This is a genomic window from Streptomyces sp. Xyl84 (assembly GCF_059731885.1).
Genome location: NZ_AP029182.1, coordinates 6711681 through 6941323 on the forward strand (window position 1 = coordinate 6711681; position 229643 = coordinate 6941323).

Annotated in this window: 191 protein-coding genes, 2 tRNA genes and 2 pseudogenes (1 of these 195 only partly in view); 87 read left to right on the forward strand and 108 right to left on the reverse strand. The window is 73.5% G+C overall.

Annotation, left to right across the window (positions count from 1 at the left end; all coding sequences use genetic code 11):
- Window positions 1-164 precede the first annotated feature (164 nt).
- Window positions 165-1241, forward strand: coding sequence for a hypothetical protein (locus AC6I72_RS29270; RefSeq protein ID WP_498004133.1), 1077 nt, complete (start codon window positions 165-167; stop codon window positions 1239-1241).
- 18 nt (window positions 1242-1259) lie between these two features.
- Here the strand turns inward: AC6I72_RS29270 and AC6I72_RS29275 are convergent, their stop codons facing one another.
- Together AC6I72_RS29275 and AC6I72_RS29280 are read right to left on the reverse strand one after the other, a co-directional pair.
- Window positions 1260-1472 (reverse strand): hypothetical protein, encoded by a 213-nt coding sequence (locus AC6I72_RS29275; RefSeq protein WP_498004134.1) that lies wholly within the window; start codon window positions 1470-1472, stop codon window positions 1260-1262.
- Between the two features lie 517 nt (window positions 1473-1989).
- Window positions 1990-3228 carry a PP2C family protein-serine/threonine phosphatase gene (locus AC6I72_RS29280; RefSeq protein WP_498004135.1) on the reverse strand — a complete coding sequence of 413 codons (1239 nt, stop codon included), beginning with the start codon at window positions 3226-3228 and terminating at the stop codon, window positions 1990-1992.
- 362 nt (window positions 3229-3590) lie between these two features.
- On the opposite strand from AC6I72_RS29280, the gene AC6I72_RS29285 reads away from it, so the two are divergent.
- Together AC6I72_RS29285 and AC6I72_RS29290 are read left to right on the forward strand one after the other, a co-directional pair.
- The gene (locus tag AC6I72_RS29285; RefSeq protein WP_498004136.1) at window positions 3591-4406 is read left to right on the forward strand and encodes an SAM-dependent methyltransferase; all 816 of its coding nucleotides are present in this window, start codon (window positions 3591-3593) and stop codon (window positions 4404-4406) included.
- Window positions 4407-4439: 33 nt separating this feature from the next.
- Window positions 4440-5180 carry an SOS response-associated peptidase gene (locus AC6I72_RS29290; RefSeq protein WP_498004137.1) on the forward strand — a complete coding sequence of 247 codons (741 nt, stop codon included), beginning with the start codon at window positions 4440-4442 and terminating at the stop codon, window positions 5178-5180.
- A 42-nt stretch (window positions 5181-5222) separates the two neighbouring features.
- Here the strand turns inward: AC6I72_RS29290 and AC6I72_RS29295 are convergent, their stop codons facing one another.
- Entirely contained in the window at window positions 5223-5396 is a 174-nt protein-coding gene (locus AC6I72_RS29295) for a hypothetical protein (RefSeq protein WP_498004138.1), read from the reverse strand.
- A 205-nt stretch (window positions 5397-5601) separates the two neighbouring features.
- Between AC6I72_RS29295 and AC6I72_RS29300 the strand changes: the two genes are divergently transcribed.
- Window positions 5602-6789: an AI-2E family transporter gene (locus tag AC6I72_RS29300; RefSeq protein WP_498004139.1), complete on the forward strand. Its 1188-nt coding sequence runs from the start codon at window positions 5602-5604 to the stop codon at window positions 6787-6789.
- 108 nt (window positions 6790-6897) lie between these two features.
- The gene (locus AC6I72_RS29305) at window positions 6898-7311 is read left to right on the forward strand and encodes an SRPBCC family protein (RefSeq protein WP_498004140.1); all 414 of its coding nucleotides are present in this window, start codon (window positions 6898-6900) and stop codon (window positions 7309-7311) included.
- A 135-nt stretch (window positions 7312-7446) separates the two neighbouring features.
- On the opposite strand, the gene AC6I72_RS29310 is transcribed toward AC6I72_RS29305, so the two are convergent.
- Window positions 7447-7854 (reverse strand): hypothetical protein, encoded by a 408-nt coding sequence (locus tag AC6I72_RS29310; RefSeq protein WP_498004141.1) that lies wholly within the window; start codon window positions 7852-7854, stop codon window positions 7447-7449.
- Between the two features lie 331 nt (window positions 7855-8185).
- On the opposite strand from AC6I72_RS29310, the gene AC6I72_RS29315 reads away from it, so the two are divergent.
- From AC6I72_RS29315 to selB, 4 genes are all read left to right on the forward strand, one after another.
- Window positions 8186-8740 (forward strand): hypothetical protein, encoded by a 555-nt coding sequence (locus AC6I72_RS29315; protein WP_498004142.1) that lies wholly within the window; start codon window positions 8186-8188, stop codon window positions 8738-8740.
- A 72-nt stretch (window positions 8741-8812) separates the two neighbouring features.
- Window positions 8813-9499 carry a hypothetical protein gene (locus AC6I72_RS29320; RefSeq protein WP_498004143.1) on the forward strand — a complete coding sequence of 229 codons (687 nt, stop codon included), beginning with the start codon at window positions 8813-8815 and terminating at the stop codon, window positions 9497-9499.
- A 194-nt stretch (window positions 9500-9693) separates the two neighbouring features.
- Complete coding sequence (selA, locus tag AC6I72_RS29325; protein WP_498004144.1) at window positions 9694-11088, forward strand: L-seryl-tRNA(Sec) selenium transferase; 1395 nt, start codon at window positions 9694-9696, stop codon at window positions 11086-11088.
- 8 nt (window positions 11089-11096) lie between these two features.
- Window positions 11097-12908 (forward strand): selenocysteine-specific translation elongation factor, encoded by a 1812-nt coding sequence (selB, locus tag AC6I72_RS29330; RefSeq protein WP_498004145.1) that lies wholly within the window; start codon window positions 11097-11099, stop codon window positions 12906-12908.
- Window positions 12909-12921: 13 nt separating this feature from the next.
- On the opposite strand, the gene AC6I72_RS29335 is transcribed toward selB, so the two are convergent.
- A tRNA-Sec gene (locus AC6I72_RS29335) sits at window positions 12922-13014 on the reverse strand.
- Window positions 13015-13045: 31 nt separating this feature from the next.
- Here AC6I72_RS29335 and selD point away from each other — a divergent pair.
- Window positions 13046-14068, forward strand: coding sequence for a selenide, water dikinase SelD (selD, locus tag AC6I72_RS29340; RefSeq protein WP_498004146.1), 1023 nt, complete (start codon window positions 13046-13048; stop codon window positions 14066-14068).
- A 49-nt stretch (window positions 14069-14117) separates the two neighbouring features.
- Here selD and fdh read toward each other — a convergent pair whose 3' ends face one another.
- From fdh to AC6I72_RS29415, 15 genes are all read right to left on the reverse strand, one after another.
- Window positions 14118-17375, reverse strand: coding sequence for a formate dehydrogenase (gene fdh / locus AC6I72_RS29345; RefSeq protein WP_498004147.1), 3258 nt, complete (start codon window positions 17373-17375; stop codon window positions 14118-14120).
- A gap of 165 nt (window positions 17376-17540) precedes the next feature.
- The gene (gene nrfD, locus AC6I72_RS29350; protein ID WP_498004851.1) at window positions 17541-18638 is read right to left on the reverse strand and encodes an NrfD/PsrC family molybdoenzyme membrane anchor subunit; all 1098 of its coding nucleotides are present in this window, start codon (window positions 18636-18638) and stop codon (window positions 17541-17543) included.
- 224 nt (window positions 18639-18862) lie between these two features.
- On the reverse strand, window positions 18863-19891 hold the full coding sequence (locus tag AC6I72_RS29355; RefSeq protein ID WP_498004148.1) for a 4Fe-4S dicluster domain-containing protein: 1029 nt from the start codon (window positions 19889-19891) through the stop codon (window positions 18863-18865).
- Window positions 19892-20014: 123 nt separating this feature from the next.
- The gene (locus tag AC6I72_RS29360) at window positions 20015-20404 is read right to left on the reverse strand and encodes a hypothetical protein (protein ID WP_498004149.1); all 390 of its coding nucleotides are present in this window, start codon (window positions 20402-20404) and stop codon (window positions 20015-20017) included.
- Between the two features lie 94 nt (window positions 20405-20498).
- Complete coding sequence (locus tag AC6I72_RS29365) at window positions 20499-21686, reverse strand: carboxylate-amine ligase (protein ID WP_498004150.1); 1188 nt, start codon at window positions 21684-21686, stop codon at window positions 20499-20501.
- A gap of 57 nt (window positions 21687-21743) precedes the next feature.
- Complete coding sequence (locus tag AC6I72_RS29370) at window positions 21744-22196, reverse strand: hypothetical protein (RefSeq protein ID WP_498004852.1); 453 nt, start codon at window positions 22194-22196, stop codon at window positions 21744-21746.
- A 7-nt stretch (window positions 22197-22203) separates the two neighbouring features.
- Window positions 22204-22668, reverse strand: a complete 465-nt coding sequence (locus AC6I72_RS29375) for a hypothetical protein (RefSeq protein ID WP_498004151.1) — start codon at window positions 22666-22668, stop codon at window positions 22204-22206.
- A gap of 213 nt (window positions 22669-22881) precedes the next feature.
- On the reverse strand, window positions 22882-23082 hold the full coding sequence (locus AC6I72_RS29380; protein ID WP_498004152.1) for a hypothetical protein: 201 nt from the start codon (window positions 23080-23082) through the stop codon (window positions 22882-22884).
- An 86-nt stretch (window positions 23083-23168) separates the two neighbouring features.
- Window positions 23169-24407 carry a cytochrome P450 gene (locus AC6I72_RS29385; protein ID WP_498004153.1) on the reverse strand — a complete coding sequence of 413 codons (1239 nt, stop codon included), beginning with the start codon at window positions 24405-24407 and terminating at the stop codon, window positions 23169-23171.
- Between the two features lie 68 nt (window positions 24408-24475).
- The gene (locus AC6I72_RS29390) at window positions 24476-25870 is read right to left on the reverse strand and encodes an NAD(P)/FAD-dependent oxidoreductase (protein WP_498004154.1); all 1395 of its coding nucleotides are present in this window, start codon (window positions 25868-25870) and stop codon (window positions 24476-24478) included.
- Window positions 25860-26105 (reverse strand): ferredoxin, encoded by a 246-nt coding sequence (locus AC6I72_RS29395; protein WP_498004155.1) that lies wholly within the window; start codon window positions 26103-26105, stop codon window positions 25860-25862. The genes AC6I72_RS29390 and AC6I72_RS29395 overlap by 11 nt, the downstream gene beginning before the upstream one ends.
- Before the next feature lie 226 nt (window positions 26106-26331).
- Window positions 26332-27015: a hypothetical protein gene (locus AC6I72_RS29400; protein WP_498004156.1), complete on the reverse strand. Its 684-nt coding sequence runs from the start codon at window positions 27013-27015 to the stop codon at window positions 26332-26334.
- The gene (locus AC6I72_RS29405; RefSeq protein ID WP_498004157.1) at window positions 27012-28694 is read right to left on the reverse strand and encodes a multicopper oxidase family protein; all 1683 of its coding nucleotides are present in this window, start codon (window positions 28692-28694) and stop codon (window positions 27012-27014) included. The genes AC6I72_RS29400 and AC6I72_RS29405 overlap by 4 nt, the downstream gene beginning before the upstream one ends.
- 586 nt (window positions 28695-29280) lie before the next feature.
- Window positions 29281-30126, reverse strand: coding sequence for an ABC transporter ATP-binding protein (locus AC6I72_RS29410; protein ID WP_498004158.1), 846 nt, complete (start codon window positions 30124-30126; stop codon window positions 29281-29283).
- 150 nt (window positions 30127-30276) lie between these two features.
- Window positions 30277-31005 carry a L,D-transpeptidase family protein gene (locus tag AC6I72_RS29415; RefSeq protein ID WP_498004159.1) on the reverse strand — a complete coding sequence of 243 codons (729 nt, stop codon included), beginning with the start codon at window positions 31003-31005 and terminating at the stop codon, window positions 30277-30279.
- A 156-nt stretch (window positions 31006-31161) separates the two neighbouring features.
- Between AC6I72_RS29415 and AC6I72_RS29420 the strand changes: the two genes are divergently transcribed.
- Entirely contained in the window at window positions 31162-31374 is a 213-nt protein-coding gene (locus tag AC6I72_RS29420) for a hypothetical protein (RefSeq protein ID WP_498004160.1), read from the forward strand.
- 85 nt (window positions 31375-31459) lie between these two features.
- Here AC6I72_RS29420 and AC6I72_RS29425 read toward each other — a convergent pair whose 3' ends face one another.
- The gene (locus AC6I72_RS29425; protein WP_498004161.1) at window positions 31460-33130 is read right to left on the reverse strand and encodes an MFS transporter; all 1671 of its coding nucleotides are present in this window, start codon (window positions 33128-33130) and stop codon (window positions 31460-31462) included.
- A 184-nt stretch (window positions 33131-33314) separates the two neighbouring features.
- A complete protein-coding gene (locus tag AC6I72_RS29430) occupies window positions 33315-33785 on the reverse strand; it encodes a MarR family winged helix-turn-helix transcriptional regulator (protein ID WP_498004162.1) in 471 nt (156 codons plus the stop codon).
- Between the two features lie 213 nt (window positions 33786-33998).
- Between AC6I72_RS29430 and AC6I72_RS29435 the strand changes: the two genes are divergently transcribed.
- Both AC6I72_RS29435 and AC6I72_RS29440 read left to right on the forward strand, forming a co-directional pair.
- Window positions 33999-34568 (forward strand): TetR/AcrR family transcriptional regulator, encoded by a 570-nt coding sequence (locus AC6I72_RS29435; protein WP_498004163.1) that lies wholly within the window; start codon window positions 33999-34001, stop codon window positions 34566-34568.
- A 136-nt stretch (window positions 34569-34704) separates the two neighbouring features.
- The gene (locus AC6I72_RS29440) at window positions 34705-37395 is read left to right on the forward strand and encodes a SpoIIE family protein phosphatase (protein WP_498004164.1); all 2691 of its coding nucleotides are present in this window, start codon (window positions 34705-34707) and stop codon (window positions 37393-37395) included.
- A gap of 6 nt (window positions 37396-37401) precedes the next feature.
- On the opposite strand, the gene AC6I72_RS29445 is transcribed toward AC6I72_RS29440, so the two are convergent.
- The 3 genes from AC6I72_RS29445 to mdlC form a co-directional block, all read right to left on the reverse strand.
- Window positions 37402-38790 carry a condensation domain-containing protein gene (locus tag AC6I72_RS29445; RefSeq protein WP_498004165.1) on the reverse strand — a complete coding sequence of 463 codons (1389 nt, stop codon included), beginning with the start codon at window positions 38788-38790 and terminating at the stop codon, window positions 37402-37404.
- A 149-nt stretch (window positions 38791-38939) separates the two neighbouring features.
- Window positions 38940-39800 carry a hypothetical protein gene (locus AC6I72_RS29450; RefSeq protein ID WP_498004166.1) on the reverse strand — a complete coding sequence of 287 codons (861 nt, stop codon included), beginning with the start codon at window positions 39798-39800 and terminating at the stop codon, window positions 38940-38942.
- 247 nt (window positions 39801-40047) lie between these two features.
- A complete protein-coding gene (mdlC, locus tag AC6I72_RS29455; RefSeq protein ID WP_498004167.1) occupies window positions 40048-41646 on the reverse strand; it encodes a benzoylformate decarboxylase in 1599 nt (532 codons plus the stop codon).
- A gap of 327 nt (window positions 41647-41973) precedes the next feature.
- Here mdlC and ctaD point away from each other — a divergent pair, with 327 nt between their 5' ends.
- Together ctaD and AC6I72_RS29465 are read left to right on the forward strand one after the other, a co-directional pair.
- On the forward strand, window positions 41974-43653 hold the full coding sequence (gene ctaD / locus AC6I72_RS29460; protein WP_498004168.1) for an aa3-type cytochrome oxidase subunit I: 1680 nt from the start codon (window positions 41974-41976) through the stop codon (window positions 43651-43653).
- Window positions 43650-44018: a cytochrome C oxidase subunit I gene (locus AC6I72_RS29465; protein ID WP_498004169.1), complete on the forward strand. Its 369-nt coding sequence runs from the start codon at window positions 43650-43652 to the stop codon at window positions 44016-44018. The genes ctaD and AC6I72_RS29465 overlap by 4 nt, the downstream gene beginning before the upstream one ends.
- A gap of 126 nt (window positions 44019-44144) precedes the next feature.
- Here the strand turns inward: AC6I72_RS29465 and AC6I72_RS29470 are convergent, their stop codons facing one another.
- Window positions 44145-44828 carry an acetate uptake transporter family protein gene (locus AC6I72_RS29470; protein WP_498004170.1) on the reverse strand — a complete coding sequence of 228 codons (684 nt, stop codon included), beginning with the start codon at window positions 44826-44828 and terminating at the stop codon, window positions 44145-44147.
- Between the two features lie 256 nt (window positions 44829-45084).
- On the opposite strand from AC6I72_RS29470, the gene kdpF reads away from it, so the two are divergent.
- The 4 genes from kdpF to AC6I72_RS29490 are packed head-to-tail and all read left to right on the forward strand — an operon-like array spanning window position 45085 to window position 49650.
- On the forward strand, window positions 45085-45174 hold the full coding sequence (kdpF, locus tag AC6I72_RS29475; RefSeq protein ID WP_037817630.1) for a K(+)-transporting ATPase subunit F: 90 nt from the start codon (window positions 45085-45087) through the stop codon (window positions 45172-45174).
- 8 nt (window positions 45175-45182) lie between these two features.
- Window positions 45183-46844 carry a potassium-transporting ATPase subunit KdpA gene (kdpA, locus tag AC6I72_RS29480; RefSeq protein ID WP_498004171.1) on the forward strand — a complete coding sequence of 554 codons (1662 nt, stop codon included), beginning with the start codon at window positions 45183-45185 and terminating at the stop codon, window positions 46842-46844.
- 32 nt (window positions 46845-46876) lie between these two features.
- Window positions 46877-48976 (forward strand): potassium-transporting ATPase subunit KdpB, encoded by a 2100-nt coding sequence (gene kdpB / locus AC6I72_RS29485; protein WP_498004853.1) that lies wholly within the window; start codon window positions 46877-46879, stop codon window positions 48974-48976.
- Between the two features lie 5 nt (window positions 48977-48981).
- Entirely contained in the window at window positions 48982-49650 is a 669-nt protein-coding gene (locus AC6I72_RS29490; RefSeq protein ID WP_498004172.1) for a potassium-transporting ATPase subunit C, read from the forward strand.
- 100 nt (window positions 49651-49750) lie between these two features.
- On the opposite strand, the gene AC6I72_RS29495 is transcribed toward AC6I72_RS29490, so the two are convergent.
- From AC6I72_RS29495 to AC6I72_RS29525, 7 genes are all read right to left on the reverse strand, one after another.
- Complete coding sequence (locus AC6I72_RS29495) at window positions 49751-50374, reverse strand: GTP-binding protein (RefSeq protein WP_498004173.1); 624 nt, start codon at window positions 50372-50374, stop codon at window positions 49751-49753.
- A complete protein-coding gene (locus tag AC6I72_RS29500) occupies window positions 50355-50729 on the reverse strand; it encodes a DUF742 domain-containing protein (RefSeq protein WP_498004174.1) in 375 nt (124 codons plus the stop codon). Before AC6I72_RS29500 ends, AC6I72_RS29495 begins: the two co-directional genes overlap by 20 nt.
- Window positions 50722-51153 (reverse strand): roadblock/LC7 domain-containing protein, encoded by a 432-nt coding sequence (locus AC6I72_RS29505; protein WP_498004175.1) that lies wholly within the window; start codon window positions 51151-51153, stop codon window positions 50722-50724. The genes AC6I72_RS29500 and AC6I72_RS29505 overlap by 8 nt, the downstream gene beginning before the upstream one ends.
- A gap of 12 nt (window positions 51154-51165) precedes the next feature.
- Entirely contained in the window at window positions 51166-54108 is a 2943-nt protein-coding gene (locus AC6I72_RS29510; protein ID WP_498004176.1) for a sensor histidine kinase, read from the reverse strand.
- A 240-nt stretch (window positions 54109-54348) separates the two neighbouring features.
- On the reverse strand, window positions 54349-55533 hold the full coding sequence (locus tag AC6I72_RS29515) for an NAD(P)/FAD-dependent oxidoreductase (protein WP_498004177.1): 1185 nt from the start codon (window positions 55531-55533) through the stop codon (window positions 54349-54351).
- 81 nt (window positions 55534-55614) lie between these two features.
- The gene (locus AC6I72_RS29520; RefSeq protein ID WP_498004178.1) at window positions 55615-57207 is read right to left on the reverse strand and encodes an amino acid adenylation domain-containing protein; all 1593 of its coding nucleotides are present in this window, start codon (window positions 57205-57207) and stop codon (window positions 55615-55617) included.
- Entirely contained in the window at window positions 57174-59144 is a 1971-nt protein-coding gene (locus AC6I72_RS29525; protein ID WP_498004179.1) for a beta-ketoacyl synthase N-terminal-like domain-containing protein, read from the reverse strand. The genes AC6I72_RS29520 and AC6I72_RS29525 overlap by 34 nt, the downstream gene beginning before the upstream one ends.
- Window positions 59145-59939: 795 nt before the next feature.
- On the opposite strand from AC6I72_RS29525, the gene AC6I72_RS29530 reads away from it, so the two are divergent.
- From AC6I72_RS29530 to katG, 4 genes are all read left to right on the forward strand, one after another.
- Window positions 59940-60959, forward strand: coding sequence for a GAF domain-containing protein (locus AC6I72_RS29530; RefSeq protein ID WP_498004180.1), 1020 nt, complete (start codon window positions 59940-59942; stop codon window positions 60957-60959).
- Between the two features lie 152 nt (window positions 60960-61111).
- Window positions 61112-62752 (forward strand): phosphoglucomutase (alpha-D-glucose-1,6-bisphosphate-dependent), encoded by a 1641-nt coding sequence (gene pgm / locus AC6I72_RS29535; RefSeq protein ID WP_498004181.1) that lies wholly within the window; start codon window positions 61112-61114, stop codon window positions 62750-62752.
- Window positions 62753-63072: 320 nt separating this feature from the next.
- A complete protein-coding gene (locus tag AC6I72_RS29540) occupies window positions 63073-63510 on the forward strand; it encodes a Fur family transcriptional regulator (RefSeq protein WP_498004182.1) in 438 nt (145 codons plus the stop codon).
- A 33-nt stretch (window positions 63511-63543) separates the two neighbouring features.
- A complete protein-coding gene (katG, locus tag AC6I72_RS29545; RefSeq protein ID WP_498004183.1) occupies window positions 63544-65778 on the forward strand; it encodes a catalase/peroxidase HPI in 2235 nt (744 codons plus the stop codon).
- A gap of 37 nt (window positions 65779-65815) precedes the next feature.
- Here katG and AC6I72_RS29550 read toward each other — a convergent pair whose 3' ends face one another.
- The 8 genes from AC6I72_RS29550 to AC6I72_RS29585 form a co-directional block, all read right to left on the reverse strand.
- Window positions 65816-66040, reverse strand: a complete 225-nt coding sequence (locus AC6I72_RS29550; protein WP_498004184.1) for a DUF7489 domain-containing protein — start codon at window positions 66038-66040, stop codon at window positions 65816-65818.
- A 56-nt stretch (window positions 66041-66096) separates the two neighbouring features.
- Window positions 66097-66324: a hypothetical protein gene (locus AC6I72_RS29555; RefSeq protein WP_037852457.1), complete on the reverse strand. Its 228-nt coding sequence runs from the start codon at window positions 66322-66324 to the stop codon at window positions 66097-66099.
- Between the two features lie 37 nt (window positions 66325-66361).
- Window positions 66362-66718 (reverse strand): PRC-barrel domain-containing protein, encoded by a 357-nt coding sequence (locus AC6I72_RS29560; RefSeq protein WP_037852459.1) that lies wholly within the window; start codon window positions 66716-66718, stop codon window positions 66362-66364.
- A gap of 102 nt (window positions 66719-66820) precedes the next feature.
- Window positions 66821-69058 (reverse strand): RICIN domain-containing protein, encoded by a 2238-nt coding sequence (locus AC6I72_RS29565; protein WP_498004185.1) that lies wholly within the window; start codon window positions 69056-69058, stop codon window positions 66821-66823.
- Between the two features lie 152 nt (window positions 69059-69210).
- On the reverse strand, window positions 69211-71052 hold the full coding sequence (locus tag AC6I72_RS29570) for a glycoside hydrolase family 35 protein (RefSeq protein ID WP_498004186.1): 1842 nt from the start codon (window positions 71050-71052) through the stop codon (window positions 69211-69213).
- On the reverse strand, window positions 71049-71924 hold the full coding sequence (locus AC6I72_RS29575) for a carbohydrate ABC transporter permease (protein WP_498004187.1): 876 nt from the start codon (window positions 71922-71924) through the stop codon (window positions 71049-71051). Before AC6I72_RS29575 ends, AC6I72_RS29570 begins: the two co-directional genes overlap by 4 nt.
- A complete protein-coding gene (locus tag AC6I72_RS29580; RefSeq protein WP_498004188.1) occupies window positions 71921-72931 on the reverse strand; it encodes a carbohydrate ABC transporter permease in 1011 nt (336 codons plus the stop codon). The genes AC6I72_RS29575 and AC6I72_RS29580 overlap by 4 nt, the downstream gene beginning before the upstream one ends.
- A complete protein-coding gene (locus AC6I72_RS29585) occupies window positions 72928-74226 on the reverse strand; it encodes an ABC transporter substrate-binding protein (RefSeq protein ID WP_498004189.1) in 1299 nt (432 codons plus the stop codon). The genes AC6I72_RS29580 and AC6I72_RS29585 overlap by 4 nt, the downstream gene beginning before the upstream one ends.
- 227 nt (window positions 74227-74453) lie before the next feature.
- Here AC6I72_RS29585 and AC6I72_RS29590 point away from each other — a divergent pair, with 227 nt between their 5' ends.
- Window positions 74454-75503, forward strand: a complete 1050-nt coding sequence (locus tag AC6I72_RS29590; RefSeq protein ID WP_498004190.1) for a LacI family DNA-binding transcriptional regulator — start codon at window positions 74454-74456, stop codon at window positions 75501-75503.
- A gap of 9 nt (window positions 75504-75512) precedes the next feature.
- On the opposite strand, the gene AC6I72_RS29595 is transcribed toward AC6I72_RS29590, so the two are convergent.
- Window positions 75513-78599, reverse strand: a complete 3087-nt coding sequence (locus AC6I72_RS29595; RefSeq protein WP_498004191.1) for an NPCBM/NEW2 domain-containing protein — start codon at window positions 78597-78599, stop codon at window positions 75513-75515.
- A 334-nt stretch (window positions 78600-78933) separates the two neighbouring features.
- On the opposite strand from AC6I72_RS29595, the pseudogene AC6I72_RS29600 reads away from it, so the two are divergent.
- Window positions 78934-79397 (forward strand): annotated as a pseudogene (locus AC6I72_RS29600) (aminoglycoside phosphotransferase family protein); the annotation flags it as partial.
- A gap of 39 nt (window positions 79398-79436) precedes the next feature.
- Here the strand turns inward: AC6I72_RS29600 and AC6I72_RS29605 are convergent.
- Window positions 79437-80687, reverse strand: a pseudogene (locus AC6I72_RS29605) (MFS transporter); the annotation flags it as partial.
- Window positions 80684-81190: a MarR family winged helix-turn-helix transcriptional regulator gene (locus AC6I72_RS29610; protein WP_498004192.1), complete on the reverse strand. Its 507-nt coding sequence runs from the start codon at window positions 81188-81190 to the stop codon at window positions 80684-80686. The gene AC6I72_RS29610 and the pseudogene AC6I72_RS29605, both read right to left, overlap by 4 nt.
- 257 nt (window positions 81191-81447) lie before the next feature.
- Between AC6I72_RS29610 and uppS the strand changes: the two genes are divergently transcribed.
- On the forward strand, window positions 81448-82176 hold the full coding sequence (gene uppS / locus AC6I72_RS29615) for a polyprenyl diphosphate synthase (RefSeq protein WP_498004193.1): 729 nt from the start codon (window positions 81448-81450) through the stop codon (window positions 82174-82176).
- A complete protein-coding gene (locus AC6I72_RS29620; RefSeq protein WP_498004194.1) occupies window positions 82173-83684 on the forward strand; it encodes an oxygenase MpaB family protein in 1512 nt (503 codons plus the stop codon). The genes uppS and AC6I72_RS29620 overlap by 4 nt, the downstream gene beginning before the upstream one ends.
- Before the next feature lie 116 nt (window positions 83685-83800).
- Here the strand turns inward: AC6I72_RS29620 and AC6I72_RS29625 are convergent, their stop codons facing one another.
- The 3 genes from AC6I72_RS29625 to AC6I72_RS29635 form a co-directional block, all read right to left on the reverse strand.
- Window positions 83801-84169, reverse strand: a complete 369-nt coding sequence (locus AC6I72_RS29625) for a DUF6355 family natural product biosynthesis protein (RefSeq protein WP_498004195.1) — start codon at window positions 84167-84169, stop codon at window positions 83801-83803.
- 170 nt (window positions 84170-84339) lie between these two features.
- On the reverse strand, window positions 84340-85356 hold the full coding sequence (locus tag AC6I72_RS29630) for a bile acid:sodium symporter family protein (protein ID WP_498004196.1): 1017 nt from the start codon (window positions 85354-85356) through the stop codon (window positions 84340-84342).
- A gap of 204 nt (window positions 85357-85560) precedes the next feature.
- Window positions 85561-86100, reverse strand: a complete 540-nt coding sequence (locus AC6I72_RS29635) for a hypothetical protein (RefSeq protein WP_498004197.1) — start codon at window positions 86098-86100, stop codon at window positions 85561-85563.
- A gap of 657 nt (window positions 86101-86757) precedes the next feature.
- On the opposite strand from AC6I72_RS29635, the gene AC6I72_RS29640 reads away from it, so the two are divergent.
- Complete coding sequence (locus AC6I72_RS29640; RefSeq protein ID WP_498004198.1) at window positions 86758-90696, forward strand: glycoside hydrolase family 2 TIM barrel-domain containing protein; 3939 nt, start codon at window positions 86758-86760, stop codon at window positions 90694-90696.
- A gap of 88 nt (window positions 90697-90784) precedes the next feature.
- Here the strand turns inward: AC6I72_RS29640 and AC6I72_RS29645 are convergent, their stop codons facing one another.
- The 6 genes from AC6I72_RS29645 to AC6I72_RS29670 all read right to left on the reverse strand — a co-directional run bounded on the left by AC6I72_RS29645 (window position 90785) and on the right by AC6I72_RS29670 (window position 97997).
- Window positions 90785-92035, reverse strand: coding sequence for an MFS transporter (locus AC6I72_RS29645; RefSeq protein WP_498004199.1), 1251 nt, complete (start codon window positions 92033-92035; stop codon window positions 90785-90787).
- A complete protein-coding gene (locus tag AC6I72_RS29650; protein ID WP_498004200.1) occupies window positions 92013-92564 on the reverse strand; it encodes a GNAT family N-acetyltransferase in 552 nt (183 codons plus the stop codon). The genes AC6I72_RS29645 and AC6I72_RS29650 overlap by 23 nt, the downstream gene beginning before the upstream one ends.
- Window positions 92561-93778 (reverse strand): type III PLP-dependent enzyme, encoded by a 1218-nt coding sequence (locus AC6I72_RS29655; protein WP_498004202.1) that lies wholly within the window; start codon window positions 93776-93778, stop codon window positions 92561-92563. Before AC6I72_RS29655 ends, AC6I72_RS29650 begins: the two co-directional genes overlap by 4 nt.
- Complete coding sequence (locus AC6I72_RS29660; RefSeq protein WP_498004203.1) at window positions 93775-95106, reverse strand: DUF6271 family protein; 1332 nt, start codon at window positions 95104-95106, stop codon at window positions 93775-93777. The genes AC6I72_RS29655 and AC6I72_RS29660 overlap by 4 nt, the downstream gene beginning before the upstream one ends.
- Window positions 95103-96134 carry a phytanoyl-CoA dioxygenase family protein gene (locus AC6I72_RS29665; protein WP_498004204.1) on the reverse strand — a complete coding sequence of 344 codons (1032 nt, stop codon included), beginning with the start codon at window positions 96132-96134 and terminating at the stop codon, window positions 95103-95105. Before AC6I72_RS29665 ends, AC6I72_RS29660 begins: the two co-directional genes overlap by 4 nt.
- 378 nt (window positions 96135-96512) lie before the next feature.
- The gene (locus tag AC6I72_RS29670) at window positions 96513-97997 is read right to left on the reverse strand and encodes a glycoside hydrolase family 3 protein (protein WP_498004206.1); all 1485 of its coding nucleotides are present in this window, start codon (window positions 97995-97997) and stop codon (window positions 96513-96515) included.
- A gap of 476 nt (window positions 97998-98473) precedes the next feature.
- Here AC6I72_RS29670 and AC6I72_RS29675 point away from each other — a divergent pair, with 476 nt between their 5' ends.
- The 4 genes from AC6I72_RS29675 (at window position 98474) to AC6I72_RS29690 (ending at window position 103153) form a co-directional block, all read left to right on the forward strand.
- Complete coding sequence (locus AC6I72_RS29675; RefSeq protein ID WP_498004207.1) at window positions 98474-99238, forward strand: GntR family transcriptional regulator; 765 nt, start codon at window positions 98474-98476, stop codon at window positions 99236-99238.
- 103 nt (window positions 99239-99341) lie between these two features.
- Complete coding sequence (locus AC6I72_RS29680) at window positions 99342-100694, forward strand: AAA family ATPase (RefSeq protein WP_498004208.1); 1353 nt, start codon at window positions 99342-99344, stop codon at window positions 100692-100694.
- Window positions 100695-100958: 264 nt separating this feature from the next.
- A complete protein-coding gene (locus AC6I72_RS29685; RefSeq protein WP_498004209.1) occupies window positions 100959-101372 on the forward strand; it encodes a hypothetical protein in 414 nt (137 codons plus the stop codon).
- A gap of 452 nt (window positions 101373-101824) precedes the next feature.
- On the forward strand, window positions 101825-103153 hold the full coding sequence (locus AC6I72_RS29690; RefSeq protein WP_498004211.1) for an MFS transporter: 1329 nt from the start codon (window positions 101825-101827) through the stop codon (window positions 103151-103153).
- A 98-nt stretch (window positions 103154-103251) separates the two neighbouring features.
- Here AC6I72_RS29690 and AC6I72_RS29695 read toward each other — a convergent pair whose 3' ends face one another.
- Entirely contained in the window at window positions 103252-104799 is a 1548-nt protein-coding gene (locus tag AC6I72_RS29695) for an MFS transporter (protein WP_498004854.1), read from the reverse strand.
- A 116-nt stretch (window positions 104800-104915) separates the two neighbouring features.
- A complete protein-coding gene (locus tag AC6I72_RS29700) occupies window positions 104916-105602 on the reverse strand; it encodes a TetR/AcrR family transcriptional regulator (RefSeq protein ID WP_498004212.1) in 687 nt (228 codons plus the stop codon).
- Between the two features lie 229 nt (window positions 105603-105831).
- Between AC6I72_RS29700 and AC6I72_RS29705 the strand changes: the two genes are divergently transcribed.
- From AC6I72_RS29705 to AC6I72_RS29735, 7 genes are all read left to right on the forward strand, one after another.
- Window positions 105832-107280, forward strand: a complete 1449-nt coding sequence (locus AC6I72_RS29705; protein WP_498004213.1) for an MFS transporter — start codon at window positions 105832-105834, stop codon at window positions 107278-107280.
- Between the two features lie 92 nt (window positions 107281-107372).
- Window positions 107373-108995 carry an FGGY family carbohydrate kinase gene (locus tag AC6I72_RS29710; RefSeq protein WP_498004214.1) on the forward strand — a complete coding sequence of 541 codons (1623 nt, stop codon included), beginning with the start codon at window positions 107373-107375 and terminating at the stop codon, window positions 108993-108995.
- Between the two features lie 71 nt (window positions 108996-109066).
- A complete protein-coding gene (locus AC6I72_RS29715; RefSeq protein WP_498004215.1) occupies window positions 109067-110740 on the forward strand; it encodes a glycerol-3-phosphate dehydrogenase/oxidase in 1674 nt (557 codons plus the stop codon).
- Window positions 110737-112290, forward strand: coding sequence for an FAD-binding oxidoreductase (locus tag AC6I72_RS29720; RefSeq protein WP_498004216.1), 1554 nt, complete (start codon window positions 110737-110739; stop codon window positions 112288-112290). Before AC6I72_RS29715 ends, AC6I72_RS29720 begins: the two co-directional genes overlap by 4 nt.
- 37 nt (window positions 112291-112327) lie before the next feature.
- The gene (locus tag AC6I72_RS29725) at window positions 112328-112954 is read left to right on the forward strand and encodes a glycerol-3-phosphate responsive antiterminator (RefSeq protein ID WP_498004217.1); all 627 of its coding nucleotides are present in this window, start codon (window positions 112328-112330) and stop codon (window positions 112952-112954) included.
- Between the two features lie 7 nt (window positions 112955-112961).
- Window positions 112962-113264: a putative quinol monooxygenase gene (locus tag AC6I72_RS29730; RefSeq protein WP_498004218.1), complete on the forward strand. Its 303-nt coding sequence runs from the start codon at window positions 112962-112964 to the stop codon at window positions 113262-113264.
- Window positions 113261-114412 (forward strand): zinc-binding dehydrogenase, encoded by a 1152-nt coding sequence (locus AC6I72_RS29735; RefSeq protein WP_498004219.1) that lies wholly within the window; start codon window positions 113261-113263, stop codon window positions 114410-114412. The genes AC6I72_RS29730 and AC6I72_RS29735 overlap by 4 nt, the downstream gene beginning before the upstream one ends.
- Before the next feature lie 82 nt (window positions 114413-114494).
- On the opposite strand, the gene AC6I72_RS29740 is transcribed toward AC6I72_RS29735, so the two are convergent.
- Window positions 114495-115697 (reverse strand): cysteine desulfurase-like protein, encoded by a 1203-nt coding sequence (locus AC6I72_RS29740; RefSeq protein ID WP_498004220.1) that lies wholly within the window; start codon window positions 115695-115697, stop codon window positions 114495-114497.
- Window positions 115698-115933: 236 nt separating this feature from the next.
- On the opposite strand from AC6I72_RS29740, the gene AC6I72_RS29745 reads away from it, so the two are divergent.
- The 3 genes from AC6I72_RS29745 (at window position 115934) to AC6I72_RS29755 (ending at window position 119010) form a co-directional block, all read left to right on the forward strand.
- Window positions 115934-117418, forward strand: a complete 1485-nt coding sequence (locus AC6I72_RS29745; RefSeq protein WP_498004221.1) for an NCS1 family nucleobase:cation symporter-1 — start codon at window positions 115934-115936, stop codon at window positions 117416-117418.
- A 44-nt stretch (window positions 117419-117462) separates the two neighbouring features.
- Window positions 117463-118188 (forward strand): aspartate/glutamate racemase family protein, encoded by a 726-nt coding sequence (locus tag AC6I72_RS29750; RefSeq protein ID WP_498004222.1) that lies wholly within the window; start codon window positions 117463-117465, stop codon window positions 118186-118188.
- A gap of 165 nt (window positions 118189-118353) precedes the next feature.
- Entirely contained in the window at window positions 118354-119010 is a 657-nt protein-coding gene (locus AC6I72_RS29755; RefSeq protein WP_498004223.1) for a GntR family transcriptional regulator, read from the forward strand.
- Between the two features lie 212 nt (window positions 119011-119222).
- Here AC6I72_RS29755 and AC6I72_RS29760 read toward each other — a convergent pair whose 3' ends face one another.
- The 14 genes from AC6I72_RS29760 to AC6I72_RS29825 all read right to left on the reverse strand — a co-directional run bounded on the left by AC6I72_RS29760 (window position 119223) and on the right by AC6I72_RS29825 (window position 134229).
- Window positions 119223-120194, reverse strand: a complete 972-nt coding sequence (locus AC6I72_RS29760) for a hypothetical protein (RefSeq protein WP_498004224.1) — start codon at window positions 120192-120194, stop codon at window positions 119223-119225.
- 105 nt (window positions 120195-120299) lie between these two features.
- Window positions 120300-121241 (reverse strand): urease accessory protein UreD, encoded by a 942-nt coding sequence (locus AC6I72_RS29765; RefSeq protein WP_498004225.1) that lies wholly within the window; start codon window positions 121239-121241, stop codon window positions 120300-120302.
- On the reverse strand, window positions 121238-121945 hold the full coding sequence (gene ureG, locus AC6I72_RS29770; RefSeq protein ID WP_498004226.1) for an urease accessory protein UreG: 708 nt from the start codon (window positions 121943-121945) through the stop codon (window positions 121238-121240). The genes AC6I72_RS29765 and ureG overlap by 4 nt, the downstream gene beginning before the upstream one ends.
- A gap of 55 nt (window positions 121946-122000) precedes the next feature.
- The gene (locus tag AC6I72_RS29775; protein ID WP_498004855.1) at window positions 122001-122687 is read right to left on the reverse strand and encodes an urease accessory protein UreF; all 687 of its coding nucleotides are present in this window, start codon (window positions 122685-122687) and stop codon (window positions 122001-122003) included.
- A 105-nt stretch (window positions 122688-122792) separates the two neighbouring features.
- Entirely contained in the window at window positions 122793-124517 is a 1725-nt protein-coding gene (gene ureC / locus AC6I72_RS29780; RefSeq protein WP_498004227.1) for an urease subunit alpha, read from the reverse strand.
- Window positions 124517-124957: an urease subunit beta gene (locus AC6I72_RS29785; protein WP_498004228.1), complete on the reverse strand. Its 441-nt coding sequence runs from the start codon at window positions 124955-124957 to the stop codon at window positions 124517-124519. Before AC6I72_RS29785 ends, ureC begins: the two co-directional genes overlap by 1 nt.
- Window positions 124958-124995: 38 nt before the next feature.
- A complete protein-coding gene (locus tag AC6I72_RS29790; protein ID WP_366727346.1) occupies window positions 124996-125301 on the reverse strand; it encodes an urease subunit gamma in 306 nt (101 codons plus the stop codon).
- 4 nt (window positions 125302-125305) lie between these two features.
- A complete protein-coding gene (locus AC6I72_RS29795; protein WP_498004229.1) occupies window positions 125306-126259 on the reverse strand; it encodes an urea transporter in 954 nt (317 codons plus the stop codon).
- Window positions 126260-126611: 352 nt separating this feature from the next.
- Window positions 126612-127487, reverse strand: coding sequence for a geranyl diphosphate 2-C-methyltransferase (locus AC6I72_RS29800; RefSeq protein WP_498004230.1), 876 nt, complete (start codon window positions 127485-127487; stop codon window positions 126612-126614).
- A gap of 49 nt (window positions 127488-127536) precedes the next feature.
- Complete coding sequence (locus tag AC6I72_RS29805) at window positions 127537-128592, reverse strand: family 2 encapsulin nanocompartment cargo protein terpene cyclase (RefSeq protein ID WP_498004231.1); 1056 nt, start codon at window positions 128590-128592, stop codon at window positions 127537-127539.
- A gap of 19 nt (window positions 128593-128611) precedes the next feature.
- Entirely contained in the window at window positions 128612-130054 is a 1443-nt protein-coding gene (locus tag AC6I72_RS29810) for a family 2B encapsulin nanocompartment shell protein (protein WP_498004232.1), read from the reverse strand.
- Window positions 130055-130489: 435 nt separating this feature from the next.
- Entirely contained in the window at window positions 130490-131401 is a 912-nt protein-coding gene (locus AC6I72_RS29815; RefSeq protein WP_498004233.1) for a DUF4232 domain-containing protein, read from the reverse strand.
- 173 nt (window positions 131402-131574) lie between these two features.
- A complete protein-coding gene (locus tag AC6I72_RS29820; protein WP_498004234.1) occupies window positions 131575-132681 on the reverse strand; it encodes a C45 family autoproteolytic acyltransferase/hydrolase in 1107 nt (368 codons plus the stop codon).
- Between the two features lie 114 nt (window positions 132682-132795).
- Entirely contained in the window at window positions 132796-134229 is a 1434-nt protein-coding gene (locus tag AC6I72_RS29825; protein ID WP_498004235.1) for a purine-cytosine permease family protein, read from the reverse strand.
- Between the two features lie 861 nt (window positions 134230-135090).
- Here AC6I72_RS29825 and argG point away from each other — a divergent pair.
- The 5 genes from argG to AC6I72_RS29850 all read left to right on the forward strand — a co-directional run bounded on the left by argG (window position 135091) and on the right by AC6I72_RS29850 (window position 141820).
- Entirely contained in the window at window positions 135091-136533 is a 1443-nt protein-coding gene (argG, locus tag AC6I72_RS29830) for an argininosuccinate synthase (RefSeq protein WP_037852504.1), read from the forward strand.
- Between the two features lie 554 nt (window positions 136534-137087).
- Window positions 137088-138611 (forward strand): eCIS core domain-containing protein, encoded by a 1524-nt coding sequence (locus AC6I72_RS29835; RefSeq protein ID WP_498004236.1) that lies wholly within the window; start codon window positions 137088-137090, stop codon window positions 138609-138611.
- A gap of 145 nt (window positions 138612-138756) precedes the next feature.
- The gene (locus AC6I72_RS29840) at window positions 138757-140157 is read left to right on the forward strand and encodes an NAD(P)/FAD-dependent oxidoreductase (protein WP_498004237.1); all 1401 of its coding nucleotides are present in this window, start codon (window positions 138757-138759) and stop codon (window positions 140155-140157) included.
- Window positions 140158-140222: 65 nt separating this feature from the next.
- A complete protein-coding gene (locus tag AC6I72_RS29845) occupies window positions 140223-140831 on the forward strand; it encodes a TetR/AcrR family transcriptional regulator (RefSeq protein WP_498004238.1) in 609 nt (202 codons plus the stop codon).
- The gene (locus tag AC6I72_RS29850) at window positions 140828-141820 is read left to right on the forward strand and encodes a DMT family transporter (RefSeq protein WP_498004239.1); all 993 of its coding nucleotides are present in this window, start codon (window positions 140828-140830) and stop codon (window positions 141818-141820) included. Before AC6I72_RS29845 ends, AC6I72_RS29850 begins: the two co-directional genes overlap by 4 nt.
- Here AC6I72_RS29850 and AC6I72_RS29855 read toward each other — a convergent pair.
- The 3 genes from AC6I72_RS29855 to AC6I72_RS29865 form a co-directional block, all read right to left on the reverse strand.
- The gene (locus AC6I72_RS29855) at window positions 141762-142148 is read right to left on the reverse strand and encodes a VOC family protein (RefSeq protein WP_498004240.1); all 387 of its coding nucleotides are present in this window, start codon (window positions 142146-142148) and stop codon (window positions 141762-141764) included. The genes AC6I72_RS29850 and AC6I72_RS29855 overlap by 59 nt on opposite strands.
- The gene (locus AC6I72_RS29860; RefSeq protein WP_498004241.1) at window positions 142145-142438 is read right to left on the reverse strand and encodes an ArsR/SmtB family transcription factor; all 294 of its coding nucleotides are present in this window, start codon (window positions 142436-142438) and stop codon (window positions 142145-142147) included. Before AC6I72_RS29860 ends, AC6I72_RS29855 begins: the two co-directional genes overlap by 4 nt.
- A gap of 149 nt (window positions 142439-142587) precedes the next feature.
- A complete protein-coding gene (locus AC6I72_RS29865; protein WP_498004242.1) occupies window positions 142588-143253 on the reverse strand; it encodes a TetR/AcrR family transcriptional regulator in 666 nt (221 codons plus the stop codon).
- A gap of 435 nt (window positions 143254-143688) precedes the next feature.
- Here AC6I72_RS29865 and AC6I72_RS29870 point away from each other — a divergent pair, with 435 nt between their 5' ends.
- Window positions 143689-144306: an SRPBCC family protein gene (locus AC6I72_RS29870; protein WP_498004243.1), complete on the forward strand. Its 618-nt coding sequence runs from the start codon at window positions 143689-143691 to the stop codon at window positions 144304-144306.
- Window positions 144307-144342: 36 nt separating this feature from the next.
- On the opposite strand, the gene AC6I72_RS29875 is transcribed toward AC6I72_RS29870, so the two are convergent.
- Window positions 144343-145194: a LysR family transcriptional regulator gene (locus AC6I72_RS29875; protein ID WP_498004244.1), complete on the reverse strand. Its 852-nt coding sequence runs from the start codon at window positions 145192-145194 to the stop codon at window positions 144343-144345.
- 134 nt (window positions 145195-145328) lie between these two features.
- On the opposite strand from AC6I72_RS29875, the gene AC6I72_RS29880 reads away from it, so the two are divergent.
- On the forward strand, window positions 145329-145895 hold the full coding sequence (locus AC6I72_RS29880) for a cupin domain-containing protein (RefSeq protein WP_498004856.1): 567 nt from the start codon (window positions 145329-145331) through the stop codon (window positions 145893-145895).
- Window positions 145896-145956: 61 nt separating this feature from the next.
- Window positions 145957-146319, forward strand: a complete 363-nt coding sequence (locus AC6I72_RS29885) for a DoxX family protein (RefSeq protein ID WP_498004245.1) — start codon at window positions 145957-145959, stop codon at window positions 146317-146319.
- Between the two features lie 5 nt (window positions 146320-146324).
- On the opposite strand, the gene AC6I72_RS29890 is transcribed toward AC6I72_RS29885, so the two are convergent.
- A complete protein-coding gene (locus AC6I72_RS29890; RefSeq protein WP_498004246.1) occupies window positions 146325-146735 on the reverse strand; it encodes a VOC family protein in 411 nt (136 codons plus the stop codon).
- 176 nt (window positions 146736-146911) lie between these two features.
- On the opposite strand from AC6I72_RS29890, the gene AC6I72_RS29895 reads away from it, so the two are divergent.
- Entirely contained in the window at window positions 146912-148159 is a 1248-nt protein-coding gene (locus AC6I72_RS29895) for a helix-turn-helix transcriptional regulator (RefSeq protein WP_498004247.1), read from the forward strand.
- Window positions 148160-148250: 91 nt separating this feature from the next.
- Here AC6I72_RS29895 and AC6I72_RS29900 read toward each other — a convergent pair whose 3' ends face one another.
- Entirely contained in the window at window positions 148251-150842 is a 2592-nt protein-coding gene (locus tag AC6I72_RS29900) for a helix-turn-helix transcriptional regulator (protein ID WP_498004248.1), read from the reverse strand.
- A 365-nt stretch (window positions 150843-151207) separates the two neighbouring features.
- On the opposite strand from AC6I72_RS29900, the gene AC6I72_RS29905 reads away from it, so the two are divergent.
- A complete protein-coding gene (locus tag AC6I72_RS29905; RefSeq protein WP_498004249.1) occupies window positions 151208-151672 on the forward strand; it encodes a hypothetical protein in 465 nt (154 codons plus the stop codon).
- Window positions 151673-151736: 64 nt separating this feature from the next.
- On the opposite strand, the gene AC6I72_RS29910 is transcribed toward AC6I72_RS29905, so the two are convergent.
- A complete protein-coding gene (locus AC6I72_RS29910) occupies window positions 151737-152168 on the reverse strand; it encodes a hypothetical protein (RefSeq protein WP_498004250.1) in 432 nt (143 codons plus the stop codon).
- Window positions 152169-152537: 369 nt separating this feature from the next.
- Between AC6I72_RS29910 and AC6I72_RS29915 the strand changes: the two genes are divergently transcribed.
- Window positions 152538-152807: a hypothetical protein gene (locus AC6I72_RS29915; RefSeq protein WP_498004251.1), complete on the forward strand. Its 270-nt coding sequence runs from the start codon at window positions 152538-152540 to the stop codon at window positions 152805-152807.
- A gap of 57 nt (window positions 152808-152864) precedes the next feature.
- Here the strand turns inward: AC6I72_RS29915 and AC6I72_RS29920 are convergent.
- Window positions 152865-152938 (reverse strand) — tRNA-Met (locus tag AC6I72_RS29920).
- A 75-nt stretch (window positions 152939-153013) separates the two neighbouring features.
- Window positions 153014-154327 (reverse strand): phosphatase PAP2 family protein, encoded by a 1314-nt coding sequence (locus AC6I72_RS29925; RefSeq protein WP_498004857.1) that lies wholly within the window; start codon window positions 154325-154327, stop codon window positions 153014-153016.
- Window positions 154328-154738: 411 nt separating this feature from the next.
- Here AC6I72_RS29925 and AC6I72_RS29930 point away from each other — a divergent pair, with 411 nt between their 5' ends.
- On the forward strand, window positions 154739-154966 hold the full coding sequence (locus tag AC6I72_RS29930) for a DUF5133 domain-containing protein (protein WP_366727324.1): 228 nt from the start codon (window positions 154739-154741) through the stop codon (window positions 154964-154966).
- Between the two features lie 105 nt (window positions 154967-155071).
- Here the strand turns inward: AC6I72_RS29930 and AC6I72_RS29935 are convergent, their stop codons facing one another.
- Window positions 155072-156100, reverse strand: a complete 1029-nt coding sequence (locus AC6I72_RS29935; RefSeq protein ID WP_498004252.1) for an amidohydrolase family protein — start codon at window positions 156098-156100, stop codon at window positions 155072-155074.
- Between the two features lie 178 nt (window positions 156101-156278).
- Here AC6I72_RS29935 and AC6I72_RS29940 point away from each other — a divergent pair, with 178 nt between their 5' ends.
- Complete coding sequence (locus tag AC6I72_RS29940) at window positions 156279-157283, forward strand: Lrp/AsnC family transcriptional regulator (protein ID WP_498004253.1); 1005 nt, start codon at window positions 156279-156281, stop codon at window positions 157281-157283.
- A gap of 322 nt (window positions 157284-157605) precedes the next feature.
- Here the strand turns inward: AC6I72_RS29940 and AC6I72_RS29945 are convergent, their stop codons facing one another.
- A complete protein-coding gene (locus AC6I72_RS29945; RefSeq protein WP_498004254.1) occupies window positions 157606-158190 on the reverse strand; it encodes a helix-turn-helix domain-containing protein in 585 nt (194 codons plus the stop codon).
- Between the two features lie 116 nt (window positions 158191-158306).
- On the opposite strand from AC6I72_RS29945, the gene AC6I72_RS29950 reads away from it, so the two are divergent.
- Together AC6I72_RS29950 and AC6I72_RS29955 are read left to right on the forward strand one after the other, a co-directional pair.
- Window positions 158307-159143, forward strand: coding sequence for an EamA family transporter (locus tag AC6I72_RS29950; RefSeq protein WP_498004255.1), 837 nt, complete (start codon window positions 158307-158309; stop codon window positions 159141-159143).
- 60 nt (window positions 159144-159203) lie between these two features.
- On the forward strand, window positions 159204-159869 hold the full coding sequence (locus AC6I72_RS29955; protein ID WP_498004256.1) for an FMN-binding negative transcriptional regulator: 666 nt from the start codon (window positions 159204-159206) through the stop codon (window positions 159867-159869).
- Window positions 159870-159996: 127 nt separating this feature from the next.
- On the opposite strand, the gene AC6I72_RS29960 is transcribed toward AC6I72_RS29955, so the two are convergent.
- Both AC6I72_RS29960 and AC6I72_RS29965 read right to left on the reverse strand, forming a co-directional pair.
- The gene (locus AC6I72_RS29960; RefSeq protein WP_498004257.1) at window positions 159997-160650 is read right to left on the reverse strand and encodes a TOPRIM nucleotidyl transferase/hydrolase domain-containing protein; all 654 of its coding nucleotides are present in this window, start codon (window positions 160648-160650) and stop codon (window positions 159997-159999) included.
- A 67-nt stretch (window positions 160651-160717) separates the two neighbouring features.
- Window positions 160718-161602, reverse strand: coding sequence for a winged helix-turn-helix transcriptional regulator (locus tag AC6I72_RS29965; RefSeq protein WP_498004258.1), 885 nt, complete (start codon window positions 161600-161602; stop codon window positions 160718-160720).
- 56 nt (window positions 161603-161658) lie between these two features.
- On the opposite strand from AC6I72_RS29965, the gene AC6I72_RS29970 reads away from it, so the two are divergent.
- Window positions 161659-162918, forward strand: a complete 1260-nt coding sequence (locus AC6I72_RS29970) for an MFS transporter (protein ID WP_498004259.1) — start codon at window positions 161659-161661, stop codon at window positions 162916-162918.
- Window positions 162919-163025: 107 nt separating this feature from the next.
- On the opposite strand, the gene AC6I72_RS29975 is transcribed toward AC6I72_RS29970, so the two are convergent.
- Window positions 163026-163943 carry a helix-turn-helix transcriptional regulator gene (locus tag AC6I72_RS29975; RefSeq protein WP_498004260.1) on the reverse strand — a complete coding sequence of 306 codons (918 nt, stop codon included), beginning with the start codon at window positions 163941-163943 and terminating at the stop codon, window positions 163026-163028.
- A 135-nt stretch (window positions 163944-164078) separates the two neighbouring features.
- Between AC6I72_RS29975 and AC6I72_RS29980 the strand changes: the two genes are divergently transcribed.
- Both AC6I72_RS29980 and AC6I72_RS29985 read left to right on the forward strand, forming a co-directional pair.
- Window positions 164079-164702, forward strand: coding sequence for a UbiX family flavin prenyltransferase (locus tag AC6I72_RS29980; RefSeq protein ID WP_498004261.1), 624 nt, complete (start codon window positions 164079-164081; stop codon window positions 164700-164702).
- A gap of 132 nt (window positions 164703-164834) precedes the next feature.
- Window positions 164835-166394, forward strand: coding sequence for a UbiD family decarboxylase (locus tag AC6I72_RS29985; protein ID WP_498004262.1), 1560 nt, complete (start codon window positions 164835-164837; stop codon window positions 166392-166394).
- Window positions 166395-166452: 58 nt separating this feature from the next.
- Here AC6I72_RS29985 and AC6I72_RS29990 read toward each other — a convergent pair whose 3' ends face one another.
- Window positions 166453-167502 (reverse strand): aldo/keto reductase, encoded by a 1050-nt coding sequence (locus tag AC6I72_RS29990; RefSeq protein ID WP_498004263.1) that lies wholly within the window; start codon window positions 167500-167502, stop codon window positions 166453-166455.
- A 147-nt stretch (window positions 167503-167649) separates the two neighbouring features.
- On the opposite strand from AC6I72_RS29990, the gene AC6I72_RS29995 reads away from it, so the two are divergent.
- Window positions 167650-168246 carry a TetR/AcrR family transcriptional regulator gene (locus tag AC6I72_RS29995; RefSeq protein ID WP_498004264.1) on the forward strand — a complete coding sequence of 199 codons (597 nt, stop codon included), beginning with the start codon at window positions 167650-167652 and terminating at the stop codon, window positions 168244-168246.
- A gap of 154 nt (window positions 168247-168400) precedes the next feature.
- On the opposite strand, the gene AC6I72_RS30000 is transcribed toward AC6I72_RS29995, so the two are convergent.
- A complete protein-coding gene (locus tag AC6I72_RS30000; protein WP_498004266.1) occupies window positions 168401-169321 on the reverse strand; it encodes a CAP domain-containing protein in 921 nt (306 codons plus the stop codon).
- A 694-nt stretch (window positions 169322-170015) separates the two neighbouring features.
- Between AC6I72_RS30000 and AC6I72_RS30005 the strand changes: the two genes are divergently transcribed.
- The 5 genes from AC6I72_RS30005 (at window position 170016) to AC6I72_RS30025 (ending at window position 175066) form a co-directional block, all read left to right on the forward strand.
- A complete protein-coding gene (locus AC6I72_RS30005) occupies window positions 170016-170399 on the forward strand; it encodes a VOC family protein (RefSeq protein WP_366727310.1) in 384 nt (127 codons plus the stop codon).
- A gap of 437 nt (window positions 170400-170836) precedes the next feature.
- Window positions 170837-171592: a (5-formylfuran-3-yl)methyl phosphate synthase gene (locus tag AC6I72_RS30010; RefSeq protein WP_498004267.1), complete on the forward strand. Its 756-nt coding sequence runs from the start codon at window positions 170837-170839 to the stop codon at window positions 171590-171592.
- Between the two features lie 6 nt (window positions 171593-171598).
- Window positions 171599-173002 carry an aldehyde dehydrogenase family protein gene (locus AC6I72_RS30015; protein ID WP_498004268.1) on the forward strand — a complete coding sequence of 468 codons (1404 nt, stop codon included), beginning with the start codon at window positions 171599-171601 and terminating at the stop codon, window positions 173000-173002.
- A 2-nt stretch (window positions 173003-173004) separates the two neighbouring features.
- On the forward strand, window positions 173005-174108 hold the full coding sequence (locus tag AC6I72_RS30020; RefSeq protein ID WP_498004269.1) for an NAD(P)-dependent alcohol dehydrogenase: 1104 nt from the start codon (window positions 173005-173007) through the stop codon (window positions 174106-174108).
- Window positions 174109-174160: 52 nt separating this feature from the next.
- Window positions 174161-175066, forward strand: a complete 906-nt coding sequence (locus AC6I72_RS30025; RefSeq protein ID WP_498004270.1) for a class I SAM-dependent methyltransferase — start codon at window positions 174161-174163, stop codon at window positions 175064-175066.
- A gap of 81 nt (window positions 175067-175147) precedes the next feature.
- Here the strand turns inward: AC6I72_RS30025 and AC6I72_RS30030 are convergent, their stop codons facing one another.
- Window positions 175148-175882, reverse strand: a complete 735-nt coding sequence (locus AC6I72_RS30030; protein WP_498004271.1) for a S1 family peptidase — start codon at window positions 175880-175882, stop codon at window positions 175148-175150.
- A gap of 475 nt (window positions 175883-176357) precedes the next feature.
- On the reverse strand, window positions 176358-177140 hold the full coding sequence (locus AC6I72_RS30035) for an SDR family NAD(P)-dependent oxidoreductase (protein WP_498004272.1): 783 nt from the start codon (window positions 177138-177140) through the stop codon (window positions 176358-176360).
- 86 nt (window positions 177141-177226) lie between these two features.
- Between AC6I72_RS30035 and AC6I72_RS30040 the strand changes: the two genes are divergently transcribed.
- Window positions 177227-178084 (forward strand): helix-turn-helix transcriptional regulator, encoded by an 858-nt coding sequence (locus AC6I72_RS30040; protein WP_498004273.1) that lies wholly within the window; start codon window positions 177227-177229, stop codon window positions 178082-178084.
- A 76-nt stretch (window positions 178085-178160) separates the two neighbouring features.
- On the opposite strand, the gene AC6I72_RS30045 is transcribed toward AC6I72_RS30040, so the two are convergent.
- The gene (locus AC6I72_RS30045; RefSeq protein WP_498004274.1) at window positions 178161-179033 is read right to left on the reverse strand and encodes an HD domain-containing protein; all 873 of its coding nucleotides are present in this window, start codon (window positions 179031-179033) and stop codon (window positions 178161-178163) included.
- Between the two features lie 121 nt (window positions 179034-179154).
- Complete coding sequence (locus AC6I72_RS30050; RefSeq protein WP_498004275.1) at window positions 179155-179793, reverse strand: ScbR family autoregulator-binding transcription factor; 639 nt, start codon at window positions 179791-179793, stop codon at window positions 179155-179157.
- A gap of 110 nt (window positions 179794-179903) precedes the next feature.
- Between AC6I72_RS30050 and AC6I72_RS30055 the strand changes: the two genes are divergently transcribed.
- The 5 genes from AC6I72_RS30055 to AC6I72_RS30075 all read left to right on the forward strand — a co-directional run bounded on the left by AC6I72_RS30055 (window position 179904) and on the right by AC6I72_RS30075 (window position 186194).
- The gene (locus AC6I72_RS30055; protein ID WP_498004276.1) at window positions 179904-180860 is read left to right on the forward strand and encodes a ScbA/BarX family gamma-butyrolactone biosynthesis protein; all 957 of its coding nucleotides are present in this window, start codon (window positions 179904-179906) and stop codon (window positions 180858-180860) included.
- A gap of 268 nt (window positions 180861-181128) precedes the next feature.
- A complete protein-coding gene (locus AC6I72_RS30060) occupies window positions 181129-181899 on the forward strand; it encodes an HAD family hydrolase (RefSeq protein ID WP_498004277.1) in 771 nt (256 codons plus the stop codon).
- A gap of 166 nt (window positions 181900-182065) precedes the next feature.
- Window positions 182066-183778 (forward strand): PucR family transcriptional regulator, encoded by a 1713-nt coding sequence (locus AC6I72_RS30065; RefSeq protein ID WP_498004278.1) that lies wholly within the window; start codon window positions 182066-182068, stop codon window positions 183776-183778.
- Window positions 183779-184092: 314 nt separating this feature from the next.
- Window positions 184093-185469 carry a type III PLP-dependent enzyme domain-containing protein gene (locus AC6I72_RS30070; RefSeq protein WP_498004279.1) on the forward strand — a complete coding sequence of 459 codons (1377 nt, stop codon included), beginning with the start codon at window positions 184093-184095 and terminating at the stop codon, window positions 185467-185469.
- Window positions 185470-185525: 56 nt separating this feature from the next.
- Window positions 185526-186194 carry a hypothetical protein gene (locus AC6I72_RS30075; RefSeq protein ID WP_498004280.1) on the forward strand — a complete coding sequence of 223 codons (669 nt, stop codon included), beginning with the start codon at window positions 185526-185528 and terminating at the stop codon, window positions 186192-186194.
- Between the two features lie 146 nt (window positions 186195-186340).
- Here the strand turns inward: AC6I72_RS30075 and AC6I72_RS30080 are convergent, their stop codons facing one another.
- Both AC6I72_RS30080 and AC6I72_RS30085 read right to left on the reverse strand, forming a co-directional pair.
- Entirely contained in the window at window positions 186341-187072 is a 732-nt protein-coding gene (locus tag AC6I72_RS30080; RefSeq protein ID WP_498004281.1) for an SDR family NAD(P)-dependent oxidoreductase, read from the reverse strand.
- Window positions 187073-187419: 347 nt separating this feature from the next.
- A complete protein-coding gene (locus AC6I72_RS30085) occupies window positions 187420-188238 on the reverse strand; it encodes a helix-turn-helix domain-containing protein (protein ID WP_498004282.1) in 819 nt (272 codons plus the stop codon).
- A gap of 576 nt (window positions 188239-188814) precedes the next feature.
- On the opposite strand from AC6I72_RS30085, the gene AC6I72_RS30090 reads away from it, so the two are divergent.
- Window positions 188815-189795 (forward strand): MBL fold metallo-hydrolase, encoded by a 981-nt coding sequence (locus AC6I72_RS30090; protein ID WP_498004283.1) that lies wholly within the window; start codon window positions 188815-188817, stop codon window positions 189793-189795.
- A gap of 319 nt (window positions 189796-190114) precedes the next feature.
- Window positions 190115-190834 (forward strand): CDP-alcohol phosphatidyltransferase family protein, encoded by a 720-nt coding sequence (locus AC6I72_RS30095; protein ID WP_498004284.1) that lies wholly within the window; start codon window positions 190115-190117, stop codon window positions 190832-190834.
- On the opposite strand, the gene AC6I72_RS30100 is transcribed toward AC6I72_RS30095, so the two are convergent.
- Window positions 190794-191273, reverse strand: a complete 480-nt coding sequence (locus AC6I72_RS30100) for an FAD synthase family protein (RefSeq protein WP_498004285.1) — start codon at window positions 191271-191273, stop codon at window positions 190794-190796. The two genes, AC6I72_RS30095 and AC6I72_RS30100, sit on opposite strands and share 41 nt — an antisense overlap.
- A gap of 248 nt (window positions 191274-191521) precedes the next feature.
- On the opposite strand from AC6I72_RS30100, the gene AC6I72_RS30105 reads away from it, so the two are divergent.
- The 3 genes from AC6I72_RS30105 (at window position 191522) to AC6I72_RS30115 (ending at window position 195716) form a co-directional block, all read left to right on the forward strand.
- On the forward strand, window positions 191522-192727 hold the full coding sequence (locus AC6I72_RS30105) for a glycosyltransferase (protein ID WP_498004858.1): 1206 nt from the start codon (window positions 191522-191524) through the stop codon (window positions 192725-192727).
- A complete protein-coding gene (locus AC6I72_RS30110; RefSeq protein WP_498004286.1) occupies window positions 192724-194415 on the forward strand; it encodes a P-loop NTPase family protein in 1692 nt (563 codons plus the stop codon). Before AC6I72_RS30105 ends, AC6I72_RS30110 begins: the two co-directional genes overlap by 4 nt.
- Before the next feature lie 62 nt (window positions 194416-194477).
- Window positions 194478-195716, forward strand: coding sequence for an MATE family efflux transporter (locus AC6I72_RS30115; protein ID WP_498004287.1), 1239 nt, complete (start codon window positions 194478-194480; stop codon window positions 195714-195716).
- 74 nt (window positions 195717-195790) lie between these two features.
- Here the strand turns inward: AC6I72_RS30115 and AC6I72_RS30120 are convergent, their stop codons facing one another.
- Window positions 195791-197314 (reverse strand): hypothetical protein, encoded by a 1524-nt coding sequence (locus AC6I72_RS30120; RefSeq protein ID WP_498004288.1) that lies wholly within the window; start codon window positions 197312-197314, stop codon window positions 195791-195793.
- Between the two features lie 121 nt (window positions 197315-197435).
- Here AC6I72_RS30120 and AC6I72_RS30125 point away from each other — a divergent pair, with 121 nt between their 5' ends.
- Both AC6I72_RS30125 and AC6I72_RS30130 read left to right on the forward strand, forming a co-directional pair.
- The gene (locus tag AC6I72_RS30125) at window positions 197436-197975 is read left to right on the forward strand and encodes a WcaF family extracellular polysaccharide biosynthesis acetyltransferase (protein WP_498004289.1); all 540 of its coding nucleotides are present in this window, start codon (window positions 197436-197438) and stop codon (window positions 197973-197975) included.
- Window positions 197972-199099: a glycosyltransferase gene (locus AC6I72_RS30130; protein ID WP_498004290.1), complete on the forward strand. Its 1128-nt coding sequence runs from the start codon at window positions 197972-197974 to the stop codon at window positions 199097-199099. The genes AC6I72_RS30125 and AC6I72_RS30130 overlap by 4 nt, the downstream gene beginning before the upstream one ends.
- Here the strand turns inward: AC6I72_RS30130 and AC6I72_RS30135 are convergent.
- The 3 genes from AC6I72_RS30135 to gmd form a co-directional block, all read right to left on the reverse strand.
- The gene (locus AC6I72_RS30135) at window positions 199078-199809 is read right to left on the reverse strand and encodes a hypothetical protein (RefSeq protein ID WP_498004291.1); all 732 of its coding nucleotides are present in this window, start codon (window positions 199807-199809) and stop codon (window positions 199078-199080) included. The two genes, AC6I72_RS30130 and AC6I72_RS30135, sit on opposite strands and share 22 nt — an antisense overlap.
- Before the next feature lie 130 nt (window positions 199810-199939).
- Window positions 199940-202666 (reverse strand): CBM96 family carbohydrate-binding protein, encoded by a 2727-nt coding sequence (locus AC6I72_RS30140; RefSeq protein ID WP_498004293.1) that lies wholly within the window; start codon window positions 202664-202666, stop codon window positions 199940-199942.
- A 246-nt stretch (window positions 202667-202912) separates the two neighbouring features.
- Window positions 202913-203926 (reverse strand): GDP-mannose 4,6-dehydratase, encoded by a 1014-nt coding sequence (gene gmd, locus AC6I72_RS30145; protein WP_498004294.1) that lies wholly within the window; start codon window positions 203924-203926, stop codon window positions 202913-202915.
- A gap of 152 nt (window positions 203927-204078) precedes the next feature.
- Between gmd and AC6I72_RS30150 the strand changes: the two genes are divergently transcribed.
- Window positions 204079-205023, forward strand: coding sequence for a GDP-L-fucose synthase family protein (locus AC6I72_RS30150; protein ID WP_498004295.1), 945 nt, complete (start codon window positions 204079-204081; stop codon window positions 205021-205023).
- An 80-nt stretch (window positions 205024-205103) separates the two neighbouring features.
- Here AC6I72_RS30150 and AC6I72_RS30155 read toward each other — a convergent pair whose 3' ends face one another.
- A complete protein-coding gene (locus AC6I72_RS30155; RefSeq protein ID WP_498004296.1) occupies window positions 205104-206507 on the reverse strand; it encodes an exopolysaccharide biosynthesis polyprenyl glycosylphosphotransferase in 1404 nt (467 codons plus the stop codon).
- 362 nt (window positions 206508-206869) lie between these two features.
- On the opposite strand from AC6I72_RS30155, the gene AC6I72_RS30160 reads away from it, so the two are divergent.
- The 3 genes from AC6I72_RS30160 (at window position 206870) to AC6I72_RS30170 (ending at window position 210917) form a co-directional block, all read left to right on the forward strand.
- Complete coding sequence (locus tag AC6I72_RS30160) at window positions 206870-208042, forward strand: LCP family protein (protein ID WP_498004297.1); 1173 nt, start codon at window positions 206870-206872, stop codon at window positions 208040-208042.
- A gap of 113 nt (window positions 208043-208155) precedes the next feature.
- Window positions 208156-209667, forward strand: coding sequence for a glycoside hydrolase family 71 protein (locus AC6I72_RS30165; protein WP_498004298.1), 1512 nt, complete (start codon window positions 208156-208158; stop codon window positions 209665-209667).
- Window positions 209668-209876: 209 nt separating this feature from the next.
- Window positions 209877-210917 carry a LacI family DNA-binding transcriptional regulator gene (locus AC6I72_RS30170; RefSeq protein ID WP_498004299.1) on the forward strand — a complete coding sequence of 347 codons (1041 nt, stop codon included), beginning with the start codon at window positions 209877-209879 and terminating at the stop codon, window positions 210915-210917.
- A gap of 62 nt (window positions 210918-210979) precedes the next feature.
- Here AC6I72_RS30170 and AC6I72_RS30175 read toward each other — a convergent pair whose 3' ends face one another.
- A complete protein-coding gene (locus AC6I72_RS30175) occupies window positions 210980-211339 on the reverse strand; it encodes a hypothetical protein (protein ID WP_498004300.1) in 360 nt (119 codons plus the stop codon).
- Between the two features lie 440 nt (window positions 211340-211779).
- Here AC6I72_RS30175 and AC6I72_RS30180 point away from each other — a divergent pair, with 440 nt between their 5' ends.
- Genes AC6I72_RS30180 through AC6I72_RS30195 form a run of 4 tightly spaced genes read left to right on the forward strand, consistent with a single transcriptional unit; the run spans window position 211780 to window position 216367 of the window.
- On the forward strand, window positions 211780-213096 hold the full coding sequence (locus AC6I72_RS30180) for an ABC transporter substrate-binding protein (protein WP_498004301.1): 1317 nt from the start codon (window positions 211780-211782) through the stop codon (window positions 213094-213096).
- Window positions 213097-213110: 14 nt separating this feature from the next.
- Window positions 213111-214103 carry a carbohydrate ABC transporter permease gene (locus AC6I72_RS30185; protein ID WP_498004302.1) on the forward strand — a complete coding sequence of 331 codons (993 nt, stop codon included), beginning with the start codon at window positions 213111-213113 and terminating at the stop codon, window positions 214101-214103.
- The gene (locus AC6I72_RS30190) at window positions 214096-214977 is read left to right on the forward strand and encodes a carbohydrate ABC transporter permease (RefSeq protein WP_498004303.1); all 882 of its coding nucleotides are present in this window, start codon (window positions 214096-214098) and stop codon (window positions 214975-214977) included. Before AC6I72_RS30185 ends, AC6I72_RS30190 begins: the two co-directional genes overlap by 8 nt.
- Before the next feature lie 28 nt (window positions 214978-215005).
- The gene (locus AC6I72_RS30195; RefSeq protein ID WP_498004304.1) at window positions 215006-216367 is read left to right on the forward strand and encodes a GH1 family beta-glucosidase; all 1362 of its coding nucleotides are present in this window, start codon (window positions 215006-215008) and stop codon (window positions 216365-216367) included.
- A 91-nt stretch (window positions 216368-216458) separates the two neighbouring features.
- Here AC6I72_RS30195 and AC6I72_RS30200 read toward each other — a convergent pair whose 3' ends face one another.
- The 9 genes from AC6I72_RS30200 to AC6I72_RS30240 all read right to left on the reverse strand — a co-directional run.
- Window positions 216459-218909, reverse strand: coding sequence for a beta-glucosidase family protein (locus AC6I72_RS30200; protein WP_498004859.1), 2451 nt, complete (start codon window positions 218907-218909; stop codon window positions 216459-216461).
- 151 nt (window positions 218910-219060) lie between these two features.
- Window positions 219061-220149: a DUF1996 domain-containing protein gene (locus AC6I72_RS30205; protein ID WP_498004305.1), complete on the reverse strand. Its 1089-nt coding sequence runs from the start codon at window positions 220147-220149 to the stop codon at window positions 219061-219063.
- A 210-nt stretch (window positions 220150-220359) separates the two neighbouring features.
- Entirely contained in the window at window positions 220360-222537 is a 2178-nt protein-coding gene (locus AC6I72_RS30210) for a discoidin domain-containing protein (RefSeq protein ID WP_498004306.1), read from the reverse strand.
- Between the two features lie 136 nt (window positions 222538-222673).
- Entirely contained in the window at window positions 222674-224872 is a 2199-nt protein-coding gene (locus AC6I72_RS30215) for a pectate lyase-like domain-containing protein (protein ID WP_498004307.1), read from the reverse strand.
- A 458-nt stretch (window positions 224873-225330) separates the two neighbouring features.
- Window positions 225331-225999 (reverse strand): response regulator, encoded by a 669-nt coding sequence (locus tag AC6I72_RS30220; protein WP_498004308.1) that lies wholly within the window; start codon window positions 225997-225999, stop codon window positions 225331-225333.
- Window positions 225996-227270, reverse strand: coding sequence for a sensor histidine kinase (locus tag AC6I72_RS30225; RefSeq protein WP_498004860.1), 1275 nt, complete (start codon window positions 227268-227270; stop codon window positions 225996-225998). The genes AC6I72_RS30220 and AC6I72_RS30225 overlap by 4 nt, the downstream gene beginning before the upstream one ends.
- A 95-nt stretch (window positions 227271-227365) precedes the next feature.
- Complete coding sequence (locus tag AC6I72_RS30230) at window positions 227366-228217, reverse strand: ABC transporter permease (RefSeq protein ID WP_498004309.1); 852 nt, start codon at window positions 228215-228217, stop codon at window positions 227366-227368.
- Window positions 228214-229152, reverse strand: coding sequence for an ATP-binding cassette domain-containing protein (locus AC6I72_RS30235; protein ID WP_498004310.1), 939 nt, complete (start codon window positions 229150-229152; stop codon window positions 228214-228216). The genes AC6I72_RS30230 and AC6I72_RS30235 overlap by 4 nt, the downstream gene beginning before the upstream one ends.
- A gap of 343 nt (window positions 229153-229495) precedes the next feature.
- Window positions 229496-229643: the 3' end of a TetR/AcrR family transcriptional regulator gene (locus tag AC6I72_RS30240; protein ID WP_498004311.1), read on the reverse strand. 431 nt of this gene lie beyond the right edge of the window; 148 of the gene's 579 nt are visible here — the last part of the coding sequence; its start codon lies off the right edge, out of view; the stop codon is at window positions 229496-229498.

Here is a 229643-nt window from a genome sequence, read left to right on the forward strand (position 1 = left end):
GAGAGTGCGAGGCGGGCCGCCGGACGGTCGAGGGGGGCGCCGGAAGGCCGGGGTGGGCCGCCGAGACGAGGAGGCCGGGCCGGCCGCCCGAAGGTCGTGCAGGCCCCCCCGCCTCCCCTCGCTCCACCGGGCGCATGCGGTGCCCCGGACGGACACTGGACCGCATGACTCCTCGGTCCGTGTCCAGGGGCCGGCCGGTCGGGCGCCGGGCGGTGCTGCTCGGCATGGCGGGGACCGCGCTCGGCGCGGCGGGCTGGGCCGGCGTGTCCGGCTGCACCACCGCCGGACACCGCGGCTCCGCACCCACCGCGCCCGGACACGGCGTCAGCACCCGCGCCCCGGCCGGTGCCAGTACCGGCCCGCCCGCGTCCGGCGCCGCCTCACCGGCTCCCTCCGGTGCCGTTCCCGCGCTGCCCCGCACCAGGCCGTGGCGCCCCACGTCCGCCGAGGTCGAACCGGCGGCGAAACTGAGCGCCGTCGAGCTGATCGAGGCCTTGGGCGCCTGGCCGAGCGGCGGGGGCGGTCCGGCCGCGGCGCGGACCAGAGCGGCCGCGGCGCACCAGCGGCCGGCCCTGGCCGCCGAGGCCGGACCGCTGCTGCCCGCGGCCGACGAGGCGGTGCTCCAGGTGGTCGACGCCCAGTACGGCGGGATCCTCGCCGACTCGGCGAGCGTGCTCGTCGTGTGCCGGCAGTGGACCCGGCGGGGAGCCACCGTCACGGCGGGCGGTACGACGGTCGACGTACGGCTCGCCCGGAGCGGCCGCGGATGGATCGTCACCACCCTGCACCCGGCCCGGCCGGGCCCGCCCGAGGCGGCACCCCCGGCGGCCGTGCGCGAGGTGCTGGCCGACCCGCGGATCGAACTGCCGCCTGCCGCCGCGGCGGATCTGCGCGGCGGCCGCGTCCACGACAGCGTCCTCACCGCGATGCTCCGGCTGGCCGGGACGTACCGGATGTCCGTGAGCGTGGTCCGCTCCGGGCACCCCCTGGACGTCTTCGGCACCAGCCGTCCCAGCGACCATCCGCGCGGGCGGGCCTTCGACGTGTGGCGGATCGACGGCCACCCGGTCGTCGATCCGCGCACCCCCCGATCCCTGGTCGAGCACTTCATGCGGGACGCGGCGGGCGCCGGTTCCTACAACGTCGGCGGCCCGGTACGGCTGTCCGGCGGGATGCGGCCGAACCAGTTCTTCAGCGACGCCACCCACCACGACCACGTCCACGTCGGCTTCCGCACCTGAGCCCTGGGGGCGCGCGCGTCAGGCCAGCGCGAGCATCAGCGCGGCCACGAAGGCCAGGGCCGCCACGGGCACCACGACCAGCAGGGCGCACTCGGCCCAGGCCGGCGGGTCCCCGCCGTCCACCGCCAGACGATCGTTCTTCCGGCGTCCCGGGCCCGGCCCGCCGAAGGCCCGGCCGGAACCGAGCAGCGAGCGGCACCAGGGACAGTCACCGTCCTCCCACGTCTCCATGCCGCGCTCAACGACCGGCCGGGGCCCGGGCAACGCCTCCGGCGGCCATCGTGATGCGGCCGTCACCGGTCCGTGAGCAAGCGGTGCCCGGGCGAACGGTCCGGCCCGTCCCGCGCCGCCGGTGCGGGACGTCGGCGGCTGCGGCCTCACAGGCCCGGGATCCCGCGGGGCACCGGTACCGCGGGCACCGCCGCGTTCCCGCGCGCCGACGGCCCCGGCACCCCGTCGCCCGCTCCGGCGCCCCACGGCCGCAGGAGCGGCGCGCCGCGGCCGCCGTCCACCGGGGAGGGCGGGGGCGCGTCCGCGTGCGGCGCGCACGGCGGCCAGGAGAGGGGGCGGTCGGGGGAGGCCGGCACGGCCCGGGAGGTGCTGTCCATGCCGGGGCAACGGCGGACCCGAGCCGTCCGTACGGGTCCTGTTCCCTGCGCTCACCGCATCAGGTGAGGACACCGCTCCAACGGCCGCGTCCGCTCGTGCGACAAACAGCCCGCACGGGGTGCGGCACGACGGGTGCCGCTCACTCCTGGCCGGGAGTCAGCTCGGCCAGCAGCAGTGTCCGGTCGTCGGTGACGTCGTCGCAGCCGGAGCCGGCCAGCAGCCGCCGGCACAGCGAGGGCAGCGCGTCCGGCTCCCCCGAATCCGGTACGCCTTCCGCGCCGTCGTCGAGGGCGCGGGCCAGACGGGTGATGCCCTGGTCGATGTCGTGGGTGCGGGACTCGACCAGCCCGTCGCTGTAGAGCAGCAGCAGGGCGGGCTCGGACAGGTGCAGCACGGTCGGTTCGTACCGGCCCGTGCCCAGTCCGAGCGGCAGCCCCGGGGTGGCGAGCGAGACCGGCACCGCCGGGCCGCCGGGCCCGCGCACCAGCGGGGGCGGATGCCCGGCCCCGACGAACGTGCACGTGCGCAGATCCGCGTCCCACTCCGCGTACATGCAGGTGGCGAACGGCGCGCCGGGGGTGTCCCCGGCGACGGCGTCCAGCCGGTGCAGCAGTTCGCTGGGGCCGATGTCGAGGCCCGCCAGGGTCCGTACGGCGGTGCGCAGCTGGATCATGGCGACGGCGGACTCCGGTCCGTGGCCCATCGCGTCGCCGACGATCAGCCCGAGGCGGCGGCCGGCCCGGGGCAGGACGTCGAACCAGTCCCCGCCGATGACGTTGTCCTGTCCGGCGGGCCGGTAGCCGTGGGCGACCCGGCAGCCGTCGAAGGCCTGCCCGGTGTCGGGGAGCAGGCTGCGGCGGATGGCGAGGGCGGTTCGGCGCTCGCGTTCGTAGCGGCGGGCGTTGTCGAGCGCGACGCCGGCCCGGGAGCCGAGCGACTCGACGGCCACGGCCTCGCCCCGGGCGAACGGCTCCCGGTCCGGGCCGCGGGTGCAGGCGATGAAGCCGACGGCCGTGCCGCGCAGGCGCAGCGGCACGATGAGGAAGGACGCGGTGCGCAGCAGGGCGTCCACGCCCGCGTGGTCCGGCGCGGTCTTGCGCAGCCGTTCGACGGTGTGCTCGTCCACGCCGTCGAGCAGTTGCGTCTGCCCGGTCGCGATGGCCCGCGCGTACGGCGTCTCGCGCGGGAACACCAGCACCTCGTCGGCCGGGAGCAGGTGCTCCCAGTCCTCGGTGGCGTCCGCCCCTATGCGCAGGGCGAGCCTGCGGGCCTCGATCTGCGGGGGATCGGCCGTCCTGCGCGGCTGCTCCTCCAGGAGCCAGCGCTGGAGCAGGTAGACCGAGGCGGCGTCGCAGAAGCCGGGCGCCAGCGCGTGCACGACGTGGCGGCCGGTCAGCCGCAGATCGAGTTCCGAACCGATGGCGTCCGCGGCGGGCGAGAAGTGCCGGCGGCGGACCGCGGCCGAGGGCTGGGGGTGTTCGGACTCACGGGCGACGCGGGGTTCGGTGGGTTCTGTGTTCCGCAGGGTCGTTGCCTTCCGGGTGGGGCCGGTGTCGGCGTAGGGCGGTCCGGGCGTGCGGTCCGTGCGGTCGGGACGGGTGGCCGGGCGGGCCGGGGGAGCGGTCGGGTGCGGGTGGGGCTGCGGGTGCTGGGCGCGGGGCGGGCGGACAGGCGGTGGCGTATGCCGTGGGCAACTATATGATGCCCAGTCAAGGTCACCGGCGATCAGGGGAGTTGGTCATGCCCGACGAGGGAGACGGTCTGCCGCAGGGTGTCGATCCGGGCAAGGCCAGCGTGGCCAGGATGTACGACGCCATGCTGGGCGGGGAGCACAACTTCGCCATAGACCGGGAGGCGGTGGCCGCCTTCACGGCGATCGACCCCCAGGTGCGCACCCTGGCCCGCGCCAACCGCGCCTTCCTCGGCCGCGCGGTGCGCTTCCTGGTGGACGCGGGCGTCCGCCAGTTCATCGACCTGGGTTCCGGCATCCCCACCCAGGGCAACGTCCACGAGGTCGCCCAGGCGGCCGCCCCCGGTGCCCGGGTGGTCTACGTGGACAACGACCCGGTGGCGGTCGCGCACAGCGAGGCCCTGCTCGCCGACGATCCGGACGCGGCGATCGTGGCCGCCGACATCAGACGCCCCGAGGAGATAGTGGGCGCACCCGAGGTGCGCAAGCTCATCGACTTCGAGCAGCCGGTCGCCGTCCTGATGATCACGATCCTGCACTTCGTCACGCCGGAGGAGGATCCGGCCGGCATCGTGGCCGCGTTCCGGGACGCGCTGCCCGCCGGGAGCTGGCTCGCGCTGACCCATGCCACGGACGAGGACCGTCCGGACACCGCGGCCGCCGTCGGGCAGTTGTACCGCGACCGGGCGACCTCCCCCGTCACGGCCCGCTCCCACGAGGCGATCGCGGCCCTCTTCGACGGCTTCGACCTGGTGGAGCCGGGACTGGTCCACGTCCCGCTGTGGCGCCCCGACCGGGAGGACGAGATCCCGCGCGACCCCTCCTCGTACTGGGTGTACGCGGGCGTGGGCCGCAAGACCGCGTAGGCGGGCGCGCGCGGCCCGTGGCAGGCTGGCCACATGTGCGGCCGCTACGTCTCCACCCGCGGACCCGAGGAGCTGGCCCGGCACTTCGGGGTGAGCCGGTGGAACCCCGAGCAGACGCTGGAGCCCAGCTGGAACGTCGCGCCGACGGACGGTGTCTGGGCCGTCCTGGAGCGCCCCCCGCGCGGGGAGCGGGCGACGGCCGCCGCCCGGCGCGAGCTGCGGGTGCTGCGCTGGGGGCTGGTGCCGTCCTGGGCGAAGGACGTGAGGACCGGCGCCCGGCTGATCAACGCCCGGGTGGAGACCGTGCACGAGAAGCCCGCCTTCCGCCGCGCCTTCGCCGCACGCCGCTGCCTGCTGCCCGCCGACGGATTCTACGAATGGCAGCCGGCCGGGGCCGAGGGCGGCAGGACGCGCAAGCAGCCGTACTTCATCCACCCGCAGGACGGCACGGTGATGGCGCTCGCCGGGCTGTACGAGTACTGGCGCGACCCGTCGGTGAAGGACGACGAGGACCCGGCCGCCTGGCTGACGACCTGCACCGTCATCACCACGGACGCCACCGACGCGGCCGGCCGGATCCACCCGCGCATGCCGCTCGCGCTCGCCCCGGAGCACTACGACGCCTGGCTCGACCCCGGCCGCCGGGACCCCGGCGGGCTGCGGGAGCTGCTGACCCCTCCGGCGGACGGACGGCTCGACGTCCGGCCCGTCTCACCGGCCGTCAACGACGTCCGCAACAACGGTCCTGACCTCCTGGCCCGGGCCGCCCCCTGACGTCGCGCTCGTCCACTCGTCCGCCGGTGCACGGGGGCGCGCTCATCGCGCCGTCTGCGGCCTCGTGCGGCGCAGCAGCAGGAGCAACTGGGCGCGGTCGTCCCCGGACAGGGCGGCGAGGCACGAGGCGAGCACCTCGCCGGCGACCTGGTGACCGGTGGCCAGGACCCGTTCGCGCAGCTCGAACAGCCCGCCGCCACCACCGCCCCGGTCCATGCCCACCTGGGCCGGACGGGGACCCCTGCCCTCCGATGACCGGCACCCTGGCGCGTTGCGCCCCGGCCCCAGCCCGGCCGCACCGTACCGTGCTGTGGACGTGACCGGCGGCCGCCTGCCCGGGACGTGACGGGCGGCCGCGGGCCCCGAGGCGGCCGGCGGTCGGGTGCTCGGGGCGTGACCGGCGGTGGCAACGGGAGGCGCGGTGGCGGATGCGGGCGGTCCGGCGGCCGGGCGGGGCCGCGGGCGCCGGCCGGGCGAGGCGGTGCTGGGCAGCAGACCGGCGTACTCCGCACGGCTCGCGCCGCGCTTCCGCCCGGTGCGGACGCCGCCCGCCGCCGAGCACCCCCGGGCCGAGCGCACGGTGCCCTGGCTGCGTGTCGCCGCTTCCTACGCCTGGCGCCTCATCCTCGTCGGTGCCGCCGTCTACGGCGTCTTCACCGTCCTGGGCCGCTTCCAGCTCATCGCCGTGGCCCTGTTCGTCGCGCTGGTCGTCACCTCGGTCCTGCGCCCCTTCGCCGACCTGCTGAACCGGCTGCTGCCCAGGCCGCTGTGCGTCGCCGTCGTCCTCGTGGGCAGCGTGCTCCTCCTGTCCGGCCTGCTGGCCTTCGTGGGCGAGGCGGTGGCCGGCCAGTGGGGGCAGCTCACGTCCGAGCTGACCGGTGGCATCCACCGGATCGAGCAGTGGCTCCAGCGCCCGCCGTTCCGCCTCAGCCCCGGCAAGCTCTCCGCGCTGCAGGAGCAGTTCCTCTCCTATCTGTCCGCCCACCGGGCGAGCCTCGTCAACAGTGCCGTCAGCGGCCTCGGGCGCGTCGTCGAACTGGTGACGGCCGCCGCGCTCGCGCTGTTCACCTCCGTCTTCTTCATCCACTCCGGCGAGCGCCTGTGGAGCTGGGCGCGCGACCAGCTGCTGCCGAGCGGGGCCCGGGAGGTGTGGGACCGGGGCGGCCACGCGGCCTGGCGCGCGTTCGCCGGGTACACCCGCGGCATCATCATCGTCGCCGCCACCAACGCCGTACTCGTCGGTGTCGCCCTGTTCGTCCTGCGGGTGCCGCTCGCGCTGCCGCTGGCCCTGCTGGAGTTCTTCGCCGCCTTCATCCCGCTGGTCGGCTCACCGGTCGCCCTGGCGGTGGCCACGGTCGTCGCGCTCGCCGGGCGGGGGCCGGTCACGGCGCTGGCCGTGATCGTGCTCATCGTCGTCATCGGCGAACTCGAAGGCCACGTCCTGCATCCAGTGGTGATGAGCTGGGCGGTCCGGCTGCACCCGCTCGTGGTGGCCGTCTCCGTCATCGCGGGCAGCATCGTCGCCGGGGTGATCGGCGCGATCGTGGCCGTCCCCTTCGTCTCGGTCGTCTGGGCCGTCCTGCGGGCTCTGCGCCCCGCACCGACGTAGCGCCGCTCCGGTCCGGTTCCGCCCCGGGCAGCGCCGCGCGGGCTTTTCGGCCGGGCCAGAACGGGCACGCGGTCCTGGTACGACTCCGAGTCAAGGGACGGTGCCGCGATGTCCGAATACGAACGTTCCCGCACGATGCCCGCACAGCCCGAACAGGTCTTCGACCAAGCCGCCGACATCGGCCGGCTCGACGTGTGGATGCCCGGCGCCCTGCACGTGCGCGCCGAGGAACCGCCCGCCGTCACCGTGCACGAGGACGCCACGGGCGAGGACACCTCGGCGCTGCTGCGCGCCGAGCGCGACCAGATGCGGATCGAGTGGGGCACCCGCGAGCAGGGCGGCTACGCCGGCTGGCTCCAGGTCGCGGGCATCGGCAGCGGCGCCAGCGAGGTGACGGTGCACCTGTCCTTCTTCGAGGACAGCCACGACCCGGGGGAGCAGGCCGCCTGCGAGGCTCTCGACAGCAGCCTGCGGAGGCTGGAGGAGCAGGTGCGGATACGGGTCGACAACGCGGCCGGCTGAGCCGCGCCCCGTCCGGAGGAAGGCCGGCCCGCCGGGAAGCGGGACGGCAGAGAGCAGAGCGGGACGGCAGAGAGCGGACACGCCGCGGCGTGCGGTCCGGAGACCGCACGCCGTGGCTCGAGTGGATCCGTTCGGTCAGCGACCGCCGCCACCACCGCCGCCGTGACCGCCGCCACCGCCGCCGTGGCCGCCGCCACCACCGTGGTCGCCGCCACCGCCGCCGTGGTCGCCACCACCACCGTGGTCACCGCCGCCGCCGTGGTCACCGCCACGTCCGCCGAAGTCGCCGCCGTGGTCACCGCCACGTCCGCCGAAGTCGCCGCCGTGGTCGCCACCGCGTCCACCGTGGTCGCCGTAGCCGCCGCCGCAGCTGTCCCACCATCCGTAGTCCGAGCAGTCGCGGCTGTAACCGGAGTGGTCGTGTGAGTTGTAGTTCGAGTCATGGGCCGATGCGGTCCCGGCCGCCCCGATCGCGGCGCCGCCGGCCATCATGATGCCGGCCGCGGACACGGCGAAGAGGCGCTTGACGCGCTGTGCTCGCATGGGTTGTACCTTTCCTTCCATCGTCTCGCGCATGAAACCGCGCGAGAATGATGGCCGCGCCCGTCTGCCAGAGGATGTGCGGCGCGGTCGTCGGCGTCACAGCCGGAGGTGCGACACGTCCGGCGGGCCCCGCGGTGGAGGCCTCGCCGGAGGGGCATGCCCCGGTTGCGGCTCTCACTGGTAGACGCTAGTCGCCCGTTCGCGTGACGGCATCTTGAGCGGCGGGTGCGGACCGGGACAAAAATCAGGGCGAAAAAAGGTGGAACCCGACACCCGCGCATAATGCCACCGATGTCGGGCACGCGGAGCAGTGCCCAAGGGGGTGCATCACATGTCCACGGGAACACTTCTCGCCATCATCATCCCAATCGTCGTCGTGCTGGCCCTGATCGCCGTGGCGGTTTCGCTGCTGACACGGCGCCGCCGCCTCCGCAGGCGCTTCGGCCCCGAGTACGAACGGACCGTCCAGGGCGCCGAAAGCCGCAGGGCGGGCGAGCGCGAACTCAAGGACCGCGAAAAGCGGCACGACTCGCTGGACATCAAGCCGCTGCCCGCCGTCTCGCGGGACCGCTACACACGCGAGTGGAGCAGCGTCCAGGAGGAGTTCGTGGACCGGCCCGAGGACGCGGTGCACGACGCTGACCGGCTGGTGACCTCGCTGATGCACGAGCGGGGCTACCCCACCGGCGGTTTCGAGCAGCAGGCCGCCGACCTGTCGGTCGAGCACGGCCGGACGCTCGACCACTACCGGGCCGCCCACGAGATCGAGACGCTGAGCACCAGCAGCCAGGCCACCACCGAGCAGTTGCGCGGCGCCATGGTGCACTACCGCGCGCTCTTCGACGAACTGCTCTCCGACGGAGGCCGGGCACCCGCCCGGTCCTGACACCCGGCCTGCCACCCCGGCCGGCGCCCGCCTGACGACACCGACGACGCCGGCCCGGCAGGGAGGAACACCATGCACAGAGACAAAGACCAGCCGAGCCGCTTCAGCGGCGGCCTGTCCACCGAGGACCTGGCGCAGCAGCCGTCCGGCGCCCCGGAACGGACCGGCGGCGAACCGGGGACGGCCTCCCGCGAAGCCCCCCTCTACCCGGGGGAGAGCACCGGCACCCCGTCACCGGGCAGGGCCGGCAGCGCCACGACCCCGCAGCGGGACCGGCCCGACCAGAGTGCCGGACAGGAACGGTCCGCGGGCGCGGGCGCGGGCGCGACCGCGGACACGGAGGCGGCTGCGGACACCTCGGTTCCCGGCACGGCGAGGACCGCGCAGACGGCCACAGGCCAGGACACGGCAGAGGGCCCGGCGGCAACGGGAAGCCCGGACACCGCCCGGACCCCCGAGACGACCAGGCCCGCCGGTGACGGCGAGGACGCTCCCCGGCTGCTGAGCACCGAGGACGAGCAGGGGTTCCGCGACCGCTGGCACGAGACGCAGAGCAAGTTCGTCGACGACCCGCGCGAGGCCGTGCACGCCGCCGACACCCTGGTCGCCGACGTCATGCAGACCCTGGCCGCCACCTTCGCCCGGCACAAGGAGGAGCTGGAGGGGCAGTGGAGCCAGGGCGAACAGGTGGACACGGAGGAGCTGCGGAAGGCGCTGCGCCGCTACCGGTCCTTCTTCAACCGGCTGCTGAGCACCTGACGCCCGGCTGCCGAGCACGTGACGGCCGTCGGCCCGGGGCCTGACGGCCGTCCGCTCCTGACGGGCCGAAGCGTACGGAGGTGTCCTCCGCCGCCGCCGGGGTACCGGCGTGTCGTGCGGAGGACCGCCGTCGCTGAGGGACGATGGGCCCGCCAGGACGGCCGGGAGAGCGGGCTCGGAACGGAGGGGCTGCGGTGGACCAGCGGGTCGCGGGGCAGCGGGAGCGTGGCACGGCCGCGACCACGGGGGCGCCCGGGGCCGATGCCCACGGCACCACCGCCCGGGACCGGCCGGCGCCGGACGCCCGGCGGCGGATTCCCCGCACCGACGCCGTCCTGCGCGACCCGCGACTGCTCCAGGCCGCCGGCCGGCTCGGGCCGCGGCCCGTGAAGGCAGCCGTACGGCAGGCGCAGGAGCAGGCGCGCCACGGCACGGTGGCCCCCGAGGACGTCGCGGACACCGCCCTCGCGCTGCTAACGCCCACGGCCGGCGGACTGCGCCCCGTGATCAACGCCACCGGCGTCCTCCTGCACACCAACCTCGGCCGGGCGCCCCTGTCGGCGGCGGCCCGGCAGGCGGTGCAGGACGCGGCAGGCCCCACCGACGTCGAACTCGACCTGAACGCCGGTGTCCGCGCCCGGCGCGGCCGCAGCGCCCTGGCCGCGCTGCGCGCACGCGTGCCGTCGGCGCACGCCGCGCACGTCGTCAACAACGGCGCCGCCGCGCTCGTCCTCGCGGCGACCGCGCTCGCCGCCGGGCGCGAGATCGTCATCAGCCGCGGCGAGATGGTGGAGATCGGCGACGGATTCCGCCTGCCGGACCTGCTGGTCTCCACCGGCGCCCGGCTCCGCGAGGTCGGCACCACCAACCGCACGGCGGTCGCGGACTACGCCGAGGCCGTCGGCCCGCAGACCGGGTTCGTCCTGAAGGTCCACCCGTCCAACTTCCGGATCAGCGGCTTCACCCGCGCCGCCGCCACCCGCGACCTGTCGGCGCTCGGCGTCCCGGTCGTCGCCGACATCGGCTCCGGCCTGCTCGCCCCCCACCCGCTGCTGCCCGAGGAACCCGACGCCACGACCGAACTGCGGGCCGGCGCGGCGCTGGTGACCGCCAGCGGGGACAAACTGCTCGGCGGCCCCCAGTGCGGACTGCTCCTCGGCGACACCGGCCTCGTGCACCGCCTCGCCCGGCACCCGCTCGCCCGCGCGCTGCGGGTCGACAAACTGACACTCGCCGCGCTGGAGGCGACCCTGACGGGCCCCGCGACCCCCACCGCCACGGCCCTCACCGCCGACCCCCGGGAGCTGGCCCGCCGCGCCGGGCAGCTCGCCGCCGACCTGAGCGGCGCCGGCCTCGACGTACGGGCCGTCGCCTCGGCCGCCACGGTCGGCGGCGGCGGCGCACCCGGCGTGACACTGCCCAGCGCGGCCCTCTCCCTGCCGGAATCCTGGGCCGCGGCCCTGCGCACCGGCCCGCTGCCCGTGGTGGGGCGGGTCGAGGGCGGGCGGTGCCTGCTCGACCTGCGGGCCGTGCCGCCCGAGGACGACGAACGGCTGGCCGAAGCCGTGCGCCGGGCCGCGGAAAGGTAGGCGGCACCATGCGGGTCCTGGCCACCGCCGGCCACGTCGACCACGGAAAGTCCGCCCTCGTGCGCGCCCTGACCGGGATGGAACCCGACCGCTACGAGGAGGAACGGCGCCGCGGGCTCACCCTGGACCTCGGCTTCGTGTGGACCCGGACCGCGCCGGACGGCGAGTACCTGGCCTTCGTCGACGTGCCCGGACACGAGAAGTTCGTCGCCACCATGCTGGCCGGGGCCGGGCCCGTGCCCGCCGTGCTCTTCGTGGTCGCCGCCGACCAGGGCTGGCAGCCCCAGTCGCAGGAGCACCTGGCGATCCTCGACGCGCTCGGCGTCCGGCACGCCGTGCTCGCCGTGACCCGCAGCGACCTCGCCGACCCCGAGCCGGTGCGCGCCGACGCCGTCCGGCGGCTGGCCGGCACCTCCCTGGGCACCGTGCCGTCCGTCGCGGTGAGCGCGGTGACCGGCGCCGGCCTCGACGGGCTGCGCGCCGAGCTGGCCCGCCTCGCCCGCACCCTGCCCGAACCGCCCGCCGACGCCGACGTACGGCTGTGGCTGGACCGTGCGTTCACCGTGCGCGGGCACGGCACCGTCGTGACCGGCACGCTCGGCGCGGGCACCCTGCGCGTGGGGGACCGCCTGGTGGCCTCGGACGGCACCACCGCGCTGCGGGTACGCGCGCTGCAGTGCCTCCAGCAGGAACGCACGGCCGTCACCGGGGTGGCGCGGGTCGCGGTCAACGTGCACGGCCCCCTGGACGGAGCGCTGCGCCGCGGGGACGTGCTGCTCACCCCCGACCGCTGGCTGCTCACCGACCTGGCCGACGTCCGCGTCTGCGGCGAAGGAACCGCTGACCTGCCGCGGACGCTGCGGCTGCACCTCGGCACGGCCGCCGTCCCGGTGACCGTGCGCCCCCTGGGCGAGGACACCGCGAGGCTCACCCTGAGCCGGCGCCTGCCGCTGCGGGTGGGCGACCGGGCGGTGCTGCGCGAGCCGGGCGGCGGCCGGCCGCCCTCCGCGGCGACCGTCCTCGACGTCCGGCCCCCGCGCCTGGAGCGGCGGGGCGCGGGCCGGGCCCGCGCCGCACAGCTGGCCGCACTGACCGGCCGGCCCGACGGCGCCGCGGAACTGCGCCGCCGCGGCATCGTCCGCCGCTCGGAACTGCTGGCCATGGGCGTGCCCGCGCCCACCGCGCCGGTGACCGGCGACTGGCTGGCCGACCCGGCGCACTGGGCCCGGCTGCGCGAGCGGCTGGCCGCCGAGGTCGAGCGGTACGCCGAACAGCACCCCATGGAGCCGGGCCTGCCCGCCGAAGCGGCCCGGCGGCTGCTCGGCCTGCCCGACCGCACCCTCGTGGACGCCCTGGCCCGCACCCCCGGCGCCACCGGGCTGCTCGGCGAGGAAGGCCGCTTGTACGTCCCGGCCCGGGCCCGCCCCGCACTGCCGCCGCCCCTGCAGGCCGCCGTCGACGCCGTGCGCGAGGAGCTGGAGAAGGCGCCCTTCCGTGCCCCCGAGGCCGACCGCCTGGCCGAACTCGGGCTGCACCGCAAGGCGTTGGCCGCCGCCGTCCGGGCGGGCGCGCTGCTGCGCGTCACCGAGGGAGTCGTCCTGCTGCCGGGCGCGGACACCGAGGCCGCCGCCGTGCTGCGCAGGCTGCCGCAGCCCTTCACCCTGAGCGAGGCGCGCAGGGCCCTCGGCACCACCCGCCGGGTCGCCGTCCCGCTGCTGGAACTCCTCGACGCCCGCGGACACACCGAACGCGTCGACGACCTGCACCGCCGCTGCCGGCCGGGAACCACGAAGGACCGGGAAGCCGCGGAAGACACCTGAGAAGAAGGCGGGACGGAGGCGGACGGGAATCGAACCCGCCTGCCCGAGATCCTCGGACACCTCGGTTTTGAAGACCGGGAGGGCCACCAGGCACCCACACGCCTCCACCGCCCGCCAGGCTACCGGAAGGACCCGGCATGACCGCCAGCAGCGAAACGCCCGTACGGCTGACGCAGTTCGCCCACGGCGGCGGCTGCGCCTGCAAGATCCCGCCCGGCGAACTGGAGGACCTGCTCGGCGGACTGACCCCGCCGCCGGCACCGGACGACATCCCGATGCTGGTCGGACCGGCCACCGGCGACGACGCGGCGGTCGTCGCCCTGCCCGCCCCGGACGGCTCCGCGGCCACGGCACTGGTGTCCACCGCCGACTTCTTCACCCCGGTCGTCGACGACCCCTACGACTGGGGCCGCATCGCCGCGGCCAACGCCCTGTCCGACGTGTACGCCATGGGCGGCCGCCCGGTCCTCGCCGTGAACCTCCTGGCCTGGCCCCGCGGCGTGCTGCCCTTCGAGCTGGCCCGCGAGGTGCTGCGCGGCGGCCTCGACATCGCCGCCGAGGCCGGCTGCCACGTCGGCGGCGGGCACAGCGTGGACGACCCGGAACCCAAGTACGGCATGGCCGTCACCGGTCTCGTCGACCCCGGCCGGCTGCTGCGCAACGACGCCGGCCGGCCCGGCCTGCCGCTGTCCCTGACCAAACCGCTGGGCCTCGGCGTGCTGAACAACCGCCACAAGGCCACCGGGGAACGGTTCGCGCAGGCGGTGGCGGCCATGACGGCCCTCAACCGTGACGCGGCGGCCGCCGCCGTCGCCGCGGGGGCCCGCTGCGCCACCGACGTGACGGGTTTCGGACTCCTCGGCCACCTGCACAAACTGGCGCGCGCCTCGGGCGTCACCGCGGTGCTCGACACCGCCGCCGTGCCCTACCTGGACGGCGCCCGGGAGGCCGTACGCGACGGCTACGTCAGCGGCGGCACCCGGCGCAACCTGGAGTGGGTGGCCCCCTTCACCGACTTCGGCGCCACCGACCCGGACACCCGGCTGCTGCTGGCCGACGCCCAGACCTCCGGCGGCCTGCTCGTCGCCGGGGAGGTGCCCGGGGCCGCGGTGATCGGCGAACTGGTCGCTCCCGGCCCGCACTCGCTCGTCCTGAGATGAGCGGACGAGGAGCCGGCCGCGCCGGGACCGCCCCGGGGCCGTGTGCCGGTCAGGGCTCGGTCCCCGTGCGGTCGTCGATGCCGGCCCGCTCCCGGTAGGCGCGCACCAGCGCCGGTGCGGCGGGGCCGCGGGGGCGGCGCCCCGGCCGGATGTCGACGGCGAACGCCTTGGTCTCCTGGATGTGCGTGTTGGGATCCAGGGACAGATGCACCAGCTCGTTGGCGGCGTCACCCGTGCTGAGGCCGTTGGGGCCCCAGTGGTAGGGCAGCCCCACCTGGTGCAGGGTGCGGCCGTGCACCCTCAGCGGCGGCACCCGGTCGGTCACCAGCACCCGCGCCTCGACGACACCCCGGGCGCTGACGATCGTCGCCCACCCGGTGTGTTCGAGCCCGCGCTCGGCGGCCAGTTCCGGCGACACCTCGCAGAAGAACTCCGGCTGCAGCTCCGCCAGATAGGGCTGCCAGCGGGACATCCCGCCCGCCGTGTGGTGCTCGGTGAGCCGGTAGGTGGTGGCCACGTACGGGTACACCTGCGAGCCGGGCTCGTCGCCGCTGGGCTGGTAACGGTTGTCCGGGACGGACGGCATGACCTGCCGCACCGGGTTGCGCTGCCGGCCGTACAGCAGGTTCGGGAAGGGGGAGTCCTGCGGCTCGTAGTGGGTCGGCAGCGGCCCGTCGGTGAGTCCGGAGGGCACGTACAGCCAGGCCTTCCCGTCGGCCTGCATGATGAACGGGTCGGTGCCCGAGAGCGCTTCGGGACCGGTGGCGTCCGGCGGTGGCCGGTGGCCGGGCGCCTTGTCCTTCTTGAAGTCGGGGACGTCGTGGCCGGTCCACTCGCCCGCGTCGGCGTCCCACCACACGAGCGCCTTGCGCTCGCTCCACGGCCTGCCGTCGGGGTCCGCCGACGCCCGGTTGTACAGGATGCGGCGGTTGGCGGGCCACGCCCACCCCCACTCGGATGCCACCCAGTCCTGCTCGCCGCCGGGCCTGCGCCGCGCGGCCTGGTTCACCCCGTCGGCGTACACCCCGCAGTAGATCCAGCAGCCGCAGACCGTGGAGCCGTCGGACGCGAGCTGCTCGTAGGAGGCCAGCGGGCGGCCCTCGGCGTCGCGGCCGTTGATCTCCGCCAGGACCTCCTCCGCGTCGGGCTCGGCCCGCTCGCCCTTCGTCCCGTAGTCCCACGTCAGGTCCAGCACCGGCCGGTCCATCGGATCGGCCGACCCGGCCAGCTTCTCCCGGATGATCCGCCCGAGGTGGTAGGTGAACCACAGGTCGCTGCGCGCCTCCCCGGCCGGCTCGACGGCCTGGTGGTGCCACTGCAGCAGCCGCTGCGTGTTGGTGAAGCTGCCGTCCTTCTCGGTGTGCGCGGCGGCCGGCAGGAAGAACACCTCCGTGCCGATGTCCTCCGTGCGCAGCTCGCCGGTCTCGATCTCCGGGCCGTCCTTCCACCAGGTGGCCGACTCGATCAGCGAGAAGTCCCGCACGACGAGCCAGTCCAGGTTGGCCATGCCCAGCCGCTGCATCTTGGAGTTGGCCGAACCGACCGCCGGGTTCTCACCCATGAGGAAGTAACCCTTGCAGACGCCCTCCAGCTGGGCCGTCACCGTCTCGTAGGTGGAGTGCGAGCCGGTCAGCCGCGGCAGGTAGTCGAAGCAGAAGTCGTTCTCCGCCGTCGCCGCCTCACCCCAGTAGGCCTTGAGCAGGCTCACCATGTAGGCGCGCATGTTGCCCCAGTAGCCCTTGCGGGCCGCCTCGCCGCGCACGAAGGCGTCCAGGTCCTCGTTGCGGTGCGCGTACGGCATCGGGATGTACCCGGGCAGCAGGTTGAACAGGGTGGGGATGTCCGTCGACCCCTGGATGGAGGCGTGCCCGCGCAGCGCCATGATCCCGCCGCCCGGCCGGCCGATGTTGCCGAGCAGGCTCTGCAGCACGGCGGCGGCCCGGATGTACTGCACCCCCACGGTGTGCTGGGTCCAGCCCACCGCGTAGGCGAACGCGGTGGTCCGCTCCCGCCCGGAGTTCTCCGTGACTAGCTCGCACACCTGCCGGAACAGGTCCTGCGGCACCCCGCAGATCCGCTCCACCAGCTCGGGCGTGTAGCGGGCGTAGTGCCGTTTGAGCACCTGGAACACGCACCGCGGGTGGCTCAGGGTCTCGTCCCGTTCGGGCTCGTCCTCACCGATGGCGGGGCCGCCCGAGCCGTGGGACTCGCTGCCCGCCGCCTCGCTCACCGGGGCGCCGCCGGTGCGCTTGCCGTACTCCTCGTCGCGCTGTCCGGAGGCCGCCTGCATCTCGGTGCCCTCGTACTGCCAGCTCGTGTTGTCGTAGCTGCGGCTGTCGGGGTCCAGCCCGGAGAACACCCCGTCCAGGTCCTCGGTGTCGCGGAAGTCCTCCCGCAGCACCACCGGCGCGTTGGTGTACGCGACGACGTAGTCACGGAAGTACGCGCCGGTGCTCAGCACGTGGTTGATGATCCCGCCGAGGAAGGCGATGTCCGAGCCCGCGCGCAGCGGCACGTGCACGTCCGCGAGCGCGCTGGTGCGGGTGAACCGCGGGTCCACGTGGACCACCTTGGCGCCGCGTGCCTTGGCCTCCATCACCCACTGGAACCCGACCGGATGGCACTCGGCCATGTTCGAGCCCTGGATGACGATGCAGTCCGCGTTCTGCAGGTCCTGCTGGAAGGTGGTCGCGCCGCCGCGGCCGAACGAGGTTCCCAGACCGGGAACGGTGGAGGAGTGTCAAATACGCGCCTGGTTCTCGATCTGGATCGCCCCGAGCGCCGTGAACAGCTTCTTGATGAGGTAGTTCTCCTCGTTGTCCAGCGTCGCCCCGCCCAGACTGGCGATGCCGAGCGTGCGCCGGGTGCGTGTGCCGTCGGCCTCCCACTGCCAGCCCGCGCGCCGCGCCTCGACGACCCGGTCGGCGATCATGTCCATCGCCGTGTCCAGGTCCAGGCGCTCCCACTCGGTGCCGTGCGGACGCCGGTACAGCACGTGGTGCTCGCGGGAACTCCCGGTGGTCAGCTGGAGGCTGGCCGAGCCCTTGGGACACAGCCGCCCGCGGGAGACCGGGGAGTCGGGGTCGCCCTCGATCTGCGTGACCCGCTCGTCCTCGACGTACACGTTCTGGCCGCAGCCCACGGCGCAGTAGGGGCAGACCGACTTCACGACCCGGTCGGCGGAGGCGACCCGGGGGGTGAGCCGCGCGGTGGGCCCGCTCTTGGCCGCGGCACCCCGGCCCAGCGGGTCGGTGCCGGTGAGCTGGCGGTAGACCGGCCAGGAGTCGATCCAGGTGCGTACACCCATGACCTGGCCCTCCTCTCCGGTGACGGCGCTCCGTGGAGCGGCGCGGTTGCTGCGGGGTTCCCCGCCCGCGCCCGGTGAAACCGGACCCGCGGCGGGGGGTGCGTGGCCGTACGGCCGCCGGGCGCTCACCCGACCGGCGGTGGCCCGGCGGGCGCCGTGCCGCCGTCAGCCGGCGCGGGCGCGCAGCCGCTCCCGCTGGGGTACGACCGTGTACCGGGGATCCTCGGCCGAGGCCACGCCGGCGTGGAACACCCCGAAGCGCAGCGCGGCCGAACCCGTCAGCAGCGCCGCCCCCGCGACCGCCGCCGGCACCCGGCCGCCGCGCCCGCGCCGCCTAGGCCCTGTCGTCACATTCCCGCCTGCCTCGCGACGCCATGCACGCACTCTCGCCGCACCGGGCCCAGACCCGAGTACGTCCAGTACGAGGGTCAGGGCCCGGCACGCCGAGAGCACGCACCTGACGCCGCGAGGCCCGCCCTCCGGGCGGACGACGGGAATTTGACGACAGGACCTAGCGCCCCGGCCCGCGTACGCCGCCAGCGCGGCGCCGCCCGCGGTCAGCAGCTCCGCCGCCCGCAGCAGCCGGTGCGGCCGGCCCTGCTCGAACGGCTCGGCCGCCAGGCCCATCCCGCGCTTCATCCGCCGGAAGGCGCCCAGCTCCAGCGCGGCACCCAGCACGGCCAACCGGCGCGCGGGTCCGGCCTGGCGCAGCGGCGCGCAGAGGAGGGCCAGCCCGGCCGCCGCGCTCGCCCCCGACCCCGCGAAGACGAACGGCAGTTCCCGGTAGCCCTCGTGCCAGGACGGCACCGCCGTGTCGGAGAGCAGCACGGCCGTGTACGTGGCCACCGCCGGACCCAGCACGGCCGCCCCGGCGGTGGCGCCCGCCCCGGCGAGCCGCGCGCGGCCCGTGAGGTCGGCGGCAACGGCGGCCAGGGTCAGCGGCGCGTACCCGGCCAGCAGCCACGAGCCCGTGTTCATCGGCGAGGTGGGCTTGAACACGCGGAGCATGTTCAGGAAGCGCGCGGGCCGGCCGAGGTCGTGCACCAGCGCGCCCAGGGACAGGCTGATGGCACCCGCCGCGCCCAGCTTCGCCACCCGCGCCAGACCCGGCCGCCCGGTGCCCTGCCCGCCTGCCGCCAGCAGGGACGACGCGCCCGCCAGCCCGCCGAGGTAGAGGTATCCGGCGATGTCGACCGGCTTCCAGGTGGGCTTGTTCAGGACCGGTTCGCCGTAGTACGAGGAGAACGCCGCCTCGGGCACCATCGACTGCTCACCGCGTCCGCGCCGGCCGCGTCCGGACCGGCCGGTGCGCCCGGAGCGGTCCGTGTGTCCCGGCCCGCCGGCCGGTCCGGGCGCCGGAGCCTGCCGGCCGGGGCGCGCGCCCTGGACACCGTCGCGGGTGACGGCCGGTCCGCCGTCCGTTCCGTCGCTCGCGCCAGGGCCCCGCCCGCCGTCCGGTCCCGGCTGCCTCGCGTCGCCCGGTCCGCTCATCGGGGCCTCCTCACGAAGCTCGCGAAGCCCAGGGCGGCGAGCGACGCGGCGGCCATCGCCGCGTGCTTCCACATCGCCGGCAGGTCGCGGGTGGTGACCACCGGGTCGGGCGGCAGCCCGTAGACCTCGGGCTCGTCGAGCAGCAGGAAGAACGCGCCGTCGCCGCCGACCCCGTCCTGCGGGCTCTCGCCGTAGAGCCGGGCCCCGGTGACGCCGGCCGAGTGCAGCCGCTCCACCCGGCCGGCGGCCCGCTCCCGCAGCTCCTCCAGCGGGCCGAACTGGATGGATTCAGTGGGGCACGCCTTCGCGCACGCCGGTTCCATGCCGACCCCGAGCCGGTCGTAGCACAAGGTGCACTTCCAGACCCGGCCGTCCTCCTCGCGCTGGTCGATGACCCCGTAGGGGCAGGCCGGCACGCAGTACCCGCAGCCGTTGCACACGTCCTCCTGGACCACCACCGTGCCGAACTCGGTGCGGAAGAGCGCTCCGGTGGGGCAGACGTCCAGGCAGGCCGCGTGCGTGCAGTGCTTGCAGACGTCGGAGGACATCAGCCAGCGCAGCTCCGTCCGCCCGTCGGGGGCGGGTGGGGACACCGGGGCATTCGGGGGGACCGGAGAAGCAGGTGAAGCCGGGGAGGCCCGGGGGGTGTCCAGGGCGCGGGCGGCCTCGAACACGTCGAACCCCTCGGCGCCCGCCGCGCCTTGCGCGGGGCCGGCCGGCCTCGTCTGTTCGATGAAGGCCACGTGCCGCCAGGTGTTCGCGCCCAGGCCCCGCGTGTTGTCGTAGGACATGCCGGTGAGCCCCAGCCCGTCCTCGGGCACGGAGTTCCACTCCTTGCACGCCACCTCGCACGCCTTGCACCCGATGCAGACGGAGGTGTCGGTGAAGAAGCCCATGCGCGGCGGGGCGTCGGGGTAACCGGCGGCCCGGGCCACGTCGGGCTGCGGTCCGGACAGCAGGCCGCCGGACGCGCCCGGACGGCCGCCCTCCGTCCGGTCCACCGCCGCGGTGTCGCGCTCGCTCATGTCCGGCCTCCTCGCTCGGCGCCCGTCCGGGCACGCTCCGCCGTCCGCGGCGGTGCGGCCGACGGGCCCGCCCCGGGTGCCCGCCGGGCAGGCCTCCGAAACCGGGTCCTGGTGCCCGGCCCGTCAGGGCTGCGGGCCGTGCGGCCGGTGCGCGTTGTGCCAGGCGATGGCGCGCCGGATCTCCGGTGCGTGCAGGCCCGTGCGGCAGCCGAGCTGCCCCATGGTGAGCGCCGGGGTGCCGCCGCTCAGCGCGCGGTCGATCTTGGCCGCCCAGAGTTCCTCCTGGACGAAGGGGCGGTGGCGGTAGCGCTCCTGGACGGCGGCGAAGTGCGTTTCACTGCACGCGGTGACCAGCCGCAGCCCGTCGAACCAGTCCGCGGTGGGGTGCACGGCGGACGAGTCCGGCACGTACCCCCGCACCGCCTCGTCCGCCGGGAAGGTCAGGGCGCACAGGTCGCACAGTTCCAGCGGCACGGGTACGGCGGACCGTACGCCCTTCCTGCGCTTCCACATGGCGACTCCCCGGCTGCAGCGCGCTCGACACAAGGAGTTGCCCGTCCGGCGCATTCCGAAACGCCCCGGGGAGCGCCGGGCCGAGGTCCGCCGCTCACGTCCCCCGGCCGGTACCGGGGCCCGGCGCGAGCGGGCGGGAGGCGGCGGCGCCCGCGGAACGGCCGGGGCCGCCGGAGCGGGCCGCTGCGGCGGGCCGGGCCGCGGCACCGCGGGTCTCGGCGGCCAGCAGCCGTACGGCGGCGGCCTGCCCCAGCTGTTCGGCCGTGCACCGCAGTCGCCGCGCGGCGCTGCCGTCGGCCAGGGCCGCGTCCAGCAGTTCACGGACGGTGTCCCAGTCGCCGGACGCCTCCAGCGCCGGGCGGAACCGGGCCGGCATGCCCGCCAGGACCGTCCGGGCGGGGGCGGCACGGTGGGTGACCGGGTCGACCAGCGGGCCTTCGAGGCCCGAGCGCGCCGCCTGCCAGGTGGCGGCCCGCAGCCACTCGTGGTGACCGTCGCACCCGGGCGGGTCGCGCCGGGCGAGCCGGGCGCAGGCGTCGTGGACGAGCGCCCGGAAGAGCCCGGCCACCAGCACCACCGTCGTCACCCGCGGGCAGGCGTCGCAGATGCGCAGCTCCAGGGTCCGCAGGTGCGCGGAGGGCCGGACGTCGTAGTAGACCATTCCCGGGTCGCTGATGACCCCGGAGCGGATCAGGTCCCCCAGCAGGGCGTCGTAGGAGGCGGCTCCGGGGTGGCAGCCGGCCGGTCCTGCGGTGGGCCAGCGCTGCCACAGCATCGTCCGCCAGCTCGCGTAACCGGTGTCGGCACCGAGCCAGAACGGGGAGCTGGCGGAGAGCGCCAGCAGCGGGGGGAGCCACGGCGAGACCAGGCACATGGCGCGTACGGCCGTGTCCCGGTCGGGTACGTCGACGTGCACCTGCGCGCTGCAGACCAGCTGCTCGTCGGCGACCCGCCGGTACCGCTCGGCCATGTGCCGGTAGCGCGGGTCGTCGGTGACGTCGCCCGGGGCGAGCGCGGCCAGCGGGACGGTGCCTGCGGCCACCACGGCCAGTCCGAGCGAGGAGGCCGTCGCGGCGAGCCGGTGCCGGGACGCGGTCAGGTCTGCGAGCAGGCCGTCCAGGGTGTCGTGCACCCCGCTGTTGCTCTCCACGACCGACCGCTGCAGCTCGGGCGCGAACCCCGGCCCGCCCAGGCGTTCGAGGACGGCGCCGGCCCTGGGCACCAGCCGTCCGCTCTCGGCCTCCACGAGGTGGAACTCCTCCTCGGCCCCGATGCGCAACATCACGGTGCTTCCCCGCTCTCGTGGACCGGGCGGCCGCCCGGTGCCGGCGCCCACCGGTCAGCGCATGGCCCGGTACGCCGCCGTGGTGGTCAGGCCGTACACCAGGTGCGGCACGACGTCGGACACCCAGGACGCCAGGTCCCAGGAAGCGGGGTCGGTCAGCCGCAGGACGGTCGCGGGCGCGTTGGCTCCCGCCATGACGGCGGCGCCCAGCAGCGGTCCGGCCGTCCAGCCGGACAGCGCCGGGCGCCGGTGGCCGAGCAGGCCGTAGGCCACTCCCGCGCCCACCCCGGTGGCGTAGCCCATCAGCGCCCCGGCCGCCTGGGTGCGGTTCTCCTTCTCCTCACCGCCGCCGAGCGGGATCCGGGCGCGGCCGGCGAGCCGGCCGGCGACCTCGGCCGGGATGCCGCTGGACGGCCGCCCGCGCAGCAGCATGTCGCCGTACGTGACCACGTCCAGCGCGAGTGTTCCCGCGGCGCCCGCCAGCAGGCCCTTGGTGATCGGGTGCATCACGGGCTCAGTTCCACAGGGAGTAGGTGACCACGCGCCCGTACCCGTCCGGCCGGTTGCCGGGGAAGGCGAGGCTGAGCCGGGTGAAGTGCTCGAACCGCGGGTGCTTCTTCCAGGGCTCCGCGCGGTCCAGGCGCACGACGACCGGGTACGAGCGGAAGGTCCCGGCCGCGCAGTACGGCTTGCAGTCGTTGACGAGGTTGACGCCCTCGGCCACCGCCGAGCGGCCGTTCCACTTCGTCCAGTGCAGCGAGGACAGGCGGCTGTTGCCGTCGCCGCAGGCCAGGATGAACGCGTCGGGGCGCGTCTGCGGCTTCCAGAGGCAGTCGACGAACACGGGCTGCCGGTGCGTGGTGTGCGAGGCACCTGCTCCTGCCGGTGCCGCCTGTGCCGCGGAGGCCGTTCCCAGACCCGCGGTGAGCAGGACGGCTGCACCGAGCGTGACCGCGGTCCTCACTGTGTGTTCGCCCATGTCCGCTCCCAACCGACGACGTCAGAAACTCATCAACGACGCTACGACGGGGCGAGAGGTTGCACCACTCGGACGGAGCAGCGCTGCCTGGGCCGGGCGGGGAAGCGCCGCCGGGACCGGCCAGGAGCGGGCGGCCAGGAGCGGGGTCGTCCCCCGGACCGGCTGGAGTGGATGGGCCGGAGCCGTGTGCTCGCGCCGGACGGAGCCGTGCCGTCAGCCGGGGGACCGGTGCCGCGCGCTCGCGCCGAGCGACGGACCGCCGTCGTCCGGAGCGGACTGGCAGGTGTCGCACAGTTCGTGCTGACCGTCCTGGGTGACGACGGTCCCCCAGCCCAGACAGTGCTCGCAGTCACGAGCCAGGTCCAGGTCGGGGTGCGGCGGCGGGGTGGGGCTGTGGGGGGCTCCGTACGCCATGCGGGGGCGGCTCCTCGAAGTCGCGATCGGGATACTTATTCATTTTGTCTGATTTTTCTGTGTTGTCCAGAAGATTTTCGGGCTCGTCAGGCCAGCACGCCGTCGATCGCGACGTTCAGGTGCCGCGGGCCGCGCAGCACCGCGTTCTGCCGGTAGGGCGGCGGGTCCTCGACGAGCCGGGGGTTGTCCAGGCGCCGGGCCAGCTCGGTGAGCGCGATCTGCGTCTCCAGCCGGGCCAGCGGCGCGCCGAAGCACACGTGGACACCGCTGCCGAACCCGAGGTGCTGGATGTCCCCGCGGTCCGGGTCGAACCGGTCGGGGTCCTCGAAGCGCTCCGGGTCCCGGTTGCCCGCGCCCAGCACGAGCCAGATCCGCGAACCCCTGGGGATCGTCACCCCGCGCAGCTCGATGTCCGTGATGCAGGTCCGCGAGGGCACCAGCTGCACCGGGGGCTCGTAGCGCAGCAGTTCCTCGACGATGTTGACGCTGAGGCCCGGGTCCTCGCGCAGCCGCCGCAGGTGCTCCGGGTGGCGCAGCAGGGTGAGCATGCCGTTGGTGATGAGGTTGACCGTCGTCTCGTGGCCCGCGATGAGCAGCAGCACCGCCGTGCTGAGCACCTCCATCGTCGACATGGCCCCGTCCGGGCCGTGGCCGGCCGTCAGATCGGACAGCATGTCGTCGCGGGGCTCCTTGGCGCGCTGCTCCGCCAGCCCGGCCAGGTACATGCCGAGCTGGAGCCGGGCCTCCTGCGCGGCGCGCTGGACCGGCGCCTCCGGGTCGTCGCGCGAGTCCGGGTCCAGGCCGGCGACGATCGGGTCGACCCAGGTGCGGAAGCGCGGCTCGTCCTCGCGGGGCACCCCGAGGAGACGGCAGATCACCGTCACCGGGAAGGGGTACGCGAACTGGTCGACGAGGTCGACCTGCCGGGCGTCGCCGAGCCCGTCGAGGAGATCGGTGACGATACGTCCCAGCTCCTCGCGCATGGAGTCGATCCGATGCGGCCGGTGCGGCGGCCCGAACGAACTGTTGGCGATCCGCCGCAGCCGGTCGTGCTCGGGCGGGTCGAGCCGGATGAAGCTCGGCGGCAGGCCCGTCGCCTCCGGCCCCGACAGCTCGTCGGCGCCCGGCGTGGTGAGGTTGCCGGCGTCGGAGCTGATCCGGGGATCGTGCAGCAGGCCCAGGATGTCGTAGTAGGAGCTGATGACGTACGGGCCGCCCTCCTCCTCGTGCAGCACGGGCGTCCTGCGCAGTTCCGCGTAGAGCGGGTAGGGGTTGGCGCGGCTGGAGAAGTCGGTGATCCGGCGCATGAGCGACGGTTGCGTCATGGGAGGTCCTCGGGGTGTCCTCGGATGGGGCGGGTCGGGGAAGTCGGCCGGCACCGGCGGCGCGGTGGTCAGTGGCGGGCCGGGGTGAACACCATGCGCCGGTCGGCCGGTGAGTACCCGCTGAGGGTCACCGTCGGGCCGTGCGTCGGCAGGGACGGGTCGGGGAAGTCGGCCGGCACCGGCCTGCGGCCCTCGGGCCGCCGGTCCAGCGTCGGGTACTCCACCGGGAACGGCGCGCCCATCTCGATCTGCCGCTCGTAGAACTCCAGCCACCGCGTGTTGTCGAAGCTCACGGCCGCGATCACCCGGCCCTGGTAGCCGTAGACCCCGACGAAGCGGCGCTCGGCGAGCGAACCCTGGGTGATCATGATCTGTTCGCCCATGGACGGCACGCCCACGGACTTGATGTTCACACCGAACTGCGACGACCAGAAGGCGGGCACCCACATGTGCGGTCGCCGGTCGGAACTGGCGCTGATCATGTTGTGCGCGGCCACCTCGGCCTGCGCGACGGCGTTGCCCCAGTGCTCCAGGGACAGGAACTGGTAGCCGAACAGCGGGTGCGGGGAGCGGGCCACGTCCCCGGCCACGTACACGTCGTCGGTGACGATGCCCCGGAAGTCGAACGCCCGGCACCCCGCGTCGCAGGCGATGCCGCGCGGGCCGGCCCCGAGCCCGGAGCCGGTCAGCCAGTCGGTGTTGCGGGTCGCGCCCAGGCACACCACCACGACGTCCGTCTCGACGACGCTGCCGTCGGACAGGTGGGCGGCCCGCACCCGCCCGACCGGACTGCCCTCCAGACCGGTGACCATGACCCCGGTGCGCAGGTCGACCCCGTTGTCGTGGTGCAGTTCCGCGGCGACCGTCCCGACCACGCCGCCGAGCGCGCCCACCAGCGGAGCGTCCGCCCGCTCGGCCACGGTGACGGGAATGCCCTGGTCGCGGCAGGCGGAGGCGATCTCCGACCCGGTGAACCCGGCGCCGATCACGAAGACCCGGCGCGGCGCGGCCTTCAGCCGCCGGTGCAGCCGTACGGCGTCGTCCCGGGTGCGCAGCACGAAGACCCCGTCGAGCTGGGCCTCCTCCTCCTTCGGCCAGGGCCGGGCCCGGACCCCGGTCGCGATCAGCAGCCGGTCGTAGGGCACCTCGTCGCCGTCGGCGAGCCGGACCCGCCGGCCCGCGAGGTCGAGTCCGGTCGCGGCCACGCCCAGCCGCCACGTCGCGTCGACGTCGAGGCGCCGGGGAAGGTCCGTGCGGTCCGGCGCCGCCCTGCCGAGCAGGACCGCCTTGGACAGCGGAGGCCGGTCGTACGGCTCGTACGGCTCGTCGCCGATCATGGTCAGCGACCCGGCGAAGCCCTCCGCGCGCAGGGTCTCGGCGGCCCGCAGACCGGCCAGTGAGGCACCCACGACGACGATCCGGCCCTCCCGGCGCAGCCACTCGTGGAACTGCTCAGCGGGCATCGGACGCCTCCTGCCCGGCGGTGGCGGAGCGGACGCCGCCGCCGTCCGAGCCGTCCGCGGTGATCGCCTGCACCGGGCAGGCCGCGACGGCACGGGCCAGCTTCTCCCGCTGCTCGTCGTCGGCCCAGGGGCTGTACACCAGCGACTCCTCGCCGTGCATCGTGAACACGTCCGGCGCGAGGAAGGCGCACTGGGCATAGCCCTGGCACTTGTTGAGATCGACGACAAGCCTCATTGGCGACCCGCCCTTCCGGCGGCAAGGTCCTCGGGCACCACCCGCTCGGCGGACGCCCTCGGACGGCGGTCATCTCCCCCACGACAGGATCCACAGCGCGACGGCCCCGCCGCGCGCCGGAGCCCGCCGTAGGAGTGACGGGCCATCCGCCCGCGCGGTCCCGGGCGCACGGGGTTGAACCGCCGACCGGTACGCGGGGTAGGCGCCGGCGGCCGCCGCCCGGCTCTCAGGCCGCCGGCGCGACGGGCCCGGTGCGGCGGCCGGCCGCCGCCAGGATGTGGAGGCTGAGCACCAGCGCCCAGGCCGGGAAGGCCAGCTCGGCCCAGGGCACCCGGGAGGAGGCGAACAGCAGCGTCAGCGCGGCCAGCAGCCCCAGCACGGTCAGCCACCGCGGCAGCACCCGCAGCCGGTGTCCCATCACCGACAGGGAGCAGGTGAAGACGGCCGCCATCCGCATCGCGTACCCGGTCATCAGCTCGTACGCCAGCCGGCGGCCGAACTCCCAGGCGGCGGGGGAGGGCGCGGGGCCGGGCGCACGCGCGGTGGCGAGCGCGGCGGTGGCCGCGGCGGCCGCCCCGAACATCGTGGCCACGAAGACCAGCCCGCTGCCCAGGAAGACGGTCGCCAGGAACTTGTCCTCGGCCGCTCCCACATGGGTGCGCACCACACCGACGAACCACAGGAAGAAGATCCCGGCCAGCGGCACGAGACCGAGCGCCGTCCGGAGCGCGTCACGCCGCGCGGAGTCGGTCACGGCCGGCGCGGTGGCCGCGTCGGCACCCTCCGGCAGGCCCAGCCGGATCAGTACGACGGCCGCCGCGAGCAGCAGCGCGAACAGGACCCCGGCCAGCCCCGCCGCCCGCGGAGCGCGCAGCGCCTGCTCCGCCGGCGTGACCGCGGCGCTCGTCACCTGCGGTAGCCGAGGATGGTCATCATGCCGGACTCGGAGTGGTACTGGTTGTGGCAGTGCAGCATCCACAGGCCGGGGTTGTCGGCGTCGAAGTCGGCGACGAGTTTGCGGTGCGGCAGCACGATCGCGGTGTCCTTGCGCGTGCCGATGTCGCCGAGGCCGGCCAGCGCGAAGGTGTGGCCGTGCAGGTGCAGCGGGTGCCACATGTCGGTGGAGTTGATCAGCGTGAGCCGGACCCGCTCGTCCTTGCGGACGGGATGGCGGTGCTCGGTGGAGTACGGCTGGTGGTCGAAGGCCCAGTCGTACTTCTTCATGCTGCCGGTCAGCCGGATACGGATGTGCCGGTCCGGTTCCCGGTCGCGGAAGGTCACCGACTCGTGCGGCCGCAGGGCCCGGGCGGGCAGGAGGCGGCCGTCCAGCTCGTCCGGGTGCACCGAGGGCGAGGGCAGCCCCTTGCCCTTGTCGGTGCGCAGCACGGCCAGCGCCCTGGCCTTGCTTCCCTTGCCCTCGGCCAGGGCGACCAGCGGGAACATCCCGTCCTTGACGGTGACGACCACGTCGTAGCGCTCGGCCATGCCGATGAGCAGCGCGTCCGTGTCGCGGGGCTCCACGGGGTAGCCGTCGGTGTGCGTCACCGTCATCCGGTGGCCGCCCAGGGCCACCCGGAACGCGGTGTCGGCGCCGGCGTTGATGAGCCGCAGCCGCACGCGGTCCCCCGGCTTGGCCCTGAACACCTGGGCGGAGTGCGGCAGATGCCCGTTGACCAGGTAGTACGGGAAGTCGACGTTGCCGCCCATGCCGTCCAGGAGGCGGCTGTGGGAGTGGCGCAGGACGCGGGAGGGGCCACCGGCCGACTTCCCGTACGGCGCGCTGTGGCCGGCGGAGGCGTGATGGCCGGCGGAACCTTCCTGCTGGGAGCCGCCGCCCATGTCCATGCTCATCGGCGGACGCTTGCCGCCGTGCAGCTGGGACAGCACGCCGTCCGGGGTGGAGCCGTCCACGCCGTCCACCCAGTCGTCCAGGACGACGACCCACTCCTTGTCGTAGGACAAGGGCTCCTTGGGGTCGTCCACGATCAACGGCGCGTACAGACCCCGGTCGGGCTGCATGCCCTCGTGGGAATGGAGGAGATAGGTGCCCGGGTAGGACACGGCGAAGCGGTAGCGGAACTCCTCGCCCGGCTTGATCCCCTCCTGCGTGAGCCCCGGCACACCGTCCATGTCGCAGCGCAGGCGCACCCCGTGCGAGTGCAGCGTCGTCGCCACCGGGAGCCGGTTGGCCAGCGTGAGGTCCAGGATGTCGCCCCTGGTCACGCGGATCACCCCGCCGGGCACCGCACCGTTGTACGCCCACGTCCTGACGGAGCGTCCGCCCAGGTCGAACGTGGTCTCCGCGGCCGTGAACCGGAAGGTGCGCACCGGCCCGGTGCCGCGCTCGCGCTCGGCGGCCAGCACCTCGGGGTCGGACGGGTTCACGTACCCCTTGGGCCCCTTCGGCACGAAGGGACGGGAGCGGCCGTCCGCGGTGCCGGATCCCGGTGCGGAGCCCGAGCCCCGGGCGGTTCCCGGGTGCGGACCCGCCTCCGACGGGGAGCCTGGCCCGGAGCAGGCTCCCAGGAGACCTGAGCCGGCAGCCATGATCGAGGCACTGAGCAAGGTGCGCCGCGTAGGTGTGTGCATGAATGAATAACACACGTTTTATGGCGATATGTGGGAGAACCGCGGCGGCGCGTCCGGTGATCCGGACGGTCAATTTCCGTGCGGCAGCGCGCGGCATCCGGGGAGGGTCACCCGGTCGGCCGAAAGCGGACGCGGGAGGAACGCGTCGTCGTCCAGGGCGACTTGGCCGAAAAAGGCTCACGGAACGGGTCCGGAGCGCACGAAGAAGCGGCGGCAGGCACCGGTACCTCGGCGCCTGCCGCCGCTCGTGTCAGGTCAGTTGGCCCGGGCGGCCGCCCTCCGGGCGTTGTTGTACAGGCGCAGCAGGTGCTTGGCGACGGGGCACGGCGCACCGTCCGCACGGCACTGACGGCACGTCTGCATGTGCTGTTGGTGTTCAGAATGCGCTTGCTGCAGAGCATCGCCCTGGGACGGCATGAGGATCCTCGCACGGGGGGTCGGACGGAGAAGAGCGCTCAACTCGGCTGTAGGGAGCACCCGAAGCCAAAGTTGATCACGTTACTCCCGGTAGTGGAAAGCGGCATCCGGCCACGCTGAGCCACTGACCGTCCCGACCCGGCTCGTCACCCAGGGTCACACCTCCAGGTCAGACCTGTCGACCGGAGTAGGCCCACCAGCGGCCCTCGTGCCGGTTCACCGCGATCGGCCGGCCGAAGCAGGACGTCAGCCAGGGGCCGGTCAGCACGTCCGCCACGGGCCCCCGGGCCAGGATCCTGCCCTCGCGCAGCAGCAGGGCGTGACCGACGGCGGGGGACAGCTCCTCCAGGTGGTGGGTGACCGTCACGGTGGCCAGCCGCGGGCGGCCCCCGGCCAGCCGCTGCATGGCCTCCACGAGGTCCTCGCGGGAGGGCAGGTCGAGGGCGTTGAACGGCTCGTCCAGCAGGAGCAGGGCGGGGTCGGCCATCAGCGCCCTGGCGATGAGGACACGGGCCCGCTGTCCGCCCGAGCAGACACCGTACGGCCGGTCGGCCAGGTCCTTGATCTCCAGCTCGGAGAGGAGCTCGTGCGCCCGCTCGCGCACTTCCTCGTCGTAGGACCGCCACAGCGGCTGCACCGTGCCGGTGTGACCGGTCAGCACGACCGTGTGGGCGTCGAGGTCCTGCGGCACGCGCTGTGCGGAGGTGACGTGCCCGATGAGGGCCCGCAGTTCACGCACGTCGACGCGGCCGAGCCGGGCGCCCAGCACCTCGACACTGCCGGTGGTGGGGTGCATGAGCGCGCCGAGCAGCCGCAGCAGCGTCGTCTTGCCCGCGCCGTTCGCGCCGAGCAGCGCCCAGTGCTCCCCGGGCCGGACGGTCCAGTCGATGCCGTCGAGGATCACCTGGTCGGTCGTGTACCGGCGCACGCCCACGTCCCGGAGCGCCACGACGGCACCCGGGTCCGCCGTCCCGTCGTCCTTCACGGGCCGTCGTCCCGTTGTCTCCTCGGCCATCCCAGGGCTCCCCTCGACGCGTTCGGCCCCCGTCTCATCGGCACCCCAGACGTTAGATGCATCCGGCACCTTGTCGCCGGTCCGTCCGGTTCGTGGACGCCGGCGCCGGCGGTCACCGGCGGAAGGACGTGCGGCGGTCGGGCCGACCGGTCATGCGGCGAGGTGGCGGGAGTCGCCCATGACCACCACGGGGTGAAGGCGCGGGTCGAGCGTGCGCAGCAGGTAGCGCATCGCGTCCTCGGACTGGCTCACGCACGCGGACGTGCCGCCGCCGTGGTCCATGTGCAGCCAGATGCTGCCGCCCTTGCGCTGTCCCTCGGGCCGCGTGGGGTCGTTGGGCGCGGTGCCCCGGACACGGTTGTAGTCGATCGCGACGACGTAGTCGAAGTCGTGCCAGGAGTTCTTGTTCCAGTAGTGCGGCGCCTGGAACGAGGCGGAGCGGGTGTACGGCAGGCGGCTCCCGGGATCGGCCAGCACACCGCCCGCGTCACTCAGGGTGAACACGCCCACGGGGGTGCGCTGGTCGCCCTCGTGATGGTCGGTCGTCCAGCCGTTCCTGCCGTTGTGCGCCGCCCAGGAACGCAGTTGTTTCCAGTGGGAGCCGGTCTTGGTGAAGAGCTTCACCGTCGACTCGGGGGAGTCGGGGCCCGCGCCGTAGACGGCGACCACCTGGCGGGTGCCGGCCGGGACGCGCCGCCACATCCCGTCGCCGATGCCCGGGACACGCGTCGGCGCCGTGGCGTGCGGCGTGCCGCCCGGCCCGCTCGCGCCGCTTCTCGCGCGCGGGTGGGCCGAACTGCCGCAGCCGGTCGCACAGATCGCCAGGGTCGCGCAGGCCACCGTCGCGGCGGCCGTCCGTATCGCACCGCTTTTTCGCATGGCGCCCATGATGGCACCGCGTTCCGGCCGTCCGGCCGCCGGGTCCCGGCCCTCGCGCCGTCACCCGAATGGCCGTCTGTGGCAGCGTGCCTAGGGCTGATCGGGTGTCTCCTGGAGTGAGAGAGGCGTCCATCAAGGGAGCCGATCATGTATGAGATGTGTGCAGGAGCCGAGAAACCGGGCGGCGCACTGGTGTGGCATGTCATGGCCAAGAACACGGTGACCACGCTCTGCGGCCAGCGGCTCGGCCGGCGTGTCGACGGGGCGAGCGCGCAGCGGGCCGGTCACTGTTCCACGTGCATGGCCTTGTTCGGGAAGCTGATGACCGCTCCACCGGCCGTCGGCTCTCCGGTCGGCACGGACAACTAGCGGTCCGTGTCACAAGGGCCCTGTCCGCCGGGGAGGTTCTCCCGGCGGACAGGGCCCTTCGGCGTGCCGGGCGCGCGACGGTGTGTCAGCTCCGGTGGGCACGGCCGCGGTCGCGGTCGTGGTCGGTGCCGGGCTCGCGGTCGAGGGCGTGCTCGCCGTGGCCGTGGGTGTCGTCGGTGCTGCTGCCGGCGCGGTTGCCGCGGTCGCGCAGGCCGAGGACGGCGGTGAGGGCGCCTGCCGCGCAGAGCACGCCCGTGGTCAGGGCCGCGGTGTGCAGACCACCGACGAAGGCCTGGCCGCTGCCGGCCACCACCGCCTCCTTCAGCGGGCCGGGCATCGCGCCGGACACGGGGGCGACCCCCATGGAGACGGCGTCCTTCGCGCCCTCGAGCTGCCGTGCCGTGTCCTGCGGCACCCCGGCCGAGGTGAGGGCGGAACCGAGCGTGGCGCCGACGCGGCTGCTGATCAGGGACACCAGGACGGACGTCCCGAGCGCGCCGCCGACCTGGAGCGAGGTGGCCTGCAGCCCGCCCGCGACTCCGGCGTCCGCGACCGGCGCGTTGCCCACGATGGTGTCCGAGGAGGCCGACATCACCATGCCGACGCCCAGGCCCAGCGCGATGAACGGCGGCCACAGTGCCCCGTACCCGGAATCGGCGCTCCAGGTGAGCATCAGGAAGGAGGCGGCCGCTTGCAGCAGCATGCCCAGCGGCATCGTCAGCCGGGCGGAGAAACGCTCGGTCAGTGCGGCGCCGAGCGGCGAGGCGACGACCGAGGCGAGACTCAGCGGCAGGGTCCGCACGCCCGCCTCGACCGGGGAGAAGCCGCGGACGTTCTGCAGGTAGAGCATCACGAAGAAGATGGACCCCAGCAGGACGAAGAAGTTGAGCCCGGTGAACACGGTGCCGATGGTCAGGGCCCGGTTGCGGAACAGCCGCATGGGCAGCAGCGGTGCGGCCACGCGGGTCTCGTGCCGTCCGAACAGCAGCAGGACGACGATCCCGGCGCCGGTCGAGCCGAGTGTGGCGGCCGAGGACCAGCCCCACGTCTCGCCCTTGACGACGCCGAGGACGACGAGCAGCGCACCGGCGGCGAGCAGGAGTACACCGGGGATGTCGAACTTCTCGCCGCGCGCGGCGTCGTTGCGGCTCTGGGGGAGGACCAGCGCGCTCACGACCAGTGCGGCCACGCCGATCGGGGCGTTGATGTAGAACACCGATTCCCAGGTGACGTGCTCGACGAGCAGGCCGCCGACGATCGGGCCGAGGGCGGTGGAGACGGACGAGACCATGGCCCAGATGCCGACCGCCATGCCGAACCTGCGCGGCGGGAAGACGGCGCGGAGCAGGCCGAGCGTGTTGGGCATGAGCAGGGCGCCGAAGAGGCCCTGGAGCGCGCGGAAGGCGATGACCGGGACGATCGCGCCGGACAGCCCGATGGCGACGGAGGCCAGGGTGAAACCGGCGACACCGGCGAGGTAGACGGTGCGGCGTCCGAAGCGGTCGCCGAGTTTGCCGCCGAGGATGAGCGCGGCGGCGAGCGCGAGCAGGTAGGCGTTGGTCACCCACTGCAGGTCGGCGGTGGTGGCCTGGAGATCGCGGCCGATCTCGGGGTTGGCGATGGAGACCACCGACCCGTCGAGACCGACCATGAACAGGCCGAACGCGACGGCGATGAGGGTCAGCCAGGGGTTGGCGCGGCGGCCTGCCGCCCGCTGGGGCGGAGCTGCCGGCAGGGTCGCACTGGGCGAGGACATGATGAGGACTGCCTTGTTTCGTGTGTCGTACGAGGACAGGGGGGCGCGGCGGCGGGCGTGCCGCGGCGCGCCCGGCGGACGGGGGCGGCACAAGCGCGGAGAATTGACCCGGAAGACCCGGAAGACCCGGAAGACCCGGAAGACCCGGAGTCCGGGAAGCAGGGGCGCCCCGCGGGGCGCGGCTCTAGTCCTGGTCGCCGGCGGGCCGCAGATGGGCGGCGAGCGAGCGCAGCGCACCCACGGCGGAGCCCAGCGCGGCCATCTCACCCTCGCCGAGGTGGCGCATGGCGTCGGAGAGGTGACGCTCGGCGAGCGCGGCCGCCTCGGCGAGCCGCTCCCGCGCGAGATCCGTGCAGTACAGGTGGGCGACGCGTTTGTCGGCGGGGTCGGAGCGGCGCTCCAGCAGTCCCAGGCCGGTGAGTTGGGAGACGAGCGCGCTGACGTTGTTCGGCTTCATCAGCAGGATGCCGGCCGCTTCCCGCACGGTGACGCCCTCCTGCTCGGCGGTGAGCCGCAGGAGCGCGAGCTGGCCGTCGGGGAGTTTGTCGTGCGGGAAGTCCGCGCGGATGCGGTGGTCCAGGGCCCGGTGCACCGCCGACACGGCGACCGCGAGTTCGGCGGCGGCGCTGTCTGCGGGCGTACGGGGTCCGGGCATGAGCCGGACTTTATATATGGTGCTATAGGTATGTCAACATAGGTGATGACGACGGCTGAGCTTCCAGGTCCCCGCACTGGCCGGTCGCGGGGCGCGGGCCGCCGGGCCGCCTCACTCGAACGCTGCGGCCTGCGCCGGCCCCGTCGCCCGCACCCGCTTGCCTAAGATATTTAGGCAAGTGCACAATCCCTTCAGGAAGCAGAAGGGATCACTGTGCCACGCGCTGGACTCACCACCGACCGCCTGGTCCGGGCCGGGGCGGAGCTGGCCGACGAGGTCGGCTTCGACCAGGTGACCGTCTCGGCGCTCGCCCGGCGGTTCGACGTCAAGGTCGCGAGCCTGTACTCGCACCTGAAGAACTCGCAGGACCTGAAGACGAGGATCGCCCTGCTCGCCCTGGAGGAACTGGCCGACCGGGCGGCCGACGCCCTGGCCGGACGGGCCGGCAAGGAGGCGCTGGCCGCCTACGCCGACGTCTACCGCGCCTACGCCCGGGAGCACCCCGGCCGCTATGCCGCCGCACGGCTGCCGCTGGACGCGGAGACCGCGGCCGGGAGCGCGGGAGTGCGCCACGCCCAGATGACGCGGGCGATCCTGCGCGGTTACGGCCTGACGGAACCGGACGAGACCCACGCCGTCCGGCTGCTGGGCAGCGTCTTCCACGGCTACGTCAGCCTGGAGCTGGCCGGCGGCTTCCGGCACAGCGCCCCCGACTCCCAGGAGACCTGGGCGTGGGTCCTCGACCGCCTGGACACGCTGCTGCGCGGCCTCACCGCGCCCTGAAACCCGCCGTGCGTCCCCCCGGCCGCCGGGCCCTGGCCGTGAGCGGAGGGGCGGGCCCGTCTCACCCAGTGGTCCTGGCGAAGGATCATGCGCCCAGGTCGTGACGACTTGGGAGGGTCGATGCTACAAAGGCCGGATGGCAGACCGTTTTGCCCGTCTTCGACGGATATCGGGGCGGTCGCTGGTGGGAAAGAGTCCGCGAAGCGTCGCCGGACAGGTGTTCGTACTGCAGGCGGCCCTCGTGGTGCTGCTGGTGATCTGCGCCGTCTTCGCCCTCGTCCTGCAGTCCCAGCGGGACACCAGCGCCGAGGCCCAGCGCCGCTCCGCCGCCGTCGCCCAGACCTTCGCGCACTCCCCGGGCGTCCTGGCGGCGCTCCGTGCCCCCGCCCCCTCGGCCGTGCTCCAGCCCCTGACGGAGGCCGGGCGCACGGCGGCGGGCGTGGACTTCATCGTCGTCATGGACACGCACGGCATCCGCTACACCCACCCCCTGCCCGACCGCATCGGCAAGCGCTTCGTCGGCACCATCGGACCGTCCCTGAAGGGGAAGGTCCGCACCGAGAGCGTGCACGGGCCGCTCGGGCAGGAGGTGCAGGCCGTCGTCCCCGTCGAGGACACCCGCGGCCACGTGGTCGCCCTGGTCTCCGCCGGGCTGAAGGTCGAGCACGTCACCGGGCAGGTGTACCGGCAGATCCCGATCATCCTGGCCGCCGGGGCCGTGGCGCTGGGTGTGGCCACCGCCGTGACGGCGCTGGTGGGCAGGCGGCTGCGCCGCCAGACCCACAGCCTCGGCCCCGACGAGATGACCCGCATGTACGACCACCACGACGCGGTCCTGCACTCCGTGCGCGAAGGGGTGCTCATCGTCGGCGAGGACGGGCGGCTGCTGCTGGCCAATGACGAGGCCCGGAGGCTCCTCGGCCTCCCGCCGGACGCCGAGGGCCAGAACGTGAGCCGTCTGCCCGGCCTGCGGCCCGAGACCGTGGCGCTGCTCACCTCCGGCCGGGAGGCCACCGACGAGGTCCACCTGGCCGGAGGGCTGCTGCTCGCCGTCAACCAGCGGCCCACCGACCGTGACGGAGGACCCGCGGGCACCGTCGTCACCCTGCGCGACTCCACCGAACTGCAGGCACTGGCCGGCCGGGCCGAGACCGCACGGGAACGGCTCCGGCTCCTCTACGACGCCGGCCTGGGCATCGGCACCACCCTCGACGTCCTGCGCACCGCCGAAGAACTCGCCCAGGTCACCGCCGGCCGCTTCGCCGACTTCGTCACCGTCGACCTCGACGACGCCGTACTGCAGGGGGAGGAGCCGGGCCCCGCGGCCACCGGCATGCGCCGCGTCGCCGTACGCGGCGTACGGGACGACGCTCCGCTCTACGAGCAGGGCCGGCTGATCGACTTCCTGCCCTCCACACCGCAGGCCCGCGGCCACAGCAGCGGCCGGCCCGAACTGGTGCCCGACCTGTCGTCGGCGGCCGGCTGGCAGGCCCAGGACCCCGAACGCGCCGGCCGCATCGTGGACTACGGCATCAACTCGCTCGTCACCGCGCCGATCCGGGCCCGCGGCGCCGTGCTGGGCGTGGCCAACTTCTGGCGGTCCAAGGAGCACGGCCCCTTCGAGGAGGAGGAACTGTTCCTGGCCGAGGAACTCGTGGCCCGCGCCGCCGTCAGCATCGACAACGCCCGCCGCTACGCCCGCGAGCACGCCCTGGCGGTCACCCTCCAGCGCAGCCTGCTGCCGCGGGCCCTGCCCGACCACGGCGCCGTCGAGGCCGGACACCGCTACCTTCCCGCCCAGTCCGGCGTCAGCGGCGACTGGTTCGATGTGATCCCCCTGCCGGGCGGCCGGGTCGCGCTCGTCGTCGGGGACGTGGTCGGCCACGGGCTGCACGCCGCCGCCACCATGGGCCGCCTGCGCACCGCCGTGCACAACTTCTCCACGCTCGACCTGCCCCCCGACGAACTGCTGAGCCACCTCGACGACCTGGTCGGCCGCATCGACCAGGACGAGGCCTGTCCGGAGGGCGCCGCGGACATCGTCGGCGCCACCTGCCTGTACGCGGTCTACGACCCCGTCAGCCGGCGCTGCGCCATGGCACGCGCCGGACATCTCGCGCCCGCGCTGGTCCGTCCGGACGGCAGCGTCGACTTCCCCGACCTGCCCTCCGGGCCGCCGCTCGGGCTGGGCGGGATGCCGTTCCGCACGGCCGAAACGGACCTGGAGGAGGGCACCCAGATCGTCCTGTACACCGACGGACTGATCGAGGACCGCCACCGCGACCTGGACGAGGGGATGGAGCTGCTGCGCAAGGCCCTGGCGGGCCACCCCGAGCGGACGCCCGAACAGAACTGCCAGGCCGTACTGGACGCACTGCTGCCCGCCCGGCCCCGGGACGACGTCGCCCTGCTCGTCGCCCGCACCCGCGCGCTGCCCGCAGAACGGATCGCCGACTGGGACGTACCGCCCGACCCGGCCGCCGTCGCGGGAACCCGCCTCGCCGCCTGCGCCAAGCTCGACGAGTGGGGCCTGGCGGACCTGGACTTCAGCCTGGAACTCGTCCTCAGCGAACTCGTCACCAACGCCATCCGCTACGGCTCCGCGCCCATCCACGTCCGTCTGATCCACGACCGCACCCTCGTCTGCGAGGTCTCCGACGGCACCAGCGCCTCCCCGCACCTGCGCTACGCGGCGACCACCGAGGAGGGCGGCCGCGGCCTGTTCCTCGTGGCCCGGACGACCGAGCGCTGGGGCACCCGGTACACCCCCGAGGGCAAGGTGATCTGGGCGGAGCTGGCCCTGCCCGGCGGACCCCCGCCGGCCTGAGCGCCCTCACGCGGCCTGCGAGCGGGCCACCGAGACGATCACCTCCCGCAACTGCTCCACGTACAACCGCATGTTCTTGGACGCGATGTCGGTGTCCGGATAGCGGCTCGCGAACTGCAGCCCCTCGTGCAGCCGGTTGACCCACGCGCACACCTGGTCGCCGTAGGACACCCGGATCAGGCCGTAGGCCTTCAGCTCGGACCACCGTTCGGAGCCCGGGATGTGCCGGGCGTCGACGAACGAGACGATCGAATACAGGTCGGGGGAGGTGGGACGGAAGTCGGACCCGAGCAGGCGCAGCACCCGGGCCAGCGGCATACGGGCCAGGGACCTGCTGGCACGCAGTTGCGCGCTCACCGTCCGCAGCAGTGCCGGGAAGTCCGCCGCGCCGGCGGTGTCGACCTCGATCGGCGCGCCGCCGACGTACCACCCCACGGAGTCCAGCCACTGCGACTTCCTGCGGGTGTGGAAGGGGACGACGGTCCGGTAGACCGGCTGACCGCCGATCTCGTGCACGATGAGACTCGTGGCGGCCAGGACGCCGACCAGGCTCCCGCCGAAGGGACGGCAGTACGCCTCGAAACCGGCCGCGTCCTCGGCATCGACGAGCATCTCGTGCATGAGCTTCTGCCGGGGCAGCGGGCCGCCGGGCTCCAGGCCGAGATCGAGCGGGAAGTTCGGCAGCCGGCCGTCGCACCGGCCGATGAACTCCCGCCAGCGTTCCACGACGGCGTCGGCGCCGTCGAGTTCGTCGGCACTCGCCCGCTCGGCCCGGCAGAAGTCGACATAGCTGCTGACCGGCCCGGGTTCGGGATGCTCACCCGCCCTCCCCGCGGAGTACAGCTCATGGATCTCGGCCGGGATCCGCTGCACGGAGTAGGAGTCCACGTTGCTGTGGTCGAACGCCATGTAGACGCTGGCGCCGTCGTCCCTGACGACCGCGCTGAAGAGGAAGTTCGGCCAGCGCAACGCGTCCGCCGTCACGTCGAAACGGTCCTGCAGGTGCCGCGCCAGCGCCTCCGGCTCGGGGAAGTACCCGACGGTCTCGCGCCGCAGTGCCACGTCGCCGGCGTCCAGCGTGAACCGGCGCATGTCGTCACCGGCCCAGCGGAAGCCGCTGCGCAGCGTCTCGTGCCGGAGCATCCAGCCGCGCAGGGCCTCACCGAGGGCGTCGAGATCGACTCTGCCGGGGACGTCGAACGCGGTGCCCAGCCAGGTCGGCACGAACAGGCCGCCCTCGCGGACGGCCCGGGCCGTCCTGATGTGCGACTCCTGGATGTACGCCGGCGGTCGGTGGTCGTCGGGCAGAGCGGACGCGGCCTCGACGGCCGCCGGGTCGAGTGTCCACTCGACCAGCAGCCCGGGCCGGACCTCGCAGCGCTGGATGTCGGTCATACGCAAGGGAAGCCTCCGTCGCTGAGGGGGTACAGGGAAGCAACTGCGTACGGGCGCGGGGGGTTGCGGGTCGCCGGGTGCCGATCGGTCCCGGCGCCCTTGGGGCGAGGGCGCCACCCGTTCGCCGGCGCCGCTCGGCCGGCCGTGTCTCAGCGTGCGGGCAGCCGGTCGTAGGTCCGGAAGGTGTAGGTCGCGTCGTAGCTCATCAGGTTGCCGCTCGGTGCGGGCAGGGCGAGCCGCCGGTCGAGCGCCTTCGTCAGCGGACCGCAGTGCTCGGCGGCCGGAGCGGCGAAGGTGTCGTCGTACGCCGAGAACCTGATCAGGGGCGGGTCCGTCGAGATCCACTCCGAAGGGCTCGGCCGCTTCAGGGCGAAGTCGACCGGCTCGTCCGCGCCGATCGCGCAGTCCCGGGGCACAAGGGGGCCTGTCAGACGGAAGCGGAGACTGAACCGGCCCGTGTAGAAGTCGGCCCGGCCGCCGTACTCGGGGTGTATCGCCAGGCCGAGCAGGGGCGTGCGTCCGGCTGCGGCGCTGCCGGTCGGTCCGCCCGGGACGGGGGTCGCCGCGCTGTGCATCGCGCCCCACACCTGTCCTGGCGAACCGTCGGGCAGCGGGCCCTCGGCGTGGGTCATCGTGATCGGCGCGAGCGTCACCGCGAGGCTTCCCATCGCCAGCCGCGGTGAGGCGGTGTGCACTTCGCACCGCCAGGCGGCGGGATCCACCCCGGCCGGAAGAGCGGGACAGTCGCCGAAGCCGGCCGGGAGGTCCTGGGAGGCCCGCCCGGTCCGCACGGGCTCCCCGCTCCGAGCGGGCTGCGTGCTCTGCGGGTTCCGCGCGGGCCCTGTGCTCTGCGCGGCGCTCGCGGGAAGGGCGCTCGCCAGGCCCAGCAGGGCCACGGCGCCGGCCAGGGCCGCACCAGTGCGGGGCGCGAGCCGGGACCGGCGCCCGAAGCGGCGGGGAGAGGGCGCGGTGCGCGTGGGGCGGGGGTCGTGAACAGTGGTCTTCGGCATGTCCCAAGCCTGCCGCCGCCCACCTCTTCGTCACCATCGGTGACGTCCCTGCCCCTACCCTGATCCGACCCTGACACTCTGTCAGGGAGGGCCCTGAGTTCCCCGAGACACCTCGTGCGGCGCCCGCCCCCGTGCGCGGCAGGATGAGCAGCGCGGCGCAGCGGAAGCCGTCCGGCGGAGTCGCGGCCGCGACCCCGGCTGCGGCGCCGGCCAGGGTTTCGGCCGCGGTTCCGGCCGGGGCGTCCGGTCAGGAGGGTGCCGTGAGCACCGTGTCCACCTGGATCAGCCGTGGCCCCTCCGGGGGTTCGGCGAGGGCGGCCCGCAGCTCCTCGGGCCCCTCGACGTGCCGGGCCGGGACGCCGTAGCCCTCCGCGATCCGGGTGAAGTCCATGCCGGGCAGGTCCAGGCCCGGCGCGTCGGGCACCCCGAGCAGTCCGCTGAACCAGCGCAGCGCACCGTACGTCCCGTTGCGCAGCAGGACGACGGTCAGCGGCACCCGGTACCGGGCGGCCGTCCACAGGGCGGTGATGCCGTAGTTGGCCGAGCCGTCCCCGACGACGCCCACGACCGGCCGGTCCGGCTGCGCCATCGCGACCCCGACGGCGCCGGGCAGCCCGAAACCGAGCGCGCCGGCGGCCGGGAAGTAGTAGGAACCGGGCCGCCGCAGGTCCATCTGGCGCCACCAGGAAGCGCTCGTCGACGTCGACTCGACGACGTACGCGGTGTCCCCGGGCAGTTGGTCGCGCAGTGCGGCGAAGACCTGCTCGGGGTGCAGGCGCCGACCGTCACCGGGGGCCGGCGCGGGGACGGGCCGGTACGGACCGCGAGGACCGCCGGGGTCCTGCGGGGCGCCGGGGGAGCCGAGCCGCTCGGTCAGCAGCGTGATGACCGCGCCCGGGTCGGCGACCAGCGCCTCTCCCACGGGGGCCCGGGCGGCAGCGGCGGCGTCCTCGGTCACCTGGAGGAGCCGTGTGCCCCGCGGCAGGTACCGGCCGGGCAGGTGCTCGTGGTAGCGGAAGACCGGAGCCCCCAGCACCAGCACCAGATCGTGCCCCTCCAGGGCCTCGCACACCGGTGCGATCCCGGCGGGGAGCACTCCGCGGAAGAGCGGGTGCCGGTTCGGGAAGGGCAGCCGGAACAGCGAGGGCGCCGCCCACACCGGCCCGCCCAGACGCTCGGCCAGCCGCACCACGTCGTCGAAGAGCCCGTCCGCGTCGATGTCGCCGCCCAGCACCAGCGCCGGCCGGCGCGCCGAGGAGACCTGCCGGGCCAGCCGGCGGGCCTGCTCCCCGCTCGGCACGGCAGCCCGCTCGACCCGCCGGTCCAGCACCTCCAGCGCGTTGTCGTCGGCGTCTGCCGCCCAGTCGTCGTACGGCACGGACAGATACGCCGGCCTGCGCCGCAGCCGCGCCTCGAAGACGGCCTGTGCGAGCGCACGCGGCACGTCCCCGGCGCACGCCGGTTCCGCCGCCCAGCCGACCAGCGGCTTCATCAGGGCCGCGGCGTCGGTGTTGGCCAGGTTCGCCTCCGGACCGACGGCGGGACGCACCTGCTGGCCGGCCACCAGGACCAGCGGGGTCCGCGCGGCGACCGCGTTGGTCAGCGCGCCCATCGCGTTGCCGGAGCCGGCGGCGGCGTGCAGGCTGACCAGCGCCGGCCGCCCGGTGGCCTGCGCGTAGCCGTCCGCCATGCCGACCACCGCACCCTCGTGCAGCCCGAGGACGTAACGGAAACCGGCACCCAGACCGGCGAGGAACGGCAGCTCGTTGGAGCCGGGGTTGCCGAAGACGGTGGTGAGGCCCTGACGCCTCAGGAAGGCGTGGGCGACATGACGTACGCAGGACACCGGATGTTCCTCTCGGACGGGGCGCACCGCACACCGGGCGGCGCTCCGGCACGGGCACCGGCACATGGGCCGCGCCCTCGGCACGCAGTTCACCGCATCCGGACCGCGCGCGTCCCGCTCTTCGGCGGGCGCCGCGTCGCAACGGTCGCCGCCGACGCCCCGACGGAGTAGACCGACCGGGTGCAATTCCGCCGGGCGTTGGGCCGTCCCGGGGACGGCAGAGGGCACTCCGCGCCCGCCGGGACGCAAGGATTGTGAACGAGCCCTGCGGGCAGTCCCGCGGAACTCACGCATCCATGTCTTGAGAGAAAGCGTGTTACGGGCCGCATGACAGACGTTCAGCACATCACACCGGAAACCGCCGGTCCCCGTCGTCGCGTGCGACCCGGAGCCGTGGTGGTGAAATGGGTCACGACCACCGATCACAAGACGATCGGCTCGCTCTACCTGATCACCTCGTTCCTGTTCTTCCTGTTCGGCGGCATCCTGGCGCTGGTGATGCGCGCCGAGCTGGCCCGCCCGGGCCTGCAGATCGTCTCCACCGAGCAGTTCAACCAGGCCTTCACGATGCACGGCACGGTCATGCTGCTGATGTTCGCGACGCCGCTCTTCTCCGGCTTCACGAACTGGATCATGCCGCTGCAGATCGGCGCTCCCGACGTGGCCTTCCCACGGCTGAACATGCTGGCCTACTGGCTGTACCTGTTCGGCTCGCTGATCGCGGTGGGCGGGTTCCTGACCCCGAACGGCGCCGCCGACTTCGGCTGGTTCGCCTACTCCCCGCTGACCGACAGCGCGCACTCGCCGAACGTCGGCGGCGACATGTGGATCATGGGTCTGGCCCTGTCCGGTTTCGGCACCATCCTCGGCTCGGTCAACTTCATCACCACGATCATCTGCATGCGCGCCCCGGGCATGACCATGTTCCGCATGCCGATCTTCGTGTGGAACGTGCTGCTCACGAGTCTGCTGGCCATCCTCGTCTTCCCCGTGCTGGCCGGAGCGCTGTTCGCCCTGGAGGCGGACCGCAAGTTCGGCGCTCACATCTACGACCCCGCCAACGGCGGGGCGCTGCTGTGGCAGCACCTCTTCTGGTTCTTCGGCCACCCCGAGGTGTACATCATCGCGCTGCCGTTCTTCGGCATCGTCACGGAGATCATCCCGGTCTTCGCCCGCAAACCGATCTTCGGCTACATGGGCCTGGTCGGCGCCACGATCTCGATCGCCGGACTCTCCGCGACGGTGTGGGCGCACCACATGTACGTCACCGGTGGCGTGCTGCTGCCGTTCTTCTCCTTCATGACCTTCCTGATCGCGGTCCCGACCGGAGTCAAGTTCTTCAACTGGATCGGCACCATGTGGAAGGGGTCACTGTCCTTCGAGACCCCGATGCTGTGGGCGGTCGGCTTCCTGATCACCTTCCTGTTCGGTGGCCTGACCGGCGTCATCCTGGCCTCCCCGCCGCTGGACTTCCACGTCTCCGACAGCTACTTCGTGGTGGCGCACTTCCACTACGTCGTCTTCGGCACGGTGGTCTTCGCGATGTTCGCCGGCTTCCATTTCTGGTGGCCCAAGTGGACCGGCAAGCTGCTCGACGAGCGGCTGGGCAAGATGACCTTCTGGATGCTGTTCGTGGGCTTCCACACCACCTTCCTCGTGCAGCACTGGCTGGGTGTCGAGGGCATGCCCCGCCGCTACGCCGACTACCTGGCGGCCGACGGCTTCACCGGGCTGAACATGGTCTCCACCATCGGCTCCTTCCTGCTCGGCCTGTCGATGCTGCCCTTCCTCTACAACATCTGGAAGACGGCCAAGTACGGCAGGCCGGTGGGCACCGACGACCCGTGGGGCTACGGCCGCTCGCTGGAGTGGGCGACCTCCTGCCCGCCGCCGCGGCACAACTTCGTCACCCTGCCCATGATCCGCAGCGAGTCCCCGGCGTTCGACCTGAACCACCCGGAGGTGTCGCTGGCGGACCGGCAGGAGAACCTGGGCCTGCCGGCATGACGGACGCGGCCGGACGCACGGGCGGGGAGCCGCTCAGCCCCGCCCACCTGGTCAACCAGGTCGAGGGCTACCTGCTGTGGCAGGCCCGCGTCGCCGAGGCCGAGGAACGGGCCCGGGCCTTCACCGAGCCGTTGCAGTGGCTGACCACCGCGCAGCGGGAGGAGATCGAGGAGCACTACGTCCGTGACTGCCTCGCCCGGGCGCGGGCGGACCTGCAACGCGTCGCGGACCGCTGCCGGGCGCTGCGCGGCGAGTACGAGGCACGCTACCGGCGGCTGCGCGCCCGCTGCCTCGCGTTCTCGGTCGCCGGGCTGACGGTGGTCGCCGCCGCCGTGCTCCTGGCGGTGGCCGCCATCCAGAGCTGACGGCGCCCCGGGCCGTCACCCGGAGCTGACCACGCCCCGGGCCGTCACCGAGAGCTGACGGCGCCCGGGGCCTCGGCGGTGGCCGTCGCCCACGGCCGGCCGTGCCGTCGCGGTCTCCGCCCGTGCTCACAACTGGCCGCGGACGCCGGGATCCCCCGGCGGCCCGGTCCCCCTGGCGCCGTCCCCGTCGTCCTCCATGACCCGCCGCGCCTCGCCGCGGCGCCGGATCGGCAGGACCGTACGGCGGTGCAGATCCTCCAGGAGGAAGGCGGTGCCCGCGTACAGGGCGAGCGCCACCAGCAGCAACGCCGCCGCGGCATCGGCGAGTTCGACGATCCGCACCGCGCCGAGCTGGTAGGCCGCCGCGAGTGAGGCGCGCAGCGCCGACACGCTGAGGACCACTCCGAGCAGTGTCTTGCCCAGGAAGCCGGCCACCGCCAGCGGGACGAGCATCAGGGCGAACGCGCTCAGGAACATGCCGAGGGCGACGCTCCTGTCCTGCTGCGGCGCGGCGATGTGCAGCACCCCCAGCGCCGCCCAGGAGGTGGCGAACAGGCCGAGTGCCGCCGCCGCGGCGGTGTCCCGGCTCAGGAAGGCCATCACCGCGGCTAGGAACTCCAGCGGGAAGACGAAGACCGCGAGCAGGACGCCCGCCGGACGCACCTGGTCACCGCTGACCAGTCCCAGCGAGATCCCGGCGAGCAGCGCCATGCCGATGCCGAAGGCGAAGAACCCGAGCGGCAGAGGGTTGCCGTACGGCCTGACGGTGACGGTGGCGGCCCGGGAAAGGTCCGCCTCGGAGCCGGTCACGCACGCCGCGTACCCGCGGGCCCGAGGGGGGAAACGCCACGGCGGCGACGGTGTCAGAGCTGCGTCAAGGCCGAGGCGAGCGCCGTAAGAGAGGCGTCAACGCGGGGCCCGACCGGGCTGGAGAGGGGTTTTCCTCTAGTCGTCCGAAGCATCCGCACCCATTCCAGGAGCTCGCGATGGCCGATCTGGCCTTCGTCGTCACCACTCTCGCCCTCTTCGCGCTGGTGGCCCTCGTCGCCAAGGGGGTGACGAAGCTGTGACCGCCGAGAACGTCGTCGGCCTGGTCGTGGCCGTCGCCCTGCTGGGCTACCTCGTCCTCGCCCTGCTCTTCCCGGAGAGGTTCTGAGCCCCGCCATGAGTCCCGTACTCGCCGGTGTGCTCCAGCTGCTCGCCCTGCTGGCCGCCCTGGCACTCGCCTACGTCCCCCTCGGCTCCTACATGGCCCGGGTCTACTCCTGCGACCGGCACTGGCGCGTCGAGCGGTGGATCTACCGGGGGATCGGCGCCGACCCGGACGCGGGGATGCGCTGGCCGGCGTATCTGCGCGGTGTCCTCGCCTTCTCCGCCGCCGGCGTCCTCTTCCTGTACCTGCTCCAGCGGATCCAGGGCGTGCTGCCGCTCTCGCTCGGCTTCCGTTCCGTCGGCCCGGCCCAGGCGTTCGACACGGCCGCGTCCTTCGTCACCAACACCAACTGGCAGTCCTACGCCGGCGAGCAGACCATGGGGCACGTCGTGCAGACCGCGGGTCTGGCCGTGCAGAACTTCGTCTCCGCATCGGTGGGTATCGCGGTGGCGGTCGCCCTGGTCCGCGGGTTCACCCGGTCCCGCACCGGTGAGCTGGGCAACTTCTGGGCCGACCTGGTGCGCGGCACCGTCCGCATCCTCGTGCCCCTCGCCGCGGTCGCCGCCGTCGTCCTGGTGGCGTGCGGCGCGATCCAGAACTTCTCCGGCATCCACGCGGTGGGCCAGTTCACGGGCGGCTCACAGCAGTGGAACGGCGGAGCGGTCGCCTCCCAGGAGGCCATCAAGGAACTGGGCACCAACGGCGGCGGCTACTTCAACGCCAACAGCGCCCACCCCTTCGAGAACCCGACCCCGTTCACCAACCTGTTCGAGATCTTCCTCATCTTGGTCATCCCGTTCGCGCTGACCCGCACGTTCGGACTGATGGTCGGCTCCGTGCGCCAGGGCCACGCCCTGCTGGCGGCCATGGCCACGATCTGGCTCGGGTTCACGGCCCTGACGATGTGGACCGAGTTCGCCCACCACGAGGGCGCCCTGCACCTCGCGGGCGGCGCCCTGGAGGGCAAGGAGACCCGGTTCGGGGTCGGCGCCTCCTCGATCTTCGCGGTGGCCACGACGCTCACCTCGACCGGCGCGGTGGACTCCTTCCACTCCTCCTTCACCGGGCTCGGCGGCGGCGTCACCCTGCTCGGCATGATGCTCGGCGAGATCGCGCCCGGCGGCACCGGATCCGGCCTGTACGGCATGCTCATCATGGCCGTCATCGCGGTGTTCATCGCCGGACTCATGGTCGGCCGCACCCCCGAGTACCTGGGCCGCAAGATCGGCTCCCGGCAGATCAAGCTCGCCGCCTGCTACATCCTCGTCACCCCGGCGCTCGTCCTGGTCTTCACCGCCCTGTCGACGGCACTGCCCACCCCGCCGCACTCCGCGCTCAACCCCGGCCCGCACGGCTTCTCCGAGATCCTGTACGCCTACACGTCCGCCGCGAACAACAACGGCTCGGCCTTCGCCGGTCTGAACGCGAACACGGACTGGTTCAACACCACCACCGGCATCGCCATGCTGCTCGGCCGCTTCCTGCCGATGGTGTTCGTCCTGGCGCTGGCCGGATCGCTGGCCGGGCAGCGGCCGGTGCCGGCCGGCGCGGGCACCCTGCGCACCGAGAAGCCCCTGTTCGCCGGGCTGCTGGTGGGCGCCGTGCTGATCATCACCGGCCTGACCTACTTCCCGGCGCTCGCGCTGGGCCCGCTCGCCGAAGGGCTGGCGTGATGACCATCCGTACCGAGAGCCACGAGGACTCCATGTCCGCAGTCACCCCCACCCGGCCGCCGCACCGCGACGCCCCCGCCGGGCACCCGCAGGCCACCGGCCGCGTCGGCGCCGGCCTGTTCGACCCCGCGCAACTGCTCAGGTCGCTGCCGGACGCCCTGCGCAAACTCGACCCGCGGATCCAGGCCAGGTCGCCCGTCATGTTCGTGGTCTGGACCGGATCGGTGCTCACCACCGTCTTCTCCTGCACCGACCCCGGTGACTGGTTCGGCTGGACGATCAGTGCCTGGCTGTGGCTGACCGTCCTCTTCGCCAACCTCGCCGAGGCCGTCGCCGAGGGCCGGGGCAAGGCCCAGGCCGACACCCTGCGCCAGGCCAAGACCGGCACCGTGGCCCGCCGGCTGGCCGCCGGGGGAGAGGAACGGGTGCCCGGAACCGGGCTGCGCGTCGGTGACCTGGTCGTCTGCGAGGCCGGGGACGTCATCCCCGGCGACGGCGACGTCGTCGAGGGAGTGGCGAGCGTCGACGAGTCGGCGATCACCGGCGAGTCCGCACCGGTCATCCGGGAGTCCGGCGGCGACCGGTCCGCGGTGACCGGCGGGACCAAGGTCCTCTCGGACCGCATCGTCGTGCGGATCACCACCCGGCCGGGTGAGACCTTCATCGACCGGATGATCAGCCTGGTGGAGGGCGCGGCCCGGCAGAAGACGCCCAACGAGATCGCGCTGAACATCCTGCTCGCGTCCCTGACCATCGTCTTCCTGCTGGCCTGCGCCACCCTGCCGGCGTTCGCCGCGCACGCCGGCGCCCACCTGACGCTGGTGGTGCTGGTGGCGCTCCTCGTCTGCCTCATCCCGACGACGATCGGCGCCCTGCTGTCCGCCATCGGCATCGCGGGCATGGACCGGCTGGTGCAGCGCAACGTGCTCGCCCTGTCCGGCCGCGCGGTCGAGGCCGCCGGGGACGTCTCCACGCTGCTGCTCGACAAGACCGGCACGATCACCCTGGGCAACCGGCAGGCATGCGCCCTCGTGCCGGTGTGCGGCACCACCGCGGCCGAACTGGCAGACGCCGCCCAGCTCTCCTCGCTGGCCGACGAGACCCCCGAGGGCCGCTCGGTCGTCGTGCTGGCGAAGGAGGAGTACGGGCTCAGGGAACGCCACCAGGGGGAACTGGCCTCAGCCGAGTGGATCGCGTTCACCGCCCAGACCCGGATGTCCGGCGTCGACGTCGACGGCCGGCGGATCCGCAAGGGAGCGGCCGCCTCGGTCGTCGCCTGGGTCGAGGAGCGCGGCGGCACGGTCGCCCAGGACGCCGGTGCCCTCGTGGACGGCATCTCCGAAGCCGGCGGCACCCCGCTGCTGGTCGCCGTCGAGGACGCGCGCGGCGCCCGCGTGCTCGGCGTCGTCCACCTCAAGGACGTCGTCAAGGACGGCATGCGGGAACGGTTCGGCGAACTGCGCCGCATGGGCATCAGGACCGTCATGATCACCGGCGACAACCCGCTGACCGCCAAGGCGATCGCCGAGGAGGCCGGTGTGGACGACTTCCTCGCCGAGGCCACCCCCGAGGACAAGATGGCCCTCATCAAGCGCGAGCAGGCGGGCGGCAAGCTGGTCGCGATGACCGGCGACGGCACCAACGACGCACCGGCGCTGGCCCAGGCGGACGTCGGCGTGGCGATGAACACCGGCACGTCGGCCGCCAAGGAGGCCGGCAACATGGTCGACCTCGACTCCGACCCCACCAAGCTGATCGAGATCGTCGAGATCGGCAAACAGCTCCTGATCACCCGGGGCGCGCTCACCACGTTCTCCATCGCCAACGACGTGGCGAAGTACTTCGCGATCATCCCGGCGCTGTTCGCCGCGCTCTATCCCGGCCTCGGCAAGCTCAACATCATGCACCTGGCCTCGCCCGCCTCGGCGATCCTGTCCGCCGTCGTCTTCAACGCGCTGATCATCGTGGCGCTGGTGCCGCTCGCCCTCAAGGGCGTGCGCTACCGGCCCATGGGCGCGGACCGGATGCTCCGCCGCAACCTCGCCGTCTACGGCATCGGCGGCCTGATCGCGCCCTTCGCCGGCATCAAGCTGATCGACCTGCTCCTGTCCCTCATACCCGGAATCGGCTGACCGCCATGAACAACTCCTTCACGAACACCGCCCGGTTGCTCGGAGCGGGCCTGCGCGCCCTGCTCGTGCTGACCCTGGTGACCGGCGTCCTCTACCCGCTCGCCGTCACCGGCGTCGCGCAGGGCCTGTTCCCCGGCAAGGCCAACGGCTCCGAGGTCCGGGCGGACGGCAGGGTCGTCGGCTCCGCGCTCATCGGACAGTCCTACGACCTCCCCCTGAAGAAGGGGCAGCGGACCCCGCAGGCCGACCTGAAGTGGTTCCAGGGCCGGCCCGCGAACGGGCTGGCGGCCAACAGCGTCAACACCCGTCACTCGCTGCTCGTGTCCGGCGCCACCAACCTGGCCGCCGACAACAAGACGCTGATCGACCAGGTCCGGGACGCGCGGGCGGCCGTCGTCAGGGACAACTCGGTGCCCGGTCACGCAGTCCGGCCCTCCGACGTCCCCGCCGACGCGGTCACGTCCTCCGGATCGGGACTGGACCCCGACATCTCCCCGCAGTACGCCCGGCTCCAGGCCCGCCGGGTCGCCGTACGCAACGCGCTGCCGCTCGCCCGGGTCGAGCGGCTGGTCGCCGACCACACCGAGGGCCGCACCCTGGGCTTCATGGGCGAACCCCGGGTGAACGTCCTGCGGCTCAACACCGCCCTCGCGGATCTCGTGGCGCGGCGCTGAAGCACCCGCCCCGGCGCGCGGGGCGGCACCGGGGGGCGGCGCGGGCAGAGAGTGCCCGTGCCGCCCTCAGCCGGTCAGGCACGGTGTGCCCGGACCGCCCTCAGCCGGTCAGCGACCGCTGCGGTCCGTGATGGGCGCGGGCCTCCGCCGCGGCGCGGGCCGCCTCCAGGACACCGAGCAGGACCTGCTTGCCGGAGGCGCGGTCGCGCACGTCGCACAGCACCACCGGGGTGGCCGGGTCCAGGTCCAGCGCCGCCCGCACCTGCTCGGCGGTGCAGTCGCGCCGTCCGTGGAAGCAGTTGATGCCCACGGCGAACGGGATCCCGCGCTCCTCGAAGAAGTCGATCGAGGCGAACGACGCCTCCAGCCGCCGCGTGTCGGCGAGGACGACCGCGCCCAGTGCCCCCGTGGCCAGGTCGTCCCACATGAACCAGAACCGGTCCTGGCCGGGCGTGCCGAACAGGTACAGCACCAGTTCCGGGCCGATCGTGATGCGGCCGAAGTCCATCGCCACCGTCGTGGACGCCTTGGCCTCCACCCCCGACAGGTCGTCGACACCGAGGCTCGCCTCGGTCATGCGCTCCTCCGTCTCCAGCGGAGGGACCTCGCTCACCGCGGCCACCATGGTGGTCTTGCCCACGCCGAAGCCGCCGGCGATCAGGATCTTCAACGCGGTCGGCATGACCGGGCCGGCCATGACGGGGTCAGAGCTGACGGATGCCATCCATCACCCTTTCGATGAGTTCCACGCTCGGCCGGCTCTCGCGCCCCGGCGGCGACTGCACCAGGATCAGCGAGGCGTCGAGCAGATCGCCGCACAGCACCTTCACCACGCTCACCGGCAGGTCCAGCAGCGCGGCGATCTCCGCGAGCGCCAGCGCCCGGTCCCGGCACAGGTCCAGGATGTGGGCCGCCTCCGGCTCCAGCTGGCCGGCGCCCGCCCCCCGCGCGGACCGCGCGACGACCAGCGTGATCAGCGTGAACGCGTGCTGACTGTGCTGGGTACGGCCACCGGTGATGGCGTAGGGCCGTAAGTAGCGTCCGGCCTCCGGCTCGTCGTGCCGGCGCGGTTCAGGCATTCTGGACGGGGCCGCCGGCCGGGGACTGCACGCGCGGTGCGGCCGTCAGGTACTGGCCGACCTGCTTGACGAGCGTGCCCATCTCGTACGCCATCATCCCGACATCCACTTCTTCCGAGGCGAGCGCCGCCAGCCGCGTCCCCTTGCCCGCGGCCGTGACGAAAAGGAACGCCTTGTCCATCTGAATGACCGTCTGCTGCACGTTTCCGCTGTGGAAGTGCCGGGCGGCACCGCGGGCGAGGCTGTGCACGCCCGAGGCCACCGCCGACAGGTGCTCGGCGTCGTCCCGGAGCATGTCCTTGGACTTGCCGATCAGAAGACCGTCGCCGGAGAGCACGATGGCGCAGCGGATCTCCGGAATCCGGTTCACCAGGCCGTCCAGGAGCCAGTCCAGCTGACGTCCGGTCTGTACCTGCTCAGTCATTGCGTAACGTCCTCACAGTTCATGGGCAGGGGGGCCTGCCGCATCGCTCTGCCGCCCGTGCGCACCGTGCGGCGTGTCGTCGTCCTCGGACATCCAGGCCCGCTTGAGCCCCTGGTGGATGGCGCTCATCGCCCGGGCCGACGCGTCCGGCGAGATGACGTCGTCGTCACCCCCGCCCGCGGGTTCGTCCTCGGCGTACGCGGCCTCCCGGCGCAACTGCTGCGCGAGGCTGGCCCCCCGGACGCGCTGCGGCAGGACCGAGGGGGTCGTCAGCGGACCGGAGGCGTCCGGCACGCCGTCCGGGGCGGAGGCCTCAGCCGCGGGGGCCGCCGGCGTCACGGCCGCCGCGGAGGGGCGGTCCGCGGCGGGTGCGGGCCGCTCCTGGCGGGGCACCGCGCCGCGCCGCACGGGCGCGTCGGCGGCCGGGGACGCGGACGGCACCGGGGGCGCGTACCGGTCCTGCGGAACGTACGGGCCGGCCGGCGCGGCCGGGGCCGCGGGCGCGTACGGGGAGGCCGGCGGGTACGGGTCCGGTGGCACGGACCCGGCCGGCGGCGCGGGGAAGGCCGGGGGCGCGGACGGGTCCGGCGGCGTGCCGGGGGCTGGCTCCCCGGCCGGCGGGTGCGCTTCTGCCGGGGCCCGGCCCGGCGTGTGCGAGGGCGGGCCGGGCGGGTACGGGGTCGTCGCGGGGGTGCGGGCGGCGGTGCCGGGGGCGCCCGGAACCGGCCCGAAGGCCGGCGACGGCGCGGGGTGGTCCGATGCGGCGGGGGGCAACAGACCGGCACCTCCGTACTCGGGAAAGCCGTTGTGGTCGGGCACCGCCGCGTGGACGATCACCTCGTCGGCACCGGCCGTCAGGCCGGCCGCTGCGGTCAGGGCGCCCTGCCCGGCCCCCGCGGCGGCGTACTGCCCGCCGTCCGTCAGCTGGGGGCCGGCCGTGCTCCCCACGGCCCGGCCCGCGGCGACGGCGGCCGACTGCAACTGGTCGACGACCGGGGAGGAGACCTCCTCCAGCAACGCGGCCGGCAGCATCACCAGGGCGCGTGTGCCGCCGTAGTCGGACTCGCGCAGCACCACCTTGATGCCGTGCCGCTCGGCCAGCCGGGCCACCACGAAGTGCCCGAGGCGGGGGTCCTCGCCGAACACCGTCATGTCGACCCGGGGCGGCTGGGCGAGCAGTTCGTTGGCACGCTCCAGCATCTCCGCGGGCATGCCGAGCCCCTGGTCCTCGACATGCACCGCCAGGCCCTTGGCCACCCGGGCGGTGCTGACCGTGACCTCGGTGTCGGGCGGGGAGAAGCTGGTGCCGTTCTCGATGAGTTCGGCCAGCAGGTGGGTGACGTCGGCGACCGCGCGGCCGGCCAGTGCCACCCGCCGGTCCGCCGGGGTGTTGCGCACCCTGACCCTGGTGTAGTGCTCCGTCTCCGCCACCGCGCCGCGCATCACGTCGGTGATCGCCACCGGCCGGGTCATGCGGCGGCTCGGCGGGGAGCCGCTGAGGATCATCAGGTTCTCCGCGTGCCGCCGCACCCGGGTCGCCAGGTGGTCGACGCGGAAGATGTCCTTGAGCAGGTCCGAGTCCTCGTGCTTGCGCTCCAGGTCGTCCAGCAGCGCGATCAGCCGGTGGATCAGCACCTGGGCCCGCCGGACGAGCTGGCCGACGACCTTGTCCGAGCCCTGCCGGCCCTGGGACTGGCGCAGCACGGAGTCCGCGGCGAGCCGCGCGAGCTGGTCGACCGCCGAGGAGAGGCGGCCGATCTCGTCGCCGCTCTGCTGCCGGTGCGGGGTGAGGGAGGCCGGATCGACCCGCTCGCCCTTCTCCAGCCGGGCCAGGAGTTCGGGAAGCCGTACGGCGGCCAGGTGCTCGGTGCCCGACCGCAGACCGGCGAGCTCTTGGGACAACCGCTCGAACTCGGTGAGCCGGCCGAGCGCGGAGCGCCGGGTGCGCAGTGCCAGCACCGTCGCGGCGGCCACGGCCGCCAGCGTGGCCGCGCTGCCCAGCAGGGTGACCAGCAGCAAGTCCTGCGCCCGGTCGGTGGCTTGAGCGGACAGCGCGCCGAGGGACGTGTCGGTCAGGGTCTGCAACTCGTGGACCACGCCGTCGGCGGCGGCCGGCCAGGCGGTGGCGCCCTGCGGCAGCGCGGTGCCCCGGCCGTCGCCGACGGCCTGCTCGACCGAGGCCACCGTGCGCCACTGGGGTCCGGAGGTGATCCGGTCGTAGGTGGCGGCCGTGCCGCCGGGCAGGTCCGCGGCGGTCAGCCCCTCCCGGGCGGCCGCCCGGACCGCGGCGTACCGGCCGAAGCGGGCGCGGTCCGCGGCCGGTATGCGGTGTCCGGGCAGGGCGGCGGTGACCAGGGCGTCCTCGCGGGACAGCAGCTCGGTGATCCGGGCCACCGCCACCGTCGCGGTGCCGGCCCGCTCCGTCCTGGCGTCCTCGCCGCGCACCGCCGCGGTCAGCAGCGCGAGCCCCTGCGAGGCGGCGTCGGTGAAGTACGCGAAGGCGTCGCCGGAGGACAGCTGGCGCGCGTCGATCGCCGCCCGGCGGTCCGCCAGTGACTTCAGCGCGCCGTCGTCGGCCTCGGCACGGCGCCGGAGCGCGGCGGTGTCCGCGGCGGCGGCGTGCCGCCGGTACTCGGCGAGGGCGGCGTCGGTCCTGGCGCGGGCCGAATCGAGGTCCGCGCGCGCGGGGTCCGTGCGGCCGGCCTGCCACAGGGCGGTGAGCCGGCGTTCGTCCTGCAGCCGCGCGAGCAGTTGCTGCGCCGGCCGGGCGACGGACGAGACGTGGCCGGCGTCGGTGTGCAGCCCGGCCTGGTCGTCCACCAGACCGGCGGCCGTGTACCCCCACAGCCCGCTGACGCAGACCGCGGGGATGACGAAGGGGAGGACGAACGAGGATCGCAGTGATCTCGGGGTACCGGCGCGGTGACGTGTCCGCCGGTCGCGGGTGCCTGGCATCTGATTCCTCGTACAGCAGCGGTTCAGCGGTGCGGGCAGGGAACGCGACGTCCGACGATCCCCGCCCCCCGTGGCCTGGTGGCTCACCGTGATCGGAGTCGCGCGAGCTGCACCGTATCAGGATCATCGCGCAGCGTCATGTGGCGTCCATGGCAACTGGCCTGTGGCGAAAGCCGAGTTGACAGCGCCGCCGGGGGTCGGAGAGGGAGCGGGGTGCCGCGGTCACGGCGGGCGGAGAAATCACAGCAGGGCCAGCAGCCGCGGGGTGTACAGCGCCGCGGCCGAGGCGATGCCGGCCACCATGTCGAGGTAGATCGCGGTGAGTTCGGGGTCCGACTGCACGGCCCGCAGCAGGGAGAGCCGCTGCTCGTGCGGGTCGAGCCGGGCGACGCCGAGGGTGGCCTCGTAACCCGGTGCCAGATGCCGTGCGCAGTCCTCGGCGTAGCGGGCCAGCGCGGTGTCGAGCACGTCCGGGGCGCCGTCCAGCGTGCCCGACACCGCCTCCGCCAGCCGCTCGACCTGCCAGAAGGCGTCACTGATCCCGCGGGCGGTGATGGAGTCCTTGTGGTGCGCGGCGTCCCCGACCAGGGCCCAGCCGGGTCCCGCCGCCCGCCGGAAGAAGTTCTGCTGGTCGCCGCTGCCGTGCAGCCGCTCCGCCGGTTCCCGGCCGGCCAGCCGCTCGTGCAGTGCGGGAGCGGTGGCGCGGATCTGTTCGCGGTAGGCGCGGTGGGCGTCCGCGCGGACCTCCTCGAACCGGGACTGCGGGAAGTAGGCGAGGACGAGGGTCGCGTCGTCGTGGGTGGGCACCGCGGCCACCCAGCCGCCCGGCCGCTCGAACAGCTCCAGGTCGGCGGGCACGTCCTGCCAGTACGTGTAGTAGGCGCAGGTCAGCCGGGGGTCCTGCACGGTGAAGGGGGCCGCCGCCAGCCGGGCGACGGTGGAGCGCATCCCGTCCGCGCCGATCACCAGGCGGGCCCGCTCGGTGAAGGGCCGGCCGTCCTGGCTGCCCTCGACACCGACGACCCGTCCGAGGCCGTCGCGCAGCAGGCCGGTCACCCGGCAGTGGTCGCGGAACTCGGCGCCGGCCGCGGTGGCCGCGTCGACCAGGATGGCGTCGAGCACGTGACGGCGCGGGGCGAATCCCGAGCGCTGTCCCGCCACGCCCCTGGCCCGGCCCTCGATGTGGATGTCGGCGACCTCGTAGACCGTGCGGTCCAGCGGCGGGCAGCCCGAGGCCCGGACCCGGTCGAGCACTCCCCACCGGGCGAGCGCGGCGACGCCGGGCTGGTGGACGAGGTGGGTGGAGAGGGTGTCGGAACCGTACGCCGCCTTGTCGAGCAGAAGGACGCGGTGGCCCGCGCGGGCCAGCAGCAGGGCGGCGGGGGCGCCGGCACAGCGTGCTCCCACCACGATGGCGTCGTACATGCGGATGCCTCACAACGAGCTTCGGGGACAGGGGAAGAAGGGTGTGGGGGGCGGGGTTCGGGGGGAGGCCGGTGCCCGCGGTCAGCGCGGGCGCCCGAGTTCGGCGAGCAGCGCCCGGCGGTCGATCTTGCCGTTGGGGTTGAGCGGCAGCTCGTCCAGGACGGTGATCCGGCTGGGCATCATGTACGGCGGCAGGCGGCCGGCCAGCGCCGTGTACAAGCGGTCGGGGACGCAGCCGGTCCCGCTGACCGCGGCCTGGAGTTCCGGTTCGCCGTCGGCGGCGGGCAGGGTGACGACGATCGCGTCCCGCACTCCGGGCTGGGCGCGCAGGGCGGCCTCGACCTCCCCGAGTTCGATGCGGTGCCCGCGGACCTTGACCTGCTGGTCGGTCCGGCCGAGGTGGACCAGCAGGCCGTCGGTCACGGCGACCCGGTCGCCCGTCCGGTACCAGTGTCCCGGGGCGGGCGGCGAGCCGTCGGCCGGGCGGAGGTCCTCGGTGAGGAAGCGGCCCGCGTCGTGCCGCGGGTCCAGGTAGCCGTCGAAGCGCAGTGGGCCGCGCACGCACAGCTCGCCCCGCTCGGCGGGCCGGCCGTCCTCGCCGAGCAGCAGGAGGTCCAGGTCCCGGTGGCCGGTCCCGATGGGCGCGGTGCCGTTGGGGGTCCGCGGCCAGTGCGCCACCTCGTCGGGGAACCGGTAGGCGGTGCACGAGATCGTCACTTCCGTGGGTCCGTAGAGGACTTCGAGGCGGCTGCCGGGCGCGGCGGCGCGCCACTCGCGGGCCGCCCGGAGGGTCAGGGGCTCACCGCCGAAGACGCTCCACCGCAGGGTCGGCATGCTGTCCGGGGCCAGGGTGCCCAGCCGTGCGGCGAAGGTGATCAGCGACGGCACCGAGAACCAGTGCGTCAGGCGCAGGCTGTTGACGGTCTTCACCGGGTTCAGCAACTGGCCGCGGGACGGAACGACGAGGGTGCCGCCGCCCGCCCAGGCGACGAAGAGGTCGTGCACGGATCCGTCGAAGGTCAGCTCGAAGCTCTGCGAGAGCCGGCTGCCCGGGCCGATGCCGTAGCGGCCCGCGACCCGCTCCAGGTAGGCGCAGATGTTGCGGTGCCGGACGGGCACGCCCTTGGGCGCGCCGGTGGAACCGGAGGTGAAGATGATGTACGCGATGCCGTCGGGGTCCGCCTGCGGCAGGGGCGCACCGGGGCCGGTGCCGTCCGCGGCCTCGGCGCCCTCCGCGTCGGCGTCGGTCCCGGCGTCGGTGGTGTGGACGTGGACCGGCGTGCCGAGGCCGGTGGCCGAGGGGGCGTCCGCGCTCGTGGTCAGCACCAGGTCCAGACCGGCCGCCGCGGCGATCGCGGCGGTCCGCGCGGCGGGGTGCTCGGGGTTGAGCGGTACGACGGCCGCGCCGGTGCGCAGGATGGCGAGGTACCCGGCGTACGCGGTCACCGAGCGGGTCGCCAGCAGCCCGACGCGCCGCGGCGCGGTGCCCCCGGCCGCGGCGGTCAGCCGGGCGGCGAGGCGTTCGGCGGCCGCGCGCAGTTCCCGGTAGGTCAGGCACGCCCCGGCGACCTCCAGCGCGGGGGTGTCGGGATGAGCGGCGGCCGAGCGGGCGAACCAGCCGTAGAGGGTGGACGGGTGGTTCATCGGCCGGCCGCCCGGAGCGTTCGCGTCCACTGCCGCAGCTCACCGACCGTGCGCAGTCCGCCGAGTTCCTCGGGGTCGATCTCCTGCCCGCACCGTTCGGCCAGTTCCACCACGATCCGCAGTTTGGCGAGCGAGTCGATGCCGATGTCGGTGAGGCCGGAGGCGTCGTCGAAGCCGGTGCGGGCGTGCTCGCGCAGCACTCGCTCCGCCAGGTCCGCGCCGTCCGCCCCGTCCTGCGCGCGGTGGCCGCCGTGGGGCTCCTCGCCCGCCCAGTACCGCCGCGTCTGCCAGGGGTAGGAAGGCAGCGGTACGCAGCGGCCCGGTGTGCCGGACATCGTTTCCCACTCCGGCTCGCCGCCCGCCAGGTAGCGTTCGGCGACGGCCGTCAGCGGCCCGCCGGCGGCCGGCGCCGGTGTCCCGGCGAGGGCCGCCGCCAGCTCCTCGTGGGTGTGGCCGGTGACCGCCAGGCGGTGCGCGTGGTGGCGGCGCCGGGCGGCCGCGCTGTGGCAGATGTCGCGCAGCGCGTACGAGGCGCCCGCGCCGCCCGGCCGCAGGTAACGCACGTAGGCCTCGCGCAGCGCGTCAAGCGCGGCGGGGCTGTGGGCCGAGAGGGCGAGGAGGTACGGACCGCCGTCCGGTTCGGTGGCGGGCGGCGCGTGGCGCGGGTCGGGCTGGGCGAGCACCACGTGGGCGTTGAGGGCGGAGGAGCCCTGCCCGCCGACGCCGGCGACGGCGGGGTGGCCGAGGACGGGCAGGTCCCGCAGCTTGTCCGGCACGGTCAGCGGCAGCGCGTCCCAGTCGACGCCCGGGTTCGGGGTGTCCAGGTGGAGGCAGGCCGGCACCTGGCCGTGCTCCAGGCACAGGACGGTCTTGATGAGGCCGGCCATGCCCCCGGCGGCCTCCGCGTGGCCGATGTTGGTCTTCACCGAACCCACCAGGAGCGGCCGGCCGGCGGGCCGGCCGGCACCGAGCACCTCGCCCAGGGCCCTCAGCTCCAGCGGGTCCAGGGCGGGGGATCCCGCGCCGTGCGCCTCGACGTAGTCGACGTCGGCCGGGTTCACGCCCGCGTCCTCGTACGCCCAGCGCAGCACGTCCAGCTGGCCCTGCAGGGAGGGGCTGAGGACCGAGTCGCTGGTGCGGCCGTCGTTGCCGACGGCGCTTCCCCGGATGACGGCGCGGATCCGGTCGCCGTCGGCCAGGGCGTCCGTCAGCCGCTTGAGGACCACGACGGCCACCGCGTCGCTGGGCGAGTAGCCGTCCGCGCCCGCGTCACCGAACTTGCAGCGCCCGTCCCCGGCCATCGCCCCCGCGTGCGAGAGCACGAGTCCCTCGTCGGGGCGCAGCGGCACGTTCACGCCGGCCGCCAGGGCCAGCGGGGTCTCGCCGGCGCGCAGGCTCTGCACGGCCTGGTGCACGGCCACCAGCGAGGAGGAGCAGGCGGTGTCCACCACGATGCTGGGGCCGCGGAAGTCGAGGAAGTGGGACAGCCGGGCGGGCAGCAGGGAACGGAAGTTGTTGAGCTGGGCGGCCGTCACCGAGTCCGGTCCGCGGCGCAGGGCGAGTTCCAGGTGGTCGGCGCGGGTGTTGCCGACGAAGACGCCGGAGCGGCTGCCGGCCAGCCGGTCGGGGTTCTGGCCGGCGTCCTCCAGCGCGTCCCAGGCCGTCATCAGCAGCAGCCGCTGCTGCGGGTCGAGTTCGGTGGCCTCGGTGGCGGACATGCCGAAGAACCCGGCGTCGAACTCGGCGACCTCGTCGACGTAGCCGCCGCGCCGGGCGGCTATTCGGCCCTGCTTCGGCTCGGGGGAGTAGAGGGCGTCCACGTCGTAGCGATCGGGGGGTGTCTCGCTCGTGGCGTCCACGGCGTCCCGCAGCAGGGCCCACAGCGCGTCGGGCGCGGACGCCCCGGGCAGCCGGCACGCCATGCCGATCACCGCGACCGACCGAGGGTCCACGTCGGACCTGTTCATGAGAGAACTCCGTTCATACGTCGCACGGTCCCTACGCCGTGGCGTAGTCGACCTTGCCCCATGGCACCTTGCCCCACGCACCCGGTCCGCGCGTCCGTCATGTGCCCGCGGCGAGCCACGTGCCGTCCGGGGGCGGGGACGGCAGCGGGCTCGACCAGGCGGCCGGGCGCGGGAGTCACCGGCGGGTGCGGCCCGCCGGTGCGTGCCGTGGGGGAGGCGGCGCTGTGTCCGGGCGGGCGGGCGGCCGCCTCGTACGACCGTCCGGTCAGGGCAGTCGGCGCAGCTCTAAGAGCCGCGGGCACGAGGGGCGCCCGTCTCGTGACGCGCCTTTCGTGCGCAGTGCCGGGACCCGCCGGGGGGAGGGGGGCCGGCGGTCTCGACGTTCCCGTGTCTCGGGTACGGACCGGGGACCGCGCACCCGCCTCACCTTCTCAATTCGAACCAACATTCGAGCATCTGACGCCGCCTCGGACCGGATCGCCGGGGCGGCGGCAAGTCCACCGCATGATTGTCGGGGGTGAAATCCTTTCGGAACGATGCGCGATCCAAGAATGACGGGAAGTGATCGCTCGATGTTGAAACATTGAAAAGTTTGGACAGACTCTCCTGATGGCCACCCGGCGGTCCCACCGCACCGCCGGGCCGCCCGTGCGCGGCGCCCGCGCGCAACCGCCCCCGGGCGGCGGGGCCGGCAAGTCCGCGCCGCCGCCGATGTGTTGACGGTGGGGCAGCCGAGGGCGGAATGACCTGGAGTGGTGATCCACGACGGCCGGATCTCTGCTTTGATCTGACCCCATGGAATCCCTGTCACCCGAACAGCACCGTGCCGCAGGCGAGCAGCGGACCAATCGGCTGAGGATTCTCGGCCTCAACACGGTCGAGGCGGAGGCCACCTTCGACCGCATCGCGCGGCTCGCGGCCACGTTCACCCAGTCCCCGCTGGCCATGGTCAACTTCATCAACGACGAGCGCCAGATGTTCCGGGGCATGTACGTGCCCGGCGGCACCCCCGAGGACCCCGTGGACGTCTCGGGCGGCATCCCCTTCGACCTCAGCAACCTCGCCCGCGAGGCACCCGGCGACTACGGCTTCTGCCCGCACGTGGTCGCCCAGCAGTCCCAGCTCGCCCTGGACGACGTCTTCGACTACCCCCGCTTCAAGGGCAACCCGCTCGTCAACGACCTGGGCGTGCGCTCCTACCTGGGCACGCCGCTGCGCGACAACACGGGCGTGATCCTCGGCACCGTGTGCGTCGCCGACTTCAAGCCGCGCGCCTGGGACCGCCAGCTCAAGCTGGGCATGCAGGAACTGTCCGAGACCCTGCTGTCCGAGTTCAAGCTGCGCGACAGCCTCCTCGCCCAGCAGCAGGAACTGTTCGCGGTCTTCGACGGCGCACCCTTCCCGATCATGCTCACCGAGGGCCCCGACCACCTGCTGCGCTACGCCAACGGCAGGCAGGGGCAGGCCTTCGGCATGGTCCCCCAGTTCAGCCTCGGCCGGAACGTGCTGCCCGGCCTGGACCGGATCGGCGTCTTCGCCGCGATGGACGACGCCCTGCGCACGGGACGGCCGACCAGCGTGCCCCGGGCGTCGCTGCGGACGTACGACTCCGCGGCCCCGCAGGACTTCGACTTCCTGTGCACGCCGATCCGCACCTCGCCCAGCGCCCCCTTCAAGGGGGTCCTCACGGTGGCGATGAACACCACCGGGCAGGGCTACGGCGGCGCCGAGTCGCAGGCCTTCGCCGCCAACGTCCAGCAGCGGTTCGAACAACTGGGCGGCGCCGCGCTGTCGGACAGCGTTCCCGGACGGTGAACCGGGGCCGGCCGGGCCGGCGGCCGGGGAGGCGCACCGGATCCCCGGGCCGGGGGGAGGGTGCCCCGGGACGTGGGTGCGCCTCCCGTTCGCGGGCGGGGGAAGATGGAGATCGCGAGCGGACACACGACCGAACACGAGGAGTGGGTGTCATGGTGCAGGAACGAGCGGGCAGGTCGGCCCGTCCGGAGGAGCTGATCGACGTGGCCCGGCTGGTGACCGCGTACTACGCGCTGCACCCCGATCCGGCCGAACCCGGGCAGCGCGTGGCGTTCGGGACGTCCGGGCACCGCGGCTCGTCCCTGGCGGCGGCCTTCAACGAGGACCACATCGCCGCGACCAGCCAGGCCATCTGCGAGTACCGCGCCGGACAGGGCACCGACGGCCCGCTCTTCCTCGGCGCCGACACCCACGCCCTGTCCGAGCCCGCCCGCGTCACCGCGCTGGAGGTCTTCGCGGCCAACGGTGTCACCGTCCTCGTCGACGCCGCCGACGGCTACACCCCCACCCCCGCCGTCTCGCACGCCATCCTCACCCACAACCGCGGGCGGACCTCGGGCCTCGCCGACGGCGTCGTCGTCACGCCCTCGCACAACCCGCCCGCCGACGGCGGCTTCAAGTACAACCCGCCCAGCGGCGGCCCGGCCGGCTCGGACGCCACCTCCTGGATCCAGGACCGGGCCAACGAGATCATCGCCGGCGGCCTGAAGGACGTACGGCGCATCCCCTACGCCCGTGCGCTCGCCGCCGAGACCACCGGACGCCACGACTTCCTCGGCGCCTACGTCGGCGATCTGCCCAGCGTGCTGGACCTGGACGCGATCCGCGGCGCGGGCGTGCGCATCGGCGCCGACCCGCTGGGCGGTGCGTCGGTGGCCTACTGGGGCCGCATCGCCGAACAGCACCGGCTCGACCTGACCGTGGTCAACCCGCTCACCGACCCGACCTGGCGCTTCATGACGCTGGACTGGGACGGCAAGATCCGCATGGACTGCTCCTCGCCTTACGCCATGGCCTCGCTGATCGAGCAGCGCGACCGGTTCCAGATCGCCACGGGCAACGACGCCGACGCCGACCGGCACGGCATCGTCACCCCCGACGGCGGGCTGATGAACCCCAACCACTACCTCGCCACGGCCATCTCCTACCTGTACGCCCACCGCGGTGAATGGCCCGCGACCGCGGGCGTGGGCAAGACCCTGGTGTCCTCCGGCATGATCGACCGGGTCGCCGCCGACCTCGGACGGCGGCTCGTCGAGGTGCCGGTCGGCTTCAAGTGGTTCGTGGACGGCCTGGTCGACGGCTCGCTCGGCTTCGGCGGCGAGGAGTCCGCGGGAGCGTCCTTCCTGCGCCGCGACGGCTCGGTGTGGACCACCGACAAGGACGGCATCATCCTGGCCCTGCTCGCCTCCGAGATCACGGCTGTCACGGGCCGGACGCCCTCCCAGCACTACGCGGCCCTGACCGAACGCTTCGGCGAGCCCGCCTACGCCCGCATCGACGCCCCCGCCTCCCGCGAGGAGAAGGCCCGCCTCGCCAAGCTGTCCCCGGCCCAGGTGACCGCCGACACCCTCGCGGGGGAGCGGGTCACCGCCGTGCTCACCGAGGCACCCGGCAACGGCGCCTCCATCGGCGGCATCAAGGTGACCACCGAGAACGCCTGGTTCGCGGCCCGCCCCTCCGGCACCGAGGACGTCTACAAGGTCTACGCCGAGTCCTTCCGCGGCGCCGACCACCTCCGCCAGGTCCAGGACGAGGCGAAGCAGGTCGTCCTGACGGCCCTCGGCGGCTGAACCCCCGCGGATCGCCCCGGCCCGGCCGGCGCCCCCTGCCCGGGGTGCCGGCCCGGGCCCGTCCGCCCGCGGATCCGCCCCCGTTCCGCCGGCATCCGGACGGCGCGTCGGTGACGCGGTGCACAGCGGCCGGTCCCGCACCGTCCCGCCGCGCCGTGCCCACCCGTGCCTCTCGCGTCCGGCCCGCCCCGTTCGTCCTGGCCCGTGTCCTCCTCGGAGCGGTCCCGGCCCCGCCCTCGAAGCAGCCCGCACGATCCGTACCGGACTTTGACCGTTCGTTTTCTTGAACCGTTCGTGTCTGCGGCGGTAGGTTCGGCGCCATGACGGCAGCCCGGCCCCCGACGACCGCCGAGGAACTGCGCGGTGCGGGGCTGCGGGTGACGGCCGCCCGTGTCGCCCTCCTGGAGACCGTCCGCGCGGGTGACCACCTCGGCGTGGCGGACCTCGCCTCCGGGGTGCGCGCCCGCGTGGGCCACATCTCCCTGCAGGCCGTCTACGAGGCCCTGCACGCGCTCACCGCGGCAGGACTCGTACGCCGCATCGAACCGGCCGGCAGTCCCGCCCGGTACGAGGGCCGCGTCGGGGACAACCACCACCACGTCGTGTGCCGGTCGTGCGGTGCCGTCGCCGACGTGGACTGCGCGAGAGGCGAGGCACCCTGCCTGACCGCGTCCGCCGCCCACGGCTTCTCCATCGAGGAGGCCGAGGTCGTCTACTGGGGCCAGTGCCCCGCCTGTTCCACCGCGCCCAGCACGTGAGCACCGTGATCCGCCCAGCCCGGAAGGATTTCCATGTCCGAGAACCACGAGGCCATCGTCACCGACCCGAAGACGGAGGAAGCGGGCGGCGGCTGCCCGGTCGCGCACGGACGCGCACCCCATCCGACGCAGGGCGGCGGGAACCGCCAGTGGTGGCCGGAGCGGCTGAACCTGAAGATCCTCGCCAAGAACCCCGCCGTGGCCAACCCGTTCGGTGAGGACTTCGACTACGCCGAGGCGTTCAGGAGCCTCGACCTGCCGGCCGTGAAGCGGGACATCGCCGAGGTGCTGACCACCTCGCAGGACTGGTGGCCCGCCGACTTCGGGCACTACGGCCCGCTGATCATCCGCATGGCCTGGCACAGCGCGGGTACCTACCGCATCAGCGACGGCCGCGGCGGCGCCGGCGCCGGCCAGCAGCGCTTCGCCCCCCTCAACAGCTGGCCCGACAACGCCAACCTGGACAAGGCCCGCCGCCTGCTGTGGCCCGTCAAGAAGAAGTACGGCCGCAACCTGTCCTGGGCCGACCTGCTGATCCTCGCCGGCAACGTCGCCCTGGAGTCCATGGGCTTCACCACCTTCGGCTACGCCGGCGGCCGCGAGGACGTCTGGGAGGCCGAGGAGGACGTCTACTGGGGCCCCGAGACCACCTGGCTCGGTGACGAGCGCTACACCGGCGACCGCGAGCTGGAGAACCCGCTCGGCGCCGTCCAGATGGGCCTCATCTACGTCAACCCCGAGGGGCCCAACGGCAACCCGGACCCGATCGCCGCGGCCCGCGACATCCGCGAGACCTTCCGCCGGATGGCGATGAACGACGAGGAGACCGTCGCCCTCATCGCCGGCGGCCACACCTTCGGCAAGACGCACGGCGCCGGCCCCGCGGACAACGTCGGCCCCGACCCGGAGGCCGCGGGCCTGGAGGAGCAGGGCCTGGGCTGGAAGAACACCTACGGCACCGGCAAGGGCGGCGACACCATCACCAGCGGTCTGGAGGTGACCTGGACGCCGACCCCCACCCGGTGGGACAACTCCTTCTTCGAGATCCTCTTCGGCTACGAGTGGGAACTGTTCAAGTCCCCCGCCGGCGCCCACCAGTGGCGGCCGAAGGACGGCGCGGGCGCCGGCACCGTGCCCGACGCGCACGACCCGGACAAGCGGCACCAGCCGACGATGCTCACCACCGACCTCTCGCTCCGCTTCGACCCGGTCTACGAGCCGATCTCGCGGCGCTTCCTGGAGAACCCCGACCAGTTCGCGGACGCCTTCGCCCGGGCCTGGTTCAAGCTGACCCACCGTGACATGGGCCCGGTCTCCCGCTACCTCGGCCCGGAGGTCCCCGCCGAGACCCTGCTCTGGCAGGACCCGCTGCCGCAGCGGACGTACGGCCTCATCGACGCCGACGACGTCGCCGTCCTCAAGGCGAAGATCCTCGCCACCGACCTGTCGGTGTCCGAGCTGGTCTCCACCGCGTGGGCGTCGGCCTCCTCCTTCCGCGGCAGCGACAAGCGCGGCGGCGCCGACGGCGCCCGGATCCGCCTGGAGCCGCAGCGCGGCTGGGAGGTCAACGACCCCGACCGCCTCGCGAGCGTGCTGCGCACTCTGGAGGGCGTCCAGGAGTCCTTCAACGCCGGGCAGAGCGGCGGCAAGGGCGTCTCCCTCGCCGACCTGATCGTCCTCGCGGGCGGGGTGGGCGTCGAGCGGGCCGCCAAGGAGGCCGGGTTCGAGATCGAGGTCCCCTTCACGCCGGGGCGTGTGGACGCCTCGCAGGAGCAGACCGACGTCGAGTCGTTCTCCGCGCTGGAGCCGGCCGCCGACGGGTTCCGCAACTACCTCGGCAAGGGCAACCGGCTCCCGGCCGAGTTCCTGCTCCTCGACCGCGCCAACCTGCTGACGCTGAGCGCACCGGAGATGACCGTCCTGGTCGGCGGGCTGCGGGTGCTGGGTGCGAACCACCAGCAGTCGCCGCTCGGCGTGTTCACCACCACGCCCGGCGTCCTCACCAACGACTTCTTCGTCAACCTGCTCGACCTCGGCACCCAGTGGCGGGCGGCCTCGGCCGACGCGACCACCTTCGAGGGCTTCGATCCGGCCACCGGCCGGGTCAAGTGGGCCGGCAGCCGGGCCGACCTGGTCTTCGGCTCCAACTCCGAGCTGCGTGCCGTCGCCGAGGTCTACGCGAGCGACGACGCGAAGGAGAAGTTCGTGTCCGACTTCGTCGCGGCCTGGACCAAGGTCATGAACCTCGACCGGTTCGACCTGGTCTGAGCCCGGCCGCCACGGCGTGGCCGCGCCGCCGTCCCGGTCAGATCCTGGCCGGGGCGGCGGCGCCCGCTTCCTTCACCAGACGGTCTCCGGGCCCCAGGGACTCCCACAGCGCCTTGCCGACGCGGAACTTCTCCGTCCCGCCCTCGGTCAGGCGCACCTCCACGTAGTGGTAGAGGCCGGAGCCGTCGGTCGTCCCCCGGGTCTTGTCCACCACGACACCTTCCCAGGCGTCCTCTTCACGTACCTTGCGAGATTTCGGCATGGTGGCACCCTAGGGCAGCCCAGGGCCTCTCGTCCGGTGAGGGCCGGGGCCGCCCCTCACCGGTGCGGCCGGTCGAGGACCCGGCGGGCCACCCGGGCCGCCGCCTCGCTCTCGGCCGCGGCGGGGGACAGCTCGCTCAGCGTGTCCAGGTCGGTGTCCCGGCGCAGCTCGTCCTCCCAGGTGGCTGCGAGGCTCTCCTGCTCGGCGCGCGGCAGGCCGCGGACGTGGTCGCGGTGGCGCGGATCGAGGGCGGCCAGGAGCCGCTCGACGGTGTCGATGGCCATCTGCTCCTCCTTGAGCGCGGGCCGCCGCCGCGGGCGGTCAGCGGCGGGCGAGCCGCCGTTCCCCGCCGGCGCCCGGGACGTAGGGCAGGTCGTAGTGCTGGAAGACCGCGGCCTCCTGCTCGGCGGGCAGGACGTCGTCCGTGCCGATGGAGGGTGCCTTCTTGACCAGCCCCTTGGGCTGCGCGACCTTGACGTAGTCGGGCCCCACGACGGCCCCGTCGACCGGCACGAACAGCAGGCGCTGCCGGGTGGGCAGCCCCGCACGGACGGTCACCATGGCCGGCTCGTCTGTGCCGGTGTCCACGTAGACCGCCTCCAGCGCGCCGATCTTGTGCCCTTCCTGGTCGACCACGTCGCGGTTGCGCCACTCACGGAGGTCCGCCGAACGAATCATGTCTGCTCCCTGCCGCTCCCAGCCGTAGTACGGATGAGTGACCCGGGCGCCCGGGGCGTAAACACGCCGGTGGCCGGGGCGGTGGCGCCCCGGCCGGTGGGGTCAGCCGATCCGCCACCGCTGGAGCGGTGAGCCGTCGCCGGGACGCTGGGTCACCGCGGCGCCCCTGTCCGCCGAGGCGGCGGTGAGCAGCAGCCCGCTGTGCACCGAGGCCACGGTGAACGCCCCGTCGGCCAGGCGTGTGACGGTCCAGCGCTGGTTGGCGCCGCCGGTGCAGGGCCACTGGATCACCCCGGCGCCGGCCGCGGTGGAACCGCCGTCGACGTCGGCGCACAGCCCCGAGGCGGTGCTGACGATCTCGTAGGAGCCGTCGTCCTGCCGGGCGAGGCGCCACTTCTGGTGGTCGCCGCCGTTCGGCGTCCAGGTGGCGAGCCGGGTGCCGGCGGCGGTGCTGCCTCCGGGGACCTCCAGTGCCTTGCCGGCGGTGACGAGCGTGCGGGTGCCGTCGAGCGGGGCGGGCGCCGCGCCGGTGGGCGTGAGCGTCAGCGTCTGCTCGGCCGCGGTGCGCGAGCCGCCGACCGGACCGGTGCCCGCGGCGTCCCAGAATCGGGCCGGGGTGGTCTCCGCGGGCCGCGCCGGGTCGCCGGACAGGCCGATCACCAGGCCGCTGTAGCGGTTGACCAGCCGGTAGGTGCCGTCGGACGCGCCGGCTGCCGAGGTGCCCGCGACGACCCACCACTGCCGTCCCACGTCCGCCCCGCCGGGCCCCGCCGCTCGCACCGTGGGCCGGGTGCCCCAGGCGCGCTGGGCGGTGCTGGAGGAGTCCACGCCGAGCAGACCGCCGGTCTCCGCGTTGGCGATGCGGTACGAGCCGTCACCGTTGCCGGTGAAGATCCACGACTGCCGGGCCGATCCGTCCGCCTGTGCCTGGGAGGTGGTGGCGGTACCGCCGCGGACCTGGGTGAGGACGCGGCCGCCGCCGCTGGAGATGCGGTATGTCCGGCCCGTGTCCACGGGCGCGGCCGGCGCCGAGGTGCCGATGGTGACGTTCGCGTACTCGCCGGACGAGCCGCCCGAGCAGCCGAAGGAGCAGTACGAGCGGAACGACTTGCCGACGATGTTCGAGCCGGTCCTGTTCGCCGGGTCGAGGAACCAGCGGTACCAGGAGGCGTTGGTGAGGCCGCCGGTGTCGCCGATCAGCCGCCACTTCTGCGTGGCCAGGTCGTCGGTGGCGTAGAACTGCTGCGGTGCCTTGCCGCTCTGGTCCACGCCCTGCGGCTCGCCGATGTACAGGCCCAGGTAGGCGTTGTAGGTGATGTCCATGACGAACAGGGGCGAGGTCGGCGGCATGGTGCCCGCCGCCACCTGCTGGCTCGTCGTCCCGCTGTTCGCCGGGTCGTACTCCTTGTCCGCGGGGGTGTAGCCCGTGGGGTGGGTGGCGTCGGCCGGCACCATGTTGCTCTCCCGGCCGCCCGTCCCGGGCTGCGACCAGGCACCGTCGTACCACTTGCGCCATGAGCCCGGCGCCATCTTGCCGGAGATCGGGGCCCGGGCCACGTGCGCGTGGAAGGCCTTCCAGCTGCCGCCCTTGTCCACGATCCGGGAGCCGTAGAAGACGTAGAAGTAGCCGGAGGCGGTGTCCACGAACAGGCGCGGGTCGCCGTCGCCGTAGTCGAAGGTCTGCTGCGGGAAGGCCGCCGTGTCGCCGCGTCCGGTGCTGTACGGCGAGGTGAGGACGTGGTCCTTGATCGTCCACGTCCTGCCCTGGTCCCTGGAGACGGCGTAGTCGATCGCGTCGTAGTGCAGGCCGTCCCCGAAGGGCTGCGGGGTGAACTCGTTGTGCACCAGGCCGTACCAGTCGCCGGTGTCCGGGTCGACCCAGACGCCCGCCAGGTCGCAGTAGTTCTTCTGCGCGTAGTGCGACCCCGCGGGCGCGTAGCTGGACTCGACGCCGGTGGGGCTGTTGTTGCAGCGCCAGGTGGTGTCGTCGTTGCGGTCGCGGGAGTCGGCCGGGTTCACCGCGCCGCTCAGGGCGCCGTCACGGGTGGCGCTGTCGAAGTCCTCGCCGGTGAAGAAGGTCCACGCACGGCTGTCGTTCGCGCCGTAGAGGGAGTGGGCCTGCTGGAAGTGGAAGGTGCCGTCCTTGTCGATATAGGGGGCGGCCGGAGTGTCGTCCGGGTGGGTCCAGGAACCCTTCGCGCCGACGGTGACGGTGTACGACGGGGTGCCGGCCGCCGGTGCGGCGGGGGCCGCGAGCGCGCTGCCGCCGGTCAGGGCCGTCGCCGTGGCGACGACCGCGGCGACGAGCCCCGCGGCCAGTTGCTTGCGGTGAGGTGACACAGGTCCTCCTTGCTCGGGGCGGGGCCGCGCGGGCTGCGCGGCCCCCTGGGTGTGGTTCCTGTGCGTGACGGCGGACCGGTGTCGGGCCGGTCCGGTCCTTGGCCCCCGTGCCCGTGCGCCCGCCCGGAGCGGGCGGCCGTGGCGCACGGCGGTCAGTCGAACGTCTCGACGTACTCCTCGGCCGGTCCCAGGGCGGGGCGGTCGGTGAGGGCGAGGTGGTCGCCGAACCGTTCGAGTTCCAGGACGGTGAGGGTGTTCTCGCCGGCGCGCAGCAGCGGGCCGGGCAGGTAGAGCGTGGTCTGCGGGCCGATCTCCCAGTAGCGGCCCAGCAGCGTGCCGCCCACCCAGACGAACCCCTTGCCGAAACCGGGCAGGGCGAGGAAGGTGTCGGCCGGTTCGGTCACCGTCAGCCGGGCGGTCGCGAAGCCCGCCCGGTCGTCGCAGGGCGCCGCCGACGCGGCCCGGCCGACGTCCTGCCGCCCCCACTCGTCCAGCGGCAGCCGGCGCATGGTCCAGCCGTGCACCAGCCGCCGGCCCACGCGGACGCCGTCCAGGATGCCCTTGCCCTGGCCGAGCAGCGGGCCGTAGTTGATCCGGCCCTGGTTCTCCACCAGCAGGTCCAGGCGCACGCGCGCCCCGGTGCCGGGCACGCTGAACGAGGAGGTCTCGCGGTCCAGTACGGCCACGGGGGCGCCGTCGACGAACACCTGGGCGCGGTCGTGCAGTCCGGTGACGGTCAGCTCCTGGCGGCCCGGCGGCAGCAGCGGCTCCGCGGTGTAGAGGACCAGGCCCGAGGACTGCCCCAGCTCCTCGAAGCTCAGCGGGACGGGCGCCCGCACCGGTTCGGCCGCCGCCCGCAGCGCGGGCAGGAGCGCGGCCCGCCGCGTGACCTCCAGGGTGCGGGGCGCGAGCAGGGGCGGGTCGGCGGGCGGCTCGGGAAGCGCGCGGTCCGGGCCGGCGAACGCCGCCAGCCGCTCCCGCAGGGCGTGGAACTTCGGGGTGAGCGCGCCGTGTTCGGCGATCGGGGCGTCCGAGTCGTAGCTGGTGACGGTGGGCTGGAGGCGTTCCCCGTCGTGGTTGGCACCGGCCCACAGCCCGAAATTGGTGCCGCCGTGCGCCATGTACAGGCTCACCGAACCGCCCGCGTCGAGGATCTCGCCCACGTCGTCGGCCGCGCCGGCGGGGGACCGCACGTGGTGCTTCTCGCCCCAGTGGTCGAACCAGCCGTTCCAGAACTCGGCGCAGAAGAACGGCTCGTCCCGGCGGCGCGCGCGCAGCAGCGCCGCCGCCTGGCCGGGGCGGGAGCCGAACGTCGCCGCCGCGAGGTGCCCGGGCAGGCTGCCGCCGTCCTGCATCAGCGCGGTCGGCCCGTCCGCCGTGTACAGCAGCTCGGTGACACCGCGCGCCACGAGCGCGTCGCGCACCCAGCGGACGTACGCCTGGTCGTCGCCGTAGCTGCCGTACTCGTTCTCGATCTGCACGGCGACCACCGGGCCTCCCAGGGCGGCCTGGAGTGCGGCGATGCGCGGGACCAGCTCGTCGAACCAGCGGCCGACCGCCTCCAGGAAGGGGCGGTAGGAGGTGCGCGGGCGCATGCCGGGCGTGCCGGTCAGCCAGGCGGGCAGCCCGCCGTTGTCCCATTCGGCACAGATGTACGGTCCCGGGCGCACGATGACGTCCAGTCCCGTCTCCTGCGCCAGCCCCGCGAAGCGTGCGAGGTCGCGCCCGCCGTCGAAGCGGACCTCGCCCGGGACGCGCTCGTGGAAGTTCCACGGGACGTAGGTGTCCACGGTGTTGAGGCCGAGCGCGGCCAGCCGGGCGAGCCGGTCGGCCCACTGCTCGGGACGGACCCGGAAGTAGTGCAGGGAACCGGCCAGCACGCGGTGCGGGCGGCCCGCCCGCAGCAGGGTGCCGTCCGCGAAGGCCAGTGTGGCGGCCGGGGCGGGGGCGAGGGGGTCGGGGGCGGCCGCGGTGTGCGGTGCGGAAGTGGTCACTTGACGGCTCCGGCGGTCATGCCCGCGCGCCAGAACCGCTGGAGCGCGAGGAAGGCGATCAGAAGCGGGACGACGGACACCAGGGAGCCGACGACGACCAGCGGGGGCGGCACGGCGACATGGCTCGCGTTCCAGCCGACCAGGCCGACCGTGACGGGCTGGAGCCGGTCGTCGCCGAGCACCATCGCGGGCAGCAGGTAGTTGTTCCAGATCTCCACGAACTGGAACAGGAAGATCGTCACCAGCGCGGGCAGCATCATCCGCACCCCGATGGTACGGAAGATCCGGAACTCGCCCGCCCCGTCCAGCCGTCCGGCCTCCAGGACCTCGTCGGGCACGCTCTGCGCCGCGAACACCCGGGAGAGGTAGACCCCGAACGGGCTGACCACGCTGGGCAGCAGCACGGCCAGCGGGTTGTCGATCAGGTGGACCCCGGAGAACATCAGGTACAGCGGCAGCGTGAACAGCACCTTGGGCACCAGCACGGCCGCGAGCACCGCGCCGAACACCGCGCCGCGCCCGGGGAAGTCGTACTTGGCGAGCGCGTAGCCGGCCAGCGCCGAGAAGGCCGTGCCGAGGACCGCGCCGACGCCGCAGTACAGCACGCTGTTGAGCATCCAGCGCCAGAAGATCCCGCCGTCCTGGCCGCTGAGCCGGGCGATGTTGCCGAACAGGCCGAAGCCGTGGAACCACAGACCGCTGCCGGAGAACTGCTCACCGAACGGCTTGGTCGCCGACACCAGCAGCCACCACAGCGGGAAGAGGAAGTAGAAGGCCGACAGGCCCAGCAGCGCCATCACGGTGACGCGGCTCGCCGGGCGGCTCTCGCGGCGCGAACGGACCAGGGACGCCCGCGTGCTCAGCGCGCTCATGCCGGCTCCTCCCCGCGGTGGGTCAGCTTGAAGAAGACGAAGGACACGACACCCACCAGGAGGGCCAGGAGGACGGACTGCGCGGCGGCGTAGGGGTAGTTGCCCGCCGCGACCGCGCTCTGCGCGGACATGATCGGAGTGAACGTCGAGGTCACCGAGCCATCGGAGACCGGCTGGAGCACCGCCGGCTCGTTGTAGAGCTGCGCGGAGCCGATGACGGAGAACACCGCGGTGAGCACGAGCGCGCCGCGCACCGCCGGGATCTTGACGCTCCAGGCGATCCGCAGGACCGAGGCCCCGTCCATCCGGGCCGCCTCCAGCACCTCGGCCGGGATCGACTGGAGCGCCGCGTAGATGATGATCATGTTGTACCCGGCCCAGCTCCAGGTGACGATGTTGGCCACCGACCACAGCACCACCTCGCTGTGGAAGAACGGGACCGAGACACCGACCGGGTGCAGCAGACGGTTGATCGGGCTGGACTGCGAGGAGTACATGAACGACCAGACCAGCGCGGCGCTGACGCCGGGGATGGCGTACGGCAGGAAGCTGGAGAGCCGGAAGAACGCCTTGCCGCGCGCGGAGCCGGAGTCGATCAGCAGCGCGAGGGCCAGGGCCACGCCGAGCATCACCGGGACCTGGACCACGCCGAACAGCGCGACCCGGCCGAGCGAGGACAGGAACGCCTGGTCGCCGAGGGCGCGGCTGTAGTTGCCGAGCGGGTCGAAGACCTGGGTCGGCGCGGTGAGGCCGAGGCCGGAGCGGTGGACGGTGAAGAGGCTGCTGACCGCCGCGTAGACGATCGGCGCGACGTACATCGCCGCGAACAGGACGAGGAAGGGGGCGCAGAACAGCAGGGGGCGCAGGCGGCGCGCCCGGGGCGCGGGGACGGGTGCCGGTGTGGGTGCGGAAGCGGGCGCCGGGGTGGGCCGGCCGGTGTCCGCGGCGGGCCGGCTGCGGCGGGCGGCCGGCACCGCGCCGGCCGCGTCGATCACGGACTCGTTCACTCGGCGACCTTCAGGCCCTGCTTCTTCATCTCGCCCACGGTCCGGTTCCGCGCGGTGCGCAACGCCTCGGCGATGGTGCCCTTGCCCGCCCAGGCCTTGCCGAGCCCGTCGTCGAGATCGGCGGCGGTCTTGGTCATCAACGGGCCCCACGTCCAGGAGGAGTCGACCTGGGGAGCGGCGGCGGCGAACACGTCGTAGATCTTCTGGCCGCCGAAGTACGGGTCGGCGCCCTTGAGCTGGGGCAGGTCGAGGAGCTTCTTCGCGGCCGGGTACAGCGCGGCCTTCTCGACGAGCGTGCCGAAGGCGGCGCGGTCGGTGCCGAGCCAGTGCGCGAACTCCCAGGCGCCCTCGGCGTCGTCGCAGCCCTTGAGGACGGCCGTCGCGGAGCCGCCCGCGTTGCCCGCCCGGCCGGCGCCCGCACTCCACTGCGGCAGCGGTGCCACCGCCCACTGGCCGGCCCCGTCCTTCGCGCCGCCCTTGATGACCCCGGCCTGCCAGACCGCTCCCACGACGGTGGCGATGTCGCCCTTGCCGATGCCGGTGTACCAGGCCTGGTCGTACATCGGGGCGCTGCTGATCAGGCCGTCGTCGGCGAGGCCCTGCCAGTAGTCGGCGACCTTCTTGTTGGCCGCGGAGTCCATGGTGACCTGCCAGGCGTCGCCCTTGACGCCGAACCATCCGGCGCCCGTCTGCCAGGCGAGGCCCGCGTAGTCGTAGTCCAGGTAGGGGGAGGAGATGTAGCGGTGCGGGTTCGAGGCGTGGATCCTCTCGGCGTCGGTCCGGTACTCGTCCCAGGTGGCGGGGGGTTTCAGGCCGAGCGAGCCGAACACCTTCTTGTTGTAGAAGAGCGCCATCGGGCCGGTGTCCACGGGCGCGCCGTAGACGCCGCCGTCCAGGGTGACCGACTTCCAGGCCGCCGGCTGGTAGTCGCCCCGGTCGGCGGAGGCGTACCGGCTCACGTCCTTGAGGGCGCCCTGCGCCGCGAAGCTCGGCAGCGTCTCGTAGCCGACCTGGGCCAGGCAGGGCGCGTTGCCCGCCTTCACCGCGTTGAGCATCTTCTGGTAACCGCCCTTGGCGCCCGGCTGGACGGCCTGGTAGGTGACCTTCAGGTCCGGGTGGCTCTTGTTGAACGCGGCGACGGCATCCGCGTACCCGGGCGCCCAGCCCCAGAATGTGATCGATCCCTTGCCGGATGCGGAGGTGGAGCCGGAGCCGGAACCGCCGCACCCGGTGGCGGTGAGGGCGAGGCCCAGGGCTCCCGCTATCCCGGCAATACGGACAATGGATCGCTTCACGGCTTCTCCTGAAGGGCTGGGTGGAGCGGAGGAGTTGCCTCCGCGAGGCCGCGCGCACCGCGGGCGGGGGGAACCCGGGCGGTGGGGCGGCGCGCTGATGGCGGAAACTATGGCAGAGAATGTTATCGATGCCAATAGCCGGTTCCAGGCGTGCGGCGAGCAGCGGTAAGAGCAGATGGGGAGGCGTGTGGGCGATATCATCGACGTCCGGTACGAGGAAGGAACCCATGGGGAAGCACAGTGACGGCGGGGAGCGGCCGCCGGGGATGGCGGATGTGGCCCGGGTCGCGGGAGTGTCGGCGCAGACCGTCTCCCGGGTGCTGTCCGGCCACCCCAACGTGCAGGACAAGACGCGCGCCAAGGTCCTGTCCGCGGTGGAACAGCTCGGCTACCGGCGCAACAACGCCGCCCGCATGCTCTCCTCGGGCCGCAGCCGCACCATCGGCGTGGTCACCCTGCAGACGAACTTCTACTCGCGCGCCGCCGTCACCTCCGGCATCGAGCACGCCGCCCAGGCCGCCGGGTACGCGGTCAGCACCGCGACCACCACCTCGCTGGACACCTCCGCCATCGAGGCCGCCCTGTCCCGCCTGGCCGACCAGGGGGTCGAGGGCGTCATCCTGTCGGTGCCGCTCAACCACAGCAGCCCCCGCATCGAGCAGCTCACCCGGGCCGTGCCCACCATCACCATCGACGGCTCGCGCACCGACGCCACCGAGGTCGTCGCCATCGACCAGGGCCTCGCGGCCCGGCTGGCCACCCGCCACCTGCTGGACCTCGGCCACGACACCGTCTGGCACATCGCCGGACCCGAGGAGTGGCTGGAGGCCGCGGCCCGGCGCGAGGGCTGGCGCAGCACGCTCCAGGAGGCCGGCCGGCCGGTGCCGCCGCCCCTGGAGGGCGACTGGTCCCCGGCCTCCGGCTACCGCAGCGGTCTGATCCTGGGCCGCATCCCGGACGCCACGGCGGTGTTCGTCGCCAGCGACGAGATGGCCTTCGGCGCGATCAGGGCGCTGCACGAGCTGGGCCGCCGGGTGCCCGAGGACATCTCCGTGGTGGGGGTCGACGACATCGAACTGGCCGAGTACTGCTCGCCGTCCCTGACCACCGTCGCCCAGCCGTTCAGCCAGATGGGCACGCTCGCGGTGGCCCATCTGCTGCGGCACATCGCCGACCCCGGCGCGGTCTGCGAACCGGCCTCGGTGGAACCGCAGTTGATCGTCCGGGCCAGCACCGCACAGCACGGTGCCCCGGCCGGTGGGGCCGGGGCACCTTAGAGCTGCCGGTCAGCCGGCGCAGTGGAACTTCGCGTCGGCCCAGTCGCCGTGGTCGCCGGACTTCGTGCCGTCCGTGTCGGTGACCACCAGGTGCACGTGGCGTGCCCCGGTGAGCGGCACGTCCACCGGCAGCGGATCGGACCTGCCGCTGACCGTGGGCGAGGACCAGACCTTCTTGCCGTCGGCGACGACCGAGAAGGACACACCGCCGTAGCCGTTGATCTCGTCGTCGATGCCCGCGGTCGCGGTGAGGGACGAGCACTGGCCGCCGAGCCAGAACTCGATGTCGGAGTCCGCGTGCACCCCGATCCCCTTGGCGTACGTCGTCCCGTTCAGGGTGAGCGGGTGACCGTCGCCCGCCGCCGACTCCCCGTTGCTGCGGTCGCGTTCGGCCGGTCCGTAACCGTTGGTGGAGTTCAGCCAGGGCAGGTCACCGGCCCAGCTGTCGCCCCTGGGCGGGGCGGGCATGGTACGCAGGGCGGTGCGCTCGGTCGCGACGTGCTCCTCCCCGGCCGCCCGGTAGCGGGCACTGCCCCGCAGCACTGCCTCGCCCGCACCGGCGTTCGCGGGGGCGGTCACGGTGAACTCCGCGCTTTGCCGCCCGCCCGGCCCGGCCCGCCCGGCGCTGCGGGCGGGCGAGACGGTCCAGCCGTCCGGTGCGCTCAGGGACAGCTCGGTCGCCGAACTGCCGGTACGGCCCGCGGTGAAGTCCACCGTGACCTTGCCGGACACGCCGGCGCCGATCTCGTCCGGCGCGGTGACCGAGACGGTGCCGGTGGCCCCGGGCACCTTGCCGCCGACCGCGCTCGCTCCGTCCAGGTCGATCCCGAAGCCCCGGGCGGTGCTCAGGGAAGGCGTCTTGACGTGGACGACGCCGGCCCGGTCGGCCGGGTCGTACCACCAGCCCTCACCGGCGGCGTCGAAGGCGGCCTTCGACGTGGACCGGGGCAGGGCGCGGCCGTCCAGGCGGACCTGGTGCGGCGCCGACCCCGTGTGCACGGTGAACGCGTACGGCCGGCTCTTCTGCTTGCCGGCGAAGTCGCCGCTCTCGGCCCCGACCTCGATGCGCACCGCCCCGGCGCCGCTGCCCGGGGCGGTCACGGTCACCGGCTGCTCGCCGTACTTGCCGTCGCGGTGCTGCCGGGTCACCCCGTCGTCCTCGTACAGGGTGAAGGTGCTGCGGCCCTGCGGGTAGACGTCCCAGGCCAGCGGGGAGTCCGCGGTGCGGTCCTGGTAGGAGTTGACGCCCGGCCACATCGGGATCGACGCGCCCGCCTTCACGAACAGGGGCAGGGTGTCCAGGGGGGCCTGGTAACCGTGGACCGTGGTCGGCCCGTGGTAGGTCCGGCCCGTCCAGTAGTCCACCCAGTCGCCCTTCGGCAGGTAGATGCCGTCACGGACCGAGGTGTCGCTGTAGACGGGCGCGACCAGGAAGTCCTCGCCGGTCAGGAACTCGTACTTGGCGGCGTCGCCCGCCGCCTTCGGGTCGTCGGGGTATTCGAGGGCCAGCGGACGCACGGCGCCGACCCCGGTGCGGTTCGCCTCGGCCGCGTACGTGTACATGTACGGCAGCAGCGATTCCTTGAGCTTGAGGTACTTGCGGTTGATGCTGGTGTACGGCTCCCCGTACCGGTACGGCTGCTTGTCCTTGGCGGCCCAGCCGTCCATGGTCATCACGGCCGGCAGGAACGACTTCCACTGCAGGTCACGGGTGTACGTCTTGGCGCTGCCGCCGAAGATGCCGTCCACGTCGCCGGAGGTGTAGGCGAGCCCGGACATGGTGGCACCGGCGTACGTCGGTATCTGCCAGCGGATGTAGTCCCAGCTGCCCGACTGGTCACCGCTCCACTGCACACCGCACCGCTGCGCACCCGCCCAGCTCTCCGGCGCCCAGGTGAAGCCGCGCGCGTCGCTGTTGTCCTCGATGCCTTTGTACGCCGCCTTGCAGCCGTCCAGGGCGAACTTGTAGCCGTCGCCCACCCAGGCCACGTCCAGCTTGGCCACCCGCTGGCCCGCCCTGACCTGGTCGGCCAGCTTGTCCAGGCCGTTCTCGGTCCACAGACCCATCTGCATCTTGCGGGAGTTGAGGCCCTTGGCGGTCTCGGCCAGGTCCTCGTAGCCGCAGCCGTAGCCGTCGTTGACGAGCATCCAGCCCAGCGGCATGTCGTTCTCGGCGTACCCGTCGGCGACCTTGAGCGCATCCAGGGTGTGGCGCTCGCCGCGGTTGGCGTTGTGCAGGTAGCAGTCGGAGTCACCGATCTCCAGGCCGTAGACCGGCGGGAGCATCGGGCGGCCGGTGAGCTGGGTGTACCGGCCGATGACGTCCTTCGCGCTGTCACCGGCGAAGTAGTAGGCGTCGAAACGGTTCTCCTGCTCGGTGGTGCTGACCGGGTCGGTGAAGGCGTAGGTGCCGGGGGCGTAGGTGTTGCGGTAGACGCCGTAGCCCGCGGAGGAGAGGTAGAACGGCACCGAGTTGGGGTGGCCGCCCTCGTTCCAGTTGTAGTCGACGCCGACCTTGAGCGTCTTGCCGCGGTGCGAGGTGTTGCCGCTGCCGTTCTGCTCGCCGGTGCCGTAGAACTGCTCGTCGGCGCCGCGCGCCAGCGTCTGGGTGGTGGCGGTGCCGTCCCAGCTGATGCCGCGGGTCTCCTCCCACAGACGGGTGCCGTCCGCGCGGTACAGGGCGAACCGCAGCGGCGACTTGTAGGCGCGCAGGGTCACCTTGTCCGTGGACAGCTCGTAGCGGTCGCCGCGGTCGAGCCAGCGGGTGGCCGGGGCCTTGCCCTGCGGCAGCACGATGTCGGTGCCGACGGGGTCGGTGAACGTGCCGTCGGGGGCCACCTCGATGCGGAAGGTGTCCGCGGAGACGAACGACACCCGGGCCTTCGCCGCGCCCGCCGTGAAGGTGTAGGCGGCGCCGGAGCGGGAGAACCCGGTGACCGCCCCGATGACGGTCGGCGTCCCGGCCGACGCGGACGCGGCGGCCCGGGCCGGCAGCGCCGGTCCGGCCGTGGTCGCGAGTACCGCGAGCACGGCGGCCGCCGCCAGGGCTGCTCCCGGGGAACGGTGGGCCTTGCGTCTGCGGGGTGGAGCGGTCATGTCGATCCCTTCGCACACGTGGGCTGAGGCGGGAAAACGATGATTGAAGGTGCTTGTTATGGCATCGAAACAAGCAGAATCAAGCACGCGAAGAAGGTATAGCGCACGGCCGTCCCGCTGACCAGAGTGCGGACCGACCGTCGCACCGGCCGCCCAGCCGGCTGTCCCCCGCCGCCGCACGGACCTTCCCTCGCTGCCGCGGGCGCCTTTCCCGGCCGCCGTGACGGCCTCTCCCCGCGCGGCGGAGCGGCCCGTGCCGGGTACGGCCCACCGGCCTTCCCCGGCAGGGCGGTTGCCGGTCTCCGGCACCGTGGGCGGCCGGCAGGGTGCCTGGGTGATCCGGATTCCGGAGGCGTTGGCGCCGGGGACCGTCGAGCGCGAGGCCCGCGCGGGGCGGCCTGGACCGCCGAACTGCCCGCGATCGTGGACGGGTTGCTGCGGCGCTGGACTGCGAGCCGGACGGCACGGTCCTGCACGGCGGAGTCGGTGTGGTCGTCCCGGTGCGGCGGGCGGGCGGACGGGCGGCCCGCCGTGCTCAAGGTGTCGTTTCCGTATCCCGGCAACGCCCATGAACCGGACGCGTTCACCGCCTTGGGCGGCCGCGGCGCGGTCCTGCTGCACGCGCGGGACGACGAGCGCTTCGCGATGCTGCTGGAACGGGCCGGTCCGTCCTCCCTGGCGGAACAGGCGGACGGCGACGAACTGGTGGGCGTCGCGGGCCGGCGCAGCCGCCGGCCGGCCGTCCCGGCCCCGCCGGGCCTGCCGCGCCTGCGCGGCCTCGGACCCCGCTGGGGCGCGGTTCCGCCGGGGTGGCGGTCAGTTCGCGGGGCGGGCGGCCGGCTGGGTGCCGGGGGCCGCGGGGTCGCCCGCGGCGGTGGGCGCCGGCGCCACGGGCTCGCTGTCACCGGTGTGCTCCTCGGCCCGGCGCAGCAGGCCGTGCCCGGTGGCCAGGACCGGGATGGCGAGCAGGAAGGTGGCGGCGCCGAGGTAGAAGGGGACGCCGAGGTCGGTGGCGTCGGCCAGCTTGCCGGCGACGAAGGGGGCCAGTCCGCCGCCGATGAAGCGCAGGAAGCCATAGGCGGAGGAGGCCACCGGACGCTCGACCGGGGAGACCAGCATGACCGCCTGGGTGGTGAGGGTGTTGTTGATGCCGATGAACGCGCCGCTGGCGATGACGGCGACGATGACCACGGTGGGGGTGCTGACACCGGCGGCGATGACGGCCATCACGATGCCGAGGCCGAGCAGGTTGGCGTACAGGACCGGCGCGGTGCCGAAGCGGGCCTGCAGCCGCGGGGCGAAGAAGACGCTGAAGGCGGCCACCAGCAGCCCCCAGCCGGTGAAGACCAGTCCGAGCCGGTGGGCGCTCAGCTCCATCGGATAGGGGGCGTAGCCGAGCATGGTGAAGAAGCCCCAGTTGTAGAGCAGGGCCATGATGCCCATGGTCAGCAGCCCGCGGTGGCGCAGGGCCCTGAGCGGGGCGAGGGGGGAGGCGGGCCGCTCGGGCCTGGGCAGCGAGGGCACGAAGGCGAGCGTCGCGGCCAGGGCGACGGCCATGAGGACGGCGACGCCGAAGAAGGGACCGCGCCAGCTGACGGCGCCCAGCTCGCCGCCCAGCAGCGGTCCGACGGCGATGCCGAGGCCGAGCGCGGTCTCGTAGAGGATGATCGCGCCGCCGAAGCCGCCGCTGGCGGAGGCGACGATCACGGCCAGCGAGGTGGCGATGAACAGCGCGTTGCCCAGGCCCCAGCCCGCCCGGAAGCCGACGATGCCGTCGATGGAGCCGGTGCAGCCGGCCAGCGCGGCGAAGACGACGATGACGGCCAGGCCGATGACCAGGGTGCGCTTGGCGCCGAAGCGGCCGGCGAACCAGCCGACGAACAGCATCGCCACTGCGGTGACGATCAGATAGCTGCTGAACAGCAGGGAGACCTGGCTCGGTGAGGCGTGCAGGCTCTCGGCCAGGGCGGGCAGGATCGGGTCCACCAGACCGATCCCCATGAACGAGATCACGCAGGCGAACGCCACGGCCCAGACGGCCTTCGGCTGCCGGAAGGGACTGGCTGTCTTTCCGTGCGGCGCACTCATTTCCGTATCTCTCCACTCGTGTCTGTGCCGGCGCTCGGGTGGTTCTCGGTGATCGCCCGCGCCAGGGCGGGCAGGGCGATCCGTACGGCGTGCCGCTCCGCCTCGGTCAGCTCCCCGACGAGCCGCCCCAGGGCACGGGCGCGCTCGGCCCGCCGCTGCCTGAACACCTCCAGGCCGGTGCCGGTGGCCTCCACCAGGACGCCTCGCCCGTCGGTGCGGTCGGCGGTGCGCCGGACCAGGCCCGCGCGTTCCAGGCGGGTGACGAGCTGGGTCATGTTGGGCTGGGAGACGTTCTCGGCGCGGGCCAGTTCGGTCAGCCGCCGCGGTCCCTCGCGGCCGAGCCGGCCGAGCGCGGAGGAGGCCGCGGTGCTCAGGCCGCCGGCCGTGGCGCTCCGGCGCACGTACCGGACCATCCGCTCCAGGGCGATGTTCAGGTCCTCGGCGGAGACCTGCGGGGAGGAGGAGTCCAGGCCCTGGGAAGAAACCGTGAGCCGCTCATGCATAAGTGCATTATGCATCTGTGTGTACGGTGAAGCAATAACCCCCGTGCGGGGGTGGGCGGTTGAGGGGGAAGGGCACGCGGTGCGGAGGTGCGCGCGGGCGCGCGCTACTCGGGTCACCACCCCCGTACGGGTGAATCCGGGCGGAGTCCGGCGTGTCCGTGACGGCCGTCGGCCACCCTGCTGCCTGTCGGACCAGGGGCCGGCGGGACCGGCCGCGCCCCACGACAGGGGGAAGCCGGGCGGGGGAGGGGGCACGCATGACCACGAGGGACGTGCCGCGTCACGTCGCCTGTGTGATGGACGGCAACGGCCGGTGGGCGGCGCGCAGGTCGCTGCCCCGCACGTCGGGACACCGTGCGGCCGAGACGACGGTGATCGAGGTCATCGAGGCGGCCCGGTCGGCCGGGGTGGAGTGGCTGAGCCTGTACGCCTTCTCCACGGAGAACTGGCGGCGCCCGGACACCGAGGTCGACTTCCTCATGCACCTGGTACGGCACGTCGTGCGCAAGCACGCCCCGCTGCTGCTCGCGCGCGGGATCCGCTGCCGGTTCCTCGGTGTCACCGACTCCAGGATCCCGCCGTCCCTCGTGCGCGACTTCGACGACCTGACGACCCTGACCGGCGCCAACCGGGGCATGACGCTGACCGTGGCGTTCGACCACGGCGGGCGCGGCGACATCGTCGAGGCGGCGCGGTCGCTCATCCGCAGCGGGGTGGCGCCCGAGGCCGTGGACGAGCGGGAGTTCGCGGCGCACCTGCCCTTCCCCGACACCCCCGACGTCGATCTCGTCATCCGCACCTCCGGCGAGCAGCGCATATCCAACTTCATGCTCTGGCAGGTCGCCTACGCCGAGTGGATCTTCCCGCAGGTGCTCTGGCCGGACTTCCGCGCGACGCACTTCCTGGAATGCCTGCGCAGCTACCGCCGGCGCGACCGCCGCTTCGGCGGCATCACCCCGACCGCGAACGGAGAACCTCGACCGTGACCGATGCCACCTCCCGCCCCCCGAGCGGCCCCGGCCCCAGGCCCCCCGCCGGCCAGGACGGCCCCGCGCGGCAGGCCCAGGACTCCGACGAGGCTCCGCTCTTCGGTCCCGGATCGCAGTTCCAGCAGTTCTTCGACGACCCGCGCTGGGCCCTGGCCATGATCCGGGCGACCGTGCTGGAGGCGGCCCACCCGCAGATCGGCGCCGCCCTCATCGACAACTCCGTCTTCGTCGCCCACCCCTGGCGGCGGCTGTGGAACACCTTCCGCAGCCTGCAGCGCATGTTCGGCGCCGACGAGCAGGTACGGGAACGGGAGGCGGCCCGGCTGAACCGGATGCACGCGCGGCTCAGCGGCACCGACGCCCGCGACCGGCCCTACGACGCCATGGACCCCGAGGTGCGCGCCTGGGTGGTGGCGACCCTGTTCGAGAGCACCGTCACCATGTGCCGGCTCAGCGGCCAGCCGCTGGAACAGACCGCCATGGAGCGCCTGTACGCCGAGTACCAGGGCTTCCTCGCGGCCCTCGGCGACGAGGCGGGCCGGCTGCCGCCCACGCTGCACGAGTTCTGGCGGTACTACGACCGGGTGGTGGAGGAGGAGCTGGAGAACACCGAGGCGCTGCGCATCATCCTGTACAAGCTCTTCGACCACCTGCCCGCACCGCCGCTCCTGGACGGTCTGCCCACCGTCTGGGCGGCCGGCCGGGCCCTCGCCGGACCGGTCATCGGCACCCTCACCGTGGCCTCGCTGCCGGAGGCGTTCCGCCGCCGGGCGGGCCTGCCCGAGATCCCGGGAGCCCAGACCCTCACCCAGGGCGCCTACCTGGCCGTCGGCCTGGCACGCTTCCTGCCCGAGGGCTGGCGCCGGGCGGACGGGCTCGCGGAACTCCTCGCCCTGACCCCGGACAGCGACGACCCCCGGGCCCGGACGGTCGCGGCGGTGCGCGACGGGGTCAAGCGGGCCGGAGCCCTGATCAGGCTGATCACGCCGGTCCCCGCGCAGCCCGGGCCGCCCGCGCCCGCCGACGCGCCGCGCGGTGCCGAGGAGTTCTTCGACGCCGTACTCGACCAGACGGGCGACGGCTACCTCGACTGGCCCGACCTCGCCGCCATGGCCCGCGAGCTGGCCGGCCGCCTGGACCTGGACGAACCGCAGGAGACCCGCCTCTACGACGCCTACGCCGCCTGGTGGCGGGAACTGCAGTCCGCCCTCGACACCGACGGCGACGGACGCGTCAGCAGGCAGGAGTACGCCGCCGCCGTGCCCGCCCTCGCCGGACCCGCGCTCATCAGGGTCGCCGAGGTGCTCTTCGACGCCACCGACACCGACGGCGACCAGAGCATCGACGCGGACGAGTACCGGGCGCTGTTCCGCACCGCCTTCCGGCGCGAGATGCCCGACGGCGGGGCGGCGTACTCGCGCGGCGCGTTCGTGCAGGACTTCCTGTCCTTCATGACGGGCCGCAGGCGCTCGCGTGCCTACGACTCCCTGCTGGCCGATTCCTGACGGGAAGGAACGAACGGCGGCGGGGCGGACGCATTCCGGGCTGGGCGCCGGGCTTCTCCGACCGCCGCCCCCCGCCGCGCGCATGAGGCGCGGCGGGCGAGGCGGCGAGCGGCGGGTCAGGGGCCGGTGTCGCCGGGGTGGGAGCACAGCCCGCCCCGGTAGGTGCTGTCGTACCAGGCGCCCGTCGCGTCGGCGTCCAGGTTGGTGCGGCCGGGACCGACGCACCGGTGGTACCTCCCCCGGAACAGGCGCGTGACCTGGATCCACACGTCGGTGTCGGTGGCGCAGTGCTCGTAGTAGGCGTGCTCGCCCTGGGCCGCCTCGTTCCAGCCGCAGTTCTGCAGGCGGTGGCCGGCCGCGCCGGCCGCCTGGGCCGGTGCGGTGACCGAGCAGGCGAGCAGACATGCGGCCGCCTGGACGGCCAGGCCGAGCATCCGGGGCCGGCGGCGGGGCCGGGCCAGGGGGGAGGGTTCACGTGAGGTCAACGGAGGTCCTCTCGGCAGCGCGGCGGGCCGGATCGGTCCCGTGACCCCCGCCCGCTCGCGCGGGCGCCCGGGCCGCCGGCTGCTGCTCTGTTCGGGTGTCCGGCCGGTCCAACGACCGGATCCGGCCACCGTCACGCGGTGTTCCGGCGGCGCGCGGGGCGCGGGGAGCGTCACACGCCGGCGGCGCGCGCCTCCCGGGGCTCCCCGGCCGGGCGCCGTGCCATCCACGCGGCGACGAGCGCGCCGGAGATGTTGTGCCACACCGAGAAGACGGCGGCCGGCAGCGCGGCGAGCGGGCTGAAGTGGGCGGTGGCGAGCGAGGCGGCGAGTCCGGAGTTCTGCATGCCGACCTCGAAGGCCATCGCGCGGCTGGCGGGACGGCCGAGCCGGGTGAGCCGGCCGCAGCCGTAGCCGAGGGCCAGTCCGCAGCCGTTGTGGAGCACGACCGCGAGGAAGACGGTGAGGGCGGCGGACTTCAGGGCGTCCGCGCTGCCCGCGACGACCACGGCGACGATCGCGGCGATGGCGAGCGAGGACAGCCACGGCATCGCGCCGAGCACCCGGACGATGTACCGCCCGGCGACCAGGCGGACGACGACCCCGCCGATGACGGGCAGCAGGACGGTCTTGAGGATGTCCGTCACCATCGACCCGGCGTCGACGGGCAGGTACTGGCCCGCGAGCAGGAGGGTCAGCGGAGGGGTCAGCAGCGGCGCGAGGACGGTCGAGACGGTGGCCACCGAGACCGACAGGGCCACGTCGCCCCGGGCGAGGTAGGTGACCACGTTGGAGGCGGTGCCGCTGGGGGCGCAGCCCACGAGGATGACGCCTGCCGCGAGGGCGGGCGAGAGGTGCAGCACGTGCGCGATGAGCCAGCCCAGCCCCGGCATGATCACGTAGTGGGCCACCAGGCCGAGCAGGACCACCCACGGCCGGCGCGTCACGCCCTTGAAGTCCTCCAGGGACATGGTGAGCCCCATGCAGAACATGATCACGCCGAGCAGGTAGGGCACGTCGGTGCCGTATCCGGAGAAGCTGCCGGGGAACACGAGTCCGGCGACGCCCGCGGCGATGACGAGGACCGGGAAGACGGTGACGGCCCGGCGGGCGGCGCGGTCCGCCGGGCCGTCACCGTCCGCGCGCGGGGTGGTGCCGGTGACGGCGGTCGGGGTTTCTGAGCTGCGCATAAGATGCATGTAAATACCATGTATCGGGATGCGGCAACGCCGTCTCGCCATGCGGACGCCGGAGGCGTCCGGCGGACGGTCCGGTGCCCGTGCGGCGCACCTGTGCGCGGGTGGCGCGGACCGGTGTCCGCACCACCCGCCGTCGGTGGCCGCCCGCCCGGGCCGGGCCGGGCCGGGCCGGGCGCCGCGGGGCGGTCTCGGAGTTCAGACCGTCTTGCAGTGGTGGCCGGACTGCCAGGGCGCCCTGGTGCCGGCGCAGACCGCCACCCTCACGTTGGTCACGGAGGAGTTGCCCCACTGGAAGTGCTTCACCTTGTTGCGCTGGGGGCCCGCCCCTGCCTCGGGTCCCGACCACCTCCAGTACGCGTGGCCGTCGATGAGCTTCTGGTAGCGCACGTAGACGTAGGCCTTGTGGCGGTCGGTGCGGGTGTCCTTGACGTAGGAGGAGGAGTAGTCGATCCGGGCGTTGTACCGGTTGTCCCAGCACAGGTGGAAGGCGGTGTAGGCCCCGGTCACGCCGCCCTTGCGGTACTGGTGGTGCGGCCAGTTCCGTCCGCACTCCAGTCCGGCCGCGGGCCGGGCGGAGGTGTGCTCGGCCGGGGTGAGCGCGGCGGTCGCCGCGGTGGCGGGAGCGTCGGCCGCCCGGGGTGAGGCGGCGGCACCGCCCGCCGGTGTGAGGAGGAGCAGGCTGCTGCCCAGCATCGCCGGGCCGGCCAGGAGGGCCAGATTCTTGCGGATGAGCATGGTGGTGGTTCCCTGTCCTTCGGTCGTTCTTCGCGCGGGCGGACATTCCGGGGAGTGGCGTGGCCACCGGAAGAAAACCTCACCGACCGGGGGGTGAACAGCGGCGGCCCATGCGTCTCGGTCAATGTGGCGCCGCCGGTTTCACCGGTTCGTGACAGGGAAACGCCCGGGGGTGCCGGGGCGGTCCGCGCCCGCTCCCCGGTGGCCGGTGTCCGGGCCGGGCGTGCGGGCGCACCTCGGGTGACGCCCGGGGCGGGGGTGGCGCCGGGGCGGTAGGAGCGCGCGTCGGCGAAAGGCCGGAAGTCCAGCCGCCGTTGGGTTTTCCCCTCCCCGGGGCGGGTGAATTCCCGCTGCGTGATGTTGACGGCCCGCGGATCACCTCCGCTGTCCCCGCGGCCACTCCTCAAGAACGAACACAGTCCGACAGCATCATTGCCTCGGTTGCGTCCGGGTCCTAGGGTGTGCCTGGTTCCACCGCCCCCTCTGTCACCAGCAGCAGTGAACTGTACCGGCGTCAACTCCCGTTCGAAATACCGACGCTGTGCCTGTCGTCGAGCCGGCGACCAGCGAAAGCTCGTGTTCGGTTTACCAACAGCATCGGACAGCTCCTGGTGTCCCGCCTTCCGCGGCGGCGCCCTGTCCGTCTCGAGGAAGGCCATGGTCATGCAGCACCCGCACGTGCCGTCCACGGATCGTCCCGCCCGGCCGGTCGTCAGCCGTCGCCGTCTGCTCGAGGCGGGAGCGGCCGTCCTCGGAGCGCTCGCCGTGTCCTCGGTTCCGGGGCCGGTACCGGCGTACGCGGCCGGCACCGGTGACGCGGTGGCCACGGGCACGGAGTGGAACGGGCACATCGACGTCTTCCAGCTGGGGACCGAGCCGCCGCACGCCACGCTCATGCCGTACGCGGACACCGCCCAGGCGCTGGCCGCCGACCGCACCCGCTCCCCGTACCGGCTGAGCCTGGACGGCACATGGAGGTTCGCCTGCTCCGACCGTCCCGACGCGCGCGACGACACCTTCTACCGCACCGACCTGGACGACTCCTCCTGGGACACCATCCCCGTCCCGTCCGTGTGGCAGATGCACGGCCACGACCGCCCGGTCTACGTCAACATCACCTACCCCTACTGGGGGCCCAACGGCCTGGGCGAGGAACCGCAGCCGCCCGCCGCCCCGACCCGCCACAACCCGGTGGGCCAGTACCGGCGCACCTTCACCGTGCCGCGCACCTGGGCGGGACGGCGGACCTTCCTGCACTTCGAGGGGGTCAAGTCCGCCCACTACGTGTGGATCAACGGCAAGCTGGCGGGTTACCACGAGGACTCGTACACCCCCGCCGAGTACGACATCACCCCGCACCTGAAGCCCGGCACCAACCAGATCGCGGTGGAGGTGTACCGCTACTCCGACGGTGACTGGATGGAGGACCAGGACATGATCCGGCTGAGCGGGATCTTCCGCTCGGTCTACCTCTACTCCACACCCGAGGTCCACCTGCGCGACTTCAAGCTGGAGACACCCCTGCGCGACGGTTACACCGCCGCCGACCTGTCGGTGACCGCGAGCGTGCGCGCCTACGGCGGCGGGGACACCGGCCGCTACACCGTCGAGACGCAGCTCTACGACCGGCGCGGACACGCGGTCTGGCCGCGGCCCCTGCAGCAGACCGCGGACCTCGGATCCGTGCCCGCCGGCCAGGACGTGACCGTGACGGCCGCCAAGGGGGTCCCGGAGCCCCGGCTCTGGTCGGCCGAACACCCTGAGCTCTACACCGCCGTGCTGCGCCTGCGCGACCCGGCCGGGAAGGTGACCGAGACCCTCTCGCACCGGGTGGGCCTGCGCGAGTTCGCCCTCAAGGACGGGCTGATGCGGATCAACGGCAAGCCCGTCTCCTTCCGCGGCACCAACCGGCACGAGATGCACCCCGCCCGCGGCACGGCACTCACCCGCGCCGACATGATCGAGGACATCACGATCATCAAGCGGATGAACATGAACAGCGTCCGCACCTCGCACTACCCCAACAACCCGCAGTGGCTGGAGCTGGCCGACGAGTACGGTCTGTACCTGGTGGGGGAGACGAACCTGGAGACGCACGGCATCCGCGACCGGTACCCGGGCGACCACGCCGACTGGACCCGGGCCTGCGTGGCCCGCGCGCAGAACATGGTCCACCGCGACAAGAACCACGCCTGCGTGGTCGTCTGGTCGCTGGGCAACGAGGCCGGAGGGGGCAGCACCTTCGTCGCCATGCACGACTGGATCCGCTCCTACGACACCACCCGGGTCATCCAGTACGAGGGCGACGACCGCCCCGGGATCAGCGACATCCGCTCGGCGATGTACGAGAGCCCCGCCCGCGTCGAGGCCCGCGCGAAGGACACGGGCGACACCCGGCCGTACGTCATGATCGAGTACTGCCACGCGATGGGGAACTCGAACGGCAACTTCAAGAAGTACTGGGACCTGGTCCGCCGGCACGACGTGCTGCAGGGCGGCTGGATCTGGGACTTCGTCGACCAGGCGCTGAACTGGCCGACGCCCGCGCGCCTTTCCCTTACCGAGACCGGCCCCCGCTCGCTCACCGGCGAGGTGATCGACCCCAGCGCCGGATTCGAGCGCGCCGCGGGTGTGTCCGGCACCACCGTCTTCCCCCGCGACGACAGCCTCGACCTCACGGGCTCCCTCACCCTGGAGGCATGGATCACCCCGCGCGTGACCGGCTACCACCAGCCGGTCGTGGCCAAGGGCGACACCCAGTACGCCCTGAAGCAGACCAACGGCAGCCTGGAGTTCTTCATCCACGCCGCCGGGCAGTGGGTCACCGCCAGTTGGGCGCTGCCCTCCGACTGGACGGGCACGGAGCACCACGTCGCGGGTGTCTTCGACGCCGGGGCGGGCACCCTCACCCTGTACGCCGACGGCGTGGCCAGGGCCACCCGGACCACGACGGTGCGGCCCGGCAGCAACACGGCGCCGCTCGCCCTGGGCGGTGACGTCGACAACCCGACGCGGGCGTTCAGCGGCACCATCCGCCGGGCACGTGTCTACGCCCGTGCGCTGAGCGCCGCCGAACTCGCCTCGGACGGCCGCGGCCCGGGCGACGACGGCGTACGGCTGTGGTTCGACGCCGCCACCGCGGCCGTCGCGCGCAAGCGGCCGCACGAGCGGACGTTCCTCGCCTACGGCGGCGACTGGGGCGACAACCCCAACGACGGCAACTTCCAGGCGGACGGCATCGTCACCGCCGACCGCGGCCACACCGGCAAGGCCGCCGAGATCAAGCGCGTCCTCCAGGCGATCGGCGTGGCCCCGGCCACGGGCCAAGCGGTCTCCGCCTCGGGGGCGGTCACCCTCACCAACGAGTACCTCTTCACCGACCTGCGGGAATTCGACGGACACTGGGCCCTGGTCGCGGACGGCGAGGTCGTACGCCGGGGCAGGCTCACCCGCGACCAGCTGGACGTGGCACCGCTGTCCCGCAAGGACATCACCGTGCCGCTCCGGCTGCCCGCCCGCCCGGCACCGGGCACCGAGTACTTCCTCGAACTCTCCTTCACCACCAAGGAGTCGACCCCCTGGGCCGAGGCCGGCTTCGAGGCGGCCCGGGCGCAGCTCCCGCTCGACGCGGGCGTACCCGCCCTCACCCCGGTACCGCTGCGCAGCGTCCCGGCCCTGCGTCACCAGGACGGCGACGGGTCCGTCACCGTCACCGGCCGGGACTTCTCCGTCGTCGTCGACAAGCGCAGCGGAGTCATCACGTCGTACGAGACGGCGGGCCGCAGGCTGATCACCTCCGGCCCGGCGCCGAACTACTGGCGGGCCCCCACCGACAACGACCGGGGCAACGGCCAGCACACCCGCAACCAGACCTGGCGGGACGCCGGTGCCCGCCGCACGGTGACGGGCGTCAGCGTACGGGCCCTGGGCGACCGGGCCGTCGAGATCGAGGTCACCGGCACGCTGCCCACCACCGTCGAGTCGGCGTACACCACCACCTACACGGTGTTCGGCAACGCCGAGATCAAGGTGGAGAACACGCTGCACCCGGGCGCGGCGAGCCTGCCCTACATCCCCGAGATCGGCACGCTGCTGCTCCTGCCCGCCCGCCTGGAGCACCTGCACTACTACGGGCGGGGACCCGAGGAGAACCACTGGGACCGCAACGACGGCACCGACGTCGGCCTGTACTCCGGGACCGTCTCCGGTCAGTGGACCCCCTACATCCGGCCGCAGGAGAACGGCAACAAGACCGACGTCCGCTGGGTCGCGCTCACCGACGGCGACGGGCACGGCCTGCTCGCCTGCGGTGAGCCGCTGCTGGAGTTCAACGCCTCGCACTTCACCCCGGAGGACCTGTCGCTGGGCGCGCGCCACGACTACCAGCTCACCCCTCGCGAGGAGGTCGTCCTGCGGCTGAACCACCGTCAGATGGGCGTGGGCGGCGACAACAGCTGGGGGGCGCACACCCACGACGAGTACAAGCTCCTCGCCGACCGCGACTACCGCTACACCTACCGGCTGCGGCCGCTGACCGACGTGGGCCGGGCGACCGCGGCGAGCCGCCGCCCGACCGCGGCGACGTTCGAGGAATGACCGGGCCCCGCCGGTGAGGCCCGGCCCGGTCCGTGAAGGGTGACCGGGGCCCACCGGTGAGGACGCGCGCACCCGGGGCGAGCGGGGGCTACTCCGCGGCCGCCGGGTGCTTCGCGTCCTCCGTGGCGGCCGGCGGCTCCTCCGCCGGCCGCGCGAGGGTGCTCCACCGGATGCGGCCGGCGGCGAGGGAGACGATCAGGGCCGAGACCGCCACCGCGGCCATGCCCGGCACCAGGCCGCACCAGCCCGCGATGAAGCCGATCAGCGCGGGACCGATCAGGAGCCCGGTGGTCCCCATGGCGGCCACCAGCGCCAGCGCGTCGGAGCCGCGGGCGGCCGCGGCCACGTAGACGCACGGTGTGACGGCGGCGGCGCCCAGGCCCACGCAGGCGAACCCGATCAGCGTCGGCACGACCCCGCCGGCCGCCAGCGCCAGCGCCAGCCCGACGCCCGCCACGGCACTGCCGGCCCGGACCACCCGCCCGTCGCCCCAGCGGCTGCGCCAGCGGTCGGCGAAGACACGGGCCAGCAGCATCATCACCGAGACGACGGCGATGCCCATCGGCGCGACGCTCGCCGACGCCTCGGCGACCTCCTTCATGTACAGGGCGGACCAGTCGTTCATGGCGCCCTCGGTGATGGTGCCGAACACCATGGCGCAGCCCATCCACAGGGTGGCGCGCGCGGGCAGGCTCAGCGCGCCGCGGCGGCGCCCGGTCCGCTTGCCCCCTCGCGGTGCGTCCGGTTCGCCCGCCGGGGCCTGCTCGGGCTCGTCGAGCAGGCCCCGCCGCGCGAAGGCGAGGAGCAGCAGCAGGAGGACGACGGCGACGGCGAAGTGCGCCGTGACCGCGGTGGTCACCAGGTTGACCCCGGACGCCAGGAGCGCGGCGCCGAGCAGGCCGGCGCTGAAGGTCGCGTGCAACTGGGACATCACGGTGCGCCGGAACCGCTTCTCCAGCGCGGCGCCCTGGGCGTTCATGGCCACGTTCAGCGCGCCGACGGCCACCCCGTCGCAGCAGATGATCAGCAGGGCGACCGGGTAGTCGGGTGCCTTCGACAGGGCGGCGAGGAGCACCGCGAGGCACAGGCCCGAGAGCAGGGACAGCCGCCGTGAGCCCAGCCTGCGCATCAGGTGGGAGACGAGCGGGAAGGAGACCGCGGCCCCCACCCCGCACGCCATCAGCAGCAGCCCCAGCTCCTGCTCGGACAGGTCGAGCCGGCTCTTGAGGGAGGGCAGCCGCGAGGTCCAGGTGGCGTACTGGAAGCCGAGGAAGCAGAACAGCGCCGCGACGGCCCATTTGGCGCGGTTCGACTCGTCACGGACGCGGAGCACCCTCATCACCGGGCACCTTCCTGTTCGAGGGTCTGCCCGCGGGCACCCTGGTTGACATGTACAGTGCTCCGGTGCCGTAGCCGGGCGGGACCTCGACGTCGGGGCGGGGCCGGTAGCCGTGCCTGCGCCAGAAGCCCTCCAGGCCGGCGACGGCGACCAGCGACATCCGCTCGTAGCCCTGGTCGGCCGCGACGGCCGTGAGGTGGCGCACGAGCCGTCCGCCCAGTCCCCGGCCGCGGACGCGTTCGCCGACGACCAGGTCGTGCAGGTGGAGGTTGCGGGTGCGGTGAGCCGCCCGTTCCGGTGCGCTCAGGTCCGGGAAGGCCGACTCCGGGTAGGGCAGGGCGAGGACGTAGCCCGCGATCCGGTCGCCCGCATCGAGGACGAAACACGTCTCCGGGGAGACGCGTCCCCGGGACTCCAGCGCGGCCTGTCCTTCGGTGAGGCCGCTCCCGTCGTACGCCGCGGCCTCCAGGGCGGCGATGCCGGGCCAGTCGGCGTCGGTGACGGCGCGTACGCGCGGCGGCTTTCTCACGTCGGCCCGCCCCGTCCGGCGGACTCCTCCGGTGCGTCCGGCCCCTCGCCCGTCCAGGTGTGGGGCAGCGGACGGAACCCGTTGAAGCCCTGGGTCGTGTAGCTGGCGGCGTAGGCGCCGGCCGACAGGATCCACACCGGATCACCCGACGCCAGGTCCTCGGGGACCGGCGTGCGGTGGCCGTCGGCGCCGTAGGCGTCGTCGCTGTCGCAGGTCGGACCCGCGACGACGGCCGGCACCCGGGCGGCGCCGGTGTGCCCGGGGAAGACCAGCCGGTGGCAGAGCTGGTCCATCTCGTAGAGCCCGTTGAACTTGCCGCAGCTGAGGTACAGCCAGCGCGCGAGGTGGCCGTCCGGCTGCCGGCGTGTGGTGAGCCGGTACACGTGCGCGCGGACGGCGCCGTGGTCGGCCACCAGGTGGCGGCCCGGCTCCATGACGAACGCGAGGGGCCGGGAGCTGATCTGCCGCAGCCGGTCCATGCCGTCCCGGACGACGGCGAACACCTTGTCCAGCGGGGGTTCGAGCGGGCGGCCGTGCCGGTCCAGGTAGCCGAGCGCGGGCAGGCCGCCCCCCAGGTTGACGTGGTCCGGGGCGATGCCCCGCCGGGCGAGCGCCACAACGACGTCGGCGAGCAGGTCGCAGGCGTCCCGCCAGGCCTCGGCCGTCATCTGCTGCGAGCCGACGTGCACGGACAGGCCCGCGGGCACCAGACCGGCCGCGCGGGCCGTCTCCAGCACCCGGACGGCGTCCTCGCCCGAGCAGCCGAACTTCCGGCTCAGTCCCCACAACGCGCCCTCCCCGCTGGTGGCGAGGCGGCAGAAGACGCGGGCGCCGGGCGCGTGCGCGGCCACGGCCGCCACGTCCTGCGTGCTGTCGGTGGCGAAGGTGCGCACCCCCAGGCGGTGGGCCTCGGCGATGCCCGCGTCGGACTTGACGGTGTTGCCGTAGTGGATGTGCTCCGCGGGCGCGCCCGCGGCCAGGGCCTGCGTGATCTCGGCGGGGCTCGCCGCGTCGAAACCGGCGCCCTCGGCCGCCAGGCACCGCAGCACCTCGTCGACCGGGCACGCCTTCATGGCGAACCGGACGCGGACGCCGGGCAGTTCCTCCAGCAGGCGCCGGTACTGGTCCCTGATGCCGGCGAGGTCGTAGACCAGGCGGTCCGAGTCGGCGGCGGCCAGGGCGCGGGACAGCCGCGCCGGTACGTCCGTGCTCACCCGCTCGTGCCCCCGGTCCCCTCGCTCCGGGCCGCGCGCACCAGCGCCGCCCAGGAGTCGGTCAGCAGGGCGAACTCCTCGATGTCGCGCTCCGCCTCGTCGAGCAGCCGCTCGCGGTGCGCCACCAGTGACCGGGCGAACGCCTCGTACCGGCCGCCGAGTTTGCGGTAGGCGGTGTCGATCCGGTCCAGGCGCCACCGGTTCTCGGCCCGGTCCAGGCGGGTGCTCTCGCGCAGGAGAGCGGAGACGACGTCCGCCCGTACGTGCTGGTCGGCGTCGAGCAGGGCGGGGCCCGCCGCCGCCATCCGGTCGTAGACGAAGTGGAAGTAGAGCATCGACAGCAGGAACTTCACGAACCGGGTCTGGTACTGCCGGAAACCGGCGTCGGTGCGCCGGTGCGGCGTGTAGAAGTTCTCGATGTGCCGGTTGTGCAGGACGCCGGGCAGCGTGGCGTCGTGCACCAGGTGGATCAGGAAGTAGTCGCTGCCGATGGTGTCGGTGGCCGGCGGCAGCGGCACCCGCTCGTACACCTCGCGGCTGAAGCTGATGTTGCACATGTCCACCCGCATGGGGTCGACCAGGGTCAGTGTCGAGCGGTCCCCGGTGAACGGGGCGGTGCCGGCGCCCCGGAAGGACTCCTCGACCAGTTCCCGCTTGCTCTCCTCGGACCAGTGGGCGGGCGCCCACAGACTCACGACCTCGTGGTGCACGGCCTCGTCCAGCTCGGCCATCTCGCCGATGTCCACGGACAGTTCGCCGATGAAGGAGGCACCGGCCATCGCCACCGGACGCCGGGCGTGGGCCGCGTCCAGGACGGTCTCGGACACCTCGTGCGCCACGTGCGCGGCGGGGCGGCCGAGCGCGGCCACCTCGTGGTGGACCGGGTGGACGGGAGCGCCGTCCAGTGTCTGGTAGGCGCTGTCGGAGTCCCGGCGGTGCACCGACCGGCAGCCCAGGGCGGCGGCGATCAGGAAGGCACGGTCGGTGCAGGCCCCGTAGGAGACGGCGGACGGAAGCAGGAGGGACAGCGTCCGCTCGGGCTCGGCGGACCCGGCCCGCCGGATCACCCGCTCCAGGAAGGCGCGCTGCTCCTCCTCGTCGAGATGGTGGGTGACGACGCCCGGCACGGCGGGGAGCGCCGCCATGACCCGGGCGTGTTCGGCGCGGGCCGACTCTTCGCTGGAGTCGAGGACGAGCAGGTGGACCTCGACGCCGAAGCGGCGGGCCGCGTAGGCGGCCTCCCCGGCGACGGCCGTCAGGGTGGCGGAGCACGCCCGGTTGGTGGGCAGTGCCAGACAGATCCGCTCGGGTGCGGCGGTCCCGCTCACGCGGCGCTCCCGTCACCGCTCCACGAGTCCAGCCCGAGCAGCTTCCTGCCCAGGCCGTTGAGGGTGGCGGGCCCGTACCGGTCGGCCTCGGGCCGCACGGCGTCACCCAGCAGCGTCGGGTTCCAGTCGGGGGTGCTGAGCGTGCGCCACGACTCCACGCGCGAGCGCCGCAGTTCCTCGTGCTCCTCCAGCGCGGGCATCATGGACAGGTACTGGGCGGCGCGCACACCCCGCTCCGAGACGTTGGGCGCCACGCCGTGGGCCAGCAGCCCGTTGAAGATGAGCAGGTCGCCGGCGCGCAGGTCGGGCCGCACCACCGGGAAATCGGTCCGGTCGACCGCCGGACGGATCGGGTCGCGGTCGCGCGGCTGGCCGATGCGCCACTCCTCGAACCGCTTGAACAGCTCGGGCGCGCACTGGAAGCCGCCGAGCGCGGGGTCGGTGTCGTTGAGCGCGAGGATGCCCTGCACCCGCTGCGGCAGCACGGCCAGTGTGGTGTCGACGTCCCAGTGCAGCTCGATGTCGAAGCCCTCGTCGGTGGGCGCGATCAGGGAACGCGAACGGTTCCCCCGGTTGGGCGGGTTGAGGTTGAGCCGGTCGAGGGTGACCCACAGTTCCTCGCAGTCCCAGACGTCGACGAAGGCGTCGTAGACCCGCTGCGTCTGCCGGTTGTCCCACAGGAGCTGGTGGTGGTACGCCTCGACGAAGCCGTAGACGTGCAGGTCGCGGTCGAGGTCCGAGCGGAACGCGCGCTCCTCGTACCAGGTCTCGGGGCGGTCCGGGTCCAGGCCCTGGAACTCCCAGGCGAACTCCAGCAGGTTCCTGGCCGCGTCCGGCGCGACGGCGCCCCGGACGACGACGTAACCGTAGGACTGCCAGAAGGCGAAGTCCTCCTCGGACAGCACGCGCAGCGGACGGGACTTCTCGATGTCGCGCAGCGGTGTCTGCGCGAGGTAGGTCTCGCCGTCCGCGCTGAAGTAGGGGCGGGCCGAGGGAGCGCGATGCAGATGGGGGGTGGATGCCGGCATGGAATCACTCCAGGGCGTGTGGTTCTTCAGTGGCCGAGCGGCCGGAACCCGGCTCTGCGCGATGATCGAGCCGAGGCACTCTCAAGTTGGACTAGACCACTTGTGGTGTCAACGCGGGGCCGCCGAAGCTGCCCCCAAGTGCCTCTCAAATGCCGGTTACCGGACGTGCACCGGCGGCGCGGACGAGCGGGCACGCCGAAGGGCGGGCACGGCGAAGGGCGGCGCGGGTGTCCGCGCCGCCCTTGGTGCCGGTGGGGTGCCTCCTCCGGGGCCCGTGGGGCCCTTGGCGTGCCGGTGTCCGCCCGTGCCGGCCCGTGCCCTTCCGCGCCGGCCGGTGCCGCTGCCGGTCCGGGGCCGCCCGTGCCGCGCGAGCCCGTCTCAGCCCGCGACGATGCGCTCGGCGGCGGCCACCCCGCACACCCGGGCGGCCCCGTGCGTGGCGATGTGCACGGCACCGCGGGCGGGGGACTGGGGTACGCCCATCTCGACCACGACCGTGTCCGGCCGGGCGGCGAGCAGCGCGTCCAGGCCCGACCGCATCCACGCGTGGCGGTGCTCGTCGCGCACCACCGCGACGATCCTGCGCCCGCCCGCGGCCGCCAGGGCCGCCCGGCCCGCGTCCGGGCCGGTGAAGGTGCCCGTCGTGGTGCCCGGCAGCAGCCGCTCCAGCTCCGCACCGACGCCCCATGGCGTCTCGTGGCCGACGGCGATGTTCGGGGCCGGGTTGAACGTGGCGACGTAGACCGGCCGGTCGACGGCCTGTGCCGCGCCGGCGCGGGTGACGGCCAGCGCGCGGCGGGCCGCGACGAGCCCCACCTCCGGGTCGGCCTCGACGGTGGCGCCGCTGCGCGCCCGCGCCGTCCACCGCGCCAGCTCCCGCACCCGGGCGGCGGCGTCCGCCAGCCGCTCCTCGGGCAGTTCACCGGAGCGGACGGCGGCGACCAGAGCGTCGCGCATGGTGAGCACCGTGCCCTCGTCGCACAGCCCGCCGCCGACGCAGATCGCGTCGGCGCCCGCCTCGATGGCCAGCACGACGCCGTGCTCCAGGCCGTAGGTCCGCGAGATCGCCTGCATCTCGATGCCGTCGGTCACGATCAGGCCGTCGTAGCCCAGTTCACCGCGCAGCAGCTCGGTGAGGATGCGGCGCGAGAGGGTGCCCGGACGTTGCGGGTCCAGTGCGGGCACCAGGATGTGCGCGCTCATCACGGCCCGCGTACCGGCCTCGATGGCCGCGCGGAAGGGGACCAGCTCGCGCTTGCGGAGCGTGTCCTCGTCGACGTCGATGCGCGGGACGGCGTGGTGCGAGTCGACGTTGGTGTCACCGTGGCCGGGGAAGTGTTTGGTGCAGGCGGCGACGCCGGCGGCCTGCATGCCCTGGACGTAGGCGGCCGTGTGCCGGGCCACGAGGTCGGTGTCCGCGCCGAAGGCCCGTACGCCGATCACCGGGTTGCCCGGGTCGGCGTTGACGTCGGCGGACGGCGCCCAGTTGAGGTTGACGCCGCACTCGGCGAGGCGGCGGCCCAGTTCGCGGGCGACGCGCCGGGTGAGCCCGGGGTCGTCGACGGCGCCGAGCGCGTGGGCGCCCGGGAAGGCGGAGCCCGTCCGCACGTCGAGGCGGGTCACGTCCCCGCTCTCCTCGTCGATCGCCACCAGGAGGTCGTCGCGCTCCGCGCGCAACCGGGCCGTCAGCTCCGCGACCTGCTCCGGTGAGGCGACGTTGCGGCCGAACAGGGCGACGGCGGCCAGCCCTTCGCCGATGCGGCGGTGCACCCAGTCGGGTGCGGTGGTGCCGGCGAACCCCGGCTGCAGCACCGCGAGGGCGTCGCGGGCGAGGGACTCGTTGCCGGTGGCACTCATGGTCATCGGGGGCGTCATCCTTTCGCGGCGCCGTCGCTCGGACCGCGCTCACAGCCTTGCCTTGCGGGTGAGGTGAAGGACCGGGAACGGCACCCCGGGCGCAGGGCCGCCCGGTCGCCGGCCGCCGCCCGGTGGGTCACCGGGGACGGTGTCCGCACCGCCTCGTCCTGGACGTGCGGCACGGCCCCCTCCTTCAGGTGATGCGCCGGCGTACGCCCCTCGGGTCCGGCCCGCGCAGCCCACCCTCGCGCTGCGACCGGGGATCCGGCACCGATTGGTGTAGACCTTCACCGGGGAGCTTGGCCTAGACTTTTGCCCGGCGTCAAGGCGGCCCGGCGGACCCGGCCGGCCCGTCGCGCGGTGGTGCGGGGCGACGCGGCCCCGGCCCCGCCGCCGGTGCACGCCCCCTCTCATCTGGACTGGACCAATGGCGAGTTGAGGGCTATAACGGGAGGCCGGTGAGACGGCCGGGAAGGCGGGCCGTGACCAACGTTGTCAGCAGCGCCCGACACGAGCGGCCCCAGCCGGGCCGCCGCGTGCGGGTCCCCACGTACTACCGCATCAAGCAGCACGTTCTGGAAATGACGGAGGCGCTGGTGCCCGGCTCCCGTATGCCCGCCGAGCGATTACTCGCCCTCCGGTTCGACGCCTCGCGCACCACCGTCCGGCTCGCCCTCCAGGAACTCGCGAGGGAGGGCCGGCTCGACCGGGTGCACGGGAAAGGCACCTTCGTGGCCCGGCCCAAACTCCGACGTACTCTCCAACTCACCTCCTACACCGAGGAGATGAGCGCCCAGGGCCTGCGGCCCGCCACCCGGATCCTGGACATCGGCGAGACCGGGCCGGACGCACGGCTCTCCCGGCTGCTCGGCCTCGGCCCCGGCGAACGCGTCCTGCGCGTCGAACGGCTGCGCCTGGCCGACGGCGAACCCACGGCCCTCGAGACCACCCACCTGCCCGCCCGCCGGTTCCCCTCCCTGCCGCAGTCGCTGGCGGCCCACGGCTCCCTGTACACCGCACTCACCGAGGACCACGGCGTGCGCCTGGCAGAGGCAGAGGAAACCATCGAGGCCGCCGTCGCCACCCCGCGCGAGGCCGCCCTCCTCGCCACCGACGTCGGCCTCCCGATGCTGCTGCTCACCCGCCACACCCGCGACGCCGACGGCCTCCCGGTGGAATGGACACGCTCCGTCCACCCCGGCTCCCGCCACACCTTCACGGTGCCCCTGACACGTCCCCGGCGCTGAACCGCCCGCCGCGCCGGACCCACGTCCCCCCAACTCCCCGCCCCCGCAGCCCCACCACACCGATCCAGGGATGTCATGACAAGCACGACGAGATGGGCATGACGTGACCGACACCACCACACTGGAGGCGCTCGCCGCGACTCTGGTCCACGCCCGGGAGGCGGCCTGCCTCACCCAGGAGGACCTGGCCCGCCGGTCCGGACTGAGCGTACGGGCCATCCGCAACCTGGAGACCGGACACACCGCCCGGCCCCGCAAGCAGTCCCTGCGCCTGCTCGCCCAGGCACTCGGCCTGCCGCCCGCGGACGTCGGACGCCTGCTGCGCACCCCCCGGCCCGAACACCGCCCCGGGCCACGGCCCGTGGCCCTCTCCGCGGAACTCCCCGCCGCCCCCCGCCCCCGCCTGGCCGGCAGACAGCCTCTCCTGGACCGGCTGCACGCCCGCCTCGTCGCACAGGAACACCCCGACCGCGGGCGGCTCGCCGTCGTGGTGGGGCCGCCGGGCGCCGGAAAGACCGCACTGATCCTGCGCGCCGCCCACACCGTGCGCGCCCGCTTCCCCGACGGCCAGGTCTTCGTCGACCTGCACCCGGCGGGCGCCGCCCCGCTCACCCCCGACCGGCTCGTCCGCCGCGTCCTGCGCTCCCTGGGCGGTACGCCCGACACGGACGGCCCGGAGGAAGCCGGCGCACGACTGCGCGACGTCCTCAGCAGGCGGCGCGTCCTCGTCGTCCTCGACAACGCCGCCACCGAGGCACACATACGCCCGCTGCTCGTCGACGACGTGCGCAGCGCGGTCCTCGTCGCCGCCCGGCGCGAACTGCCCGCCCTGCCGGAACAGTTGACGCTCCGGATCGGCCCACTGGACCGGCCCGACGCCCACCGTGTGCTGGAGGACCTGGTCGGCACCGCGCGCACCCGGGCGGAACCCTCCGCGGCCCTGGACGTCGTGGAGTCCTGCGCACGGCTGCCGCTGGCCCTGCACATCGCCGGCCTGTGGCTCACCACCCGCCCCCACCGCTCCCTGCGCGACCTCGCCCACCGCCTGGCCGACGAGGAGCAGCGCCTGCGCTTCCTGCGCGTGGGGGACCTGTCCTTGCAGGACAGTGTCGCCGCCTACCACCAAGGGCTGCCCCCGCAGGTCACCGCCGCACTGGAGCGACTGGCGGCGCTGCGCGGCGACTTCGGCACCGACGAGGTGACGGCCCGCGTCACACCGTCGAGGGAACACGCCGCCGACCTCCTCGACGAACTGCTCCACCGCCAGGTCACCCATGTCAGCGCCGCCGACGGCGCGGGCGGGACCCGCTACCGCCTGCACGACGCCGTACGCCTGTACGCGGCCCACTGTCTCACCGGGCCGCCCGGCCACACCGCGAGGACGGCCCCGCCCGCCCTGCCCCGGCAGCGCACCCCGCAGCGTCGCAGGGACCCCCGGCTGCACGCCGCCACCTGAGCGGGACGGACGCCGAGAGGGGGGCGTACGCCGGCCGAGGCGCCGCCGCGCGGCCTTCCGTACGTGGTGATCCGGGGCGGCTGCAGAGGCGGGGCACGGGCCCCGGGAGCAGCCCGGGGCGAAAGCCGGAGAGCATGCCGACGTATTACGGCATATCGCCACGGAACTCCCCGGCCTTCCGTCATACTCGACGCGTCATCCCCCCACGAGGCCGTGCCGGGACCGACCCGCGTCGCGGCCTCCGGCACCCCTGTGGAGCACACGATGCGCATGCAGCTCGCGGCAGGTCTCGGCACCCTGGTGCTCGCCGCCGCCACGCTTGTCGGCCAGGCCGCGACCGCCGGGGCCCAGGCCGCCGCGGACCCCACCAGCCACTTCGACGTCCCCTACGGCAACACCTACACCCGGGGCACCCTGACCTGGCACAACCGATCGGTGACCATCTCCGGTGAGCACAAGTCCGTGAGCCCGACGTCCTGCCGGACGACCTGGCTGACGACGTACAGCGGCACGAAGCCCCTCGGGGCCGACGGCTACCGCCCCTCCGTGTGCAACGCGTCGGCGAAGTTCACCTTCTCCGTCGTCGCCGGCGCCCCCGGCGGGGCCACCCGGGTCAAGGTCTGCCTCGACCACAAGGGCATCGAGGACCTCGCCTGCAAGTACTACAGGCGCCCCTGACCGCCCCGCTCGCCGGCGCCCCTGACCGGCCTCCCGGACTGGCGCCTGTGACCAGTGCGCGTGACCAGGGCCCCTGACCGGCTCCCGCGAACCCGCCGTGTCCCGGCGGGTCTTGACCCGTCACCGGCACCCCCTGATATGGTCCATCCGATTCCCGGGGCCGCACTCGACGGCCCCCGGACCCGGCCTCACCGAGCCGTCGCGGACCTCACCGCCCTCGTATCCGACGAACCACCGCCCCTTCGGGCGCGTTCCTCGTGCTTCCGGCGTACGCGACAGCGACCGGCCCCCGACCGACGGGCGGCCACGGCAGGCAACCCGCACAGCACACCCCACCCGGCGACCGCCCGGTGGGGTTTCGCTGTTTCTCCACCCGGCACCGCCCGCCGAGCGCTGCCGGTCGACCACCAGTCCGCCGCGGCCCGGCCGCGGCCCGCCCTCCGGGAGCCCGTATGACCTCCACCTCGCCCCAGCGACCACCGGCAGAACCCACGCAGGACGGAGCCCCCACCGCGTCCGGCGGTGCGGGAGCGGACGGCGAGCCGCCGCGGGAGGTGCTGGTGCCGCTGCGCCGTCTTGCCGGATTCCGCTGGTTCTGGATGTCGCGCGCGGTCTCCGGGCTGGGTTCCGCCGTGACGGCGGTGGCCCTGCCCGTGCTGACCTTCCAGGAGACCCGCTCACCGCTGCTGGTCTCGCTCGTCGCGGCGGCCGGGACCCTGCCCTACGTGGTCTTCGGACTGATCGCGGGTGCCGTCGCCGACCGGACCGACCGGCGGCGGCTGATGATCGCCACCGACTGGCTCAACGCGGCCTGCCTCGCCTCGGTCCCGCTCGCCGCGGCCCTCGGCGTGCTGACGGCCGGTCACCTCCTGGCCGTGGCGTTCGCCTCCGCGGCACTCGGGCTCTTCTTCGACGCGGGCGTCTACGGATTCGTCCCCGACGTCGTCGGCAAGGACGGTCTCGCGGCCGCCAACAGCGCCCTGTACGGCACCGAGACCGTCGTCCGTATCGCAGGCAACGCGCTGGCGGGGGGCCTGATCCTGCTCTTCCGGCCCGCCGGCACCCTGGCCCTGGACGGCCTGTCCTTCGCCGTGTCCGCGCTGCTCATCAGGGCCGTCTCCCGCACCGCGGGACGCCCCGGCGCACCGGCGGCGCCGCGTGTCGGGTTCCGGGAGTCCGTAGGCGAGGGCCTCCGCTTCCTGCTCGGTCACCCCACGCTGCGCGTCATGACTCTGGTCGGCACCCTCCAGTCGTTCTCCGGCGGGGCCATCGTCGGCCAGCTCGCCGTCTTCGCCGACCGGGTGCTGGGCATCCACGGGTCCGACGGGCGGATCGGGCTGCTGTACATGGCGTGGAGCGCCGGGGGCATCGGCGGGTCCGTGCTGCTGCCCCGGCTGCGGCGCCGCTTCGCCGCCTTCCCGCTGCTGCTCGGGGTGCTGCCGGTGGGGGCGGTGCTCGGCCTGGTCGTGGTGCGCACCTCCGACTGGCGGGTCGCCCTCCTCGCCCTGGCCGCGTGGGGATCGGCGTACCTCGTGGTCCTGGTGAACACGATGACCTACTCCCAGGAGGTGACCCCGCCCGGACTCCAGGGGCGGGTCAACACCACCCGCCGGACGCTCTCCTCGGGCCTGGGCGTGCCGCTCGGCGCGCTGGTGGCGGGCACCCTCACCGTCCGCGCCGGCGTCCAGGCCGGGATGTCCACCGCGGTCGTCGCGATCGCCCTGGCCGCGGCCGTCGTCTGGGGCGTCCACGCGCGCCGGTGGACACGGCCGCGGACCTAGGCTCGCGTTCGGATCACCCCGGGCCCGGGAGGTCCGGCACCGCACGACGCAGGGGGCGGTGCGTCCGGCACCGCCCCCGGCGTGGATGCGACCGCGGATCAGCCGACCGGCGTGGCCGCGTTGGACTCCTCGGCGAGCCGTTCCATGCCGCTGGTCGTCTTCAGCGGCTTCTCCTTGAGGAACACGACCGTGATCAGCGCCAGCAGCGCACAGGGCGCGGCCACCAGGAACAGGTCGGCGGTGGCGACCCCGTAGGCGTGCTCGACGATCGAACGCATCGGGCCGGGCAGGGACTTCATGTCCGGCACCCCGCTCCCGCCGCCCTGGTGCTGACCCGCGGGGGCCGTGACGCCCGCCGCTTTGAGGCCCTTGGCCAGCTCCGTGGTGACCCGGTGCGCGAGGATCGCGCCCAGGACGCTGGTGCCGACCGTGCCGCCCATGCTGCGGAAGAAGGACAGCACCGAGGTGGCGGCGCCCAGCTCGGCGGCCGGCACGTCGTTCTGCGCGGCCAGCACCAGGTTCTGCATCAGCATGCCGACGCCGATCCCGAGCACCGCCATGTAGAGGCTGAGCAGGGCGAAGGGCGTGTCGGCGTCGATGGTGGACAGCAGGGCCAGGCCGACGGTCATCGTGACCCCGCCCGCCACCAGGTACCGCTTCCACCGGCCGGTCCTGCTGATCACCTGACCCGCGACGGTCGACGACACCAGCAGGCCGAGGATCATGGGCAGGCTCATCAGACCGGCGACGGTCGGCGACTTGCCCAGCGAGATCTGGAAGTACTGCGAGAGGAAGACCGTACCGCCGAACATGGCGACACCGACGAAGAGGCTCGCGACCGTCGTGAGCGTCACCGTCCTGTTGCGGAAGATGCCGAGCGGGATCACCGGCTCCGCGGTGCGCGCCTCCACGAAGACGGCGGCGACCAGCAGCAGCGCTCCGCCGCCGGTGAGCGCGGCAGTCTGCCAGGAGGCCCAGTCGAACTGGTTGCCCGCCAGCGAGACCCAGATGAGCAGGGCGCAGACACCGGCCACGATGAGGAGGGCACCCAGGAAGTCGATCCTCACCTCGCGCCGGACGGTGGGCAGGGTCAGCGTGCGCTGCAGCAGCACGATGGCCAGCAGTGCGAACGGCACGCCGATGAAGAAGCACCAGCGCCAGCCCAGCCAGGAGGTGTCGACCAGGACACCGCCGATCAGCGGCCCGGCCACCGTGCCGACCGCGAAGACGGCGCCGAACATGCCGGCGTACTTGCCCAGCCTGCGCGGCGGGATGACGGAGGCCATGACGACCTGGGCCAGCGCGGTCAGGCCGCCCGCGCCGATGCCCTGCACCACCCGGCTGAAGATCAGCAGACCCACGCCGTGGGAGAAGCCGGCCAGCAGCGACCCGACGACGAACATGCTGAGCGACAGCTGGAGCAGCAGCTTCTTGTTGTAGAGGTCCGACAGCTTGCCCCACAGCGGCACCGTCGCCGTCATGGACAGCAGCTCGGCGGTCACCACCCAGGTGTACGCGGACTGGCTGGCACCGAGGTCGGCGATGATCGTGGGCAGGGCGTTGGACACCACGGTGCCCGCCAGGATCGCCACGAACATGCCGGCCATCAGGCCCGACATGGCCTGGAGTATCTGACGGTTGGTCATGGCGGTGGGAGACGCCTCGGCGGGCGCCGGTGGTGAGGTCACGACAGCTCTTTCGACACAGGTGAACGGGTGGAGCGGGCAGGAAGGGACGGCCCCGCGACCGGGCCGGGCAGGCGCTACGCCGGGGCGCCGGGCGCCGGCGGCGTCGGCAGTCCCGCGGCGAGCAGTGCGAAGACCTCGCGGAAGACGTCCGCGAAGGCGGCTTCCTCCTGGCGGGAGCACCAGTGCTCCACGCTGACCCGCACGGCGGCGCTCGCGATGGCGGCCACCAGACGCGGATAGAGGTCGAGGGGGGCGGGCGGGTCCTCGGGGTCCCCGGCCGGGCGGCCGGGCGAGCCGGCGCCCGCGGCCAGGCGCGCGGCGACGGCCTCGGCGAGCCGGGTCTCGTACGCCATGTGGGCCCCGAGGCTGCGGACCAGGAGGTGCGGTGCGGCGTGCAGGACGTCGACGTGCAGGGTCCACAGCTCGTGCTGCTGCTCGACGCCCACCAGCTCGGCCGCCACGGCGTCGCGGACGGCCTCCAGCGGGGAGAGCGCGGCGGGGGCGTCGAGCACGGCGCGCCGGACCCGGGTGCCGGCGTCCGCGTCGAGGATCAGGAAGGCGTCCTCCCGCGACTCGAAGTAGTTGAAGAACGTACGCACGGACACGCCCGCCGCGGCGCTGACGGCCTCCACGGTGACCTTGTCCACCCCGTGCTCGGCGGCCAGCCGTACGGCGGCCTCGGTGAGAGCGGCGCGCGTCGCCCGCTTCTTCCGCTCACGCAGTCCGCCCCCAGCGGTCTCTTCCTTCGCCACAATGTGCATGGTATGCAAAAATGCAGAGCATGCAAATTGGAGCGGGGGCCGTCGGCCGCTCCCGTCCCTCCCGCACCCTTGACGCCGCCACCGCTTGTCCTTAACGTCATCTCTGCTTCCGCCGGACTTCCCGCGGAGCTTGGGCAGGCACAGACAAAGACCACCTGTCGGTGGTCTCGTCGTGCCTGCTTCTCGTGTGCCGCGTACCGCCGACGGGTCTTCCCCTAAAGGCGGACTCATGGCACAACGTCCGGGCGTCAACGGCGTCGCCGACGTCGTGGCCCTCATCGACGGGCTGGGAAGAATTTCCGGCCGGGCGAGGGTCATCTGGTACCTGGTCTTCGGCGGGCTGTTCCTCGACGCCTATTCCAACGCGGCGTTGAGCGCGGGACTCGGGCCGATGACGGCGCAGATGGAGCTGAGCAGCACCCAGGTGTCGGTGCTCACCGCCACCGCCCCGGCGCTGGCGATCGTCTTCAACCCGCTCGGCGGCTGGCTCGCCACCCGTGTCGGCCGGGTCCCCCCGCTGCTGCTGGCGAAGGTGTTCGCCCTGGCGGGCGCCCTGCTGGCGGCCTTCGCCGGCGGCTTCACCACCGTCTGGTTCGGCCGGGTCCTGGTCGGCGTCGCCTACGGCGTCGACTTCGCCGTCGCGATGGCACTGCTCGCCGAGTACACCCCCAGGAGGCTCAGCGGCCGCCTCAACCTCTGGCAGGCGGTCTGGTATGTCGCCAGTACCGGCAACCTCGCGCTCGCCCTGCTCTTCTTCCACCTGGACGCCGGCTCCGACATCTGGCGCTGGTCCGTCGGCTCGGCCGGTGCCATCGCCCTCGCGCTGCTCGCCGCCCAGGCCCTCATGCTCGCCGAGAGCCCGGCCTGGCTCGCCGGCGAGGGACGGCTGGAGGACGCCGTCCGCAGCCTCGACCGCGTCTACGGCATCAAGGCCGCCGCGGGCACACCCTCCGGGCCCGCGCACCCCGAAGGGGGGCGGACCGGCGCCGGGACGCGCCAGGTGAGCGTGCTCTTCAGAGGCGCCTACCTGCCGCGGACCGTGCTGTCGTCGGTGATCTCGCTCGGGCAGTCCATGCAGTACTTCGCCGTCGGCTGGTACCTGCCGCTCATCAGCCTGGCGATCTTCGGCGAGAGCTTCGAGAAGGCCACGGTGGGGTCGATGGTCTTCAACGCCTTCGGCATCGTCGGCGGTCTGGCCTCCGCCTGGTGCGGGCGCAGGCTCGGCCTGCGGCTCAGCTCGGCCGCCGGTTTCGCCGGGGTGTTCGTGGCCCTCGTCCTGATGGGAGTGACGTTCAACAAGGTGCCCACGGCCGTGGCGTTCCTCCTGCCGGTGATCTTCATCCTGTGCCACTCGGCGGGCCCCGGCGCCAACGGCAAGTCGATCGCCGCGCTCTCCTACAGCAGCGACGTACGGGCCCTGGGCACCGGTGTCACCGGCATGGTCGGCAGCTTCGGCAGCGTCGTCGGACTGTACGTCTTCCCGCAGATCAAGGACTCGCTGGGCCTCGGGCACACCTTCCTCGTGCTGTCCGTGGTGCCGTTGCTCGGCCTGATCACCTGTCTGATGATCAAGTGGGACCCCATCAGGTCCGGGCAACCCGCCCGGGGCGCGGGCACCGGCGCGACCGGCCCCGCCGCCTCCGCCGCCCCCGAGGCCACCACCGCCTCCACCGGCTGACCCGCGGATCCGGCAGGACGGCCGGACACCCACCGCCCCAGGCCGGCAGGAGCGTACGCAACCGTACGCAGCACGAGGAAAGAGCCGCACAGATGCAGACGTCACCGCCCCGCGTGCCCACGGGCCGCGCCGTGCTCGCCCTCGACGAGGGCACCACCGGCACCCGCGCCGGACTCGTCCTGGAGGACGGCAGCGCCCGCCACGTCCGCTACCGGGCGATCGAGGTCAGTCACCCCGACGACCTCTGCGTCGAACAGGACCCGGTGGAGATCTGGACCGCCACCCTCGACGTGGCCCGCGAAGCCGTCGCTCTCGCCCGCCGCGACGGCGTCACCGTCAGCGCCGTCGCGCTCAGCACCCAGCGCGCCACGGCCGTGCTGTGGGACGCCGGCACCGGTCTGCCGCTGCTGCCCGCCGTGGTGTGGCAGGACCGCCGCCACGCCGCCGGACTCGCCGGCCACGCGCCCGCCTGGGACGGAAAACTGATGAGCCGTCAGGGGCGCCCGGTGGGCTCGCGGTCCCCGTTCCTGTGGGCCGCCCGCCAGATCGCCCGCCACCAGGAGGTGGCCGCCGCGCACCGCGCCGGCCGCCTGCGGTTCGGGACCGTCGACACCTGGCTGATGTGGCAGCTGACCGGCGGCGCCGTGCATGCCACCACGCCGACCAACGCCGCCTCCACGGGCGGTTACCTGCTCACCGGGCACACGTGGGACGAGGAGTGGATCGACGCGCTCGGCTTCCCCCTCGACCTGCTGCCCAGGCTGCTGGACGACGACGCGGTGTCCGGCGAGAGCGACCCGTCCGTGCTCGGCGTCCGGGTGCCGGTGGCCGCGTCCATGGGCGACCAGCACGCCGCGCTCGTCGCCCTGGGCGGCCTGGCCGCCGGGCAGGGCATGGGCATGTTCGGCACCGGCGCCTTCGTCGACGCCGCCACCGGCACCGCACCCGCCCTGCCCCGCGCCGACATCGCCGGGGTCGTCGCCCAGCCCGGCCGCCGCCAGGGCGGCACCACCCACTACAGCCTGGAGGCCTACACCTCCACGGCCGGCTCCGCGCTGCGCTGGCTCTGCGAGGACCTGCGGCTGTTCGCCTCCCCCGGTGAACTGGGCGAGGCCGCCGCCGGCGCCACGGCCCGGCCGGGCGCCGGACCGCGTTTCGTGCCCGCCTTCGCCGGGGTCCGCACGCCCCTGTGGCGGCCGGGGGCCACCGCGGCGCTGACCGGACTGACCCTGGGCACCACCCGCGCCGACCTGGCCCGTGCCGTGCTCGACGGCATCGCCCACTCCGTGTGCGACCTCGTCGACGGCGTCGCCGGCACCCTCGGCGCCCCGCTCAGCCGGCTGCGCGTCGGCGGCGGGGTGTCCGGCAGCGACCCCTTGATGCAGACCCAGGCCGACCTGACCGGCCTGGCCGTCGAACGCGTCGCGGACTCGGCCACCGCCAGCCTGCGCGGTACCGCCTACCTGGCCGGTGTGGCCCAGGGGCTGTGGTCCTCGCTGGAGGAGGTCGTGGAGGCCCAGCCCCGCGGCCGGATCTTCGAACCCGCCCTGAGCAGCGCCGACCGCGCCGCCCGCCGCGCCGACTGGCGCGCGGTGCTCGGCCACCACCTCGACACACCCGGACACCGGCCCGAGACACCCGGACCCGACGCCCCCGGACACCCCCTCGAAGCACCCGGGAAGCCCGGCCCCACCGCTCGTCCCGCCCCCCACTGACGGCACTCCGCACGCCCGTCACGCGCGGACCGCCGCCGGCCCGCGCACCGAACCGCCCAGGAGTTGATGTTGTGATCACCATGCCCGCCCGGAAACCGCGGCGCTCGGCCGCGGCGACCCGCCGGACCCCGCTGCTGCTCGACCGCGCGGCGGCCAGGCGCCGGCTGGCCGACGACACCTACGACGTCCTCGTCGTCGGCGGCGGCATCACCGGCGCCTACGCCGCCCTCGACGCCGTCTCCCGGGGTCTGCGCACCGCGCTGATCGAGAAGGACGACTTCGCCTCCGGGACCTCCTCGAAGTCCTCGAAGATGGTGCACGGCGGCCTGCGCTACATCGAGCAGGGCAACGTCAACCTGGTCCGCCACTCCCTCCTCGAACGGCACCGCTTCCGCAAGAACGCGCCCCACCTGGTGCACCGGCTGCCGTTCCTCTTCCCGGTCCTGGAGAAGGAGGGCGTGTTCGACGCCCGCCTCGCCAAGGGCTTCGAGGGCCTGCTGTGGACGTACGACCTGGTGGGCGGCTGGCGCATCGGCAGGCTGCACCAGCGGCTCACCGTGCCCGAGGTGCTCGCGCAGGCCCCCACCCTGCGCGCCGAGAACCTCAAGGGCGGCCTGCTGTACTTCGACGCCCGCACCGACGACGCACGCCTGGTGCTGACCGTCGCCCGCACCGCGGCGGCGCTCGGCGCCACCGTCCTCAACGGCGTCCGCGCCGACGGACTGCTGATGCGGGGCGGCAGGGTCGCCGGGGCCAAGGTGTCGTCCGACGGCGACACCTTCGACATACGGGCGCACGCCGTCGTCAACGCCACCGGCGTGTGGACCGACGCACTCGACACCGAGGCCGACCCCGGCCACACCCCGCAGGTGCGGCCCGCCAAGGGCGTCCACATCGTTGTCCCCTGGGACAGGCTGCGCATCAACTGCACGGTCACGGTGCCGATCCCCGGCCGCGCCCGCCGCGCCACCTGCACCCGCTGGGGCGACGCCGTGGTCCTCGGCACCACCGACGAGGACTACCAGGGCTCACCGGACGACGTGCACTGCACCCGCCAGGAGATGGAGTTCCTGCTGGAGGGCGCCAACACCGCCTTCGAAAGCAAGCTCACCCCGGACGACGTGGTCGGCTCCATCGGCGGGCTGCGCCCGCTGGTCGGCGGCAAGGAGGGCGCCACCCTCGACATGCGGCGCGACCACCACATCACGATCGGCCGCACCGGAATGGTCACCGTCACCGGCGGCAAGCTCACCACCAGCCGCCACATGGGCGAACTCGTCATCGACAAGGTGATGACCGTTCTCGGCCGCAGCGCCCGCAGCCGCACCACCCACCTGCCGCTGCTCGGCGGCGCGGGATACGACGCCGAGGCCCAGGCCGCCTCCGGCGGACTCGCCGCCCACCTCGGCGAACGCTACGGCACCGAGGCCCGCTTCGTCGGCGACCTCATCCAGCAGGACCCCACCCTCGCCGAACCCGTCGTCCCCGGCCTGCCCTACACCCGCGCCGAGGTCGTCTACGCCGCCCGCGCCGAACTGGCCCGCTCCGTCGACGACGTCCTCTCCCGCCGCACCCGCGCCCGGCTCTTCGCCCGCGACGCCTCCGCCGACGCGGCCCGGGCCGTCGGTGAACTCCTCGGCGCCGAACTCGGCCTGACCGACGCCCAGATCGAGCGCTCCGTCGCCGACTACCTCTCCTCCGTCCGTCACGAACGGTCCGTCCTCCTCGAAGGGTCAGCAGCATGATCAGCCGTCAGACCATCACCCACCCGTTCAACCGCGGTACCTACACGGTCGGCGCGCCCAGCCCCGCGAAGTGGGCCCGCACCACACCGGTCGGCGACGGTCCGGCAGCCCTCCAGAACGACCCGGTCGCGGTACCGGACAGCGTCGTCGAGGCGCTGCGCGGCGCCGCCCGCGCCGTCCACACCGAACGCGCCGAGGTAGTCGCCCGCACCCGCGACTGGTGGGCCGGATCCATGATCGGCGAGACCGAGGGCCGCCCCGCCACCCCCGACGCGGTGATCGTCGAGGCCGCCGACGCCGGCCAGGTCGCCGCCGTCCTGCGCATCTGCCACGACGCCGGCGTCCCCGTCACCCCCTCCGCCGGACGCTCCAACGTCACCGGCGCCGCACTGCCCGTCTTCGGCGGCGTCGTCCTCGACCTGTGCGGCCTGGACCGGATCAACGGCTTCGACGCCACCTCGAACATCGTCGACGTCCAGGCCGGCATGTTCGGCGACCTCTTCGAGAAGCAGCTCCAGGAGGAGTACGGCGTCACCACCGGCCACTGGCCGTCCGCGTTCGCCCTGTCCACCGTCGGAGGCTGGATCGCCTGCCGCGGCGCCGGACAGCTCTCCACCCGCTACGGCAAGATCGAGGACATGGTCGTCGGCGTCGACGTCGTCCACGCCGACGGCACCCGCGCCACCTACGGCGACTACTCCCGCGCCGCCGTCGGCCCCGACCTGCGCCAGCTGTTCATCGGCTCCGAGGGCACCCTCGGCGTCATCGTCTCCGCCCGCCTCCGCGTCCACCCGCTGCCCGAGTACGCCCGCGCCCTCGCCTACGGCTTCGACACCTTCGCCGAGGGCCTGGACGCCTGCCGCGCCATCATGCAGCGCGGCGCGACCCCGGCCGTGCTGCGCCTGTACGACAAGCTGGAGTCCGGCACCCACTTCGGCCACCCGGACACCAACCTGCTGCTCATCGCGGACGAGGGCGCCCCGGCCGTGGTCGACGCCGCCATGGACGTGGCCGCGGCGGTCTGCTCCGCCCACGGGCCCGAACTCGACTCCGAGGCCGTCTTCGCCCGCTGGCTCGACGAGCGGATGCTGGTCGGCAAGTCCTCCGACGGCTTCACCCCCGGCCCCGGCTTCGTCGCCGACACCCTGGAGACGGCCGCCTCCTGGACCGGCCTGCCCGCCATCTACGACGAGGTCGTCGCCGCCGTCGAGGCGGTGCCCGGCACCCTCGCCGCCTCCGCCCACCAGTCCCACGCCTACACCGACGGCGCCTGCGTGTACTTCTCGCTGCGCGGCGACGTGGCCCCCGAGGACCGGCGCACCTGGTACCGCGCGGTGTGGGACGCCGCCAACGCCGTCCTCGTCGAGCACGGCGCCGCCCTCAGCCACCACCACGGCTGCGGACTGCTGCGCGGCCCCTACGTCGCGGACTCCCTCGGCGCGGGCTTCGCCGCGTTCACCGCGGTCAGGGCCGCCCTGGACCCGGCGGGCATCCTCAACCCTGGCAAGCTGGGCCTGCCCAGCCGCTTCGGTACGTCGCCGCTCTCCTGACCCGTACGTACCCCTCCCCAGGAGTCAGGCCACCGCCATGAACCCCGCCGCCCGGCCCAGCGTCCCCCTCGACCCCCGCCTCGCCCGCGCCTTCGCCGACGTCCCCGTCGTCGCGTCCGTCGTGGGCGGCAAACCCCTGCGGGACTTCCTGACCGCCCCCGTCAGGGTGTGCATCCTCGCCTCCTTTCCGGTCGGTGAACTGCCCAAGGTCGTGGGGGCGCTGGGCCGGGCCGGGCGGACCGTGTTCGTCAACGTGGACAGCAGCCCCGGACTGGCCCAGGACCGCGGCGCGCTGGAGTTCCTCAAGGAACTCGGCGCGCACGGCGTGGTCAGCACCCGCCTCAGCCTCATCGAGAAGGGCCGCCCGCTCGGGCTGCTGACCATGATGAAGGTCTTCGTCACCGACCGGTCCAACCTGCGCCGCAGCCTGGACGCCGTCGCGCACGGCGGCCCCGACCTCGTCGAGATCATGCCCGCGCCGATCACCGGCCGGATGAGCCAGGAGGCCCGGCGCGCCCTGTCGCCGTCCGTCGCCGCCGGCTTCGTCGAGACACCCGAGGACGTGGCCCTCGCCCTCTCCCTCGGCTCGGTCGCCGCCGCCACCTCAGACCCGCGCCTGTGGCACCTGCGCCGCGACCACCTTCCTCCCGCACCCCAGGAGTAGTCCCACCGTGAGTTTCACCGTCATCGCCCGCTACCGCAGCCTGCCCGGCCGCCAGGACACCGTGCTGAGCCTCCTGGACCGGGCGGCCGCCGCCTCCCGCCGGGAGCCCGGCTGCCTCGGCTACCGCGTCCACCAGGGCACCGAGGACCCCCGCGCCCTCGCGCTCTACGAGGAGTACGCCACCGAGGCGGACTTCACCGCCCACTGCGCCACCGCACACTTCCAGGACATCGTCCTCGCCCAGGTCGTCCCCCTCCTGGAGAGCCGCGAGGTCCTGCGCTGCGCGCCCCGCGCGGAGGTGAGGGCGTGAAGACCCGCGCCGCCGTTCTCCGAGAGGTCTCCCGGCGCCGCCCCTACGCCGAGACCCGTCCCGTGGAGATCGAGGAACTGCGCCTGGGCGCCCCCCGCGAGGGCGAGGTCCTGGTGCGCACGGCCGCCGCCTCGCTCTGCCACTCCGACCTGTCCGTCGTGAGCGGCGACCGGGTACGCCCGCTGCCCATGGCCCTCGGCCACGAGGCGGTCGGCGTGGTCGAGGAGACCGGCCCCGGCGTCGACCGCCTCGCCCCCGGCGACCACGTGGCGCTCGTCTTCGTACCGAGCTGCGGCTGCTGCCCGCGCTGCAACGAGGGCCGGCCCGCGCTGTGCGACCGGGCCGCCGCCGCCAACGGCTCCGGCGCCCTGCTGCACGGCCCGTCCCTGCTCACCGACGCCTCCGGCGCACGCGTCCACCACCACCTGGGCGTCTCGGCCTTCGCCGAACACGCCGTCGTGGCCCAGGAGTCGGTGGTGCCGATCCCCTCCGACGTGCCCTTCGCCATCGCCTCCCTGTTCGGCTGCGCGGTCCTGACGGGCGCCGGGGCCGCCGTGAACACCGCCCGCCTGGCACCCGGCCGCTCCGCCGTCGTGTACGGGCTCGGCGGGGTCGGCCTGTCGGCCGTGCTCGGCGCCCGTGCGGCGGGCGCGAACCCGGTCGTCGCCGTCGACCCGGTGCCCGCCAAACGCGAACTGGCCCTGCGGCTCGGCGCCACCCACGCCTTCGCCCCGGAGGAGGCGGTGGAGGCCGTGCGTGACCTGACCGGCGGGGGAGCGGAGGTGGCGATCGAGGCGGTCGGCAGCCCGCGGGCGACGACCGCGTGCCTGGACACGGTCGGCCGCGGCGGCACGGTCGTCCCGGTCGGCCTCCCGGCGCCCGGCCGGACACTGGAGGTGCCCGCGCTGGCCTTCGCCGGGGAGGGCAAGAGCATCGTCGGCTCCTACATGGGCGACGCGGTGCCGCGCCGCGACATCCCGCGCTTCCTCGGCCTGTGGCGGGCCGGTCTGATGCCGGTGGAGGAACTGCACACCCACACCCTCGCCCTCGACGACCTCAACACGGCCCTGGAGGAACTCGCCTCGGGCCGCGCGGTGCGCCAGGTCGTCGACACCTCCGGCATGCTGTCCGCGGCCGGACGGGCGTGAGGACCCCGGACACCGCGCGCCGGCCACGGCGGCCCCCCGGCGCCCACCGGAACGGCGCCCCGCCCACCGGCCCGTCTCCCCCTCACCGGGGGAGGCGGGCCAGTGCCGTCAGCAGCCGGTCGACGTCCTCGGCGCTGCTGTACGGCGCCAGTCCCACCCGTACGCCGCCCTCGTCGCCCAGACCGAGGCGGCGGGAGGCCTCCACCGCGTAGAAGGATCCGGCGGGGGCGTCCACCGCGTGCGCGGCCAGATGCCGCGAGACCTCGGCCGGGCGCAGGCCGGCCACCGTGAACAGGAGCGTCGGCGTGCGCCGTGCGGCCCGCGAGTGGACCGTGATCCCGCCCAGGTCCGCCAGACCCCGCTCGATCCGCTCGCGCAGCGCCTCCTCGTGGGCCTCCAGCGCCGCGAAGGAAGCGGTCAGCCGTTCCCGGCGACCGCCCCGCGCCCCGGGTTCCAGGCCGGCGAGGAAGTCCACCGCGGCACGGGCGCCGGCCAGCAACTCGTAGGGCAGCGTGCCCAGTTCGAAGCGTTCGGGGACGGCGTCGCTGGACGGCAGCAGTTTGTCGGGACGGAGCGTCTCCAGGAACGCGGGCCTTGCCGCCAGCACGCCCAGGTGCGGGCCGAGGAACTTGTAGGGCGAGCACACCAGCGTGTCCGCGCCCCAGGCGGCCAGGTCGACCACCGCGTGCGCGGCGTAGTGCACGGCGTCCACGTGCAGCAGCGCGCCGGCCTCGTGCGCCAGGCGCGCGAGGGCCGGGACGTCGGGGCGGGTGCCGATCAGGTTGGACGCCGCGGTGACGGCGACCAGCCGCGTGCGCGCGGACAGGACGTCCGCCACGTGCTCGGGGCGCAGCTCCCCGGAGTCCGGGTCGAAGTCCGCCCAGCGCACCCGCGCGCCGACCGCCTCGGCGGCCTGCACCCACGGCCGGATGTCGCTGTCGTGGTCGAGGCGGGTGACCACCACCTCGTCGCCCGGTTCCCAGGTCCGGGCGAGCGTACGGGACAGGTCGTACGTCAGCTGGGTGGCGCTGCGGCCGAAGACGACACATCGCGGGTCGGCCCCGAGCAGGTCGGCCAGGGCGCCGCGGGCCCGCGTGACGATGTCGTCCGCGTTGCGCTCGCCCTCCGTGGTCCGGCCCCGGTTGGCGAGCGGTCCGGCCATGGCCTCGGCGACGGCGTCGATGACCGGCTGCGGCGTCTGGGTGCCGCCGGGCGCGTCGAAGCGCGCCGAACCGGACTTCAGCGCCGGGACCTGGGAGCGGACGACGTCGACGTCGAGGGACATGCGGCCTCCTGGTGGGCGCGGACGGCTCCGGCCCGCGCCGGCTGACGCGGTCGTGCACATGATCGCAGCTCCGGCCGGAGGAGGGCATGTCTCCAGCACCCGAAAAAATGGTATTCCATTTTCCGGCAGACCCCTTGACGGTGCTCGCGGGCGCTCATTACGTTCTGGGCCACGGAAGCGCTCTTCCGTTTCGTGGAAATCCCCCGAGTTCCCTCTCCCCGACCCAGGAGTCCTGCATGACTGCCCTGGAAGACCGGTCGTCCGTGGAGACCGGTGGCGCCGCCACCAGTTCCGCCCTCTACACCTACGACCTCGCCCCGACGAAACGGGAAGGGCGCCGCTGGGGCGCCTACAACGTCTTCACCCTCTGGGCCAACGACGTGCACAGTCTCGGCAACTACGCGTTCGCCATCGGCCTGTTCGCGCTCGGCCTGAACGTGTGGGGCATCCTGGCCGCCTTCGCGCTCGCCTCCGTCCTGCTCTTCCTCCTGCTCACGCTCTCCGGATTCATGGGACACAAGACGGGCGTCCCTTTCCCCGTCATGAGCCGTATCGCCTTCGGCGTCAAAGGCGCGAAGCTGCCGGCCGCGGTCCGGGGCGTCGTCGCCATCGCCTGGTTTGGTATCCAGACCTATCTCGCCTCGGCCGTCCTGAGCACCCTCCTGGTCGCCATGTTCCCCGGACTGAGCCGACTGGACACCCACTCCCTGCTCGGCCAGTCGGCGCTCGGCTGGATCACGTTCCTGGCGCTGTGGGGCCTTCAGGTGCTCATCGTCAGCTACGGCATGCAGATGATCCGCCGCTACATGGCCTTCGCCGCCCCCACCACGCTGCTCACCATGTGCGCCCTCGCGGTGTGGATGTTCGTCCGCGCGGGCGGCTCGGTCTCCCTCGACGACGGCAAGCCGCTCACCGGCGGCGCCATGTGGCTCCAGGTCCTCCAGGCCGCCGCCCTGTGGGTGGTGATCTACGGGACGTTCGTCCTCAACTTCTGCGACTTCACCCGCTCCGCGCGCAGCCGCGGCGCCATCGTCCGCGGCAACGTCATCGGCATCCCGGTCAACATGCTCTTCTTCGCCTGCATCGTCGCGGTCCTCAGCGGCGCCCAGTTCAAGCTCGACGGACGCGTCATCACCAGCCCCACGGACATCGTCCGGACCATCCCGAACATGTTCCTGCTGGCCGTCGCCTCGCTCGCGCTGATCGCCCTGACCGTCGCGGTGAACCTGCTGGCCAACTTCGTGGCCCCCATCTACGCCCTGGTCAACCTGTTCCCCCGGCGGCTCGACTTCCGCAGGGCCGGCCTGGTGAGCGCGGGCCTCGGCCTCGTCATCACCCCCTGGAACCTGTACAACAGCCCGGTCGCGGTGAACTACTTCCTCGGCGGCCTCGGCGCCCTGCTAGGCCCCCTGTTCGGCGTGATCATGGCGGACTACTGGATGCTGCGGAAGTCCCGGGTGAACGTGCCCGCCCTCTACACCGAGGACGCGGACGCCGACTACCACTACCGGCGCGGCTACAACCCGCGCGCCGTCGCCGCGTTCGTGCCCAGCGCGGCCGTCGCCGTCACCGTCGCCCTCGTGCCCGTCTTCCACACCCTCGCCGGGTTCTCCTGGTTCGTCGGCGCGCTCCTCGCCGCCGCGCTGTACACGGTCCTCGCCGACCGCACCGCACCCGTCCGCGACCTGGACGGCGAGGCCATCGCCGTCGCCGCCGAATAGCCCGCCGACCAGCCCGCCCGAGCAGAAGGCCGGAGCCCGCTCCCATGCGCATCCTCGTCGTCAACGTCAACACCACGCAGTCCATCACCGACGCGATCGGCAGGCAGGCGGCGGAGGCCGCCGCGCCGGGCACGGAGATCGTGCCGCTGACCCCCTCCTTCGGCGCGGAGTCCGTCGAGGGCAACTACGAGAGCTACCTCGCCGCCGTCGCCGTCATGGAGACCGTCCGCGCCCACCCCGGACCGTACGACGCGGTGATCCAGGCCGGGTACGGCGAACACGGCCGCGAAGGACTCCAGGAACTGCTCGACGTCCCGGTCGTCGACATCACCGAGGCGGCGGCCAGCACCGCCCAGTTCCTGGGCCGCCGCTACTCCGTCGTCACCACCCTCGACCGCACGGTCCCGCTGATCGAGGAGCGCCTGGAGGTGGCCGGACTGAGCGCGAGATGCGCCTCCGTCCGCGCCACCGGGCTCCCCGTGCTCGCCCTCGAACGAGACGGACGGGCCGCCGCGGACGCCATCGCCGAACAGTCCGTGCGCGCGGTGGCCGACGACCGCGCCGAGGTGATCTGCCTGGGCTGCGGCGGCATGGCCGGCCTTGCCGGGCAGGTCGCGGACCGCACCGGCGTCCCGGTCGTCGACGGGGTGAGCGCCGCCGTGACCGTCGCCGAGTCACTGGTCCGCCTCGGCCTGTCCACCTCCAAGGTGCGCACCTACGCCCCGCCCCGGCCCAAGCGGCTCGCCAACTGGCCGCCGGCGGCGGGCTGACCCGCCTCACCGGCCCGTCCGCCAGGCCCGGCAGCCTCTCCGTCCCTCCCCGGCCCGGCGGTGCGCCGTCCGGGCCGCGGGGTATCCTGACGGGCCGCCCGGCTGCTTCGCCGCACGGACGCAGACGGTGCCGGAACGGGACGGGACGGGAGACGAAGGACCGAGATGACGGCGTCAGGGGACTACGTGCCCGAGTCCGAGCGGGTGACGCGGCAGTTGCGCGACGAGATCCTCGACGGTGTACGGCGGCCCGGCAGCCGGCTGGTGGAACGCGAACTCGCCGAGGCGCTCGGCGTGAGCCGGCTGCCCGTCCGCGAGGCGCTCAAGACCCTGGTGGCCGAGGGCCTGGTGACGCCGCGTCCGCGGACCTGGGCCGTGGTGCGCGAGTTCACCGCGAGCGACGTCGCCGACCTCGACGAGGTCCGTTCGGCCCTGGAGACCCTCTCCTTCCGGCTCGCCGCACAGCGCCACACGCGCGACGGCCTGCGCCGGCTGCGCGCGGACCTGGACGCCGAACTGGAGGCGGCCCGCTCCGGCGACGCCGTGCGGGCCCGCCGGGCCGCGGCCGACTTCCACCAGACCGTCACCACGCTGGCCGCCAACGAACTGCTCAACGAACTCGACCGCGTCCTCAGCAGCCGCATGCGGTGGTTCCGGGGCCAGCACGACGACCTGCTGGGTGTGGCCCTGGAGCACGAGGCCCTCTACCAGGCCATCGCGGAGCGTGACGTCGAGCGGGTCGGCACACTCGTCCTCAGCCACCTGGCCACCGGCCGCAGCGCGGCCCTGGGCCACCGCGGCCAGGAGCGCGACCAGGACTGAGAGGGGACCGGTCGGGGTGTCACGGCGTACGGCGGCTAGGCCCTGTCGTCACATTCCCGTCGTCCGCCCTGAGGGCGGGCCTCGCGGCGTCAGGTGCGTGCTCTCGGCGTGCCGGGCCCTGACCCTCGTACTGGACGTACTCGGGTCTGGGCCCGGTGCGGCGAGAGTGCGTGCATGGCGTCGCGATGCAGGCGGGAACTTGACGACAGGGCCTAGCGGCGGCCCGCCGCCGGCCGGTCCGTCTCCCGCCCGGCCCGGTCCGTCTCCCGCCCGGCCCGGCGGGCCTCCCGCTCGGCCCCGGCGAGGGCGTCGGCGGCGGTCCGCAGCCGCCCCTCGGCCTCCTCCCGCTCCCGTTCGGCGCGCCGCAGTCCCTCACGGGCCCGCCGCAGCTCCTCACCGGCCCGGCGCACCTCCTCCTCGGCGGCGGACACCCGCTCACCGGCCTGGTCGCACCGGTCGCCCGCCCGCCGCGCCCGCGCGTCGGCCTCGGCGTGCTCCTCCCGCAGGGCGCGCAGCCGCTCCCCGGCCTTCTCGGCCGCCTTCCTGGCCGCCGCGAGCCGCGTCTGCCGCTTCCGGCGCCGCTCGTCCAGTTCGTCCTTCGCCCGGGACCGGGCCGGAGCGCCCGCGGCGGCCGGACGGCGCGCCGCCGGGGCGGCCCCCGCCGCCGGGCCGGAGTCGCCGGGGAACGCGGAGGGCGGGGTGAGCGCGCTGTGCAGCCGGCCGGCGGCCCACAGGCCGGCGGCGTCCGGGTCGCTGAGCACGGCGCGCAGGGTGGACTCCAGCTCCTGGCGCACCGCGCCGGACAGCGGATGCCCCGCGTCCTGGGCGAGCTGCGCCCCCTGCCCGGACAGTGCGGCGACGACACGCTGACGCCGAGCGGACAACTCGCGCAGCCCGTCGGCGTCCAGGGTGCGGTACGCCTCGCGCAGCGCCCGGCCCAGCTCGAGGAACCGTTCGCTCTCCGCCGGGCGGGAGCGCAGCAGCAGGTTGGCCGCCCAGGCCGCCAGGGTGGGGCGCCGGGCGGCATGGATGCGGCGGGCGTCCTCGGCACGCCCGTCGGCCCTGGCCGCGCCCGCCAGCTCCTCCCGGCGGGCGACGAAGCCGGCCGGCGGCACGGTGTAGAGGTCGTCGAGGGCCGCCTCGGCCTCCTGCCCCGTGCCACCGCGGCCGTTCTCGCGCTTCATGATCCCCAGGCTCCACCGCCCGGGACCGTCCCGCATCCGCAAGGGGTCCGGGGCCGCGCGTGCCGCCGGGACGGTCCGCGGACCGGCCGGCGCGGCGCGGTCGCGTCAGGTCTTGCGCAGGTCGGGTGCGGGAACGCCGATGAGCAGACGGCGCACCGCGTCCCAGGCGGCGCGCAGGGCACGGGCCACCGCGGGCGGGTCGCTGCCCATGATCCGCACCCAGGCGCCGCAGTCGTCGGGCAGCACGCTCACCCCGAAGGCCTGGCCCGCGGTGCGCAACGCCTCGTGCAGGGTGTCGGCGACCTCACCGGCGGCGGCGAGCGGCGTGAGCACGAACAGCGTGGCCATCAGGTCGTGGCCGCCGAAGACGGCCGGGCCGGTGACCGAGCCGGGCTCCTGCGGATCCAGGCGTACGGTGTCCAGCACCAGCAGGTCACCGTCGGGCCGCGTGATCTCCAGGTCGCTGAACAGCATGCGGTAGGCGTGCCGTTCACCGCGGGCCAGCCGGCCCGCGGCGATCGTCTCACCCAGCAGCACGGTGGCCGTCGGGTCGGCACTCACCCGGGTCTGCTGGTAGAAGCGGGCGTCCCGGTAGGGGATCAGCGGGTCGGGCAGGTACTCGACGTAGCTGCCGGCTCCGGCGGTGAGGTGGACGACCTGCGTGGCGTGGTCGAACTCCACCCGGTGCAGCTTCGTGGCCGCCTGTGTCGTGAGGTGGACGGCGGTGCCCGGACCGCAGTCGATGTCGATGCGGTTGCGGTCGGCCTGGACGACGCCGCCGCCGGTGGACATCAGGTAGGTGAACGGCATGTCCGGCCGGAGGGGGTCCACGTACAGCGGTCGCATGATCTGCAGCGGCGACTTCTGGTAGCGGTGGACGAGTTCGGTGCGCTCGCCGACGCGGGCGTAGCGCAGTTCGAGCAGGCCGACCTTGCCGGGGCGCCCGGCGGCCAGGGTGTCCGCGGGGCCGGTCAGGCCGAGCATCCGGGCCGGAACCCGCCGGGGTTCGTAGTGTGCGGGGTCCAGCCGCGCGGGCGCCTTCGTCATGCGGACGCCGCCGGAGCGCCGGCCGGCCGGGCCGCCTCGTGGGCCAGCACGAAGTCGGCGATGGTGTCCAGGCCCTGACCGGTGAGGGAGTTGGTGAGCACCACCGGCCGGCCCTCCCGGACGTCGTGGGCGTCCGACTCCATCCGGGCCAGGTCGCAGCGCACGTACTGGGCGATGTCGACCTTGTTGATGACGAGCAGTTCGCACTCGGTGATGCCCGGGCCGCGCTTGCGGGGCATCTTGTCGCCCTCGGCGGTGTCCAGGACGAACAGGAACAGGTCGACCAGGGCCGGGCTGAAGGTGAGCGTCAGGTTGTCGCCGCCGCTCTCGAAGAGCAGCGTGTCCACCTCGGGGAAGCGCTCCAGGATCTCGTCGGCCGCCGCCTGGTTCATCGTCGGGTCGTCCCGGACCGCGGTGTGCGGGCAGGCACCGGTCTCCACACCGACGATCCGGTCGGCGGCGAGGATCCCGTCCAGGGTCCGCCGCACATGCGCGGCGTCCTCGGAGGTGTAGATGTCGTTGGTGATCACGGCGGGGGTGCGGCCGCGTTCGATGAGCACCGGGACGAGCGCCTCGATCAGCGCCGTCTTGCCCGAACCGACCGGCCCGGCGACACCGACCCGGAGCACGCCGTCCTCGGGGCGCCGGACGAAGTCGTCGTGGTCGTGGTGGTGGGAGCCCTTGACCTGGGTGGGGTCGTGCATGGTGATCCGTGCTCCTTGTCGGAAGTGGTGTTTCGGTGGCGGGTGGGGTCGTGCCTCAGCTGGCGAACAGCCGGGCCTCGGCGCGTTCGTGGCGGCCCGCCATGACGTCGGCCACCGGGACGCATCCGCCGAGGTCGGCCACTTCCCGGTGCAGCGCCGCCTCCACGGTCTCCTCGATGACCGGGGCGGCTCCGTGCAGGACGACCTGGGCCCGCCGGTGGTCGGTGAGCCGCAGCCGCAGGGCGGCGCCGACGAAGCTGGCCGCGAAGGCGAACAGCTCGCAGGTGACGGCCTGCCGTACGGTGAGGCCGTTGCCGGCGTGGACGACGCCGGCGACGACCGGCTGGCAGCCGCGCACCGCGCCGTCCCGGTACAGCGTCCGGTACCGCTCGATCGGCGCCGTGCCGTAGACCTCGCCCGCCAGGTCGAGCAGCTGCCGCCCGGTGCGCACGGCGGCCTGCCGCGCCTCACGGCCCAGCTTGGTGGCGTGCAGCCGCCGCTCCACGGCCACCACCTCGTCCCAGTCGTCCGCGCCGACCGCGCGGTGGGTGAGGGCGAGGGCGGTGGCGTCGGCCGGTCCCGCGCTGTGGCGGAGCAGGTCGGTCAGGAGGGCGGGCAGAGTGCGGGGGGTGACCGTACGGGCCTGCTGGAAGCCCTCCAGGCCGTGGGAGAGGGTGTAGTAGCCGCTGGGGAAGGCCGAGTCGGTGAGCTGGAGCCCGGTCAGCAGCGCCGGGATCGGCATCGGGTCGTTCACGCCGGGTTTCCGTTCCTGCCGGACGGCCGTCCGCCGGGGCCGGCCGTGGGATCCGCAGGGCACGCGGGGTGCCCTGCGGACCGTCGTGGGGGGTCAGACGATGTAGAAGAGCTGGTTGAGCGGAAGGCGCTCGGCCGGCTCGATGGTGGCGGGCTCACCGTCCACGGTGACCTTGTACGTCTCCGGGTCGACCTCGATGCGCGGCAGCGCGTCGTTGCGGACCATGTGCTGCTTGCCGACGGTGCGGCAGCGCCGCACCGGCTCGACGCGCCGCCCGAGACCCAGGTCGCCGGGGACGCCGGCGGCGATGGACGCCTGGGACATGAAGGTGACCGAGGTACGCTGCCGGGCCCGGCCCATGCTGCCGAACATCGGCCGGTAGTAGACCGGCTGGGGCGTCGGCAGGGAGGCGTTGGGGTCGCCCATCAGCGCCCAGTTCACCATGCCGCCCTTGATGATCAGCTTGGGTTTGGCGGCGAAGGAGTTGATCGGCCAGAGCACGATGTCGGCGAGCTTGCCGGGCTCCAGCGAGCCGATCACGTCGGAGGCGCCCACCGCGATCGCCGGGTTGATGGTGAGCTTGGCCAGGTACCGCAGGACACGCGCGTTGTCGTTGCGGGAGCTGTCCTCGGCCAGCGCGCCCCGCATCTCCTTGCAGTGGTGCGCGGTCTGGAAGGCACGGGAGAAGGACTCGCCCACCCGGCCCATGGCCTGGGAGTCGGAGGAGAAGATGCTGATCACGCCGAGGTCGTGCATCACCGTCTCGGCCGCGATGGTCTCCGCGCGCACCCGGCTGTCGGCGAACGACACGTCCTCGGGGATGTCGCGGGACAGGTGGTGGCAGACCATCACCATGTCCAGCAGCTCGTCCACCGAGTTGATGGTGTACGGCAGCGTCGGGTTGGTGGAGGAGGGCAGCACGTTCGGCTCGCCCGCGACCCGCATGATGTCGGGGGCGTGCCCGCCGCCCGCGCCCTCGGTGTGGAAGGTGTGGATGGTCCGGCCATCGATCGCGGACAGCGTGTCCTCGAAGAAACCGCCCTCGTTGAGGGTGTCGGTGTGGATGGCCATCTGCACGTCGTACTCGTCGGCGACGCTCAGCGCGTTGTCGATGGTGGCTGGGGTGGCGCCCCAGTCCTCGTGCACCTTCAGACCGGCCACGCCCGCCTCGACCTGCTCGCGCAGCGCCTCGGGCAGGCTGCCGTTGCCCTTGCCGAGCAGACCCACGTTGACCGGCAGGTCCTCGACCGCCTCCAGCATGCGGTGGATGTTCCACGGGCCGGGGGTGCAGGTGGTGCCGTTGCTGCCGTCGGTGGGGCCGGTGCCGCCGCCGAAGAACGTGGTGATGCCGTTGGACAGGCCCTCCTGGGCCTGCTGCGGCGAGATGAAGTGGATGTGCGTGTCGACGCCGCCGGCGGTGGCGATCAGGTGCTCGCCGGAGATCACCTCGGTGCCCGGACCGATGACCAGCTTGGGGTCGACACCGTTCTGCGCGTGCGGGTTGCCGGCCTTGCCGACGCCGACGATCAGACCGTCGCGGACGCCGATGTCGCCCTTGACGACACCCAGCACCGGGTCGAGGACCACCACGTTGGTGATGACCAGGTCCAGCGCGCCCTCGCGGTTCAGCGCCGCGGGGTCCTGGGCCATGCCGTCGCGGATGGCCTTGCCGCCGCCGTAGACGGCCTCGTCGCCGTAGGAGCCGGCGTTGTGGTCGTACTCGACCTCCACCACCAGGTTGGTGTCGGCGAGGTGGAACCGGTCGCCCACGGTGGGGCCGAACAGGTCCGTGTACTGCTTGCGCGGGATGATCGCCATCAGCGGTCGGCCCCCTCGTTCTCGGTGTCGGCGTCGCCGTCGGCGGCGGTGGTGGCTTCGGCGGTGGCCGAGGTGGTGGCGAAGCCCAGCTCCCCGGCCCGGCGCAGCGCCGCGCGCCGGGTGTCGTCGGTGTTCAGGCCGCCGTTGACGAGTCCGGCGAAGCCGACGAGGCGCCGCGTCCCGCCGAAGGCGACCAGTTCCACCTCGCGGGTGTCACCGGGCTCGAAGCGCACGGCGGTGCCGGACGGGATGTCCAGGTGCATGCCGTACGCCGCCTCGCGGTCGAACAGCAGCGCGCGGTTGACCTCGAAGAAGTGGTAGTGGGAGCCGATCTGCACGGCCCGGTCTCCGGTGTTGGCGACGGTCAGCGCGACCGTCGCCCTGCCGGCGTTGATCTCCACGGGATCGTCCCCGTAGAGGTAGTGGGCTCCACCCGACATCGTTGTCTCCTAGTTCCAGGCGGTGGATCAGGCGGGGGTCAGGCGCTGATGGGGTCGTGGCAGGTGACCAGCTTCGTCCCGTCCACGAAGGCCGTCTCGACCTGCAGGACGGTGAGCATCTCGCGCACCCCGGGCATGACGTCGTCGGCGGTGACCACCTTGCGGCCCAGCTCCATGCACTCGGCGACGGTGTGGCCGTCACGTGCGGCCTCCAGGACCGCCTCCGTGATCAGTGCGGCCGCCTCCGAGCAGTTGAGCTTGGTGCCCCGCGCCCGGCGGCGGCGAGCCAGGTCCGCCACCACGTAGACGTGGAGTTTGTCGATTTCGCGGGGTGCGAGGTTCATGGCGTCACTTCGCTTTCTCGAACGAGATGCCGGGCCGGTCCAGGGCTGGAACGGCCGCCAGGAAGAGCCAGGTCGTCACGACGAACGGCCAGGTGAAGGGGGATCCGCCGGACGGCTGCGCGAAGGCCTGCCAGGCGGCGGTGAAGGGGACCGAGGCCACTGCGGCGAGCGTGGCGTACCCGGCGGTCCAGGCGGTGGGGGCCAGGAAGGTGGCGCCCAGCGCGATGGCGACCAGCACCGCGTTGTAGCCGTAGAGTCCCGCGCTGATCCGGTCGGCGGGCAGGCCCATGGCACAGGCCGTCAGGATCGCGACGGCGCTGCCGCCGGCCGCCGCGAGGGCGGCGGTGCGGGAGGCGACGAGGAGGCCCGCGAGCAGGATCAGGCCCGCGTACCACTTGTCCAGGAGGAAGACCTGGGCGATGCCGTCGCAGAAGGCCCGGCCGAGCTGCGCCGCCGACAGGGTGGTGAAGCCGTCCGCGGTGACCGGCGGCGCGGCGGCGGCCGGACCGGCCGGCAGGGCGATCGCCAGCACCCCGGCGACCAGGCAGAAGGGGGCCGTCAGGGCGGGGAGGCCGATGCGGCCCAGCAGCCGGGAGGCCGCAGCGCCGGTCACCGCGCACACCGCGGCGGCCAGCACGGCCAGCACCGCGGTCCGCCACGAGGCACCGAGCCGGACGACGACGGCGATGGCGGTCAGGCAACCGCAGTACCCCTCCAGGCCTTTGGACAGACCGTCCCGGTCGGCCCCGAGGACGGCCGCGGCCCCGGTGGACGCCGCCGCGCCGAGCACGCCGTACACGCCGACCCGCCAGCTTCCCGCGAACAGTGCGACGGCGAACAGCAGTCCGGTCCACGGACTCGCGCTGAGGGCGACCTGTGCGATGCCACGCAGGTGCATCCGTCCCAGATCGGCGGGAACCCAGCCTCTCGGCCGTACCACCCGCCCTTCTGCAGGCATGCCTTCTCCTCGTCCGGGAACACCTCAAGGCACCAACGACAGCTGATGCACGGCGAGATGATGCGTGATCAACAACTTGTTGAAGGCTACGCCTGGACGTGACGGAGAAAGCTCACCAGCGTCATGTGACGAAACGGTCACCCAACGGCATCCTGGCTGGTGAACAGGGTCGAGCGGCGACCCCGGGATATGAATTCCTTGGCCTCGAATTCAAACCCTTGGCATGCCCTTGGTCTTTTCCGGATGAAAAATCGACCAAAGCGTGGAAGGGCGTCGCGGGCGGTCCGAGCTGCGCGCCGCGCGGGACGGCGGCGGTGGCGCCGGCAGCGCCACCGCCGCCGCGGACGTCACCTCACACCCGGTCGGCCGCGATGAGCAGGTACTGGAAACTGCCGTTGCGGTAGGCGTTCAGGAAGGTCTCCTCGATGCCGGTGGCGAGGTGCTCCGCCTCGCTGCGCAACTCCCAGTACGGCAGCGCCGCCCGGGTGAGGTCCTCGACGTGCACGGGCACCAGCCGGTTGCGGGCCATGGCGCGGAAGTACTCCGAGCGGGGGTGGATGTCGCAGATGTAGTGCGCGTTGATGAGGGACACCTCACGCGAGGCGCGCCCGTAGGCGTCGTTGTAGCAGCCGGTGATCACCACATAGCGTCCGCCCCGGCGCAGCAGCCGTGCGTGCTCGGCGAACAGCAGGTCCAGCTCCACGTACATGGTCGACTCGTTGTTCCAGGACGCCGCGTACGCACCGGAGGTGAGCCCCGTGTCGAGCATGTTGCGGTGGTGGTAGCGCACCTTGCCGTCGATGCCGCGCTTGCGGGCCTGCGCGTTGGCGAAGTCGGCCTGCTTGGCGGAGAGCGTCACGCCGTCGGCGTGGCAGCCGTACCGCAGGTGCGCCACCACGCTGCCGCCGCCGCGCCCGCAACCGGCGTCGAAGACCCGGTCGGTGGGGGAGAGGTCGCCGAGGTGTGAGGCGAGGAGTTCGGCCTGCGCGTGCTCCAGGCGGTGCAGTTCGCCGGTGATCCGCTCCCGGCGCCGCTCGGGGTCCGGTTCCTCCAGTACCGTCCGGTCGGCCTCGCCGACGCCGTAGTGGTGGTGGTAGAGGTCGTCGATCCTGCCGAGTTCGAGGTTGACCGGGTTCTCCTCGGCGTTCCAGTAGTCCGCGACGCGGCTCTGGTAGCGGGACTGGGCGGGCAATGCGGCGGAGGTGATGCGGGAGTGAGCGGTGGTCAACGTGGCTCCTTGCTCTGGTGCGGTGGGCGGCCGGACAGCGCGGTACGGCTCACCAGTAGTCGGGCAGGTGGTAGCGGTGGCTGTTGGTGGCGTGCCACTCGTGGTTTCCTGACACCCAGTCGGACAGGCCCCGGGCGTACCGTTCCACCAGGGGCGAGAGGGCCGACACCGCGGCGGACTCGCGCTCGAACGCGTCCATGACCTCGTTGTGGATGTCGACGCTTCTCAGGTACGCGGCCTTCAGACCGCACCGGTCGTTGGCGGCGACCACCTGCGGCAGGTTCAGGTGCTCGGGATCGCTCGCCAGCTCCTTGGTGAAGGAGTACAGGTCGTTGACGATGGTCGTGGCGTTGCAGGCGAGGGCCGTGATCCGCTGGATCTCGGGGCGGGCGTAGACCGCTTCGGGCAGTTCGTAGCCGTCGACGGCGTCGACGACGGACAGGCAGGGCCGGAAGTTGTTGAACTGCCGCATGACCAGGTACTCCCAGACCCGCGGCCGGTGGCGTGTCTCGGCCCAGGAGGCCTCGGCGAGGTAGCCCAGGTGCAGCCGGGCGATGTCGTGCACGAGCCGGTCGCTCTGGCTGGGGGTGGCGAAGGCCGCGTAGTCCTTCAGGGCCCAGTGGTAGGAGCGCAGCGGCCCGTCGGCCTGCACCCCGTGGCGCCACTCCTCCTCCAGCGCGGGTGTGCCGTGGAAGGGGTCGAGGGCGGACTGGGCGATGACCAGCCGGCCGCCGAGACCGCGCCGCGCCCCGCCCCTGCCCTCGTCCTCCTCGCAGTAGCAGCTGTCGACGATGTTCTCGGCCAGCAGCAGCTTCCCGGCGGCGGTGAGCCGCTCCAGATCGGCCGCTCCGGGATGCTGCAGGGTCACGGCCCGGCCGAACTGGAACTGGGCGAAATCACCCGTCCACCGCGGCGGGAACAGATCCAGCCCGCGGGCCCAGGCCTCCAGCCTGCGGTCGATCTCCGCGGCCTTCTCCGGGTCGGCGGGCGCGGCGGGACGGTGTCTGAGCCCGGGGACGGCGCCCGTCGCACGGGACCGCAGGGCGCGGGCGGGGTTGGGCGGGCCGGGCAGCGGGAAGGCGGCGGCGCGCGCGGACGTGCTCATGATGATGTGCTCCACCCGGTCAGTCGGCGGTCCTGCCGATCTCGACGTTCTCCAGGACTCCGGCCGCGTCGGGCACGAGCACGGCCAGCGAGTAGTAGGCGGTGACGAGGTAGTTGACGATGGCGGCCTTGCCGATGCCCATGAACCGGACGTTCAGGCCGGGCTGGAACTCCTCGGGGATGCCGGTCTGGTAGAGCCCCACGACTCCCTGGTCGGCCTCGCCCGTGCGCAGCGCGAGGATGCTGGTGGTGTGCGTGGGGCTGATCGGGATCTTGCCGCACGGGAAGATCGGCACCCCGCGCCAGGCGGGCACCTGGTGGCCGTCCACGTCCGCCGAACCCGGCACCAGACCCCGCCTGTTGCACTGCCGGAAGAACGCGGCGATCGCCTTGGGGTGGGCGATGAACATCCGGGTCCTGCGGCGCATGGAGAGCAGCTCGTCCATGTCGTCCGGGGTCGGCGGGCCGGTGAACGTGCTGATGCGCTGCCCGTAGTCGGCGTTGTGCAGCAGCCCGAACTCCCGGTTGTTGACCAGCTCCCACTCCTGGCGCTCACGGATCTCCTCCACGGTGAGCCGGAGCTGCTGACGGGTCTGGTCCATCGGATCGTTGTAGAGGTCGGCGACCCGGCTGTGCACCCGCAGCACGGTCTGCGTCAGGGACAGCTCGTACTCGCGCGGCGCGAGGTCGTAGTCGACGAAACCGCCCGTGAGCGTGGGTTCTCCGGTGTGGCCGGCCTGCACCGGCATCTCCGCCTCGCCCTTGCGGTTCACCGGCAGCCGCCGGCGCTCCGTGTACGCGGCCAGGTGCGCGGCGAGGGACGGCTCCCGGTCCATGACCTGCCGCAACTCGTCCCAGGGCAACGCCAGCAGCACGCCCGCCGTCTCCGCCCGTACGGAGACCGGCCAGCGCGGATCGGACCGGCCGAGCGCCTCGTCCCCCATCTGGTCGCCGTCGGTGACGACACCGATGATCTGCTCCTCGCCGTAGTCGCCGGCGGCGAAGCGGGTGAAGCGGCCGTGCACGACGAGGTACGCCTCCGTGACGGGCCGGCCCGCCTCGAACAGCACCTGCCCCGCCCTGACCTCCCGCACCCGGAAACGCCCGGCGATCTCCTCCAGGACGTCGTGGTCGGCGTAACCCCGCAGGGCGGGGAGTTCCGTGAGGGTCCGGGGGATCACCCGGACGTCGTCCGCGCCGTTGTGGTCGAACTGGACACGGCCGCGGCCCACCCGCAGGTGCAGGCGGCGGTTGACCCGGTACGTGCCGCCCTCGACGTCCACCCACGGCAGCATTCTCAGCAGCCACCGGGACGTGATGGCCTGCATCTGGGGTTCGGTCTTGGTGGTGGTCGCCAGCTGGCGTGCGGCGCGCGTGCCGAGACTGGTGAGCGCGCTGTCCGCGGGTGGATCGGTCGGGGCTTCCCCGGTGGCGGGACCGGTGACGCTGTCCGGTACTGACACATTCCCTCCGTAAGGTGACGAGAGGTGTGCGCGGGGGCCGGTGGTGAACGGGGCGGTCAACGGGACGGCCGTGCGCAGGAACCAGCCAAACAGGCGGGAGGGGCCGCCGGTACGGCGTGAAGAGGGCGCGCTCGCGCCGGAGATGCGCAAACACGGACTCGGTGCGGGGCGGCGCGCGATCACCGCGTCACGCGCCCCGCCACTGCCTCACCTGCCCCCTGTGCCACGCCCGGAGCGCCGCCTCGCGTCGGCGGCCGCACGCGGGGGGGCGCACCCGTCGGGAGGCGCGGGGACACGGCCTCGCCGCGGCAGGCGGAGTGCGGGGGAGCGGGCTTCACTCCGGGCGTGCGCGGGTACGTGCGGGCCGCTCGCCCCGGTGGGCGGAGACGGAGGGTGGCGGCGGACGGTGCGCCGCGAGCCGGGCGCCTCCTGTCCTCACCTCGGGCCGGGGGACGTCTCGTCCTTCTGCCAGGCGCCGACGCCCAGCTTCCCCGTGGTGCCGAGGTCCAGTTCGGGCGTCACCGTCACCGCGGCGGCACCGGGCTTCGCCACCACCCGCACGTAGGGCGCGTCGACGGGCTCGCTCCCCAGGCCGGTGGTGTTGCGCCAGACCAGGACGGCGCGCGCGCTCTCGCCCGGCTCCAGCGCCAAGGGACGGGGCGCGGCGTCGGCCCCGGTCCCGGTGGCGATCGACGCGCCGCCGTGCAGGACCCGCACACCGTCGACCGCCGAGTGCCGCTCGTCCAGGAGCCGCACCGCCGGATAACCGCCGAGGCGGTAGGCGCGCGTGCCGCAGTTCACCAGGTGCAGCCCGACCACCCGCAGCCCCATGGCGGCGTCCCCGTCGTCGGCGTACACGCGCACCCCCGACGACGGGCAGGGCCCCGTCTCGGACGGCGCCTCGGCGGCGGGAACGCTGCGGACCTTGATGATCTTCAGGCGGGTACTTCCGCCCGACCCGGCGGCCGACGCGCCCGGGTCGACGGTACGTCGCACGGTGCCGCCGGGGCGGACGGTCGCCACGGCCTTCTCCGCGCCCGCCCGCGCCACCCCGCCGGTCGTCAGCACCTGGTAGGTGATCGTGTAAGTGAAGGACTGCGCCGCCTCGTTGGTGACCTCGAAGGCGGGACAGCCGTCCACCACGACGGCCCTGACGCCGTTCCCCTCGGCACCGGTGGACTCCGCGGGCGACGCCGGGGCGCCGGAGGGGGCGTCGGCGTCGCGGCAGGCGGCCCCCTGCCGCCGGGCCGGCCCGGAATCCGGCGCCCCGGCTCCCAGGGGGGCGCACGCCCCGAGCAGCAGCACACCGGTGAGAGCAGCGGGAAGGGAGAGGAAGGCGCGGCGCATGCGGCCAGTCGATCAGGCCGGGCAGCCGCAGGCTGTGACGCAGGCCATAAGTGCCCGTCACAAGGCTGTCACGGCGTCATCCGGCGCCCGGCCGGAGCCGCGGATCGCTGGGGGCCCACCCCGCCGGTCCCGTGGGGCTCCCGCACCGCCGCCCACCGCCCCCTCGCGGTGGATCAGCCCGCCACGAGCACCCGCCAGTCGCGCGAGCCGATGTCGGCGGGTGTGCCGTCGAGTATCCGGGCGGTGCGTGCCGCCGGTTCCAGGACGACCGTCGCGAGGCTCGCCCAGCGCTGCCCCAGCGGCTTGTCCAGGTCGGGCAGGCAGGTCACCGGCGGCTCGCCGTCACCCGTGACCAGGAGACCGGTGAGGTCGCCGGGCGTGGCCGGCGCCCCCCGGCGGGCGAGACGTGCGCGGACGAAGTCGCGGCGCTCGCCCGAGTCAGGCTGGTAGAGCCACGTCTTCTCACCGGCGGCGGGCCGTGGCGTGAGGAAGTGGTTGGTGCGCAGGAACGTGCCGTCCTCGGGTTCCACGGCGAACACGCCGACGGGGCTCAGGTCGAGCAGGACGGCGTCCGCCTCGTCGAAGAGCGCGAACGACCCCGACGACGCGACCGGCGCGCCGCGCACGATCTCGACGGCCTCCGCGACACTGCCCGCCTCCTCCAGGACGACCGCCGCGAGCACGTGCACCGGGACACCGCCGACGCCGTCGCGGACGTGCCCGAGGATGTTGAAGTGCAGCGCGAGGCCGGCGCTGTTGACACCGATCTTGCCGAGGATGCCGTCCTCGGTGAGCCCGACGACGCCGTGTCGGCCGCCGCGCACCTCCACCGTGTGCCACAGCTCGCTCAGTTCGACGTGCCAGTCCCAGGTCTGCGCACCGAACGTACGCGGTGCCGTGCCCGCCCGCCCCGCGACGCGGCGCACGAGCGTGGTGCACTCGCCGGGCGGCACCGAGGTGCTGCGGGCCAGGATCTCGGTGCGCGCGTTGAGCGCGGCGACCCGCCACGGCTCGACCCCGGCCCCCCGGGCGACGCCCTCGATCTCGGCGTGCGCCGCCGGCCGGAAGGCCCCGATCGCCTCCAAGGCGCGCTCCGCGTCGGCGCGTACGGCGGCCTCGGTGACGCCGCCGAGGGCGAAGAGGCGGTCGTACACCTCGATCGCGGCGGGAAGGGTGGCGCGCAGCTGCCCGCCGCGGACGGTGCCCCGCTCGTACGGGTCGGCGGCGACCGCCTCGACGTGGCGGCGGTGCGCGGGGCGGGGGATCGGCGTCGTGTTCACGAGCGTTCTGCCTTTCGAGGCGCGGGTGGGGGTGCGGGTGCGCGGTGGCCGCGACTGTCCGGGCGGCGCCGTGCCGCGGTGCACGGGAGGCCCCCTGAGAAGGTGAGGCGCCGGTCAGGCGCGCGGGATGCTCCCCAGAGCGCGGGCCGTGCCCCAGTACACGGCGGCAGCGGTGATCATGCCGGACGGGATCGACAGGTCCACGTCTGCCAGGGCCTCGGCCAGCGGACCGGTCCAGAAGGTGGTGTTCACCCACAGCGCGGACACGACGCCGCCGACGAGGAGCGCGAGGACGCCGGCCCAGTGGACGCCGCGCCGGTACCAGAACGGGCCGCCGCGCTCCTCCTCGAGCAGCTGGGCGCCGTTGTAGCGGTTGCGGCGCATGACGAGGTCCGTCACGGCCACCGCCATCGCCGGGCCGGTCACCGTCACCACGAGCTGGAGCATGGTGTTGACGCTGGTCAGGAAGTCGAAGACGAGGATCGCGTACAGCGTCATGGCGGTGCCGAGGACGCCGATGATCAGGACAGCGGGGATCCGGGCGAGGCGGACACCGACCGACTGGATGGACAGGCTCGCGCTGTAGGCCGTCATGCCGTTGTTCGTCATGGTGTTGACGACGACCGCGACGACGAAGACGGGGATGAACCAGCCCGGCAGGATGCTCTCCAGCGCGCCCTCCGGGTCGCTCATGTCGAGGCTGGTCGCGGCGAGCGCCCCGACGCCGGTGAACACCACGCTCGGCAGGTAGGCGCCGAAGGCGGTCCACCCGGCGATGGCCACCGGGCTGCTGTCGGGCGGCAGGTAGCGGGCGAGGTCGGGGCTGTTGCTGTACGACAGGGGCGTGGACGCGATGATCGTGAGACCGGCGCCCAGGGCGGCGGCGAGCGCGGTGCCGCCGAGCGGGGCGGAAGGGGCGTAGGACCAGTCGGCGTGGGCGAGCACGTACCCGGTGACGACGACGAAGACGACGGTCAGCACCACGCTGAGCGCGGTGTAGAGGCGGACGATCGTCGCGTGTCCGAAGATGGCGATCATCAGGGTGCCGCCGGCGATGAGGCAGATGACGGCCGCGTCGATGGAAGAGCTGTCCGGCAGCCCGGCCCGGCCCGCCAGGCCGATGCCCGCCACCGAGGCGGCCGACCAGTTCAGGGCCAGGTAGGCCGCGGCGATGAGCCACCCGGTCAGCACGAGTACGGCCTTGTTTCCCAGGACGCCGTACAGGGCGCGCGAGATGACCGACCCGCTCGTGCCGGCCGCCGGCCCGCTCGCCGCGACGATGCCGGTACAGATCCACAGCAGGTTCCCGGTGAGGATCACGCCGAAGGCCTGCGGGAGCGTGAGCCCCATCAGGATCAGGGTGGCGCCCACCACGAAGCTCAGATAGCTGACGTTCGGGGCCGCCCAGACCGCGAACAACTGGCGTGGCCGCCCGCCACGCTCGTCCGAGGGCACCTGGTCGATGCCCCGTGTCTCCATGTGCCCGGCACGCTCGGTGCCCTGTCCCTCCAGGGGGCCGGGGGCGGAGGTGGGGTTCGTCGTCGTCATCGGGGCCTCTCGGGTCCGCGGACCGCGCTCCTTATTGGGCGCGTGACCAACCAGTTATTGGTCGCACATCCAATAACGAGTCCTCCGTGACGTCAAGACCTCGGACGGCGAGGACCCGGAAGCGGCCCGGCGAGCGGCGCGGCGAGCGGCCCGGCGAGCGGCCCGGCGAGCGGCCCGGCGAGCGGCCCGCCGAGCGGCCCGCCGAGCGGCGCGGCGAGCGGCGCGGAGACCGTGCGGACCGCCACCCTGAATCCGCTCCAGGAGACGCTCGAACGCGTCCCCCTGCGACGCGCCCACGGCGAGCTGGGCGTCCGCCCCGGGCTCGTCGGCCACGCCTTCCCGGCCATGGACCACCTGGAGAGCGAGGACTTCTCCTGCGCCCTGGCCGAGGAACGCGCCCCGCGCCTGCCCCGCGACGAGAGGGGCTGCCGCCCGTCGAGCGGCCGGCCCGCTTCCTCGTGCGCCTCACTGGCGGCGAGTGCCGCGACCCCGTCTCCTGTGGCTCGACGCCCGCCGTTTCGGCCGGTTCCGTCCCGGGCTGCGCACGGCGGTGGCCGCGCAGGAGTCCCTGACGCGCTCCCCCCTCACGGACGTCATCGAGCTGTCCGTACCGGAGGCTTCCGGGTTGGGGCCCGCTCGGGGTGGTGCTGCACGTCCTCGTCACCGTGGACGGCCTCGGCGTGTACGCCGACGATGCCACGCAGGGGGAGCGTCCGGCGCTCGACGCCATGGCGATCACCACGGCCGAACCCCTGCCCGCGGCCTCGCCCGCGGCGCGCCGCGCTCCCGTGTCCGGCCTCGGAGGACCCCGCCGACACGAAGCGCTTTGCATGGTCATGCGTGAGGGTGCATACTCTTCCTATGTCTAAGGTCCTCACCTCCCTTCCGGCCGGCGAGCGTGTCGGCATCGCCTTCTCGGGCGGCCTCGACACCTCCGTCGCGGTCGCGTGGATGCGCGACAAGGGCGCCATCCCGTGCACGTACACCGCCGACATCGGCCAGTACGACGAGCCCGACATCGCCTCGGTGCCCGGCCGTGCCAAGACCTACGGCGCCGAGATCGCGCGCCTGGTCGACTGCCGTGCCGCGCTGGTCGAGGAGGGCCTGGCCGCGCTCACCTGCGGGGCGTTCCACATCCGCTCCGGCGGCCGCTCCTACTTCAACACCACGCCGCTCGGCCGCGCCGTCACCGGCACGCTGCTGGTCCGGGCGATGCTGGAGGACGACGTCCAGATCTGGGGCGACGGGTCGACCTTCAAGGGCAACGACATCGAGCGGTTCTACCGCTACGGCCTGCTCGCCAACCCGCAGCTGCGGATCTACAAGCCCTGGCTGGACGCGGACTTCGTGACCGAGCTGGGCGGCCGCAAGGAGATGTCGGAGTGGCTGCTCGCCCACGACCTCCCCTACCGCGACAGCACGGAGAAGGCGTACTCCACCGACGCCAACATCTGGGGCGCCACCCACGAGGCCAAGACGCTGGAGCACCTGGACACCGGCGTGGAGACCGTGGAGCCCATCATGGGCGTACGGTTCTGGGACCCCGAGGTCGAGATCGCCGCCGAGGACGTGACGATCGGCTTCGAGCAGGGCCGCCCGGTCACGATCAACGGCAAGGAGTTCGCCTCCGCCGTCGACCTCGTGATGGAGGCCAACGCCATCGGCGGCCGGCACGGCATGGGCATGTCGGACCAGATCGAGAACCGCATCATCGAGGCCAAGAGCCGCGGCATTTACGAGGCCCCCGGCATGGCGCTGCTGCACGCCGCGTACGAGCGTCTGGTCAACGCCATCCACAACGAGGACACCCTCGCCCAGTACCACATCGAGGGACGGCGCCTGGGCCGCCTGATGTACGAGGGCCGCTGGCTCGACCCGCAGGCCCTGATGGTCCGCGAGTCGCTCCAGCGCTGGGTCGGCGCGGCCGTCACCGGCGAGGTGACCCTGCGGCTGCGGCGCGGCGAGGACTACTCCATCCTCGACACCACCGGTCCCGCCTTCAGCTACCACCCGGACAAGCTGTCCATGGAGCGCACCGAGGACTCGGCCTTCGGTCCGGTCGACCGGATCGGCCAGCTCACCATGCGCAACCTGGACATCGCCGACTCCCGCGCCAAGCTGGAGCAGTACGCCGCGATCGGCCTCATCGGCGCCGGCACGCCCGCCGTCGGTGCCGCGCAGGCCGCCGCCACCGGCCTGATCGGCAGCATGCCGGAGGGCGGCGCCGAGGCCATCGCCTCCCGCGGCGAGGGCTCCGACGACGCGATGCTGGACCGGGCCGCGATGGAGTCCGGTACGGACTAGGCGGGTTGTCCGGATCGGGCGAGCCCGGCGTGATCCGGACGGAAGACCCTGGCAGCGGACGCCCGCTGTTCGGACGGAAGGCCCGGCACCGCCTCTGCGCGGCGCCGGGCCTTCCGCTCTCCGCCGGCCGCGCGGGCCGGGCCCTGCCGCGGCCGGCCCGGCCCGAGCCCGCTCCTGCGGCGGGCCCCTTCCGGTCGGCGCGCCCCCGGGTCTCGACGGCGGTGCCGCCGTCGCGGGGCGCCCGCCCTCCGGGGGCTGGCGATCGTCCGCGACTGAGGCTGCGACGGCGGTTCGACGTCATGTCCCTCCCCCCCGAAGGCGTCTGCCGCGCCCGCGCCCGCCGACGCTCGGGCAGGCCGGTTCAGCGCGACCGCCGTCCGGCCGTACGGGCCCGCCGGCCACCGGCGGAGCCCGCTCGGAGGCGGCGCCGCCCGCCGGTCGCCGTACCCCGCGTGTGACATCCTGCCCCCTGCCTTGCCCGAAAGTTCCTTGCCCCCGGCGCCTGTTCCCCCGTCCCATGGAGGGAGAGCTACCGGAGGAGTGGACTGACCGTCATGCGCGCGCGCCCGCAGGAGAACTCGGAACGGGACACGGGGGCCAAGCCCGCGAGGAACCGCCCGCCGGTTCCCGTCACCCCGACGGCGGCCTCCCTCCTCGACCTCCAACGCACTGCGGGCAACACGGCCGTGGCGCGGATGCTCGACGTCGAGCGCCACAGCCACGGCCCGGGCTGCGGGCACGGAACGGCGGAGGCGGATACGGCACCGGTGCAGCGCTCCGCCGTGCACGACGTGCTGCGCACACCCGGCGCCCCCCTGGAGCCGGTGCTGCGGGCGGAGATGGAGGCTCGGCTCGGCGCGGACTTCTCGGACGTGCGCATGCACACCGACCAGGCCGCCCGGCGTTCGGCCGCCGAGATCGGTGCCCGCGCGTACACCTCGGGCAGTCACGTGGTCGTCGGCGAGGGCGGCGCCGACCGGCACACCCTCGCGCACGAGCTGACACATGTCGTGCAGCAGCGCAGCGGACCGGTCGCCGGCACCGACCGCGGCGACGGCCTGCGGGTCAGCGACCCCAGTGACCGCTTCGAACGCGAGGCGGAGGCCAACGCCCACCGCGCCCTGGCCACCGCGCTCCCCACGGCCCCGAGGGAGCAGGCGCACGAGGCCGGCGCCCCGGGCCGGGAGCAGCAGGCTCAGGCCGCTCCGGCCGTCCAGAGGGCCCCCACGTTCCACCAGACGGAGGAGACCGCCGAGTCCGACCGGGACGTCGCCCTGCGGATGCTGGACCGTGTCGCCCGTACCGCCGAGCGCGTGATCATCGCCACCCAGCCGAAGGCCAAGGGCAAGTTCACTCCTCACCTGGCCGTCAACCTGCTGCCCGACGGCACCCTGGGCATCGCGGGCAACACCGGCAAGCGGCTGGTCACCGAAGAGCAGCGCCAGAAGATCGACGCCGAGGTCAGGAAGTTCGCCGAGGGCAGCGCGCCCAGGGCCGGTCACCACGGCTGGGGCTCGAGCTCGGGGGAGCGGCAGCGGGAGCGGCAGGACCGCAGCAAACTCCGTGCCCTGGACTCCGGCTCGTACGAAGAGGTCCACACCGAGTCGCTCGAACTGTCCGCTATCCGGGAGGCGTTGCACAAGCCCCTCACCTGGTTCGCGGTCGGCAGGAAGGACAAGAAGCCCGCCCAGCACGGGGAGATGACGCTCCTGGGTGAGCAGGTCGCCGCCTGGAAGAGGAACCCGGGGGACCCGAACGCGCCCCAGACGGTGCACATGGGCGGCGTCAAACTGGCCTGCCTCGCCTGCGAGTGGGCGTTCGAGGCGGTCAACAAGCACATCGGCGAGCCACTCGGTTACAGGGTGGTCGCCGCCGGGGCCCACGGGCAGTTCTTCCCCAACTGGGGCATGCCCGAATGGATGCAGAGGGAGCCCGCCGTGGTCGCGGAGATGAGCGCCAGGGCACGCGCGATCGGTGCCGAACTCGCCGACGGGGTGATCAAGGGCGAAATGGCACAGGGGGACTTCCACCACGACCCCGCGGATTCCTTGTCGGAGTACGAGTCGGACTCCGACTGACCTTCCGGGCCAGGTCCGCCGGCGGCCGGCCGAGGCGTCCGTGTAACGACCGTTCGGTGATGGCGTACTGACGGCAGGTCAGCGCACGATGGAAGTCGCATCGCGCCGCGATGCGGCCGTGCCCACACAGGGGAGCCTCGACGCCATGCCCGACCGGACACCCGACCGTCTGCCCACGGCCCTGGTGGTCGGTGCGAGCGCCGCGGGCCTGTTCGCCGCGGCGGCGCTGACCGAGTTCGCCGAGGTCACGATCGTGGAGCGGGACAGCCTCCCCGCCGGCGTCGCGCCCCGCCGCGGTGTGCCCCAGGCCCGGCACGCGCACCTGGTGTGGAGCGGCGGGGTGCGCACCTTCGACGACCTGCTGCCCGGTGTCGTCGACGACGTCGTGGCCAGGGGCGGCCGGCTCGTCCGCATCATGGGCGACATGGTCTCGCGCGCCCCCAACGAGGTCTGGTTCCGCCGCTTCCTCGCCCCGCACCACCGCAATCTGGTCTGTTCCCGGGACCTGCTCGACGCCGTCCTGCGCGACCGCGTGCTCACCCGCCCGCGGATCACGCTCCGGCAGGGCACGACCGCCCTCGGGCCGACGGGCGACGTCCGCCGCGTCACCGGCCTCCGGGTCCGGGACGCGGCCGGCGAGCGCACCCTGCGCGCCGACCTCGTCGTCGACGCCTCGGGACGCGGCTCCCGTGTCCCGCGATGGCTCGAAGCCCTCGGACTCCCGCGCGTCACCGAGCGCAGGGTCGACGCCGGCATCACCTACGCCACCCGCCTCTACCGGGCCCCCGGCACCACCGCCGGCACCCGCTTCCCCCTCGTCAACGTGCAGGCCAACCCGGCGAAGGCACCGGGCCGCGGCGGCATCGTCCTGCCCGTGGAGGGCGGCCGCTGGATCGTCACCCTCGCCGGGACCCGCGGCGGGGAACCGACCGGCGACCCGGACGCCTTCGTGGAGTTCGCCCGGCGCCTGGGGGACCCCGTCATCGCCAGACTGATCGAGCACGCCGAAGCCGTCGGCGGCGTCACCGTGACCCGCGGCACGGCCAACCAGCGCCGCCACTACGAGAAGATGCGGCGCTGGCCCGAAGGATTCCTGGTCGTCGGTGACGCCGTCGCCGGCTACAACCCCGTCTACGGCCACGGACTGACCGTGGCGGCACAGAGCGCCGCCGCCGTCCGCGACCTGCTGCGCGGAACCGGCTTTCCGGTCCCCGGCGGCGCGCGTCGCCTCCAGCGTGCAGCCGCCCGCCCCGTATCGGCCGCCTGGAACCTCGCGGTCGGACAGGACGCCTTCTACCCGGACGCCACGGACACCCCGCCGAGCCTCACGCAACGGCTCCTCGCGCGGTACGTCGACCGGGCGGTGGCCACGGGAGCCCGCAACCCCCGCGCCCTGAGCGCCCTGCTGGACGTCATGAGCCTGGAGAAACCGGCCACCCGCCTGTTCGCACCCGACATGCTCCTGCCCCTGCTGTTCGGGCCCGGCACGAAGCACCTGACGGGACCGCCGCTGACGCAGGCGGAGTGGGAGGCGGCCCTGCCGTAGCCCCGCGCCCTGTCGCCCCGCACTCTCACTAGGTAGACTGACCTACCTAGTGAGAGGGTCCTGTGATGAGCGAAACCGGCGCCGCGGCCCCGCGGCCCACCAGGCGGCGGGGTGCCGCGCGGGAGCGGCTGCTCGCCGCCGCGGCGCGCCGCTTCTACGCGGACGGCGTGTCCGCGACCGGCATCGACACCATCACCGCCGAGGCGGGCGTGGCGAAGATGAGCCTGTACAACAACTTCTCCTCCAAGGCCGACCTGGTCAGGGCCTACCTCGATGCCCGGCACGAGGAGTGGCTCGGCCTGTACCGCCGGCGGCTGGAACAGGCCGCGGACGCCCGCGACGGCGTGCTGGCCGTCTTCGACGCCTACGCCGATCACGCGGCGTTCGCCTACGAGCACGGATTCCGCGGCTGCGGGCTGCTGAACGCGGCGGCCGAACTGCCCGCCGGTGACGAGGGACGGACCGTCGTGCGCCGGCACAAGGAGGAGGTCGAGGCCCTGCTCGCCGGGCACGTCGGTCAACTGCTGCCCGGACGGCCCGAGGAGGCCCGCGCGACGGCGGAGCACCTGGCGTTCCTGCTGGAGGGCGCGATGGCACGCGCCGGACTGGAGGGCGCCGGCACGCGTCTGGAGCACGCCCGGGCGATGGCGGCGGACCTGGTGGACCGGCTGTGACCCGGCCCGCCCCGGCGGTCAGGGGGGCGGTGTGCGTGCTCGTGGCGTCGGTGCTGTGGGGGACCACCGGGACGGCCGCGACCTTCGCCCCGGGCGTGGGACCCCTCGCCATCGGGGCGGTCGCCATGGGGCTGGGCGGCCTGCTCCAGGCGCTCGTGGCCGCGCCCCGCATCGCCGGGCAGGCACCGCGGCTGCGGGCGCGCGGCGGTGTCGTCCTGCTCGGCGCCCTGGCGGTCGGGGCCTACCCGCCGGCCTTCTACACCTCGATGCACCTGGCGGGGGTCGCGGCCGGCACGGTCGTGTCGATCGGATCCGCCCCGCTGGCCTCGGCCGTCATCGAGCGGGTCGTGGACGGGCGCCGGCTGACCCGCCGCTGGGCGGCCGGCGCCGCCCTGGGCCTGTCGGGCACGGCCCTGCTGTGCGCGGCCGAGGCGACGCGGGCCCACTCTGGCCCCGGCGCCCACTCAGCGGCGTGGACCGTGCTCGGCGTGGGACTGGGGCTGGTGGCCGGCCTCACCTACGCCCTGTACTCCTGGGCGGCCCACCGGCTGATCAGCGGTGGTGTCACCTCCGGTGCGGCCATGGGCACCGTCTTCGGCCTGGGCGGACTGCTGCTCCTGCCCGTCCTGCTGGCCACCGGCGCCCCGCTCCTCGACTCGTGGTCCCACGCGGCTGTCGGCGCGTACCTGGCGCTGGTGCCCATGTTCGCCGGTTACGTGCTGTTCGGCTGGGGCCTTGCGCAGGTCCCGGCGAGCACCGCGACCACGCTCTCACTGCTGGAACCCGCGGTCGCCGCCGTCCTGGCCGTCCTGGTCGTCGGCGAACGCCTGCCCCTGCCGGGCTGGGCCGGCATCGCCGCGGTCGTCGGCTGCCTCGCCGTGCTCACGGCGCCGGCCCGGCCCGCCCGTACCCTCCGGTCGGCAGCCGGACTCACTTGTACTGGGCGATCTGAATCAGGTTGCCGCACGTGTCGTCGAGCACCGCTGTGACGACCGGGCCCGTCTCCACCGGCTCCTGGGTGAAGCGCACCCCCAGACCGCGCAGCCGGCCGAACTCGGCGTGCACGTCGTCGACGGCGAAGGAGGTGAGCGGGATGCCGTCCGCGACCAGCGCCGTCCGGTACGGCTCCACCGCGGGGTGGCTGTCGGGTTCCAGCACCAGTTCCGTGCCGTCGGGGTCCTCCGGCGACACCACGGTCAGCCACCGGTGCTCGCCGAGCGGGACCTCGGTCTTCTTCACGAAGCCCAGCACCTCGGTGTAGAAGCGCAGGGCCTTGTCCTGGTCGTCGACGAAGACGCTGGACAGGTGGATCCTCATGGAGTGCTCTCCGGCGCATCGGGCTTGAGCCATCGGGTCATGATGTCCTCAAGCGGTGCGGTGTTCAGGTCGTGGAACTTGTAGCGGCCCTCGCGGCGTACCCGGACCAGGCCCGCGGCATCCAGCACGGCGAGGTGCCGGCCGACCGCCTGGCGGGACAGTCCCAGGCCGTGCCCGGTCGTCAGGCGCCCGCACATCTCGAACAGGGACTGGCCGTCCCGTCGGGCCAGCTCGTCGAGGATGCGCCGGCGGGTGGGGTCGGCCAGCGCCTTGAAGACGTCTTCCGGCACGACCCCACGATAGGCAAGTCGCCGCCTGCCTGACCATCTCCGGGCCGGTGCCGGTCGTGTCCCGGGCGCGCCGGGGAAGCCGCCGACGCCGGGGGAGCCCCGGGCGCGCGCCGGGGGAGCCGCCGACGTCGGGGGCGGTCCGTCCCGGGTCAGGTGCGCGTTCGGTCGCGGGGGGCCGACAGGGCGTCCAGTTCGGCGGCGAAGAGCAGGGCGGGGTCGAAGCCCATGCCGGCGAAGTGGCCCGTGAGTTCCAGGGACAGCACGCCGTGCAGGCGGGTCCAGAAGACCAGGGCCCGGTGGAGGGCCGCGGGCGGAGCGTTGTGGCCGCGGGCCCACTCCCGGTGGTCCCGCAGGTGGGCGTCGAACGCAGTCTCCCTGCCCCCGGGATCCCCCGCCGTGCAGGCGTCGAGCAGGAGGGCCATGATCCGGTCGGCGATCCCGGTGATGTCCTCGGGGGCGTGGTAGCCGGGGACGGGGGTGCCGTAGATGAGGAGGTACCGCTGGGGGTCCTCCAGGGCCCAGTCGCGCAGCGTGTGTGCCAGCGCGGCGAGGTCGGCCCCGGCGGCGCGGGACGCGCCGAGCGCACCGGCGAGACTGCGGTAGGCGTCGCGGACGAGTTCGGTGATCAGGTCGTCGCGGCTGGCGAAGTAACGGTAGAGGGCGGGGCCGCTCATGCCCATCCGCTTGGCGATCGCGTTGAGGGAGAGGGCGGACACCCCCGCCGTGGCGATCTGCTCCCACGCGTGCTCCTTGATCTCCGCGCGGACCTGGATGCGGTAGCGCTCGCGCGGGTTCTGCGGGTCCGGCTTCTCCATGGTGTGCCTCCCGCCTCCTCTCCTGGGTCCGGGCCCGCCGCCGACCGGGCCTGCGACCGAGGCGGCTGCGAACCCGCCTGCCGCTCCGTGCACGGCTACGCTCTCCAGATTTCGTTAGAGGGTATCACCAAGGCTGTTGACCTCTCACTCGACATGGCGTTATAACTTCTAACTAATGCGCAGCCCTCTAGCTCATGTACGCGCCGTCCCGTCCACGAGAGGATCACCATGCCGGACAAGCCTCGTAAGAGCTGCGAACAAAAGTGGGTTCCGATCAACGGGCGGTGTCCGGTGCGTGCGATCGCAAGGCGCCGGAAGGTCCTTGTAGCGGCGCTGTCAGGGCCTTTCGGTAACGCGGCGAGGGCGCGTGCCGGGCGCCGGCCGCCGGGGCCCACTTTTGTTCGCAGCTCCAAGTCCCGTGTCCACCGCAGCGCCGTGCGTGCCGCCCTGCTCACCGTCCCGCTCGTCACCGGTGCCCTCGGCGCCGCCGTCGTGCCCGCCGGTGCCGCCCCGCAGCAGCACGCCGCGTCCCTCACCTGCGGAGGGCAGGGCGTCGACCCGGACGCGCGCGTCCGCCACCGGACCGAGACCGTGATCCACGCACCGCTGCGCACCGTCTGGAAGCTGCAGACCGACGTGGAACGATGGCCCGCCTGGCAGGCTTCCGTGACGAGCGCGGAACGCCTCGGCCGTGGCCCCTTGCGGCCAGGCTCGGCGTTCCGGTGGGTCACCCCGGTGCCCCCGAACCCCGCGACCGGCGCCACCCGGCTCGACATCACCTCGACCGTCCGGCAGCTGAGGTACGGCTCCTGCCTCCGCTGGACCGGCCCCGCGGTCGGTGAGGGCCTGCGCATCGACGGTGTCCACGTATGGAACTTCACCCAGGTCCGGGGCGGTGTCAGGGTACGGACCGAGGAGACCCACACCGGTCTTCAGGTCGACGCCGACGTTCCCGAGGCGACCGAGATCCTCCGTCAGGGCCTCGAAGCGTGGCTGACCGATCTGAAGACCGCGGCCGAATCCCGCACCGGCGGGGCCGGTCAGCCGTCGTAGTGCCTGCCGGGGCGGGCGGTCCTCGCGGCGCGTCGCTCAGCGCCGGTAGGCGGCCACCGCGAGCCGTACGAACGACCGGATCAACGGGTTGGTGTCCCTCTCGTTCCACGCGACCACCGCGGGGTTCGGCGGTACTCCGGTCAGCGGCACGACGGTCAGCCCCTCCGGCACCTCGTGGTCCACGAGGGTCATGCCCACCGTGCCGTTCCACAGGACCGCCTGCCGGCACTCGTGGACGGTCCGCACCACCGGACCCGAGCGGCGCCCGCCTCCGCTCCAGTACTCCTGCCAGAGCGGATCGGTGCCCTCCGGGAACAGGAACCAGCGGCGGCCGGCCAGTTCGTCCGGGTCCAGGCTGACGCGGCCGGCCAGCGGATCATCGGCGCGCAGCAGCGCGCCCACCGGATCGGTGCGCAACGCCCGCACCTCCAGGCCGGTTCCGTCGAACGGCCCGCGGGTCAGGGCGACGTCGACCAGCCCGGCGTGCAGTCCGCAGGTGGGGTCGGTCAGATCGGTGTCCCGGACGCGGACCTCGACGTGCGGGTGCCGCCGGCGGTAGGCGTCGGCCAGCCGCGCCGCCGCGGGGTCGCCGCTGTCCCCGAGGATGCCGATCGTGATGGTGGCGGCGCCCGCGGCGGCGGCCACGCGGACGCCGGCCCGGTCGGCCCGGTCCAGCAGGGCCCGTGCCTCCTCCAGCAGGACCGTCCCGACCGCGGTGAGCGTGACACCGGCGGACGACCGGACGAACAGCGGGGCGCCCACCTCGGCCTCCAGACGTCTGATCGCCCGGCTCAGCGGAGGCTGGCTCATGTGCAGCCGGGCGGCGGCCCGCCCGAAGTGGAGTTCCTCGGCGACCGCCACGAAATAGCGCAGCGTGCGTAGCTCCATGCTGCAACGATACCCAGACGGTATCGAGGCGCCGGAACGGGTCTTGGACAGGTGCGGCGCCCCGGCAGTGGAATCGGGACATGAACCACGAACCCGCCACCGGCGACGCGACCGCCGAACCGGCCACCGGTGACATGACCGCCGAACCCGCCGATCACATGACCGCCGGACCGTCCGGCGCCGACCCCGCCGTGTCGGTGGTCGGACCGGACGACGGTGAGACGATCCTGCTCGGCACCACACGCCTGCGGATCCTCGAGGACGGCAGCAGTACCGGGCACCGCCTCGGCATCGCCGAGTCCGTCCTCGCGCCGCACACGCCCGGCCCCCCGCAGCACCGCCACGCCCAGCACGACGAAGGGTTCTACGTCATCTCCGGCACGGTGCGGTTCACCGTCGGGGAGAAAGAGTACGACGCCACCGCGGGCACCCTCGTGATGGTGCCGCCCGGAGCCCCGCACACCTTCGCCAACACCACCGGCCGGCCTGCCGTCATGCTCAGCACCTTCACGCCGGACCTGTACGTGCAGTACTTCCGGGACCTGCGGGACATGCTCGCCGGCGGTGCCGCACCGACCCCGCAGGCGAGCATCCGGACGATGAGCCGCTACGCCACCGAGCCCGCCGTCGACTTCGCCCGGCGGCCACGGGAGCCCCACCGCCCGGCCGCCGGCGCCGACCCGCACGACGAACACCGCTGAAGGGGCTGCGCCTCCCGCGCCCTGAGTCCACCCGCAACCGACGGCAGCAACGAACGGGACGATGAACGCCGTATATGGGATCCTCGCCGGTCTGCTCGCGCTCTTCTACCTCTACGGAGGCGCACTGAAAGCGACCCGGAGTCGCGAGCAGCTCCGGCCGATGATGGCCTGGGTGGACAGCATGCCGATGCCCGTGGTCAGGGCCCTCGGACTGACCGAGATGCTCGGCGCGTTCGGGCTGGTCCTCCCCCCGCTGACCGGTGTCGCTCCATGGCTCGCGACGGTCGCCGCCGTCGGGTTCGTCGTCCTCCAGATCGGGGCGACCAGGGTGCACCTGAGCCGTGGCGACCGCCGCATCGCCCTGAACATCACGCTGCTGCTCACCGCCGCCGTGACCGTCTGGCCGGCGGCGGGGTGGCTCTGACGCCGCTACGCCCGCTGCCGCCGACCGAACTTCTCGACGGCGGCGGGGGTGACCGGCGTGAAGAAGTTGACGAGGTTGCCGTCCGGATCGCGGAACAGCAGGGACCGGTTCCCCCACGGCATGGTGGTGGGCCCGCCGACCACGTCACCGAGGAGGCCGTCGAGGTTCTCGTGGACCCGGTCGACGTCGTCCACCAGGAACTCGATGATCATGCTGTGGTTGTCGGCCGGACGGGCGGAGCCCGGCGCGAAGAGCGGGACGGTGCGGGTACTGGCGATGGCGAGGGTCGCACCGGGGGTGCGGACCTCCGCGAAGTCCTCGGTGGCCCAGACCGCCGTCGTGCCGGTCGCCTTCTCGTAGAAGCCGACGAGGCGTGCGACATCGCCGGTGATGACGCGGACCGAGACGAAGTCCATGGTGTTCTCCCTTGCTCGACCGGTGGATCCGTCCACCGGTGGCTCTGCTGATGCGCGGCCCCGCCGGCCGGCGGTCCCGGTGACGGGATGTTCCGGCGGCGGGGGTTCCGTTGCGTCTTCGAAGGTAGGACAAATAGAGGACAGAAACGGTCCAGTATTTTCGCTAGACTCGTCTCATGTCCCGACCCACCGGCCGCGTCCTCACTCTTCTGGAACTGCTGCAGTCGGGCGGCATCCGGACCATGGCCGAACTCGCCGACCGCCTCGGCGTCGACCCGCGCACCGTGCGCCGGTACGTGGACCACCTGGTCGACCTCGATGTGCCGGTCGAGGCGGTGCGCGGGCGCTACGGCGGCTACCGGCTCGCCCCCGGCCACCGGCTGCCCCCGCTCATGCTGAGCGACGACGAGGCGCTCGCCGTGCTGCTCGGCCTCGCTGCCGCACGCCGGTCCGGACCGGCGGCGACGGCGGCCACCGCAGGTGAGACGGCGGCGGCCAAGATCCGGCGGGTACTGCCCGAGCGCGTCGCCCGGCGGCTCGACACGGTGCTGGGGTCCCTCGCCTTCACGGCGCCGCCCGGCGAGTTCGCGGTACCCGACCCCTCGGTCCTGCTGACCCTGGCCGACGCGGTGCGCCACGGCCGGCCCGTCTCGGTCAAGTACACCGACCGCAAGGGCAGGCGCAGCGACCGCACGCTGCACCCCTACGGGCTCGTGGCCCACTCGGGCCGGTGGTACGTCACCGGCGCCGACCCCGGCATCGGCGAGGACCGTACCTTCCGGCTCGACGGCATCACCGACGCGCGGGCCCTGCCCGGCTCGTTCGAGGCCCCGGGCGGTCCCGGCCCGGCCCAGCGCGTCCTGACCGGGTTCGCGACCGCCGCGTACCGGCACGAGGTGACGCTGCGGATCCACGGGACGCCGGAGCAGATCCGTGCCCGTTTCCCGGCCGCCCTCGCCACCCTGGAGGAACTGGACGCCGCGCCGGACGCGGGCCTGACGCCGGAACCGGACCCGGTGCCGGACTCGGGCTCCGGTCCGGACCCGCTTCCGGAGCCGGACCCGGCCCCGGACGCCGCGCCGAACTCGGGCTCAGGACTGTCCTCGGTCTCCGAGCTGCCCTCGGGCTCCGGTCCGGACTCGCGCCCAAGGGTGTCCTCGGCCTCCAAGCCGGACTCGGCCTCCGGTCCGGACTCGGCTTCGGGGCCGCCCCCGGCCTCCGGGACCGGCTCGGCCCCCGAGCCGGCCGCCGCCCCCTCCGCCGCCCGGTGGTTCCGCGTCGGAATGCGGGTCGAGCGGCTCGACTGGCTGCCCGGCCTGCTGGCCTCGCTCGACCGGCCGTTCGTCATCGAACGCCCCGGCGAACTGCGCGATCTCGTGGCCGCGCTCGCCGACCGCCTGGCGCACCATGCCCGCCGGACCTGACCGGTGAGGCAGCGCCCTCCGGGTCCTTGCCGGGTGAGGCAGCGCCCTCCGGGTCCTTGTCGGGTGAGGCTGCGTGCTCCGGACCGCGCGTCTACCGGCGCTCGGAGTGATGGAGTTTGCGGGCGGCCTCGTGGCGGGTGTGCACACCGAGTTTGTTCAGCACCGCGCCCACGTGGTGCCCGGCCGTCTTGGGCGTGATGTAGAGGCGGGCGGCGATCTCGGCGTCCGACAGGCCCTCGTTCAGCAGCTTCAGTACGTCCAGCTCCCGGTTGGTCAGCCCGTACGGATTGGCGCGTGTGGCCGCTCGGGGGCCCCGCCGTACCGGGCGGACGCCTCGGGTCCGCATCAGGGCGCGGGTGTACGCGACGGCCGGCCGCGCCCCGAGGCCCTCGAAGGCGTCCAGGGCCTGGTGCAGCGCGCTCGCGTCCCCGGACAGACGCGCCAGCGCGGCGTCGTGCGGGCAGCCGAGCCGTTCCCAGTGTTCCGCGGCGCCCGCCCAGTCGCCGGCCAGTTCCAGCGCGTACGGTTCGGCCGCCGGAACCCGCGGGGGAGTACCCCCGGCGCGACGGATCCAGCAGGCCAGCGGCCCGGACAGCCAGGGGTGGCTGCGCTCCTCCAGCGCGGCCAGCCCGCGTCGCGCCTCCGCCTCCACCCGCTCCTGATCACCGGCGAGCCAGGCCGCCTCGACCCGGGCCTCCCAGCCCAGGCCCGTGTCCAGCAGACAGTCGGGGTCGACCAGGCCCGCCCCCTGCTCCAGCAGGGGCCACACCTGACCCTTGCCCTGGCGGGCCTGCACCAGCCCCAGCACGGTCAGCGCCAGGGCCCGGACGACCGGCGGTGAACCGGGATGCCGCAGGACCTTCTGCGCGGCGCCGGCGGCCTGGGGCCACAGGCCGCGGTTCAGCAGTCCCCAGCTGTCCCAGGCCTGCGTCCACAGCAGATAGGTCAGCAGGTCACGGTCGAGGCAGTAGGCCTCCGCCCGGCCCACGGCCGCGGTGGTCCGGGCGGCGTCGCGCCGCAGTGCGCTGAACCAGGCCATGACGACCGTCAAGAGGGCCGCGTCCACGGGCAGGTCCTGTGCGATGGCGCTCGCCACCGCCTGCTCGCAGTCCTCCCAGCCGTCCTCCTGGCACAGCAGCCGCGCCGCCGCGGTATGGAAACGCGCCTGGACGACCACGCCCGCGTCGCCGAAACGTTCACCGAGCGCGCTCGCCTTCTCGGCGTACGCGGCCACCACCGGCACCGGGGCGTGCCCGTAGCAGGCCAGCTGACACAGGTTCAGGTATGCCCAGGCCAGCTCCCGGCCGGGCCGCAGCCGATCGAGCACCCGCACCGCGTCCAGGCCGGTCCGCCCGGCCTCGGCGGTGCGCCCGGCCGGCCACAGCCAGGACGACAGCCAGCGGAGGTCGTCGCCCTCGCACAGCCGGTCGCCCAGCGCATGACGCAGCCGCACCGCCGCACGGCGGGACGCGATCCCGTCGTCCAGCCTGCCGGACAGCAGGCACGCCCGTGAATGGCCCTCCAGCAGGGCCGCCCGCCGGCCTGGCGGCAGGCGGTCGGCGTGGCGCAGGGAACGGGCGTACTGGGCGGCCGCCTCGCGGTGCGCGCCCAACGCGGCAGCGCGGGCGGCCGCCGCGGGGGCGTACTCCAGCACGGCCGCCGGAGCCCCTGCGGCCTCGGCGTGATCGGCCAGCAGAGCCAGGTCGTCCACGGCGACGGGACCTGAGCGCATGGCCGCCAGTACGTCCCGGTGCACGCGCAGCCGGCAGGCGGCGGGGACGGCCTCCAGCACCGCCCGCCGGGTCAGTTCATGGCGGAACTCGCTCACCTGCCCGTCGGTGCGGACGACCCCGCAGGCGACGGCCTCCTCCAGCGCCCTCTCAGCGTCCGGCAGGATGCCGGTCAGCAAGGGCAGCGAGACCCGGGAGCCCAGGACGGCCAGCACGTCGACCACCGTGCGCGTCGCGGCCGACAGGCCCGCCAGGCGTCCGGCGACGGCCTCACGCACCGTCGCCGGGATCGCCTCCGCCGGGGCGGCGAGGATCTCGGCGACGATGAACGGATTGCCCGCGGAGACCTGGTACAGCTCCTCGGCGTCGATGGCGTGTCCCGCGGCGAGCCGGGCCACGGCCCGCCGGCTCAGCGGGGCCAGGTCGTGGCGGTGTACCCACGGATAGCGGGCGAGAGTGCCGATGAGCGCGGTGAGATCGTGGGTGCGCCCGATCTCGTCGTCGCGGTAGGTGGCCACCACCAGCGCGGGAACCTCCGGCAGGCGCCGGGCCAGGTAACGCAGCAGGTCCATCGTCGCTTCGTCGGCCCAGTGGACGTCCTCCACGACCAGCAGACTGGGGCAGAGGCTCAGGTCGGCGAGGAGGCGGTCGAAGACCTCGTCGGCGCGGCAGGTGCCGGCCAGCGCACGGGTCAGTGCGGTGCGCACGGCCCGGCCCAGGCGGGGGGCGAAGTCCATCACGGGACCCAGCGCGCGGGGGGTGGCCAGCGGGTCGCAGGCCCCGGCCAGGACCCGGATGTGGGGCTCCGCCACCTGGGCCAGACGGTGCACGACGGAGGTCTTGCCGATGCCGGCTTCGCCGCGCACAAGGGCAACGCCCCCAGGACCGCTTACGGCCTCGTGCAGGTGACCGGTGAGGTCCTGGAGCACAGCCTCTCTCTCCAGTAGGTCCATCACCAGCCAGTTTCCCTCCGGGGCCCAGGCCGCGCAAAAGATCCAGACGGATCGGATCAGCCCGACCGGTGGGGTGGCGTCGTGGGATGCCGGGACGAAAGGTGGGGGATGGCGGGGTGGAACATGGGGAACTCGCCCGATGCGCCCCCCGGCTGCGGCGTGGAACGCTGTCGAGAGAGTTCCAGAACCCGGGTCTCCCGGTTCGCGGTCCGAAACCGGCCCGTGCAGAGCATGCCGACCTACCCCGCCTTCGAAATGCCTGCGGCAGTGGATTCAGCCCGGCAAGGAAAGGCGCCTCCGGCTGCCGTTGCCTTTCGGACTGTCCGCTTATCGGCAGGGATCCGCCCTCATCGGAAAGAATCGTCATGATCAAGCACATCGCAAAGCGTACGGCGCTGCTGACCGCATCCGCTGCCCTGGCCGCTGGAGGCGCGCTGGTGCCCTCCGCCGCCTTCGCCTCCCCGGAGCCCGCAGGCACCCACGCGACGGTGCCGTACGACAACGGCCACCACGGACACGGTAGGCAGAACAACAACAACAATAACAACAACAACGGCAGGGGTGCCAACAACAACAACAATAACAACAACAACGGCAGGGGAGCGAACAACAACAACAATAACAACAACGGCGGAGGAGGGAACAACAACAACAATAACAACAACAACGGCGGAGGAGGGAACAACAACAATAACAACAACAATAACGGTGGAGGCGGGAACAACAACAACAATAATAATAACAACAACGGCGGAGGAGGGAACAACAACAATAACAACAACAATAACGGCGGAGGAGGGAATAACAACAACAATAACAACAACGGCTGAACTTCAGCAGTCCGGCTGGGTGGGGTCACCCGGCCGGACTTGCATGCGTGCGGCACCGCCGAATTCACGACCCCGCGTTCTGATTGCAGTTGATGTTCTGCGTTCCGGTGAAGGTGTTGCCCTGGCCGACCTGCCCCATCGGGTAGCAGACCTGAATGATTGACGTGGTACCCAGGATCGAGAGGAGCCCGCCTCCCTTGTCCTGGGCGGTACCGACATTGTTGTTATTGTTGTTGTTCACCTCGCCGGTGCCGTTGTTGTTATTGTTGTTGTTCACGCCCCCGTTGTTGTTGTTATTGTTGTTGTTGTCTCGCGCGGCGGTGCAGCTGCCCCCCAGTCCGACCTGTTCCAGCGGGAAACAGGCGTCGAGGAGTGACCTGGCGCCCACGAGCGAGAGGATTCCTCCGTCATCCTGCGCCTGAGCGCCCCCGCTGCTGAAAAGCACCGCTGCCGCCGCAGCGACACTGATTGTGGCAATCCGCTTGTTGAGCCTCACTCGACCGACCTTTCGTCGTCCTGACGCCGAATTCCGAGTTGCAGTGGTCAGGATGGCGACGGAAGGCGTGGGACGATCACAAGGCACGCTGCGGTCCGCTTCTTTTCCCCCGTACAGCCGCTCCGTCGGCGCCCTGGCGGCTGCCAGGTTTCCGGGCTCAGACGGTTGGGAGGCGGCGTGTGCGGCCCGGATGCGTCGTGTCCCGGCCGGCACGCCCGGGACACGCGGCACCCGCGTCGCCTCATGTGCCGCCCCCCGGCGTCCCGTTCACCTCTGGACGCGCCGATCACGGCCGGTTCGCGTTCTTGCCGCCCCGTCAGGGGTGCCGTCACCGTCGACATGTCCGCTTGTCGATGGAAGGGATTCCACTTGACCGCACCCGCCGCCCCGGGTCCGCAGAACCGCCTCGACGAATGGCAGGGCCAGATCCTTCTGGGCCTTGCCCGGCTGATACAGAACATGCTGGCCGGCCGACGCAAGCGGCTGGACGTCGCCCTGCGCAACTGGGCCATGCGCGGCGCCCACGCACACGGCGTCGACCCGCGCGTGATCACCCGGGCGGTCGGGCTGAGCGACGCACAGGTGCGGAAGGCGCTGGGCGGCGGAAAGCCTGGCGGCGAGCAGAAGCACGGCGAGTAGCAAAGGCGAGCACAAAAACAGTGAAGGCCCGGCGGAAACCGGGCCTTCACTTTCTCGTAGCGGGGACAGGATTTGAACCTGCGACCTCTGGGTTATGAGCCCAGCGAGCTACCGAGCTGCTCCACCCCGCGTCGACACCGTGAACTCTACGGCATCGGCCCGCCCAGGGCGAACCGGGTCCGGTTCACGGTCCGGGACGCCCCGGTTCAGGCCGGTTCGGGCTGCGGTTCGGCGGGGGAGTCGGTGGAGTCGTGCTGGGCCGAGCGCGGTCCCGGGAGCGGAGCCGACACCGGCTGCGCGTCCCACCGCTTGGTGGTCCGCACGTAGAAGAAGATCACCGAGCCCATCGCCACGACGAGGAGCGGTCCGAACAGCCACGGGAGGTCGGCCATCTGCCGAGGGAGCCAGCGGTACGCCACCAGGAGCGCGGCGAAGACCGTGGCGCCGTAGGCGACGAACCGGACGCCCGAGCGGTCCCACCCGCGCGCGAAAGCGCGCATCGCCGCCTCGACCGTGAGCGCGAACACCACCCCGGCGACCAGGTCCGAGCCGTAGTGGTAGCCGAAACCCAGCGTCGCGGTGAGGGTGGCGACCAGCCAGAACGCGCCCGCGAAGCGCATCGCCCGCGAGCCCTTGCGGGAATGGATGAAGAGCGTCATCGCCCAGGCCGTGTGCAGGCTGGGCATGCAGTTGCGCGGGGTGATCTCGTCGAACGGGATCGCGTGCGGGACACCGATCGGCGGCATGGTGTGGGGCCACAGGTCGGCCGTCGCCCAGTGACCGCCGTCGGCGCCGTAGGCGAAGACCGGTCCGACGACCGGGAAGATCATGTAGACGGCCGGCCCCAGCAGGCCGATGACCAGGAAGGTCCGCACCAGGTGATGGGCCGGGAAGCGGCGCTCGGCGGCCACGTGACGCAGCTGGTACAGCCCCACGAGGGCCGCCGCCAGCGGGAGCTGGCCGTACACGAGGTGGAGACCGTGGGAGCCGATCGGCCCGCTGGCCTCGACGAGCCGCCCCACCAGCCACGACGGGTTGCCCAGCGCGTGGTCGGCGGTCGCCACGTACTGGTCGAGCACCTGCGGGCGGGTCTTCGACGTGATCAGCAGCCAGGTGTCGCCGGTCTTGTGGCCGGCGACCAGCAGCAGGGCCAGCCCGACGCCCTTCAGCAGCAGCGCGCGCTCCTGGCCGGTACGGCGGGTGACGGCGAGGACCGCGCAGCCGAGCACCACCCACAGGGCGCCGTTGCCGAAGCTCAGCTGGGCTCCCGCCAGCCACCGCACCAGGAGGAAGACCAGGTCGACACCGATCGCCGCGCAGGCCGCGATGAGCCGCTGCCGCCAGGTGAGCACCACCATGAGCAGCGCCAGGCCGGCGTACAGCAGCGGGCCGGAACTGGGAGCGAAGATCACCTCCCGTGCCTGGTTGGTGAGGGGGCCCGGCAGGCCGTAGTGGCGCGCGGCCAACTCCAGTGCCACGAGGAACCCGAGGACCACCACACCCGCCGCGGCCCACAGCAGCACCCGGGGCTGACGCCACGCCGCGGACGCGGTCCCACCGTTCGTCCGCGGGGATATTCGTGTCGATATGTTCTTCAATTGTTTGGCCCATTTGGTAGACGGTGGACAAAGGTCTCGCTCATCGTGCTGCTCGGTACGCTTCTCCGGTGAAGAACGGGCGATCGGGGCGATCGTCGCGAGTTCGAACATGCTAACGGCAGGTGCGCGCCGGGTCCGCCGGTCCCGGAGAGGGCGAGGGTCCGCCGGCCACGGAGGGTGCGGGGCGGTGCGCTCCCGCCCCCGGCACCGGTCCGGTGAGGGCGGAGGACGGCCGTGAAGACGGGGGAGACGGAGGGGAATGGGGTCCCGGGGGCCGGGGCACACGGGTCGTCGTATCACCCCTGTGGACTACCGCGACGAGGGAGACTCCCGATGCTCATGGCACACCCCACCGTGCTCAGGAACCTGATCGAGCAGTACGACACGCTGCGGATCCTGCACGCCGAGGACGGCAGCCCGGAGGTGCGCCGGCGGATGGAGGACATCGCCTACACGCTGTGCGTCTCCACCGGGACCCGGGACATCGACGCGGCCCTCATCGCGGCCCGCCACCAGCTTCCCGGCGCCCGCCCGCAGGACGACTCCCTGGTGTCCGCGTAAGGCCGGCGTCGTCAGGCCGTCCGCCTGGGCGGGCCGGAACGGGACGGGGGGCCGGGCCGCGCGGCCACCCGCAGGGGCCGTCCGCCCCCTGGGGCGGCGTCCACGTCACCTCTGCGGTGTGCCCGCCCCCTGGGCGCCGGACACCGAGGGAGCCGGCGTGAGGCCGTAGAGCTTCTCGGCGTTGCCGTGAGCGATCTTGGCCCGGTCCTCCTGGGGCAGCGTGTCCAGGAAGCCGGCGACCGCGGCGGCGTCGATCCGGTGGAACGGGTAGTCCCCGGACAGCAGGACGCGGTCCGCGCTCGTGTGCTCCAGTGCGTGGCGCAGCAGCCGCGGGCTCAGCATGCCGCTGGTCGCGACGTGGATGTTCGTCGTGAAGTACTCGGCGACCCGCCGGCGCAGACCGGGCGCGAGGCCGGAGAGCCGGTCGGCCCTGTCGAGCCAGAACAGGAGCAGTTCGCCCCAGTGCCCGAGGACCACCTGCAGGTCCGGGTGGCGGTCGAACGTGCCGCGCAGGATGAGCCGGAGCGCCGCCAGTCCGGCCTCGATGTGCCACCCCCAGCCGAAGGTGGCCAGGCCCAGGCTCAGGTCCGGGTCGAAGCCGCCGTACGACGCCTCGCGGACCGCGTCCGGGGGGATCTGCGGGTGGAGGAAGACCGGCCGGCGCAGCGCGGCGGCGGTGGCGAGCACCTCGTCGTAGGCCGGGTCGTCCAACGGGCGGTCGCCGCAGCGGCCGTAGGACATGATCCCCACGTGGCCGGGCAGGTCCGCGGTGCGCCGCAGCTCCGCCAGCGCCGCGTCCGGATCCGACATCGGCAGGGTCGTCATCGCCCTCAGCCGGTCCGGGTGGCGCCGGACGGCCTCGCCGGCGCGGTCGTTGGCGGCGCGGCTCAGCGCCACCGCCTCGCGGGCCGGGAGGCCGTGGGTGCCCGGAGGGGCGAGCGCGAGGACCTGGACGTCGACGCCGGCCGCGTCCATCGCCTCCACGCGTCCGGCGCCGATGTCGAGCAGACGTGCCGGGACGTCCCCCCGGTCGTTCAGCGCCACGCTCTCGTCCCGTGCTCCCGCGGGTCGCTCGCGCAGTGCCCGGTCGAGTTCGGGGGTGGTCCAGTGTTCTTCGATGGTGATGACTCTCATGGCACTCCTGCACACCGTTGAGGGCGGTCACGACCGTCGCGTCGTGCCGCTGTCCGTCGTACGGGCGCAAGCCTCGGCCAGGCGCGGCGCGTGACGGCCCGGAAACGGCGCGTTCTGTAGTCTTGCCGTCATGACGCAGGCCGGAATCGCGGAATCCGTCACTCTGGAGCCGGAAGACGTGCGAATCCTTCGTGCGCTCCAGGTCGATCCCCGTGTTCCGTTCGCGACCGTCGCGACGGTTCTGGGGCTGTCCGAACCGGCCGTCGCCCGCCGCTACCGCCGCATGCGGCGCGCCGGGGTGGTCCGGGTCGTCGGCGTGATCGACCCGGGAGCGCTCGGGCAGAGCCGGTGGATGGTGCGCCTGCGCTGCCGGCCCGGCAGCGCCACCGCCATCGCCGAAGCGCTCGCGCGGCGCGACGACATCGGCTGGGTCGCCCTGGGCGCCGCCGGATCCGAGATCACCTGCGCGGTGCGCTCGCGGTCGCGGGAGCAGCGCGACGATCTCCTCGGCCGCCGGCTCCCCCGTACCGCCGCCGTGCTCGACCTCCAGGCGTCGGTGGTCCTGCGTCAGTTCATGGGCGGGCGGGGGCACTACTGGGCCGCGCTCGCCGGGACGCTGACCCCCGGGGAGGAGGCGGCCCTCGGGGGCGGCGGCACACCGTTCACCGAACAGCCGGTGGTGCGTGACCTGTCCGCGCGGCCGAGCGCCGAGGACGAGAAACTGCTCGCGGCCCTCGCCGCCGACGGGCGGGCCACTCTCGTCGACCTCGCGGCCGCGGCCGGTCTCACCCCGGGCCGCGTGTCCCGGCGTCTGCAGGCGCTGCTCGCCGCCGGAGTGGCCTACATCGATGTGGAGATCGCGCCGCAGGCGCTGGGGTTCCGGGCCCGGGCGAACCTGTGGATGCGGGTCCACCCGGCCAGGATCAAGGACGTCGGACGGGCGATGGCGCGGATGCCCGAGGTGGCGTTCGCCGCGGCGCTGTCCGGACCGCACAACCTCCAGGCCGCCGTCCACTGCCACGACCTCGACGCTCTCTTCGAGTTCACCAGCGACCGTGTCGGAACCCTCCACGGCGTCGAGGCCCTGGAGATCAGCCCGGTCTTCCGTCAGGTCAAGCAGGCCGGAACCCGGGTGGACGGCGACCGGCTGAGCGAGCCGCCGAGCGACCGCGGCCCCCGCTGAGACGGCGGGCCGCGCACCGGCGGACGGCCCGGGCGGGCGCGCCCGACTCCGTACGGCCGAGGTGGACGACGTCCGTGCCGCCCTCGCCCCGCCGGGCGGACAGGCGGCGGCAGCCCCCGGCGGCCACCACCGGCGTGAACGGCCGGACCGTTCCCTCTGCCTGGCCGCCGTCGTCCGCGTGCCCGGTCACCCCTGTCGCTCTGCCCGGCAGCCGAGGTGCGCGCGTACGCCACTGCGGTGCCTGTGTCTGTCCTGTGTCTGGCCGCCGTGTCCGCGTGGCCGGCCGCCCGAGCCCCGGGCGCCGTCCTCCCGGCGGCGGGCGTCAGGCCGCGGCGCCGGGGCCCGGCGGCAGGTGCACCGTCATGATCAGACAGCAGGTCCCGGTGCCCGCACCGCGGTAGGTGTGGGACGTGTCGCCGTCGAAGGTGGCGGTCTGGCCCGCTTCCACGGTGTGCTCGGTGCCGTCGACGACCAGTGTCATCCGGCCGGACGTGACGCTGACGGTCTCCACGACACCGGCCTGGTGAGGGTGGCTGGGGTACTCCTCGCCCGGCTCCAGCCGCCAGCGCCAGACCTCGACCGGGGCGGGCCCCGAGGTGGTCAGCATGAGCCGTGCCTCGCCACCGTGCGGCCCGTTCCACAGCGGCGTGAGCGCGTCGGCGGCCACGACGCGTACGCGGGCCTCGGTCCGGCCCTCCAGCAGGGCCGAGACGGAGACGCCCAGGGTGTCGGCCAGCCTCACCAGCGTGGCGAAGTTCGGGTTCCCCTGCGCCTTCTCCAGGGCCACCAGAGCGCCCTTGCTGACCTGTGCGCGCCGGCCCAGCTCGTCCAGAGACAGCCCCGCGCGCGTACGGGCCGCACGGACGTTGTGGGCGAGCGTCCGCAGCGCCGCCTCGGTCTCCGCCATCCGGTCCTCTCCTCAGTCGGTTGATCACTGCAATGTACCGCTCGGTCGTTCAGTTGACACAGGACGGTCGGTTGGTTGTACGGTTTGGTCGTTCCATCGACAGCAAGGGATGTACCGTGATCGCACTGCTGCTGGCCCTGGGCAGCTCCCTCGCCTACGGATGCGCCGACTTCCTCGGCGGCCTCGGTGCCCGCAAGGCCCACGTCCTGCGGACCGTCATGGTCGCCGCCCCCGCCAGCCTCACGGTCGAACTGCTGCTGTGGCCCGTCCTCGGCGCCTCCTTCGAGCCCGGCGCCCTCGGCTGGGGGGCCGCCTCCGGCGTCGCCTCGGCCGCCGCGTTCGCCCTGCTCTACAAGACCCTGGCCATCGGCCCGATGAATGTGCTCTCGCCCGTCACCGCGCTGGTCTCGGCCGCGCTGCCCGTCGCCGTGGGACTGCTCCAGGGTGAACACCTCTCCGTTGCCGGACTGGTCGGACTGCCGCTCGCGCTCGCCGCGGTCGTGCTGGTCAGCGCCGGACACGGCACGAGTGCCGCACGGCCCGCCCGGACGGCGCTGCTGCTGGCGTTCGGGGCGGGTGGCGCCATCGCCCTCCAGCTGATCTGCCTGCACCAGGCGCCGTCCGGCAGCGGTGTGGCCCCGCTGGTCGTCGGAAGGGTGGTCTCCTCGGCCGTCACCCTGACCGCGGCCGGGATGCTGCGCCGCAGGCTGGGGCCGGAGAAACCCGCCTACGCGATTTCGGCGGCCGCGGGCGTGCTGGACTCGGTGGCGAACCTGCTGTTCCTGCTCGCGGCCCGCAGCGGGGACCTCACCGTCGTCGCCGTGATCACCGCTCTGTACCCGGCGGGCACGGTCCTGCTCGCCCGCGGCGTCCTCGCCGAACGCATCCACCGCGGCCAGCTCGTCGGCCTGGGAACGGCCGCCGTGGCCGTGAGCCTCCTCGCCCTCACCTGAACCCCCGCACCCCCCGACCCCGCGCCGATCGCGACCGCACCCCGCCGAGGGAGAAACCGCATGTTCATCCAGCCCTGGGACGCCGCCCTGGACGACGCCGAGTGGCAGACCTGGATCGCCGACGGCCACGACTTCGGCCAGCTCGCCGTCAACGGTCCGCCCGGCCGGCCACCCGTCGTCGTCCCGACCCACTTCACCACCGACGGGGACCACCTGCTGATCCACCTCGCCCGGCCGAACCCGGTCTGGGTGGCGATCGAGCACGATCCGGACGTCACCTTCACCGTCATCGGTGACTACGCCTTCGTCCCCGGCCCCTGGCGGGCCAAGCCCGGCACACCGCCCACCGAGGGCGTCCCCACCAGCTACTACGCCGCCGTCCAGTTCACCTGCCGCGCCCGCATCGTCGACGACCCCGAGGCCAAGGCCGCGCTGCTGCGCCACCAGACGGCGCACTTCCGGCCCGAGGGGGACCACGCGCCCGTCGAGGCGGGCCGCGCACCCTACGGCCGCCTGCTCTCCGGAATCCGCGGCCTGCGCCTGGAGGTCGGCGAGGTGCGGGCCAAGTTCAAGTACGACGACCACAAACCCGTCGAGCACCGCACCGCCGTCGCGGGCCGGCTCACCGAACGCGGCCAGGGTCTCGACGTACCCGCCGCCCGCAGGCAACTGCGCCGCCTGGACCGCGTGGGCCCCTGGAAGCCCCGACCGCCTGCCGGGACCTGACCGCTCCCCGGGTCTGGCCGTTTCTCCCGGGACCGTGCCGCCGGGGAACGGGGGCCGGCGCGACCCGGTGCGGGCCGGCGGGGCCGGGTATGTGCCGGTGGGGTCGAGCGGGGGCCCGTGGCCGGGCTCAGACGTGGGTGAGGAGGCGTTCCAGGGGCCGGGGCACGCGCCCCGGGGGCAGGTGCTCGACCAGGGCACGCGCGTAGAGGGCCTTGCGGCCGCTGTGCGTGCCCATGAACCGCCGCAGCTGGTGTTCCACGGGCCGTTCCCGCTGCGCGGGCTGCCCCCGGAAGGTACGGAAGGGCCGTTTCTCGCCCTGCGCCTCGATCACCCGCTGCACACCCTCGGCCCCGAGAGCGCGGATCAGCTCGTCCTCCAGGTCGGCGACGCACACGTGGAACCCGAGCGTCTCCAGCCCGGCGCGCCCGGGCGCGGGGGCGAGACCCACCCGCTCCAGATGGCGCCGGAAGTGCCGCTCCTCGCCGATGTCGCAGAGCCCGGCCAGCGGCAGGCCGAGTCCCGGAGGGCCGCACACGTCGAGGAAGCGCCCGATGTTGGTGGCGCCCCCGAGCGGAACCACCGCGACGCCCTCCGCACCCAGATCACGGCCGTACCGCGCGGCCAGCGCGTCGAGCGCCGACCGGTCACTGCTCCCCTCGACGAGCACGACCGTCCGCACGCCGGGTGCCAGCTCCCGCGCAGCCGCGGCTGCCGCGTCCGCCCCCGCTCCGCCGGCCGCCCATGCGACCGCCGCCAGACCGAACCGCCCCGACTCGTCCACGAGACCTCGCTTCCCGCCGCCATCCTGGCACCGCGGGGATCCCGTACGCACGCGAGTTTCCGGACCCTCACGCGCCCGTCAGCGAGTCGACCAACGCCAGGGCGTCGTCGACGGAACCCGCCGGGTCCTCGAGCGGGTACAGCACGCCGCGCACCGTGCGGGAGGCGTCGAGGACGAGGGTGAGCCGCTTGAGGCGGTCCACGCCCGCCGCGCGGAAGGTGGGCAGCCGCAGTGCCGCGGCCAGTTGCAGGTCGGCGTCGGACAGCAGCGGGAAGGCGATCCGCTCGTGCTCCGCGAAGGCGGCCAGTTGGTCGGGGCGCTGCGTGCTGACGCCGTGCACCCGCGCGTCGCGCCGCGCGAACTCCGCCATCCGGTCACGGTAGGTGCACGACTCCAGGGTGCAGCCGAGGGTGCCCGGGATGCGCTCCCAGCCCGGCGGGTAGTCGTGGCCGCCGGGCGCGTAGGCCCCCGGGAAGCAGTACAGGACCGTCCAGGCGTGGTCCGCGGAGACCGGGTCGGCCGGCACGCCGCCGGGACCGGCCAGTTCCAGTGGGGGGAGGGTGCGTCCGACCAGGGCGTGCACCCGCCGCGTCTCGGCGGAGCCGGCCGAGCTGGTGGCCGAGAGCGCGCCGTCGCCCAGGACATGGCGGGCGCCCCAGTCCTGGAGCGCGACCAGGACCGGGAGCAGGCCGCGCCCGGCCGGTGTCAGGTGGTACTCGTAGCGGGGCGGGTGCGGGCTGTAGAGGCGCTTCTCCAGCACTCCGTCCGCCACGAGGGTCTTCAGGCGCTCGGTCAGCACCTTGCGGCTGATGCCGAGCCCGTCCCGCAGCGCGTCGAACTGGTGCGTGCCGCCCGCGACATCGCGGATCAGCAGCAGCGTCCACGGGTCCCCGACCACCGCCAGTGCCTGCGCGATCGCGCAGTCCGGGTCGCCCAGCTCTGTGTATCGCATGATCCATGAGTATAGTCAGTTCCCAAAAGAGACTCACTCGATCACGGGGGGGCGGCATGACGACGGTGGCGCAGGGGCGGGAAGAGGAGCGGAAGCGGCCGGACGACGCGGCGCGCGCGGCGGTGTTCTGGCGGTACTGGGGCGCGTCCACGGTGAGCGGGATCGGCGACGCCGTCACCTCGGTGGCCCTGCCGCTGCTCGCGGTCCTGGTGCTGCACGCCTCGGCGTTCGAGGTCAGCCTCGTCACCGCCGCCTCGTTCGTGTCCTGGCTGCTGATCGGCCTGCCGGCCGGGGTCCTCGTGCACCGGCTGCCGCTGCGCGGGACGCAGGTGGCGATGGACCTAGTCCGCGCCGTCGCCGTGGCCTCGGTCCCGCTGGCTGCGGCGCTCGGCGTGCTGAGCCTGCCGCAGCTGATCGTGGTCGCCCTGGTGACCGGCCTGGCATCCGTCGTCTTCGACGTCGGCAACTCGACCTTCCTGCCCTCCCTGGTCGGCAAGGAGGAACTCACCGCCCGCAACAGCCTCACCTCCGGCACCCGGGCGGCCACCCAGCTCGGCGGCCCCTCCCTCGGCGGCCTGCTGGTCCAGGTGCTCGGCGCGGCGGCGTCGGTCGTGGTCGACGCGGTGAGCTACCTGCTGTCGGCCGCGCTCATGGCCACCCTGCCGCAGGTCGCGCACCCCGCACAGGAGGGACCACGCCGGGGCGTGGGCGAGATGATCCGCGAGGGCTGGCGCTACGTCGTCCGGCACCCCGTCATCGGCCCCTGCGCGGCGGACGCGACCGCCGTCAACTTCGTCTGCGGCGGCCTGATGGCGCTCACCCCGGTCTTCCTGGCCGGCACCCTGGAGGCGCCGCCCGCCCTGGTCGGCGCGCTCATCGCGACCGAGGGCCTGGGCACCCTGGTCGGCGCGGCCCTGACGCCCCGGATCGTGGCACGCCTCGGCAGCGGCCGGGCGCTGCGCCGGGCCGCGGTGGCCGCACCGTGCTTCGCGGCGCTGCTGCCGCTGGCCGGCCACTCCGCGGCACTCGGTCTGTTCGCCCTGGGCAACGCCGGCTTCGCCGGGTCCGTGGTGGTGACGAGCATCGTGACCCGCACCTACCGGCAGACCGCCACACCCCCTGAGCTGCTGCCGCGTGTGATGGCCACGGTCCGCTTCATCTCCTGGGGCGCGATCCCCCGCGGTGCCCTGACCGCGGGAGGCGCCGCCGCCCTGTGGGGCGAGCGCGTCTCCCTCGCGCTCATGGCCGTGCTCTGCACGGTCAGCCCGGCGGTCCTGCTGGCGAGCCCGGTCCGCCGCATGCGCGACCTCGCGTGACCGCGACCGCCGTGGCCAGGACCCCGTTGACCGCGACCGCCGTGGCCGTCACGACCGCTGTGGCGTGGTGCGCCGCGGCGGGGTGAGGCCCGTGACCGCCGCGGCGGTCACGGTGTAGGGGACCGTCGGCTCTCCGTGCGCGCACGCCTGCGGAAGCCGAGGGGCGTCTCCGAGGTGCGGTGGCGGAAGAAGCGGGTGAAGACCGTCGTGCTGGAGAAGCCGAGCCGGTCCGCGACCGCGGACGCCGGGAGCTGTGTGTGCAGCAGCAGTCTTTTGGCCTCCAGGACCAGCCGGTCGTCGATGAACGCCTTGGCCCCGCGCCCGACCGCGGCGTTCGTGGCGCGGGTCAGCGAGCGCACGCTGTAGCCGAGCCGGGCCGCGTACGCCTCGACCTGGTGGTCACGGGCGAAGTCCTGCTCGACCGCGTCACGGAAGCGGCGGAAGGCCGCGTCCCCGGCATGCCTGCGCTGCCCGCCCGGCAGGTTCGCCAGGCGCAGCACCAGGACCGACAGGAGATGCCGGACGACCGCGACGTGGACCTCCAGCGGCAGGTCACGCAGCCGGTGGTACTCGCTCTCCAGCAGCTCCAGCGTCCGTTCCAGGGGCTGCGCGGCCTGCGGCGCGGGGGACATCGGCAGCCTCCATGCCCTGCGGTCCAGATGCGCCCCGGCGACGGTGGCCGCGTCGAGGAAGCTCGCCTGGAACAGCACCACCGCCGTGTCCGGTACGTCCGCACCGCCCCGGCACCCGTCCGGGAACCGTACGAACTGGCCCGGCCGGATCCACAGCCAGCTCCCGGGCGCCACCGCGCAGTCGGTGGTGTCCACCACGCAGCGCAGCAGCCCCGAGCGCACGGTCGTCAGGAGATGGAACTCCAGGCGCACGGGCGCGTCGGCCGTCGCACCGAGCCGCCCGATGCGGGTCAGCAGCCCGGGCAGGTCGGTGACCTCCACGCCGGGAGGCCCGCCGGGGGTGGTGGGGAAGGGGAAGGCGACGGGTCCCGCATCCTGTCCGATTCTGCTCATCTCGTGCCCGAGTCTATCGCCGGCGACCGTGCGGAGATCCATAGCGTGAACGGTGGAACGACCGGGGAACGGGCGTGGCGCCGACCGCCTGCGGCCCACCCGGGCGACTGATTCTGCGCACCCGGCCACCGGGCCGTGCGCCGAGCGGAGGAGGACCGGCGGATGCGGCTGATCGTGGGGATGACCGGGGCGACCGGGGCCGTGCTCGGGGTGCGGCTGCTGGAACGGCTCGCCGCCGATCCCGGGATCGAGACCCACCTGGTGGTCAGCCGCTGGGCGCGCGCCACCATCGAGCTGGAGACGGGCCGCACGGTGAGTGAGGTGAGCGCGCTGGCCGACGTCACCCACCGCCCGGAGGACCAGGGCTCGCCGCTGTCCTCCGGTTCCTTCCGCACCGACGGCATGGTGATCGTGCCGTGCAGCATGAAGACTCTGGCGGGGATCCGCGCGGGGCACGCCGACGGACTCGTGGGCCGCGCGGCGGACGTCGTGCTCAAGGAGGGCGGACCGCTCGTCCTGGTCCCGCGCGAGACCCCGCTCAACGAGATCCACCTGGAGAACATGCTCGCGCTGGCGCGGATGGGCGTGCGCATCGTTCCCCCGATGCCCGCCTTCTACAACCATCCGCGCACCGTCGACGACCTCGTCGACCACCTGGTGGTACGCGTCCTCGACCAGCTCGGTGTCGAGACCCCCGCCCGCGGCCGCTGGACCGGCTTGCGCCCCGCCCGCGCCGAGCGCCCCGCGGGCACTCCTTGACGCGCCCCGGCCCCGTTCATGGGCCCGCCGCCCTCACAGGCCCCCTCCCCTGACCGGCCCAGCGCCCCACCCCCGACCCGTGCCCAACCCCTGACCGGCCCACATCCAGACGAACAGGAGCCCGCCCGCGCCATGACCACGCATTCCGACCCCCGCCCCGCCCCCCGCACCGGCCGTGACCTCGACCCTGCCCCCGGCCTCTCCCGGCGCCCCGTTCCCGACCCCGCGCTCGACTTCCGCGCGTTCGTCGCACGGCTGCTGGCCGACGGCGATGCGGTGGAGATCGGCAGGAGCGTCGATCCGCACCTCGAAGTGGGCGCCGTGACCCGGCGGGCGTACGAGACCGGCGCACCCGCCCCCTTGTTCACCTCCCTCACCGGCGCCGCCCCCGGCCACCGCGTCCTGGGCGCCCCGGCCGGACTGGGCGACCCCCGGTCGGGCACCGCCCACGCGCGGCTCGCCGCGCACGTCGGGCTGCCCCGCGACGCCAGTCCGCGCCGGATCGTGGAACACCTCGTCGCCGCCATGCACGCGGACCCCGTCGCACCGGTCGAGGTCGCCACCGGGCCCTGCAAGCAGAACGTCCGCACCGGTGACGACGTCGACCTGGAGCTCTTCCCCGTACCCCTGCTCCACCAGGAGGACGGCGGACGGTACTTCGGCACCTACGGCTTCCACGTGGTGCGCACCCCGGACGGCTCGTGGACGAGCTGGTCGGTGGCCCGCACCATGCTGCGCGACCGCAGGACCCTGGTCGGTCCCGCCATGCCGCAGCAACACGTCGGCATGATCCGCGAGGCGTGGCGCGAGAAGGGCCGGCACACGCCGTGGGCGATGGTCCTGGGCGCCCCGCCCGCGGCGCTCGCGGCCGCGGGGATGCCGCTCCCGGCGCACGTCGACGAGGACGGCTACGTCGGCGCGCTCACCGGCAGCCCGGTGGAGGTGGTCCGTACCGAGACGAACGGACTGTACGTGCCCGCCAACGCCGAGATCGTCCTGGAGGGTTACCTCAGCAGCGACGAGACCGCCCCCGAGGGGCCGATGGGGGAGTACCACGGGTACGCGTTCCCCGACGGCAAGGAGCAGCCGGTCTTCCACGTCGAGGCGGTCACCTACCGCGACGACCCGATCCTGCCGGTCTGCGCGGCCGGGGTTCCGCCGGAGGAGAACCACACGATCTGGGGCACCATGATCGCGGCCGCCGCCCTGAACGTGCTGCGCGCCGCCGGGCTGCCGGTCACCCTGGCGTGGTGCCCGTACGAGGCCGCCACCTGCTGGCTCGCCGTCTCCGTCGACCGCGCCCGGCGCGCGGAACTCGGCTGGGACCGGGCCGCGTTGATCCGTGCGATCGCCGACGTGCTGTTCGCCTCGCACGCCGGATGGCTGGTGCCCAAGGTGATCGTCGTCGACGACGACATCGACGTCACCGACATCGGCCAGGTCGTCTGGGCGCTCGCCACCCGCAGCCACCCGGACACCGGCCACCACACCTTCCCGCAGGCCCCCGGCATCCCCATGGTCCCCTACCTCACCCCCGAGGAGGTCCGCGCCGCCCGGGGCGGCAAGTCGGTCACGGACTGCCTGCTGCCGGACGGCTTCCGCGGCACCACCGCCTCCTTCCGCACGTCGTACCCCCGCGAACTGCAAGAGCACGTGCTGGAGAACTGGACGGGCTACGGCTACGACGCCTGACGTGCGGGGCCGTGCCGGGCCCGGCGGTGGCGGGACGAAGCGGGCGGACCCGTGCCGCTCACCGGGCGGCGGCAGGGCGGCGGCGTGCCGGGTCGGCCAGGACGGCCGCGTGGTAGCCCGTGTCCTCGGGGTTGAGGTCGGTGCCCGGCGCCACGATGCGGTCGACGCGGTCCAGCACGGCGGGGTCCAGGACGATGTCCGCCGCGCTCAGATGGTCGCGCAGGTGCGCGGCGGTACGGGGGCCGACGACCGCCGCGGTGACCGCGGGGTGCGTGGTGACGAACGCCAGCGCCAGCTGGATCAGCGTCAGGCCCGCCTCGTCGGCCGTACGGGCGAGTTCCGTGGCGGCGTCCAGCTTGGCCTGGTTGCCCGGCACGTCCAGGTCGTAGTGGGAGAGCGTGGTACGGAATGGCATGGTCCGGGTGCGGTGGCTGGACGGGCCGGCCGCGTCGCGGCGCCAGCGGCCGGAGAGCCACCCCCCGGCCAGCGGGCTCCAGGCCAGCACGCCCATCCGGTACGTCTCGCAGGTGGGCAGCACCTCGGCCTCCACACCCCGGGCCAGGAGGGAGTACGGCGGCTGCTCGCACACGAAGCGCTCGCGCCCGCGCCGCTCGGCGGTCCACTGCGCCTGGACGATCGCCGAGGGCGCGAACGTCGAGGACCCCGCGTAGCGGATCTTGCCCGCGCGGACGAGATCGGAGAGCGCGCCCAGGGTCTCGTCGACGTCGGTCGCCGGATCGGGCCGGTGCACCTGGTAGAGGTCGATGTGATCGGTGCCCAGCCGGCGCAGACTCTCCTCGCAGGCCTGCGTGATCCAGCGCCGCGAGGCGCCGCGCCGGCCGGGGCCGGGGCCCATCGGGCTGGACACCTTGGTCGCCAGGACGACCTCGTCGCGCCGTCCGGCGATCGCCTTCCCGACGATGACCTCGGACTCGCCGTCCGCGTACACGTCCGCCGTATCGATGATGTTGACGCCCGCGTCGAGCGCGGTGCGGATGATGCCGACCGAGTCGTCGTGATCGGGGTTCCCCCACTTCCCGAACATCATCGCGCCCAGGCAGAGCGAGCTGACCCGGACTCCTGTACTGCCCAGCGTGCGGTATCGCATGACGTGGGTGCCCCTTGTCGTGGTCGCGGCGGTGCGACGGGCGGACGGCGGCGGTCTGCTACCGTCCGACACAAGCGGAGCCGACTCCGCTTGTGCGTCACCGTAAGCGGAGTCAGCTCCGGATAGCAAGCCGAGAGGAAGAACCGCATGCCTGATCCGTCCGGCCGTCCCGTCCGGGCCGACGCGCGGGCCAACGAGGACAGGTTGCTCGCCGCCGCCGCCCTGGCGTTCGCGCGGGACGGTGCCGCAGCGACCCTGAAGCAGATCGCCAAGGACGCGGGTGTGGGGATCGGCACCCTCTACCGGCGCTTCCCGACCCGTGAGCAGCTCGTCGACGCCACCTACCGCTACGAGACGGCCCGGCTGTGCGCCCGGACCTCGCCGCTCCTGCGCGACCTGCCGGCCGACCGGGCGCTGCGGGCATGGATGTCCGAGGTGCTGGACTACCTGGCCGCCAAGCACGGCATGGCGGAGACGCTCAAGACACTCCTGCGGGACGACGAACGGCTGGGTTCGCACACGCGCGCGCAACTGACGGACGCCGTCGAGGAGTTCCGCCTCGCCGCCGTCGGCCAGGGAGCGGTCCGCGAGGACGTGTCCGCCTCCGACATCCTCATGGCCCTGGCCGGTGTCACCCTCGCGGCCGGGGACGCCCACCAGCGCGCACAGGCCGAGCGGCTGCTCGACCTGCTCATGGACGGCATCACCCGCGCCGACCGGTGGCGCGCGGGGGCCGGGTCCTGACGGGACGTCGCAGCCGGACGCGCATCACGCGGTCGACGCCGTGCGCGCCGAGTGCGGCGCCTGACCGCCGGGGGCGGGGCACCCGGCCGGCCGGGCCGCGGCGGTCGCCCGGCCCGGCCCTCCCCGGCCCGCGCGGCCGGCGGGCGGGCGCCGTTCAGCGGCTGGTCGCGAAGTCCTGCGTCCAGTAGGCGCCGGGCTGGGCCAGGCCGACACCGATCTCCTTGAACGAACAGTTGAGGATGTTGGCCTTGTGGCCGGGGCTCGCCATCCAGGCCGCCATCACCTGTTCCGGGGTGGAGTACCCGTAGGCGACGTTCTCGCCGTACGTGCTCCAGGCGTAGCCCGCCGCGGTGATGCGGTCGCCGGGGGCGGACCCGTCGGAGCCGGTGTGCGACATGTTCTGGTGCGCCGCCATGTCCTCGCTGTGCGCCTGGGCGGCCGCGGCCAGCGTCGGGTCGGCGGTCAGCGCCGAGCAACCGGCCTTCGCCCGCTCGGCGTTGACGAGTTCCAGGACCTGGGCGGCGACAGCGGTGGGCGCCGACGTACCGGTCTGCGGGCCGGCGGAGGCGGCCGGGGGAGCGCCGGCGGGTGTGGTGGCGGGCGACGGGGCGGCTTCCGGTGCGGAGGAGGCCGTGGTGGGGGCGGTGGAGGCCGCGGTGGGGGTCGTGGAGGCCGCGGTCGGGGCCGCGGACGTGGTGCTCCTGTGCGGAGTGCCGGGGGAGAGGGGTTTGCCGGACCGTACCGCTGTCTTCCGCGGGCGCGGTGAAGCGGTGTCCGTCGCGCTGCTGTGGCCGGCCGGGGTCGCGGTGTGCCGGGAGGCACCACGCTTGTGGGCGGTCGCGGTCGGCGTCGCCGCAGGAGTCGTCCCGCCGCCCCGCGTACCGCTCCCGGAGTCGTCCCACGCGCTGGGGTTCCACTGGACCTCGGCCGTCCTGTTCGCGACGTGCCGCGACGGGTGTGTTCCGCTGCCCGGCCAGCCGCAGGCCAGTGCGGCGGACGGGACGCCGACGGCTCCGGCGGCGACGGCGGCGATGGCTATTCGCCGGTACTGCTGATGCTTGCGATGCTTGCCCATGCGTGACCTCACTCGGTGGTCGCCGAGCGCCTTCGACCGGGCGGCTCTTCGGGAGTCCGCCCCTGAACTGCGGCGATGTCTGTGGGACGTCATCTTGGGACGACGGTGAGCGGCGACGCAAAGGTCTTGGCTACTACCCCGGCTCGTAGATCGGCGCGGTCCTTGCGGAGCCGAAGGGGATCATGCTGATCACGTCGTCCTTCCCGGTGCGCGCGCCTGGCCCGGCGTCAGGAGCCCCTCCCACGCAGGAGAAGAAAGAGGAGGGCTGAGGAGCGGTCAGCGCCCCTGGCGACCGCGCCGAGCACCCGCACCAAGCCGGACAAGTCCCCCATGTCGCCAGAGCGTCCACTACTATCGCGAGGGCGTAGTAGCGGAATGCCTTGTGACTGATGTCACGTACCGGTGGCCGGCCGCAGGGGTGTGGGGAACATCCGGTACCTGGAGGCGATGCGCGGACGCAGCCGTGGCAACCGAGCCGCAGCCGAGGGGAGTTGAGGGCGGGTGCTCGATGCCGGGTGGGACCCGCCAAGCACTCCGGGCGCTGTCGCCCTGGCTGTCCTTGACCGCTGACCGGCACCACGGGCGGCCCGCCGGCCGTGGCCGTCGCAGCCCCGCCCGGGCCAGTGACGGCGACGGTCCAACGCCCGTGAAACGGGGGCGTGTTCACCTCCGGTGGCCGAGTACGCTGGCGGGCATGGCATGCCGCATCAGTGAACTGGTTCTCGACTGCGCCGATCCCGAGCGGCTCGCCGCGTTCTGGAGCGAGGTCCTCGGTTACGTCGAACTCGGCCGTGAGGAGGACGGGAGCATCGAGATCGGGCCGCCCGGCGCCGGCTTCGGCGGTCCGCAGCCCACCCTCGTCCTCAGCCCCGGTGGCGCCCCCCGGCCCGGGAAGCTCCCGCTGCACATCGACGTCAACGCCACCGACCGCGACCAGGACGCCGAGCTGGAGCGGTTGCTCGCCCTGGGCGCCAGGCCCGCCGACGTCGGCCAGAGCGGCACCGAGAACTGGCACGTCCTGGCCGACCCGGAAGGCAACGAGTTCTGCCTCCTGCACACCCGGCTCAAGCCCCTCTGACCGGACCTCTCCCCCCGCGACGACCGGTGGGCGGTGCCGCCCCTGCCGGTGCCCCCTCCTGAGTTCCCCACCTACCGCGCCCTCGACGATCTGGTCGGTGTCCCGGCCGTAGCGGGGCGGCGACCGTTCCAGGTCGGTGACTTCCTACGGGCCGGTGCCCCCTTGCGAGCCAGCGGGCAGGAGCGCCCGGACCGGTCCGGCCGGCAGCAGCGCCGGGACCGCTTCGTCGCCGGCCGAGGCAGGTGGCAGTACCGGCCGGTGGCCGGTTCCTGCCGGTGCGCACGGCGCACTGCGAGCGCCGGGGGGCGCCCCGAGAGGACTCCGCGCGCCCTACCGGTGCCCACGGGCGCGGGAAATGATGAGCACACCGCACGGGAACCGGACGAGCCGCACAGCCGAGCCCCGGCCGGCCGGACCCGCGGTGGAAGGAGTCCACGTTGTTGCTTCTCATCTCCCCGGACAGTGTCGAGGAAGCCCTCGACTGCGCGAAGGCGGCGGAGCACCTCGACATCGTCGATGTCAAAAAGCCCGACGAGGGCTCGCTGGGCGCCAACTTCCCGTGGGTCATCAGGGAGATCCGCGACGCGGTCCCCGCGGACAAGCCGGTGTCCGCGACCGTCGGGGACGTCCCGTACAAGCCCGGCACGGTGGCCCAGGCCGCGCTCGGCGCCGTCGTCTCGGGAGCCACGTACATCAAGGTCGGGCTCTACGGCTGCACGACGCCCGACCAGGCCGTCGAGGTCATGCGCGGGGTCGTCCGGGCGGTGAAGGACCACCGGCCGGAGGCGCTCGTCGTCGCCTCGGGCTACGCGGACGCCCACCGGATCGGCTGCGTCAACCCGCTCGCGCTGCCCGACATCGCCCGCCGCTCCGGTGCCGACGCGGCCATGCTCGACACCGCCGTCAAGGACGGCACGCGGCTGTTCGACCACGTCCCGCCGGACGTCTGCGCCGAGTTCGTCCGGCTGGCCCACGCGTCCGGTCTGCTCGCCGCCCTCGCGGGCAGCGTCAAGCAGGCGGACCTCGGCCCGCTGACCCGGATCGGCACCGACATCGTCGGAGTGCGCGGCGCTGTCTGCGAAGGCGGCGACCGCACCGCCGGGAGGATCCGGCCCCACCTGGTGGCCGCCTTCCGGGCGGAGATGGACCGGCAGGCCCGGGAGCACGAGGCCGCCGTCACCCCGGCGAACTGACCCGGTATGCCGACCTCTGAGCGCCGCCCTCCGCCCGGTGCCCCGGGCGCGTCATTCGCCGTCGTCGACCCGGCCACGGGTGAGGTCTTCGACGAGGCTCCCGACCAGCGGCCGCAGGAACTGGACGCCGTCGTCGAACGGGCGCACCGGGCCTGGCTCGGCTGGCGGGACGAGCCCGCCGCCCGCGCCACCGCGTTGCGCGCGGCGGCCGACGCCGTGGAGGCTGCCGGTGCCGGACTGGCCCGGCTGCTCACCGGGGAACAGGGCAAGCCCCTGGCCGAGTCGTCCGCGGAGATCGCCCGCACCGCCGCCCGCCTGCGCTACTTCGCCGAAACGGCAGCGGAACCCCAGCGGATCGACGACGGCCGGCCGGTGCACAGCGAGATCCGCTGGCGGCCGCTCGGGCCCGTCGCCGCCATCGTGCCGTGGAACTTCCCCCTCCAGCTCGCGGCGGCCAAGTTCGCGCCCGCGCTCGCCGCGGGGAACACGATGGTGCTCAAGCCCTCTCCGTTCACGCCCCTCGCCACCCGGCTGCTGGGCTCCGTCCTCGCCGAGGCCCTGCCGAAGGACGTACTGACCATCGTCACCGGCCGCGAACCCCTCGGTGCCCGGCTGGCGTCCCACCCGGGAATCCGCCACGTCACGTTCACCGGCTCGGTGCCCACCGGCCGGGCCGTCGCGGAGGGCGCCGCGGCCTCGCTCGCCCGGGTCACCCTGGAACTGGGCGGCAACGACGCGGCGCTCCTCCTGGAGGACGTCGACGTGGAGCGGATCGCCGACAAGCTGTTCTGGGCCGCCTTCCGCAACTGCGGGCAGGTCTGCATGGCCGTCAAGCGCGTCTACGCCCCGGCCCGGCTCTGCACCGAGGTGGTGGAGGCCCTCGCCCAGCGCGCGAAGTCCGTCACCGTCGGCCCCGGCCTCGACCCGGACACACAGCTGGGTCCGGTCAACAACGCCCCCCAGCTGGCACGGGTGGAGGCCTACACGGGAAAGGCGCTGGCGGACGGCGCCCGCGCCGCGGCGGGCGGCCACCGGCCCGAGGGGCCGGGCTACTTCTTCGCTCCGACGATCCTCGCCGACGTGCCGCCCACCAGCCCCGTGGTGACGCAGGAGCAGTTCGGTCCGGTGCTGCCGGTGCTGCCCTACCGGAGCCTCGACGAGGCCGTCGAGGCGGCCAACGGCACCGGTTTCGGGCTGGGCGGCTCGGTGTGGGGCACCGACCTCGACCGGGCCGAGGCCGTGGCCGGCCGTCTGGAGTGCGGGACGGCATGGATCAACCACCACGCCGAACTCTCCCTCGCCCAGCCCTTCGCGGGCGCCAAGGACAGCGGCGTCGGCGTCGCGGGCGGGCCGTGGGGGCTCTACGGGAACCTCCGGCCGTTCGTCGTGCACCGCCCGCGGGAGGCGTGACCATGAGATTCGACGCGGCCGTACTGCGGTCGTACGAGAGTCCGTTCGAGGTCGAGGAGGTGGTCCTGCGGGAAGGCCCGGCGGACGACGAGATCCTGGTCGAGATCGCGGGCTGCGGGATGTGCCGCACCGACCTCGCCGTCCGGCGCTCGGCCGGCCGCAGCCCGCTGCCGGCGGTCCTCGGGCACGAGGGCGCCGGGATCGTGGTGCGGACGGGCGGTCCGGACAGCGCACTGAGCGTCGGCGACCACGTCGTGCTGAGTTTCGACTCCTGCGGACACTGCCGCAACTGCCGGGCCGCCGCCCCCGCCTACTGCGACTCCTTCGCCTCCCTCAACCTCTTCGGAGGACGCGAGCAGGACCCGCCGCGGCTCACCGACGGGGCCGGTGGAGCACTGGCCCCCCGCTGGTTCGGCCAGTCCTCGTTCGCCGAGTACGCCCTCGTCCCGGCCCGCAACGCCGTCTGGGTCGACCCCGCCCTGCCCGTCGAGCTGCTCGGACCGCTCGGCTGCGGCTTCCTCACCGGCGCGGGAGCGGTGCTGAACGTCTTCGGCATCGGCCCCGGTGACACCCTCGCCGTCTACGGCGCCGGAGCGGTGGGCCTGGCCTCGGTGATGGCGGCCACCGCCGCCGGCGCGTTCACCGTGGCCGTCGACCGGCATCCCGGACGGCTCGCCCTCGCCGAGCGGTTCGGTGCTGTCCCGCTGTCCGCCGCGTCGGCCGGGCTGCCCGACCGCATCCGGCGGCTGACCGACGGCGGCGCGCAGTACGCGCTGGACACCACGGCCTCCGCCGCCCTGATCAACGAAGCCCTCCGGGCGCTGCGCCCCACCGGCCGCCTCGGCCTGGTGGCGCGGCTGCACACCGCGCTGCCGCTCGAACCGGGGACGCTGGACCGGGGCCGCGGCATCGTGCACATCTGCGAGGGGGACGCCGTGCCGGGGCTGCTGATCCCCCGCCTGACCGGGCTGTGGCAGGCCGGGCGGTTCCCCTTCGACCAGTTGATCCGCACCTACCCACTCGCCGACATCAACGAGGCCGAACGCGACTGCGAGGCAGGCCGCGTGGTCAAACCCGTCCTGATCCCGCACGGAAGAAGCCGGTGAACGGCCATCCCGGGCAGCAGAGGGGCTCTCCACTCTCGTCAACGGAGGAAACATGGTCGGTACGGCGCCGCAGAACACCGGCGAGGACGGCGTGGACGCAGGGGTGGGTCTGACGGCCCTCCTGGTCGCCGCGGCACGGGCGATCGAGACCTGCCGTCCCGACAGCCTGGCACGGGACGTCTACGCCGAGCACTTCGTGCGCGCCGCACCGGCGTGCGCGGCCTGGCCGGTGCGCATGCACCAGGTACCGGACGGGGACGGGAACCCGCTGTGGGGGCGCTTCGCCCGGTACTTCGGTCTGCGCACGAGGGTCCTCGACGACTTCCTCCTCGACTCGGTCCGCGCCGGTGCCCGCCAAGTCGTCCTGTTCGGAGCGGGGCTGGACACGCGCGCCTTCCGGCTGGACTGGCCGCCCGACTGCGTGGTCTACGAGATCGACCGGGAAGGCGTGCTGGAGTTCAAGCACAAGGTGCTCGCCGAGGTGTCGGCCGCCCCGAAGGCGGTGCGCGTGACGGTGCCGGCCGACCTGCGGGACGGCTGGGTCACGGCGCTGACCGACGCGGGCTTCGACACGGCCGCACCCAGTGCCTGGCTGGCCGAGGGACTGCTCTTCTACCTGCCGAGCGCCGCCGAGACGTACCTCATCGACATGGTGGACCGGCTGAGCACCCCGGGCAGCGCCCTGGCGTACGAGGTCAAACTCGAGAAGGACCTGCTGGAGTACCGCGACAGCCCGCTCTACACGGCGACGCGGCAGCAGATCGGCATCGACCTGCTCCGCCTCTTCGACCTGGGCCCCCGGCCCGACTCCGCGGGTGATCTGGCGGGCAGGGGCTGGTCCACGTCCGTCCACACCCCCTTCGAGTTCACCCACCGGCACGGACGCGGCCCGCTCCCCGAGCAGAACGACGCGCTGGAGGGCAACCGGTGGGTGTTCGCGCACAAGACCCGGCCGTGACACCCGCCGGGCCGGGGAGGAGACCGGTTTCCGGACCGCACCCGGCGCAGGCCGCCCGCCCCGCCGGTCACAAGGCGGCGGCTAACGCCTGGTGACCGACCGGATCCAGGCCAGCTGCCGGGAGACCTCCCCGGCCTCGGCGATCTCCTCCCGGTCGGAGCCGGCGAAGACGCCGAGGAGGGTTTCGCTGCCGCGGGGGCCGGCGCTCATCACCGGCCCACCGGAGTCGCCCCCGGCGGGAATGCCGGACACCTTCTCCATGCAGAAGTCCGGACCACCCGGGGCGGTGAAGCCGTCGCAGCGCGGGTCGTCGGGCCGTACGACCCGAAGGACCGACTGCTTGAGCACGGGGGACTGGCAGGTGTTCTCGTCCCCGGTGCAGGTGGCTCCCCACCCGTACTGCCGCACCACCTGCCCCCGGCGGACCCCGGCGGTGGCCAGGCGTGCCGCGCGGACCTTCATCGGCGGAACCTTGATCAGCATCATGTCGGCGTGCGCACTGCCCACGCGCCTGCCGGGCAGCGGTCGGACCGTGGTCCCCTTGCGCATGTCGAGGCTGCCGACCCGGAACGAGATCCGCTTGTCGGCGACCGGCTGTGCCTGCTCGAAGAAGCAGTGCGAGGCGCTGATGATCCACTGCGGTGTGATCGCCGTCCCGGTGCACACCGGTGTGCCGTCGACGAGCATGCGCACCGCCCACGGGCCGTAGCCGCTCCTCGACCCGCCGATGACGGCACCGGCCGGCGCGGACACCGCCACCGAGCCTGCCACCAGCACCAAGACCATCGACAGCAGCACCTGAACTCGACGTACCATCAGGAACATCCCCTCTCACCGGCGCACGGCCCGTACGCGTGGTGAGATGCCCTGCGGGGCCGGGACGTTCCGCTTCGCGCACCGAAGAACCCGGACGGGCGCCGGGTGGTCCGGGGCCGCCGGCGCGGACGGGGAGGTCAGTGGCATCCCCTGCGTCCTCCCATGAGTTCTTCAGGCTCGGCGGCCGCTGGAGCCCGAGGCAGTGGATGCCGTCATGCACCGCACAGGCTGGATGCGCAGGGCGCGGGCACGCCCCGGCCTCGGCGTCATCGGCTTCCGCCCCGAGCCGGCCCACGGGGCGGACGGATGCCCGTGCGGTCGGACCCCGGCCTTCGAGGGCCCGGGCAGCCGGGCCGGCCGCACTGGCCGTACCCGGACGGCGTGCTCGCGGACCCGTGCCGAGCGGCCGGGGAGGCGGACGCCGCCGCCCGTCGCCGGGCCGCCGTCGCCGCGCCCGCCCCGGGCGGCGGCCGGCTCAGGCGCCGGCGCCGCCGTCCACCGGCACGATCGCTCCGGTGACCATCGACGCCCGGTCGCTGAGCAGCCAGGCGGCGGCCTCGGCGACCTCACGGGGCCGGGCCATCCGGCCCAGCGGGATGCTCGCGGTGATGTGTTCGACGACGCCCGGTGACGCCGCCTCCCACGCGTCGATCATCGCCGTCGCGGTGCCGCCGGGAGTGATGCCGTTCACCCGGATGCCCCGAGGGCCCCAGGTCACGGCGGCGGTCTCGGTGATGCTGTTGAGCGCGCGCTTCATCGCGCCGTACGCGGGGAGCCGGGGGTTCGCGCGGCGGCTGCCGATGCTCGACGTGTTGACGATCGCCCCGCCGTCGCCCCGGCTCATGAGCGCGGCCTCCGCCGTCATCGCGGTCCAGTGCCCGCGGAAGTTCACCGCGAACTGCTCCTCGATGTCGTCGTCGTCCGTCGTGTCCAGCGGGCCGGGCGGCTGGAGCGCCGCGCCGTTGTTGAACGCCCCGTCGAGCCGCCCGTGCAGTTCCCCGACGCGGTCGACCGCCGCACGGATGCTCGCCCGGTCGGCGAGGTCCAGCGTCACCGCGTCCGCGACGCCGCCGTCGGCGCGGATCTCGTGGACGAGGCGCCGCAGGGCGTCGGTGGTGCGGGCGGCGAGTACGACCGCGGCCCCCTCGGAGGAGAAGAGCCGGGCCGCGGCGGCCCCGATACCGCGGCTGGCGCCGGTGATGAACACCACCTTGCCGGTGAGCAGGCCGATGGGTGCGTTGTCCCTGTCGTTCGTCATGAGGGCAGTCTCACGAGGCTCCCCGAGCGGATACAGGCACAGGCGGTACCAGGATCCGGCGTCGCGCGTCGTGCAGACTTCCGCGTATGGACAAGCAGGAACTGGGAGCCTTCCTCCGCAGCCGCCGTGAGCGCCTGCGACCGGAGGACGTGGGTCTTCCCTCGGGGCCGCGCCGCCGCACACCGGGTCTGCGCCGCGAGGAGGTGGCGGTCCTCGCGCACATCTCCACGGAGTACTACGTCCGCCTCGAGCAGGGCAGGGCGCCACGCCCTTCGGGTGAGGTTCTGGCGGGGATCGCGGGCGCGCTGCGGCTCACCGACGCCGAGTCCGGCCACCTCCACGTCCTCGCGGGCACCGTGCCGAGCCGGACCGGACTGCACCGGCGCGACGTCCGCCCGAGCATCCTCGCGCTCCTGCAACGGCTCCCGCACACCGCCGCTTTCGTGACGTCCGCCGTCTTCGAGGTGCTCGCGTGGAACGATCTCGCGGCTGCCCTCATGGAGGACTTCGCGCCGCTCGCCCCCGAGGACCGCAACCTGGCGCGCCGGGCGTTCGCCGGGCCGGCGCGCATCGGGGCGGAGCTGTACGGGATTTCCGACGCCGCGGAGTTCCGGCACCATGTGGTGACGGAGCTGCGGTCCGCCTGCGCCCGGTACCCGTCGGACCCCGCGGTGACCGGTCTCGTCGCCGAACTGCGCGACATCAGCCCCGATTTCGCGCGCCGCTGGGAGCGGCACGACGTGCAGGCCGCGCCGATGCTCACCAAGACGTTCCGCCATCCGGCCGTCGGAGAGGTCACCGTGGACTGCGACGTGCTCGCGCTGACGGACCGCGACCAGCATCTCGTGCTGTACACCGCGCCGCCCGGATCCCGTGACGCCGAGGCACTGGCCCTCCTGAACGTCCTGGGAGCCGAGTGCCTCGGTGCGGGCGGATCCCTCTGAGGACGCCCGGCCCCCACCCAACGGCCATACGCAGCAAGGGAGTTCGGCAGGACGTCCTCGACAACTGGGCGCGGCCCTACTCCGCGAAGGGCGCGCCCAGCACCAGGTCCTCCACGGTGGGCACCGGGAAGCCGGGGATGTGGCGGCGGCCGACCTCGGCGAAGGGGTGCATCAGGACCGACATGGGCTTGGTGCGGCACAGCGACAGCATGGTGCTGACCGCGTCCTGCTTGAAGCCGTCCCTGGGGAACGCGTCGAGTATCTCCTCCAGAGTGCCGGAGGGGATCTTCTGCAGGTCGTTCCCGGCGAAGTCGAGCCCGGACCCGACGGATACCATGGCGATCTCCGGCCTCTTGCGCGTCGCGATGCCCGCGTTGGTGTGCAGGGCGATCGCGTCCCAGACGACCTCCACGCGCCAGGCCGGCATGCGCTGCTCCCGCAGGAAGCGCCGGGCGGCGTCGGCGCCGTCGACCTCGAAGCGCTCGGACGGGGACCGGTACGCCTCGACCAGCCCCAGGTCGTGGAGGACCGCGGCGACGAAGGCGAGTTCACGGTCGTAGGAAACACCGCGCTGGTCGAAGAGGACACAGGCGTAGAGATACGTCCGCATGACGTGGTTGAAGAGGGTCGGGGAGGAGGCGCTCTGCGCGAACGCCGCGGCCTTCTGGGCCACTTCGCTGCCTGGGATGCGGATCCCCGCCACCGTCCGGGGGAGTGATCCGGCGTCCTGCGGGGTGCCACGGCCGCCCGGCGCCGAAGCCGGCCGCGAAGCCGCCGCGGCCGGCGGAGCGGACACCGCGGTGGCGAACGCGGACGTCAGACCGATCGCGGCGAACCCGATCCCGGCCCCCACGCCACGCCCCAACGCGGTGCGCCGGGAGACGTTGTTCCCTTCGTCTTCCCTGCCGTTGTCTCCGTCGCGCTTTTCCGTGTTGTTCTCGTCAGACATGTGAAAGGCCTTCTCATCGGCGGTCGGGCAGCTGATGCGAAAAGCCTAGGGAGGGCGTCGGACGGCCGACAGAGGCGAAAATGCCGAGAACCCCCTGATTCTCGCCAGATGCGGCCGTCCCTCACGGGGTCAGGGACACGGAGTCGTCCCTGACCCGGGCCAGCAGGGCGTCGGGGGCCGGGACGGCTTGCAGGCCAGGAAGGAGCAGGTGCCACAGGGCGGTCAGACGGTCCTCGATCAGGCGCCGCTCGTCGAGCGCGTCGGACACCGTGTGCACGCCGAAGAAGGCGGAGACCAGGGTCGCGGCGTCCCGGCCCGGGTCGGCCCCGGGGGCGAGCGTTCCTTCCGCACGGGCGTCGGTGAGCAGGCGTTCCACCGTGGCGATCCAGCCGACGAAGGGAGGGGGCATCTCCACGTCGATCGACCGGCGTTCGGCCCACAGGCGCGCGCCGGCGCGCACCAGGACGTCGTCACGGAACGCCCGTGCGACCGCGAAGCTGAGGCGCACGAGGTTCTCCAGCGCGGGCGCGCCCGCTGTCTCGTTGCGGGCGATCAGGACGGGCCAGGTGGCGAAGTGCGCCTCGACCACCGCACGCGCCAGTTTCTCCTTGCCGGCGTAATGGAAATAGATGGCGCCGCTGGTCCGCGCGGAGCGTTCGCTGATGTCGGCGATACTGGTCGCCGCGTACCCCCGTTCGAAGAACAGGTGCGCGGCTGCCTGCAATACCGCCCTGCGGGTGTCTTCCGCCCGTTCGTGCACGCGTGTTCCTTGCCCTTGGGGGAGATCGCGAGGGGGAATATAGCCCATTCGCAGGAATGCCGGGAAGGCCCGACGTGCACACCGCGCAATTGTCTTATTAGCATTCCGTCATGGGCTCCGGGCACAGTTCGCGCGCGCCGCGTGTCTCGGACGGGCCACAGGACTGCGGCGCCGGTGAGACGTGCCTGACGCCGTCCAGCTGGTCCCGTACCGTCCCCCGCGAACTCGTCCACCGCGTCTCGGTGGCCGAGGTGCTGCTGACCGATGTACGGCCCTGCGGCCGCCGTGCCTTCTGCGCCGCCGCGGTGTGGCCGCGTTCGCACCCGACCTTCCCCCGCCGGCCCGACGGCAGGCACAGCCCGTGGATGGTCGTCGAGACCGTGCGCCAGCTCGGCCTCTACGTCCCCCGGCGCCACTTCGGCGTCCCCGCCACCGACAGGTCCCTGATCGACGACGTCTCCTACCGGATCGACCCGGCCCGTGAACCGCGAGCGCCCCACGGCGCCACGGAGATCACGTGCCGGGTCACCGTCACCGACCTGGTCGAGGAACCCGGCTCCGGGCGGGTGGCGGGGATGCGGCTGCGCGCCGACTTCCTCACCGGGCGGCAGGTGTTCGCGCGTGCGGAGGGCGGGGCGCGGTTCCTGACGGCCGAACGGTACGCCGCCGTCCGCCGGTCCCCGGCCCCCGGTCCGGCCCGGTCCGCCACCGGCCGCCCGCGGCCCCAGCCGGCCCTGCTCGGCACCGCTTCGGAGGCGGACGCCCTCATCGCGCTGCACGACGGCGCCCTCGTGGTGGACCCCGCCGACACCCACCATCCGTTCCTGTTCGACCACGAGACGGACCACGTCCCCGGGATGGCCCTGCTGGAGGCGGCACGGCAGGCCGTCGCCCTGCGCAGCGGCGGGCGCCTGACCCGGCCGGTCGGCGGGCGGATGACCGCCTCACGGTTCACCGAACACACCCCGCCGGCCGTCGTGCAGGGCACCGTCCACGGCCGGGTCGCGGTCTTCCGCTTCCGTCAGAACGGCACGGTGACGGCCAGGGGCGTGCTCAGTTACCCGTGAGACGTCACCCACATGTGCGTATTGCACCGGCACACTCCTACCGGCGAGCCGACCGAGCGTAACGTTCATTATGTTTCCGGATGCGGAGACAGGGCGGCGCTCTCCCACCGCGCCGTCCTCCCGCCCGTCGCGGCCGCCGGCCGGCTGCGACCAGCCCGGCTTCGCGCTGTCGCCCGGCGAAGCCCCGCGGCAGCCGGGCCCGGGCCGCGCACGGGCGCCTCACCCCCCACCCATCCCGATGGCACCCACGCCAAGAACGGCGAAGCACATGACGAAACACCACACGCTCGACCCCGACTGGGCACCCGAGGCCGTCGTCTTCGACTGCGACGGCACACTCGTCGACTCCGAACGGCACTGGGAACGCGCCCGCGGCGTCGTCCTGCGCGGCTTCGGCCACGCGCCCGGCCCGGAGTTCGCGGAGCGGAGCAAGGGCCTGCACTACATCGAGTGCGGAGCCCTGATGGCCGAGTTCATCGGCAGACCGGACTGCGCGCAGGAGCTGGCCGAACAGCTCCTGGCCGCCTACCGCGCCCTCGTCGCACGCGACCCGGCGCCCATGTCGGGCGCACGGGAACTCGTCACCGTCCTGAGCCGCCGGGCCCCCCTCGCCGTGGCCAGCAACTGCCCGGCGGACCTGGTGGAGTTCAGCCTGGAGTCGGTCGGCCTGCGTCACCACTTCCAGCACGTGGTCGTCCCCGAGGGACCCATCCGGCCCAAGCCGTACCCGGACACCTACGCGGAAGCCGTACGGCGCCTGGGCTCGAACGGCGCGAACGCGCTGGCCGTGGAGGACTCGGTCAACGGGCTCCGGGCGGCCAAACGCGCCGGACTGCGCGTGGTGGGGGTCGGTTCCCGCCCCAGCCCGGACGCCCTCGACCTGTCCACGTTGTGGGTCCGCGACCTGGAGGACCCCGGCCTGCTGGCCTGGGCCAGCGGTCTTCCGGACACCGCACACAGGGGCTCCCGCGCCCCGTTCGAGCCGAACGTGCCCCCGCCGGGCGGCCCGCCCGACACGGACGCGGGCGCCCTGCGCTGACACGCCCGGCCGCCGGGCGCCCCCGCCATCGGCCGTGACGACGGTGCGCGGCGGCCGGGCGCGGTGACCGTGCGCGCGGGCCCGAGTCCGGTGACCGTGCACAGATGGCCGTGCGCGGTGAAAGCGGCCCCGCCGCTGCGCCCCCCGGTCGCAACATAATGGGGGGATGGATCGCGAGCCGACCCCGCACCCCGGCGGTCCGACGCTGGCCCACCTCCTCACGCTGGCCGGGCCCGGGCTGCTCGACGTGGTGGCCGCACCACTCGGAACCGACGTCCCGGTCGCCGAGGTGACGGTGCACGACGTCGGCGAGGAGCGCGCCGACGACTGGACGGTGCCCGGCCACGTCCTGCTCACCCCGGGAACACCGGCCGACTCCCCGGAAGCGGTGGACGTCCTGCGCGCCGCCGAGCGGGCCGGGGCCGCCGCCCTGGTGCTGCGCCCCGGCACCCGCAGGCCCCGCACGGCCCTGACCGAGGCCGCCGCCCAGGGCCGTACCGCCCTGCTGCTCCGCGCCCCGGACACCGGCTGGACCGAGGTGCTCGGCCGGCTGCGCACGGCCCTGGTGGCCGGTGACGCCACCGCCCCGCCCCCGGCGGAGGGCCTGCGCCTGGGCGACCTGGCGGGACTCGCCAACACGGTGGCCGACCTGGTCGGCGGTGCCATCACCATCGAGGATCCGCGGTCGCGGGTGCTCGCCTACTCGCGGCTGGAGCACGGGGCGGACCCGCTGCGCACACTGACCATCCTCGGCCAGGAGGTGCCCCGCTGGAGGGTCGCGGAACTCCGTGAGCGGGGTTTCTTCCAGGCGCTGTGGAGCAGCGGCGACGTGGTGCGCCTGCCCGCCGACGACCGCTACGCCGAGCGGCTGGCCATCGCGGTCCGGCACGGTGGTGAGGTGCTCGGGTCCCTGTGGGCCGCCGCCGACGGGCGGCCGCTCGCCGCGGACGCCGCCGCGGCGCTGAGAACGGCCGCGCGTGCCGCCGTGCCGCACCTCGTGCACCACGAGGAACGGGGGAGGGAGGAGGCCGGGCGCCGCGAACAGGCCGTGCGCGACCTGCTGGAGGGCCGCCCCGGCGCGCAGCGGACGGCGCACGGACTCGGCGTGCCGCCCGAGGGGCCGTACACGGTCGTCGTCGTCGAGGTGCACGACACCCGGGACCCCGTCGGCCCGGCGCCGGCCGGCCCCGCGGGCACCAGGCGGTCCCGCCGGGCCGCGCCGTCCGGCGTACCGCCGGCGGACGCCACCGGCCACCGGGTGCTGGACATGCTCGCCCTCCAGGCAGCCGCGTACCTGCCGGGATGCGTGACCACCCGCTCGGACGGCCGGCTCTTCGTCTTGGTGTCCGCCTCCGGCGGCGCCGGGGCGAACCCGGCGCGCCGTCTGGCCGCCACCGTGCGCTCCCTGCCGCACAGCGTGGTCTTCGCGGGGGCCGGACGGCAGGCGGCGGACCTGTCGGGCGTGGCCGCGTCCCGCGCCTCCGCCGAGCTGGTGGTACGGGTCCTGCGCGAGCGGGCGGCCACGGCGGCCGGCGGCTCCCCGGCGTCGGCCTGCGCGGCCTACCAGGAGGTGGCCGCCGAGGCCGCCCTGCTCGAGGTGCTCGACCGCATCGAGCCCCTGTGGCAGGACACCCCCGGCCCGGTGCACGCGATGGTCGCGCACGACCGGGCGCACGGTTCCGCGTACGGTGACTCGGTCGCCGCGTACCTCGCCGAGTTCGGTGACACCCGTGCCGCCGCGCTCAGCCTGAACGTGCACCCCAACACCCTGCGCTACCGGTTGCGCCGCGCCCGTGAACTGTTCGGCGTCGACGTGAGCGACCCGGTGGGCCGGCTGCTGGCCGACCTCGGTCTCCGCCTCGCCCGCCGCGGCGGCTGACCCGTTCGTCCTGGCCCTGCCGGCACGCACAGGGTTCCCCGGCGACGGCGGACAACGACGGCGGCCGACGGCTTTCTGCGACGGTCGCGGACGGACGGCTGCGGAGACGGGCGGCCGCCCGCCCGGCCTCCGTGATCGTTCCTTTGTGGGACACGACAACACCGAGGGCGTTCCTGGTCGTGGCGGACGATGACGCGTCCGGCCACCGCACCGCAGGCTGTCCCTTGCGGCCGGAGCGCGGCCGGTGAACCGGCGGGACGTGTGGCGCGCGGCCGCGGCCCGTCGTACCACGGTTCTGTGAGGTGTGATTCCACGTGACTTCCGCTTCGGCCCGACGGCGGCGCACCACCCGGGAGGCGGCCCTGGCCGCGGCTGTCGGGCAGGGACTGCTGGACGCCCGCTCGCCCCTGATCGGCCTCCTGGACGTGGACGGCGTCCTCGCCGCCGTCGACAGCCTGCGCGACGCCTTCCGGGGCCCGGCCCCCGTCCAGCACACCTTCGCCGCCAAGGCGTGTTCGCTGGTGCCGGTGCTGCGCCTGCTCGCCCGGGCGGGGATGGGTTGTGAGGTGGCGTCACCCGGCGAGCTGGAGCTGGCGCTGGAGGCCGGCTTCCGCCCCGACCGGCTGGTGTTCGACAGCCCGGCCAAGACGGTCCCCGAACTGCGGTTCGCGCTCGACCACGGCATCGCGGTCAACCTCGACAACTTCCAGGAACTCGCCCGCGTCGACGCCCTGCTGGCCGGCCGCCCGCCCGCCGGACCGATCGGTCTGCGGGTGAACCCGCAGGTGGGGGCAGGCGCCATCGGGGCGATGAGCACCGCGACCACCACGTCCAAGTTCGGCATCGCCCTGCGCGACGAGGGAGCCGTCCGAGCCGTGGCCGAAGCCTTCGCGGCGCGCCCCTGGCTGACCCGGCTCCATGCCCACGTCGGCTCCCAGGGCTGCCCGCTGCCGCTCATCGCGCAGGGCGTCCGTGCGGCCCACGAACTTGCCGAGCACATCAACGCCACGCTCGGCCGCCGCCAGGTCACCGGACTGGACATCGGCGGCGGGCTGCCCGTGGACTTCGACAGCGACGAGGACCGGCCCGCCTACACCGACTACGTCACCGAACTGCGCGCCGCCGTCCCGGAGTTGTTCGACGGCCGCTACAGCCTGGTAACCGAGTTCGGCCGCTCGCTGCTCGCCAAGAGCGGCACGATCGCCTCGCTCGTCGAGTACACCAAGTCCGCCGGGGGGCGGCGTATCGCCGTCACCCACGCGGGCGCCCAGGTCGCCACCCGTACCGTGTTCATGCCCGGCTCCTGGCCCCTGCGGGCCGGGGTGTTCGACGCCGCCGGCCGCCCCAAGCGAGGGGCGACGGAGACCGTCGACATCGCCGGCCCCTGCTGCTTCGCCGGTGACCTCACCGCCGTGGGACGCGACCTCCCGGCCGTCGACCCCGGCGACATCGTGGCCCTGTACGACACCGGCGCCTACTACTTCTCGACCCACTTCGCCTACAACTCACTGCCGCGTCCGGCCGTCCACGGCTACCGTACGGACGCGGACGGACGGATCCGCTTCGCCCTCGTACGCGAGGCGCAGAGTGTGCGCCAAGTGGTCGAGGAGAGCGGCGCCGCGCACGCCGACGCCCTCGTCGGCCTGCTCGCCGCGAACGGCCCGGGACACCTGGACGGGGCCGCCGTCTGAAACGGCCGGGGCCGGGCCGTGGCCCCGGCCCCGGTCGCCCCTCGGATCGGAGGACGATGCAGTCAGGACCGTACGAAGTCGGCGCCGACGCCGCTGGGCTCGCCGCCCGGCTGCGGAACGTCTTCTGGATCGGCGGCGGGAGCGGCGCGGGCAAGTCGACGATCGCCCGGCGGCTCGCCGACCGCCAGGGCTGGCGTCTGTACGCGACCGACGACGTGATGCGGGACCACGCCGGGCGGACCACTCCCGAAGAGGCGCCCTGGCTGCACCGGTTCATCGCCATGGACATGGACGAACGATGGGTGAACCGGACTCCGCACGTCATGCTGGAGACGTTCCACTGGTTCCGGGGCGAGGGCTTCGGCCTGATCGTCGAGGACCTGCTGCGCCTGCCGCGCGAGCCGTGCGTCGTCGTCGAGGGATTCCGCTTGCTGCCGCACCTGGTCAAGCCCCTGCTGGCCGCCCCCGAGCACGCCGTCTGGCTGCTTCCCACGCCCGGGTTCCGCGCATCAGCCTTCCGGAGCCGGTCGGTGCCGGGGGAGGGGTTCGTGTGGAAGACCAGTGACCCGGCGAAGGCCGGCCGCAACCTCGCCGAACGCGACCGCTTGTTCACCGGCCGCCTCAAGGAGGAGACGGCACGGCTCCGGCTGCGCGCCATCGACGTGGACACCACCATGACGGAGGACGATCTCACCGACCGGGTGTCCGCGTCGTTCCGCCTCTGACGCCGAACCCAGCCGCCCCGCGCGGTCCGCCTCCGCGCGGTCACCCGCACCGCGGGGGCGGACGCCGGGGCTGTCGCGGGGCCGGGTGCCGGCACAGGCGTGGGGGCGGCGTGCGGGCGCGGGTGCCGCACGGGCGGGAGAGACGGTCAGGTGAGCACGGTGCCCGTCTCGTCGGCCAGTGTCCGCAGGAGACGGTCCTGGAACGCCTCGTCGTGGACGGCAGGGTGCGGCCGCACCAGCCGGCGGTGGTACCAGTACCCACCGCTGGTGCGCAGCGCCTCGGGGTCCTCCCCGGCGGCCAGCCACTGCTGGGTCCGGTGCCCCAGCTCCAGATCGTCCGGCGCGCCCGGTCCGCCCATCTTGGTGGGCACCCAGCCCGGGTCCACGGCATTGCTCGGCACGGCGGGCCGCAGACGTGCCACCGCCGCCGCGAGCACCGTGACGAACAGCTTGCTGTCGGCGTACGAGCCCGCGCTCGCGCCGGTCCAGTCGACCCCTTCCAGCGACGGACGCCCGCTGAAGTGCGAACTGCTGCTGAGGTACACCAGCCGGCGCGGAGCGCGCAGCAGGGCCGTGAGCAGGTAGGGAGCGACGACGTTGACCGGCATGACCGCCGGTCCGCTCCACACGCCGGCGTTGTGGATGACCGCGTCCAGCGGCTCGCCGTCGTTCAGCTCGGCCGCGACGCGCCGCACGGCGTCCCGCTGCGTGAAGTCGGCCACGGTCAGGTGCGCCCCGCGGCCGACCAGCGTGTCCAGCACCGCGCCGCGCTCGCGGCTGCGGGCGTGCACGACCACGTCATGGCCCGCGGACAGCAGCGCCTCGGCCGCGGCGCGCCCCAGTCCGTCGGTGGAACCGGTCACCAGGATCCGGCTCATGAGCGTGACAGGGCGTCGGCGTGCCCGACGCGGGTCGGTTCGTGGCTCGTGCAGGCGGTCATCCGCTGGTCTCCTTCGCGATCTCTCCGGCTGCGCCCACCGCGCGCCCGTGGAGCCGCCCGGTGGAACCGTTCCCTGCCAGGATTGAGCGCCGGGCGGGCGGGGCGTCGTGGGTGCCCCGGGAGGCCGGGCCGAGGAAGCCGAAGGGGGCGGGGTTCCGCTGGTTCTCCGCCCCGGCGAAGCGGCCGGGGCGGAAGCGCGGGCGAGCGCGTGGGCGGCCAGGACGTCCCGCCGACCGGTGCACACGACCGCGGGACCTGCCCGCGACGCCGGGGGCGGCCCGCGCGTCACGCTCCGCCGGACGCCAGCAGGGTGCGCAGCCGGCCGGGAGGCATCCCCACCGCGCGGCGGACGGCGCGAGTCATGTGGGACTGGTCGGTGTAACCCAGCTCCCGGGCCAGTCCCGCCAGGTCGCGTTCGCCCTCGTTGAGCCGGTCCAGGACCCGGGCCAGGCGCAACCGGTCGCGATGGGCGCACAGCGTGCTGCCGGTGACGGCCGTGAAGACCCGGCTCAGGTGGTGCGGTGACGCGCCCACGACCCGGCTCAACGCCTCCAGTCCGACCGTCGGCCGGGCGGCCAGCACGGCACGGGCGTCGTCGGCGAGACGCCGGCGCGCGGCGGCGGAGGCGGGCCGGCCGGAGGCGACGCGGTCCGGCGCGAGCCGCGCGAACACCGCGGCCGCGAACAGGGCGGTCCGCTCGGCGAGTTCGAAGCCGTCGGCGCCCCGGCGGGCGCGGGAGAGCAGCAGCCGGTGCGCGAGAGCGAGTTCAGGCGTCACCATGACCAGGCCTTCCGGGACCGTCGGATCGCCGCCCAGCAGATCCGCGACCCGGGGCTCGGACAGGACGATCTCGGTGAACGTGTCGGGGCCCAGGGGATGCGCGAACTGCTGCTCCGAGCCCAGGCGTTCGACGAACACGCTGCCCGCGTCCAGCACGTGCTCGACACCGTCGGACCGGCCGCGCAGTACGCCGTCCCGGACCAGCACCAGACCGAAGACGGGGGCGGGTCGCAGCGGCGACCAGCCGCGCGTCGTACTGCCGCAGCGCACGTCGGCGAGGTGAACGTCGTCCTCGCGCAGGTACACCCGCCGGTCCCCGGACATGCGGACATCCTAGGGCCGTCGTCACATTCCCGCCTGCCCCGCGACGCCTGGCACGCCCTCTCGCCGCACCGGGCGAAAGCCCGAGTACGCCCCCGGTACGAGGACTTCGGCCCGGCACGCCGAGAGCACGCACCGGACGCCGCAGGGCCGCCCTCCGGGCGACGACGGGAATGCGACGACAGGGCCTGGGCCCCTGCCCGGCGGATCACGCCCGGCCGCGGGAGCCGCCACGTCCGCCTGCGGCGTTGTCGTCACTCCCGACCCGCAGCGTCGACTCCCGCCTGCGGCGTTGTCGTCACTCCCGACCCGCAGCGTCGACTCCCGCCTGCGGCGTAGTCGTCGCTCGCCGATGCTCCGCGTCGGTTCCCTCCTGCGCCGTGCGGCTGCACGCACCGGCGTCCGCCGACCTGGACCGACCAGGCGCGGCGAGTTCGTGCGGCTCGATCCGCCGGACAGACCCTGGCCCCGCCCCTTGCGCGCCCCCCTGCGAACCGGACACGAACGTACAAGCCGCCGTGCACCGGCCCCCCGCACGATGTCGGACAGGCCCCCCACCGACGCCACGAGGGAGAGACCATGACCGACCGCCGCGTTCCGGACGGCACCCCGACGACGCACCCCTCCACGAGCCGCCGCCGAGTCCTGCGGGGCGGCGCCGCCGCGGGCATCGGCGCACTCACCGCGTGGGCCGGCGCGGGCGGCTCCGCCGGCGCGGCCGAGCCCCGCCGTGCCGCGCGCACCGCGCACGTCGTCGCCCGCCGCACGGGCCCCTACGAGGTGCTCGCGCTGCTGGACGCCCACGGGACCTTCCCCGGCAAGCGACAGAACTGGTTCCCCGACGCGGGCGAGGCGGACTGGGCCCGCGCGCAACGGCTCGATCCCGCCGCCTTCGGCCCGGACGACACGTGGGAACTCGACTTCCGCTGCTACGCCGTCCGCAGGCCCGGTGGCCGTGTCACCCTCGTCGACACCGGCATCGGCCCGGTCGGCAGCCCCGCCTCGCCCTGGGCGCCGGTGCCGGGCCACCTGCCCGCGGTCCTCGGGCACGCCGGCATCGAGCGGGACGACGTCGACACCGTCGTGCTGACCCACCTCCACGAGGACCACTACGGCTGGACGGTCGACACCACCGGCACCCCGGTGTTCCCGAACGCCCGCCATGTCGTCCAGCGGACGGAGATCGCGGCCCTGGCCGCCGACGACAGCGCCATGGCCTACGTGGTCGAGCCCCTGCGCCGGGCCGGTCTGCTGCACGGGATCGACGGACGGGTCAGGGTGCAGGGCGGCCCGGGCGGCCCGTCACTGACCGCCGTACCGACACCGGGACACACCGCCGGACACCAGTCCGTGCTGGTCGACGGCGGCCGGGAACGCGTCGTGATCACCGGTGACGTCCTCGTGCACGCCGTCCAACTGGTCGCGCCGAGCGTCGCGTACCGGCTGGAGAGCGACCAGGCCACGGCCCGCCGCACCCGCCGAAGGCTCCTCGACGACGCCCGTGCCCGAGGAGACCTCCTGGCCACCGCCCACCTCAACCGCTCCTTCCTGCGCCCCTGACCCGGGCCCCGGCCCGACCGGCGGCGCGTCCCTGCGGCGCAGCGCGATCGGGGGCGCGTCCGTGCGCCGCGGTGCGACCGGGCCGCGCATCCGTGCGCCGTGCACCCACCGGGGGTGAGCCCGTGCGCCCCGCCAGGATGGGGGAGTGAGCCCGTGCACCGCACCGCACCCGAAAGCGCCGCCGTGCGGCGGCGCGGCGGGGCCGCCCGGTGCCGCACGGCTTCGGCCCCGATCTTCCGCGCACACCCCGGCACCTGTGATGATGGACGCAGGGGAGCGACCGGTGGGGTCGTGAGGTCCGGGGGGATCGATGAGCAGCATGACGGATGCGACGTCGGCGCTGACGCGGCTGAAGTCCGCGCAGAAGAGCGCCAAGGGCGTCTCGCTGTATTCGCGGTTCGTGAACCGGCCCGCGGGCCGCTACCTCGCCGCGGGGGCGTACCGGCTGGGACTGACACCCGACCAGGTCACCATGGTCAGCGCGGCGTTCAGCTTCGCGGCGGTCGCGGTGGCGGCGCTCGCCGCGCCCACCTGGAACGCGGGTGCCGTTGTGTGGCTCGGCCTCGCGGTCGGTTTCGCCCTCGACTCCGCCGACGGACAGCTGGCCCGGCTGCGCGGCGGCGGCAGCGCGGCGGGCGAGTGGCTCGACCACGTGGTCGACTGCGCCAAGATCACCGCACTGCACACCGCCGTGCTGATCACCTTCTACCGCCACCCCGGTCACTTCGGGACCGCGGCCGACGGCTGGCTGCTGGTGCCGCTCGGCTTCCAGCTCGCCGCCGTCGTCACGTTCTTCGGCGGACTGCTCACCGAGCAGCTCAAGCCGAAGACGGCCCCGGGCGGCGGCGCCGCGCCCTCCACGGCGCGGGCCGTCGCCCTGCTCCCCGTCGACCACGGGGTGTTCTGCCTGGTCTTCCTGCTGATCGGCGGCGGCGCGGCCTTCCGGTGGGCCTACACCGCCCTCGCCGTCGCCGCCGCGCTCTTCCTCGCCGCCTTCCTCACCAAGTGGTTCCGGGAGCTGTCCGCGCTTCGGCGGTGAGCCGCGTCCCGCCGAGCGCGTCGATGGCGCGCCGCAGCTGGGTGCTCGAGGTGTGCACGGTGTACGGGAAGTAGACGACGTCCACGCCGACCGTCGCGAAGTCCCGCTCCAGCCGTTCCCCCTTCGGCGTGTCGCGCCAGTCGTCGCCCTTGAACAGCACGTCGAAGCGGACCTGCTTCCACGTCTGGAGCTTGTCCGGCACGGTCTCGACGAACGCCGCGTCCACGTACTGGATGCTGCGGACGATCTCCAGCCGCTCCACCAGCGGGATCATCGGTGCCCTGCCCTTGGCCTGCGCGACCATCTCGTCGGAGACCACCCCTGCCACCAGGTAGTCGCACCGGGCACGTGCGTGACGCAGGATGTTCAAGTGCCCGATGTGGAAAAGATCGTAGGCGCCCGGTGCGTAGCCCACGCGGTACGGCTTGCTCGACGGCACAGATGCCCCCCTCGTTCGATGACGGCCCCCAGGGCGCGCCCCCTGTGCGGGAGGGCGCGCGAACTTTGACGATAGCGTTCATGTCCGGTGCAGGAAGGGTGAACAATCAGGGTGATTCCTGGTTCACTGCACGACAGGGCGAGGGCCGGGGGGCCCGCGAGACGCCCACAGACAGGGGAGGCCGCCCCAGGCGGCCGGGGGGAAGGGTTCGTCCCGTGACACAGAACCACCGCGGACGCCGGCTGCTCCTGGTGTCCACCAACTACGCGCCCGAGCACACCGGCATCGGCCCGTACGCCACCGGCATCGCCGAGCACTGGGCGAGCCGCGGGCACACCACCCACGTCCTGGCCGGGCTGCCGCACTACCCGGCCTGGCGCCTCGATCCCGCCTACCGCGGGGTGTGGCGGGCCACCGAGCAGCGCGCCGGGGTCACCGTGCACCGCCGCCGGCACAGCGTGCCCGCGCGCCAGAGCGCCCTGCGCAGGGCCCTGTTCGAGGGCTCGATCCTCGCCCACGGTCTCCTCGCCCCGCCCCGCACCGGCCGCGTCGACGCCGTGCTCGCCCAACTGCCCAGCCTGGCCGGGGGAGTGCTCGCAGCCAGGATCGCCGCCCGGCACGGAGCCCCGTACGTCCCGGTCGTCCAGGACCTCATGGGCGCCGCCGCCGCGCAGTCCGGCATCCGCGGCGGCGGCCGCAGCGCCGAGCTGGCCGAGCGCGCGGAGTCGTGGGTGCTGCGCCGTGCCACCCTGGTCGGCGTCATCCACGAGACGTTCCTCGAACGGGTACGGGCGATGGGCGTGGACCCCGGACGCATCCGGCTGGTGCCCAACTGGTCGCACATACAAGCCCCTGCCGCGCCCCGGGAGCGCACCCGTGAGCGGCTGGGCTGGCGCCCGGAGCAGACCGTCGTGCTGCACTCCGGCAACATGGGCCTCAAACAGGGGCTGGACGTGCTGGTCGAGGCGGCCCGCCGCGACCCGGCCACCCGGATCGTGCTGATGGGCGACGGCAACCAGCGCGAGCACCTCGCCCGCCGCGCCGACGCGGTGCCCAACCTCCAGTTCCTGCCCCCGGCCGACGACGCCGACTTCCCCGACGTGCTGGCCGCGGCCGACGTGCTCGCCGTGACCCAGCGTGCCTCCGTCCTCGACATGAGCGTCCCCTCCAAGCTCACCTCCTACTTCGCGGCCGGCCGCCCGGTGATCGCCTCCGTCGCCGCCGAGGGCGGCACGGCACGCGAGGTGCTGCGCTCCGGTGCCGGAATCGTCGTGGAACCGGAGAATCCCGATCAGTTTCTCTCCGCGGTGCGTAGACTCGCCGAAGATCCGGCCACCGCGGAGGAGTTGGGAGCGGCGGGACCGCGCCATGTGGCCGCGCACCTGTCGCGGGAGGCGGGTCTCGCGCGCATCGACGCGCTGATCGACGAGGCTTTGGGGGGTCTGGTCAGGTGAGCGACACACACGTTCCTCTCCGGGGGGAGGACGAACCGGAGCAGTTGCGCGAGCAGTTCCGCCAACTGCTGCGCTACCGCTGGCTGATCTGCGGCGGCGTCGGCGCCGGACTGCTGGCCGGCGCCTGGCTCGGGATCACCGGGGCCGACAGCTACGCGGCCACCACCGACATCGTGCTGCGCGCCCCCACCAGCGACCCCTTCGCGCCGACCCTCTCCAGCGACAAGACGATCAACATGGGCTCCGAGCGCCAGACCGCGCTCAGCCGCAAGGTCGCCGAAGGCGCCGCGAAACAGCTCGGGATCGGCGCCGACGGCATCGACCGGCTCCAGCACGGGCTCCAGGTCACCAACCCGCCGCAGACCCTCGTGCTGCACTTCACGTACACCGCGTCCCGCCCCCGGGAGGCGGCACGCCGCGCCAACGCCCTCACCCAGTCCTACATCGACCTGCGCAAGCAGCAGTGGGAGTCCGTGCGCGGCTCGATGCTCAAGAGCCTCCAGGACCAGCTCGATCCCGTCGCTAAGCAGAACGACGAACTCTCCAGACGGATCAAGCAACTGCCCAACGGCTCCGCCGCCGACGCGGCCTACGCCGTTCAGGCCAACCTGCTCAACCGCATCACCGACCTGCGCAACAAGATCACCAGTCTGAAGGCGCTCGACATGACGCCCGGCAACGTGATCCGCAACGCCACGGTCCCCACCTCCTCCGACGGGCCGGGCCTGCCGCTCTCGCTGGGCCTGGGCGGCCTCGTCGGGATCGGCCTCGGCCTGCTCGGCGCCTGGGTGCGCCTGGTCTTCGACCCCGCGCCCCGCTCGGCCGGCGACGTCGCCCGCGCGGTGCGCGGGCCCGTCCTCGGCGCGCTGCCGCGCGGCTCGGGCGGCGCCCTCGTGGTCGGCCGCACCGACTCCCGGGCGGCCGAGGAGTACCGCTCGATCGCCTTCCGGCTCGCCTACGACGACAGGTTCGCCGACCGGCGCCGCCTGCTCGTCGTCGCCCCGCGCGGCTCCATGGAGTCCAGCGTGGCCGTCGCGGTCAACCTCGCCGCCTCCTTCGCGGAGACCGGCAAGGACGTCACCCTCGTCGAGGCCGACCTGCGCACCCCCTCCCTGGCCGAACGGCTCGACGTCTCCGCCGCCTCCCGGCCCCGCTGGAGCCGCGCCGGCGAGGTCGCCGACGGCGAGTGGCCCGGCCGCGGCCAGCTTGTCGCCGACGCGGGCGAGTCCGGTGCCTTCGGCCTCGTCCCCGGCGAGCGGGTGCGCAACGTCGCCCGCGCGCTGACCTCGGCGCGCACCACCCGGCTGATCGCCGAGGCCGACGACCCCGACGCCACCGTCGTGGTCGTCGCCCCGCCCGTCCTCGCCTACGCCGACGCCCTCGCCCTCGTCGACCGTGTCGACGGAGTGCTCATCGTCTGCGACCCGCGCACCGTGCACCGCGCCGACCTTGTCCGCATCCGCGAACTGATCGTCGGCGCGGGCGGCACCGTACTCGGCGCGGTGACGCACACCCCCTCGCGCCGGGCCGCAGCGGGCACCTCCCGCCGCGGGAACCGGCGCCACGGGCCGCGCGGTGCGCCGCAGCGGCCCGTCGCGGCAGGCCCCCGCACTCCACCCGTGGACCACCCGGAGGACGACGGCAGCACCACGATCGCGCTGCGTACCGTCCGCTCGGGGGACCGGTGACGGCCCAGGGCGAGCAGCCGGCGACCACCCGTCCGCCCCGCCCGCCGCGGAGTTCGACGGCCGTGTTCGCCTCCGTACTCGACCAGGCGGCGTCCAGCCTCACCAACATCGCCGTGCTGGTGATCGCCGCCCGCGTCTCCACGGCGCACGGCTTCGCCACCTTCTCGATGGTCTACCTGACCTTCACGGTGCTGCTCGGCCTCAACACGGCGTACGCGGGCCAGGTCGTCGTCCTGACCCGCGGCGACCGCACGGCCACCGGCGCCGCCTGCCGGTCCGCCGTCTCCTTCACCGCGCTGGCCGCCACCGCCGTCGGCGCCCTGCTCGCCGCCACCGGCGCGGTCACCGCGGCCGCCCGCGGCGGCTGGGCCGGGCCGGGCGGAGCCTTCCTCGCCCTGGGTGCCGTCCTCCCGCTGGTCCTCGTGCAGGACGTGCTGCGGTACGCGTTCTCCACGCTGCGGCGACCCGCCCTGGCCCTGGCCGCCGACACCCTGCGCCTGGTGTGCGTGGTGCCCGTCCTGCTGCTCCAGCCCCGGCACACCGCGCCGGGACTGCTCGTCGCCCTGTGGGGACTGTCGGCCATGCCGGCGCTGCTGCTCGGCCTGCGCCTGCTGCGGCCCCACGTGCGCGGCACCCGCACGGACCTGCGGCCCTATGCGCGCCGCGGCCACCTCGGACAGCGCTTCGTGGTGGAGTTCGCCGTCGGCAACGCCTCCAGCCAGCTCGCCGTGCTGGGCCTCGGCCTGTTCGCCGCCCCGCTGGCGGTCGGTGCGCTGCGCGGGGCGACCACGCTCTTCGGCCCGCTCAACGTCCTGTTCAACTCGGTCAACGCGTTCGGGCCGCCGCTGCTGGGCCGGCTCGGCGGCCGCCGGGCCACCGCCCGCGCCGCCGGCGTCCTCGGCCTCGCGCTCTGCGCCGTCGGCCTCGCCTGGGGCCTGGTGCTGCACGCCCTGCCCGGCGGCACGGGACACCAACTCCTCGGCGCCACCTGGCAGTCAGCCTCCGCACTGCTGCCCGCCTCGGGCGCGCAGTACGCGGTGATGGGCCTGGGCACCTGCGCCCTGGTCACCCTGCGCGTGCTCAGTCCGCGCGCCACCCTGTCGGTGCAGGTGGTGTTCTCCCTGCTGTCGGTCGCCCTCATGCTCGGCGGCTACCTGCTCAGCGGGTCGGCGCTCGGCGCGGCCTGGGGGCTGGCCGCGGGATCCGCCCTCAAGGCGGCGGCGGCCTGGACCCGCGTCGCCCGCCTGCCCGGCCGGGAGCCGTCCCCGGCCGCGACCACCCCGGCGGTCCCCACCCCCTGAGCACGCCCGGCGGGCCGCCCCGCGGCTCCGAACGGAAGAGAGGGCGAGCCGGGCGCCCAGGTCGTCCGGGGCTCTCAGCGCAGCCCGGCCGCCCGGTCCTGCCGGAACGTGGTGATCAGCGCGATGCAGCACACCGCGATCGCCACCCGCCCCGACGCCTGCAGCAGCGGCCCCCGCAGCAGGATGAAGGAGTACCCGGCGACCAGGGGCACGGTCAGCGCGATCAGACTGCCCGGCGGAGCCCGCCGCACCGCCCGGCGCGCATAGCGGCGGTCGACCCGCGCCGCCGCGTACCCGAGCCCCACGAACCCCGCCGCCATGCCGGCCGGACCGAAGTCGATCCACAGTTCCGCCCACACCGGCGACGACAGGTTCGTGTTCGTCGCCCCCATCCACTGGCCGACCACCACACCGGTGTCCATCGGCTTGCCCGGCCACACCGACCGCGGCACCGCGAACAGCACCGAGCCCGCCAGCTGGCGGCCGTAGGTGTGGCCGCGCCCCGACCGTACGAAGGTGATCGTGTTCGCGAACATGCCGACCTGGTCGTAGTCCTTCACGGCCAGCGGTTCCAGAGGCGAAGTCGTCTGCAGCGGACGGTAGTTGGTGTCGTCATAGCGGAACCGGTCCGCGAACGGGAAGACGATCAGCGCCACCACCACACCCAGGCTGAGCGCGATCCGGTACAGCGCGGCGCTCACCGGGAACAGGGTGAACAGCATCGAGAACAGGACGGTGAGGAACCAGAACCGCGGGTTGGACACCGGGTTGTTGACCACCGCGTTCACCGCGGCCAGCGCCAGCCACACGGCGATGACCACCACCGAGCGGCGGGCCCGCCGCGAGGTCACCAGCCACCGCGTGTACACCAGCCAGGCGATCAGGACGGGCACGGTGCCCAGGCCGCGCACGATGGCCTGGCTCGCCTGCGAGTCCTCCTGGGAGAGCCCCGCCTCCTGGACACTGCTGATGATCTCCTGACGGCTGGTGAAGAAGACCGCGGGACCGCCCAGCCTGACCACCAGGAGCGCCGAACCGGCGAAGGCCAGAAGGGTCAGCACGTACAGCCGGCGGCGGTGCACCAACGCCGGGCGCCGCCCCTCCTCCCGCTCCCGGCGCGGCCGCTGGCGGGCCAGCAGCGCACCGATGTCGAAGGCGACGCAGCCGATCAGGACCAGCGAGACGGCCTCGGTCAGATCGGTGCGCGCCCCCACCACCGGGGTCGGTGTGCGTCCCAGGACCGCCTGGGCGAGCGGCGCCACCCCCATCGCCATGTAGACGAACAGCCAGAACGATCCGGCGAGCAGCTTGCGGCGGCTGGTGAGGATCATCGCCGACAGCCGGACGCCCGCGTACACCGTCAGCGCCAGCTGCATCCACAGCGCGGAGTCGCGCAGACCCGAGCCCGGCTGCACCAGGACCAGCAGCGGCAGGAACACCGAGAAACCGAGCACCAGCGGGACCGACAGCGCTCGGGACAGCAGCGTGCGCGGTGAGAACGGCGGCAGCGGGCCCGACCCCCGCCCGCCCCGGTCCGCTGCCCGTGCCACCGGCGTCCGCGGCGCCGCCGCCACGCTCCGGTCCGTCTGCTGCGCCATGGCGCCCCCGCCCCCGAGAAGATCCCCGCCGCAGTCTACTGACGGCAGCCCTGCGGGGAACGGTCAGCGACTAGAGTGGGCCGAACGGCGTCAGGGGAGGCGCCGTTGGGGGGTTGGATCGATGCGTGATCTCACGGCCTTCACACTGGCCGGCTACGACAAGGGCCGCGGCCCGCTCGTCCAGGCGCTCTGGTTCGCGGTGATGAACACCGTCTTCAAGGCATGGTTCACCCCGGCCCGCGTCCGGACGGCCCTGCTGCGCGCGTTCGGCGCGGACATCGGGACGGGAGTGCTCGTCCGGCACCGGGTGCGGGTGCTGTGGCCGTGGAAACTGACGGTCGGCGACCACACCTGGATCGGCGAGGGGGCATGGATCCTCAACCTGGAGCCCGTCACCCTCGGCGCCCACGTGTGCGTGTCGCAGGAAGCCCTGCTGTGCACCGGCGGCCATGACCACCGCGCCGCCGACTTCCGCTACCGCAACGCGCCCATCGCCGTGGACGACGGCGCCTGGATCGCGGCCCGCGCCACCGTCCTGGCCGGAGTGACGGTCGGCCGCTGCGCCGTCGTCGGCGCCGGGGCCGTCCTCCACGAGGACCTGCCCGAACGGACCCTGCACACCGCCGACAACCGGCGCCGCCCCGTCGAGGAGCCGGTGTGAGAGTGCTGCACGCGGTCACCCTGCACAGCACGACCCACGCCTTCGGCGGCCCGGTCCGGGTCGCCCTCAACCTCTGCCAGGGCCTGCGCGCCCGCGGACACGACGCCCGCCTCACCGCCCTGGCCGACGGCTTCGCGCGGCCGCTGCCCGAGGAGGTGGAGGGCGTGCCCGCCCGGCTCCATCAGGCGCGCCGGGTCCTGCCGCTCGGGTTCAGCGGCCTGACCTCCCCCTCACTCCTGGCCGGCGCGCACCGCCTCGTGCGGCGGGCCGACGTGGTCCACGTGCACCTCGCCCGCGACCTGGTGACGCTGCCGGTCGCGCTCGCCGCGCTGCGCGCCGGACGCCCCCTGGTCCTGCAGACGCACGGCATGGTCGACCCGAGCGAGCGGCGCTCGGCCCGGCTCCTCGACGCGGTCGCGGTGCGCCGGGTGCTGCGCGGCGCCGCCGCCGTGCTGCACCTGACCACCCGCGAACTGGACGATCTGAACGCGGTGGTGGGCGCGCCGGGCCTCGGGCGCGCCGTCCGCCTGGTCAACGGTGTCCCCGCGCAGCCGGAGGGTCCCGGCCCGCAGGGCCCGCCGCGCATCCTGTACGCGGCCCGGCTGCAGGCGCGCAAGCGCCCCGTCGACCTGGTGGACGCCGCCCCCGCCGTCCTGGCCCGGCACCCGGAGGCGACCTTCGTGGTGGCCGGTCCCGACGAGGGCGAACTCGCCGCCGTGCGCCGGCGCATCGCCGAGCTGGGGCTCGCCGGGAAGGTGAGCTGCCCGGGTCCGCTCACCGGGACCCGCATGGCCGAGGAACTGCGCCGGGCACACGTCTACGTGCTGCCCTCGGTGGACGAGCCGTTCCCGATGTCGGTGCTGGAGGCGATGGCCGTCGGCACGCCGGTGGTGGTGACCGGTTCCAACGGCCTGGCCCGTGACGTGGAGCGGGCCGGAGCCGGGCGCGTGGTGAGCGGCGCGGACGGCATCGCTCCCGCGGTGCTCGACCTGCTCGACCCGTCCGCGCGGCGCTCCGCGTCGGCGGCGGCCCGGGGGCTCACCGCCGAGGCGTTCTCCATGGACGCGGTGCTGAGCACCCTCCTCGACGTGTACGAGCGGTCCTACGCGGGCAGCCAGGCGTAGCAGCCGGAGGAGACGAAGGCGCGGGTGCCGGCCGGGACCTTCGCGGTGACCTTCTTCGCGCCGCCCGTGCCGGGCCCGGACGCCAGCACCTTGTCGCCCGCGCCCAGGGCCTGCCAGGTGCAGCCGCCGGTGCTGGTCAGCGCCCGGTAGCTGCCCGGCCGCGGGTTCTTCCGGGTGCCGTCGGGGAAGCCGGTGGCGGCCGTATCCAGCAGGGGCTTCAGCGTCGGGCAGAGCTGGTCGATCGCCGCGTCCGCGTTCGGCACCTCCCCGGTGATGAGCGCGCCGACGGCGGCGTCCTTGTCGTGGGCGGCGGTGCGCCCGATGCGCTGGCAGGCCTCCTGGCCGACCTGGAGCACGGCGGCCGGGTCCATGTGCGCGGGCACCCGCCCGTGCAGGTACTTCTTCTCCCTGGCGGTGAAGGACCCGGTCGCCGGGGTGAGCCTCGCGTCGGGCACGACCGGCCCCGCGGGTGCCTTCGACGGCGCTTTCGGAGGCGCCGGCGGGCCCGCGGGAGCGGGGCTCGTCGGCTCGTCGGGCACGGCGGCGGCCTGTGCGTCGGACAGGCTCTGCGTGGGTTTCGGACCGGCCTGCGTGCCGCCGTGCGAGGAGCAGCCGGCGAGCGCGAGGAGCGCGGTGAGGGCGACGGCGCCGACGGCACCGCGCCGGCGCCCGGGGAGTTGTCGAAGAGGCCTGGTGGGGCGAGTGCGCATGGTGGCTCCTGGGCCCGGCGGGCCTGGGTACGGTGGCGGGCCCGCACGGTGGGTACGGGCCCGGATGGGCCGTGCGGGGGCGCCGGACGGTACGGTCCGGCGCCCCCGCACGCGGGGGACGCCGCGAGGATCAGGGCGCCCCGAACGTCAGCACCAGCTGCGGGGTGTTCTCCGCGGCAGACGCCTCCCTCGACCACAGCCACAGCGCGTCCGTCCCGGTGCTGGTGAGCGCCACGTCATAGGTGCCGCCCAGGGAGGGGGAGAGCGCCGAGGTGTCGAGCGCCGCCGAGTACAGCGTCGAGACGTCGGTGGCCCCGCTCAGGGTGCCGAGCACGGTCTGCGACACGGCGGGCCGGGTCGCGAAGGTCGTCCCCGCCTCCGTCCAGTCCCCGGTGACCGGCAGCACGGAGATGTCGTCCGTGCTGCCCGCGCTGCTCAGCGTGGTGGTCTTCACCGCCAGCCGTGCGCTCTTGAGCACCGTCCCGGCCGGCGCCGACGGCAGGTCGAAACGCAGGTACGTCTCGTAGGCCGCGCTGCCGCGCACCGCCAGCGAGGTGGAGGTGCCGTAGGCGGTGCCGGCGGCACCGGCGTTGACGTACGTGTCGGCCGTCGCGGGGACGGTCTGCACGGTGTCGGCCGGGGCGGAGGCCAGGGTGTAGTGGCTCTTGACCTGGTCCGGGCTCAGGACCGACGGGTAGATCGCCGTCTCGTCGATCTGCCCGGCGAAGTAGTTGCTGAAGGGCTGGTTCGGCCAGTTGCTGAGGTTGTCACCGCCGACGTGCCAGTAGCCGCTGTAGCTCTGGCTGCCCGTCTCGGCGAGCGTGCCGACCCGGGCTCCGTCGACGTACAGCACCACCCCGGAGGGCCCCTGCGTGGCGACCACCTGGTGCCAGGAGCCGTCGTTGTAGCTGCCGGGCGAGGTGACGGTGCGGGTGCTGCCCGTGTACACGCCGAAGACCAGCCGGCCGTCGTTGCGCATGTAGATGTGCTTGTCGTAGCTGCTGCTGGTCCGGGTGGTGTTGTTGCCGAACCCGACGAGCTTGCCGCCCCGGGTCGTGGTCGTCCTGAACCAGGTCTCGATCGAGTACTGGCTCGGCACCGTGGTGCGCTTGTCGCTGTAGACGTACTGGTTGCGGCCGTTGAAGCCGATGGCGGTGGACGGACCGGTCACGGCGGCCGGAGTCTGCCGCAGCGCGGGCGCGTTGACGTGGATGCCGCTCTGGTCGCCGGGCGAGGTGTCGTTGACGTAGGGAGCGGCCGACTCGTCGTAGCGCCAGTACAGGCCGGCGCCGTCGTCGAGGACCTTCGCGGCGTACTTCTGGGCGGAGACCGGCACCGTCACCGTGGCCGCGGCGGACAGCGCGGAGGTGTTGCCCGCGCCGTCGGAGGCGGTCACCCGGTAGCTGTAGGCGGACCCCGCGGTGACGTTCTTGTCGATGAACGACATCTGCGGGCGCGACCACTCCACGGAGTCGCCGTCGACGGTGTAGACCGGTGTGGAACCGCCGTTGCGGTACACCTTGTACGTCAGCTTCGTGTCGTCCGTGTCCAGACTGGCGCGCCAGCGGACGTGGGTCTCGGTCGGCTTGACGGCGTCGGCGCCGACCGACGGCACCGTGGGCGCACCGGTGTCCGGGGAGGCCGCGAAGCGTGTCAGGCCCTGGGCCGCCGAGCCGTTGACGGTGGTGAACTCGCCGCCCACCCACATGTACTTGTTGTCGGCGGTCTCGGAGACCACCATGGCGCGCGGGCCGATTCCCTCGCCCAGCCCGTCGTTGGTGTCCGGGAACCAGCCCAGTTTGGCGGTACTGGTCGTCGGCTCCGCGAGCAGGTGGTGCCGGCGCCCGTCGGGGAACTCCCCGACACTGGAGCAGTCATGGGCGTGCGAGGCGCTGTAGAGCACGTCCTGGTAGGACTTGACGGCCTGGGTGGCGCCCAGGCAGGTGTCGCGCCAGCGCTGGTTCAGCGTCGACAGGTCGAGCGCGATCCGGCCGTCGAAGACGCCGCCGCCGGTGCCCTCGTTGCCGGTGTAGAAGCCGGTGGCGTCGGTGTCGAGCGCCTTGACCACCGAGTTCGTCTCGATGAACCCCGGATAGGTGCGAACGTTGGCGCCCGTGTCCGCGTCGACCACGGCCAGGGCGTGCGAGTTCGCGCCGTTGACGGTGAAGAAGTCACCGCCGAGGATCACGTTCTTGCCGTCGGGGCTGACCGCCACGGCCCGGCCGGGCTCGTCGACGTCGGCCTGGAACGGCTTGACCGCGCCGCTGCCCGCGTCCACCGCCGCGTACCGCGCGTGCGCGCTGCCGCCGACCGTGGAGAAGTCCCCGCCCAGGTAGACGGTGTCGTCGGTGACCGCGAGCGCCCGCACGGTGGCGGGGACACTCGGGTGGAAGTCCGCCCTGGGCGTGCAGGTGGCGATGTCGATGGCGGCCAGGCTGGAGACCTGCGTGCCGTTGACCGCGCCGAAGTAACCCCCCGCGTACAGCGTCTTCTGGTCGGGCGAGACGGCCAGCGCCCGCACGGTCGCGGTGCCGCTGCCGACGGTGAAGGACAGTCTGCACGACGTGGGCGCGCCGCTCGCCGCGTCCAGCGCGACGAAGTTCACCGCGTCCTGCGCGGTGCCGCTCGCCCCCTCGGGCGGGCGCACCTGCGAGAAGGTGCCGCCCGCGAAGACCGTGCCGTGCGCCTGGGCCAGCGCCCACACGATGCCGTTGGTCTGCCAGGTCGGCAGGTCGTCGGCGGTGAAGGCGACGGGCGCCGTCACGGCGGCGGCCGGCTGCGGTGGCAGCGCCACCACACCCAGACCCGCCGCGGTGGACAGAACTAGGGCGGCGCTGAACCGCCTGGATCTCTGCATGAACCCCCCGGCTCCCGGGCCCGCTCACGGGCCCTCTGCCTCGGGCCCGCCCGGTGATTCCCCGGGCCGGACGGGACCGAATCAACTTGTTCGCTCGCGAACCATACGAGCACATGACACGCCATGGAACGCTTTTGGCTCATCCCGTGGGAAAGAGGAAGGATCCACGCGCCCCGGCCGCCCCACGGGCCGCACGGCCACGCGCCCGCGGCGCGCCGGGGGCCTCCTCCCGCCCGCACCCGGCGTTCAGCGGTCGATGCGTACCGCGATGCCCGCGAGCTGGTCCTCCACCTGCCGCACATCGGAGTCGACCATGATCTGCGCGAGTTCGTCCACCAGGACGGTGGGCCGCCAGCCCAGCGTCTCGCGCGCCTTGGAGGCGTCGCCGATCAGCGCGTCGACCTCGCTCGGCCGCTCGTACTTGGGGTCGTAGCGCACGTACTCCTGCCAGTCCAGGCCGGCGTGGGCGAACGCGGTCTGCACGAACTGCCGCACCGTGGAGGGAACTCCCGTGGCGACCACGTAGTCCGTGGGCACGTCGTGCTGCAGCATCCGCCACATCGCCTCGACGTACTCCGGGGCGTACCCCCAGTCGCGGACCGCGTCCAGGTTGCCCAGGTAGAGGCGGTCCTGCAGACCGGCCTTGATCCGGGCGACGGCGCGGGTGATCTTGCGGGTCACGAAGGTCTCGCCGCGGCGCGGGGACTCGTGGTTGAACAGGATGCCGTTGACCGCGAACATGCCGTACGCCTCGCGGTAGTTGACGGTGGCCCAGTACGCGAAGACCTTCGCGGCACCGTAGGGGCTGCGCGGGTGGAAGGGCGTCCCCTCGTTCTGCGGGGGCGGTGTGGAGCCGAACATCTCCGAGGACGACGCCTGGTAGATCCGCGTCTCGACCCCGCTCGCCCGGACGGCCTCCAGCAGCCGCAGTGTGCTCAGCCCGGTCACGTCACCGGTGTAGAGCGGCGCGTCGAAGGAGACCCGCACATGGGACTGGGCACCCAGGTTGTACACCTCGTCGGGCCGTATGTCGCGCAGCAGGTTCACCAGGGCGACCCCGTCGGAGAGGTCCGCGTGGTGCAGCACGAAGCGGCGTTCGGCCTCCTGGGGGCCCTGGTAGATGTGGTCGATCCGCTCGGTGTTGAAGCTGGACGACCGCCGCACCAGGCCGTGCACCCGGTACCCCTTCGACAGCAGCAGCTCCGCCAGGTACGAGCCGTCCTGCCCGGTCACGCCGGTGATCAGCGCGGTCTTGCTCATGCGGTGTCCCCCTCCCTGCCGGACGCGTCCCTCGGACGGATCCGGTCCGTGCGCCCGCGGTGCGCGGGCCGCATGTCATGAACAACGGGAAAAATCAGCAGAGTTGACGATGCGGGCTCTCCCGTGACACGGCTCCTGGCATGATCCGGCCCATGACCGCATCGCTGCTGCCCGAACGTGCCCGTGTCTTCGTCGCCGGCCACCGGGGCCTGGTGGGCTCCGCCGTGGCCCGTAGGCTCGCCGCCGACGGCCACGAGGTGCTCACCCGTACCCGCGCCGAACTGGACCTGCGTGACGCCGCCCGCACAGCGGCCGAACTGGCCGCCCTGCGCCCCGACGCGGTGGTGCTCGCCGCCGCCAAGGTCGGCGGGATCATGGCGAACAGCACCCAGCCGGTGCAGTTCCTGGAGGAGAACCTCCGCATCCAGCTCAGCGTGGTGGCCGGGGCTCACGCCGCCGGTGTGCGCCGCCTGCTCTTCCTCGGATCGTCGTGCATCTACCCCAAGCACGCCCCCCAGCCGATCACCGAGGACGCCCTGCTGACCGGGCCGCTGGAGCCCACCAACGAGGCCTACGCCCTCGCGAAGATCGCGGGCATCGTCCAGGTGCAGTCCTACCGGCGCCAGTACGGCGCCTCCTACATCAGCGCCATGCCGACCAACCTCTACGGGCCCGGCGACAACTTCGACCTGGAGACCTCGCACGTCCTGCCCGCCCTGATCCGCCGCTTCCACGAGGCGGCGGCCGAGGGGCGCGAGGAGGTCGTCCTGTGGGGCAGCGGCACTCCGCGCCGGGAGTTCCTGCACGTGGACGACCTCGCCGCCGCCTGCGCCGTACTGCTGCGCTGCTACGACGGCGACGACCCGGTCAACGTCGGCTGCGGCACCGACCTCACCATCCGCGAGCTGGCCGCGACGGTCGCCGAGGTCACCGGCTTCACCGGCCGGATCACCTGGGACACGACCCGGCCCGACGGCACCCCGCGCAAGCTGCTCGACATCTCCCGGCTCGCCCGGCTCGGCTGGAAGCCGGCGATCCCCCTGCGCGACGGCATCGCCGCCACCTACGCCCACTGGCGCGACGGCCTCGACGGCTGAGGCACCCGGCACCGGCACGGGCACGGACCCCGGCGGCGCACAGCGCACGCCGGGGCACCCGGCGGACACCGGCGGGCCCCTCAGTACGCCCCGCGGCCGTCGAGGACGGCGCGGAACGTGCGGGCCATGACGTCCACGTCACTGGTGAACGACCAGTTGTCGACGTACGCGAGGTCGAGCCGGACCGTCTCGTCCCAGGACAGGTCGGAGCGGCCGCTGATCTGCCACAGTCCGGTCATCCCCGGCCGCACGGACAGCCGCCGCCACTCCACGGGCGTGTAGTGCGCCACCTCCTCGGCGAGCGGCGGCCGCGGACCCACCAGGGACATGTCACCCTTGAGGACGTTGACCAGCTGGGGCAGTTCGTCCAGCGACGTGCGCCGCAGCCAGTGGCCGACCCGGGTGACCCGCGGATCGCGGCGCATCTTGAACATCGGGCCGTCGTGCTCGTTCTCCTGGGTCAGGGCGGCCTTCTGCCGGTCGGCCCCCACCCGCATGGTGCGGAACTTCCACATCACGAAGGGCTGCCCGGCCCGCCCTATCCTCTCGTGGCGATAGAGCACCGGTCCCGTCGAGGAGACCTTCACCGCGGCCGCGACGACCAGCAGCACCGGCGCCAGCACGAGCAGGCCGAGCAGGGCCGTGCTGCGGTCCAGGGCCCCCTTGAGCAGAGGCTGTATCCCCTCCCGTACCGGCGGGGCCACCCGCAGCAGCGACATGCCCCCGGCGGACCCGGTCTCCAGCCGCTTGACTGACACCTCCACCAGGCCGGGCGCCACGAACAGCTCCAGGCCCGCGTCGTGCAGCCCCCAGGACAGGCGGCGCAGCCGCTCCCCGGCGAGCCCGGGGCCCGGGACGACCAGCGCGAGATCGGCGCCGAGCCGGTGCACCTCCCCGACGACGAGATCGGCGTCCGCGGCGGGAGCCTCGGGCTCGGCGCCGGGAAGGCGTTCCCCGATCCGGATCCCCGAGGCGACCGGACCGCTGCCCACCGGGACGGCGCCCACCGCCACGTACGGGTGGTCGGTGCGGGCGGCGAGGTGCGCGGTGACCCCGTCCACCGCGGCGGGCTCGCCCACCACCAGGACCTTGATCACCGCCTGGGCCCTGCGGCGCACCGCCGACAGATGACGGTGCACCGCCTTGCGGCACACCAGGGTCAGCAACAGGCAGGGCAGCAGCGCCACCAGGCACAGCAGCGCGGCCAGCCGGACCCCCGCCGCGGCGTGCGCCACCGCGAGCACGCCCAGCAGGATGAACCAGTCGTGGAGCACCGGCAGCGTGCCCCGGCTCTCGCCGATGGCCCGGCCCGCGTACCGCGAGCGGAACAACTGCACACCCGCCCAGGCGAGCCCCGCGACGATCCCGCCCGGTACCGCCCACGGCTGCTGTGCGGCCGAGAGCACCAGCGTCACCGGCACCCCGGCGCCGGCGAGATCGGTGATCAGTGAAGCGGGAAGATACCAGCGGGACTTGCGCCCCATCCACAACGATGCGGCGCGCCCCCGCGAGCGCGCCGTGCGTGATCTGTCGGAATCAGCGGCCTGAACATCCCACATGTACCCCCCCAGGCACGTTCTGCGGCATGACGCGCCGGATGTCGCGAACGTTCATCCGTCGAACATGCGGCGCGATGGTGAACAGTACGGCAAACTTGTGCACGACGGGAGGGTTTACGTGAACGTCACCGAGAAGTGCCGCGCCGGGCGAAACCCCCTACGCAGCAAGCCGGTTGGCCACCTCCCGCGACCGTCCTGCGGAAAACGGCACGGACGTCGAACACCCTGGCTACAGTGAGCGCCCCGGTGCGGAAGGGGCCGCGCCGGATCGATCGTGGGGGTGCGCGGTGGGGGACAACAGCACGGCCGGTGGCGGACCGGCGGCCCGGGACGCCATGGCGGAGGCGGACGGAGGAGCGGGCGGAGCCGGGACGCCGGCCGGCGTTCCCCAGCAGGGAGCCGGCCCCCGGGAAGCCCCGGCCGGCCCGCGGCCGGACGACGACGCGCCCCGCACCACACGGGCGCGCCCCAGGCGCCGCAGGAGCCGGGCACGCCGCGTACTCCTCGGGGCGCTCGCCCTGTTCACCGCCGGTCTGCTCATGGCGGGCGGTGTCGTCTGGTGGGCCGTCGACCACTACACCGGGAAGGTCGACCGCGTCTCCGGCGCCTTCCCGACGGACGTCCCCGCGGCGGCGCAGCCTGCGCCCTCCGCCGGGGGCCAGACCTTCCTCCTCGTCGGCGTCGACAGCCGCTCCGACCTGCCGACCACCGGACGGGACGCCAAGGCACCCGAATGGAAGTACGGCGCCCAGCGCAGCGACACCATGATGCTGGTCCACCTCCCGGCCGACCACTCGGGCGCGTACGTCGTCTCCCTGCCCCGGGACGCCTGGGTGGACATGCCCGGGCACGGCAGGGCCAAGCTCAACGCCGCCTTCTCCTGGGGCGGACCGCCGCTGCTCATCGACACGGTGCAGCGGCTGACGAAGGTGCGCGTCGACCACCTCGCCGTCATCGACTGGGACGGCTTCAAGAAACTCACCGACTCCGTCGGCGGGGTGGACCTCGTCGTGGACGGCGCCCGCCGCCACATGAACGGCACCCAGGCCCTGGTCTACGTCCGGGAACGCCACCACCTCCCGCGCGGCGACTTCGACCGCACCCACCGGCAGCAGTACTTCCTGCGGACGCTGATGGCCAAGGTCATGCGCCCCTCGGCCTTCTCCAACCCCGTCAAGGCGGCCGAGGTGCTGGACGACCTCACCGCCGCCGTGAGCGTCGACGACCGGCTCAGCGACGGCGACCTGCGCGCCCTGCTGTGGGACAACAAGAAGGTCCGCCCCCGGGACATGGTGTTCATGAACGCTCCCGCCAAGGGCACCGGCATGATCTCCGGTCAGTCCGTGGTCCTCCTGGACCCCCGCGCGGGCACCGAACTGTGGCAGGCCATGCGGGACGACGCCCTCGACCTCTATCTCCAGTCGCACGACGCCGACGTGCTGGGCGGTACGACACCCTGACGGGTCCGCCGCGACCGGGCCGTACGTCCCCGCGGGGCCCGTTCGCCGGACAACGGACCGCGCCTGCACTAGAGTTCGCAGCGGCTGCCCACCGGCGTCCGCGGAGGAAACCCATGACGGACCACCCCGCTCGTCCCGCGCACCCGCACCGCAGGCCACCGCGCCGCAGGCGGCGCACCCTGTTCGGTGTCCTGGCCGGTCTGCTGCTCATCGGCGTGATCGCCGGCACCGGCCTGGCCCTGGACCGGAGCGGCACCGCACCCCGCGCCGACCGCGCGGACACCACGGCGCTCCCCTTCGACCTGCCGTCCGCCCGGGTGCTGCGCGCCGGCCCGCACCTGGTCTTCGCGCACTACTTCCCGCCGTACCCGCTCTCCCTGGACAACCAGCCCGCCGCGCACGACTACTACGCCCGCAACTACCTCACGCCCCAGGGCGAACAGGGCAGGCACGCGGCCTACGGCGGACTGCTGCGTGACCGGCCCCTGCCCGTCCCGCGGCCCACGGGCGACTGGCAACTCGCCGACCTGGAGAAGGAGGTGAGGACCGCACGGGACGCCGGCCTCGACGGCTTCACCGTCGACCTCCTCTCCCTGACCGGCCCCAACCGGCAGCGCGTCGACCTGCTGCTGCGCGCGGCGCACCGCGTCGACCCCGGCTTCCGGATCGCGCTGATGCCGGACATGACCTCCCTGCGCACCGACCCCCGGACCCTGGCCGACGCGCTGGCCCGGCTCGCCGCGTCCCCGGCCGCCCACCGGCTGGCCGACGGACGTCTGGTGGTCGCCCCCTTCAAGGCCGAGGCGCAGGACCCCGCCTGGTGGAGCCAGGTCACCGCCCGGCTGCGCGACCACGGCATCCGCACCGCCCTCGTCCCGGTCTTCCTGGACTTCCGCGCCAACGCCGAGCGGTTCGCCCCGGTCAGCTACGCCTTCTCCTCCTGGGGCAACCGCAGCTACACCCGCCAGGGGGACGTCCCCGGGGACGTCCGGCTCGCCCACGCCCTGGGCAAGAAGTGGATGCAGGCCGTGTCCGTGCAGGACGCCCGGCCCAACCAGGGCGTCTACGACGAGGCGGGCAACACCGCCACCCTGCGGTCGACCTGGAACCACGCGATCGGCGACGGTGCGGACTGGGTGCAGCTCACCACTTGGAACGACTACTCGGAGGGCAGCCAGTTCGCCCCCTCGCTGCACAACGGCCACACCTACCTGGACATCTCCTCCTACTACCTCACCCGCTTCAAGACCGGGGCCTGGCCGCGCATCGTCCGCGACACGGTGTACGTCACCTCGCGCGTCCAGTTCACGGACACCCGCAGCGCCCCGCTCCAGCCCCGGCTGATGCGCCCCCGCCCCGGAACCGCGGCCCCGCGCGACCAGGTGGAGGTACTCACCTTCCTGACCGCGCCCGCCACGGTCCTCGCGCAGGTCGGCAGCGTGCCCCACACCTACCGTGCGCCCGTCGGCGTACAAGCCCGGTACCTGGAGCTGAGCCCCGGCCGCACCAAGGCCGTGGTCCGCCGCGGGGACACCACCGTCACCGAGGTCACCACCCGCTACCCGGCACGGCGCACGGTCACCGTGCAGGACCTCCAGTACTACGGGGTCTCCAGCCGCCGCTGACCCGGGCCTGCGGGGCGGTGTCCACCCTGCGGACGGGCCCGGTGGACGGCGCCCTGGGACGGCCCGCGGGCGCACCTGGCTCGGGGCGCACGCGGCGGCCGACCCGGCGGCCGAGGCGCCGGGTCGGCCGCGACAGTGCGGACCGAGGCCGGCAGCAGGCGCAAGAGCGCTTCTGTACGGTGTTTCCGGCGGGCGGTTAGGGTGCGGGCATGAGCGATCAGGCCCCGACCCTGGAGGACGTCGCCCGGGAAGCGGGTGTCTCCCGGGCGACCGTCTCCCGGGTCGTCAACGGCGTCCGCAATGTGGACCCCGCGATCCAGGAACTGGTGAACCGGGCCATCGAGCGGACCGGCTACGCCCCCAACCGGGCCGCCCGGGCGCTGGTGACCCGGCGCGCCGAGACCATCGCGCTCGTCGTCTCCGGAGCGGGCGACCCTCCCGAGGACGGCCAGGACGCCTTCGCGGCACGGGTCTTCGCGGACCCGTTCTTCGGACGGGTGGTCGCCGGCGTCGTCGGCTTCCTGCGCCCTCGTTCCATGCATCCCGTCCTCATGTTCGCCGAGTCCGCCGAGGACCGGCGCGAGGTGCTCACCTATCTGCGCCAGGGCCGCGCCGACGGCGCGCTCGTCGTCTCCACCCACGCCGACGACCCGCTGCCCGCGCTCCTGGCCGGGGCGGGGCTGCCCGCCGTGCTGTTCGCCCGCCCGGCCCGCCTCCTCCCGCTGAGCTACGTGGATCTGGACCACCGGCACGGCGGCCGGCTCGCTGCGGAGCACCTCCTGGCGAGCGGCCGCCGCAGGCCGGCCACCGTGGCCGGACCGCTCGCCGTGCCCGCGAGCCGGGAACGGCTCGCCGGCTTCCGCGACACGATGGCCGCGCACGGACATCCGCACGTGCCCGTCGCCGAAGGAGGCTTCACCCTCGGCAGCGGGATCGCGGCCGCGGAGCGGCTGCTCGCCGAACACCCGGAGACCGACGGGGTGTTCGCGGCCAACGACCTGATGGCCCAGGGCGTGTGCCAATCGCTGCGCGAGCGCGGCAGACGGGTGCCCGACGACGTCGCGGTGATCGGTTTCGACGACTCCGGGATCGCCCTGTCCTGCGTGCCGCCCCTGACCACCGTCCGCCAGCCGGTCGAGCAGATGGCGGCGGAGATGGCCCGGCTCCTGGACGAACACGTCCGCAAGGAGCGGACCGAACCGACGTCCGTGGTCTTCGACCCCGAACTGGTCGTGCGGGACACCACGTGACCCCGTCCCTCCTCGGCACGAGCTGAACCGTCGACGGAGATCCCGGCTCGTCCGGGCCGGTGCTACCAGACGACGATCCCGCCGTCTTCGGCCTTGGCCCGCAACGCGGCGGCGACGATGTTGTCGAAGCGCTTGGTGACGTAGCCGGTGTCGTAACCCGTCTGCTCGGCGAGCTGATCGAGGTGCGGGCGGATCGCCTCGCACTCTGCCAGGAAGTCGTCGATCTCCTCCCGCCCCACATAGAGGTTGTCGCCGTCGAGCCGAGGGAAGAAGCGGGATCCCAGGCTCCGGAACGCCTCGGACCCCCACAGCAGGGCGCGGGTGTTCTCGAAACCCGCCAGGGTGTCGCCGTGCTCGGGGTCGTCCAGGAAGTGGTGGCCGCCGTCGGCGTCGTACACGAAGGTGTGCACAAGGAGGGTCATGCGCCCATTGTCCCGGCCGGTTCCGCGGCGCGTCGAGCACTTTCGACTCGCCACGCCTCTCGGGATGTTCACCGCTGCGGCGCCGGGAGCACAGGACATCGACACCGGCATCCTCGGCAACGACTCACGTGCCGGGCCGACGAGCACCGACTCGCCGTCCCGTCCCGGCCCCCGACGCGTCGAAATGCAACTGTTGCAGAACGCCGGCCGCCCTCTTCCGCCGCAGGTCATGGACCGTGCGGTCCCTGTGCCCCGCCGCCCGGTCTCCAGGGATGCCGACCGGTCGCGCAAGGTCCCTGGTCGAACCTCTTGACGCCTTCTTCTTGCGAGGCTTAACTCACATTCTAAATTAAGCCGTCCGCCCCTTCAGAAGTCGAACGCTCCCGGCGTTTCCGAGGTGGTCCGCGGCTGTCAACTCCCGGAAAGGGACACCAGGAGCCATGCGCAACATCCGAGCCGCGGCCGTAGGCGCCGTCACCCTGTCTCTCACCCTCGCGGCCACGGCCTGCGGAGGCGGTTCGTCCACGGGCGGCGGGTCCAACGACTCGCCCAGGACGCTCACCTACTGGGCCTCCAACCAGGGTGCCGGCATCTCCGTGGACAAGAAGGTCCTGCAGCCCGAACTCGACAAGTTCGAGAAGCGGACGGGCATCAAGGTGAAGCTGGAGGTCGTGCCCTGGTCGGATCTGCTGAACCGGATCCTGACCGCGACCACCTCCGGGCAGGGGCCCGACGTCCTCAACATCGGCAACACCTGGAGCGCATCCCTCCAGGCGACCGGCGCGCTGCTGCCGTGGGACGCGGCGAACTTCGCGAAGATCGGCGGCAAGGACCGCTTCGTGGACTCCGCCCTCGGCTCGACCGGTGTCCCGGGCAAGGACCCGGCGGCCGTACCGCTGTACTCGATGTCGTACGCCCTCTACTACAACAAGAAGATCTTCGCGGACGCCGGCATCACCGAGCCGCCGGCCACCTGGGCCGAACTGACCGCCGACGGGAAGAAGATCCAGGCCCAGGGCAAGCAGGTCATCGGGGCCGAGGGGTCCAACCTCTCGGAGAACATCCACCAGGTCTTCGTACTCGCCAAACAGCACGGCGCCGACTTCTTCACCGCCGACGGCAAGCCCGACTTCACCGGTGACGGAGCGGTCGCGGCCGTCAAGCAGTACGTCGACCTGATGGCGAAGGACAAGGTCATCCCAGCCGGCAACGCCGAGTACGCGCAGAACCAGTCGCTGAGCGACTTCGCCAAGGGCAGGACGGCGATGGTGCTGTGGCAGACCGCCTCCGCCACCTTCAAGTCGCTGGGCATGAAGGACTCTCAGTGGGCTGTCGCCCCCGCACCCGTGCAGTCGGGTGCTCCGGGCACCGGAGCGCAGGTCAACTCGATGGTGGCCGGCATCAACCTGGCCGTCTTCAAGAACACCCACAACCTCGACGGCGCCGCACAGTTCGTGAAGTTCATGACGAGCGACGAGGAGCAGAAGATCCTCAACACGGCCTACGGGTCCATCCCGCCGGTCAAGTCCGCCCAGGCGGACCCGGCGTTCAACTCCCAGGGCACCGCGGTGCTCCGCCGGACCCTCGCCACGAGCGCCGCCGCGCTGCCCCAGGTGCCCGACGAGTCCCAGTTCGAGACGGCGGTCGGAACGGCCGTCAAGGAACTGTTCGCGGACGCGGCAGCCGGCCGCCCGGTGACCACCGACTCCGTGAAGGCCAGGCTCCACAAGGCCCAGCAGCAGATGCCGGCGAAGTGAGCACGGACGCCCTCATGACGACCACTGTCCCCGAGACGGGCACACGGCCGGTGCACGAGGCTCCCCCCGGTGCGGCGCACGGCCCGCGGCGCACCGGGCGGATCAAACGCATCGCCCTGCCCTACCTGCTCCTGCTGCCCGCGCTGGTCCTCGAACTCCTCGTCCACCTGGTGCCGATGGTCATCGGCGCCGTGATGAGCTTCAGGGAACTCACCCAGTTCTACATCCGCGACTGGGGCACCGCGCCCTGGTCCGGCCTCGGCAACTACAAGCTGTCGGTGGACGTCGACGGCCCGGTCGGCGAAGCACTGCTGCACTCCTTCCTCGTCACCGTCGGCTTCACCCTCCTCTCCGTCGCCCTGTGCTGGGCGACCGGCACCGCGGCCGCCGTCCTCATGCAGGACACCTTCCGCGGGCGCGGCCTGCTGCGCACCGTCTTCCTCATCCCCTACGCTCTGCCCGTCTACGCCGCCGTCATCACCTGGGCCTTCATGTTCCAGCACGACAACGGCCTGGTGAACCACCTCCTGCACGACCAGCTCCACCTCACCGACAAGCCGTCCTTCTGGCTCATCGGCGACAACAGCTTCTACGCCCTGCTGACCGTCTCGGTGTGGAAGGGATGGCCGTTCGCCTTCCTCATCGTCATGGCCGGACTGCAGAACATCCCCAAGGAGCTGTACGAGGCGGCCGCCCTGGACGGCGCCGGACTGTGGCAGCAGATCCGCCGCATCACCCTGCCGTCCCTGCGGCCGGTCAACCAGGTGCTGGTCCTGGTGCTGTTCCTGTGGACGTTCAACGACTTCAACACACCGTACGTGCTGTTCGGCAAGTCGGCGCCCGAGGCCGCCGACCTCGTCTCGATCCACATCTACCAGTCGTCCTTCGTCACCTGGAACTTCGGCACCGGATCGGCCATGTCCGTCCTGCTCCTGCTGTTCCTGCTGGTGGTGACGGGCGTCTACCTGCTGCTGACCTCCCGAGGAAGGAAGACGGCCGATGTCTGACACCGTCCGGGCGCCCCGGCCGGCCCGTTCGCCGATGGCCCCGCCGCGCTCCTTCCTGTGGACCCGGCGGATCTTCCTCACCCTGCTCAGCGGGTTCGTCCTGGTGCCCGTCTACGTGATGGTGTCCAGCTCGCTCAAGCCGCTGCAGGACGTCTCGGGGAAGTTCCGCTGGCTGCCCAGCGGACTCACCCTCCGCCCGTACATCGACATCTGGTCCACGATCCCGCTCGCGAAGTACTTCCTGAACTCGCTGATCGTGGCCGGTGCGGCGACCGCCGGCTCGGTGGTGATCGCGGTCTTCGCCGCCTACGCGGTCAGCCGCTACTCCTTCCGCGGCAAACGCGTCTTCACCGTCACCGTCCTGTCCACCCAGATGTTCCCGGGCATCCTCTTCCTCCTCCCGCTCTTCCTCCTCTACGTCAACATCGGCAACGCCACCGGCATCGCCCTGTTCGGCTCCCGGGGCGGCCTCATCCTCACCTACCTCACCTTCACCCTGCCCTTCTCCATCTGGATGCTCATCGGCTACTTCGACTCGGTGCCACGCGACCTGGACGAGGCAGCCCTCGTCGACGGCTGCGGACCACTGCGCGCGCTGCTGCGCGTCGTCGTACCGGCCGCGACACCGGGCATCGTCGCCGTCGCCGTCTACGCCTTCATGACCGCGTGGGGCGAAGTGCTGTTCGCCTCCGTCATGACCAACGACGCCACCCGCACCCTCGCCGTGGGCCTGCAGGGCTACTCCACCCTCAACGACGTCTACTGGAACCAGATCATGGCCGCCTCGCTCGTCGTCAGCGTGCCCGTGGTCGCCGGATTCCTCCTCCTCCAGCGCTACCTCGTCACCGGACTCACCGCCGGCGCGGTCAAATAGCGCCCCCGCTTCCTCCGAAAGGTTCTCCGTGTCCGACTCGATCGACCTCGCCGCCTTCCCCCGGGACTTCCTGTGGGGCACCGCCACGTCCGCCTACCAGGTCGAGGGCGCCGTCGCCGAGGACGGCCGTTCGCCGTCCATCTGGGACACCTTCTCGCACACCCCCGGCAGGACCGACAACGGCGACCACGGCGACACGGCCTGCGACCACTACCACCGCTGGCCCGAGGACATCTCCCTGATGCGGCAGTTGGGCACCAACGCCTACCGGCTGTCCGTCGCCTGGCCCCGGGTGGTCCCGGGCGGCGACGGCCCCGTCAACACCAAGGGCCTCGCCTTCTACGACCGGCTGGTCGACGGTCTGCTGGAAGCGGGCATCACCCCCAGCGTCACCGTCTACCACTGGGACCTTCCCCAGACCCTCCAGGACCGCGGCGGCTGGAGCGAACGCGCCACCGCCGAACACCTCGCCCGCTACGCCTCGGTCCTCGCCGAGCGCCTGGGCGACCGGGTCACCCAGTGGGCCACCCTGAACGAGCCGCTGTGCTCCGCCTGGATCGGCCACCTCGAAGGCCGGATGGCCCCCGGACTCACCGACCTCACCACCGCCGTCCGCGCCTCCTACCACCTGCTCCTCGCACACGGCCTGGCCGCGCAGGCCGTCCGGGCGGCCGTCCCCGGCGCACAGGTCGGCCTGGTCACCAACCACTCCACCGTCGCCGCGGCCTCGACGAGACCGGAGGACGTCGCCGCGGCGGCGCGGATGGACGGCCACACCAACCGCTGGTGGCTGGACCCCGTCCACGGCCGCGGCTTCCCCGCCGACATGCGGGAGCTGTACGGAGTGGAACTCCCGGAAAAGCCCGGCGACCTGGAGACCATCGCCACACCCCTCGACTGGCACGGGCTCAACTACTACTTCCCGGCCACGGTCACCGACGACCCCGCCGGCCCGGCCCCGTACGCCCGTGAAGTCTGCCTGCCCGACGTCCCGCGCACCGGAATGGACTGGCAGATCGACGCCGACGGTCTGGAGAGCCTGCTGATGCGGCTCACCGACGACTACGGCGTCCGCCGCCTGTACGTCACCGAGAACGGGTCCGCCTTCCCCGACACCGTCGCCCCCGACGGCAGCGTGGACGACCCCGGCCGGACCGGCTACCTGGAGCAGCACCTGGCGGCCTGCGCCCGCGCCGTCCGCAAGGGCGCCCCGCTGGCCGGCTACTTCGCCTGGTCGCTGCTGGACAACTTCGAGTGGGCCTACGGCTACGACAAGCGCTTCGGGCTCGTCCACGTCGACTACGAGACCCAGAGGCGCACCGTCAAGACGAGCGGGCGGCGCTACGCGGAGATCGTGCGGGCGCACCGCGAGGGCGCTGCCACCAGCTGACCCGCACCGCAGACACCGGGCCCCGTCCGCCGGACCAGATCCGGCGGACGGGGCTGCCTCGCCCACGGCCCGGCGGCGAGCGGGCGCCGCCTCACGGCCCGCCGGTGACCGTCAGCGGGCCCTCCCACCGGAGGTCTCCGGCCGAGCGCCCGACCATGAGGCGGTACGTCCCCGGCTCCGTGCGCCAGGCACGGTCCGTCTCGGACCAGTACCGCAGGGCCCTGGCCGGTACGACCACGTCCGCCGTCACCGTCCCGCCCGCCTCGGCGCGGACCGCCGCGTACCCGGCGAACCAGCGCTCCGGGCGCTCCACGGCCGACCCCGGGCGTGCCAGGTAGACCTGGACGACCTCCCGGCCGGTGCGCCGCCCGGTGTTGCGCAGCCCGACCCGCACCGTGAACGCGCGGCCCGCGGCGGCCCGGGCGGGCGCGTCCACGGCCTCGTAGTCCCACGTCGTGTAGCCGAGGCCGTGACCGAACCAGTACGCGGGCAGGCGCCCGGCCCGCAGCCACGCCCGGTGCCCGATGTGCAGGCCCTCGGCGTACTCCAGGCGGCCGCCGGCCGGACGGGTGTCCGTGACCGGCGCGTGAGCCAGGGAGGCCGGCCAGGTGGTGGGGAGGCGGCCGCCGGGTTCGGACCGGCCGAAGAGGACGTCGCAGACGCCCCCGCCCGCCTCCTGGCCCGGGAACCAGGCGAGCAGCAGGGCACCCACCTGTTCGCGCCAGGGCAGTTCGACGGGGCCTCCGCTGTTGACGACGACGACCGTGCGCGGGTTGGCGGCGGCCACCGCGCGTACGAGATCGTCCTGCCGGCCGCCGAGGGACAGTCCGGTGCGGTCGCGGCCCTCCGTCTCGCTGTGCTCGGTGGTGCCGACGAACACGACCGCCGCGTCCGCCTGCCGGGCGGCGCCGGCCGCGGCGGCGAGCGCCGCCTCCGGGTCCTCCTCGGGCGGCGCGGCGGCCAGAACCGTGGCCCGTCCGGTGCCCGCCACCAGTTCCCGTCTCGCCGTCAGCCGCACCGGCCGCCTCGACGTCAGGGACGCCCGGACGGTGTGCACGGGCGGGGTGACGTGGACGGCCGCCGGATCGTCCGTGCGGCAGGGGAAGTCGCCGTCCAGCAGCACCTGTTCGCCGAGGCTGAGCGACAGGCGGCCGAATCCGCCGACGCCGAAGCTCCATTCGCCGGCGCTCCTGGGCCGCAGCAGTGCGCTGATCTCCACGGTGTGCGCGCCGGGCACCAGAGCCGGCTCCAACTGGCGTCCGGAAAAGCGGTGTTCGGCGTGCAGTTCCCGGCCGTGCCGGTCCAGCAGCCGCACCAGCACCCCTGGCGTGCCCGACCTGGGATCGGTGCACAGGTCCGCCTCGACGGGGGCGGGAGGCAGACCGAGCGACGGGCCGGGCACATGGACCACCCGCGCCCGGCCGCGCAGCCGGGTTCGGATGCCGTCGAGCGGGGTGACCGTGCCCGAGGGGTGGACGCCCGCGCTGCCGCCGCCCTGGAGGCGGGGCGTCGCCGCGTGGGCTCCGAGCACGGCCACCGTCGACAGCGCGCCCGGGTCCAGGGGCAGTACGCCCTCGCTGTTGCGCACCAGCACACAGCCCGCGGCGACGGTACGACGCAGCAGCGCGCGGGTGTCCCGCACACGTGTCGCCGGTGTCCGGCGCGGCGGGAGGGGACCGAGGGCCCCCACGCGGTGGGCGAGCCGCAGCAGCCGCCGCACCTTGTCGTCGACGCACCGCTCGGGCACCCGCCCGCCGGTCACCGCGCCGGCCAGGGACCGCGCCCACGGGCTGTCCGGGCCGGGCATCGCGAGGTCGAGCGCGGCGCGGCCCGGCTCCTGAGCGGTCCGTACGGCGGCCCAGTCGGAGACGGCGACCCCGTCGAAGCCCCACTCGTCCTTGAGGACCTCCCCGAGCAGCCGACTGGCGGTCATGGTGGTGCCGTTGACGCTGTTGTAGCCGGCCATCACGAGCCACACCCCGGCCTCCACGGCCCGCTCGAACGGAGCGAGGTACACCTCCCGCAGCACCCGCTGCGAGACCCTGACGTCGACCGTGAGCCGTTCGGTCTCCGAGTCGTTGCCGACGAAGTGCTTGGCCGCGGCCGCGACGCCCTGCGCCTGGATGCCCCTGATCAGAGCGGCGCCGGTGCGCCCGGCCAGCTCCGGGTCCTCCGAGAAGCACTCGAAGTGCCGGCCGCCCAGCGGGCTGCGGTGCAGGTTGAGCGTGGGGGCGAGCACGACGTCCACCCCCTTGCGGACGGCCTCGGCGGCGAGCAGTGTGCCCAGCTCCGTCAGCAGCTCCTCGTCCCACAGCGCGCCGAGGGCCGAGGCCGAGGGCAGCAGGGCGGAGGTCCGCCGTTCGTCCCAGCTCTCCCCGCGCACGCCCGCCGGCCCGTCGGAGCAGACCATCTGCCGCAGCCCGATGTCCGGTTCCGCGGCCGTGCGCCACGTCGTGGCGCCGGTGAGCAGCCGTACCTTCTGCGCCAGACTCAGCTTGTCGACGAGGCGGTCGATCATGTCGCTGTCCACCTCGCCGTTCATGCCGTCGCCCGGGCCCGTGCCCCTGTCGTCGTTCATCCCCACCCCTTGGTGTGCTGTGGCGGCCGTCCCCTCCGCGGGAGCAGGCCGAGGGCGCGGCCGGTCCCGCACGTGGCGCGCGGGACCGGCCGGACCTCGCGGACCGGGCCGGCGCTCAGGGCAGCCGGTAGTTCTCGTCGAGGGCCGCACCCGCCTCCGGGTGTGTCTGGTCGTAGCCGCGGGCGTCGCACTGCAGGCCGCCCACGACGCAGTGGCCGACCAGAGCCTTGAGCGTGGCGTCGTCCCAGGCGTCGAAGAAGTCGTAGTGGAAGGAGTAGCCGCGGCCGCTGGCCAGGCGCACCTGGCTCATGTCGCCGTTGACCGGGAACGCCATCTTGAACTCGATCATCGGCACCGCCACGGGGTGATCGGCGGGACACACGTTGTCGTTGGTGCCGGGTTTGACGACCGGGTAGGCCATGTGGCTCTGGTGGTCCGGTGTGTCGAGGTACTTGCCGTCCCAGCAACTGGGCGCCTGGAAACGGATGTTGAGCTGGACGTCGGCCCGGTCGGGGCAGCTCGCCGGGAAGTCGGTGTTGAAGTAGCTGTCGCCGCACTCCCAGCCCTCGACGAAGCCCGGGTGGTGGCGGAACTCGTCCGCGCTCTGCATCGGGCTGCCCACGACGAACCGCAGTCCCTTGGGGAAGGGCCGCACACTGGTGTAGTCGGTGACACCGGACTTGTAGTAGATCGTCTGCGGCCCGACGGGCAGGATCTTCCGGTCGCCCTTGAACAGCGAGGGCATCCAGTAACCCGAGGCGTCACCGGGCGCCTTGCAGGTGGTGGCGCCGCCGTCGAGGGAGGCCGTGGTGCTGTAGGCGTCGGTCGAGGTGTTGCCCATGAACGTGTGGTCGTGCGACATGCCGGGCCGGCCCGGGTGGACGATCGGGTCGTCGGGAGCGGTGTGGGTGACCGAGCAGTTGGCCTGGAACTCGTGGAAGTAGCGGTGGGGCGGGTCGGCCGACGACGGTGTGACGCCGGTGACGGGCACCGGGGCCGGTATGTAGCCGTCGCCGTCCGGGTCGTCGGCGGAGGCCTCGGTGGACACCGCCGTCGTGTGCCCGGCGTGGTCGACGGCTGCCGCGGCGGGCGCCTCGCGCCCGCCGTCTCCGGAGGCGGAGGCGATGGTGCCGGCGCCCAGCGCACCGGCGAGGAGCGCGGTGCCGAGGAGCAGTGCGGGAAGGCGTTTCGGACTCGATCTCATGGGATCTCCTGCCCGTGGGGTGGGAAGAGGGCCCGCGCGCACGCACACGGGTCACATGTGGCGCACGTGCGTGTCGCACGTGTCGTTGGTGTCGCGCGCGGTCACACGTGTCGGACCTGCCGAACGTGTCGCGCGGGTGGTGCGATCGGTGCGGCGGTGGCGGGACACGGTGCAGGGCGGGCCCCGCCACCGGCGTCCGGGGCACAGCGGTCAGCCGTAGATCCCCAGTTCATGGAGGGAGTAGCCCCAGCTCGTGCCGCGCCCCGTCAGCCGGAGGCGCACGTAGCGGGCGGTGGCCGACACGTCGAAGGTGTCGACGTCACCGTCGCCCGCCGTGGTGGCGTACACCGAGCGCCAGGTGCTGCCGTCGTCGGACACCTGTACCTCGTAGGACTTGGCGTAGGCGGGGTCCCAGACGAGCTGGAGCCTGTGCAGGGCCTTGGACGCGCCGAGGTCGACCTGGATCCACTGGGGGTCGCTCCAGTCGCTGGCCCAGCGGGTGCCGGTGTTCCCGTCGACGGCCATCGCCGGGGTGCAGGGGCAGTCGCCGTAGGACTGCTGGAAGGAGGAGGCGGTCACCGGCCGGTTCAGCGCGAGGTCGGTCCCGCCGACCGGCGGGGCGACGACCTTGACGGACCTGGTCTCGATGCCGGCGTTGCCGTGTCCGTCCTCGGCCTGGAGGTAGACCTTCCACACGCCGAGCTTCTGCGGCGCGGTGACGGCGAAGGTGCCGTTGCCCGTGGAGCGCCACTGTGCGTCGACGAGCCGCTTGTCGCCGTTCGCGTAGTTGCCGCTGAGGTAGATCTTGTAGGTGACCGGATCACCGTCGGGGTCGCGGACGTCGGCGTGCACGGTGAACTCGCTGCCGGCCGGGGCGGCCGAGGCGGGGGAGACGCTCATGCCGCTGATGACCGGGGGAGTGTCGTCCCCGGCCGCCGAGCCGGTGTAGGCCTTCTTCACGGCGTAGTACGACAGCCGCTTGAGTCCGTCCGGGACCAGGTTGAACCAGACGCCGCCGAAGTCGTGCTCGGTGCCGTAGTGGAAGAGGGTGGCGCCCAGGGCGACACCCTGGTGGGCCGTCACGCAGTTCCACGCCTTGGTGTACCCGTCGGCCTTCTGCACGTCGGTGGGTTCGTCGGGGACGCCGTTGGCGTCGTCCGGCACCTCCCACTCGCCGGCCGGGCCGGTCTCGGTGATGAGGTACGGCTTGGTGTACCCCCCGTCGATCCAGTCCTGGCGGACCTTGCACACGTTGCTGTAGGAGTTCATCGCGTACAGGTCGAGGTCGGGCGCGTTGCGCTCGTAGTAGGGCCAGGCGCCGGTCCACGCGTCGGTGGAGGTGACCGGGTGGCCGGGGTCGATGCCGTGGATCTTCTTGGCGACGTCGTCGACGAACCGGGTGTAGGCGTTGCGCTGTGCCTCCAGCTGGTCGCCGCCGTAGCAGTTCTGCAGACCGAGGACCGACTCGTTGCCCACGTTCCACATCAGCGTCGCCGGATGGTTCTTGTACGCCTCCACCCACTTGGCGAACTCGGTGAGCGAGTTGTTCTTGTACGTCGTGTCGTTCACGTAGTCGACGCAGCCGCCGGCGCCCGGCCCGCCGCCCGGCTGGAGCCAGAAGCCGTTGATCACCCGGATGCCCTCGGCCGCCGCCGCGTCCAGCAGCGCCTTGCTGGAGCCGTCGGTGCCCCAGGTGCGGATCGTGTTGGCGCCCATGGCCCTCACGTCCGGCAGGTACGCCGGGCCGTCGGAGGCCGCAGGTCCCCAGGTCACACCTTTGACGGTGTACGGCTGGCCGCCCACGGTCAGGCGCCAGTCGCCCTGGGAGCCCTCGACCTTCACGGCGCCGCCGGTGGGGGGCGGCGTGGTGCCGCCCGCGGAGCCGTAGACCTGGAACTCCCACAGCGAGTACCCGTATCCGCCGGAGCGGGCAAGGCCCTGCATCCGTACGTAGCGGCCGGTCCCGGACACGGTGAGGTCGTCGGTGCCGCCGTCGCCGCCGGTCACCTTCTTCAGGGTGTGCCAGTCGGTGCCGTTGCCGGACGCCTGGATCTCGTAGTCCTTGCCGTAGGCACTCTCCCAGGTCAGGACGACACGGTCGAGGCTGGACTCCTGGCCCAGGTCGACCTGGAGCCACTGCTGGTCGCTCCACCGGCTGGCCCACCGGGTCCCGGTGAGGTCGCCGTCGACCGCCGCGGCGGCGGAGTAGCCCGCTCCTTCCTGCGAGGAGGCGGTGGCGGTCTTCCCCTGGGACAGGAGGGTGTCGGCGGCGTGTGCGGGCGGCGCGAGCGCGACGGTGAGCGAGGAGGCGAGGACGGCGCCGAGCGCGAGCAGGGGCACACCTGCCCGGCGTGGGGCGGAGACGGTCGCGGAGGGTGGTCTGGACACGGGTGTGCTCCTGACGCTGGATTCGCTGCGGGAGGGCGGCGGGGCCCCGCCGGGCCGGGGTGCGGGGCAGGCGGCCGGCCCGGCGGGGGAGCCGTGGCCGGTCCCGTGCCCAGGGGGCACGGTCCCGGCGGCGGGATCAGGGGTAGGACACGACGTTCGACGGAACGGTCGAGGTGCCCGACGTCGGCCCGCCCGTGTCGTTGATGACGTGCTCGTACTGGCCGTTGCCGCCCAGGGAGACCACCAGGACGTCGTGGAACCTCACCCCGGGCTTCACGGGTGCCTCGAAGCCGTGGTCCTGCCGGATGGACGGGTCCGCGGTGTAGTTGCAGTAACTGCCCAGGCCCCAGGCCTCGTGGGTGGTGACCGAGTCGTCGACCTTGTAGGCGGCGTACCCCTTGGTCGTGCCGTTCTGGACCGAGGCCTGGTCCGGCGCGTCGTAGGCCTTCTCGTTCTGGAAGAAGACGGTCCGGCCGCGGTCACCGTGCCATTCGACGTCGTACTTGTTGAAGTGCTCGACGAACAGGCCGGTGGCCAGGACGTCGTCGCCGTTGACGCGGACGCCGTAGTCGGCCCGGTTGGTCTCCCAGCCCACGCCGTCACCGTGGTCCGCGCGCCACACCCAGGTGTGGTCGATGATCGTGTCGTCGCTGTTGACGACCAGGCTGGTGGTGGCCCTGCCCGGACCGGCGCCGCCGATGCGGAAGTAGACGTCCTGGACGGTGGTCGGGTCCGCGGAGTGGTCCGCGCCGGCGCCAGGGGTGCCGATCTCCAGCAGAATGGGGGAGTTGACCGGCCCGGCGTCGACGAGGAAGCCGGCCAGCCGCACGCCGTCGACGTCGGCGACCTTCATCGCCGTCACACCGTTGTCCGGGACGATCGTGGCCAGGCCGAGGCCGAGCACGATCGTGTCCGGCCGGTTCACCTGGATCGTCCGGTCGACGTGGTAGATGCCGGGAGTGAACAGCAGGTTCAGGCCCTGGGCGAGCGCGGCGTTGAGGGTGGCCGCGGTGGCGCCCGGCTTGACGACGTAGAACCTGCTCAGCGGGATCGACTGGCCCTGCGTGGCGCCGTTCGCCCACGTGGTACCGCGCGCGTCGGTGCGCTTGGCCGGGGCGAACACCTTCAGCTCGCTGCCGTCCAGGTAGAGGAACGGCTTCTCGCGGGAGACCGGAGTGGTGTCGAGCGTGGTGTACGGGGGCGCGGGGAAGCTGGTGGCGGGCGCACCCTCGACACCGGAGAACGTCATGTTCCACACACCGTTGGTCCAGCCGCCGACGGAACTGTCCCGGGTGTACCACTGCTGCTGCGAGTACGGTCCGACGGTTCCGTCCACCTTGCTGTCGGCGATGTAGCCGCCGCTGGCCCAGCCGTACCCGGCGGGGGCGAGATTGAGGCCGCCCTTGACGTGCATCCGGCGGAAGGAGGACGCCTGGGCGACGGCCCACCGGTCCGTTCCGCTGACCGGGCGGAGGGCGAGGTTCTCCGCCGAACGCCAGAAGTTCTGGGTGGCGTTGCCGCCCGCCCAGCCGGCGTCGACGGTCACGTCCCCGTTGAAGGTGGTGTCGTCGGGCCGCAGGCCGAGACCGGCGATCTGGGTGTAGAAGCCGATCTGCGCGTTGATGCCGTCGTAGGTGCCGGGCTTGAAGAGGAACGCCTGCCGGCCGGTGCCGAACTGGGCGGACTCCTGCTGCCTGAAGACCGCGTCCAGCTTGCCCTGGATGTCGGGGGTGGAGGGATCGATGATGTGCACGTAGGGGCCGAGGTCCCCGCCGCCGGGCAGGGTGGGGCCGCCGCCGTCACCGGTGCCTCCGTACACCTGGAACTCCCACAGCGAGTAGCCGTACTGCGTCGCCCTGCTCACGCCGTACATGCGCACGTAGCGGGCGGTGCCGGCGACATCGAGCGTCTCGGTTCCGCCGGTGCCGGTGGTGGTGGAGTAGGCCGTGCTCCAGCTGGTGCCGTCGGCCGACAGCTCGATGCGGTAGGCCTTGGCGTACGCGGTCTCCCAGCGCAGTACCACCTGGCTGACGGCGGCCGGCGCACCGAGGTCGATCCGGATCCACTGCGGGTCGGAGGCGGCGCTCGACCATCGGGTGGTGAGGTCACCGTCGACGGCGTCGGAGGCCGGGGTCCCGTAGTTCTCCTGGCTGGACGCCGTCACGGGTTTTCCCTGGGACAGCAGCACGGGAGCGGCCTGCGCGGCGGGGGCCGGAAACAGGACGAGCAGGGCGCCGACCAGCGCGGTCACCAGCGCGCCGACGGTGACCGGGCGCGCGGGAGTGAGGTGTCTTCTTCCTGGGGGCAGCGCCGTGCCCGGGGCATGTGGGGGCATGAAGTCGTCTCCTGGGGAGGGGAGTTGTGAGGAGCGCGGGGTCGGGAGAGCGCTCTCCGGAACCATGCCCGGCCGTCATGGCGCGGTCAAGAAGTTGGGCAGGCTTTTCTTTCGGCTTTGCTTAAGCATGTGGCTGGGGAGAGCCCCGAGGGAGATCCACTGGACGGACACCGGTCCCTCGCGTCCTTCATGCGTGCTGTCCGTGGCCGCTGGTGGGCCGTGCCGTCAGGCCGGGCGGGGCCCACCCGTGGCCCCTCGGTGTGCTGGGGTGCGCCACAACCGGGCCCCCGTCCTGGTCGCCCCGGTTGACCAGCGATGCGGGGGTCGTCCCCACACGGCTCCACGTCTCCGCGGCCCGGGCAGTGCGGCGAGGCGGTCGACGTCGTCCCACGAGCGGCCCGGCGCACCGGACGCCCTCGGACTCGGGCCCGGTCCGGGGTCCTCGTCGCCGTGTGGGGTCAGTCCGCGTGCGGACGGGCCAGGCCGTGGTCGTAGGCGAAGATCACTGCCTGGACGCGGTCGCGGGCGCCGATCTTGGACAGGACACGGCCGACATGCGTCTTCACCGTGGACTCCGACAGGACGAACCGCGTGGCGATCTCACCGTTGGTCCAGCCCTTGCCGACGGCGACGAGGATCTGGCGTTCGCGGTCGGTGAGGGCGCTCAGGCGCGGGTCCTCGGCGGACCCGTCCCCGGGGGGCGGGACGATGCGGGCGAACTCGTGCAGCAGACGGCGGGTGAGCGCGGGAGCGATCACCGCGTCACCGACCGCCACGGCACGGATGCCGGCGAGGAGTTCCTCGGGGCGGGCGTCCTTGAGGAGGAAGCCGCTGGCCCCGGCGCGCAGGGCCGCGTAGACGTACTCGTCCAGGTCGAAGGTGGTCAGCACGAGGACCCGGGAACGGTCTCCCGCGGCGGCGATGCGGCGGGTGGCCTCGATGCCGTCCATGCCGGGCATGCGTACGTCCATGAGGACGACGTCGGGGCGCAGCTCGGCGGCCTTGCGCACGGCCTCGGCCCCGTGCCCGGCCTCGCCCACCACATCGGTCTCGGGAACGGAGTCCAGAAGCATGCGGAAGCCGTACCGCTGGAGCGGCTGGTCGTCCACGACGAGCACGGTGGTCATCGCGCACCGCCCCGGGGAGTCAGGTCGAGGGTGGCGCGCACCGTCCACCCCGGGCCCGCCGGTCCCGCGCTGACGTGTCCGCCGTAGAGAGCGGCGCGTTCCCGCATGCCCACCAGGCCGTGTCCTTCCTCGTTCGTCGTGCCGGGGCCGACCGCCGGTGCGGGCGGGCCGGAGTCCTGGACGGCGATGGTCAGCCGGCTGTCCTCGACCACGATCGCCAGGGTCGCCCGCGCGCCCGCGCCGGCGTGTTTCAGCGTGTTCGTCAGGGCTTCCTGCACGATGCGGTAGACGGTCAGCTGCACCCCGCTGTCGAGGGCGTCGACATCACCGGCCGTACGATAGAGGACCTCCAGCCCGGCGGCGCGCACGCCCTCGCACAGCGCGTCGATGTCCGCGAGCCGGGGCTGCGGGCGCAGCTCGGGCTCGCCGCCCGAGTCGCCCGCCTCGCGGAGCACGCCGAGCACCCGCCGCAGTTCGCTCAGGGCCTGGCGGCCGGTGTCGCCGATGAGGTGCAGGGCCTCCTCCCCCCGCGCCGGAGCGGTGGCCGTGGCGTAGGCGCCCGCGTCGGCGAGCGTGATGATGACGGACAGGTTGTGCCCGACGATGTCGTGCATCTCCCGGGCCACCCGCGCCCGTTCCGCCGCGACGGCGAGTCTGTCGCGCTGGTCGCGTTCGATCTCCAGCCGGGTCGCACGGTCGCGCAGCCCCGCCAGCTGGGCCCGCCGGATGCGGACCACCAGGCCCAGGGCGAGCGCCGCTGTCGCCGTGCTGAGCAGGAAGAACAGCGCGTCCCAGACCGAGATCACCGCAGAGACCCGCGCGGCGACCAGGCTCAACGCGCCCGCCACGGCCGCGCAGGCCCACGGCAGCTGCCGGAGCCGGCCGTGCAGGGTGAGGCTGTACAGGGCGACGAAGAGCGACACGTCCGCACGGAGCGCGGCGCCGAGGGACCACTGGAGGACGAACACGGCCGTGACGACGCCGAAGGCCACGGCGGGTGCCCGCCGCCGCCACAGCAGCGGCAGCACCAGCCCGGTCTGCAGGCCCAGCATGCCCGCCACGGGCAACCGGGTGAACAGCAGGCGGAAGCGGCGCGGGCCGTCCCCGCCGCCGTCCCCGCTGATCACGCCGAACGCGTGCAGCAGGTCCGGCACGCAGAACAGCAGGAAGACCAGCACCACCACCGCGGTGTCCAGCGCCCAGGGACGGGCCCGGTCGGCGTGCCGCAGCCGCTGGCCGGCCCGGCCGAGCCGGGCGACCAGCGGTCCCATCCCGCCGAGGTCGTCGGCGGGCACGGTGGGCGCGGCGGGCACCGGGGTGCCGGCGGTCACTGATGTCACCAGCCCATGATGCGGGCTGCCGCCGCTCACACGTCGCTGCGCACCAGCCGGTACGCCGCACCGGCCAGCGCCACAGCCGTCCAGCCGAGGAGGACCAGCAGCCCCGCGGAGGGGGACAGGGCGGTCGAGTCATGGGTCAGGGCGAAGACCGACTCGCCCGCGTGGCTCGGCAGGTAGGGATTGATGTTCCCCTGCCATGACGTGGGCAGCAGGGAGACCAGTCCGGGCACCAGCATGAGGGCGGCGACCAGGACGGAGATGCCACCGGCGACCGACCGCAGCAGCGCACCGAGGGCGGTGCCGATCACGCCGACCAGTCCGAGGTAGAGCCCGGCGCCCAGCAGGGCGCGGACGACACCGGCGTGACCGATGCCCATGGCGGCGGGTGTGCCGGACACGATCCGGCTGCCGACGAGGAAGGCGGCGAACGCGCCCACCGTGGCGACCACCAGGGCGACCAGTCCGTACACCGCCGCCTTCGACCACAGCACGGGCAGCCGGCGCGGCACCGCGGCCAGGGTGGAGCGGATCATCCCGGTGGAGTACTCGCCGGCGGTGACCAGGACGCCGAGCACACCGAGCGCGAGCTGGGCGAAGTTCGTGCCGAAGAGGGACAGGCTCAGCGCCGTGGACGTGGCGAAGTCGCGGTCCAGGTGGCGGCCGGAGCCGACGTCGGACTTGTAGTGGCTCGCGGCGATGACACCGAAGGCGACGAGGAACAGCAGGCCCAGGCCGAGGGTGATCGAGGTGGAGCGCAGGGACCAGAGCTTGGCCCACTCGGAGGCCAGCACGCGCCGGCCGGTCACCCGGTAGGCGGAACGGGCGGGGGCGGCGGGGGCGGACTCGGGGGTCTCGGGTGTGGCGGTGAGGGTGCTCATGCAGCGCTCCCGGCGGTCTCGGTGCGGGTCGTGGAACCGTGGTACTCCACGGCGTCCCGGGTCAGGTCCATGAACGCCTCCTCCAGCGACACCGCCTTGGTGGTCAGCTCGAACAGAGGGATCCCGTGCTCGGCCGCCTTCAGGCCGATCTCGCGGGCGGACACCCCCGTGACCTGAAGTTCCTCGGAGCCGATGCGGCCGGTGATGTCGATGCCCGGTCCGGCCAGCACGTCCCGCAGCCGCGCCGGGTCGTTCGTGGCGACCTTCACGGTGTCGCCGCCCGCCTCGCGCACCAGGTCCCGCACGGTCGTGTCGGCCAGCAGCCGGCCGCGCCCGACGACGATCAGGTGGTCCGCCACCAGCGCCACCTCGCTCATCAGGTGCGAGGAGACGAACACCGTGCGCCCTTCGGCCGCGAGGGAGGTGAGCAGGTTCCGGATCCACAGGACGCCCTCGGGATCCAGCCCGTTGACCGGCTCGTCCAGCATCACGGTCTGCGGATCGCCGAGCAGGGCCGCCGCGATACCGAGCCGCTGGCCCATGCCGAGGGAGAAGGCACCGGCCCGCTTCTTCGCGACGCTGCCGAGACCGGCGAGGCCGACGACCTCGTCGACCCTGCGGCGCGGGATCCCGTGGGTGAGCGCGAGCGCCCGCAGGTGGTGGTAGGCCGAGCGGCCGGGGTGGATCGACTTCGCCTCCAGCAGCGCCCCGACCTCCTGCAGCGGCGCCCGGTGACGTGCGTAGTGCTGTCCGTTCACGGTGACGGAGCCCCTCGTCGGCGCGTCGAGTCCGACGATCATGCGCATCGTCGTGGACTTGCCCGCGCCGTTGGGCCCCAGGAAGCCGGTCACCGTGCCCGGCCGCACGGTGAAGTCCAGACCGTCGACGGCCGTCTTCTCCCCGTACCTCTTGGTGAGCTGCTGTGCCTCGATCATTCGCGTTCCCTCTTCCGGACTCCGGCGCCCGAAACGCCCGACGCCTCCTGCCTCACGCTAAGTCCGTGATCCGCCCGATCCGGTGGTACCGCGGGCTGAAACCCGGGGGGCCAGTGATACCGGGGTACTACGGCCCGTCCCGGCTGCTGGGCCGGGCGGCGGGGCGGTGGGGCAGCGGTGCGGCGGGGTGCAGAGGGAGCGCGCCCGGTCCTGGGCAGCGCAGGAGCGTGCCCCGTCGGGTCAGAGCTTGGGAAACAGAAGTGGGCGCCGCCCGCCGGGGCCCACTTCTGTTCCCGGCTCCAAGGGCCGCAGCGCTCCGGACCGGGCCGGCGGACGGCGCCGGTCAGCCCAGTGACGCGGTTGCCGCGCGCAGGTCGTCCAGGGCCGCCAGGGCATGCGGCGCGAGTCCCCGCGCGTCGTCCCGGTCGCCTTCGCACCACCGGGCGTAGCCGCGTTTGAAGGCGAGGACTCCCAGCTCGCCCGCGAGGTGC

Bases quoted from the DNA above. Each gene is read 5' to 3' on its own strand.
- AC6I72_RS29270 (WP_498004133.1), top strand. From the start codon at position 165: ATGACTCCTCGGTCCGTGTCCAGGGGCCGGCCGGTCGGGCGCCGGGCG.
- AC6I72_RS29275 (WP_498004134.1), bottom strand. From the start codon at position 1,472: ATGGAGACGTGGGAGGACGGTGACTGTCCCTGGTGCCGCTCGCTGCTC.
- AC6I72_RS29285 (WP_498004136.1), top strand. From the start codon at position 3,591: ATGCCCGACGAGGGAGACGGTCTGCCGCAGGGTGTCGATCCGGGCAAG.
- AC6I72_RS29290 (WP_498004137.1), top strand. From the start codon at position 4,440: ATGTGCGGCCGCTACGTCTCCACCCGCGGACCCGAGGAGCTGGCCCGG.
- AC6I72_RS29295 (WP_498004138.1), bottom strand. From the start codon at position 5,396: ATGGACCGGGGCGGTGGTGGCGGCGGGCTGTTCGAGCTGCGCGAACGG.
- AC6I72_RS29305 (WP_498004140.1), top strand. From the start codon at position 6,898: ATGTCCGAATACGAACGTTCCCGCACGATGCCCGCACAGCCCGAACAG.
- AC6I72_RS29310 (WP_498004141.1), bottom strand. From the start codon at position 7,854: ATGCGAGCACAGCGCGTCAAGCGCCTCTTCGCCGTGTCCGCGGCCGGC.
- AC6I72_RS29315 (WP_498004142.1), top strand. From the start codon at position 8,186: ATGTCCACGGGAACACTTCTCGCCATCATCATCCCAATCGTCGTCGTG.
- AC6I72_RS29320 (WP_498004143.1), top strand. From the start codon at position 8,813: ATGCACAGAGACAAAGACCAGCCGAGCCGCTTCAGCGGCGGCCTGTCC.
- selB (WP_498004145.1), top strand. From the start codon at position 11,097: ATGCGGGTCCTGGCCACCGCCGGCCACGTCGACCACGGAAAGTCCGCC.
- selD (WP_498004146.1), top strand. From the start codon at position 13,046: ATGACCGCCAGCAGCGAAACGCCCGTACGGCTGACGCAGTTCGCCCAC.
- nrfD (WP_498004851.1), bottom strand. From the start codon at position 18,638: ATGGTGCCCGAGGCGGCGTTCTCCTCGTACTACGGCGAACCGGTCCTG.
- AC6I72_RS29355 (WP_498004148.1), bottom strand. From the start codon at position 19,891: ATGAGCGAGCGCGACACCGCGGCGGTGGACCGGACGGAGGGCGGCCGT.
- AC6I72_RS29360 (WP_498004149.1), bottom strand. From the start codon at position 20,404: ATGTGGAAGCGCAGGAAGGGCGTACGGTCCGCCGTACCCGTGCCGCTG.
- AC6I72_RS29365 (WP_498004150.1), bottom strand. From the start codon at position 21,686: ATGTTGCGCATCGGGGCCGAGGAGGAGTTCCACCTCGTGGAGGCCGAG.
- AC6I72_RS29370 (WP_498004852.1), bottom strand. From the start codon at position 22,196: ATGCACCCGATCACCAAGGGCCTGCTGGCGGGCGCCGCGGGAACACTC.
- AC6I72_RS29375 (WP_498004151.1), bottom strand. From the start codon at position 22,668: ATGGGCGAACACACAGTGAGGACCGCGGTCACGCTCGGTGCAGCCGTC.
- AC6I72_RS29380 (WP_498004152.1), bottom strand. From the start codon at position 23,082: ATGGCGTACGGAGCCCCCCACAGCCCCACCCCGCCGCCGCACCCCGAC.
- AC6I72_RS29385 (WP_498004153.1), bottom strand. From the start codon at position 24,407: ATGACGCAACCGTCGCTCATGCGCCGGATCACCGACTTCTCCAGCCGC.
- AC6I72_RS29390 (WP_498004154.1), bottom strand. From the start codon at position 25,870: ATGCCCGCTGAGCAGTTCCACGAGTGGCTGCGCCGGGAGGGCCGGATC.
- AC6I72_RS29395 (WP_498004155.1), bottom strand. From the start codon at position 26,105: ATGAGGCTTGTCGTCGATCTCAACAAGTGCCAGGGCTATGCCCAGTGC.
- AC6I72_RS29405 (WP_498004157.1), bottom strand. From the start codon at position 28,694: ATGCACACACCTACGCGGCGCACCTTGCTCAGTGCCTCGATCATGGCT.
- AC6I72_RS29410 (WP_498004158.1), bottom strand. From the start codon at position 30,126: ATGGCCGAGGAGACAACGGGACGACGGCCCGTGAAGGACGACGGGACG.
- AC6I72_RS29415 (WP_498004159.1), bottom strand. From the start codon at position 31,005: ATGCGAAAAAGCGGTGCGATACGGACGGCCGCCGCGACGGTGGCCTGC.
- AC6I72_RS29420 (WP_498004160.1), top strand. From the start codon at position 31,162: ATGTGTGCAGGAGCCGAGAAACCGGGCGGCGCACTGGTGTGGCATGTC.
- AC6I72_RS29425 (WP_498004161.1), bottom strand. From the start codon at position 33,130: ATGTCCTCGCCCAGTGCGACCCTGCCGGCAGCTCCGCCCCAGCGGGCG.
- AC6I72_RS29430 (WP_498004162.1), bottom strand. From the start codon at position 33,785: ATGCCCGGACCCCGTACGCCCGCAGACAGCGCCGCCGCCGAACTCGCG.
- AC6I72_RS29440 (WP_498004164.1), top strand. From the start codon at position 34,705: ATGGCAGACCGTTTTGCCCGTCTTCGACGGATATCGGGGCGGTCGCTG.
- AC6I72_RS29445 (WP_498004165.1), bottom strand. From the start codon at position 38,790: ATGACCGACATCCAGCGCTGCGAGGTCCGGCCCGGGCTGCTGGTCGAG.
- AC6I72_RS29450 (WP_498004166.1), bottom strand. From the start codon at position 39,800: ATGCCGAAGACCACTGTTCACGACCCCCGCCCCACGCGCACCGCGCCC.
- ctaD (WP_498004168.1), top strand. From the start codon at position 41,974: ATGACAGACGTTCAGCACATCACACCGGAAACCGCCGGTCCCCGTCGT.
- AC6I72_RS29465 (WP_498004169.1), top strand. From the start codon at position 43,650: ATGACGGACGCGGCCGGACGCACGGGCGGGGAGCCGCTCAGCCCCGCC.
- kdpA (WP_498004171.1), top strand. From the start codon at position 45,183: ATGAGTCCCGTACTCGCCGGTGTGCTCCAGCTGCTCGCCCTGCTGGCC.
- kdpB (WP_498004853.1), top strand. From the start codon at position 46,877: ATGTCCGCAGTCACCCCCACCCGGCCGCCGCACCGCGACGCCCCCGCC.
- AC6I72_RS29490 (WP_498004172.1), top strand. From the start codon at position 48,982: ATGAACAACTCCTTCACGAACACCGCCCGGTTGCTCGGAGCGGGCCTG.
- AC6I72_RS29495 (WP_498004173.1), bottom strand. From the start codon at position 50,374: ATGGCATCCGTCAGCTCTGACCCCGTCATGGCCGGCCCGGTCATGCCG.
- AC6I72_RS29500 (WP_498004174.1), bottom strand. From the start codon at position 50,729: ATGCCTGAACCGCGCCGGCACGACGAGCCGGAGGCCGGACGCTACTTA.
- AC6I72_RS29505 (WP_498004175.1), bottom strand. From the start codon at position 51,153: ATGACTGAGCAGGTACAGACCGGACGTCAGCTGGACTGGCTCCTGGAC.
- AC6I72_RS29510 (WP_498004176.1), bottom strand. From the start codon at position 54,108: ATGCCAGGCACCCGCGACCGGCGGACACGTCACCGCGCCGGTACCCCG.
- AC6I72_RS29515 (WP_498004177.1), bottom strand. From the start codon at position 55,533: ATGTACGACGCCATCGTGGTGGGAGCACGCTGTGCCGGCGCCCCCGCC.
- AC6I72_RS29525 (WP_498004179.1), bottom strand. From the start codon at position 59,144: ATGAACAGGTCCGACGTGGACCCTCGGTCGGTCGCGGTGATCGGCATG.
- AC6I72_RS29530 (WP_498004180.1), top strand. From the start codon at position 59,940: ATGGAATCCCTGTCACCCGAACAGCACCGTGCCGCAGGCGAGCAGCGG.
- pgm (WP_498004181.1), top strand. From the start codon at position 61,112: ATGGTGCAGGAACGAGCGGGCAGGTCGGCCCGTCCGGAGGAGCTGATC.
- AC6I72_RS29540 (WP_498004182.1), top strand. From the start codon at position 63,073: ATGACGGCAGCCCGGCCCCCGACGACCGCCGAGGAACTGCGCGGTGCG.
- katG (WP_498004183.1), top strand. From the start codon at position 63,544: ATGTCCGAGAACCACGAGGCCATCGTCACCGACCCGAAGACGGAGGAA.
- AC6I72_RS29550 (WP_498004184.1), bottom strand. From the start codon at position 66,040: ATGCCGAAATCTCGCAAGGTACGTGAAGAGGACGCCTGGGAAGGTGTC.
- AC6I72_RS29555 (WP_037852457.1), bottom strand. From the start codon at position 66,324: ATGGCCATCGACACCGTCGAGCGGCTCCTGGCCGCCCTCGATCCGCGC.
- AC6I72_RS29560 (WP_037852459.1), bottom strand. From the start codon at position 66,718: ATGATTCGTTCGGCGGACCTCCGTGAGTGGCGCAACCGCGACGTGGTC.
- AC6I72_RS29575 (WP_498004187.1), bottom strand. From the start codon at position 71,924: ATGAGCGCGCTGAGCACGCGGGCGTCCCTGGTCCGTTCGCGCCGCGAG.
- AC6I72_RS29590 (WP_498004190.1), top strand. From the start codon at position 74,454: ATGGGGAAGCACAGTGACGGCGGGGAGCGGCCGCCGGGGATGGCGGAT.
- AC6I72_RS29595 (WP_498004191.1), bottom strand. From the start codon at position 78,599: ATGACCGCTCCACCCCGCAGACGCAAGGCCCACCGTTCCCCGGGAGCA.
- AC6I72_RS29610 (WP_498004192.1), bottom strand. From the start codon at position 81,190: ATGCATGAGCGGCTCACGGTTTCTTCCCAGGGCCTGGACTCCTCCTCC.
- uppS (WP_498004193.1), top strand. From the start codon at position 81,448: ATGACCACGAGGGACGTGCCGCGTCACGTCGCCTGTGTGATGGACGGC.
- AC6I72_RS29630 (WP_498004196.1), bottom strand. From the start codon at position 85,356: ATGCGCAGCTCAGAAACCCCGACCGCCGTCACCGGCACCACCCCGCGC.
- AC6I72_RS29635 (WP_498004197.1), bottom strand. From the start codon at position 86,100: ATGCTCATCCGCAAGAATCTGGCCCTCCTGGCCGGCCCGGCGATGCTG.
- AC6I72_RS29640 (WP_498004198.1), top strand. From the start codon at position 86,758: ATGGTCATGCAGCACCCGCACGTGCCGTCCACGGATCGTCCCGCCCGG.
- AC6I72_RS29645 (WP_498004199.1), bottom strand. From the start codon at position 92,035: ATGAGGGTGCTCCGCGTCCGTGACGAGTCGAACCGCGCCAAATGGGCC.
- AC6I72_RS29665 (WP_498004204.1), bottom strand. From the start codon at position 96,134: ATGCCGGCATCCACCCCCCATCTGCATCGCGCTCCCTCGGCCCGCCCC.
- AC6I72_RS29670 (WP_498004206.1), bottom strand. From the start codon at position 97,997: ATGACCATGAGTGCCACCGGCAACGAGTCCCTCGCCCGCGACGCCCTC.
- AC6I72_RS29685 (WP_498004209.1), top strand. From the start codon at position 100,959: ATGCGCATGCAGCTCGCGGCAGGTCTCGGCACCCTGGTGCTCGCCGCC.
- AC6I72_RS29690 (WP_498004211.1), top strand. From the start codon at position 101,825: ATGACCTCCACCTCGCCCCAGCGACCACCGGCAGAACCCACGCAGGAC.
- AC6I72_RS29695 (WP_498004854.1), bottom strand. From the start codon at position 104,799: ATGACCAACCGTCAGATACTCCAGGCCATGTCGGGCCTGATGGCCGGC.
- AC6I72_RS29700 (WP_498004212.1), bottom strand. From the start codon at position 105,602: ATGCACATTGTGGCGAAGGAAGAGACCGCTGGGGGCGGACTGCGTGAG.
- AC6I72_RS29705 (WP_498004213.1), top strand. From the start codon at position 105,832: ATGGCACAACGTCCGGGCGTCAACGGCGTCGCCGACGTCGTGGCCCTC.
- AC6I72_RS29710 (WP_498004214.1), top strand. From the start codon at position 107,373: ATGCAGACGTCACCGCCCCGCGTGCCCACGGGCCGCGCCGTGCTCGCC.
- AC6I72_RS29720 (WP_498004216.1), top strand. From the start codon at position 110,737: ATGATCAGCCGTCAGACCATCACCCACCCGTTCAACCGCGGTACCTAC.
- AC6I72_RS29725 (WP_498004217.1), top strand. From the start codon at position 112,328: ATGAACCCCGCCGCCCGGCCCAGCGTCCCCCTCGACCCCCGCCTCGCC.
- AC6I72_RS29740 (WP_498004220.1), bottom strand. From the start codon at position 115,697: ATGTCCCTCGACGTCGACGTCGTCCGCTCCCAGGTCCCGGCGCTGAAG.
- AC6I72_RS29745 (WP_498004221.1), top strand. From the start codon at position 115,934: ATGACTGCCCTGGAAGACCGGTCGTCCGTGGAGACCGGTGGCGCCGCC.
- AC6I72_RS29750 (WP_498004222.1), top strand. From the start codon at position 117,463: ATGCGCATCCTCGTCGTCAACGTCAACACCACGCAGTCCATCACCGAC.
- AC6I72_RS29755 (WP_498004223.1), top strand. From the start codon at position 118,354: ATGACGGCGTCAGGGGACTACGTGCCCGAGTCCGAGCGGGTGACGCGG.
- AC6I72_RS29760 (WP_498004224.1), bottom strand. From the start codon at position 120,194: ATGAAGCGCGAGAACGGCCGCGGTGGCACGGGGCAGGAGGCCGAGGCG.
- AC6I72_RS29765 (WP_498004225.1), bottom strand. From the start codon at position 121,241: ATGACGAAGGCGCCCGCGCGGCTGGACCCCGCACACTACGAACCCCGG.
- ureG (WP_498004226.1), bottom strand. From the start codon at position 121,945: ATGCACGACCCCACCCAGGTCAAGGGCTCCCACCACCACGACCACGAC.
- AC6I72_RS29775 (WP_498004855.1), bottom strand. From the start codon at position 122,687: ATGCCGATCCCGGCGCTGCTGACCGGGCTCCAGCTCACCGACTCGGCC.
- ureC (WP_498004227.1), bottom strand. From the start codon at position 124,517: ATGGCGATCATCCCGCGCAAGCAGTACACGGACCTGTTCGGCCCCACC.
- AC6I72_RS29785 (WP_498004228.1), bottom strand. From the start codon at position 124,957: ATGTCGGGTGGAGCCCACTACCTCTACGGGGACGATCCCGTGGAGATC.
- AC6I72_RS29790 (WP_366727346.1), bottom strand. From the start codon at position 125,301: ATGAACCTCGCACCCCGCGAAATCGACAAACTCCACGTCTACGTGGTG.
- AC6I72_RS29795 (WP_498004229.1), bottom strand. From the start codon at position 126,259: ATGCCTGCAGAAGGGCGGGTGGTACGGCCGAGAGGCTGGGTTCCCGCC.
- AC6I72_RS29805 (WP_498004231.1), bottom strand. From the start codon at position 128,592: ATGAGCACGTCCGCGCGCGCCGCCGCCTTCCCGCTGCCCGGCCCGCCC.
- AC6I72_RS29815 (WP_498004233.1), bottom strand. From the start codon at position 131,401: ATGCGCCGCGCCTTCCTCTCCCTTCCCGCTGCTCTCACCGGTGTGCTG.
- AC6I72_RS29825 (WP_498004235.1), bottom strand. From the start codon at position 134,229: ATGACGACGACGAACCCCACCTCCGCCCCCGGCCCCCTGGAGGGACAG.
- argG (WP_037852504.1), top strand. From the start codon at position 135,091: ATGTCTAAGGTCCTCACCTCCCTTCCGGCCGGCGAGCGTGTCGGCATC.
- AC6I72_RS29835 (WP_498004236.1), top strand. From the start codon at position 137,088: ATGCGCGCGCGCCCGCAGGAGAACTCGGAACGGGACACGGGGGCCAAG.
- AC6I72_RS29840 (WP_498004237.1), top strand. From the start codon at position 138,757: ATGCCCGACCGGACACCCGACCGTCTGCCCACGGCCCTGGTGGTCGGT.
- AC6I72_RS29845 (WP_498004238.1), top strand. From the start codon at position 140,223: ATGAGCGAAACCGGCGCCGCGGCCCCGCGGCCCACCAGGCGGCGGGGT.
- AC6I72_RS29855 (WP_498004240.1), bottom strand. From the start codon at position 142,148: ATGAGGATCCACCTGTCCAGCGTCTTCGTCGACGACCAGGACAAGGCC.
- AC6I72_RS29865 (WP_498004242.1), bottom strand. From the start codon at position 143,253: ATGGAGAAGCCGGACCCGCAGAACCCGCGCGAGCGCTACCGCATCCAG.
- AC6I72_RS29875 (WP_498004244.1), bottom strand. From the start codon at position 145,194: ATGGAGCTACGCACGCTGCGCTATTTCGTGGCGGTCGCCGAGGAACTC.
- AC6I72_RS29880 (WP_498004856.1), top strand. From the start codon at position 145,329: ATGACCGCCGAACCCGCCGATCACATGACCGCCGGACCGTCCGGCGCC.
- AC6I72_RS29885 (WP_498004245.1), top strand. From the start codon at position 145,957: ATGAACGCCGTATATGGGATCCTCGCCGGTCTGCTCGCGCTCTTCTAC.
- AC6I72_RS29890 (WP_498004246.1), bottom strand. From the start codon at position 146,735: ATGGACTTCGTCTCGGTCCGCGTCATCACCGGCGATGTCGCACGCCTC.
- AC6I72_RS29895 (WP_498004247.1), top strand. From the start codon at position 146,912: ATGTCCCGACCCACCGGCCGCGTCCTCACTCTTCTGGAACTGCTGCAG.
- AC6I72_RS29900 (WP_498004248.1), bottom strand. From the start codon at position 150,842: ATGGACCTACTGGAGAGAGAGGCTGTGCTCCAGGACCTCACCGGTCAC.
- AC6I72_RS29905 (WP_498004249.1), top strand. From the start codon at position 151,208: ATGATCAAGCACATCGCAAAGCGTACGGCGCTGCTGACCGCATCCGCT.
- AC6I72_RS29930 (WP_366727324.1), top strand. From the start codon at position 154,739: ATGCTCATGGCACACCCCACCGTGCTCAGGAACCTGATCGAGCAGTAC.
- AC6I72_RS29935 (WP_498004252.1), bottom strand. From the start codon at position 156,100: ATGAGAGTCATCACCATCGAAGAACACTGGACCACCCCCGAACTCGAC.
- AC6I72_RS29945 (WP_498004254.1), bottom strand. From the start codon at position 158,190: ATGGCGGAGACCGAGGCGGCGCTGCGGACGCTCGCCCACAACGTCCGT.
- AC6I72_RS29955 (WP_498004256.1), top strand. From the start codon at position 159,204: ATGTTCATCCAGCCCTGGGACGCCGCCCTGGACGACGCCGAGTGGCAG.
- AC6I72_RS29965 (WP_498004258.1), bottom strand. From the start codon at position 161,602: ATGCGATACACAGAGCTGGGCGACCCGGACTGCGCGATCGCGCAGGCA.
- AC6I72_RS29970 (WP_498004259.1), top strand. From the start codon at position 161,659: ATGACGACGGTGGCGCAGGGGCGGGAAGAGGAGCGGAAGCGGCCGGAC.
- AC6I72_RS29975 (WP_498004260.1), bottom strand. From the start codon at position 163,943: ATGAGCAGAATCGGACAGGATGCGGGACCCGTCGCCTTCCCCTTCCCC.
- AC6I72_RS29985 (WP_498004262.1), top strand. From the start codon at position 164,835: ATGACCACGCATTCCGACCCCCGCCCCGCCCCCCGCACCGGCCGTGAC.
- AC6I72_RS29990 (WP_498004263.1), bottom strand. From the start codon at position 167,502: ATGCGATACCGCACGCTGGGCAGTACAGGAGTCCGGGTCAGCTCGCTC.
- AC6I72_RS29995 (WP_498004264.1), top strand. From the start codon at position 167,650: ATGCCTGATCCGTCCGGCCGTCCCGTCCGGGCCGACGCGCGGGCCAAC.
- AC6I72_RS30000 (WP_498004266.1), bottom strand. From the start codon at position 169,321: ATGGGCAAGCATCGCAAGCATCAGCAGTACCGGCGAATAGCCATCGCC.
- AC6I72_RS30005 (WP_366727310.1), top strand. From the start codon at position 170,016: ATGGCATGCCGCATCAGTGAACTGGTTCTCGACTGCGCCGATCCCGAG.
- AC6I72_RS30015 (WP_498004268.1), top strand. From the start codon at position 171,599: ATGCCGACCTCTGAGCGCCGCCCTCCGCCCGGTGCCCCGGGCGCGTCA.
- AC6I72_RS30020 (WP_498004269.1), top strand. From the start codon at position 173,005: ATGAGATTCGACGCGGCCGTACTGCGGTCGTACGAGAGTCCGTTCGAG.
- AC6I72_RS30025 (WP_498004270.1), top strand. From the start codon at position 174,161: ATGGTCGGTACGGCGCCGCAGAACACCGGCGAGGACGGCGTGGACGCA.
- AC6I72_RS30030 (WP_498004271.1), bottom strand. From the start codon at position 175,882: ATGGTACGTCGAGTTCAGGTGCTGCTGTCGATGGTCTTGGTGCTGGTG.
- AC6I72_RS30035 (WP_498004272.1), bottom strand. From the start codon at position 177,140: ATGACGAACGACAGGGACAACGCACCCATCGGCCTGCTCACCGGCAAG.
- AC6I72_RS30040 (WP_498004273.1), top strand. From the start codon at position 177,227: ATGGACAAGCAGGAACTGGGAGCCTTCCTCCGCAGCCGCCGTGAGCGC.
- AC6I72_RS30045 (WP_498004274.1), bottom strand. From the start codon at position 179,033: ATGTCTGACGAGAACAACACGGAAAAGCGCGACGGAGACAACGGCAGG.
- AC6I72_RS30055 (WP_498004276.1), top strand. From the start codon at position 179,904: ATGGGCTCCGGGCACAGTTCGCGCGCGCCGCGTGTCTCGGACGGGCCA.
- AC6I72_RS30060 (WP_498004277.1), top strand. From the start codon at position 181,129: ATGACGAAACACCACACGCTCGACCCCGACTGGGCACCCGAGGCCGTC.
- AC6I72_RS30065 (WP_498004278.1), top strand. From the start codon at position 182,066: ATGGATCGCGAGCCGACCCCGCACCCCGGCGGTCCGACGCTGGCCCAC.
- AC6I72_RS30075 (WP_498004280.1), top strand. From the start codon at position 185,526: ATGCAGTCAGGACCGTACGAAGTCGGCGCCGACGCCGCTGGGCTCGCC.
- AC6I72_RS30080 (WP_498004281.1), bottom strand. From the start codon at position 187,072: ATGAGCCGGATCCTGGTGACCGGTTCCACCGACGGACTGGGGCGCGCC.
- AC6I72_RS30085 (WP_498004282.1), bottom strand. From the start codon at position 188,238: ATGTCCGGGGACCGGCGGGTGTACCTGCGCGAGGACGACGTTCACCTC.
- AC6I72_RS30090 (WP_498004283.1), top strand. From the start codon at position 188,815: ATGACCGACCGCCGCGTTCCGGACGGCACCCCGACGACGCACCCCTCC.
- AC6I72_RS30095 (WP_498004284.1), top strand. From the start codon at position 190,115: ATGACGGATGCGACGTCGGCGCTGACGCGGCTGAAGTCCGCGCAGAAG.
- AC6I72_RS30120 (WP_498004288.1), bottom strand. From the start codon at position 197,314: ATGGCGCAGCAGACGGACCGGAGCGTGGCGGCGGCGCCGCGGACGCCG.
- AC6I72_RS30125 (WP_498004289.1), top strand. From the start codon at position 197,436: ATGCGTGATCTCACGGCCTTCACACTGGCCGGCTACGACAAGGGCCGC.
- AC6I72_RS30135 (WP_498004291.1), bottom strand. From the start codon at position 199,809: ATGCGCACTCGCCCCACCAGGCCTCTTCGACAACTCCCCGGGCGCCGG.
- AC6I72_RS30140 (WP_498004293.1), bottom strand. From the start codon at position 202,666: ATGCAGAGATCCAGGCGGTTCAGCGCCGCCCTAGTTCTGTCCACCGCG.
- gmd (WP_498004294.1), bottom strand. From the start codon at position 203,926: ATGAGCAAGACCGCGCTGATCACCGGCGTGACCGGGCAGGACGGCTCG.
- AC6I72_RS30150 (WP_498004295.1), top strand. From the start codon at position 204,079: ATGACCGCATCGCTGCTGCCCGAACGTGCCCGTGTCTTCGTCGCCGGC.
- AC6I72_RS30155 (WP_498004296.1), bottom strand. From the start codon at position 206,507: ATGGGGCGCAAGTCCCGCTGGTATCTTCCCGCTTCACTGATCACCGAT.
- AC6I72_RS30165 (WP_498004298.1), top strand. From the start codon at position 208,156: ATGACGGACCACCCCGCTCGTCCCGCGCACCCGCACCGCAGGCCACCG.
- AC6I72_RS30170 (WP_498004299.1), top strand. From the start codon at position 209,877: ATGAGCGATCAGGCCCCGACCCTGGAGGACGTCGCCCGGGAAGCGGGT.
- AC6I72_RS30175 (WP_498004300.1), bottom strand. From the start codon at position 211,339: ATGACCCTCCTTGTGCACACCTTCGTGTACGACGCCGACGGCGGCCAC.
- AC6I72_RS30180 (WP_498004301.1), top strand. From the start codon at position 211,780: ATGCGCAACATCCGAGCCGCGGCCGTAGGCGCCGTCACCCTGTCTCTC.
- AC6I72_RS30185 (WP_498004302.1), top strand. From the start codon at position 213,111: ATGACGACCACTGTCCCCGAGACGGGCACACGGCCGGTGCACGAGGCT.
- AC6I72_RS30190 (WP_498004303.1), top strand. From the start codon at position 214,096: ATGTCTGACACCGTCCGGGCGCCCCGGCCGGCCCGTTCGCCGATGGCC.
- AC6I72_RS30200 (WP_498004859.1), bottom strand. From the start codon at position 218,909: ATGAACGGCGAGGTGGACAGCGACATGATCGACCGCCTCGTCGACAAG.
- AC6I72_RS30205 (WP_498004305.1), bottom strand. From the start codon at position 220,149: ATGAGATCGAGTCCGAAACGCCTTCCCGCACTGCTCCTCGGCACCGCG.
- AC6I72_RS30215 (WP_498004307.1), bottom strand. From the start codon at position 224,872: ATGCCCCCACATGCCCCGGGCACGGCGCTGCCCCCAGGAAGAAGACAC.
- AC6I72_RS30220 (WP_498004308.1), bottom strand. From the start codon at position 225,999: ATGACCACCGTGCTCGTCGTGGACGACCAGCCGCTCCAGCGGTACGGC.
- AC6I72_RS30225 (WP_498004860.1), bottom strand. From the start codon at position 227,270: ATGGGACCGCTGGTCGCCCGGCTCGGCCGGGCCGGCCAGCGGCTGCGG.
- AC6I72_RS30230 (WP_498004309.1), bottom strand. From the start codon at position 228,217: ATGAGCACCCTCACCGCCACACCCGAGACCCCCGAGTCCGCCCCCGCC.
- AC6I72_RS30235 (WP_498004310.1), bottom strand. From the start codon at position 229,152: ATGATCGAGGCACAGCAGCTCACCAAGAGGTACGGGGAGAAGACGGCC.